The organism is Cellulophaga sp. L1A9, from assembly GCF_009797025.1.
Classification (GTDB): domain Bacteria; phylum Bacteroidota; class Bacteroidia; order Flavobacteriales; family Flavobacteriaceae; genus Cellulophaga.
In genome coordinates this window covers 2,768,230-2,998,915 of sequence record NZ_CP047027.1, presented here as the reverse complement: position 1 = coordinate 2,998,915, position 230,686 = coordinate 2,768,230, and the positions used below count along the sequence as shown (strand labels likewise).

General features: G+C 34.6%; 198 protein-coding genes, 5 tRNA genes and 1 pseudogene (2 of these 204 running past the window's edge). 93 read left to right on the top strand and 111 right to left on the bottom strand.

The annotated features are described in order from the left end of the window. From GQR94_RS13040 to GQR94_RS13025, 4 genes are all read right to left on the bottom strand, one after another. A protein-coding gene (locus tag GQR94_RS13040) for a bifunctional aconitate hydratase 2/2-methylisocitrate dehydratase (RefSeq protein WP_158975910.1) crosses the window boundary here: on the bottom strand, positions 1 to 352 show its 5' end (the start). 2,429 nt of this gene lie to the left of the window's left edge; only the first 352 of its 2,781 coding nucleotides appear in the window; its start codon is at positions 350 to 352; its stop codon lies off the left edge, out of view. 200 nt (positions 353 to 552) lie between these two features. Continuing rightward, a complete protein-coding gene (locus GQR94_RS13035) occupies positions 553 to 1,506 on the bottom strand; it encodes a MoxR family ATPase (RefSeq protein ID WP_158975909.1) in 954 nt (317 codons plus the stop codon). A 4-nt stretch (positions 1,507 to 1,510) separates the two neighbouring features. Next, positions 1,511 to 2,941 carry a peptidylprolyl isomerase gene (locus GQR94_RS13030; protein ID WP_158975908.1) on the bottom strand — a complete coding sequence of 477 codons (1,431 nt, stop codon included), beginning with the start codon at positions 2,939 to 2,941 and terminating at the stop codon, positions 1,511 to 1,513. After that, positions 2,928 to 3,818: a peptidyl-prolyl cis-trans isomerase gene (locus GQR94_RS13025; protein WP_158975907.1), complete on the bottom strand. Its 891-nt coding sequence runs from the start codon at positions 3,816 to 3,818 to the stop codon at positions 2,928 to 2,930. Before GQR94_RS13025 ends, GQR94_RS13030 begins: the two co-directional genes overlap by 14 nt. 136 nt (positions 3,819 to 3,954) lie before the next feature. Here GQR94_RS13025 and GQR94_RS13020 point away from each other — a divergent pair, with 136 nt between their 5' ends. The 4 genes from GQR94_RS13020 to GQR94_RS13005 are packed head-to-tail and all read left to right on the top strand — an operon-like array spanning position 3,955 to position 9,099. Beyond that, on the top strand, positions 3,955 to 4,197 hold the full coding sequence (locus GQR94_RS13020) for a hypothetical protein (RefSeq protein ID WP_158975906.1): 243 nt from the start codon (positions 3,955 to 3,957) through the stop codon (positions 4,195 to 4,197). A 10-nt stretch (positions 4,198 to 4,207) separates the two neighbouring features. Further along, on the top strand, positions 4,208 to 5,359 hold the full coding sequence (locus GQR94_RS13015; RefSeq protein ID WP_158975905.1) for a serine hydrolase: 1,152 nt from the start codon (positions 4,208 to 4,210) through the stop codon (positions 5,357 to 5,359). 55 nt (positions 5,360 to 5,414) lie between these two features. Further along, the gene (locus GQR94_RS13010) at positions 5,415 to 7,886 is read left to right on the top strand and encodes a DUF2339 domain-containing protein (RefSeq protein WP_158975904.1); all 2,472 of its coding nucleotides are present in this window, start codon (positions 5,415 to 5,417) and stop codon (positions 7,884 to 7,886) included. Next, the gene (locus tag GQR94_RS13005) at positions 7,867 to 9,099 is read left to right on the top strand and encodes a DUF3999 family protein (RefSeq protein WP_158975903.1); all 1,233 of its coding nucleotides are present in this window, start codon (positions 7,867 to 7,869) and stop codon (positions 9,097 to 9,099) included. The genes GQR94_RS13010 and GQR94_RS13005 overlap by 20 nt, the downstream gene beginning before the upstream one ends. On the opposite strand, the gene rimO is transcribed toward GQR94_RS13005, so the two are convergent. After that, positions 9,096 to 10,397 (bottom strand): 30S ribosomal protein S12 methylthiotransferase RimO, encoded by a 1,302-nt coding sequence (rimO, locus tag GQR94_RS13000; RefSeq protein ID WP_158975902.1) that lies wholly within the window; start codon positions 10,395 to 10,397, stop codon positions 9,096 to 9,098. The two genes, GQR94_RS13005 and rimO, sit on opposite strands and share 4 nt — an antisense overlap. Before the next feature lie 131 nt (positions 10,398 to 10,528). Here rimO and GQR94_RS12995 point away from each other — a divergent pair, with 131 nt between their 5' ends. After that, the gene (locus GQR94_RS12995) at positions 10,529 to 11,608 is read left to right on the top strand and encodes a serine hydrolase (protein ID WP_158975901.1); all 1,080 of its coding nucleotides are present in this window, start codon (positions 10,529 to 10,531) and stop codon (positions 11,606 to 11,608) included. Here the strand turns inward: GQR94_RS12995 and GQR94_RS12990 are convergent. The 13 genes from GQR94_RS12990 to GQR94_RS12930 form a co-directional block, all read right to left on the bottom strand. Next, on the bottom strand, positions 11,605 to 13,275 hold the full coding sequence (locus GQR94_RS12990; RefSeq protein WP_158975900.1) for an amidase family protein: 1,671 nt from the start codon (positions 13,273 to 13,275) through the stop codon (positions 11,605 to 11,607). The genes GQR94_RS12995 and GQR94_RS12990 overlap by 4 nt on opposite strands. Before the next feature lie 131 nt (positions 13,276 to 13,406). Then, positions 13,407 to 14,366, bottom strand: a complete 960-nt coding sequence (gene ftsY / locus GQR94_RS12985) for a signal recognition particle-docking protein FtsY (RefSeq protein ID WP_158975899.1) — start codon at positions 14,364 to 14,366, stop codon at positions 13,407 to 13,409. A gap of 198 nt (positions 14,367 to 14,564) precedes the next feature. Continuing rightward, positions 14,565 to 14,717, bottom strand: a complete 153-nt coding sequence (locus GQR94_RS12980) for a DUF4295 domain-containing protein (protein WP_158975898.1) — start codon at positions 14,715 to 14,717, stop codon at positions 14,565 to 14,567. Positions 14,718 to 14,754: 37 nt separating this feature from the next. After that, complete coding sequence (gene rpmG, locus GQR94_RS12975) at positions 14,755 to 14,937, bottom strand: 50S ribosomal protein L33 (RefSeq protein ID WP_024481505.1); 183 nt, start codon at positions 14,935 to 14,937, stop codon at positions 14,755 to 14,757. A gap of 22 nt (positions 14,938 to 14,959) precedes the next feature. Next, the gene (gene rpmB, locus GQR94_RS12970; protein WP_013551188.1) at positions 14,960 to 15,196 is read right to left on the bottom strand and encodes a 50S ribosomal protein L28; all 237 of its coding nucleotides are present in this window, start codon (positions 15,194 to 15,196) and stop codon (positions 14,960 to 14,962) included. Positions 15,197 to 15,270: 74 nt separating this feature from the next. Beyond that, positions 15,271 to 16,521: a competence/damage-inducible protein A gene (locus tag GQR94_RS12965; protein WP_158975897.1), complete on the bottom strand. Its 1,251-nt coding sequence runs from the start codon at positions 16,519 to 16,521 to the stop codon at positions 15,271 to 15,273. A 1-nt stretch (position 16,522) separates the two neighbouring features. Then, positions 16,523 to 16,861 carry an Hpt domain-containing protein gene (locus tag GQR94_RS12960; protein WP_158975896.1) on the bottom strand — a complete coding sequence of 113 codons (339 nt, stop codon included), beginning with the start codon at positions 16,859 to 16,861 and terminating at the stop codon, positions 16,523 to 16,525. Positions 16,862 to 16,865: 4 nt separating this feature from the next. Next, complete coding sequence (locus GQR94_RS12955) at positions 16,866 to 17,477, bottom strand: fumarylacetoacetate hydrolase family protein (protein WP_158975895.1); 612 nt, start codon at positions 17,475 to 17,477, stop codon at positions 16,866 to 16,868. Between the two features lie 18 nt (positions 17,478 to 17,495). Beyond that, complete coding sequence (locus GQR94_RS12950) at positions 17,496 to 18,407, bottom strand: carboxypeptidase-like regulatory domain-containing protein (protein WP_158975894.1); 912 nt, start codon at positions 18,405 to 18,407, stop codon at positions 17,496 to 17,498. Next, a complete protein-coding gene (locus tag GQR94_RS12945; RefSeq protein WP_013551183.1) occupies positions 18,407 to 19,183 on the bottom strand; it encodes a 3'-5' exonuclease in 777 nt (258 codons plus the stop codon). The genes GQR94_RS12950 and GQR94_RS12945 overlap by 1 nt, the downstream gene beginning before the upstream one ends. Before the next feature lie 125 nt (positions 19,184 to 19,308). Further along, the gene (locus GQR94_RS12940; protein ID WP_158975893.1) at positions 19,309 to 20,646 is read right to left on the bottom strand and encodes a dihydrolipoamide acetyltransferase family protein; all 1,338 of its coding nucleotides are present in this window, start codon (positions 20,644 to 20,646) and stop codon (positions 19,309 to 19,311) included. An 89-nt stretch (positions 20,647 to 20,735) separates the two neighbouring features. Further along, positions 20,736 to 21,353 (bottom strand): recombination mediator RecR, encoded by a 618-nt coding sequence (gene recR, locus GQR94_RS12935; RefSeq protein WP_158975892.1) that lies wholly within the window; start codon positions 21,351 to 21,353, stop codon positions 20,736 to 20,738. 52 nt (positions 21,354 to 21,405) lie between these two features. Further along, positions 21,406 to 21,765 (bottom strand): CoA-binding protein, encoded by a 360-nt coding sequence (locus GQR94_RS12930; RefSeq protein ID WP_158975891.1) that lies wholly within the window; start codon positions 21,763 to 21,765, stop codon positions 21,406 to 21,408. Between the two features lie 439 nt (positions 21,766 to 22,204). Between GQR94_RS12930 and GQR94_RS12925 the strand changes: the two genes are divergently transcribed. Continuing rightward, entirely contained in the window at positions 22,205 to 24,655 is a 2,451-nt protein-coding gene (locus GQR94_RS12925; protein ID WP_158975890.1) for a TonB-dependent receptor domain-containing protein, read from the top strand. 111 nt (positions 24,656 to 24,766) lie between these two features. Here GQR94_RS12925 and GQR94_RS12920 read toward each other — a convergent pair whose 3' ends face one another. From GQR94_RS12920 to GQR94_RS12910, 3 genes are all read right to left on the bottom strand, one after another. Then, on the bottom strand, positions 24,767 to 25,777 hold the full coding sequence (locus GQR94_RS12920; RefSeq protein WP_158975889.1) for a 3-oxoacyl-ACP synthase III family protein: 1,011 nt from the start codon (positions 25,775 to 25,777) through the stop codon (positions 24,767 to 24,769). A 207-nt stretch (positions 25,778 to 25,984) separates the two neighbouring features. Beyond that, the gene (locus GQR94_RS12915) at positions 25,985 to 27,295 is read right to left on the bottom strand and encodes an AarF/ABC1/UbiB kinase family protein (RefSeq protein WP_158975888.1); all 1,311 of its coding nucleotides are present in this window, start codon (positions 27,293 to 27,295) and stop codon (positions 25,985 to 25,987) included. 61 nt (positions 27,296 to 27,356) lie between these two features. Further along, positions 27,357 to 28,016, bottom strand: coding sequence for a TetR family transcriptional regulator C-terminal domain-containing protein (locus tag GQR94_RS12910; RefSeq protein WP_158975887.1), 660 nt, complete (start codon positions 28,014 to 28,016; stop codon positions 27,357 to 27,359). Between the two features lie 397 nt (positions 28,017 to 28,413). On the opposite strand from GQR94_RS12910, the gene htpG reads away from it, so the two are divergent. The 3 genes from htpG to GQR94_RS12895 all read left to right on the top strand — a co-directional run bounded on the left by htpG (position 28,414) and on the right by GQR94_RS12895 (position 32,088). Beyond that, entirely contained in the window at positions 28,414 to 30,300 is a 1,887-nt protein-coding gene (gene htpG, locus GQR94_RS12905) for a molecular chaperone HtpG (RefSeq protein ID WP_158975886.1), read from the top strand. 115 nt (positions 30,301 to 30,415) lie between these two features. After that, a complete protein-coding gene (locus tag GQR94_RS12900) occupies positions 30,416 to 31,726 on the top strand; it encodes a hypothetical protein (RefSeq protein ID WP_158975885.1) in 1,311 nt (436 codons plus the stop codon). A gap of 2 nt (positions 31,727 to 31,728) precedes the next feature. Next, complete coding sequence (locus GQR94_RS12895) at positions 31,729 to 32,088, top strand: MauE/DoxX family redox-associated membrane protein (protein ID WP_025615726.1); 360 nt, start codon at positions 31,729 to 31,731, stop codon at positions 32,086 to 32,088. On the opposite strand, the gene GQR94_RS12890 is transcribed toward GQR94_RS12895, so the two are convergent. Together GQR94_RS12890 and GQR94_RS12885 are read right to left on the bottom strand one after the other, a co-directional pair. Then, positions 32,073 to 32,507, bottom strand: a complete 435-nt coding sequence (locus tag GQR94_RS12890) for a hypothetical protein (protein ID WP_158975884.1) — start codon at positions 32,505 to 32,507, stop codon at positions 32,073 to 32,075. The genes GQR94_RS12895 and GQR94_RS12890 overlap by 16 nt on opposite strands. After that, entirely contained in the window at positions 32,494 to 33,078 is a 585-nt protein-coding gene (locus GQR94_RS12885; protein ID WP_158975883.1) for an RNA polymerase sigma factor, read from the bottom strand. The genes GQR94_RS12890 and GQR94_RS12885 overlap by 14 nt, the downstream gene beginning before the upstream one ends. A gap of 132 nt (positions 33,079 to 33,210) precedes the next feature. Here GQR94_RS12885 and GQR94_RS12880 point away from each other — a divergent pair, with 132 nt between their 5' ends. The 3 genes from GQR94_RS12880 to GQR94_RS12870 all read left to right on the top strand — a co-directional run bounded on the left by GQR94_RS12880 (position 33,211) and on the right by GQR94_RS12870 (position 36,056). Next, positions 33,211 to 33,558 (top strand): TMEM43 family protein, encoded by a 348-nt coding sequence (locus GQR94_RS12880; protein WP_158975882.1) that lies wholly within the window; start codon positions 33,211 to 33,213, stop codon positions 33,556 to 33,558. Positions 33,559 to 33,628: 70 nt separating this feature from the next. After that, positions 33,629 to 34,270, top strand: a complete 642-nt coding sequence (locus GQR94_RS12875; protein ID WP_233268301.1) for an MOSC domain-containing protein — start codon at positions 33,629 to 33,631, stop codon at positions 34,268 to 34,270. A 4-nt stretch (positions 34,271 to 34,274) separates the two neighbouring features. Next, positions 34,275 to 36,056 (top strand): DUF885 family protein, encoded by a 1,782-nt coding sequence (locus tag GQR94_RS12870; protein ID WP_158975880.1) that lies wholly within the window; start codon positions 34,275 to 34,277, stop codon positions 36,054 to 36,056. A 99-nt stretch (positions 36,057 to 36,155) separates the two neighbouring features. Here GQR94_RS12870 and GQR94_RS12865 read toward each other — a convergent pair whose 3' ends face one another. Further along, a complete protein-coding gene (locus GQR94_RS12865; protein WP_158975879.1) occupies positions 36,156 to 36,740 on the bottom strand; it encodes a hypothetical protein in 585 nt (194 codons plus the stop codon). Between the two features lie 216 nt (positions 36,741 to 36,956). On the opposite strand from GQR94_RS12865, the gene GQR94_RS12860 reads away from it, so the two are divergent. Then, positions 36,957 to 37,829, top strand: coding sequence for an AraC family transcriptional regulator (locus tag GQR94_RS12860; protein WP_158975878.1), 873 nt, complete (start codon positions 36,957 to 36,959; stop codon positions 37,827 to 37,829). Next, positions 37,829 to 38,428, top strand: coding sequence for an alpha-ketoglutarate-dependent dioxygenase AlkB (locus GQR94_RS12855; RefSeq protein ID WP_158975877.1), 600 nt, complete (start codon positions 37,829 to 37,831; stop codon positions 38,426 to 38,428). Before GQR94_RS12860 ends, GQR94_RS12855 begins: the two co-directional genes overlap by 1 nt. A gap of 7 nt (positions 38,429 to 38,435) precedes the next feature. Here GQR94_RS12855 and GQR94_RS12850 read toward each other — a convergent pair whose 3' ends face one another. Then, complete coding sequence (locus tag GQR94_RS12850; protein ID WP_158975876.1) at positions 38,436 to 39,212, bottom strand: S1/P1 nuclease; 777 nt, start codon at positions 39,210 to 39,212, stop codon at positions 38,436 to 38,438. Positions 39,213 to 39,329: 117 nt separating this feature from the next. On the opposite strand from GQR94_RS12850, the gene GQR94_RS12845 reads away from it, so the two are divergent. The 8 genes from GQR94_RS12845 to GQR94_RS12810 all read left to right on the top strand — a co-directional run bounded on the left by GQR94_RS12845 (position 39,330) and on the right by GQR94_RS12810 (position 48,673). Next, positions 39,330 to 41,576 (top strand): transglycosylase domain-containing protein, encoded by a 2,247-nt coding sequence (locus GQR94_RS12845; protein ID WP_158975875.1) that lies wholly within the window; start codon positions 39,330 to 39,332, stop codon positions 41,574 to 41,576. A 93-nt stretch (positions 41,577 to 41,669) separates the two neighbouring features. Continuing rightward, the gene (locus GQR94_RS12840) at positions 41,670 to 41,942 is read left to right on the top strand and encodes a DUF2089 domain-containing protein (protein WP_034666608.1); all 273 of its coding nucleotides are present in this window, start codon (positions 41,670 to 41,672) and stop codon (positions 41,940 to 41,942) included. Between the two features lie 2 nt (positions 41,943 to 41,944). Continuing rightward, positions 41,945 to 42,541 (top strand): hypothetical protein, encoded by a 597-nt coding sequence (locus tag GQR94_RS12835; protein WP_158975874.1) that lies wholly within the window; start codon positions 41,945 to 41,947, stop codon positions 42,539 to 42,541. Then, a complete protein-coding gene (locus GQR94_RS12830) occupies positions 42,538 to 43,464 on the top strand; it encodes an alpha/beta hydrolase (RefSeq protein WP_158975873.1) in 927 nt (308 codons plus the stop codon). The genes GQR94_RS12835 and GQR94_RS12830 overlap by 4 nt, the downstream gene beginning before the upstream one ends. Before the next feature lie 97 nt (positions 43,465 to 43,561). Next, the gene (locus tag GQR94_RS12825) at positions 43,562 to 45,760 is read left to right on the top strand and encodes a DUF5916 domain-containing protein (RefSeq protein WP_158975872.1); all 2,199 of its coding nucleotides are present in this window, start codon (positions 43,562 to 43,564) and stop codon (positions 45,758 to 45,760) included. A 10-nt stretch (positions 45,761 to 45,770) separates the two neighbouring features. Then, complete coding sequence (locus GQR94_RS12820) at positions 45,771 to 46,589, top strand: Cof-type HAD-IIB family hydrolase (protein ID WP_158975871.1); 819 nt, start codon at positions 45,771 to 45,773, stop codon at positions 46,587 to 46,589. Positions 46,590 to 46,615: 26 nt separating this feature from the next. Beyond that, the gene (locus tag GQR94_RS12815) at positions 46,616 to 47,878 is read left to right on the top strand and encodes a DUF819 domain-containing protein (RefSeq protein ID WP_158975870.1); all 1,263 of its coding nucleotides are present in this window, start codon (positions 46,616 to 46,618) and stop codon (positions 47,876 to 47,878) included. Between the two features lie 87 nt (positions 47,879 to 47,965). After that, positions 47,966 to 48,673: a DUF4369 domain-containing protein gene (locus tag GQR94_RS12810; protein ID WP_233268299.1), complete on the top strand. Its 708-nt coding sequence runs from the start codon at positions 47,966 to 47,968 to the stop codon at positions 48,671 to 48,673. A 72-nt stretch (positions 48,674 to 48,745) separates the two neighbouring features. Here GQR94_RS12810 and GQR94_RS12805 read toward each other — a convergent pair whose 3' ends face one another. From GQR94_RS12805 to GQR94_RS12740, 14 genes are all read right to left on the bottom strand, one after another. Continuing rightward, on the bottom strand, positions 48,746 to 49,015 hold the full coding sequence (locus GQR94_RS12805) for a hypothetical protein (RefSeq protein ID WP_158975868.1): 270 nt from the start codon (positions 49,013 to 49,015) through the stop codon (positions 48,746 to 48,748). 64 nt (positions 49,016 to 49,079) lie between these two features. Further along, the gene (locus GQR94_RS12800; RefSeq protein ID WP_158975867.1) at positions 49,080 to 50,048 is read right to left on the bottom strand and encodes a type I phosphomannose isomerase catalytic subunit; all 969 of its coding nucleotides are present in this window, start codon (positions 50,046 to 50,048) and stop codon (positions 49,080 to 49,082) included. A 29-nt stretch (positions 50,049 to 50,077) separates the two neighbouring features. After that, positions 50,078 to 50,494 carry a 6-carboxytetrahydropterin synthase gene (locus GQR94_RS12795; protein WP_158975866.1) on the bottom strand — a complete coding sequence of 139 codons (417 nt, stop codon included), beginning with the start codon at positions 50,492 to 50,494 and terminating at the stop codon, positions 50,078 to 50,080. After that, positions 50,491 to 51,024, bottom strand: coding sequence for an isopentenyl-diphosphate Delta-isomerase (gene idi / locus GQR94_RS12790; RefSeq protein ID WP_158975865.1), 534 nt, complete (start codon positions 51,022 to 51,024; stop codon positions 50,491 to 50,493). The genes GQR94_RS12795 and idi overlap by 4 nt, the downstream gene beginning before the upstream one ends. Before the next feature lie 151 nt (positions 51,025 to 51,175). Next, positions 51,176 to 52,129 (bottom strand): type IX secretion system membrane protein PorP/SprF, encoded by a 954-nt coding sequence (locus GQR94_RS12785; RefSeq protein ID WP_158975864.1) that lies wholly within the window; start codon positions 52,127 to 52,129, stop codon positions 51,176 to 51,178. Position 52,130: 1 nt separating this feature from the next. Further along, complete coding sequence (locus GQR94_RS12780; protein WP_158975863.1) at positions 52,131 to 54,152, bottom strand: gliding motility-associated C-terminal domain-containing protein; 2,022 nt, start codon at positions 54,150 to 54,152, stop codon at positions 52,131 to 52,133. Positions 54,153 to 54,181: 29 nt separating this feature from the next. Further along, entirely contained in the window at positions 54,182 to 62,395 is an 8,214-nt protein-coding gene (locus GQR94_RS12775) for a hypothetical protein (RefSeq protein WP_158975862.1), read from the bottom strand. Positions 62,396 to 62,884: 489 nt separating this feature from the next. Further along, positions 62,885 to 66,733 carry a hypothetical protein gene (locus GQR94_RS12770; RefSeq protein WP_158975861.1) on the bottom strand — a complete coding sequence of 1,283 codons (3,849 nt, stop codon included), beginning with the start codon at positions 66,731 to 66,733 and terminating at the stop codon, positions 62,885 to 62,887. A gap of 33 nt (positions 66,734 to 66,766) precedes the next feature. Further along, positions 66,767 to 67,210: a hypothetical protein gene (locus tag GQR94_RS12765; RefSeq protein WP_158975860.1), complete on the bottom strand. Its 444-nt coding sequence runs from the start codon at positions 67,208 to 67,210 to the stop codon at positions 66,767 to 66,769. 217 nt (positions 67,211 to 67,427) lie between these two features. Next, positions 67,428 to 69,485, bottom strand: a complete 2,058-nt coding sequence (locus GQR94_RS12760; RefSeq protein WP_158975859.1) for a right-handed parallel beta-helix repeat-containing protein — start codon at positions 69,483 to 69,485, stop codon at positions 67,428 to 67,430. After that, positions 69,486 to 71,114, bottom strand: coding sequence for a Calx-beta domain-containing protein (locus GQR94_RS12755; protein ID WP_158975858.1), 1,629 nt, complete (start codon positions 71,112 to 71,114; stop codon positions 69,486 to 69,488). It abuts the gene before it with no gap. Between the two features lie 250 nt (positions 71,115 to 71,364). After that, positions 71,365 to 73,305 (bottom strand): OmpA family protein, encoded by a 1,941-nt coding sequence (locus tag GQR94_RS12750; RefSeq protein WP_158975857.1) that lies wholly within the window; start codon positions 73,303 to 73,305, stop codon positions 71,365 to 71,367. A 9-nt stretch (positions 73,306 to 73,314) separates the two neighbouring features. Continuing rightward, positions 73,315 to 74,265, bottom strand: coding sequence for a type IX secretion system membrane protein PorP/SprF (locus tag GQR94_RS12745; RefSeq protein ID WP_158975856.1), 951 nt, complete (start codon positions 74,263 to 74,265; stop codon positions 73,315 to 73,317). Between the two features lie 23 nt (positions 74,266 to 74,288). Then, positions 74,289 to 81,467, bottom strand: a complete 7,179-nt coding sequence (locus tag GQR94_RS12740) for a gliding motility-associated C-terminal domain-containing protein (RefSeq protein ID WP_158975855.1) — start codon at positions 81,465 to 81,467, stop codon at positions 74,289 to 74,291. A gap of 417 nt (positions 81,468 to 81,884) precedes the next feature. On the opposite strand from GQR94_RS12740, the gene GQR94_RS12735 reads away from it, so the two are divergent. Continuing rightward, on the top strand, positions 81,885 to 83,474 hold the full coding sequence (locus GQR94_RS12735) for a peptide chain release factor 3 (RefSeq protein ID WP_158975854.1): 1,590 nt from the start codon (positions 81,885 to 81,887) through the stop codon (positions 83,472 to 83,474). Between the two features lie 421 nt (positions 83,475 to 83,895). Here the strand turns inward: GQR94_RS12735 and GQR94_RS12730 are convergent, their stop codons facing one another. From GQR94_RS12730 to GQR94_RS12590, 29 genes are all read right to left on the bottom strand, one after another. Then, positions 83,896 to 84,201, bottom strand: a complete 306-nt coding sequence (locus tag GQR94_RS12730; RefSeq protein WP_158975853.1) for a DUF3467 domain-containing protein — start codon at positions 84,199 to 84,201, stop codon at positions 83,896 to 83,898. Positions 84,202 to 84,215: 14 nt separating this feature from the next. After that, the gene (gene rpoC / locus GQR94_RS12725) at positions 84,216 to 88,514 is read right to left on the bottom strand and encodes a DNA-directed RNA polymerase subunit beta' (protein WP_158975852.1); all 4,299 of its coding nucleotides are present in this window, start codon (positions 88,512 to 88,514) and stop codon (positions 84,216 to 84,218) included. Between the two features lie 65 nt (positions 88,515 to 88,579). Further along, positions 88,580 to 92,389, bottom strand: coding sequence for a DNA-directed RNA polymerase subunit beta (gene rpoB, locus GQR94_RS12720; protein WP_158975851.1), 3,810 nt, complete (start codon positions 92,387 to 92,389; stop codon positions 88,580 to 88,582). 131 nt (positions 92,390 to 92,520) lie between these two features. Next, a complete protein-coding gene (gene rplL, locus GQR94_RS12715; RefSeq protein WP_013551141.1) occupies positions 92,521 to 92,892 on the bottom strand; it encodes a 50S ribosomal protein L7/L12 in 372 nt (123 codons plus the stop codon). 53 nt (positions 92,893 to 92,945) lie between these two features. Further along, a complete protein-coding gene (rplJ, locus tag GQR94_RS12710; RefSeq protein ID WP_158975850.1) occupies positions 92,946 to 93,464 on the bottom strand; it encodes a 50S ribosomal protein L10 in 519 nt (172 codons plus the stop codon). An 11-nt stretch (positions 93,465 to 93,475) separates the two neighbouring features. After that, the gene (gene rplA / locus GQR94_RS12705) at positions 93,476 to 94,165 is read right to left on the bottom strand and encodes a 50S ribosomal protein L1 (protein ID WP_158975849.1); all 690 of its coding nucleotides are present in this window, start codon (positions 94,163 to 94,165) and stop codon (positions 93,476 to 93,478) included. Positions 94,166 to 94,183: 18 nt separating this feature from the next. Continuing rightward, positions 94,184 to 94,621 (bottom strand): 50S ribosomal protein L11, encoded by a 438-nt coding sequence (gene rplK, locus GQR94_RS12700; RefSeq protein WP_013551138.1) that lies wholly within the window; start codon positions 94,619 to 94,621, stop codon positions 94,184 to 94,186. Positions 94,622 to 94,686: 65 nt separating this feature from the next. Then, positions 94,687 to 95,238 carry a transcription termination/antitermination protein NusG gene (gene nusG / locus GQR94_RS12695; protein ID WP_158975848.1) on the bottom strand — a complete coding sequence of 184 codons (552 nt, stop codon included), beginning with the start codon at positions 95,236 to 95,238 and terminating at the stop codon, positions 94,687 to 94,689. Positions 95,239 to 95,248: 10 nt separating this feature from the next. Then, the gene (secE, locus tag GQR94_RS12690; RefSeq protein WP_158975847.1) at positions 95,249 to 95,437 is read right to left on the bottom strand and encodes a preprotein translocase subunit SecE; all 189 of its coding nucleotides are present in this window, start codon (positions 95,435 to 95,437) and stop codon (positions 95,249 to 95,251) included. A gap of 72 nt (positions 95,438 to 95,509) precedes the next feature. Continuing rightward, positions 95,510 to 95,582, bottom strand: a tRNA-Trp gene (locus tag GQR94_RS12685). A 76-nt stretch (positions 95,583 to 95,658) separates the two neighbouring features. Continuing rightward, entirely contained in the window at positions 95,659 to 96,846 is a 1,188-nt protein-coding gene (tuf, locus tag GQR94_RS12680) for an elongation factor Tu (protein WP_158975846.1), read from the bottom strand. 54 nt (positions 96,847 to 96,900) lie between these two features. Continuing rightward, a tRNA-Thr gene (locus tag GQR94_RS12675) sits at positions 96,901 to 96,972 on the bottom strand. An 81-nt stretch (positions 96,973 to 97,053) separates the two neighbouring features. Beyond that, positions 97,054 to 97,126 (bottom strand) — tRNA-Gly (locus GQR94_RS12670). A gap of 101 nt (positions 97,127 to 97,227) precedes the next feature. Continuing rightward, positions 97,228 to 97,309: transfer RNA gene (locus GQR94_RS12665), tRNA-Tyr, on the bottom strand. A gap of 25 nt (positions 97,310 to 97,334) precedes the next feature. Further along, positions 97,335 to 97,408: transfer RNA gene (locus GQR94_RS12660), tRNA-Thr, on the bottom strand. A 439-nt stretch (positions 97,409 to 97,847) separates the two neighbouring features. Further along, positions 97,848 to 98,738 (bottom strand): tyrosine-type recombinase/integrase, encoded by an 891-nt coding sequence (locus tag GQR94_RS12655; RefSeq protein ID WP_158975845.1) that lies wholly within the window; start codon positions 98,736 to 98,738, stop codon positions 97,848 to 97,850. A gap of 105 nt (positions 98,739 to 98,843) precedes the next feature. Further along, positions 98,844 to 99,038: a 30S ribosomal protein S21 gene (gene rpsU, locus GQR94_RS12650; protein WP_158975844.1), complete on the bottom strand. Its 195-nt coding sequence runs from the start codon at positions 99,036 to 99,038 to the stop codon at positions 98,844 to 98,846. A 132-nt stretch (positions 99,039 to 99,170) separates the two neighbouring features. Further along, positions 99,171 to 100,343: an acyl-CoA dehydrogenase family protein gene (locus tag GQR94_RS12645; protein ID WP_158975843.1), complete on the bottom strand. Its 1,173-nt coding sequence runs from the start codon at positions 100,341 to 100,343 to the stop codon at positions 99,171 to 99,173. 85 nt (positions 100,344 to 100,428) lie between these two features. After that, positions 100,429 to 101,310 carry a helix-hairpin-helix domain-containing protein gene (locus GQR94_RS12640; RefSeq protein ID WP_158975842.1) on the bottom strand — a complete coding sequence of 294 codons (882 nt, stop codon included), beginning with the start codon at positions 101,308 to 101,310 and terminating at the stop codon, positions 100,429 to 100,431. An 11-nt stretch (positions 101,311 to 101,321) separates the two neighbouring features. Further along, positions 101,322 to 103,031 (bottom strand): sodium:alanine symporter family protein, encoded by a 1,710-nt coding sequence (locus tag GQR94_RS12635; protein ID WP_158975841.1) that lies wholly within the window; start codon positions 103,029 to 103,031, stop codon positions 101,322 to 101,324. Between the two features lie 88 nt (positions 103,032 to 103,119). Then, positions 103,120 to 104,127, bottom strand: a complete 1,008-nt coding sequence (locus GQR94_RS12630) for a TrkA family potassium uptake protein (RefSeq protein ID WP_158975840.1) — start codon at positions 104,125 to 104,127, stop codon at positions 103,120 to 103,122. A 4-nt stretch (positions 104,128 to 104,131) separates the two neighbouring features. Then, positions 104,132 to 104,359, bottom strand: coding sequence for a PspC family transcriptional regulator (locus tag GQR94_RS12625; RefSeq protein ID WP_013551128.1), 228 nt, complete (start codon positions 104,357 to 104,359; stop codon positions 104,132 to 104,134). Between the two features lie 9 nt (positions 104,360 to 104,368). After that, positions 104,369 to 105,649, bottom strand: a complete 1,281-nt coding sequence (locus GQR94_RS12620; protein WP_158975839.1) for a DUF2851 family protein — start codon at positions 105,647 to 105,649, stop codon at positions 104,369 to 104,371. 124 nt (positions 105,650 to 105,773) lie between these two features. Continuing rightward, entirely contained in the window at positions 105,774 to 106,085 is a 312-nt protein-coding gene (locus GQR94_RS12615; RefSeq protein WP_029446963.1) for a rhodanese-like domain-containing protein, read from the bottom strand. A 256-nt stretch (positions 106,086 to 106,341) separates the two neighbouring features. Further along, positions 106,342 to 106,779 (bottom strand): hypothetical protein, encoded by a 438-nt coding sequence (locus GQR94_RS12610; protein ID WP_158975838.1) that lies wholly within the window; start codon positions 106,777 to 106,779, stop codon positions 106,342 to 106,344. Further along, entirely contained in the window at positions 106,772 to 107,224 is a 453-nt protein-coding gene (locus GQR94_RS12605) for a hypothetical protein (protein ID WP_158975837.1), read from the bottom strand. Before GQR94_RS12605 ends, GQR94_RS12610 begins: the two co-directional genes overlap by 8 nt. Before the next feature lie 57 nt (positions 107,225 to 107,281). Beyond that, positions 107,282 to 107,920 carry a hypothetical protein gene (locus tag GQR94_RS12600; RefSeq protein ID WP_158975836.1) on the bottom strand — a complete coding sequence of 213 codons (639 nt, stop codon included), beginning with the start codon at positions 107,918 to 107,920 and terminating at the stop codon, positions 107,282 to 107,284. A 7-nt stretch (positions 107,921 to 107,927) separates the two neighbouring features. Next, complete coding sequence (locus GQR94_RS12595) at positions 107,928 to 108,362, bottom strand: hypothetical protein (protein ID WP_158975835.1); 435 nt, start codon at positions 108,360 to 108,362, stop codon at positions 107,928 to 107,930. Then, positions 108,362 to 109,567 (bottom strand): hypothetical protein, encoded by a 1,206-nt coding sequence (locus GQR94_RS12590; protein WP_158975834.1) that lies wholly within the window; start codon positions 109,565 to 109,567, stop codon positions 108,362 to 108,364. The genes GQR94_RS12595 and GQR94_RS12590 overlap by 1 nt, the downstream gene beginning before the upstream one ends. Positions 109,568 to 109,890: 323 nt before the next feature. Here GQR94_RS12590 and GQR94_RS12585 point away from each other — a divergent pair, with 323 nt between their 5' ends. The 16 genes from GQR94_RS12585 (at position 109,891) to GQR94_RS12515 (ending at position 123,799) form a co-directional block, all read left to right on the top strand. Continuing rightward, entirely contained in the window at positions 109,891 to 110,337 is a 447-nt protein-coding gene (locus GQR94_RS12585; RefSeq protein WP_158975833.1) for a MarR family winged helix-turn-helix transcriptional regulator, read from the top strand. An 8-nt stretch (positions 110,338 to 110,345) separates the two neighbouring features. Then, positions 110,346 to 110,978, top strand: coding sequence for an NAD(P)H-dependent oxidoreductase (locus GQR94_RS12580; protein WP_158975832.1), 633 nt, complete (start codon positions 110,346 to 110,348; stop codon positions 110,976 to 110,978). A 32-nt stretch (positions 110,979 to 111,010) separates the two neighbouring features. Then, positions 111,011 to 111,595, top strand: a complete 585-nt coding sequence (locus tag GQR94_RS12575) for a YceI family protein (protein ID WP_158975831.1) — start codon at positions 111,011 to 111,013, stop codon at positions 111,593 to 111,595. Positions 111,596 to 111,840: 245 nt separating this feature from the next. Beyond that, positions 111,841 to 113,238: an anthranilate synthase component I family protein gene (locus tag GQR94_RS12570; protein ID WP_158975830.1), complete on the top strand. Its 1,398-nt coding sequence runs from the start codon at positions 111,841 to 111,843 to the stop codon at positions 113,236 to 113,238. 2 nt (positions 113,239 to 113,240) lie between these two features. After that, positions 113,241 to 113,807 carry an aminodeoxychorismate/anthranilate synthase component II gene (locus tag GQR94_RS12565; RefSeq protein WP_158975829.1) on the top strand — a complete coding sequence of 189 codons (567 nt, stop codon included), beginning with the start codon at positions 113,241 to 113,243 and terminating at the stop codon, positions 113,805 to 113,807. A gap of 92 nt (positions 113,808 to 113,899) precedes the next feature. Beyond that, positions 113,900 to 114,895, top strand: coding sequence for an anthranilate phosphoribosyltransferase (gene trpD / locus GQR94_RS12560; protein ID WP_158975828.1), 996 nt, complete (start codon positions 113,900 to 113,902; stop codon positions 114,893 to 114,895). Positions 114,896 to 114,903: 8 nt separating this feature from the next. Further along, the gene (gene trpC / locus GQR94_RS12555) at positions 114,904 to 115,692 is read left to right on the top strand and encodes an indole-3-glycerol phosphate synthase TrpC (RefSeq protein ID WP_158975827.1); all 789 of its coding nucleotides are present in this window, start codon (positions 114,904 to 114,906) and stop codon (positions 115,690 to 115,692) included. 7 nt (positions 115,693 to 115,699) lie between these two features. Beyond that, complete coding sequence (locus tag GQR94_RS12550) at positions 115,700 to 116,383, top strand: phosphoribosylanthranilate isomerase (protein WP_158975826.1); 684 nt, start codon at positions 115,700 to 115,702, stop codon at positions 116,381 to 116,383. Between the two features lie 75 nt (positions 116,384 to 116,458). After that, positions 116,459 to 117,640 (top strand): tryptophan synthase subunit beta, encoded by a 1,182-nt coding sequence (trpB, locus tag GQR94_RS12545; protein ID WP_158975825.1) that lies wholly within the window; start codon positions 116,459 to 116,461, stop codon positions 117,638 to 117,640. Between the two features lie 12 nt (positions 117,641 to 117,652). Beyond that, positions 117,653 to 118,414 (top strand): tryptophan synthase subunit alpha, encoded by a 762-nt coding sequence (gene trpA / locus GQR94_RS12540; protein ID WP_158975824.1) that lies wholly within the window; start codon positions 117,653 to 117,655, stop codon positions 118,412 to 118,414. An 8-nt stretch (positions 118,415 to 118,422) separates the two neighbouring features. After that, positions 118,423 to 118,653 carry a hypothetical protein gene (locus tag GQR94_RS12535; RefSeq protein ID WP_158975823.1) on the top strand — a complete coding sequence of 77 codons (231 nt, stop codon included), beginning with the start codon at positions 118,423 to 118,425 and terminating at the stop codon, positions 118,651 to 118,653. Between the two features lie 65 nt (positions 118,654 to 118,718). Next, positions 118,719 to 120,215, top strand: a complete 1,497-nt coding sequence (locus tag GQR94_RS12530) for a M20/M25/M40 family metallo-hydrolase (RefSeq protein WP_158975822.1) — start codon at positions 118,719 to 118,721, stop codon at positions 120,213 to 120,215. A 95-nt stretch (positions 120,216 to 120,310) separates the two neighbouring features. After that, entirely contained in the window at positions 120,311 to 120,451 is a 141-nt protein-coding gene (locus GQR94_RS22475; RefSeq protein WP_199271480.1) for a hypothetical protein, read from the top strand. Between the two features lie 262 nt (positions 120,452 to 120,713). Beyond that, a complete protein-coding gene (locus GQR94_RS12525; protein WP_158975821.1) occupies positions 120,714 to 121,193 on the top strand; it encodes a DM13 domain-containing protein in 480 nt (159 codons plus the stop codon). A gap of 91 nt (positions 121,194 to 121,284) precedes the next feature. Beyond that, positions 121,285 to 122,145, top strand: a complete 861-nt coding sequence (locus GQR94_RS12520) for a hypothetical protein (RefSeq protein ID WP_158975820.1) — start codon at positions 121,285 to 121,287, stop codon at positions 122,143 to 122,145. Positions 122,146 to 122,377: 232 nt separating this feature from the next. Beyond that, the gene (locus tag GQR94_RS12515) at positions 122,378 to 123,799 is read left to right on the top strand and encodes a hypothetical protein (RefSeq protein WP_158975819.1); all 1,422 of its coding nucleotides are present in this window, start codon (positions 122,378 to 122,380) and stop codon (positions 123,797 to 123,799) included. Here GQR94_RS12515 and GQR94_RS12510 read toward each other — a convergent pair. The 3 genes from GQR94_RS12510 to GQR94_RS12500 form a co-directional block, all read right to left on the bottom strand. After that, complete coding sequence (locus GQR94_RS12510; protein WP_158975818.1) at positions 123,796 to 124,473, bottom strand: uracil-DNA glycosylase family protein; 678 nt, start codon at positions 124,471 to 124,473, stop codon at positions 123,796 to 123,798. The genes GQR94_RS12515 and GQR94_RS12510 overlap by 4 nt on opposite strands. A gap of 69 nt (positions 124,474 to 124,542) precedes the next feature. After that, the gene (locus tag GQR94_RS12505) at positions 124,543 to 127,089 is read right to left on the bottom strand and encodes a phosphoenolpyruvate carboxylase (RefSeq protein WP_158975817.1); all 2,547 of its coding nucleotides are present in this window, start codon (positions 127,087 to 127,089) and stop codon (positions 124,543 to 124,545) included. Between the two features lie 132 nt (positions 127,090 to 127,221). Continuing rightward, complete coding sequence (locus GQR94_RS12500) at positions 127,222 to 130,674, bottom strand: pyruvate carboxylase (protein ID WP_158975816.1); 3,453 nt, start codon at positions 130,672 to 130,674, stop codon at positions 127,222 to 127,224. Positions 130,675 to 130,962: 288 nt separating this feature from the next. Here GQR94_RS12500 and GQR94_RS12495 point away from each other — a divergent pair, with 288 nt between their 5' ends. Continuing rightward, complete coding sequence (locus GQR94_RS12495) at positions 130,963 to 131,091, top strand: 30S ribosomal protein THX (RefSeq protein ID WP_081688272.1); 129 nt, start codon at positions 130,963 to 130,965, stop codon at positions 131,089 to 131,091. A gap of 47 nt (positions 131,092 to 131,138) precedes the next feature. Here the strand turns inward: GQR94_RS12495 and yaaA are convergent, their stop codons facing one another. The 3 genes from yaaA to GQR94_RS12480 all read right to left on the bottom strand — a co-directional run bounded on the left by yaaA (position 131,139) and on the right by GQR94_RS12480 (position 133,649). Next, on the bottom strand, positions 131,139 to 131,900 hold the full coding sequence (yaaA, locus tag GQR94_RS12490) for a peroxide stress protein YaaA (protein ID WP_158975815.1): 762 nt from the start codon (positions 131,898 to 131,900) through the stop codon (positions 131,139 to 131,141). A 116-nt stretch (positions 131,901 to 132,016) separates the two neighbouring features. After that, positions 132,017 to 133,057, bottom strand: coding sequence for an RluA family pseudouridine synthase (locus tag GQR94_RS12485; RefSeq protein WP_370458297.1), 1,041 nt, complete (start codon positions 133,055 to 133,057; stop codon positions 132,017 to 132,019). A 4-nt stretch (positions 133,058 to 133,061) separates the two neighbouring features. Continuing rightward, on the bottom strand, positions 133,062 to 133,649 hold the full coding sequence (locus tag GQR94_RS12480; RefSeq protein ID WP_158975814.1) for a PASTA domain-containing protein: 588 nt from the start codon (positions 133,647 to 133,649) through the stop codon (positions 133,062 to 133,064). A gap of 186 nt (positions 133,650 to 133,835) precedes the next feature. Here GQR94_RS12480 and GQR94_RS12475 point away from each other — a divergent pair. From GQR94_RS12475 to GQR94_RS12455, 5 genes and pseudogenes are all read left to right on the top strand, one after another. Next, positions 133,836 to 134,818 (top strand): annotated as a pseudogene (locus GQR94_RS12475) (D-alanine--D-alanine ligase). Positions 134,819 to 134,849: 31 nt separating this feature from the next. Continuing rightward, on the top strand, positions 134,850 to 135,305 hold the full coding sequence (gene coaD, locus GQR94_RS12470) for a pantetheine-phosphate adenylyltransferase (RefSeq protein ID WP_158975813.1): 456 nt from the start codon (positions 134,850 to 134,852) through the stop codon (positions 135,303 to 135,305). A 182-nt stretch (positions 135,306 to 135,487) separates the two neighbouring features. Continuing rightward, positions 135,488 to 137,332, top strand: coding sequence for a PAS domain-containing sensor histidine kinase (locus tag GQR94_RS12465; protein ID WP_158975812.1), 1,845 nt, complete (start codon positions 135,488 to 135,490; stop codon positions 137,330 to 137,332). Next, positions 137,319 to 137,723 carry a two-component system response regulator gene (locus GQR94_RS12460; RefSeq protein ID WP_158975811.1) on the top strand — a complete coding sequence of 135 codons (405 nt, stop codon included), beginning with the start codon at positions 137,319 to 137,321 and terminating at the stop codon, positions 137,721 to 137,723. The genes GQR94_RS12465 and GQR94_RS12460 overlap by 14 nt, the downstream gene beginning before the upstream one ends. 144 nt (positions 137,724 to 137,867) lie before the next feature. Further along, positions 137,868 to 139,631, top strand: coding sequence for a M14 family metallopeptidase (locus tag GQR94_RS12455; RefSeq protein ID WP_158975810.1), 1,764 nt, complete (start codon positions 137,868 to 137,870; stop codon positions 139,629 to 139,631). Positions 139,632 to 139,634: 3 nt separating this feature from the next. On the opposite strand, the gene GQR94_RS12450 is transcribed toward GQR94_RS12455, so the two are convergent. Next, the gene (locus tag GQR94_RS12450; RefSeq protein WP_158975809.1) at positions 139,635 to 140,222 is read right to left on the bottom strand and encodes an NUDIX hydrolase; all 588 of its coding nucleotides are present in this window, start codon (positions 140,220 to 140,222) and stop codon (positions 139,635 to 139,637) included. A 7-nt stretch (positions 140,223 to 140,229) separates the two neighbouring features. On the opposite strand from GQR94_RS12450, the gene pyrE reads away from it, so the two are divergent. Both pyrE and GQR94_RS12440 read left to right on the top strand, forming a co-directional pair. Then, positions 140,230 to 140,871, top strand: a complete 642-nt coding sequence (gene pyrE / locus GQR94_RS12445; protein ID WP_158975808.1) for an orotate phosphoribosyltransferase — start codon at positions 140,230 to 140,232, stop codon at positions 140,869 to 140,871. A 4-nt stretch (positions 140,872 to 140,875) separates the two neighbouring features. Continuing rightward, positions 140,876 to 141,268 carry an SRPBCC family protein gene (locus GQR94_RS12440; RefSeq protein ID WP_158979598.1) on the top strand — a complete coding sequence of 131 codons (393 nt, stop codon included), beginning with the start codon at positions 140,876 to 140,878 and terminating at the stop codon, positions 141,266 to 141,268. Here GQR94_RS12440 and GQR94_RS12435 read toward each other — a convergent pair. Continuing rightward, complete coding sequence (locus GQR94_RS12435) at positions 141,265 to 141,996, bottom strand: biotin--[acetyl-CoA-carboxylase] ligase (RefSeq protein ID WP_158975807.1); 732 nt, start codon at positions 141,994 to 141,996, stop codon at positions 141,265 to 141,267. The two genes, GQR94_RS12440 and GQR94_RS12435, sit on opposite strands and share 4 nt — an antisense overlap. Positions 141,997 to 142,090: 94 nt before the next feature. Between GQR94_RS12435 and rsfS the strand changes: the two genes are divergently transcribed. From rsfS to GQR94_RS12405, 6 genes are all read left to right on the top strand, one after another. Then, positions 142,091 to 142,465, top strand: coding sequence for a ribosome silencing factor (gene rsfS, locus GQR94_RS12430; RefSeq protein WP_158975806.1), 375 nt, complete (start codon positions 142,091 to 142,093; stop codon positions 142,463 to 142,465). A gap of 12 nt (positions 142,466 to 142,477) precedes the next feature. After that, the gene (gene ftsH / locus GQR94_RS12425; RefSeq protein WP_158975805.1) at positions 142,478 to 144,463 is read left to right on the top strand and encodes an ATP-dependent zinc metalloprotease FtsH; all 1,986 of its coding nucleotides are present in this window, start codon (positions 142,478 to 142,480) and stop codon (positions 144,461 to 144,463) included. 82 nt (positions 144,464 to 144,545) lie between these two features. Next, entirely contained in the window at positions 144,546 to 145,157 is a 612-nt protein-coding gene (locus GQR94_RS12420; protein ID WP_158975804.1) for an LUD domain-containing protein, read from the top strand. Between the two features lies 1 nt (position 145,158). Continuing rightward, entirely contained in the window at positions 145,159 to 145,974 is an 816-nt protein-coding gene (locus GQR94_RS12415; RefSeq protein WP_158975803.1) for a phosphatidate cytidylyltransferase, read from the top strand. Next, the gene (locus GQR94_RS12410; protein ID WP_158975802.1) at positions 145,964 to 146,635 is read left to right on the top strand and encodes a phosphatidylserine decarboxylase family protein; all 672 of its coding nucleotides are present in this window, start codon (positions 145,964 to 145,966) and stop codon (positions 146,633 to 146,635) included. The genes GQR94_RS12415 and GQR94_RS12410 overlap by 11 nt, the downstream gene beginning before the upstream one ends. Then, on the top strand, positions 146,622 to 146,885 hold the full coding sequence (locus GQR94_RS12405; protein WP_158975801.1) for an acyl-CoA-binding protein: 264 nt from the start codon (positions 146,622 to 146,624) through the stop codon (positions 146,883 to 146,885). The genes GQR94_RS12410 and GQR94_RS12405 overlap by 14 nt, the downstream gene beginning before the upstream one ends. Positions 146,886 to 146,929: 44 nt before the next feature. On the opposite strand, the gene GQR94_RS12400 is transcribed toward GQR94_RS12405, so the two are convergent. Both GQR94_RS12400 and GQR94_RS12395 read right to left on the bottom strand, forming a co-directional pair. Continuing rightward, complete coding sequence (locus GQR94_RS12400) at positions 146,930 to 147,643, bottom strand: response regulator transcription factor (protein ID WP_158975800.1); 714 nt, start codon at positions 147,641 to 147,643, stop codon at positions 146,930 to 146,932. Further along, entirely contained in the window at positions 147,636 to 148,832 is a 1,197-nt protein-coding gene (locus tag GQR94_RS12395) for a sensor histidine kinase KdpD (RefSeq protein WP_233268297.1), read from the bottom strand. Before GQR94_RS12395 ends, GQR94_RS12400 begins: the two co-directional genes overlap by 8 nt. Positions 148,833 to 149,132: 300 nt before the next feature. On the opposite strand from GQR94_RS12395, the gene GQR94_RS12390 reads away from it, so the two are divergent. Beyond that, positions 149,133 to 149,591 (top strand): doxx family protein, encoded by a 459-nt coding sequence (locus GQR94_RS12390; protein WP_199271479.1) that lies wholly within the window; start codon positions 149,133 to 149,135, stop codon positions 149,589 to 149,591. On the opposite strand, the gene GQR94_RS12385 is transcribed toward GQR94_RS12390, so the two are convergent. The 4 genes from GQR94_RS12385 to GQR94_RS12370 form a co-directional block, all read right to left on the bottom strand. Further along, positions 149,578 to 151,149, bottom strand: coding sequence for an SDR family NAD(P)-dependent oxidoreductase (locus GQR94_RS12385; protein ID WP_158975798.1), 1,572 nt, complete (start codon positions 151,147 to 151,149; stop codon positions 149,578 to 149,580). The genes GQR94_RS12390 and GQR94_RS12385 overlap by 14 nt on opposite strands. 235 nt (positions 151,150 to 151,384) lie before the next feature. Next, a complete protein-coding gene (locus tag GQR94_RS12380) occupies positions 151,385 to 151,663 on the bottom strand; it encodes a hypothetical protein (RefSeq protein ID WP_158975797.1) in 279 nt (92 codons plus the stop codon). 106 nt (positions 151,664 to 151,769) lie between these two features. Then, on the bottom strand, positions 151,770 to 152,381 hold the full coding sequence (locus GQR94_RS12375; protein WP_158975796.1) for a fumarylacetoacetate hydrolase family protein: 612 nt from the start codon (positions 152,379 to 152,381) through the stop codon (positions 151,770 to 151,772). 19 nt (positions 152,382 to 152,400) lie between these two features. Beyond that, complete coding sequence (locus GQR94_RS12370; RefSeq protein WP_158975795.1) at positions 152,401 to 155,031, bottom strand: valine--tRNA ligase; 2,631 nt, start codon at positions 155,029 to 155,031, stop codon at positions 152,401 to 152,403. A gap of 182 nt (positions 155,032 to 155,213) precedes the next feature. On the opposite strand from GQR94_RS12370, the gene GQR94_RS12365 reads away from it, so the two are divergent. Then, positions 155,214 to 155,603: a DUF1573 domain-containing protein gene (locus GQR94_RS12365; protein WP_013551079.1), complete on the top strand. Its 390-nt coding sequence runs from the start codon at positions 155,214 to 155,216 to the stop codon at positions 155,601 to 155,603. A 51-nt stretch (positions 155,604 to 155,654) separates the two neighbouring features. Here GQR94_RS12365 and GQR94_RS12360 read toward each other — a convergent pair whose 3' ends face one another. Next, on the bottom strand, positions 155,655 to 156,881 hold the full coding sequence (locus GQR94_RS12360; RefSeq protein ID WP_233268295.1) for a PDZ domain-containing protein: 1,227 nt from the start codon (positions 156,879 to 156,881) through the stop codon (positions 155,655 to 155,657). Positions 156,882 to 157,145: 264 nt separating this feature from the next. Here GQR94_RS12360 and GQR94_RS12355 point away from each other — a divergent pair, with 264 nt between their 5' ends. The 9 genes from GQR94_RS12355 (at position 157,146) to GQR94_RS12315 (ending at position 166,038) form a co-directional block, all read left to right on the top strand. After that, the gene (locus GQR94_RS12355) at positions 157,146 to 158,345 is read left to right on the top strand and encodes a pyridoxal phosphate-dependent aminotransferase (RefSeq protein WP_158975794.1); all 1,200 of its coding nucleotides are present in this window, start codon (positions 157,146 to 157,148) and stop codon (positions 158,343 to 158,345) included. Further along, positions 158,335 to 159,348, top strand: a complete 1,014-nt coding sequence (murB, locus tag GQR94_RS12350; protein ID WP_158975793.1) for a UDP-N-acetylmuramate dehydrogenase — start codon at positions 158,335 to 158,337, stop codon at positions 159,346 to 159,348. Before GQR94_RS12355 ends, murB begins: the two co-directional genes overlap by 11 nt. A 208-nt stretch (positions 159,349 to 159,556) precedes the next feature. Further along, positions 159,557 to 160,123 (top strand): RNA polymerase sigma factor, encoded by a 567-nt coding sequence (locus tag GQR94_RS12345; RefSeq protein ID WP_158975792.1) that lies wholly within the window; start codon positions 159,557 to 159,559, stop codon positions 160,121 to 160,123. Positions 160,124 to 160,127: 4 nt separating this feature from the next. Beyond that, positions 160,128 to 160,886 (top strand): anti-sigma factor domain-containing protein, encoded by a 759-nt coding sequence (locus GQR94_RS12340; RefSeq protein WP_158975791.1) that lies wholly within the window; start codon positions 160,128 to 160,130, stop codon positions 160,884 to 160,886. 71 nt (positions 160,887 to 160,957) lie between these two features. Continuing rightward, on the top strand, positions 160,958 to 161,167 hold the full coding sequence (locus tag GQR94_RS12335; RefSeq protein WP_158975790.1) for a membrane or secreted protein: 210 nt from the start codon (positions 160,958 to 160,960) through the stop codon (positions 161,165 to 161,167). A gap of 30 nt (positions 161,168 to 161,197) precedes the next feature. Continuing rightward, on the top strand, positions 161,198 to 161,764 hold the full coding sequence (locus tag GQR94_RS12330) for an RNA polymerase sigma factor (RefSeq protein ID WP_158975789.1): 567 nt from the start codon (positions 161,198 to 161,200) through the stop codon (positions 161,762 to 161,764). A 99-nt stretch (positions 161,765 to 161,863) separates the two neighbouring features. Next, positions 161,864 to 162,739: a lipoyl synthase gene (gene lipA / locus GQR94_RS12325; protein WP_158975788.1), complete on the top strand. Its 876-nt coding sequence runs from the start codon at positions 161,864 to 161,866 to the stop codon at positions 162,737 to 162,739. A gap of 75 nt (positions 162,740 to 162,814) precedes the next feature. Continuing rightward, positions 162,815 to 163,828, top strand: coding sequence for a type I glyceraldehyde-3-phosphate dehydrogenase (gene gap / locus GQR94_RS12320; protein WP_158975787.1), 1,014 nt, complete (start codon positions 162,815 to 162,817; stop codon positions 163,826 to 163,828). Between the two features lie 35 nt (positions 163,829 to 163,863). Continuing rightward, positions 163,864 to 166,038, top strand: a complete 2,175-nt coding sequence (locus GQR94_RS12315) for an ATP-binding protein (RefSeq protein WP_158979594.1) — start codon at positions 163,864 to 163,866, stop codon at positions 166,036 to 166,038. On the opposite strand, the gene lpxK is transcribed toward GQR94_RS12315, so the two are convergent. Beyond that, positions 166,022 to 167,029, bottom strand: coding sequence for a tetraacyldisaccharide 4'-kinase (gene lpxK / locus GQR94_RS12310; RefSeq protein WP_158975786.1), 1,008 nt, complete (start codon positions 167,027 to 167,029; stop codon positions 166,022 to 166,024). The two genes, GQR94_RS12315 and lpxK, sit on opposite strands and share 17 nt — an antisense overlap. Before the next feature lie 51 nt (positions 167,030 to 167,080). Between lpxK and GQR94_RS12305 the strand changes: the two genes are divergently transcribed. The 3 genes from GQR94_RS12305 (at position 167,081) to GQR94_RS12295 (ending at position 169,485) form a co-directional block, all read left to right on the top strand. Next, positions 167,081 to 168,175, top strand: a complete 1,095-nt coding sequence (locus GQR94_RS12305; protein WP_158975785.1) for a Nif3-like dinuclear metal center hexameric protein — start codon at positions 167,081 to 167,083, stop codon at positions 168,173 to 168,175. A gap of 3 nt (positions 168,176 to 168,178) precedes the next feature. After that, complete coding sequence (locus tag GQR94_RS12300; RefSeq protein ID WP_158975784.1) at positions 168,179 to 168,958, top strand: zinc ribbon domain-containing protein; 780 nt, start codon at positions 168,179 to 168,181, stop codon at positions 168,956 to 168,958. 101 nt (positions 168,959 to 169,059) lie between these two features. Then, positions 169,060 to 169,485: a DUF4174 domain-containing protein gene (locus GQR94_RS12295; protein ID WP_158975783.1), complete on the top strand. Its 426-nt coding sequence runs from the start codon at positions 169,060 to 169,062 to the stop codon at positions 169,483 to 169,485. A gap of 2 nt (positions 169,486 to 169,487) precedes the next feature. On the opposite strand, the gene GQR94_RS12290 is transcribed toward GQR94_RS12295, so the two are convergent. Further along, on the bottom strand, positions 169,488 to 170,828 hold the full coding sequence (locus GQR94_RS12290; protein WP_158975782.1) for an NAD(P)/FAD-dependent oxidoreductase: 1,341 nt from the start codon (positions 170,826 to 170,828) through the stop codon (positions 169,488 to 169,490). A gap of 108 nt (positions 170,829 to 170,936) precedes the next feature. Next, positions 170,937 to 171,485 carry a ClpP family protease gene (locus tag GQR94_RS12285; RefSeq protein ID WP_024481632.1) on the bottom strand — a complete coding sequence of 183 codons (549 nt, stop codon included), beginning with the start codon at positions 171,483 to 171,485 and terminating at the stop codon, positions 170,937 to 170,939. Between the two features lie 121 nt (positions 171,486 to 171,606). Between GQR94_RS12285 and GQR94_RS12280 the strand changes: the two genes are divergently transcribed. Together GQR94_RS12280 and GQR94_RS12275 are read left to right on the top strand one after the other, a co-directional pair. Continuing rightward, positions 171,607 to 172,284, top strand: a complete 678-nt coding sequence (locus tag GQR94_RS12280; protein ID WP_158975781.1) for a hypothetical protein — start codon at positions 171,607 to 171,609, stop codon at positions 172,282 to 172,284. 11 nt (positions 172,285 to 172,295) lie between these two features. Next, complete coding sequence (locus tag GQR94_RS12275) at positions 172,296 to 173,459, top strand: carboxypeptidase-like regulatory domain-containing protein (RefSeq protein ID WP_158975780.1); 1,164 nt, start codon at positions 172,296 to 172,298, stop codon at positions 173,457 to 173,459. A gap of 102 nt (positions 173,460 to 173,561) precedes the next feature. On the opposite strand, the gene GQR94_RS12270 is transcribed toward GQR94_RS12275, so the two are convergent. From GQR94_RS12270 to GQR94_RS12255, 4 genes are all read right to left on the bottom strand, one after another. After that, a complete protein-coding gene (locus GQR94_RS12270) occupies positions 173,562 to 174,593 on the bottom strand; it encodes a M12 family metallopeptidase (protein ID WP_158975779.1) in 1,032 nt (343 codons plus the stop codon). Between the two features lie 334 nt (positions 174,594 to 174,927). Next, a complete protein-coding gene (locus tag GQR94_RS12265; protein WP_158975778.1) occupies positions 174,928 to 176,079 on the bottom strand; it encodes an MFS transporter in 1,152 nt (383 codons plus the stop codon). Between the two features lie 24 nt (positions 176,080 to 176,103). After that, a complete protein-coding gene (gene kynU / locus GQR94_RS12260) occupies positions 176,104 to 177,387 on the bottom strand; it encodes a kynureninase (RefSeq protein ID WP_158975777.1) in 1,284 nt (427 codons plus the stop codon). A gap of 69 nt (positions 177,388 to 177,456) precedes the next feature. Continuing rightward, entirely contained in the window at positions 177,457 to 177,915 is a 459-nt protein-coding gene (locus tag GQR94_RS12255) for a GNAT family N-acetyltransferase (protein WP_158975776.1), read from the bottom strand. Positions 177,916 to 177,972: 57 nt separating this feature from the next. Here GQR94_RS12255 and GQR94_RS12250 point away from each other — a divergent pair, with 57 nt between their 5' ends. Continuing rightward, positions 177,973 to 178,614, top strand: coding sequence for an O-methyltransferase (locus tag GQR94_RS12250; RefSeq protein ID WP_158975775.1), 642 nt, complete (start codon positions 177,973 to 177,975; stop codon positions 178,612 to 178,614). On the opposite strand, the gene GQR94_RS12245 is transcribed toward GQR94_RS12250, so the two are convergent. From GQR94_RS12245 to GQR94_RS12210, 8 genes are all read right to left on the bottom strand, one after another. Continuing rightward, positions 178,577 to 179,152 carry a phosphatase PAP2 family protein gene (locus tag GQR94_RS12245; RefSeq protein WP_158975774.1) on the bottom strand — a complete coding sequence of 192 codons (576 nt, stop codon included), beginning with the start codon at positions 179,150 to 179,152 and terminating at the stop codon, positions 178,577 to 178,579. The two genes, GQR94_RS12250 and GQR94_RS12245, sit on opposite strands and share 38 nt — an antisense overlap. A gap of 2 nt (positions 179,153 to 179,154) precedes the next feature. After that, positions 179,155 to 179,436 (bottom strand): twin-arginine translocase TatA/TatE family subunit, encoded by a 282-nt coding sequence (locus tag GQR94_RS12240; protein ID WP_158975773.1) that lies wholly within the window; start codon positions 179,434 to 179,436, stop codon positions 179,155 to 179,157. Positions 179,437 to 179,624: 188 nt separating this feature from the next. Further along, positions 179,625 to 181,928: a M1 family metallopeptidase gene (locus tag GQR94_RS12235; RefSeq protein WP_158975772.1), complete on the bottom strand. Its 2,304-nt coding sequence runs from the start codon at positions 181,926 to 181,928 to the stop codon at positions 179,625 to 179,627. A gap of 62 nt (positions 181,929 to 181,990) precedes the next feature. Beyond that, complete coding sequence (locus GQR94_RS12230) at positions 181,991 to 182,524, bottom strand: DUF6702 family protein (RefSeq protein WP_233268293.1); 534 nt, start codon at positions 182,522 to 182,524, stop codon at positions 181,991 to 181,993. 35 nt (positions 182,525 to 182,559) lie between these two features. Next, positions 182,560 to 183,366, bottom strand: coding sequence for a hypothetical protein (locus GQR94_RS12225; RefSeq protein ID WP_158975771.1), 807 nt, complete (start codon positions 183,364 to 183,366; stop codon positions 182,560 to 182,562). Positions 183,367 to 183,383: 17 nt separating this feature from the next. Beyond that, positions 183,384 to 184,169 carry a carboxypeptidase-like regulatory domain-containing protein gene (locus tag GQR94_RS12220; protein ID WP_233268291.1) on the bottom strand — a complete coding sequence of 262 codons (786 nt, stop codon included), beginning with the start codon at positions 184,167 to 184,169 and terminating at the stop codon, positions 183,384 to 183,386. 44 nt (positions 184,170 to 184,213) lie between these two features. Beyond that, positions 184,214 to 184,984, bottom strand: a complete 771-nt coding sequence (locus tag GQR94_RS12215) for a carboxypeptidase-like regulatory domain-containing protein (protein WP_158975769.1) — start codon at positions 184,982 to 184,984, stop codon at positions 184,214 to 184,216. After that, positions 184,971 to 185,732 carry a carboxypeptidase-like regulatory domain-containing protein gene (locus tag GQR94_RS12210; protein ID WP_158975768.1) on the bottom strand — a complete coding sequence of 254 codons (762 nt, stop codon included), beginning with the start codon at positions 185,730 to 185,732 and terminating at the stop codon, positions 184,971 to 184,973. Before GQR94_RS12210 ends, GQR94_RS12215 begins: the two co-directional genes overlap by 14 nt. A gap of 177 nt (positions 185,733 to 185,909) precedes the next feature. Between GQR94_RS12210 and pepE the strand changes: the two genes are divergently transcribed. The 9 genes from pepE (at position 185,910) to GQR94_RS22950 (ending at position 201,369) form a co-directional block, all read left to right on the top strand. After that, a complete protein-coding gene (gene pepE / locus GQR94_RS12205) occupies positions 185,910 to 186,602 on the top strand; it encodes a dipeptidase PepE (protein ID WP_158975767.1) in 693 nt (230 codons plus the stop codon). A 158-nt stretch (positions 186,603 to 186,760) separates the two neighbouring features. Continuing rightward, positions 186,761 to 190,237: a hypothetical protein gene (locus tag GQR94_RS12200; protein WP_158975766.1), complete on the top strand. Its 3,477-nt coding sequence runs from the start codon at positions 186,761 to 186,763 to the stop codon at positions 190,235 to 190,237. Position 190,238: 1 nt separating this feature from the next. Next, positions 190,239 to 191,396: a gliding motility-associated C-terminal domain-containing protein gene (locus tag GQR94_RS12195; RefSeq protein ID WP_158975765.1), complete on the top strand. Its 1,158-nt coding sequence runs from the start codon at positions 190,239 to 190,241 to the stop codon at positions 191,394 to 191,396. Positions 191,397 to 191,645: 249 nt separating this feature from the next. Then, a complete protein-coding gene (locus GQR94_RS12190; protein ID WP_158975764.1) occupies positions 191,646 to 197,840 on the top strand; it encodes a hypothetical protein in 6,195 nt (2,064 codons plus the stop codon). A 16-nt stretch (positions 197,841 to 197,856) separates the two neighbouring features. After that, positions 197,857 to 199,008 (top strand): gliding motility-associated C-terminal domain-containing protein, encoded by a 1,152-nt coding sequence (locus GQR94_RS12185; RefSeq protein WP_233268290.1) that lies wholly within the window; start codon positions 197,857 to 197,859, stop codon positions 199,006 to 199,008. Between the two features lie 58 nt (positions 199,009 to 199,066). Continuing rightward, the gene (locus GQR94_RS12180) at positions 199,067 to 199,525 is read left to right on the top strand and encodes a GNAT family N-acetyltransferase (protein WP_158975762.1); all 459 of its coding nucleotides are present in this window, start codon (positions 199,067 to 199,069) and stop codon (positions 199,523 to 199,525) included. Between the two features lie 2 nt (positions 199,526 to 199,527). Further along, entirely contained in the window at positions 199,528 to 200,265 is a 738-nt protein-coding gene (locus GQR94_RS12175) for a M15 family metallopeptidase (protein ID WP_158975761.1), read from the top strand. Positions 200,266 to 200,302: 37 nt separating this feature from the next. Continuing rightward, complete coding sequence (locus GQR94_RS12170; RefSeq protein WP_158975760.1) at positions 200,303 to 201,067, top strand: M48 family metalloprotease; 765 nt, start codon at positions 200,303 to 200,305, stop codon at positions 201,065 to 201,067. 134 nt (positions 201,068 to 201,201) lie between these two features. Then, the gene (locus GQR94_RS22950) at positions 201,202 to 201,369 is read left to right on the top strand and encodes a DUF6747 family protein (protein WP_370458253.1); all 168 of its coding nucleotides are present in this window, start codon (positions 201,202 to 201,204) and stop codon (positions 201,367 to 201,369) included. A gap of 102 nt (positions 201,370 to 201,471) precedes the next feature. Here the strand turns inward: GQR94_RS22950 and GQR94_RS12165 are convergent, their stop codons facing one another. Then, on the bottom strand, positions 201,472 to 201,867 hold the full coding sequence (locus tag GQR94_RS12165; protein ID WP_158975759.1) for an ankyrin repeat domain-containing protein: 396 nt from the start codon (positions 201,865 to 201,867) through the stop codon (positions 201,472 to 201,474). 219 nt (positions 201,868 to 202,086) lie between these two features. Here GQR94_RS12165 and gpmI point away from each other — a divergent pair, with 219 nt between their 5' ends. The 3 genes from gpmI to GQR94_RS12150 are packed head-to-tail and all read left to right on the top strand — an operon-like array spanning position 202,087 to position 205,279. Then, the gene (gpmI, locus tag GQR94_RS12160) at positions 202,087 to 203,604 is read left to right on the top strand and encodes a 2,3-bisphosphoglycerate-independent phosphoglycerate mutase (protein WP_158975758.1); all 1,518 of its coding nucleotides are present in this window, start codon (positions 202,087 to 202,089) and stop codon (positions 203,602 to 203,604) included. Positions 203,605 to 203,634: 30 nt separating this feature from the next. Then, positions 203,635 to 204,447: a type I methionyl aminopeptidase gene (gene map, locus GQR94_RS12155; protein ID WP_158975757.1), complete on the top strand. Its 813-nt coding sequence runs from the start codon at positions 203,635 to 203,637 to the stop codon at positions 204,445 to 204,447. 58 nt (positions 204,448 to 204,505) lie between these two features. Further along, positions 204,506 to 205,279 carry a class I SAM-dependent methyltransferase gene (locus GQR94_RS12150; RefSeq protein ID WP_158975756.1) on the top strand — a complete coding sequence of 258 codons (774 nt, stop codon included), beginning with the start codon at positions 204,506 to 204,508 and terminating at the stop codon, positions 205,277 to 205,279. Here the strand turns inward: GQR94_RS12150 and GQR94_RS12145 are convergent. The 8 genes from GQR94_RS12145 to GQR94_RS12110 all read right to left on the bottom strand — a co-directional run bounded on the left by GQR94_RS12145 (position 205,272) and on the right by GQR94_RS12110 (position 212,805). Beyond that, positions 205,272 to 206,297 (bottom strand): FAD:protein FMN transferase, encoded by a 1,026-nt coding sequence (locus tag GQR94_RS12145; RefSeq protein WP_158975755.1) that lies wholly within the window; start codon positions 206,295 to 206,297, stop codon positions 205,272 to 205,274. The genes GQR94_RS12150 and GQR94_RS12145 overlap by 8 nt on opposite strands. Then, positions 206,275 to 206,631: a Na(+)-translocating NADH-quinone reductase subunit F gene (locus tag GQR94_RS12140; protein ID WP_158975754.1), complete on the bottom strand. Its 357-nt coding sequence runs from the start codon at positions 206,629 to 206,631 to the stop codon at positions 206,275 to 206,277. Before GQR94_RS12140 ends, GQR94_RS12145 begins: the two co-directional genes overlap by 23 nt. Positions 206,632 to 206,714: 83 nt before the next feature. Then, complete coding sequence (gene nqrF / locus GQR94_RS12135) at positions 206,715 to 208,022, bottom strand: NADH:ubiquinone reductase (Na(+)-transporting) subunit F (protein ID WP_158975753.1); 1,308 nt, start codon at positions 208,020 to 208,022, stop codon at positions 206,715 to 206,717. Positions 208,023 to 208,024: 2 nt separating this feature from the next. Continuing rightward, positions 208,025 to 208,756 carry an NADH:ubiquinone reductase (Na(+)-transporting) subunit E gene (gene nqrE / locus GQR94_RS12130; protein WP_158975752.1) on the bottom strand — a complete coding sequence of 244 codons (732 nt, stop codon included), beginning with the start codon at positions 208,754 to 208,756 and terminating at the stop codon, positions 208,025 to 208,027. 25 nt (positions 208,757 to 208,781) lie between these two features. Beyond that, entirely contained in the window at positions 208,782 to 209,429 is a 648-nt protein-coding gene (locus GQR94_RS12125) for an NADH:ubiquinone reductase (Na(+)-transporting) subunit D (protein WP_158975751.1), read from the bottom strand. Positions 209,430 to 209,432: 3 nt separating this feature from the next. Further along, positions 209,433 to 210,182, bottom strand: a complete 750-nt coding sequence (locus GQR94_RS12120; protein ID WP_158975750.1) for a Na(+)-translocating NADH-quinone reductase subunit C — start codon at positions 210,180 to 210,182, stop codon at positions 209,433 to 209,435. A gap of 2 nt (positions 210,183 to 210,184) precedes the next feature. After that, complete coding sequence (locus tag GQR94_RS12115; RefSeq protein WP_158975749.1) at positions 210,185 to 211,453, bottom strand: NADH:ubiquinone reductase (Na(+)-transporting) subunit B; 1,269 nt, start codon at positions 211,451 to 211,453, stop codon at positions 210,185 to 210,187. A 2-nt stretch (positions 211,454 to 211,455) separates the two neighbouring features. Beyond that, positions 211,456 to 212,805 carry a Na(+)-translocating NADH-quinone reductase subunit A gene (locus tag GQR94_RS12110; RefSeq protein WP_158975748.1) on the bottom strand — a complete coding sequence of 450 codons (1,350 nt, stop codon included), beginning with the start codon at positions 212,803 to 212,805 and terminating at the stop codon, positions 211,456 to 211,458. A 180-nt stretch (positions 212,806 to 212,985) separates the two neighbouring features. Here GQR94_RS12110 and GQR94_RS12105 point away from each other — a divergent pair, with 180 nt between their 5' ends. The 4 genes from GQR94_RS12105 to GQR94_RS12090 all read left to right on the top strand — a co-directional run bounded on the left by GQR94_RS12105 (position 212,986) and on the right by GQR94_RS12090 (position 217,367). After that, the gene (locus tag GQR94_RS12105; protein WP_158975747.1) at positions 212,986 to 214,227 is read left to right on the top strand and encodes a DUF5103 domain-containing protein; all 1,242 of its coding nucleotides are present in this window, start codon (positions 212,986 to 212,988) and stop codon (positions 214,225 to 214,227) included. A 244-nt stretch (positions 214,228 to 214,471) separates the two neighbouring features. Beyond that, on the top strand, positions 214,472 to 214,858 hold the full coding sequence (gene apaG, locus GQR94_RS12100; protein WP_041557705.1) for a Co2+/Mg2+ efflux protein ApaG: 387 nt from the start codon (positions 214,472 to 214,474) through the stop codon (positions 214,856 to 214,858). Between the two features lie 72 nt (positions 214,859 to 214,930). Further along, positions 214,931 to 216,559: an L-glutamate gamma-semialdehyde dehydrogenase gene (gene pruA, locus GQR94_RS12095; protein ID WP_158975746.1), complete on the top strand. Its 1,629-nt coding sequence runs from the start codon at positions 214,931 to 214,933 to the stop codon at positions 216,557 to 216,559. Between the two features lie 250 nt (positions 216,560 to 216,809). Beyond that, complete coding sequence (locus tag GQR94_RS12090; RefSeq protein WP_158975745.1) at positions 216,810 to 217,367, top strand: DinB family protein; 558 nt, start codon at positions 216,810 to 216,812, stop codon at positions 217,365 to 217,367. Positions 217,368 to 217,774: 407 nt separating this feature from the next. Here GQR94_RS12090 and rsmG read toward each other — a convergent pair whose 3' ends face one another. Beyond that, positions 217,775 to 218,410, bottom strand: coding sequence for a 16S rRNA (guanine(527)-N(7))-methyltransferase RsmG (rsmG, locus tag GQR94_RS12085; protein ID WP_158975744.1), 636 nt, complete (start codon positions 218,408 to 218,410; stop codon positions 217,775 to 217,777). A gap of 116 nt (positions 218,411 to 218,526) precedes the next feature. Between rsmG and GQR94_RS12080 the strand changes: the two genes are divergently transcribed. Together GQR94_RS12080 and GQR94_RS12075 are read left to right on the top strand one after the other, a co-directional pair. Then, the gene (locus GQR94_RS12080; RefSeq protein WP_158975743.1) at positions 218,527 to 219,627 is read left to right on the top strand and encodes an acyl-CoA desaturase; all 1,101 of its coding nucleotides are present in this window, start codon (positions 218,527 to 218,529) and stop codon (positions 219,625 to 219,627) included. 16 nt (positions 219,628 to 219,643) lie between these two features. Beyond that, positions 219,644 to 220,834 (top strand): pyridoxal phosphate-dependent aminotransferase, encoded by a 1,191-nt coding sequence (locus GQR94_RS12075; RefSeq protein ID WP_158975742.1) that lies wholly within the window; start codon positions 219,644 to 219,646, stop codon positions 220,832 to 220,834. 630 nt (positions 220,835 to 221,464) lie between these two features. Here GQR94_RS12075 and GQR94_RS12070 read toward each other — a convergent pair. Both GQR94_RS12070 and trkA read right to left on the bottom strand, forming a co-directional pair. Next, on the bottom strand, positions 221,465 to 222,955 hold the full coding sequence (locus GQR94_RS12070; protein ID WP_158975741.1) for a TrkH family potassium uptake protein: 1,491 nt from the start codon (positions 222,953 to 222,955) through the stop codon (positions 221,465 to 221,467). Next, positions 222,955 to 224,304: a Trk system potassium transporter TrkA gene (trkA, locus tag GQR94_RS12065; protein WP_158975740.1), complete on the bottom strand. Its 1,350-nt coding sequence runs from the start codon at positions 224,302 to 224,304 to the stop codon at positions 222,955 to 222,957. The genes GQR94_RS12070 and trkA overlap by 1 nt, the downstream gene beginning before the upstream one ends. Before the next feature lie 267 nt (positions 224,305 to 224,571). Between trkA and ubiE the strand changes: the two genes are divergently transcribed. Together ubiE and GQR94_RS12055 are read left to right on the top strand one after the other, a co-directional pair. Beyond that, the gene (gene ubiE, locus GQR94_RS12060) at positions 224,572 to 225,300 is read left to right on the top strand and encodes a bifunctional demethylmenaquinone methyltransferase/2-methoxy-6-polyprenyl-1,4-benzoquinol methylase UbiE (RefSeq protein ID WP_158975739.1); all 729 of its coding nucleotides are present in this window, start codon (positions 224,572 to 224,574) and stop codon (positions 225,298 to 225,300) included. 3 nt (positions 225,301 to 225,303) lie between these two features. Next, on the top strand, positions 225,304 to 226,002 hold the full coding sequence (locus tag GQR94_RS12055; protein ID WP_158975738.1) for a porin family protein: 699 nt from the start codon (positions 225,304 to 225,306) through the stop codon (positions 226,000 to 226,002). An 8-nt stretch (positions 226,003 to 226,010) separates the two neighbouring features. On the opposite strand, the gene GQR94_RS12050 is transcribed toward GQR94_RS12055, so the two are convergent. After that, the gene (locus GQR94_RS12050; protein WP_158975737.1) at positions 226,011 to 226,733 is read right to left on the bottom strand and encodes an RNA methyltransferase; all 723 of its coding nucleotides are present in this window, start codon (positions 226,731 to 226,733) and stop codon (positions 226,011 to 226,013) included. Here GQR94_RS12050 and GQR94_RS12045 point away from each other — a divergent pair. The 3 genes from GQR94_RS12045 to accD all read left to right on the top strand — a co-directional run. After that, positions 226,668 to 229,352 carry a BamA/TamA family outer membrane protein gene (locus GQR94_RS12045; protein WP_370458252.1) on the top strand — a complete coding sequence of 895 codons (2,685 nt, stop codon included), beginning with the start codon at positions 226,668 to 226,670 and terminating at the stop codon, positions 229,350 to 229,352. The two genes, GQR94_RS12050 and GQR94_RS12045, sit on opposite strands and share 66 nt — an antisense overlap. 145 nt (positions 229,353 to 229,497) lie before the next feature. After that, positions 229,498 to 230,565: a class II fructose-bisphosphate aldolase gene (gene fbaA / locus GQR94_RS12040; RefSeq protein ID WP_158975735.1), complete on the top strand. Its 1,068-nt coding sequence runs from the start codon at positions 229,498 to 229,500 to the stop codon at positions 230,563 to 230,565. A gap of 52 nt (positions 230,566 to 230,617) precedes the next feature. Further along, positions 230,618 to 230,686, top strand: the 5' portion of a protein-coding gene (accD, locus tag GQR94_RS12035) for an acetyl-CoA carboxylase, carboxyltransferase subunit beta (RefSeq protein ID WP_158975734.1). The gene runs 810 nt beyond the window's last position; only the first 69 of its 879 coding nucleotides appear in the window; it begins with the start codon at positions 230,618 to 230,620; its stop codon lies beyond the right edge, outside the window.

The following is a 230,686-nucleotide window of genomic DNA, read 5'->3' as shown; positions in this document are numbered from 1 at the left end:
TAGCAATAGCCACATCATCACCCAGAGCTAAATCTAATAACACCTCTATAGAAGGTCCGCCTTTCATATGAGATAATTGCTCAAAAGCAAAAGAAGGTGTAATTTCTTCAACTATAGCTTCACCTAAAATAATTTCTTTTAAAAATTTAGCTTTAACAAAAGCAGCACTGGTAGTTCCTGGTAAAACATTATAGATAAAAAAGTTAAGAGAATCTTCTCTATACTCATTAGCTACATCTTTAATTTGCTCAATAATTTTACTCAGCAATTCAGCACCATCAATTGGTTGCGGATGAAGTCCATTATCTTTTCGTTCTTCTATCTGCTTAAGGTAATCTTTATAAATGCTCATATATTTAGAAAATCTACTTTTTAGGTTATTGCAATCTTGCAAAATTACTAAAATATTGAGGCTAAATAAAAGAATTGCGAATTGATTCGATTGAATTTAAGAAAAATTTTAAAAAGTGGATCCAAAAAAACGAATACCTCATTTAATTGCACTTTTTTATAAAATATCTCTTACGAAAACGTTTGAAGTAGATGAAGTTTCTACAATAATTCACGAATTATAGCATCTTCTGATATGCCTTCAGCTTCTGCCTTGTAGTTTTTTATAATTCGATGTCTAAGTATCCCTAAAGCAACTGCTTTTACATCTTCAATATCAGGAGAGTATTTACCTTTAATTGCAGCATGAGCCTTTGCTCCTAAAATTAAATTTTGTGAGGCTCTTGGACCAGCTCCCCAATCAATATATTGTTTCACATAATCTGAAGCCCCCTCTAAATTAGCACGTGTACTATTCACCAATTTTACGGCGTAATCTACCACATTATCAGGAACAGGAATTCTTCTGACTAATTGTTGAATTGCTATAATTTCTTCTGCACTCAGCAGTGCATTAATTTCGTTTTTAACATCTGAAGTGGTTGCTTTTACAATAGCAATCTCCTCACGTATAGATGGGTACTTCAACTCAATGGCAAACATAAAACGGTCTAATTGCGCTTCTGGCAAAGGATATGTCCCTTCTTGCTCAATTGGGTTTTGTGTTGCTAAAACAAAATAAGGAGCAGGTAATTTATAATTTACACCTGCAATAGTAACAGAACGCTCCTGCATGGCCTCTAGCAATGCAGCTTGCGTTTTTGGAGGAGTTCTATTTATTTCATCGGCCAAAATAATATTAGAGAATATTGGACCTTTGATAAATTTAAATTTTCTATCCTGATCAAGAATTTCACTCCCTAGAATATCACTAGGCATTAAATCTGGTGTAAACTGGATTCTTTTAAAATCTAAGCCTAATGTTTGTGCAATGGTATTTACCATTAATGTCTTTGCCAAACCCGGCACTCCTATTAATAAAGAGTGACCACCTGTGTAAATAGAAAGCAAAATCTGTTCTACCACTTCCGTTTGCCCAACAATAATTTTGGCAATTTCTTTTTTTAAAGCAACATGCTTTTCTACAAGATTATTGATTGCTGTAACATCAGACATGTAATTACTCTTTTATCCAGTTATTAGCAAACTCACACCCTTTATTCGTTTCATTTACACTTATGTATGTTTCTTCTATGTGCTCCGCCATCCATTTTGCGATAGCATCTGCTTGCTTTTGAGTTTTAGCTAACTCTTGAATCTTTATATAATCTTTAGAAAAATCTGCCACATGTTCGTCATGACGGTTGGTAATTTTCATGATTTTAAAACTTGTCCCTTCACGAGCATCGTCTTCTAATATTGGCTGAGAAATTTCATTATCCTTTAAATTACGAATCTGATTGTAAAAAGTAGGATCCATATTGGTAAGCTCAAACCTAGCACTGTAATCCGCAGGGTTACGCAACTGTCCTCCATCAAATTTTGTTTCTTTCTGATCAGAGAAATTTAATGCCGCTTCTGCAAACGTATACTTCCCTGAAACAATTTGATTACGAATGGTATCTAATTCTTGTTTTGCCGCATCTAAGGCATCTTGTGGCACTTTAGGAATCAAAAGAATATGACGAATTTCACGATCTTGACCTAAAATCTTTTCCACCGTAATAATATGATATCCATAAGTTGTTTCAAAAGGCTCAGAAACTTCGCCAACATTTAAGCTAAATGCAACATCTTTAAATTCTTTTACAAAACCTGTTTGTTTATCAATTTTATAATACCCACCGTCCTGCTTAGAACCAGGATCTTCACTATTCAAAATTGCTTTAATAGAGAAGCTTGATCCTTTTTCTAAGACATCTTCACGAATCCTATTTAAACGATCTACTACTTTCTGCTTTTCTTCTTCTGGAGCAACAGGTTTTTTTACAATTTGAGCAATCTCTAATTCCGAACCAAAAACGGGACGTTGGTCTTCTGGAATTTTATTAAAAAACTGACGTACTTCTTCTGGTGTAATTTCTATCTCATCAACAATTTTACGCTGCATACGTTCTGAAAGCATACGAAGCTTATTGATTTTATAAAGTTCTTCTCTAAAGCTTTCCTCGTCCGTTTTCTTGTAAAAAGACAATACTTTTTCCATTGAACCAACTCTAGTTACTAGTTGTTGAATTTGAGCATCACTCGTCGCATTTACCTCATCATCGGCAACCAATATACTATCTTGAACTGCCTGGTGTGCATACAAACGGTCCTCCATTAATTTCCCTAACAAACCACAACGAGAGACATCATCAGCAGATACCCCTTGATTACGCAAGTCAATTAATGTTTTATCAATATCTGATTCTAAAATTAAATAATCACCCACTACCGCAGCAACACCATCTAATTTAATTTTTTTGAAAGGCTTCACAGAATCTGTAGTCGTAGCTACCACCGCAACATCATTCACTTCTACTTCCTCTACAATAATTTCTTCTTGTGCGCTTAGTATTCCAACAAAAAGTAGGACTAAAAATGTAATCGTGTTCTTAATCTTTAACATAAACTTCAAATTCTTTATCTTTAATTGCATCATCAATAATTTCGGTTTCTAATTTCCTAATTAGCGCCAACCGTCTCCTATTTAATAAAATTTGTTTAATTGATGGCTTGACAAATGATAATGGAGCAGTATCATTCGTATTTAACACATCAGTAACCTTTGCCAAATATACCCCTATTGAATCCTGTAATTCAAAAAATTGTGATTTTTTTAAGTATCTATCCTCATTTTCAAAGGTTAAGGGCGGAATTTCATTGACAATTCTAGATGCTTTTACCCAAATAGAATCATTAAAATTTAAGTTTTTAAATTGTATTCCAACAGAATCTAAAAACTTCACATCTTTCGTATTGAAACGATTTAAACGTGTTGCAACTTGCTCTTTATCTAGAAACTGTGTAGAAAGCTCTATAAACCTAAGTTTCACCAATTTTTCTTTCAGCATAAAATTCTCTTTCTCGTTTTCATAAAAACTAGTCAGTTGTGCTTCTGTAACAATGGTATCTTCTGTCTGGCTCACTAATGCTTCTTTATAAGCTCGCGTGTACAAATCTGTCTTATAATTTTCTATAAGTTGATTAAATTCTTTTAATTGCTCTTCTGGTAAGTTTATTTTAGATTTGGATAAAAGCAATTGCTTCGTCGCCCAATTATTAATATAATTGGTTACAAAGGAGGCACTATCCTCTTTCGAAACATTATCTTTTAGCAATGCCTCAATATCATCTTTATATAAATATGATTTATCTACACGTGCTAGAGGCTCTCTATCTTCTTCTTTCTTCCAAATTGAACTGCATGAAATAAATGAAGTAATAAGGGCAAAAACGGATACAAAGCGCACCTTTTTATTTAAAACTATGTTTTGTAACTGCATCTTGCAAAAATAACAAATAACGGATGTTGTGCAAGTTCCTAATTTCTAACAAATTTCAAGTACTTTTAACTTTCCCTTTAGAAATATCACTGTATATAGGGATATAATAGATCTAAAAACCGATTAATTTTACACTATGAGCTCCAAAAAAATTAAGTTGATTTGGGATTTTCGAGGTCCTGCAGCTGCTAAAACCGCTGAACATCACGTAATTCACTTAAAAGAATTTATTGCCACGGAAAAGCTTCAGCTAAATATTACAGACGTCTTACACCTAAATGACATGTATAGCTTAGCTTTTTTAGTTGTGGAAGAATCTGAAATGCTAATCGTTAGAGATGCCTTAAAACCACACCGAGGAGAAATTTACAACCCTTAAAAAAAAACCAATGCTTTCTAAACCAATTAGCATTATCTTCTTTCTATTGCTTATCATTAGCTGTAAAGAGAAATCTAAAATAGAATTTTCGCATCCCATTGAATCTGCTTTAAAAGCTACTTCTCCCAAAATTAAAAACGTTATAGATAGTATTAATGCCTATGAGGTACAAATAAAATTCACTCAAATACGCAGGGAAAACAATGAGGTGTTTTTTACTGATTATGATTTTCAAACAAACAAAAACAATTACTTCTACCCTGCAAGCACTGTAAAATTACCTGTTGCTATTTTAGCTTTAGAAGAAATTAATAAAATACCGGATGTAAGTCTACACACCAAATTTTACATTGAAGGAGATACTATTGAAACGACTGTAGCCAAAGAAATAACTAAAATTTTTGCAGTTAGCGACAATGACGCTTACAACCGATTGTTTGAATTTTTAGGCCAAGATACTATAAACCAATCATTACATAAAAAAGGGATAGAAAATGTTCGTATTTCTCATCGACTGTCCATAGATGATGCGGACAATATTACCACCAAACCAATTGTCATTTATATGAATGACAGTACAACGCGAATACGCGAAAGACGAAGTAATGCAACCATCAAACCTCTTGTTCTTAACAACCTAAAAAAAGGGAAAGGCTATATAAATGAGGATGATGAACTTCTAAAAGAGCCCTTTGATTTTAGTTTTAAAAACTATTACTCCATTGACGCACAACACGAGGTATTAAAACGAATAATTTTTCCGGAGAAATTTAAAAAAGAAGAACGATTTAATTTAAGCGCTACACAAAGAGACTTCCTCCTTAATGCCATGCATACATTACCTCGAGAAGCAAGGTATGACTCTACTGAATATTATGACAGTTATGTAAAGTTTTTTATGTTTGGTGATCACCAAAAACCAATACCTAATACCATTGAGATTTATAATAAAGTAGGCTATGCATATGGTACGCTTACAGATTGCGCATACATAAGGGATAGTACCAACACTATTGAATTTCTACTTACGGCTACAATTTTAGTAAACAACAACCAAATATTTAATGACAACACCTACGAATATGACACTATCGGAATTCCTTTTTTAGCAGAACTCGGCCGACAATTGTATGACCAAGAACTTCAACAAAAAAAGCAATAAGTAGCCCTAAAGAGGAGTTATCCTTACGTTATACCTTAGTTTTTATATAAAACACATGAACAACCAACACGACCAGATAAAACTACTTGAGCAAAAACTTGAAGAACTTTTAGCCAAGCAAGAAAATTTTGCCAAAAACCTAATGGCTGCTTATAGAGAAATTGAACAACTCAAAAAAGAGCAACCCCAACAATCTACCCCTATACACGCACCAGAAGAAACTGCTGTTGTTCAAAAAAATACGGAAGAACCAGAAACTACAGCAAAAAACGTCATAGCATCTGCGGAAATCTCAGAAGAGCACATCCAATCGGAGAATATTGCATCGCCTATAAAAAAAGAGCCCATACAAGAAGTAACTGATAAAATTTTACGCGAACCTCAAAAAGAATCTCCTATAAATACGGATGCTGAAAATGAAAGAATTAGTGCAAGTACGCCCAAAAAACCAGAAACAAAATCGAACTTAGAAAAGTTCATTGGCGAAAATCTAATTAATAAAGTTGGTATTCTTATTACTATTATCGGGGTTATAATTGGTGTAAAATATAGTATTGAAAATAATCTTATAAGTCCACTTACGCGTATTATTTTAGGCTACTTACTTTCCTTTGGAATATTAGGCGTTGGTTTAAAACTAAAAGAAAAATACTTAAATTTTAGTGCTGTTCTAGTGAGTGGCGCCATAACAATGATGTATTTCATAACTTTTATGGCTTATAATTTTTACGGCCTATTCCCGCAACTCGTCGCCTTTGGACTAATGACATTACTAACTGCTTTTACAGTAGTGGCCGCCATAAATTACGAGAAGCAAATTATTGCTCATTTAGGATTAGTAGGCGCCTACGCAATACCATTCTTACTAAGTAATGACTCAGGAAATGTAACTGCTCTTTTTAGTTATATGAGTATTCTTAATATCGGTATTTTAATAATTTCATTCAAAAAATACTGGAAATCACTTTACTATGTCTCCTTCGGATTTTCCTGGATCATCTATTTAGCTTGGGTTATAGATGACTACTTCCCTGAAGAAGATTTTAAACTTGCATTTGCTTTCTTGAGCATCTTTTTTGTCCTCTTTTATTGTATGTTTTTAGCCTATAAAACAATAAGAAATGAAAAATTTCAAGCAGCAGATATTGTTTTGCTTTTCATTAACTCATTCTTCTTTTACGGTATAGGTTTTTATTTACTAGAATCACATTCGGCCTACAGCCAAGAATTCTTAGGGCTCTTTACACTTGGGAATGCTATGATACATTTTATTCCGACTGTTGTTATTTACAAGAAGAAACTAGTCGATAAAAAATTATTTTATTTGATAGCCGCATTGGTACTAACTTTTATTACAATTACCATCCCTGTTCAATTAGATGGAAGCTGGGTGACTATACTGTGGTCATTAGAAGCGGTAATACTTTTCTGGTTTGCTACCACAAAAAATATAACAATTTACAAGAACTTAGCATATCTATTAATGGCACTAGCTTTTATTAGTTTACTAGAAGATTGGTCCCATGCTTACAGCATGTACACAACTACAGAAAGGTTCACACCTATATTCAATAGCAACTTCTTAAGCTCCTTCCTTGTCATGGGCGCATTCGGATTTATTATTTGGTTAAATGAAGCTAAAAAGTATCAAATTACAGCTGTTCCAAAAAAAGCTTTTGATAAAATGATGGCACTACTAATCCCTATTGCACTACTTCTAATTTGCTATGTAGCATTTGCCTTGGAAATAGATACCTATTGGGAGCAACAGTATATAGACTCTTTTATTAAATACAGCTCTGAAGATGGCGCGTTAACCAACACCGGGAATTATAATTTAATGGACTTTAAAAGCATTTGGCTCATAAACTACACCCTTTTATTCTTCTCTATTCTAGCTATCCTTAATATTAAAATTATAAAAAGTAAACTCTTAGCGGTCTCCAACTTTATAATAAACACCTTACTTAGTTTCATTTTCCTAATTGGAGGCTTATTCATTATAAGCACACTTCGGGAAAATTACATCGCACAATATCTGGGTGAATATTATGAAATTGGAAGTGTTTATTTATACATAAGATACATCTCTTTAGCCTTTTTAGCATTCCTAATTTATACCCTATACCTATATAGCAAACAAGAATACCTGAATTTGAAAATTAAAAAAGCTTTTGAAATATTTCTATATTTAATAGCCATCTGGGTATTAAGCAGCGAACTTTTACACTGGATGGATCTTGCCGGATCTTCGGGATTATACAAAATGAATTTAAGCATCCTCTGGGGAGCTTATTCCTTATTCATGGTTGTTATTGGAATTTGGAAAAGAAAAAAGCACATACGTATCAGTGGAATTAGTCTATTTGGACTTACTCTTGTAAAACTTTTCTTTTATGACATAGCAGATTTAGATACCCTATCTAAAACTATTGTATTCGTATCCTTAGGATTACTTTTATTATTAATTTCATTTTTATATAACAAATACACCAAACAGATTGAAAATGACCCGAAAGACTTATAACCTTTTATTTGCGCTGTTTTTAGTGAGTACAGGCCTCCTTGCTCAAATGAAAACCTACCAATACAAACGAGAAATAAAGGATATTTCAGAGCAATGGCACAGTATAGAAATACCTGAATCTCTTTACGGAAAGACGAAAATGAATCTTGCTGATATTCGGATTTATGGTATTTCAAAAAAGGATACTATAGAAGTGCCTTATGCCTTGAATACGAAAAAGAGTATTGAAAAAATTAATGATGTAGCTTTCAACTTATTAAATGAAAGCCATACGAAAGACAAGTATTTTTATACGTTTAAAGTCGATAATGATTCTAAAATCAATGAAATCTATTTAAATTTTAATAAACTTAATTTTGATTTTAACATCAAAATAGAAGGAGGACATGATGAAAAACAGTGGTATACTATTGAAGAAAACTACCGCATGCTGTCTATTGAGAATGGATTAACTAGTTTTAAATTCACTACAGCTAAAATTCCAACTTCTACCTATAGTTACTACAGAATTACAGCAAATACTTTGGAGGATCCAGAATTAAAAAGTGCTAAAATTTTTGAAAATAATACCATTCCAGCGGAATACAATTCCTATGTGCCGGTTAAAACAGAAGTAACAAAAAATCAGAAAACAAAAGAAAGTATCGTTCTTGTAGAATTAAAAAACGCAGTACCGCTAAGTCACATAAAAGTAAACATCTTAGATGATGTAAATTACTTAAGGCCAATTCACATAAGTTATATTACAGATAGTACCAAGACCGCCAAAGGATGGCACTATGATTACCGAAGTTTATCCTCAAGTATTCTGAGTTCTATTAATAAGAATGAATTTAATTTTATCAGTACTAGAGTTAAAAAGCTGAAAATCACCATTAGCAATCAGGACAACCAAGCCCTTAAGATTGGTACTATTGAACTGAAAGGATATAAACACGAATTAATTGGACGATTCAATGAACCCGCCCAATATTTTTTAACCTATGGAAACCCAACAGCCTCTGAACCCATTTATGATATTAATTTAATGGATAATGTGGTTCCTAAAACCGCCAAAGCAGTGGTATTAGGAAAAGAATTAAGCAGTGAAGCTAAAATACAAGAGCCCGAAGCTAAACCTTTATTCGAAGATAAAAAATGGCTTTGGGCTATTATGATTTTAATAATTACACTGATAGGCTACTATACTATTAAAATGATTAAGAAGACCTAAACAGGTTCTCCATACAAATCAAAATCGGCCGCTTCTGTGATCTTTATATTCACAAAATCGCCCACTTTTAAATAGTATTTTGCAGCATCAATAAGCACTTCATTATCTACATCTGGAGAATCAAATTCTGTTCTACCAACAAAATGAGGTCCTTCTTTTCTATCAATAATACAACGAAGTGTCTGTCCCACCTTTTCTTGGTTTAACTCCCAAGATATTTGGGATTGAATTTCCATAATTTCAGAAGCACGTTCTTGTTTTACGTCTTCAGGAACATCGTCTACCAAAGTATAAGCATGTGTATTTTCCTCATGACTATAGGTAAAACATCCTAAACGTTCAAAACGCATTTCTTCTACCCAACTTTTCAACGTCTGATAATCTTCTTCTGTTTCTCCTGGATACCCAACAATTAAAGTAGTTCTAATTGCCATTTCAGGAACCAAAGCTCTAAAATCGCGCAACAACTTTGTCGTTTTTTCTTTAGTAGTACCTCTGCGCATACTTTTCAAAATTGAATCTGAAATATGCTGAAGCGGAATATCTAAATAATTACAAATTTTTGGTTCTTTTTTCATTAATTCCAATACATCCATTGGAAACCCTGTTGGAAAAGCATAATGCAAACGAATCCATTCAATACCATCCACCTTTACTAATGCTTCAAGAAGCTCGGCAAGGTTTCTTTTCTTATAGATATCTAAACCATAGTACGTTAAATCTTGAGCAATTAAAATTAATTCTTTAACTCCGTTTGCCGCTAATTTTTCAGCTTCTATAACCAAATTTTCTATTGGTGTACTTTTATGCTTTCCACGCATGATAGGAATGGCACAAAAAGAACAAGGTCTATCACAACCTTCTGCTATTTTCAAATAGGCGTAATTCTTAGGAGTAGTTGTTAATCTTTCTCCTATCAACTCATGTTTATAATCTGCTCCTAATGCTTTTAATAAACCCGGTAATTCCGTAGTACCAAAATATTCATCTACATTCGGAATTTCCTTTTGTAAATCTGGCTTATAACGCTCACTTAAACATCCAGTTACAAAAACTTTATCTACAACCCCTGCTTCTTTTTTTTGCACAAATTCTAAAATCGTATTCACGCTTTCTTCTTTGGCATTTTTAATAAATCCGCAGGTATTAATTACGACAATATTTCCTTCTCCTTCATGTACAACGTCCTTTTTATTGGCTTTTAGTTGTCCCATTAAAATTTCCGAATCGTAAACATTTTTGGAGCAACCCAATGTTACGACGTTAATTTTATTCTTCTTAAGTGTTTTTGTGCGCATAGCTTTAATTAAAGTGCAAAAATACAACAAGGAAAAAGATCACACTTATTTATATTCATTTTTATTGATGTTGCGTTATGTTAGTATTAAACCATTACAAAGCTTAAGGGTCCTACCACAAAACCAGTATTATGACACATAAAACATCCTTTATTTATACATTTTTAATTTTGTTTGTTTTTTCATGTTCTACGGATTCAGAACCTACAGATACCGAAGAAGGAAGTACTGAAAATAGTTATTTCCCTACAGTTGGATCTGACACTTGGCAAACTAAATCTCCAGAAGAACTAAACTGGAATACAGATGAAATACCCACTTTACTAAACTATTTAGAAGATACCAATAGTAAAAGTTTCATGATATTACATGAGGGTAAAATTATCATAGAACATTATATGAACGAACATACCCAATCTAAGATATGGTATTGGGCAAGTTCAGGAAAAACATTAACATCAGCAACCACCGGTATTGCCCAAGAAGAAGGACTATTAAATATTAATAACAAAGTTTCAGACTATTTAGGCACGGGTTGGACGAGCACTCCCCTAGCTAAAGAGAATGTAATCACTCTTAAAAATTTATTGCAAATGGATTCTGGATTAGACGATACTTTAGGCGACGATGTAAGCACAGAAAATTTGCAATATATTGCAGATGCTGGCTCAAGATGGGCATACCACAACGTTTACGTTAAATTACAGGATATTATCGCAACAGCAAGTAACAGCACTTGGAAAGAATATTTTAATACTTCATTGAGAGATAAAATAGGAATGACAGGAAATTGGACAAACCTAAGCAATCTTAGTGTCTATTGGAGTGATACAAGAAGTATGGCCCGCTTTGGGTTACTCATTTCCAGAAATGGTCAATGGGAAGGCTCACAAATAATTCCTAATGATTACCTACATAGCGCCATAAATACCTCTCAAGACATCAACAAATCATACGGCTATCTATGGTGGTTAAATGGAAAACAACGTTATCATTTACCACAATCCCAATTAGAATTTGACGGTTCTTTAATTCCAAATGCTCCTAATGACATGTATGCTGCCCTAGGTAAAAATGATCAAAAAATCTATATCATTCCCAGCAGAGACCTTGTAATTATTAGAATGGGCGAAGCTGCTGCGGATGAAAATTTTGCACTTTCTACATTTGACAATGACCTTTGGGCGCTAATAAATAATGTTATCAATTAATCAAATCCTTTAGGCATTTTCCTAAGCTTTGTTGCATTTTCAAAAGCAGCACCAAGTTGCAACAACTTATCTTCCTCAAATTGTTTCGCTATAAACGTTAAACTGATGGGCTCTCCTGTTGTTTTATACCCCATTGGCACCGTCAAAGCTGGATATTTTGCCGCAGCGGCATAACCCGCATGATAATTATTGATACTTAAAATAGCATCCAAGTTATCTCGTTCCAATACCTCATCAAAATAAATTCTACTTTTCTGTTCCAAATCAGCAATGATAACCTTTAAGCTTTCAGAAGAAGTGGTATCTGCAACTATTCCTTCAAACAAACCCTGACCATAAGGAATTCTAGTGAGTGAATCTTGTTTATTAAACAAGATAACATCTTCAATAGAAGTTACTTTAACGACTTTTTTATTCTTTACATTTTGCTCAATATAGCTTGGCAAATCATTCTTCATGTCAATATTCAAAATACTTAAAAAACCAGGCAACTCTAATTCTTCTGGAGTAAAAACAACAACCGTAGCACCTAGTGACCTTATCGTCGCAATAGTTGCTGCATAAATAGAGTCGGACGCCATTAACGTCTCAAAAGCCCCAAAGCGCTTACCTTCCAATGAAGCAGGTTTAATAAGCGCCTCCGTATAATTTTTAAAGGTATCTACTGATTTTACGTCTGAAAGATCTTTACCTGTCATTGCAGATAGCAGGATGGCATTATCTATCGTGTTTTTAGTCATAGGTCCAGGCGTATCAAGCGTACTTGAAATAGGCACAATGCCACTTCTACTCAACAAACCAATGGTAGGCTTTAAACCTACTACAGAATTCTGACTTGAAGGAGAAAGTATTGATCCTGAAGTTTCTGTACCTACTGCAGCTACGGCGTAATTTGCTGCTATCGAAGTACCACTCCCTGCACTAGAGCCACCAGTTTCAAAAACTTTGCGCCCATAAGGGTTCAACGTTTGACCTCCAACAGCACTATACCCTACTGGACAACCTTTACATAAAAAGTAAGCCCATTCACTTAAATTTACTTTACCTAAAATTAAGGCTCCATGCTCCTTTAAACGTTCTACAATAAAAGCGTCATCAGTTTCATTCGCCATTAAAGCTATAGCACCCGCAGTAGTATTCATACCAAAAGTATCTATATTATCTTTAAGCAAAATTGGCATTCCATAAATAAGATGTCTACCCGAATTTGGATTTCTAGCCAGTTCCTGATCACATGCTCGCGCCTCTTTTAAAATATCTTTATTTAAGGCTAGTATTGTGTTTAGCGTGGTTTCATTATTTAATTCATATTTATAAATACGATACAAATAAAACAACACAAGGTTTTCGTAGCTTAAATTTCCATCCTTTATATTGGCTTGTATTGTTGGAATGTTTTGTTCTAAAACAAAAGGCTTCCATTTTTCATAATCTAGTTCAGAAATTTTTGAAACTTCATCATATAATGGAAGAAACACATCATTCTTATCTAAAACCTTAGATTGTATCAGCTTGTATTGCATCCGTGCAATCTTATGATTTGCATTCCCTGCAATTTCCAATGAATCATTATAAGGATGCCAAATAACTTGTGCTTTTTCCGTCACATTTTTCTCTTTACAAGAGAACACAAAAAAGAGCATAAAGAGTACAACAAGGTTTTTCATATATTCTATAATTTTTATTTTAAAAATAGTAAAAATGTATAACAAAAACATCACAGCCGTCCTAAACAAAAAAAATCTCTAAGCTTCCATAGAATAGAATGCTTAGAGATTTTCGATAAGAGTAACTATTCTTATTTATTACTGAAGAAAGAATCTACAAATTCATACTTATTGAAAACCTGAAGATCTTCAATTCCTTCACCTACTCCAATATACCGAACTGGAATTTGAAACTGATCTGAAATACCAATTACTACGCCGCCCTTTGCTGTACCATCTAATTTAGTTACCGCCAAAGAAGTAACATTTGTAGCTTTCGTAAACTGTTTTGCTTGCTCAAAAGCATTCTGACCGGTAGAGCCATCTAAAACTAAGAGCACATCATTTGGAGTGTCTGGAACAACTTTTTGCATGACCCGACTCACTTTTGAAAGCTCATTCATTAGGTTTACTTTATTATGAAGCCGACCTGCTGTATCAATAATAACAATATCAGCATCACTCTTTACAGCAGAACTTAGGGTATCAAACGCTACAGAGGCAGGATCACTCCCCATCTGTTGCTTAACAATAGGAATACCGACTCTATCTGCCCATATTTGCAATTGGTCTATAGCTGCCGCTCTGAAAGTATCTCCTGCTCCCAAAACAACTTTATACCCTTGTTTTTTAAATTGATATGCTAATTTTCCAATAGTTGTGGTTTTACCTACTCCGTTGACACCAACAACCATAATCACATAAGGTTTTTTACCCTTAGGAATGGTAAACTCTACATCTTCTCCAGAATTTGTTTCTGAAAGCAAACGTGCAATTTCCTCCCTTAAAATTTCATTAAGCTCATCTGTACCAACATACTTATCCTTAGCAACCCTTGCTTCTATTCCTTTGATAATTTTCAAAGTGGTAGCTACACCCACATCGGAAGCAACTAAAACCTCTTCTAAATCATCAAGAACATCATCATCTACCTTTGATTTACCAGCTACGGCCTTACTTAATTTTCCAAAAAATGAAGTTTTGGATTTCTCAAGACCCTTATCAAGTGTTTCTTTCTTTTGAGAAGAAAATATCTTTTTGAATAAACTCATAGTGTTAAAAAATTCGTTGTATCAAATATATGAAACATACTTGATTAATACTTAAACAAAATAATTGAATGCCCCGATAGGATCCTTGTTTCGATCACAGATTTAAAAGACGAATCGACCCTAATTACTTCAGTTATAAAAACAAAAAAGCCACTCTCTTTACGAAAGTAGCTTATATCAATATAAAATTGAAATGTCTTATTTTTTAGTCAACCAAGCACTAACCTCTTCAGGTGCCATAACTGATTCTGTAAATGTATAAGCACCAGATTTAGGTGACTTAATCATTTTTATAGCCTTAGTCAATCTTTTAGAACTGGTTTGTAAACTTGCTACCGTCTTCTTTGCCATGTTTTATAATTTTTATCATTCCCGTAGAGACGGAAAATTACTTAATTTCTTTATGAACAGTCATTTTCTTTAGAATTGGATTGAATTTCTTAAGCTCAATTCTATCAGGAGTGTTCTTCTTGTTTTTTGTTGTAATGTATCTTGAAGTACCAGGTTGTCCTGATTCCTTATGCTCTGTACATTCCAAAATCACTTGGATTCTATTGCCTTTCTTAGCCATTATACTAGATTATTTTTTCGGATTACTTAGTTAATCCATTTGCTTTAGCTTCTTTCAATACTGCACTTATACCTTTCTTATTGATAGATTTTAATGCACGCGCAGATACCTTCAAAGTAACCCAACGGTCTTCTTCTTCAATATAGAAACGCTTTTTAGAAAGATTTACGTTAAATCTTCTTCTTGTTTTATTGATGGAAAACGAAACGTTGTTTCCAAACATAGCTCTCTTTCCGGTAATCTCGCAAACTTTTGACATATCGCTAGGGTTTGTGTTATTTTTAAACAGGATGCAAATTTATATCTTTTTTATCGGACGTACAAAATTCTTTTTTAATATTTTAAAATTTCTTTTTGCAGCATCTCAAGTGCCTTATTTACAGACCTTTGCACAACCCTTTCTCGCTGACTTCCCATCATAAACTTCTCAGAATACACTCCTTTTGGTGTTGCGATTGCAATAAACACCGTTCCAACCTCCTTATCGGAGTCTCCTTTTGACGGTCCAGCGTTCCCCGTAGTAGCTATTGAAAAATCTGTTTTTAGGATTTCCCGAACATTAATTGCCATAGCTTCGGCTACTTGAGCGCTTACCACCGAATGCATCTCAATAACCTCTTTTGAGACTTTTAAAACGTTAATCTTAGCTTCGGTAGCATAACTTACCACACTTCCTTTGAAATACGCAGACGCACCTGGCATGGCCGTAATAAGTTCCGCTATCGTTCCTCCCGTAAAACTTTCAGCAGTAGACAATGACATTTTTTTAGAAGTTAATAATTTCGCAATTACAGCTTCAATAGTTTCATCATCTTCTTCACCATAAACAACATCATCAATTAGACCGTAAAGCTTCCTAATTTCTTGTGCCATAATACCTTCCACAATTTCCTTAACAGGTCCTTTACTGCTTAAGCGTAAACGCACTTTCCCTAAACTTGGAAGGTATGCTAGCTTAATACTTGAAGGCAATGCACTCTCCCAATCTGAAATACGATCAGCCAGAGCACTTTCTCCTATGCCATAGGTAATTATTGTTTTATGAAGAATAAAAGGCCTCTTAAACTCTTTTTGAATTTTAGGAATAACCTCTTCCAAAATAAGGTGCTTCATTTCAAAAGGAACCCCAGGTAGCGAGACAAATACAGTATTGTTTTTTGTCATCCACATACCAGGCGCTGTACCATTTGCATTTTGAAGGACCGTTGCCGTACTTGGCACCAAAGCCTGATCAATATTTACTTGCAAAAGAGGAGCAGTGGATAGATATTTTTGAAACAATTCTTTGATATGAACTAAAACCATATCATTCTGGACCAGGTGGTCTTCAAAATATTCACATAGAGTATGCTTGGTAATATCATCTTTAGTAGGCCCTAACCCACCTGTAATTAAAACAATATCTACGCGTGACTCTGCATCTTTTAAGGCTTGAAGAATGTGCTTTTTATCATCTTGAACAGATGTAATCTGATAAATTGAAACACCAATTTTATTAAATTCCTTCCCTATAAAGGCCGAATTTGTATCCACTATCTGACCGATAAGAATTTCGTCACCAATGGTAATTATCTCTGCATTCATTTTAAAGAGCAAAGTCTTTTTTAAGTTCCGATATTACTTGATGGATGTCTTTTTTTAGAATAGGAAATATTTGATCTAACGCTGGGTTTTCATCCCCAACTTTACCCATATTCTCTATATCTAAAGCTGCTGCACGAGTCTGCTCCATTCCTAACAAATCTACATTAGGCTTAATTTTGTGTGCTAATTGATATATATTAGAATAGTTCTTCTCATTTATAGCAACCTCCAACTGCTCTAAATCTTCAGGAACCTCATCGAGAAAAGCAGAGACAACGGATTGAATAAAGTCTTCATCACCATCTGCTAACTCATTAATTTTATCCAAACTGTAAATCATTTTTTTATTTAATATTTACATTAAACATTTCTACACCTTCTAACCTACCTGAAAGGTAGTCATTAGTTTTAACACTTCCAACACCTGCCGGAGTACCTGTGAAAATTACATCTCCCTTTTTTAAAGTAAAAAATGTACTCACATATGCAATTAACTCATCTATCTTCCAGAGCATCAAGTTGGTATTTCCATCTTGAACTATTTCATCATTCTTCAATAATTGAAAACCTAAATTATCAATATTTTCAAACTTTTCTTTAGCCACCCAAGCTCCAATTACAGCTGCTCCATCAAACCCCTTTGCTTTCTCCCAAGGCAAACCTTTCTCTTTTAGCACTTGTTGCACATCTCTTGCCGTAAAATCTATTCCCAAGCCTATTTCATCATAATAATTAGATGCAAATTTTTCTGAAATATGCTTTCCAACTTTTTTTATCTTAACCAAAACTTCTACCTCATAATGAATATCATTAGAGAATTCTGGGATATAGAAATCTTGTTCCTTAGGTAAAACGGAAGAATCTGGCTTAATAAAAACCACAGGATCTTTGGGTTTTTCATTTTGCAATTCAGCAATATGCGCCGCGTAATTCCTTCCGATACAAATAATTTTCATACGAGAATTTTATTAAATTTACTTTTTTGATAATTTTAAACTCACTGCGGGTATAAGGTTTCCTGTTTTGTTTTTAGATTTAACTACAAAATCTGTCCATTCGCCCATACCATATACCATAACTTTAAAGTTCTGATTTTTATTGTAAACCCCACCAAAAGTAGGCGCAAATCTATCCTCAACCAGCAAGGCATTCGTAATATTATGTTTTCCTGTATTTTTATACCAATTACTTGGCACAAACAACCACTCTAACCCTATATAAACACCAGCTCGAGGCATTTGTATCTGAAGCGCAGATAAGTCTAATGAAACATAGTCTCTATCCACGTCTGCCTCCAAAACAAAACTTTTTCGCAACAAATCTTTAGTCGGCTTTTTAGTTTCCTTATCTACATCATAAACCCGCACCCTAAATTTTGAAGCTTCTCTTTTAAATTCAGAATTGTTCTGGAAAAATATAGTAACCTTATCTAGATATTTTTTTTGCTGTCCTATATTAGGATAATACAAAGCCAATACCCAAGGGGTTGATGACGATGAGAATCCGCTTTTTATGCTATAACTACTTATTGGATTCAACACATCTGAATTCCCTAAAGTCTCCGAAACAACAACTTCGTTAAGCTCAAATGATTCAGGAACCAGATCAAAGCGCTTGGCTTTAAAAATCTGCGCAGCATTTACAATCGTATCTTTATAGCCTAAAGAGGAAATATGAAGCTGCTTCTCTAGGAATGACGAAGACAAATCCATAAAAAAATGACCTTCTTCATCCGAGGAAGTCCCTTTCAATGTGTTTAAAAAACTTAAATTCACAAAAGGAATTGTCTCCTCTGTTTTGCTATCATAAACAACACCCTCAAAATAAATATCTTGCGCCGTAACCAGATTTAAACCTAAAATAAACAATAAAAAATAGCGCAACATTAGCCTAGTTTATTATTCAACTTACTCAACTTAATCTGAGTTAATATCTTTTTAGTATACAAAGGAAAATCAGCATTTAAGATCCAACTAAAGTACCCTGGTTCTTTAGCCAATACATCATGAACCTTTTTACCCTTATGCTTCCCAAAAGAAAACACTTCTTCTTCATCTTCATCGAGGATTATAAACCCTGCAAAATCTACTGTTCTTTTATGTGACGAAAATTCTGCCAACATTTTCATGTTATTCTCTAATTCTGGATAACGATCTAATTGCGACAATAAAACCTCATAGGTAGCATTTGTATCTGCCGCAGCACTATGCGCATCTATCAAATCTTTATCACAATAGAACTTATAAGCAGCTCCAAGAGTTCTCTTTTCCATTTTATGAAAGATGGTTTGCACATCTACTGCAACTCTATTTTTCATATCAAAATCTATCTCAGATCGCAACATTTCTTCCGCCAATAATGGAATATCGAATCGATCAGAGTTAAACCCCCCTAAATCACTATCCTTAATCATATTGTAAATATCCTTAGACAACTCTTTAAAAGTAGGCTCATTAGCAACCTTTTCATTTGTAATACCATGAACAGCAATTACCTCATCAGGAATAACCATTTCTGGATTTACCAACCAAGTTTTACTTTCTTTATTTCCGTTAGGATGAATTTTAAGAATCGCTATTTCTACAACTCGATCTTTGGCTACATTGATACCTGTTGTCTCTAAATCGAAAAAACAAATAGGACGCGTTAATTTTAATTGCATTTTTAAAGAATTTATTCAAAGATAGTTTATTCAAAATTTAAGAAAAAAACTAGGGCAAATTAAATATGTGTAGAACAAAAAAGCTTCCAAAAAGGAAGCTTTTTTTATTATTTATATTCCCTTAATTAAACTTCTCTGTTCACATCCCAAGCTTCTAAGAAATCTGCTACTGCTTTCACAAACATACCTCCTAGCGCCCCATTTACAACCCTATGATCATAACTGTGAGATAAAAACATTTTACTTCTAATACCTATAAAATCTCCTTCAGGAGTTTCTATCACAGAAGGCACTTTTCGTATTGCTCCTAATGCAAGAATTCCTACTTGTGGCTGATTGATAATAGGTGTACCAAAAACACTTCCGAAAGTACCTACGTTTGTTACGGTGTACGTACCATCTTTTATTTCGTCTGGCTTCAATTTATTATTCCTACTTCTAGCTGCCAAATCATTAACCGCCTTAGCCATACCGACTAGATTTAATTGATCTGCATTTTTAATTACAGGCACAATTAGATTTCCATCAGGCAAAGCTGCCGCCATCCCTATATTAATATTTTTCTTTTTAACTACTACATCACCATCCAAAGATATATTCATCATTGGATATTTCTTTAGCGCAAAAGCTACTGCTTCCATAAAAATAGGAGTAAACGTTAGTTTCTCTCCCTCTCTTTTCTCGAAGCTAATTTTATTTTTATTTCTCCAATTAACAACATTGGTAACATCTACTTCAATAAAACTTTGCACGTGTGCCGATGTAGAAATACTTTCGCGCATATACTGAGCGATAAGTTTCCCCATTCTACTCATAGGAATTACCTCATCACCATTCGTCGTTTTTGGGTTTGAAGAAACTTCATTAGCAGCAACCATATTCTTAGCAGGTGCAGAATTTGGCACAGGTGTTACTTCACGATCCGTATTCATAGAATTTCCTGATGTACGACTTGCTACATAATCCAGAATATCGTTTTTAGTAACTCTACCATCTTTACCGGTTCCTGCTACTTCATCTAACTCCGCTACAGAAACACCTTCTTCTTTCGCTATATTTTTCACCAAAGGAGAATAGAACCGATCTGTACCACTATAATCTGATACAGATGCACTAACACCTTCTTTAACAACATCCATTTCTTGTTCAATGGAAGTCGCTTCTTCTTTCGCTGCAGCAACTGGCTTACTATCCTGAAGATCAACAGCTTCAGGTGCATCCCCTTGAATTTCAATTATTGCAACTGTTTGTCCAACCGATATTACATCATCGATGTTAAAAAGCTTCTCTACCAAAACACCTTCCACTTCACTAGGCACTTCGGAATCTACTTTATCTGTAGCAATTTCAAAAACCGCTTCATCCATTTCAATAGTATCACCCACTTCCTTTAACCAAGTGGTTAGTGTTGCCTCTGCAACACTCTCGCCCATTTGGGGTAATTTTAATTCAAACTTTGACATATCATCAATTAATATACTTATTCAGAATAATTTTTTGCGAAAATAATAAAAATATAGTCTTTTACTTAAATTTAGTACAACTATTTTATTTATGCTTTCATAGAGTTTTCGAATGGAATTCGGTTTAAAATACTACGTCCCAAGGTAATTTCGTCTGCATATTCCAGTTCATCACCCACAGCAATTCCTCTAGCAATAGTAGATGTTTTTATAGCCGCTCCTTCTATTTGCTTAAAGATATAAAAATTAGTAGTATCCCCTTCCATGGTAGAACTTAGCGCAAAGATAAGTTCACTTACGCCACCTTTCTTTACTTTATCAACCAATGAAACAATGGTCAAGTCTTGAGGACCTACACATTCCATCGGTGAAATTTTACCACCCAAAACATGATACAAGCCCCTAAACTGTCCTGTATTCTCTATAGCCATAACATCCCTAACATCTTCCACTACACAGATTACTGTAGCATCTCTTTTGGTATTTGCACATATTTCACAAAGCGCAACATCAGATATATTATGACAGTTGGAGCAAAATTTTATCTGCTTTCTTAACTTTTCTAATGCACTTGTTAAATGTGATGTTTGCTCTTCTGGTTGTTTTAATAAATGCAATGCCAAACGCAATGCCGTTCGCTTTCCGATCCCTGGCAATTGTGAAATTTCATAAACTGCATTTTCCAATAATTTTGAAGAAAATTCCATAGTTGTAAAATTACGACATTATGAGTTTTATTTCTTACTTATAGAAGAGAATTTAAAATTGATTTGTAGCCAACAAAACTAGTGTGCAAGCCACCTCAACTTCAATATTATTCTTTTCAAGTAAGGTATAGAAATCTGGATTCTCTGTTCCTGGATTAAAAATTACACGCTTAGGGTTTAAATTTATTATTTTTTGATAATACTCTTCTTGGGATTTTGGATTTAAATACAAAGTAACCGTGTGTATATTTTGAAAATCGACAAAATTAGTCTTAATTTGCACTCCGTAAAGAATACCTCCTTTTAAGCCAAAAGCTTCTGTTTTAATGGATTTTTCTGTTAGTTTTTTTATAGCTACATTACTATATCTGCTTGATTTTAACGAAGCGCCTATTACGAGAGTTTTTTGCATTTTACCGAAAATGATGTTAAAAATTGTTAATTAATGTAATTATTATATGAATTTTGCGTCTATTAGTAAACTAAAGATATTATGAATTTGTCGTTAATGCTGTATTTTTATAGTTAATGGTTAGTGTTTAGTGCACATTATCGATAATAGAAACCCTCATGTAAATGAGGGTTTTGTTTTTTATACCCCCCAGATCACTCTTTTCCTTCCTTTCCAAGAGCAAATAGCACACTGCAAGATTAAGAAAATTAAATATTAGATTTTAACCTCAAATTTGAGAAAGATTCTTCTATCCATTTCAAATATGTTAAAAACTGTTAAAATAAAAATGTATTGTAACAATTACAGCATAGTGTCGTCCTGTAAGTAGCATTTCATCAATCAATCAATCAATCAATCAATCAATCAATCAATCAATTAAATTACAAAACGAACATTCATGAAAAAAGCAATCGTATGTATTGCACTGCTCATCAACGGTGCATTATTCGCAAACACAAAACCCTCTAGCCCCGATGCTGTATTAGGCACAATCACTGGCACAATCTTAGACCAATCTTTACAAGAACCGATAGCGTTTGCTGCTATTGTCATTAAGTCTGAAGATAAGTCTACTATTATTACTGGTGGTATTACTGAAGAAAACGGAACTTTTGAAATTAAAAATATTCCCGAAGGAACACTTACTTTTTTAGTTCAATTTATAGGATACAAAACCTACTCGAAGCTAATTACCATTGACAAAAATCACCGAAAAATAGCCTTAGGAACAATTTATCTTGAAGATGAAACTCAAGAATTGTCTGGGGTAGAAGTGGTCGCAGAACGCACTACTATTGAACAAAAAATAGATAGAAAGGTAATTAATGTGGGGAAAGACCTTACCACCGCAGGTGCATCGGCATCAGACATCATGAATAATATACCTTCTGTAAATATAGACCAACAAACAGGTGAACTCTCTATGCGCGGAAATTCTAACGTAAGAGTTATGGTAGATGGAAAACTGTCTAATGTTCCCGTGGCACAATTATTAAAACAGATTCCGTCTAGCTCCATAAAATCTATTGAACTAATTACCAACCCCTCTGCAAAATATAATCCTGAAGGCATGAGCGGTATCATCAACATCATACTTCATAAAAATGCTAATAACGGATTTAATGGAACCATAAGTACCGGACTTACCGTAGGTGAAGAAGCGAAGTTTAACAGTGCTATTGACCTTAATTATCGTTCAGGAAAATTTAATGTTTATGGCAACTATGGGAATAATATAGGTAAATACGTAAACAATGGAAACCTTTACAGACCTGATGATAACTCGGAACAGCAATTTAGTTTTCTCAATAACAACAAATCGCACTTATATAAAATAGGCGTCGATTTTTATTTAAATGATTACCATACTATTTCATTTTTTACCAATCAAAATTCATTTGACGGTAAAGGAAAAGGAGATACTGATATTTTGTATTATGATGATGCCAGCAGAAATTCTAATCAGATCTTTGATAATTTTCAAGACAATCTGAGCGAGCAGTATAATTTTGATTATAAAATGAAATTTAAAAAGGAAGGTCATTCTATAGAGTTGGAGGTTGATTACAATGAATTTAATCAAAACGAAGACGCCTTTTTTAAGTCTTCTGGTGCTACTGTTTTTCCAGACTATGTAGACATGGTGGATACAAAACGCAAGCAAAGCATTGCTAATTTAGATTATGTAAACCCTATAGATTCTATATCTAAACTAGAATTAGGCGTTGAATCTAGAATTTTTGAAACCAATGTAGATTATACCTCTACAGGGTTATCTTTTAATGATACGGGAAGTTTAATACCAACTCCAGACACAGATTTTGTTTACGGTATGGATATCTATTCTGCCTACGCTACTTTTGGTCAGAATTACAAAAAATGGTCTTATCAGGCAGGACTGCGTGTAGAAAATGTGGAAGTGAAAGCCGATACTAATAACATACGATCGTTTTCTGACAAATATACACAGCTATATCCTTCTGCATACGTTACCTATGCCCCCAATGACAAAAACCAGCTTCAATTTAGTTTAAGTCGCCGTGTAGACAGACCAGGATTGCAACAAGTAAACCCTATAAGAGAATGGTCTACTCCACTAATATCTTCTTTTGGAAACCAAAGTTTAGTGCCGCAGTTTACCAATTCTTACGAAGTTAACTACACCAAACGCTTAGAAAAAGGTAGTATTACTACAGGTGTTTTCTACCGCCAAATTAAAGATGAAATCAACCGGGCTGTATATGTAGACCGTTTGGATTTAAACAAACTTATTTTAACCTATGATAATTTTGACAATACCACCGCCTACGGAATGGAAGCATCTTTAAACTACAAACCTTTAACTTGGTGGAGTATTAATGGTAGTTTTGATTTATTCTCACAAACACAAAGAGGCATTACAGAAACATTACCTACAGAAAACCCTGATGCTACCGTTGATGACATTGTGATAGAAGAAGTTCAAGTAGAGAATACAGCTTGGAATTTTAGAATGAATAACAGCTTCAATGCGACTAAAAACTTAAGCTTTCAGGTATTTGGCTTTTATCGTGGTGCTAATAAAAATATACAGTTTGATGTAAAGTCTATGTATTTTGTAAATACAGGAGCTCGCTACAGTTTTGCTGAAGGAAAAGGAACGTTTAGCTTAAACTTCAACGATGTATTCAACACCATGCGGTTTGCTTTTGACAGCACAAGACCTTACGCCTCTACTGGAGAATTTAATTGGGAAAGCAGAACCGTATACGCGGGCTTATCCTACATGTTTGGTAGCGGGAAAAATAAAGCTAGCAAACGAAAAAATAGAGACAACAATACCAAGGAAGGTGGGGGCGGAATTTTATAATATGAATCCGGTCATCATTTAAAAGAATTTTTGGTTTAAAAAAAACCAAGCTTAATGAAAAAGCCCCAACAGTTATGTTAGGGCTTTTTTTAAAGTATAATTTTATAGATATTACCAGCGGATAATAACACTACCCCATGTAAAACCACTACCAAATGCGGCTAGTACAACTAAATCTCCTTCTTTTACTTTGCCTTGTTCCCAAGCCTCAGTTAAAGCAATTGGAATTGAAGCGGCTGTAGTATTCCCGTAGTTCATAATATTATTAAAAACTTGATCATCTGATAATTTAAATTTCTTCTGAATGAATTGAGAAATTCTCAAATTTGCCTGATGTGGCACCAGTAGGTCAATATCTGTTGGCGCTAATTTATTTGCTCCTAAGCCTTCCATAATCACTTCACTAAAACGGACTACTGCATTTTTAAATACAAATTGACCGTTCATATATGGAAAATAAGATTCATCATTAGGATCATTATCTGCTATAATATCTGTCACCCATCTTTTTCCCATTCCTGGAGCTATCAAAGATAATTCCTCTGCATGTTGCCCTTCAGAATGCAAATGTGTAGATAAGATTCCTTTGCTGTTATCTTCTTCCCTTGATAAAACCGCAGCCCCTGCTCCATCACCAAAAATTACAGAAACACCTCTACCACGTGTAGACATATCTAAACCATGAGAATGCAATTCTGATCCAATAACTAAAACATTCTTATACATGCCTGTTTTAATATACTGATCGGCAACAGAAATAGCGTAAACAAAACCAGAACACTGATTTCTTACGTCTAAGGCTCCTACTGTTTTAATACCTAAATCTCGTTGCACTAAGACACCTGGGCCAGGAAAATAATAATCTGGACTTAAGGTCGCAAATACAATAAAATCAATATCATCTTTATCTATACCTGCTCTTTCAATAGCGATTTTAGCAGCTTTAACCCCCATTGTAGTGGTAGTATCGCCATCGCCTTTTATAACATGACGTCTTTCTTTAATACCTGTTCTTTCTTGAATCCACGCATCATTAGTATCCATGACCTTTGATAAATCATCATTAGTCACAACGTTTTCAGGAACGTAATGTCCTAAGCCTATAATTTTCGAATTATACATACAGTTTAGTTATCTGATCTGTTTATTATACATTTATTTAAGTTACGAATTAAATAAACAAGAACGCAATTTAAGGATTATTCTACAATGTTGTAAAATCAATATAGAATTATATATTTAGTTTGTATCGTAACAAATTAAACGTCAGAAATATGATGAACATACAACTGACATTTACATCTAATTTGGAGCTTATAACTTATCGTTTTAATCTAAATACTGTCTAAAATTATTCACCTCAACCTTAGCTTTTAAATCGTGAAGTAAATTAAAGAGTCCGAAGAACGTTCTATTCATGTATAAGAAATGCTTTGAACCTCTATTGCCATTCATTTTTCTTATCTGATCATCTTTAGAATACCGCTGACTCAAATCAGCTATTTGAAGCCAAAAATCATCAGAACCAAAATTAAAAGTATCTCCATTAAAAGGCGATGTAAACAACAGTAACATCTCTTTAAATAAGGCTTTGAAAAATGTAATTTCTTCTTCAGAATCTGTAGGGGTCAGAATCTCCAATTCGTACAGTTTTTCCATAAAGTGCGAATCATTTTCAATAACCTCTTTCTTTGCAAGTTCAAAATAAGGAATATAGAACTCATCTGGCACTTCTTTAATGCAACCAAAATCTATAGCAATAAGTGTATTGCTCTTACTTACTAGAAAATTTCCTGGATGCGGATCTGCATGAACCTTTCTAAGTCCATGAATTTGGAACATATAGAAGTCCCATAAAGCCTGCCCCAATTTATTTCCTTCTGCAGCAGTAAAACTTGTTTTAGCAAACTCACTTAAATGCAAACCATTCATCCAATCCATGGTAATGATTCGTTCACTAGACAAGTCTGGATAATATTCCGGAAATTCCATATTCGGAATTACAGCGCATGCTTTTGTAATTTCCTGACTCTGTCTCATTTCAAGAATATAATTGGTCTCTTCTACCAGTTTATTCTCTACTTCTTTAAAATATTTATCTGAATCTTTCCCTTTTAAGTTGAACATGCGTATAGCTATAGGTTTAACAATAGCCAAATCACTAGATATACTTTCTGACACTCCTGGGTACTGAATTTTTACTGCCAAGGTTTTTCCATCTTTGGTAGCCTTATGCACTTGACCTATACTCGCTGCATTTATAGAATCTTTATCAAAAGTATCATAAACCTCTTCTGGATATTTTCCTAAATATTTTTTAAACGTTTTACGCACTAAAGGTGCAGATAGTGGCGGAACAGAAAATTGTGATAATGAAAATTTCTCTACATAAGCACTTGGTAGAATATTTTTCTCCATGCTTAACATTTGAGCCACTTTAAGCGCGCTACCCTTTAAACTTTTGAGTCCGTCATAGATATCACCCGCATTATCCTCATTCAATTCATCTTTTGACAGCTCAGGATTTACTAACTTTTTGCTGTAATATTTTACATAGTTACCACCAATCTTAACGCCTGTTTTCACAAGCTTTCCTGCTCTTTCTATCTTACCTGTTGGAATTTTATCTAATGTTTTCATAAAGTACTTTTAGTTAAAAGTGTTCAAAACAGTATATGGTGGTTAGGTTTAAAAATAAGAGTTAAGCAAATTTTTCCTTATACAAGAATTTGCCAAAATCTATGATACTCTCTAGAGGGGTATTTTCAAAAACATCAAAAATTGTTTTTACAGATTTTTCAATAGCTAAATCCGTTTTCTCAAACCCTGCACTGGTATCTTCCATCCAAAATTTCAGCAAGAATAAAAATTGCACCCAAGTACCCTCAGCATATAATTGTGGACTTTTCTTTGTGATTTTAAACGATATATCTGCATTAGCATCTTGTACTAGTTCTGATGCAAATATTTTTATATTAGAACGTAAGCCTTTTAACTGGCTTAAGTTCTTTAACATGCTATCATGTTCTCTTAATGCAAAAAGAACATAACTCCTATTCATGGTAAGTAATTCAAACATAGAGAAAAAGAAAGTGAGCATTTTATCTTGATTAGAAAATGACTCGTAATCCTCGTTTTTAGCCATAACGCCCACAGTATTGGTGTAAAACTTTTCCCATATGGCCGCTTGTAGCCCTTCTACTGAACCAAAGAAGTTATAAAACTCTTCTTCTTTGATAGCATTTGACTTACAAAACTTATAAATAGATTTAGGTACAGTTTCATGTTCTAAGACATAGTCCATGTACATTCCTATTATTTGATCTTCTGTAATTTTTTTTGTTTCTGATTTTTTAGCCATGACGTTTATAGTTTAAGAGTGACAAAGCAATTTACTATTGGTACAAAAAAACGTATCTCCTAGAAGACGGAAATACGTTTTTAAACAACCTAACCAATAATGGTAATCGATTAAAAAACTAAATTCTTTTTCATAGCAATTAATCTTCCTCGATTACACTTCAAAGATACAAAAATGTTTAACTATTTTAAAAATTAATTAAACAAAATTTTTGTTAATCTTTTAGATGACTTTAAAAAGATGCAAATCACCACACTTATTTAGTCGAATAAGTAGACAGGAACTAACAATTTTACTGAAAAAAATAAAAAAAGTGCCAGTTTGTCATTTTCTGTCAGATTGGTATTTTTTTTGACTGTTAAGAATCATATTAATAATTATAAATTTTAATTTACATATGGCGACAGGTAAGATTAATGTGTCCGTTGATAATATATTTCCTTTAATAAAGAAATTTCTTTACAGCGATCACGAAATATTTTTAAGAGAGTTGATTTCTAATGCGACAGATGCAACTTTAAAATTAAAGCATTTGACTTCTATTGGGGAAGCATCTGTAGAATATGGTAATCCAATTATCGAGGTAAAAGTTGATAAAGAAGGAAAGAAAATCCATATTATCGATCAAGGTTTGGGAATGACCGAGGACGAAGTAAAAAAGTACATTAATGAAGTAGCTTTTTCTGGTGCAGAAGAATTCTTAGACAAGTATAAAGACAGTGCAAAAGATTCTGGAATTATAGGTCACTTTGGTTTAGGATTTTACTCTGCCTTTATGGTAGCTAGTAAAGTAGAAATTATCACTAAGAGTTTTAAAGATGAGCCAGCAGTTCATTGGTCTTGTGATGGTTCTCCTAATTTTGATTTAGAACCTTCTGACAAAACAGATAGAGGTACTGAAATTGTACTTCATGTAGCTGATGATTCTACTGAGTTTTTAGAAGACAATAGAATTAGCGAGCTTTTATCTAAGTATAACAAGTTTATGCCAGTTCCAATAAAATTTGGAACTAGAACTGAAACATTACCAAAACCAGAAGGTGCTAAAGAAGAAGATGAAGCTCCTACAGAAGAGGTAGATAATATCATAAACAATCCTACTCCTGCTTGGACAAAACAACCAGCAGATTTAGAGACTAAAGATTACCAAGAGTTCTATAGAGAATTGTATCCAATGCAATTTGAGGAGCCTTTATTTCATATTCACTTAAATGTGGATTATCCTTTTCATTTAACTGGTATTTTATACTTCCCTAGGTTAACGAATGACTTAAATAGTCAGAAAGATAAAATTCAGTTATATCAGAATCAGGTGTATGTAACAGATAATGTTGAAGGTATTGTGCCTGAGTTTTTAATGATGCTTCGTGGTGTTGTAGACTCTCCAGACATTCCTTTAAATGTTTCTCGTTCTTACTTACAATCTGATGGTGCTGTAAAGAAAATATCATCTTATATCACAAGAAAAGTAGCTGATAAACTTTCTTCTTTATTTAAAGATAACAGAGAAGATTTTGAAGCAAAATGGAATGACATTAAAATAGTCATTGAATACGGTATGCTTTCTGAAGATAAATTCTTTGAAAAAGCAGATAAATTTGCACTTTACCCAACGGTAGATGGTAAGTTCTTTACGTTTGATGAATTGCAAGAGAAAATAAAAGCAAACCAAACAGATAAAGATGGTAAGTTAGTTATTCTTTACGCATCAGATAAAGAAGCACAACACAGTTATATTCAAACTGCAAAAGACAAAGGATACGAGGTGTTACTTTTAGATTCTCCTATTATTTCGCACTTGATGCAAAAACTAGAAACTTCTAAAGAAAATATTTCTTTTACACGTGTAGATTCTGATCATATTGAAAACTTGATCAAGAAAGATGAAGCGCAAATTTCTAAACTTTCTGATGAAGAAAAAGAGACCCTTAAAAAGGTTTTAGAAGAAACAATAGCGAATAAATCATATACGATTCAGTTAGAAGCTATGGATAGTGCTGCTTCTCCTTTTATCATTACGGAGCCTGAGTTTATGCGTCGTATGAAAGAGATGCAACAAACCGGTGGTGGCGGAATGTTCGGAATGGGGAATATGCCAGAAATGTATAACCTTACAGTGAACACAAACAGCGAGCTGGTATCTGAAATTTTAACTACAAAAACAGCTAAGAAAAAAGAACGATTAATTAATCAATCTTTAGATCTAGCGCGTTTATCAAAAGGACTATTAAAAGGTGAAGAACTTACAAACTTTATCAAGCGTAGTTACGAGATGGTGAAATAATAATTACCGAACCGTTATTGGTTGATTATAGAAACATGATAAAAGCCGCTTCATTTATTTGAAGCGGCTTTTTATTTTTAGAAAAGTTAGTATCTTTCAGCAAACAACCACACCAATGAATAACGATTATCGCAGCCCTTCCTTTAAAAGATGGTTAGACAAATTGCAGCAAGAAAGTTGGCAATTAGAATTAATTATTTCAGGTTTTGCCATTTATGCTTTGATATTGGCTTATGAGCCTTTAAAAGTTGCTTCGTTAACAGCAAAAGAAATGAATCTTGACTTTTTCCACACTATGTGGGAAGCAGTGACTATAATATGGGGTATCTTAATATTCAATTTAATATTACATGTTATTTTAAGAGGCTTATGGATTGGCGCTGTTGGTTTGCGCTATGTTTCTGGAGATATCGATTATAACGCCTTAAAATACTCAAAACAATTTACCACTTATCTAAAAAAAAATGTTGGCTCTTTTGATAAATATATTGGGCAATTAGAAAAGTATTGTAGTGTATTATTTGCTATTTCTTTTTTATCCATTTTCTACACGCTATCCTTATTCATCTTTATATTAATCCTAGCAGCAGTAGCTTATTTAATATTTGAAAACCCATACTTGTCAGGAATCATGTGGGTTGAGATGGGTTTTAGTGTAGGTTTAACTATATTTATTTTATTATCAATTATCGTTTTTATTGATTTTATTGGGCAAGGAATTTTAAAAAAAAATAAATGGATTGCTAAAATCTACTTCCCTATTTACTGGCTATTTAGTTATTTGACGCTATCCTTTTTATACAGACCAATAATTTATAATTTCTTAGATAATAAATTTGGTAAACGCATTGTCTTTTTATTATTACCACTATATATCATTACTTCCTTTTTATTTAATATAGATTTTAAACATTCAAACTATTTAGCAAATAAGCCAACTTCATTGGAAAACTATGCTAGCAGTTACAATTATGAAGATTTAATGCTAGACAATAAAGATTTTATAAAAACGGCCTCCATACCTTCTAAAATAATTAAGGAAAATTATTTAAAGGTTTTTATTTTATTTAAAAAGAATATTGAAGATCAAATATTTAAAAAAAACGAAGCATTAAAACCTAAATTTGATCAAAGAGGAATTAGTTTTAGTAATATCAAAATTCAAACAAAAAACCATCTTAACGAACTTGATTATTTAAGCACATTCAAAGAATTATATTATATTCAAATAGATTCCTTAAGATTTTCCTCCGATTACATCATTACTACAGACAAACACAAAAGACTAGGTTTTGAAACCTACCTCAACATAAGAGATTTAAATGAAGGCAAGCATATCCTGCGTATCTTAGCGCCGGCCGAAGATAGTACTCAAGTAGAAAATGACACCTTAGTCACTATTCCGTTTTGGCACTTTAAAGACTAACTATGAATTACCCGTTTCACTTATACCTATTGGCCGCGATCTATGTGTTTGCGGGTGTTATGCATTTTATAAAACCAAAAACCTATCTGCGCATTATGCCCAGATACCTACCTAATCACAAGCTGCTAGTATCTTTAAGTGGTATAGCGGAAATAGCACTAGGCATAGGCCTCTGTTTCCCTGCTACAAAGAATTTATCCATTTACGGAATTATAGCCATGCTCACTGTTTTCTTATTGGTTCACTTCTATATGCTTTCGGGAGAAAAGCAAAGTGCAGGAATCCCAAAATGGATCCTGATCCTGAGAATCCCGTTACAATTCGGATTAATGTATTGGGCGTATTACTATTTAATATACTGATTAAGAGCATAATCATGCATTGAAAAGTATTTTTTTAGTACAAAAATTTGAATATAAAAAAAGACTAAGACACTGATGATTCCATAGAATGCTACGTCTGAGGAAACAAAATTTATATTAAAATCTAGAAAATTTGGAACTCTTAAATTATTTAGAAATTTAAAATCAGCACCATTTACTTTAGTTTCTTCATCATATAGTAAAGCAAAGCCTATTAAAGCAAAAACTCCAAAAGAAATTAGGAACCACACAAAATTAGAAATTAATGGTGGTTGACTACTTATTGATCTTTCTTGAACCAAAGGTAGCCTTGAGAGAATAGATTGGTTAAAATCTTTACTTGGCTCTTCTACACCTACTTCTTTTATTGCTTTACGCAAAAAGGCATCAAAATCGTTTCTATTATTATTTTCTTCCATAACTTTTAATCGCTTCTGGGGTTAATTTTTTTTCTAGAATACCTGCTAATTTTTTTCTAATTCTATATAGGCGAACCTTAATGGTATTTGCTGGTATATTAATAATATCAGAGATTTCTTGTAATGATAATTCTTCAAAATAATGTAAGGTAACCAATACTGACTCTTCTGCTCCCAATTGATCCAGAGATTCTTTAATACAATTTTGTCGGTCTTTCAACTCAAGCTCATCCAATACGTTTGTAAGCTCTGATAGATTAATATCGTGGTCCGATTCGATTGTACTTGTTTTAATTCTCCTATTATTTTTCTTCAAATAATCTAATGCGCCGTAGTACGTTATCTTATAAATCCACGTAGAAAATTTTGATGCTCCTTTAAAGGTAGCTAAAGAATGGTATGCCTTCACAAAAGTATCTTGAGCAACCTCCTCTGCATTTTCTCTATTATTAGTTATTTTTAATGCTACGGTAAAGACCATATGTTTATAGGTATTAATCAATACAGAAAAAGCTTGAGCATCACCTCTTAATGTTTCATCTATGTAATGTTGGTCGTGGCGCTTGTTCATTTAATTGATTAGACGAATAAAAAACAATCAGGGTTACATAATTCATAAAAAAAATAATTTATGTAACCGCGAGGAATAATTATTCGTCATATACTTGAACGTATTAAATTAATCAATTAAAAAACAATCAGCATGGCAGTAGCAATTTTAATCCCAGTTAGTTTTTTCTTAGTAGTTTTCGGAATTACTTACCTCTATTATTCAACGCGTAACAGAGAACGTATGGCTCTTATTGAAAAAGGAACAGATGCCAGTATTTTTAACAAAGGTAGAAGTGAAAATGCTTCTCCTGTATGGAAAATATTTATCTTAAATTTTGCCTTATTATTAATTGGTATAGGCTTGGCAATATTTATAGCCTCCGTTTTGGTTGCTACTATTGGAGTGCTTTCCGAAGTTGCTTATCCTGGCACTATATTTTTAATGGCGGGTATTAGTCTTTTAGTAGGTTTCTTCGTTAGTAAAAAACTATCAAACTAGGCGCTCAAAAAAAATATCTTAATTTAAAAAACCATCATACTAATCTATGATGGTTTTCTATCTTTATAACATGAAGGTAATTTCAACCAACTTAGGAAAGTCTACTACTATTCAATGGAATGGTAAAGAAGAACAAACAGGAATCTACAAATACCCAACTTCAGAGGCTATACAGCTTTTGAAAGAAGATGTTGCCAAGGACACGGTAATAGATAGAAAACACCATGGTGGTACCAACAAAGCTTGTTACCTGTACTCCGCAGATCAATATCCGTATTGGAAAAACCTGTATCCAGATTTAACATGGGATTGGGGAATGTTCGGCGAAAACTTAACTATTGAAGGTCTCAATGAGTCTGAATTAAGAATTGGTGACACCTACAAAATTGGTACTGCACTAGTCCAAATTACACAGCCCAGAGAGCCATGCTACAAATTAGGGATACGATTTAATGATTCTAAAATCATCAAACAATTTGTACAACACAATTACCCTGGCACCTACATAAAAATTTTAGAACCTGGAGCGGTTACCGCAGGTGACGAAATGGTACTCATCTCCCAATCTGAAAATAGCTTAACCATTAATCAATACTATCAATTTTTGTTCTCAAAAAACAAAGACCCTGAAGTGGTCCAGTTAATTTTGAGCAATGATGCTTTACCAGAATACAAAAAAGAAAGATTACGAAACTCACTAAAAACACAATAATATTATGAAAAAAATTCTAATAATTAGTTTGTGCCTATTCGGCCTATACTCATGTAAAGAAGAGGCTAAAAAAGAACCTGCTGTCGCCATGCACAACACCGAATTTGACACTGTACTTGAAGACTATTTTGAAGAGAGCCTAAAACTATATCCTTTAAATGCTACCTCACAAGGAGATGCCCGTTACAATGATATTTTACCCAATTTTTTAAGTGATGAATTTATAGCCTCTGAAAACAAATTTTACTCTAACTACAAGCAAAAGCTAGCCGAAATAAAGGAAGAATCGCTTACGCCTAGCCAACAAATGAGTAAAGAAATTTTACTTTGGGAATGCGACCGTAATTTAGAACGTTTAGGTTTTAGAGAAGAACTACTTCCTATAAACCAAATGTGGACCATGCAATTAATGATGGGACAATTAGCCAGTGGCGCAAGCTCGCAGCCCTTTAAAACGGTTGCCGATTATGACAATTGGTTAAAAAGGTTAGACGCCTACACAACATGGTTGGCTAGTGCTAAAACAAGAATGGAAGAAGGTATAAAAACAGGTCATGTACTGCCAAAAGCGTTAGTAACTAAAGTTACACCACAGCTAAAAGATATGACAGAAAGTGATTTGGACAAACATTTGTTCTTCTCTCCTATAAAAAGTATTCCGGAAAGCTTTTCAGATGTAGACACCGACCGTTTAACAGAGGCTTATTCTGCTATGATTTCTGAAAAAATTATCCCTGCATACCAAAATTTGTACGACTACATGAATTCAGAATACATGGATGCCGCTAGAACCACCAGTGGTATTGAAGGCATTCCTAATGGGAAAGAATATTACGACTATTCCATAAAGTTATATACAACAACAGATATGACTGCTGATGAAATTCATCAATTAGGATTAAGTGAAGTAGCACGTATTTCTTCTGAAATGGAGAAAATTAAGAAGGATGTTGGTTTTGAAGGTGATTTAAAAGCCTTCTTTGACTTTGTACGTAATAAAAAGGAATTAATGCCTTTTACATCTCCAGAGCAAGTTATTGAAAACTTCAATAAAATTCATGAGAGAATGAAACCTCAAGTGGATAAACTTTTTGGAAAACAACCCAAAACACCTTTCGAGGTCAGAAGAACAGAAGCGTTTAGAGAAGCTTCTGCAAGCGCAGAATACAATCCTGGATCTATTGATGGCACGCGACCAGGTATTTTTTACACCCCAATACCAGACGTTACTAAATACAATATGTATTCTGACGAAGACTTGTTTTTACATGAAGCCATTCCTGGGCATCACTTTCAAATTTCATTGACACAAGAAAATGAAGATTTACCTAAGTTCAGAAAAACATTATGGTATAGTGCTTATGGAGAAGGTTGGGCATTATATACCGAGTCTTTAGGTAAAGAACTAGGACTATACACAGATCCGTACCAATATTTTGGAATGCTAGGAGCTGAAATGCACAGAGCAATACGTTTAGTTGTTGATACAGGTTTACATTCTAAAGGATGGACCAGAGAAGAAGCAATCCAATACTCTTTAGACAACGAGGCAGAATCTGAAGCAGGTATCACTTCTGAAATTGAACGCTATATGGCCAATCCTGGGCAAGCCTTATCCTACAAAATAGGACAACTTAAAATTATGGAGTTGCGTGCTAAAGCAGAAAAAGAATTAGGCGATAAATTTGATATTAAAGCATTTCACAACCAAGTTTTAGAAACCGGTTGTGTTCCCTTAGCTTTATTAGAAAAAAAGATTAATACGTGGATTTCAAATTCTAAATAAAGAATTACAAAAAATTGTAAAAATAAAAAGGGGAGCTTTCGCTCCCCTTTTAGGTTTAAAAAAATTAACTCAACTTAACTTAAAACCAAATCTTAAATATTATATACTTATGTTTTCTGTATAAACTCCATTAGCATTTTTCACTGCAATAGTATAATCACCTTTGTGAGCCGATTGAAAGTTTACTGCTTTTTCAACAATTAAAGTATCAGATATTTTTTGAGTGAATAAAACTCTTTCGTTAGAATCGTATACTTTAATCTCAACATCTTTCTTCTCTACGTTTAAAAAGTTAATGTAAACCATATTATCTTTCATTCTAAATACAGGCTTAATTACTTCATCCTTATTAAGGATACTGATAGAATCACCATCAATCATTATAGCATAGGTAGTTACTTGCGTAGCATCATCTACTCTAAATGAATAGATACCTTTTTCTAATTTACTTAAATCGAATTTTTTACGAAGTGAACTACTTTTTAAGTTACTATTAGAATAGATAACATTATTCTTACTATCTATAAATTGAATTTTTGTGTCTTTAGAAACAATGTCTAATTCAAAAATTAAACTTTTAGCATCCTTATCGGTTGCAACATTTAATTTCAGTTCATTGGCCGAAGCTGTAAAAGTGCTTAACACTAAAGCTGCCATTGCGGTAAATTTTAGAACTTTTTTCATAACTATTTGTATTTGGAGGATTTCTCAATTATTTACATGACAAATGTATGACCGATATTCACATTAAAATGATGCACATTTCTCCAATTTCTATGCTATTTTAACATCAATACAATTCTAACATGACCTTAACGTTAATATAACATACATTATAGGTAACTTTGCACTATATAAGTAAAATGAAGCATATTTCTAATTGTATAAAAACTTAAAAGCATGATACTACAAAAACCTACATTTGAAGTCATTGCTCCAGATTTTGGACATTCCTTTACCTATCAAAAGTTTGATGAGGACAAACCTAATATGAATACGGTATGGCATTACCACCCAGAATTAGAATTAGTCTATATTAATGGCGGCTCTGGAAAACGACAAATTGGAAGCCATGTATCCTATTATAATGATGGTGACCTTATATTAATAGGATCTAATCTTCCTCATTGCGGTTTTACTGATGGAGCAACAGGCAATAAGGCAGAGACGGTTGTACAGATGAAGCAAGACTTTCTTGGATTTGATTTCTTCAACATTCCCGAAATGAAAAAAATCCAAACCATTTTTGAAGCTTGCAAAGGCGGAATTGCCTTTTATGGTAAAACAAAAAAGAAAATTGGTGAGAAAATAGAAATTTTAGAATATCAAACAGATTTTCAAAAGCTGCTTTCTATCCTTAATATACTAAACGAACTAGGAAACTCTGAAGAATTTAAGCTATTGAACGCAGAAGGGTTCTCTATGGAGTCTTCTATGAAAGATAATGACCGTATTAATATGGTGTTCAATTTTGTGAAAGAAAACTTTAAAGAAGAGATTACTTTAGAAACCATTGCAGATTTAACGAGTATGACGGTTCCTTCATTTTGCAGGTATTTTAAAAAGATTACTAAAAAAACCTTTGTACAGTTTGTTAATGAATATCGATTGGTACATGCATCAAAGCTTCTAGCAGAAAAACCTATGAGTATTGCTGATGTTGCCTTTGAAAGCGGATTCAATAATTTCTCACATTTCAATAAATCATTTAAACAGTTTACAGGACAGAACCCCTCTGAGTACAGAAATCAATTAAAGTCGATCATACAATAATGGCAAATCTTTTTTCTGAAGCGCTTCATTTAAATCTTCCAGATAGTGACCTTATATACTATCCTAATTTCTTTGATACCCATTCAGCAGATAGTTACTTTGCATTACTCAAAGAAAAAACACCGTGGCAACAAGATGATATTACGGTATTTGGTAAGAAATATGCGCAACCAAGGTTAACAGCATTATATGCTAATAACGATAAGGCATACGCTTATTCTAATATTACCATGCACCCACATGTATTTACCAAAGAACTGTTGCAGATTAAAAATCAAGTAGATAAGCTTGCTGAAACAGAATTCACCACCTGTTTGTTAAACTTATATAGAGATGGCAAAGACAGTAATGGTTGGCATGCAGACAATGAAAAAGAATTAGGAGAAAATCCTATAATTGCTTCAATTACTCTAGGCGAAGCGCGTTTTTTTCATTTAAAACACAGAACCAACAAAAATTTAAAACATAAACTTTTGTTGGAACATGGTAGTCTCTTACTTATGAAAGGAGCAACACAACATCATTGGTTGCACCAAATACCTAAAACTGCTAAACCTATTCAAGAGCGAATAAACCTAACCTTTAGGGTGGTTTATTAAATTTTACTTATTCAAAAACTTCATTTAAAACTTTTGCTAAACGCAATCCGCCTTTTTGCAATTGCGTTTCTACAAGTCCCCAGTACTTATAACTATATGCATAACCAAGTTTTTCTCCAACCTCAACAGACGCATATAACTCTGTTGCTAAACCTTTAGATTCTTCCACCCAGTCAAAAACATCGCCTTGTTGAATTTGCTTCTCCTCATCCTTTGTTAACTCTGGTAAATTATCAGCAATTTCAGTAAAACTCATGCCGTAATCATCAATCATATTGCTATCCCATAGTCGGTGTAGATTAGATCCTTTTCCAAACCACTGTATTTGTATATCATTACCACCTTTATCTTCTTGCCTTCCAACATGCATAGGTTGGTGTAAGTCTCCTAATAAATGTACTAGAAATTTAAGATAGAATACTTTATCTTCTTGCGAGCTGTTTTCATCCTTTACGATAGCTGCACATTTCTGAATTCCCACAACAATATCACCGTAAGGGCTAGGTGCTACTTCTGTATATTTTTTATCTGCCGGATAGTTCACATAATGCCAAGCACTAAATTCTCTGTACTTTTTATCAGACTTTATATCATCTGCATACGTAGAAACCAAGGCTAAACTTTGCCCGTCTAACAATTTAGCAATTGCCTTCTTTGCTTTTCTGCTTAAGTGACGTTGTGCAACTTCACCGGTTGTTCTATGCCCTGTTTTAGACCACTCCCCTTCTGTTGAAAAAACAAATTGAATGGATAGGGTTAATAATAAAATGGTAATTTTCTTCATCAATTTAAAATTTGCGCAATCTTTACATTTTTATACACTCAAAAATAAACAATACAACCTTAATGTATCATTAAGTCGTATATAGTTTTAACTATTTTAACTAAAAAAATTACCCGCGTGATTTTCAAAAAAATTAAATCTCCAATTCTAAGATACCTACTCCTTGCAGTTCTAAGTGTATTGCTGTTGTTTATTCTATTTATAGTAAGTATTCGAGTAGGACTATGGGGAGAATTGCCTAGTAAAAAAGAATTAGGCAATCTAGAATATCAAAAAGCTAGTGAAGTATATGCTGCAGATAGCACGCTAATTGGTAAATATTATTTATTTGATAGACAACCCATTGCTTTTGAAGAATTTCCTGAAAATCTTTTAGACGCTTTAATTGCTATTGAAGATGAAAGGTTTTATACACATTCCGGAGTTGATTATCCAAGTTTAATGCGTGTGGCATTTAAATCTATTCTAATGCAGGACAAAAGTTCTGGTGGAGGAAGTACCATCACACAACAATTGGCAAAAAACCTATATCCAAGAGACGAACGAAAAAACACCAATATTGCGGTAGATAAAATTAAAGAAATGTTTATTGCGTCTCGCTTAGAAGACATCTATAATAAGGAAGAACTTTTATATCATTATTTGAATACAGTAAGTTTTGGAGATAATACTTTTGGTGTGGAAAGTGCCTCTTTAAAATTTTTTAATAAGAAAGCTAGAGATTTAAATACCGAAGAAGCAGCTGTATTGGTGGGGATGTTAAAAGCCACCTATGGGTACAACCCCAGAGTATTCCCTGAGAATAGTTTAAAGAGAAGAAACTTGGTCCTACAAGCCATGCAAAAAAATGACTTCCTATCAGAAAAACAAAAAGATAGCCTAAGCGCATTGCCTTTAAAACTAGATTATAAAGAATTTAATTATAATGATGGACTTGCACCTTACTTCAGAGAGGAAGTCCGCAAGCAACTGTTGGCTTGGAGTACTACCCAAAAAGAGAATGGTCATGAGTATAATATTTACACTTCTGGTTTAAAAATATATACCACCCTTGATTATAAAATGCAACAACTGGCCGAAGAAGCTATGGTTGCACATTTGTCTAATTTGCAAAAAGATTTTGAAAAAAGTTATGGTAAAAATGCCCCTTGGCTTACCAATAAAAAACTCTTAGAGAAGCTACTTAAAAGAACAAACGCTTATAAAAAACTTAAAAAGGAAGGCCTTTCAGAAGATAAAATAATAGACTCTTTAAGTATCAAAAGAAAAATGACGCTTGCCGGTTGGGAGGGCGAAAAAACAGTTGAAGCCAATACACTAGATAGCTTGCAACATTATCTAAAATTTTTAAATACAGGATCTTTAGGTATTGACCCTACTACAGGAGCTGTAAAAACCTGGATTGGTGGTGTCAATTTTAAATACTTTAAATACGACCATATTTCACAGAGTAAACGCCAAGTAGGTTCTACTTTTAAACCCATTGTATATACTGCAGCTTTAGAAAATGGGATAGCACCCTGTACCTATTTTTCTGCGCAAGAGGTAGCCTATGAAAATTTAAAAGGATGGTCCCCAAGTAATTCGGGAAGTAAAGACGAAGCTTATTTAAATTATTCTATGGAGCAAGCTTTGAGTAATAGTGTAAATACTGTAGCGGTAAAAGTTTTAGAAGAAGTTGGCGTATTAAACGTAATCCGGCAGGCTAATAAAATGGGTATTTTAGAAAAGTTACCTAGCGAACCTTCTTTAGCTTTAGGAACAGGAGAAATAAAAATCACAGAACTTGCGGGAGCATACGCTTCTTTTGTAAATAACAGTAAACCTGTAACTCCTTTTTTAATTCAGACTATTACAAATAGTAAAGATTCTATCTTAGAAACTTTTAAGCCTAAGATTGCCGATAACGAAGCATTTTCTACAGAAACCAGACAAACCATGATAGAAATGATGAAAGAAACTATCAATTCTGGTACCGCTTCAAGATTAAGAGACGCTTATAATTTACCGAATGCTATTGCGGGTAAAACAGGGACTACACAAAATAATAAAGATGCTTGGTTTGTGGGGATTACCCCAAAGCTAGTGCACATAACTTGGGTGGGTTTAGACAATCATGAACTTGGATTTAAAAGCACCAGTTTAGGACAAGGAGCAAATGCTGCACTACCTATGTTTGCTTTGTTATTACAAAAACTAAACAAGGACAAAGAATTTAATGCGATTACTAAGGCTCAGTTTGAAACACCATCTAACGACGTATTGACAAACCTCAACTGTGATCCTATAAAAAAAGACGGTTTCTTAAAACGTTTGTTTAAAAATCCTGACAAGAAAAAGACTAAAAAGTTTAAATCTAATTAATTATAAATAATAAATTATTAAACTTTATTTAGTTTTGTTTTAATTTTATTAATATTTTTTATACTTTTGTTGCTAAACAAACCTGTTTAGTATATGAAAAAGTTACCTGTGTTCTGTCCTAGTTGTGAAAGCAACTTATTAGTAAGTGAACTTTCATGCTCTAATTGTGACACTGTTATTTCTGGAAAATTTGACCTTCCTCAAATACTTCAATTATCTGCTGAAGATCAAGAATTTGTATTGCAGTTTGTTTTAAATAGTGGAAGTCTAAAAAAGATGGCCATTCAAATGAACATCAGCTATCCTACGATGCGGAATAAGCTAGATGAAATCATTGCATCCTTGCACCCTAATTCAAATTCTTAAGTATGAAAACAGTTTTATTCAATCCTTTTAAAAGGTATCAAGAAAATCATTTGTTCCTACTGGGAATAGCAGTTACACTTTTAGGTTCCTATCTCGGTTATCTTTTTAATGTACGCTTTGATGGAGTTTTAGATGTACATTTTGCAAATAGCACTTCCTCTTGGCAACCGGCCTTAGACAATTTAATTGATAGCTCTATATTAGCTATCCTATTATATGCCTTAGGCATGTATATCAATAGAAAGACACGATTTATTGATATTCTGAACATCACATTAATTTCTAGAATTCCCTTCTATTTAATTACCTTTTTTAATGTAGGAGGTGCTATGGAGCGTATAAATTCAGAGGTATTAAATACTTTATTAACGCAGAAAATTCCTGATCTATCTACTCTTCCTTTAAACTCAGTAATTGCCTTAGGGGTATTTGGGCTTATCAGTATCCTTTTCCTCATTTGGAGTATTTCACTATTATTTAATGGCTTTAAGATTGCAACAAATGCAAAAAGTACAGTACATATCATTTTATTTTTCACATCAATCATCATCGCTGAAATTCTTTCTAAACTATTCCTTAATACGCTAACGAACTCATGAAAAATCTCCTTATTGCAACTTTACTCTCCTACAGTATGTTTTCTTTTTCTCAAATTATAGAAGAAGAAATTAACCTTAGTAATGCAGAAATTGCTATCCCTGGAACATTAACGTATCCTGAAACAAAGAACAAGGTACCTCTAGTAATTTTTATCCATGGTTCTGGTAATCCAGACCGCGATGGAAACCAAGAAGGAACACCCATGCAAAGTAGCTACATTAAAGCATTGGCAGATAGTTTAAATAATCATAAAATTGCTTTTTACAGGTATGATAAACGCTCCGCTCGGTCTGAAAATTTTGACAAACTAGAAGACGTAACGGTTCTAGATTTTGTAGCGGATGCTAAAGTAGCTATAGCCCATTTTAAAAACGACCCACGTTTTAGTGGCATTCATCTCATAGGACATAGCCAAGGATCATTGATTGCTATGTTGGCCGTAAATGAAGATATAACTTCATTAATATCTATGGCAGGCGCGGGACAAACTATTGATAAAATAATGGTGCAACAAATTTATGCGCAAAATCCAGAATTTGGGAAATTAGTTGAAGAGCATTTTCAAGAGCTAATGACAAAAGGTAGTATTGCCACAGTAGATCCTAATTTAGTCACCATGTTTCCACCACAAATTCAAAATTTCTATAAAACTTGGGCTTCAATTGATCCTCAGAAAGAAATTAAAAAACTACAGATTCCTATACTCATCCTTAATGGTGATAAAGATATTCAGGTGGATATTACTAACGCTCAAAACTTAAAAGTGGCTCAGCCAGAAGCAACTTTAATGATTATCCCTAACATGAATCATATCATGAAAGAAGAAGATGATCAGGTTACAGGGCTAGAAAGTTACTTTGACCCTAAATATCCTATTTCACCAAAAATGATAGCGACGATACTTCAATTTATTTCACAATAACCAACAGAAAATGAGCTTTTCATAACTATACGAAGTCAATTTAGTATTTTTTCACAAATTAATGGCTTAAATTTGAGAACCAACGAAACCAACCCTAATGTTCAAGTTCTCTATATGTTGCTTCTTTTTCCTAATATCACTATCTGTTTTAGGACAAAATGAAGACAAACACATTAGCATTAAATACATTCCAGAAATTCCGCAGATAGACGGTATTTTAGATGAGCGCGTTTGGGAGAAAGCAGAAAGTGCCACAAAATTTCAACAATATTTTCCATCAGATACCATACTTGCTCAGAAAGATACCGACATCAGAATGTTTTATGATGGTACTCATTTATATGTTGGTATTCGTTTAGAAACTTCAGGAAGCAACTACGTAACTCCATCTTTAAAAAGAGATTTTAGAGCTGGCGGAAATGATAATATAAGCTTGTTGTTTGATACCTTTAATGATGGCACCAATGCTTTTCTGTTTGGTATAAATCCGTTTGGAGTCATTCGCGAAGCCCTAATTTCTAATGGTGGTGGCAGTGATGGTGGTTTTAATACTTCGTGGGATGTAAAATGGAAGGGAGAAGCCAGAAGCTTTGAAAATTATTATACTGCTGAGCTAGCAATACCATTAACCTCCTTCAAATTTAAAGAGGGAGAAACCAAATGGCGATTTAACAGCTATAGGTTTGATACACAAAATAACGAAACAAGTACTTGGGCTAAAATTCCGCAAAACCAGTCTATTTATAGCTTGGCTTTTATGGGAGAAATGACGTTTGAAAAGCCTTTAGGAAAATACAGAACGCCAATTGCCATTATACCTTATGTAAATACGCTTGCACAGAAAGATTTTGAAACCAATGCCAGTAAAACCAATCTCAAATTTGGTGGAGATGCTAAAGTAGCTATTGGTAATGGGATGAATTTAGACATCACCTTAAATCCAGATTTTTCTAATGTGGAAATAGATAACGTCTTTACTAATCTTACTCGCTTTGAAGTATCCTTACCTGAAAAGCGGCAGTTTTTTGTAGATAATAGCGACCTCTTTTCTAGCTTTGGAGGTAGCCAAGATGCAAATCCGTTTTTCTCTAGACGTATAGGTATAGCCAGAGATAAAGATGACAATTCCATTGAAAATAAAATTATTGGTGGTTTTCGTTTGAGTGGTAAACTTAGTAATGACTGGCGCTTGGGCTTTCTAAATCTTCAAACTGCCGAGGATTTAGAAAATGAGATTCCATCGAACAATAATTCCATGTTTGCCCTACAACGCAAACTATTCGCTAGATCTAATATTGGCTTGTTTTTTATTAACAGAGAAGCGTTTAAATCGTATGATTTTGTAGCACCAGAAGATCGGTACAATAGAGTTTTAGGAGTTGATTATAATCTAGCTTCTGCTGACAATACTTGGAACGGTAAGTTTTATATGCATAAATCTTTTCAGCATGATTCAGATACTAAAGATATCTCTACCGGTGCTTACCTCTCCTATAACAGTAGAACGTTTAATATATTTTCTGATTGGGTATATATTGGAGATGACTTTAGGTCTGACCTCGGATTTATACGGAGAACAAATATTTTTAAGTTCGTAACGGGCTTTGAGCGCGTGTTCTGGCCAACCGCTAGTAAAATTAACAGCCATAGCTTTGAAGTCTTTCCTATTTTTACGTTAAATCCTGAACTTGATTTTAAAACAACCGATTATACGATACGCGCATCTTGGGGAGCAGAATTTGTAAATCAAACCGACTTTAATTTCAGTGTAGATACCAACTATACCTACCTTGTCAATGGTTTTGATCCTAGCAGAACTACAGATGCAATTGCATTACCCGCAAATTCTGAATACACGTATTCTAGTGCTGCTATGAATTATAGTTCTGACTCTAGGAAAGCTTTTTCCTATTCTTTGGAGCAATCCTATGGTGAATTTTTTAATGGAACAAGATCTTCTTCTGCCGCAGAAATGACTTTACGACTACAACCAAAAGCTGCTATTTCTTTTTTGGTGAGTTATGATAAGATAACACTCCCTGCACCCTACTCTAGTGCAGATTTCTGGCTAGTAAGTCCTAGTTTTGAATTTACGTTTAGTAAATCAATCTTTTGGTCTACCTTAGTACAATATAGTAATCAAAGAAATAATTTAGGATTTAATTCTCGGGTACAATGGCGTTTTGCACCACTGTCCGATTTATTTATCGTCTATAATGATAATTATATTGTAAATAATTTTGAGCCAAGAAATAGGTCAATAAACTTAAAATTCACATATTGGCTAAATATTTAAAAAAATCAATTTGAGGTATAAGATACTTTGCTCCGATTTAGATGGAACCTTACTTTCTACAAAAAGTGATGTTTCTGAAGTAACCATATCAGAAATTAAACGAATTAAAGACGCTGTAAAAGTATATTTGGTTTCGGCAAGAATGCCTAAATCTATGACCTATCTACAAAAGAATTTAGGAATAGACAACCAACCTATTGTGTGTTATAATGGCGCATTAATACTACACGGAAATTCAATTTTAGATTCAGTAACCATTCCCCTGAGACTCTTAAAAGAACTTTATAGTCAAACAGAGCAGCACGGAATTAAACTAGGCCTTTATTATGCTGATGAATGGTATGTTGAGGAAATTTCTGAACGGGTACAAAAAGAGATTAACTATACCAAAGCAACTCCGGAATTTAGAAAAACACCAACTACATTTCAAGATTGGCGTTCAAGAAAAATTGACGGAGCACATAAAGTAATGCTCATGGGAACAAAAGATTCTTGTGATGCTATTTTTCCTGAATTACAAAGCAAGTATGGTGATGCTATTGCTTTATATCGATCTAATGATACTCTAATTGAAATTGCACCTAAAAGTGTAACAAAACTTTCTGCAATAAAAATATTATTGAAGGCTGATGAAAATTTAGCGGATGTCATTGCTTTCGGAGATAATTATAATGATATAGATATGCTTCAAAATGTAGGTTGTGGCGTTGCTGTAGGGAATGCAAGAAATGAAGTCAAAAAAATTGCTAATTACATTACCGAGGAGAATACAGAACACGGCGTAGCTAAATTTATTAAAGAACATCTTTGCGATTCATTATATTTATAAAAAAATTACCCTTGATATTTTAATGTATGAGTGAAGTTTTAATTACGAATGATGCAGTGGTATTTGGACTCTTAGCACTTTGCCTTGGATTTATATTTTATACCTCTTCGTTAACTACCGGTTTTTGGTCTAAATTTTACAGTATAGTCCCTGCTGTTTTAATGTGTTATTTACTGCCTGCTATCTTAGCAAGTTTTCACATAATTTCAGATGACATCTCACAACTCTACTTTATGGCTAGCAGGTATTTATTACCGGCTGCACTTGTGCTTATGACCTTAAGTATAGACCTTAAAGCCATCTCTAATTTAGGTTCTAAGGCCTTGATCATGTTTTTAACAGGATCTGTCGGAATTATTATCGGCGGACCAATTGCGATATTACTGGTGTCTATTTTTTCTCCAGAAACGGTTGGCGGCAATGATTTTGATGCCGTGTGGAGAGGACTTTCTACGATCGCTGGTAGTTGGATAGGTGGTGGTGCCAACCAAGCTGCCATGCTAGAAATTTTTAAATACAATCCAGATGAATACGGTAAAATGGTACTGGTAGATATTGTTGTGGCTAATGTATGGATGGCCGTTATTTTATTTGGCGTAGGCAAAACAAAAGCCATAGATAAATGGTTGCAAGCAGACACATCTGCGATAGAAACTTTAAAAGTAAAGGTGAGTGCCTTTTCTGCAAAAATAACACGTGTACCTACGCTCAAAGACTATATGATGATGCTGTGTTTTGCTTTTACAGCTGTTGGAGTATCACATTTCTTTGGGGATTATATAAGTACCTATCTTACAAAAAATAGTGCTGCTGTTGCAGACCCAAGTAATTTTCTATCTTTCTTAGGCTCTAATTTCTTTTGGATGGTGGTTTTAGCTACTGCTTCCGGAATACTATTATCTTTTACAAAAGCCAAGAATTATGAAGGTGCCGGAGCTAGTAAAATAGGAAGTATTTTTATTTATATTCTAGTAGCCACGATTGGAATGAAGATGGACCTTACAAAAATATTAGAAAATCCAGGATTATTGGTTGTAGGTTTCATTTGGATTACCATACATGCCTTATTACTTATTTTAGTAGCCAAACTCATAAAAGCACCCTACTTTTTCCTAGCGGTAGGTAGCCAAGCTAACGTGGGTGGTGCTGCTTCTGCTCCCGTAGTAGCTGCAGAGTTTCACTCCTCCTTAACCTCTGTTGGGGTTCTATTGGCTGTATTTGGCTACGTAGTGGGCACCGGTGGTGCATTACTTTGTGCATATCTTATGGAAATAGCTTCTAAAATGTAATATTGTGTATAAATAATTCAAGTACACCTGTATTTATACCGAATTGAAATAAAAAAATAGTGATATTTGCCCACCAAAATTAATACCATGAAGAACATTTTCTTACTGTCCATAGTCGGACTTTTCTTGATTTCCTGTTCGGGAGATTCTAAAAATTCAATGACCATAAACGGAACCATTAAAGGTTTAAAAAAAGGAACACTTTACCTGCAACAATTACAGGATACTGTTTTAGTAAACCTAGACTCCTTAGAAATAAAAGGACATGGAGATTTTAGCTTTAACACCCCTATTGAAAATCCAGATATCTATTATTTATATCTAGTAAAAAATGATCATAACGATATTAATGACCGCATTACATTTTTTGGAGAACCTGGAATAATTACGGTAGACACTGCCTGGGATACTTTTGATACTTCCGTAAAAATTACGGGTTCTAAGACGAATGAAAAATTAGAAGAATACAAAAAGGGAATGTCAAGGTATAACACTAAGAATTTAGAAATTCTTCAGATGCGTTTTGATCCTAAAGTAAATAAAGATTCTTTAGCTTTAGATTCTCTGATAAAATTATCTGATAAGAATATTTATCGCAGTTACGCGTATGCATTGAACTTTGCTCTGAACAACAAAGATTCTTATATAGCACCTTATATTGCTGTGAAAGAAGTAGCAGATGCTAACATGAAGTATTTAGATTCTATCAATAAAATGCTTACTCCTGAGGTTGCTGCTTCTAAATATGGAAAGGAACTTCAAAAATATCTTGAAGAACTAAAGAAAGAAAAGTAATTTTCAATCGTATACAAAACAAAAAACCATCCAATTACTTGGATGGTTTTTTTTATTGAAGTTAAGTATGTCTTAACCTAATTTATTAAGTTTTTCAACTAGAACTGTAGCTTTTTCTTCTAATTCAGATTTAACACCATTTAAATGCTTACTTCTGTTTTCTACACTTTTCATATTTACTTTAGCGATTAATTCATCAAAAACACTAATTGCATCATCAATAAGAGCAGAACCTTCTGTAGAACTTTTCTTACCGTTTGAAGCTTCCCAGAAATATACTGCTTCTATAATATCTCCTAGAACGTAATTAATATCTTTCTTTAAATCTTGTATACTTGCCATCTTACTAATTTTATTTTTTGCAAAAGTAATCTTTTTCCAAGTATATCAACACATTAAAGCATTTTTATATCGTAACTTCCAAAAGTGTAGCTCCTTTAGATTTTAATTCGATTGATTTTGAATTAGCTGAAACCAAAACAGTTTCTCCTTTTTTAACGGTCGCTTCTCCAAATTCATTCGCAACTATTGCTTCACCAGACACACACATGTAGATAGTAAAAGAATCTCGATTTGCAACATCTTGTTTTAAATCCTTTGTTAGTTTAATGTAGTTTGTTTTAAAATAAGGACAGTCTACCATTTCATTTACAGTATCAGTATTCTTATCGTACCCTACTTTAAAATCATCCTTTTTATCATAATCCATTGCATCTAACGCTAATTCTGTATGCAATTCGCGTAAATTACCCGCTTTATCTTTTCTATTAAAATCAAAGACACGATAAGTAACATCTGATGTTTGTTGAATTTCTGCCAAGACCACCCCTGCTCCAATAGCATGTATTTTTCCTGTGTTGATAAAGAAGGTATCGCCTTCTTTTACTTTCTCATAATTTAATAAATCTAAAAGCTTATCGTCTTCTATACTTTTTTGATATTCCTCTTTAGTAACATCCTTGTTAAAACCAACAATTAAATCTGCCCCTTCATCGGCATCCATGATATACCACATTTCGGTTTTACCGAAAGAATTATGACGTTTTTTAGCCAATTCATCATTAGGATGCAATTGAATGGATAAATCTTGTTTTGCATCAATAAACTTAATTAAAATAGGAAATTCTTTTCCAAAACGCGCTACCACACTTTTCCCTAAAAGCGCTTCTGCATCACTATCAATTAAATCTTGAAGCGATTGTCCTTTTACCTCACCACTAGATACTACAGAGACATCGCCTTTAACTGTTGATATTTCCCAGCTCTCACCTGTAATATCATTCTCGATAGGTTTACCAAAAATATCGCCTAATTTGGTTCCGCCCCAAAGACGTTCTTTTAGAATAGGATTAAATTTTAAAGGATATAAATTCATGATTTCAATATTAGGTTGTTCTATTTTATCTATTCGTCATTACCGGTGTAAGTAACAAAATTTCTTGGAGTCTCATACAAAACTACTTCCAAATCTTTATCACTAGTAAAATGTGGTCTCAATTTATCATATATAACCACGGCAATATTCTCTGCTGTAGGATTCAAATTTGCAAACTCAGGTACTTCTATATTTAAATTTTTATGATCAAAAGCATTTTCGATTTCACTTTTGATTAAATCTTTTAGGATTTTAACGTCGATTACAAAACCGGTTTCAGGATCTATTTTACCAGTTATACTTACAATTAATTCATAATTGTGACCGTGAAAATTAGGGTTATTACACAGGCCAAAGATGGCGTCATTTTTTTCGAAACTCCAATCAGGATTGTATAATCTATGTGCAGCATTAAAATGTGCTTTTCTACTTACTTTTACTTTCATGATTCAAATTTATGTTGGGTAATGTAACTATAGAATTTTTCAAAAATAATCTTAAACCAGGCGGTATAGTTCTCAGGATTTTCTGAAATATCCTTCTTAACATCTTCAGGTTTCATCCATTTCCAATCGGCTACTTCATCTGGATTAATTTCCGGAGAAGCATCAAAATAACCCACCATTACATGATCGAGTTCATATTCTGTTAACCCATTATCAAAAGGTGCTTTGTAAATAAATGAGAATAATTCTTTTAGCTCCGCTTCAAAACCCATTTCTTCTTGGAGTCTTCTTTTTCCAGCTTGAATATTTGTTTCTCCCACACGTTGATGACTGCAACATGTATTGGTCCATAATAATGGCGAATGGTATTTATGTGCTGCACGTTGTTGCAACATAGTTTCTCCATTTTTATTCATGATAAACACTGAAAAGGCGCGATGTAAAACCGCTTTTTCATGTGCCTCCATTTTTGGCATTGTGCCTATTTGTTCATCAGATTGATTTACAAGGATTACGTGTTCTTCTTTCAATTTTCTTTTTTTTTAATCTTAGCAATGATGACGTATGCCATCCTTACAAAAATAACATCTTTATAGGATATAAAAAGTTTAAGAAAAAAAATAAATAAGAAGATAGTGAATAAGACGTCTGTCTAAGTCCAAAAAAATAACGAAGCTAGATTTAGAAGAATCTAGGCGATTTCATATTTCCTTTTGTTCTAATGAAGTCATATCGGAATACAATTTCAAAAGATCCATCATTAAAACTAGTATTCCCTAGATCTGTAGTTTCGCGATCATAAGCAATACCAATTAACAAGCCTTCTGAAACATAAAACCCAGCCATACCACTCACGGCAGCACTCCAACGGTAGGCAGCTCCTAATATCAACTTATCATTGAACATAAAATTAGCCGAAGCATCTACTTGTAGCGGTGCTCCTTGCACTAATTTAGTTAGTAATGCAGGTTTAAATTTTAAATTAGGGTTTAAATCCCAAACATAACCTGTAATTAAATAAAAGTTCATTTGTTCTTTAGCTGTTGATAATGAAGATTCATCAAAATGTGAAGTTTCTAAAAATCGAGGCACAGATAAACCTGCATAAAATTTATCGGTATGATAATACACCCCTGCGCCTATATTTGGCGACAAACGATTGCTTATATCCTGTTGCAAGGTTTGATCTGAAGCATATTGATTAAGTTCAGAATATCTTATATCTAATAAATTAGCACTTCCTTTTAGTCCAAAACTTATTTTGGCATCTGTAGAAACAGGAATAGTATACGAAAAATCTACATCAAAATTTGTCTCAGAAGTGGGACCAATTTTATCATTAACTATAGACAATCCTAAACCTACTCCTCTATATCCTATTGGAGAATGCACATTAAATGTTTGTGTCGTGGGCGCACCATCTAAGCCTAACCACTGAGATCTATGTAACAAACCAACACTCATATGCCCTCTAGAACCTGCATAACCCGGATTTACACTTATGGTGTTATACATATATTGGGTGTATTGTGCATCTTGTTGCGCAGTAAGACTTGTGGTATTTAAGAAGCCTACTAAGCATAGTATGCCAAAAACCCATTTGTAATAAGAGGTAATAAGATTTAAGGTTTTCATACTATCTGTTTATATAAATATATCCTGATTTTGATTTCATAGTACCCGATGCATCTCCATAATCTAAAATATAGAAATACGTACCTACAGGCAACATATTGTCTTTTTGTACCGTAACACGGCCGTTAGAACTTCCTGTAAAAATATTCCCTTGAGTGTTATACGCTTTCGTTACAAAAACTAACACACCCCATCTGTTGTAAATTTTGATGGTATTGTTCGGGAAATTTTCTAATCCTGAGATGGTCAAGTAATCATGTACTCCATCTCCGTTTGGCGTAACCACATTGAATACTTCTACTTCTTCATCTGTTGAGAATTCTTCTAAATCTAGATCTAAGTAATTAGGTATTCCATTACCATCGGTATCATCATTAGCATAATCACCATCAAGATTTACATCTTCATCTGCTGTAAAAATTCCATCATCGTCATCATCCGTATCTCTATAATCTGATTCATCGTCATTATCCGTGTTTGGTAAATCTGCCCATGGATCGTTTACTTCATCATTAACGTCAATATCTATGGTTGTATTGCCTTCAAAACCATCATCTAGACCATCATTATCTTTATCAGAACCGATAAATACCACATCTGGAATACCATCATGATCATGATCGTGTGCTTCTATATAATCTGGCACATTGTCATTATCACTATCATCATCTAAATAATCTGGTAAATCTTCAAAGTCTGTGTTTACAGGAATTATTCCAAGATTTCCGTCTTGCTCATAGGCGTCATCTAAGCCATTACCATTGGCATCTATTCCGCTAGGTGCCATATAATCTGCAGTAGCTTGTGCTTCTACGTTATCCGGAATTCCGTCGTCATCACTATCAATGTCTAAATAATCTGCGATACCATCCCCATCTGAATCCGTTGGGTTTGTAGCAGGATCATTATCATTATCGGTATTTAGATCTTCCCAAGCATCTAAAATTCCGTCATCATCACTATCTAAATCTACCTGATCTGTTGTAATTACAGTAATCGTAGCAGTACTACAATTCCCTAAAGTATCACAAACGGTATACTCAAAAGTATCTGTTCCTGAGAAATCGGTATTTGGTGTATAAGTGATCACATCATCCGATGGATCATTTGGCGTACCATTATCGTCTACAACCAAAGTACCATTGGTAGGTGTAGTTACCGTAAGCGTACCCACTGTTGGTAAATCGTTATCATTAGCTTGCCAATTGTCTATGCTTATAGGCATGTTTTCTTCTGTGGTCACCACATCATCAAAGGCATCTACAATAGGCAGAACATCTACTGTAACCGTAGCTGTACTGCAATCTCCGAACGTATTACAGATGGTATAAGTAAACGTATCCTCACCATTAAAATCTGGACTAGGAATATAAGTTAGTATATCATCCGAAGGATTATTTGGCGTACCATTATCATCAATAACAATAGTTCCATTCGCTGGATCTGATGTTGTTAAGGTTCCTGCGACAGGCAATTCTGTATCATTATCAAAGATAGGAATCATTACTGAGTCGTCTTCATCTACTGTGGCCACATCATCTACTAAATTAGCAGCCTGACTCATACAAACTACGGTAAAAGAAGGCAGATTCTTAGCATTACCCGCTTTTACTAAAGTCGCCAAATATTTAACAACATCTTTAGTTGCTGTAATTTGAGGTGCTATTTGATCTCCTGTTAATGCGGGAGACCAGCTAATATTTGCACCAACCGGAACGTTTGCTGTGATGTCTAATGTCACCTCATTATTAGGTGCTTCACAATCGGTTAATATAAAATAACTGGTTGCATTTTTACCACATGTAGTTCCATCATAAGTTGCAAAATATACGCCTGGCTGACTTACTTCATAGAAGAAGTCTGTACCTAATACGGTACTAGTATCAGAGGCATTATACCATTTATAATTATTTTCGTCTGTACTATTCGGTGCTTGCAGTAAGAATTGTGCACTTGCCCAATTAGAACATAGCAATCCGATTAGGATGGCGAATACAAGCTTATATGTGTTGATTGCTTTCAAACTCTTATCTTCTTATTTATTCGCTTAAATTATTTTACTACAAATACTACGTTGATTAATGAATTGTAATCGGTTGGTTGACTTTGAACCTGATAGGTTAAATTTCCATTAGCATCAATAGACATTCCAGATACCGCTGTACCATTCCCAAAAACTGCTGGATCTGCATACGTAACATAGTAATACAATTCTGTTCTCGTATAAGTTGGCAAAGCATTTGGTGCACCTGCACTACCTACCGTTGGAGAGCCATATTGTTGGATATACTCATCATACAAATCAATTGTAAACGTACCATTGGTAGATGCATCTACTGCGATTGATGGTGGATAGAAAATTCTAGCTGCTTTAGACGTAATTGGCGCGATTGCTTGAATTACTTCTTGAACAGTTGTTTCTAAAGTTGGAGATGCTTCTCCACCCTCATCAACATCAATTGGAGTGTCTAATAATACTTCATTATCTTTTTGATCGTCAGTACCTAACGATGCTAAAGACACATCTCTATCTCCTCCGCCATCGGTAATTCTCAAATTAGCACCCACTACAGCAAAAGCTGTGTTGTATTCGTTGCCTATAACCTTATCTAAATCGGCTGCATCACTTGCTGATACCGCTGCTGTTACTTCTGCATCAGTAGCAAAACTGCTAAAATTAACTGTTTTCTCTACTTCTCCATCATTTTGCAATGAAAGACTCAGTGTTGTTCCCACAAGAGAAAAGACATCTGCCTTTTGATTATCTGTATTTACACTGCTTAAGTTAACAGTTTTTGCTGTATTACCACCTTCATTTAAAGTAAGCGTGGTTCCATTAAAGGCTAAACTTGTTACCGTTTCATTTCCAATAATTCTATCTAAATCTGCAGCATCAGAAGCGGCAAGTTGAGCATCTGTAGCAAACGTTCCATCTAAATTTATAGTTCTATCTGAAAGTCCATCACGGATAAGGGATAATTCTAGAGTTGTTCCATTTAAATTAAACTTATCAGGATATTGATTATCTGTACCTGCTGCGGCTAATACTGCTGTGAAATCTACAGTTTCTGTTCCGCCATCTTCCAACGTTAAAGTCAATACATCTGTAGTATTGTCTAACTCAAATGTTGTAATGGTTTGATTATCTGTATTATCTAAAAAGGAAGTTAAGTTTACGGTACCACCATCCTCTAAAGTTAATATGTTTCCAGTTTCTAAGCTTAATGCTTGATCATCTGTACTGCCTATTGCTAATTCCGCTAAAGCACCTTCTACATCAGTTGCTGTAAAATTATTTGCTGTATCAGTAACAACTACTTCTGTAGCTGTTTGATCATCTGTACCTGCTGCGGCTAATACCGCTGTGAAATCTACAGTTTCTGTTCCGCCATCTTCCAACGTTAAAGTCAATACATCTGTAGTATCGTCTAACTCAAATGTGCTAATGGTTTGATTATCTGTATTATCTAAAAACGGAGTTAGGTTTACTGTACCGCCATCTTCTAAAGTTAATATATTACCTGTAGCTAAACTTAAAGCTTGGTCATCTGTCCCGGCTGCAGCTAAAACTGTAGTGAAATCTACAGTCTCTGTACCTCCATCTTCTAAAGTCAAGGTCAATACGTTTGTTGTATTGTCTAAACTAAAAGCTGTGATTTCTTGATTATCTGTATTGTCTAAAAACGGAGTTAAATTTACTGTACCACCATCTTCTAAGGTTAATATATTGCCTGTAGCTAAACTTAAGGCTTGATCATCTGTCCCTGCTGCAGCTAAAACTGTAGTGAAATCTACAGTCTCTGTACCTCCATCTTCTAAAGTCAAGGTCAATACGTTTGTTGTATTGTTTAAACTAAAAGCTGTAATTTCTTGATTATCTGTATTGTCTAAAAACGGAGTTAAGTTTACTGTACCACCATCTTCTAAGGTTAATATATTGCCTGTAGCTAAACTTAAAGCTTGGTCATCCGTACTTTCTAAAGCTAATTCTGCTAATGCTCCTTCTACATCCGTTGCTGTAAAATTATTAGCGGTATCTGTAACAGCTACCTCTGTGGCAGTTTGATCATCTGTATTATCTAAAAACGGAGTTAGGTTTACTGTACCACCATCTTCTAAGGTTAATATATTGCCTGTAGCTAAACTTAAGGCTTGGTCATCTGTCCCGGCTGCAGCTAAAACTGTAGTGAAATCTACGGTCTCTGTACCTCCATCTTCTAAAGTCAAGGTCAATACGTTTGTTGTATTGTCTAAACTAAAAGCTGTGATTTCTTGATTATCTGTATTGTCTAAAAACGGAGTTAAGTTTACTGTACCACCATCTTCTAAGGTTAATATGTTTCCTGTAGCTAAACTTAAGGCTTGATCATCTGTACTACCTATTGCTAATTCCGCTAAAGCACCTTCTACATCAGTTGCTGTAAAATTATTTGCTGTATCAGTAACAACAACTTCTGTAGCTGTTTGATCATCTGTCCCGGCTGCAGCTAAAACTGTAGTGAAATCTACAGTCTCTGTACCTCCATCTTCTAAAGTCAAGGTCAATACGTTTGTTGTATTGTCTAAACTAAAAGCTGTGATTTCTTGATTATCTGTATTGTCTAAAAACGGAGTTAAATTTACTGCACCACCATCTTCTAAGGTTAATATGTTTCCTGTAGCTAAACTTAAAGCTTGGTCATCTGTACTTTCTAAAGCTAATTCTGCTAATGCTCCTTCTACATCCGTTGCTGTAAAATTATTAGCGGTATCTGCAACAGCTACCTCTGTAGCAGTTTGATCATCTGTCCCGGCTGCAGCTAAAACTGTAGTGAAATCTACAGTCTCTGTACCTCCATCTTCTAAAGTCAAGGTCAATACGTTTGTTGTATTGTCTAAACTAAAAGCTGTGATTTCTTGATTATCTGTATTGTCTAAAAACGGAGTTAAGTTTACTGTACCGCCATCTTCTAAGGTTAATATGTTTCCTGTAGCTAAACTTAAAGCTTGGTCATCTGTACTTCCTGAAGCTAAAGCTTCAATTGCCTCCTGAACATTTATTGCTCCTATTGAAGAGGTAGCATCATCATAGCTAACTTCTGATGCATCCTGATCATCGGTACCATCAAAAGATGTTATTGTATTATTTTCTGAAGTATAGGTATAAGTTACATTATCAGAGGTAGCTAATGTTGTGACTATATCTGCCGCTGGTGTCGCACTTCCGCCTACTTGTTTCCAAGAATCTTCATATACATACATTTGCCCTGTATCCGTATCTACATATGTAGAACCATTTACTGGACTACCTGAGGGGCCTCCTGATCCTGTCTGAGTTAATTCATTCGTAGAATCTTTATCTCCATCAACATAATCAACTGTAAAATTCCCTGCTCCATCGTCCGTTACGGTAATATCATTTATACCAGATACAGTTTCTCTATAAGCTGATAAATCAATTGCTGTTGCTGTTGGATCGTTTGTTAATGTAAGATCATCGCCTGTTAAACTTAAATCTTGACTATCTGTCCCTGCTGCAGCCAAAACTGTAGTGAAATCTACAGTCTCTGTACCTCCATCTTCTAAAGTCAAGGTCAATACGTTTGTTGTATTGTCTAAACTAAAAGCTGTGATTTCTTGATTATCTGTATTGTCTAAAAACGGAGTTAAGTTTACTGTACCACCATCTTCTAAAGTTAATATATTACCTGTAGCTAAACTTAAAGCTTGGTCATCTGTACTTTCTAAAGCTAATTCTGCTAATGCTCCTTCTACATCCGTTGCCGTAAAATTATTAGCGGTATCTGTAACAGCTACCTCTGTGGCAGTTTGATCATCTGTATTATCTAAAAACGGAGTTAGGTTTACTGTACCACCATCTTCTAAGGTTAATATATTGCCTGTAGCTAAACTTAAGGCTTGATCATCTGTCCCGGCTGCAGCTAAAACTGTAGTGAAATCTACGGTCTCTGTACCTCCATCTTCTAAAGTCAAGGTCAATACGTTTGTTGTATTGTCTAAACTAAAAGCTGTGATTTCTTGATTATCTGTATTGTCTAAAAACGGAGTTAAGTTTACTGTACCGCCATCTTCTAAGGTTAATATATTACCTGTAGCTAAACTTAAAGCTTGGTCATCTGTCCCTGCTGCAGCTAAAACTGTAGTGAAATCTACGGTCTCTGTACCTCCATCTTCTAAAGTCAAGGTCAATACGTTTGTTGTATTGTCTAAACTAAAAGCTGTAATTTCTTGATTATCTGTATTGTCTAAAAACGGAGTTAAATTTACTGTACCACCATCTTCTAAGGTTAATATGTTTCCTGTAGCTAAACTTAAGGCTTGGTCATCTGTACTTTCTAAAGCTAATTCTGCTAATGCTCCTTCTACATCCGTTGCCGTAAAATTATTAGCGGTATCTGTAACAGCTACCTCTGTGGCAGTTTGATCATCTGTCCCGGCTGCAGCTAAAACTGTAGTGAAATTTACAGTCTCTGTACCTCCATCTTCTAAAGTCAAGGTCAATACGTTTGTTGTATTGTCTAAACTAAAAGCTGTGATTTCTTGATTATCTGTATTGTCTAAAAACGGAGTTAAATTTACTGTACCACCATCTTCTAAGGTTAATATATTGCCTGTAGCTAAACTTAAGGCTTGATCATCTGTCCCGGCTGCAGCTAAAACTGTAGTGAAATCTACGGTCTCTGTACCTCCATCTTCTAAAGTCAAGGTCAATACGTTTGTTGTATTGTCTAAACTAAAAGCTGTAATTTCTTGATTATCTGTGTTGTCTAAGAACGGAGTTAAATTTACTGTACCACCATCTTCTAAAGTTAATATATTGCCTGTAGCTAAACTTAAAGCTTGGTCATCTGTACTTTCTAAAGCTAATTCTGCTAATGCTCCTTCTACATCCGTTGCCGTAAAATTATTAGCGGTATCTGCAACAGCTACCTCTGTAGCAGTTTGATCATCTGTACCATCAAAACTTGTAGTCGTATTATCCTCGGATACATAATCAAATACACCATCTGAATTTGCATCACTTAATGTAGTTACTGTTTCATTAATATTTACATCCGTAATTCCTGGCTCTGAAATCGTTGCTATAATATGTCCTGTTACCGTATTAGCAACACTAATATCATCATCCGATAAACTGGAAGCATCAATCAATTCCCAAGCTCCCAAGGTTGAATTCCACTGCATTAACTGCCCATCAGTAGTACCATCGGCTAATTTTGAAAGAGTAACGGCATTATCTGCTAATTGAGTAGCAGTAATTCCTCCATCAGAAACGCCTAATGTATAAGGTACTGCTTGAGAACCATCTCCAGAACGAGTTAAAGTTGTGTTTGTAGCCCCAACAACCTCATTACCTACAATACCATCATTCTCTGTTACGGTAACTGATCCTAAATCTACTAATTCCCATGTTGAACTAGTATTATTCCATCTCATTACTTGACCATCCGAATTACCATCAGCCAATTTTTCTAAAGTAACTGCTGTATCTGCAATATCTGCACTTGCAATAGTACCATCTACAATCTCTGTAGTTGTAATAGCATTATCTGCCATCTTTGCATTCGTAATAGCATTATCTGCTATCTCTAAAGTAACATCATTTAATGTTGAATTGGCTCCACCAGAAACTACAATATCCGAAGAAGAAATTGTTCCATCACCTATTATATCTGTTGGATCTACTGTTACGGTATATTCCGTATTGTTGCCTGTTGTAGTATTCGTAATATTTACACCTGTTCCTTCTACAACTGAAGTTGTTTTTTGATTTGCGACAATGGTCGGTTCTAAGTCTAACGCTGTAGAAGCTTCACCATTTATGGTACTTACTAATTCATTATTGATATCTAAGGATAATTCATTACTATTTATAATAGCAACGCCCACACCAGTAACCCCATCTACAGTCGTAGATAATGTATTTACTGTACTTGTATTGGAAACCGTCGTTGCCGGAACTAAAGTAGCTTTGTCTATCCACTCTACCGCTCCTGCAGCATTTGTAACCAATACACGGTCATTTCCTCCTGAAGCAATATCTTCCGTTAAAATTGTACCGTTTACTATGTTTTCTGTTTGAACAGCATTATCTGCTAACTTTTCGTTAGTTACTGCATCTGCAGCTAATTTATCTGTTACGATAGCTAAGTCTTCTACCTTAAAAGGATCCGCTACAGTTCCTAAACCAGTAATAGTTACTTGATCAGCAATAGCGTCAAAATCTGACTTATCTATCCACTCTACAGCGCCAGTTGCATCGGTAACCAATACTTGGTCATTTCCTCCAGAAGCAATATCTTCTGTTAAAATTGTACCGTTTACTATGTTTTCTGTTTGAACAGCATTATCTGCTAACTTTTCGTTAGTTACTGCATCTGCAGCTAATTTATCTGTTACGATAGCTAAGTCTTCTACCTTAAAAGGATCTGCTACAGTTCCTAAACCAGTAATAGTTACTTGATCGGCAATAGCATCAAAATCTGACTTATCTATCCACTCTACAGCGCCAGTTGCATCGGTAACCAATACTTGATCTAGGCCACCTGAAGAAATATCTTCCGTTAAAATTGTACCGTTTACTATGTTTTCTGTTTGAACAGCATTATCTGCTAACTTTTCGTTAGTCACTGCATCTGCTGCTAATTTATCTGTTACGATAGCTAAGTCTTCTACCTTAAAAGGATCCGATAGAGTTCCTAAACCCGTAATAGTTACTTGATCAGCAATAGCATCAAAATCTGACTTATCAATCCACTCTACAGCGCCAGTTGCATCGGTAACCAATACTTGGTCTACGCCACCTGAAGAAATATCTTCCGTTAAAATTGTACCGTTTACTATGTTTTCTGTTTGAACAGCATTATCTGCTAACTTCTCGTTAGTCACTGCATCTGCAGCTAATTTGTCTGTTACAATAGCTAGGTCTTCTACCTTAAAAGGATCCGATACTGTTCCTAAGCCAGTGATAGTTACTTGATCGGCAATAGCATCAAAATCTGACTTATCTATCCACACTACAGCACCGGTTGCATCGGTAACCAATACTTGGTCATTTCCACCTGAAGAAATATCTTCCGTTAAAATTGTACCGTTTACTATGTTTTCTGTTTGAACAGCATTATCCGCTAACTTAGCGTTAGTCACTGCATCTGCTGCTAATTTATCTGTTACAATAGCTAAGTCTTCTACCTTAAAAGGATCCGCTACAGTTCCTAAACCCGTAATAGTTACTTGATCCGCAATAGCGTCAAAATCCGACTTATCAATCCACTCTACAGCGCCAGTTGCATCGGTAACCAATACTTGGTCTACGCCACCTGAAGAAATATCTTCCGTTAAAATTGTACCGTTTACTATGTTTTCTGTTTGAACAGCATTATCTGCTAACTTCTCGTTAGTCACTGCATCTGCAGCTAATTTGTCTGTTACAATAGCTAGGTCTTCTACCTTAAAAGGATCCGATACTGTTCCTAAGCCAGTGATAGTTACTTGATCGGCAATAGCATCAAAATCTGACTTATCTATCCACTCTACAGCGCCAGTTGCATCGGTAACCAATACTTGATCTACCCCACCTGAAGCAATGTCTTCCGTTAAAATTGTGCCGTTTACTATGTTTTCTGTTTGAACAGCATTATCTGCTAACTTTTCGTTAGTTACTGCATCTGCAGCTAATTTGTCTGTTACAATAGCTAAGTCTTCTACCTTAAATGGATCCGCTACAGTTCCTAAACCAGTAATAGTTACTTGATCCGCAATAGCGTTAAAATCCGACTTATCAATCCACTCTACAGCGCCAGTTGCATCGGTAACCAATACTTGATCCACGCCACCTGAAATAATATCTACTTCTACATCTCCTAATAAAGCATTAGCATCTCCAGAAATAGTAATAGTACCATTTGGCGAAGTAATATTACCATCACCTTGTAACATAGAAATAGCAACACTAACGGTACCCCCATTTTCTAACTGTAAGGTTAACTGATTCGTCAACTCATCGAAACTAAAGTCCTGAATTTGCTGGTCATCGGAAGAGGTTAATTCCCAAGAATCTCCATCCCAAAAATAAATTGTTCCGGTATCCGTGTTTACATAAACATCGCCAATATCTGCTCCTGTTGGAGTTGTCATTCCTGGACTAGTAACATCCGTTCCGCTTAACACTTCGCAATTACACTGATCTTCTAGTGTTACTGTGGTTTGTGAAAAGGCAACAGTAGTCATTAATAGGAATACTAGTAAAAAGAAATTTTTAATCATGGGTGTGGGTTAACTTAAACTTCAATAATGATTAATATGTATGGTAAACCTATTTCTTTAAGTAAATTAGAGATACTTACACTTTACAAAATTAACATTAGGTTATGTTTTGGAAAATAAATGTTGTGTATGTATAAAATACCAAGGTCTGGGAAGTAATACCTGAGGTTACCGAATAAAAAAAATGCATTTTATCGAACTACTTAGTAAAAACAGTGCTTGAGAAAGATTGATATTTTAAGAAAACCGACTAATTGGTTTGTTTTACGCGCTACGTAATTCTTCTGTTTTTGATAACTGTGTGTATTTCTCATAATACCAAATGGCAAAAATTCTGAGCTTGAATTTTATACCGTTGTCGTAGCAATATCAAAATTACTCGTGGTAAGAACCTTCGCCATACACAACATTTTATACGTTAAAATATGCTATTTAATTGTACTCTAAAAAGCGTATTATACGAGCTCTTTTATCAGAATAACCGTTTTTTTAATTGGCTTTAACTCTATAAGTTATCCTTCTATTTGTAATTATTGTCTTTGCTTTTATATTTAATAAGGCTTGCTGAGATGTTCTATCAATAGCACAGGCAAAATTGTTAGTAACTATAACACGATACAACTTACCATTATCCGCTATAGTAGGTGTATTAATAGTTAAAGTAGAAGTCTGGCTACCAGAATATTTTGTAGTATCTGCTAATAGTAAAAATAGTACTCCACCATCTGAACTTTCATACCATTGGTATGAATTTGCATCATTTGCAATTACAGTAAAAGTGGCTGGCGTATTAACAAATATGGTTTGATTCGTCGGTTCTGATGTAATCGTTGAAGATTGACCTATTTCTAAAAAGTCATAGGTACTATTATTATCGGCATCCGCTGGTTCTTGATAAGAAGCTGCAATAACGGTTCCATCTGAATTTACCGCAGGCGATCCTGAACCATACATTCCATTATTATCTAAATCTGCGTCTGGATCAGCAAAGGCTTCATCAGCATCATTACACCCATCATTGTCTGAATCAAATTCTAAAACATCCGGTATCACATCTAAATCAGCATCTGATAACGTATAATTCACGGCCTCACTATTTGGATTATTTTGAACATTATCTGGCACACCGTCTGTGCCGACTGCTCCAGGAACAACTCCGTTAATATGGGCTTGATTATGACCAGCTTCCACAGCATCATATATACCATCATTATCACTATCCAAATCAAAAACATTTGGAACTCCGTCATTATCACTATCTAAACATTCTGTACTGGATGAAACACTTACTAAATCTAAAGCAGCTCCATTTGAAGTCCTATCAGGAGTTGCATAAAATTGAATGGTTGTTTCCGTGGTTGTAGCTACAAAACTGTGTTCATAATAAAACCATTTTTGAGGACCTCTTATACCCTGGACAAGACCCTCTGCGGTGTAATTTAGCGTTTCATCAATAATATGCGTATTCCCAGAATCTATTACGTCTACATCTAATGTTACTTGTGTTCCTGTCTCATGCCCTATATCTTCACCCCAAAAGAATGAAAACAGGTATGTTTTACCAATTTCTGTGGTGATGATTTGAGAAAGCGTGTTGTTCACTCCACTTGTTACATCATTGTTACCTGTAACATCTATATATTGGTTGCCATGGTATGCTAGAGCATAAACGTCTGGAGTCCAAGATGGACTTCCTCCGCCTACCCAGCCATCTAAATTAGTCGTATAATTCCAACCTGCTAACGCATTTGTATTGTATGTTGCGCCTATAAATGTACCAGAACCATCTGTAAATCCATTTGGAAAAGTTGCTGGATCAGTAAAATCTTGTTGTTCAAAAGAAGGGTTCATTATTAAATTCCCACAACCTTCGTCAGTATCTAAAATTCCATCATTATCATCATCAAAATCTAATATATTTAAGATCCCATCTGCATCTGTATCTTCGTCTACAAACAATATAACTTCATTTGAATATTCATCAGTACAAATATGAGCTGAATCATAAACTGAAACTCGAAATTGTTTTTTATGATCTGCCATACTTACGTTTGATACTGTATAGCTGCTATTGGTTGCTCCAGAGATATTTGTAAAAGTAGCACCATTATCTATGCTTTGCTGCCATTGATACGCTAAATTACCACTAGCACCACCTGTTGCTGCTACAGAAAAAACAGCATCATCTCCAATAATCGCGTATTGATGTGTTGGCGCCGTATTTATAGTAACAGCATACACCTTTATTTGTTGGGTGACATTAATAGCGTTACTACAATCATCAGTAACCGAATAGGTTCTCGTAATTGTTTCAGGATTTGAAAGTCCATCACTCGAATCACTAATAAAAGTGACTACGGGGTTACTCGTACAATTATCTGATTCGTCATCTACTACGGTACTGTCCGGTACTGGAAAATCTGAGCGACAATATACAGTTACATCATTTGGGTTACTGGCAGTGGGTAGCGTATTGTCATTAACCGTTATAGTCTTTACAAACAAAGAACTCAAATTACCATTAGTATCTGTAGCCTGATAAGAAATTGTTTGCGTATAATTATTGGCACAGCCATTATTAACGGTAACATTACTTACTTCATCTATTGAGGCTATAGCACAATTATCTGTTGCCTCTGGCATGGTTGGAGCGGCTGAGCCACAGTAAATAGAAATACCGTTAGATGTAGGGGTAAAACCAAAATTAACTCCTGACCATTCTATATTTCCACCTGGAATACTACTATAGGCTTGAATAGCACTTGTTCCCGTCAAAATTAAATTATAAGTTCCATTGCCATTATCTACTTCTGTGTAGGTAAAAGCAGACTGATTGGATAATTGCGTTGGGTTTAATTGGTAGTTGGCATTGTTTATACGTACTTCCCATTCCGGAACTATAGTCCCCGTAGAGTTTTGAAGTCCAAAACCCCAAGAATATTGTGCTTGATTGAAATAGGTTGTCCTTAAATCAGTACAAGATGGCACTGTTGCAATTTCACTTGCACATTGATAAGTTTCATCGAGACTGCCACTTACAGTAATCCAAGTAGGTGCTTCAGAGTCTAGTTGAATTGATGTGGAAGCTGATATATTTATTGTAGGGTCTCCTGCTGATCCACCATACTCAACAATATATCCTTTTGGCTGATATGCTCCGCTCCCTGACCCTGTATTACTCAAATCATTCCAAGAACCAGGACCTCCAGATCCTCTAACTACTGAAGGGTCTGTAATATGCGCATAATCTTCATTACCTGATTGATTAGGTTCGCCTCCATTCCAATAGGCAAAAAATGTAGGTCCTACGGTATTCCCTGAACTTGTTCCACTCCAAAAAGAGGTACCTGCTTCTGGCCCTGTTACCCAACGCCAATCACCCTCAACAGCAGCATCAGAAGCGCCAATCCAACCTGTACCTTGAGCCTGAGAGCCAGAAAAATCTGCTTCTTCTTGCGAAGTTAATGTAGCTAAATAGCCCTGCAACCCATAATAGGTTCGTAAAGCTGCCGCATCTCTAGCCGCCGTCCACGTTATTCCGATACTAGAAACAAATTCGTAGTAATGATCCATAGATGGTAAATAATTAGGATCTCCCACCGTAATGGAAAAATTTCTAGAACCTGTTGGATTCGTAGAACTACTCGAATAGCGTATAGCAGCAACTGCATTTTCAAATTCGGTTAACGTAGCCGGACCAGCTAATGTAAGTTTCCCTTCAACAGCGCTCCATGTTGTTGTTATTGAAGAATGTGTACCAGTCAATGTTAATACATCTTCTCCATTAAGATAACCTGAAGATATTTGTACTGCAACTGCTTCCGCTGTCGTATCATCAGAATCAGTAATACTTATAGACTGGACTACGGGTATATTTGTTGCTGTACAATATTCCTCATTGCCCGTAGCGGAAATGACAGGCGGTGCATTGGCTGTAACGATATTAAAACTTACTGTACTTGAAGAGCCACTACTTAAGGTTGATTGCGTAATTAGATTTCCGTTTTGAAACACGCGTACATAGGCACCAGAACCGTTCCAACCATCTCCAAAACTGTCTTCTAGCACTAATGAATATCCTGTTCCGGCAGTTAATCCTGAAAAAGAAGTTGGACTTGCTATATTATCGTAAGAGCTATCTCCAACATTATTAACATAACAATTTGAAGGGTTGCAAACAGAACCAATCTGATTAGCTGCGGGATTTCTTAAAATTACTCTATTTTGAGAAGACCAATTAGGCCAATTTACCTCGATTGTAATCGTCTCTTGGCCATAAGTACTAAAACCAGCCAAAATAAAGAATAAGGTAAATACTATTTTTTTCAATAAATCCATATATACTGTTAATAGTGCTTAATAAAACATATGTTAAACCGAATATTCTATTATTGATGTACATCTGCGCGCCACATTGCCAAAAGTACCCCATGTATTTTGAATGAAAATTTGCATTGCTGTTCTTCCATCAGTACTAATAGCTCCCGAAAAAGCTTGCCTCTCAGCCCAATCACCAATCAGTCCAACTGCGAAAATAGCTTGCACATTGATCAATGTATTATTACGTATTAAAAAAAAAGTTTTGGAAACATGATTATTGTTCTCTAGAACGAGAACATCTGAAACTTCATGACTGTAAAAATCTGACCAAGCAGATCTACCGCCTTTTGTTTCTATTAAGTGTAAACTACTATAAGTAGCCGCACTTTCTGTGAAAATGCTTTGAAAATAAATAGCTTGTGCATGAAACAAGCTAATTAGCAAGATGGTGAAGGCTATAAGTTGTCTACTGCTAAAGTTTGCAATTTTAATCATTGGCTGTGGCTGTCTATTCTATTGCATAGAATAGTTGGGTTGAATTATTGATAGTACGTCTACTTATCAAAAATCTACCTTTAGCCTTTAAATAGGAAATAAATGTTGCAAAAGTGAACTATACAACCGTAAAAACAAATAGTTCTGTTGTTAGGTATTGATTACCAACAAATCCTATCCTTTTTTCAACTTAAAAACACTACACTTCATCCGATTATTAATTTTTCTTTACCCGATAGGTTATCCTTCTATTTGTGATTACCGTATAATTTTTGATCATACTAAACGGTGAGAATTCTGAAGTAGAATTTGAGATTGTTGCTGTTGAAGTAATAAAATTACCCGCAGCAATAGTAAGCGGTCCAGGTATCACAAATTTAAATTTATTTGAATTATCTGTATTACCATCTACATCTGTGTAAGGACTCACTGCTGCGGATACATCTGCAGCAGAACCTTCGGTCACTGTAGCGAGATATGTTTGTCCTTCACCATAATCTGTAGAAAGACCCAATTGATTATCTCCTGTAACAGCACTACCTTCATTAATATCGGTTAAAAACACTTCAATTGTTGCTCCTGGTCGTGACCATCCTTCAATAACTAAATTTGCTCCAGATATAAATGCATTGGAAATCACAGGGAAATTTAATAATCCGTTAGGACCTGAATCTCCATCACTGGAGTCATTAAGTGTTATTCCATCTCCTATTAAATCTGTTGCATCTAAATCTATTCCTAGCGCGGGGGCTGCTGTTCCATTCGCAAAAATGGAATTCTGTGATATTAAATTCCCAGTAGTTGTGCCACCAGAAATAACAATTCCTGCCCCTCCATTAGAAGCTATTATATTTTTTAAAATTATTGAATTATTACCGTCTAATTTGATTCCTGCATTCTCTATTGAACCACTACAATCACCACCATTTTGTCCAGAATTTAGTATTGTGTTTTCACTAATTACTAAATTGCCAGCATAGCCATCTGTATCAATACCAAGTGCACCTGCTTTTTCAATTAAATTACCTGTAATATTAATACTAGAACCATTTTGAATCTTTATATTATCAAAACAAGCCCCTGTACCATTTGCTGTAATTTGATTACCTTGAATTAATGTACTGGTACCTCCATTAATTAATATACCTGCATCTGATGTCGTTGCAATATAATTATCACGTATAACAATTTCACCGCCAACAACTTCAACACCATAATCAATATTCCCTGAATTATTACCTTGAGCGTTAACACCTATAAGATTTTCTGTAATTAAAGCAGCTCCTGAATCTAAACGAATTCCGGCATTATTATTTGCATATATTGATACATTCCTAATTACTGTATTCAGCGCTTGAATTCTTATTAAATCTCCTGCATTTCTATGAATCTGAATTTCAGGATTAGCAAAAGTTGTTAAAGTATTTACAGAAACACCAACATTAGAGCCACCTAGCCCAGTAGTTCCTGTATTTGTATCTCCAGAATATGCCGTTTGCGTTCTGCCATCAATACTCGTATTGTCATCTGTAATAACAGCTAAGGATTTAGTATTAGGAATGAAGATATCAAAAATACCTGATGAATAATTTGTATCCGCCGTTCTTCCCTGAGCATCACCCGTAGGAGGAATCATAAATATGGAAATATCTTCTCCAGCAGCAGGATCAAAAATACTATTGGCAGCGATATCTAAGCCTGTTTCATCTAAATCATTGGAATTTATTATAAATTGATTTAAAGATCCTTGTCCATCCTCATTAGTATTAACTATTGTATTAAAATTAAAACCAAAATCGATATTAGCTTTTCCATTATTTGCAAGGGCAACAACACTTATACTCTGCGCACCCGTAAAAACACCTGGATTGCTATCTTGTAATGAAGGATTGGCACCACCTACTTCGTTAACTATTTCTGACAATCCTGTACTATTTTCTACCCTAAAAGTTTGCACTCCATAGCATGTGCTACAGGTAGCTCCGCCACCTCTAGTTGATATTACGGTTGAATTTACAACTCGTATAGAATAATTGCCATTGACCATACCAGCAAAAGAATAATCACCACTTAAATTGGTTGTCGTAGTCTCCATTAACGTATTGAAACTGTCATAAAGTTCAACGGTAACATTAGATATTCCAACCCCTGAAGCATTGTTTAAATTACGACCTGACCCGCCCGGATAATTGACATCTTCAAAAATATTTCCAGAAATTAAATTGGATGGCACTTTTAGCACTACTGCATTCAAGAGCACAAAATCTCCTCCCATTTATACATTTGCAGTTACTGAAGATTCTGCAGGAGCAATAAATGTAGAAATATCGTAGGTGTCTAAATCTAGGCCAAAAGTTGTGGTGTTATTAATATTTGGCACAACAGTATTGTCAAAAATGGTTCCATTAAAAGGATTGTCAACTGCACCTATATTATCACCATCACCAGACAATTCATTAGTTCCCAAAGAAGTAGTTAGTGATAATAGTTCACCACCACTAGATGGATCACCTTCCCAAGATAAGAAAGTTGCTTTGGCACCAACGGTAGAAATAGCATAGAAACCATCTAAAGCAAAACTAACCGGTGTAGAAGTATTTTGATACCCGATAAAACCTTGATAGAGATTAATAGACACTGCCGGTAAGGTTGGCTCTTCATAAAAGATCATCAAACTCCAACCACCCAAGGTAACATTTCCACTTGCGTAACTGCCCGAGTTATCAACATTTAAATCTGAAAAATCAAAAGTGGTACTATTTAAATTGCTCACTCCTATACCGTTAATCAACGTTGTAACATCAGCAAATAATGCATAAAATGATAAACTACTAATAACATATTGATTCGCATAATCTGCAGCAACAGTTTGATTTTCAAATGTTATAGAAAGATCAGGGGTAGCGCCAGAATGAGTCCAAAACAAATATGCCTTTTTAATTTGTGCAGTTGCAGGAACTGCGGTTGTTAAGGTATTAGAAGAACTAGCCACTATGGAAGTAGTAGGATTAGACGTATCTCTTAAACTCCCTCCTGTTAATGCATAATCAAAATAGCCATTAAATTCTGAAAACAATGTTAATGGTGTATTTGCTGGGATATCATTATCGTTAATTGTTCCAGTGGCTGTATCTGTAATAACTACTGATGCATCTGATACTGACGTAAAACTTATAGTATAGGTCTCCGGACCTTCAAAATCTAAATCATCGGTTATTAAAACGGTTATTTGTTCTGTATCTCCACTGGTACCATTAAAATTTAGGGTTCCTGTATATACTCCAGAACTTGTGGTATAATCTACACCCGCTGTTGCGGAGCCTGCTGTTATAAGATAATTTACAGAGAAACTTCCTGCAGTGGCTGACCCATCATGAACGGCATTAAAAATTGCAGAACCTGAATTTTCTGAAATTGAAACATCATCAACTAAAATATTTGGGTCATCTGGAGCACAGTAACTGATAGCATCTACACTAAATGTTTCTCCATTATTAGAATTGCCTAGAAATAATAGGTATTCTATAGTACGGTTTGCTGTATACGTTACATTTATTGTTGAACCTAGCGCTGTGTTTGTTGAGTTATATTGGGCTAAATTATTATAACCGCTCGCTTCTTGATCTGAGTTATAAATTAATAACCCTGCATTATTGGTATTTCTACGAAGTCTTATAGTAATTTGAGTACCCACCAGAACTGGATTAGCTAAACGAACAACTAATTGAGAATTAGCGCCAAAAACAGTAGATTGATTATTGGGAGCACCCAAAATATTATTCGTATTGGTAATATTTGCTGCAAAACTAGTAGCTATACCATATTCAGTATTTGAACATTGTGCCCGTACCATCTGTACTGCAGAAAATAGCAGTATAAAGGTTAGTATTATTTTATTTATCACGATAGAAACTTTGGTTAGTGCTAGAATGAAATTATTCAACACCCAAAAGTATGTATCCGCTAGTCTAATTCGAAAATTTTGTTGTGTACTTAGAGAAAAAAAGATGTAAAATCCTACAAAAATATTGTTAACAAATGGATTTTGATTGTTAAATCAGCAAAATTTACTTCCCGTAATTGATAAATATGTAAAAAACTAAAAGGCAGCTACCAGTATAGTAGCTGCCTTTTTTATGTAATTTTAAGAGCTGTTATTCCCTAATAATAAATTCTGATCTTCTGTTTAAATCATGCTCCTTAGAAGAACATTTAGAATTGTTACCGCAATTATTTACCAGTTTGGTTTCTCCGAAACCTTCACCCTCTAATCTATCTGCAGCAATTCCTTTTGAAACCATATAACCAACCGTAGATTCTGCTCTTTTTTGAGACAACCATAAGTTATAAGCATCTTTACCACGACTATCCGTATGAGAATTAACTTTAATTTTCAAACTAGGATACTTCTCCATGGCTGCAATTACTTTCTGAATCTCAATTTCTGCATCTGGTCTAATATTATATTTATTTAGATCGAAATATATCGTACTCAATTGCAATAACTTCGCTAAATCGTCACCAAAACCACCTGAAACCTTATCACGTTCTAAGTAAAAATCAATTACTTTAGGCTCGCCATCAGATTCTCCCATATACTCTTCTGACGGAATATACCCATCTGTCATAGCACGAACAAAATTTCCTTGATCACAATCAATTAAAATTTCATAATACCCGTTAGCATCCGTAAGTGTTTGTAAAATTTCAATATTGTCTTCGTTGATCACTTTTACAGTAGCTCCTACCAAAACCTGATTCGAAATTTTATCTCTAACGACACCTGAAATTTCCTGTCTACATTCTAATTGTAATGGGATGTTTTCTACAAAACTATAGATATCATCATTTCCTAAACCAGTAGCTCTATTAGATGCAAAATACCCCGTTCTGTCATCTTCATTAAATATAAACGTAAAGTCATCTAACTGCCCGTTTATAGGCTCCCCAACATTTTTTACGTTACCCGTATAATCGTTATCCCTAATTTTAGTCGCAAAAACATCTAAGCCTCCTAAACCCGGGTGGCCTTCTGAAGAAAAGTATAATACATCTTCACTTGATACAAAAGGAAATGTTTCTCTTGCTTCAGTATTTATTGAACTCCCAAGATTCTCAGGCGTACTAAATGTTCTATCATCGTTGATTGTTACTTTAAAAATATCTGATTCACCCAAAGTACCAGGCATATCTGATGCAAAGTACAATGTTTTTTCATCAGGACTCAACGCCGGGTGCGCAACAGAATAGCTATCACTATTAAAAGGAAGCTCTTCAAGATACGCTACTATACTATCTTGGATAATAGCTCTAAAAATCTTTAAACGAATTACTCCGTTTTCATCTTTTGTAGATTTACCTTCTTTGAAATTGTTTCTCGTAAAGTATATTACACTGCCACCTCTAGTTGCTGCTACTGTAGATTCATGCAATCGGGTGTTAATGTTTTTATTCATTTTAACAACCCTACCCATAGAAAGACTATCTGCATTTACTTTATAGATGTCTAAGAAATCTTTAGAATTCCAAGTATGTCTATATCTCGCTAAGTTACCTGTATCTCTATCTGACGAAAACAACAAACCTTCTTTATAATATGCAGGTGCAAACTCTGAATATACCGTATTAAATTCAAATGACTTAAGGGTATATCTCCCCGAATTTTCCTTAATCTCTTTTCTATAATCTCTATCCGAAGTAAAGTTATTAGCTCTATAATCTTCGGCAGAAGTGATCTCTGAAAATTTCTGCATTAAATCATCCGCCGCCTCATATTCTCCTAAACTTCTTAAGGTCTGTGCGTATCTAAAATAATAATCTGGAGTTACCTCCGATTGATATTCCGTTACCAGCCTTTCATAAATTTCAGATGCATTTTTATATTCAGCATTGAAGTAATAAGAATTTCCTAACTTCTTTAATAGTTCTGCTGAAACAAAACCTTTATCAAGAACCTTCTTATAAATATCGATAGCAGGGCTAAACGAGAATTCGTCATATTTGGTATTAGCGCGTTCAAGACTTTTTTCTTGTGCGGATAAACTTCCAATTGAAATAAGTAGTAGACCTACTGTAAAAAGTATTTTTCTAACCATAATTGTAATTTAGAAGAAACGTGGTGATACTAATTTTTGGAATGATTTCATTAACTCATATCTCAAGAAGATTTCAAAAGAACCATCATTAAATCTTGTAGATCCTAATTCTGTAGTTTCTTTATCATAAGCTAACCCAATCATGAACTGATCAGATACTTGAAATCCAGCCATCGCACTTACCGCTGCATCCCATCTATATGCTGCACCAAAAGTGAATTTATCATTATACATAAAGTTAGCAGAAAGATCTACCTGTAAAGGTGCCCCACCCACAACTTTTGTTAAAAGTGCAGGCTTAAATTTGAATTCACTAGACAAATCAAATACATAACCAGTAATAGCATAAAAATTGATACGTTCTGTTGATAAGAAAGTTACCGAATCTGCGTCTCGTTCAGAATTATCAAAATGATCGGTTTCTAAAATATTTGGAGCAGATAAACCTAAATAAAACTTATCCGTATGATAATACAATCCTAATCCAAAATTTGGAGAAAATTTATTTTCGATATTATCTCCTGTAACTGTTTCACTATCAAAATTTCTAAGTTTATTAAAATCTAAATTCAATAGGTTACCCCCTGCTTTCAAACCAAATGACAACTTTGCGGTTTGCGAAACGTCTAGTGTATAAGACAAAACTCCGTCAAAATAGGTTTCTTGAACAGTACCATTACCAATTTCATCATTCACAATAGATACCCCGTATCCTAATCTACTATTCCTAATAGGAGAATGTAAATTTAAAGTTTGTGACGTTGGTGAACCATCTAAACCTACCCATTGCGATCTGTATAGCGCCGTTATACTTAACTGTCCACGAGATCCTGCATAGGCAGGATTTACACTCATGGTGTTAAACATATACTGGGTATATTGTGGATCTTGTTGGGCATTTGCGTTTTGAAAAAAAAACGATGCCATTACTACGGATAATAAAAAAATTAGTTTATTCATAATATATAGTGTTCTCAATACTATTATTTACTTACATAGATATAACCACTATCGGTTACTCCTTTATTGTTAATATCTTGATATTCGAATATGTAAAAATATACTCCTGATGGTAAATATTCATCTTTAGAAACAGTAGATCTACCTCTTGAACGTCCGTCGAATACATTGTTCTGGTTGTTATACCCTTCACCTTCATATACTGCTATTCCCCATCGATTGAAGATCTTTAGTGAATTATTAAAAGCTGAATCCACATTTCTAATGAACAAGAAATCATTCTTACCATCACCATTTGGAGTTACCATTTGATTCACTTCAATCTTTTCATTCTCTGGTGTATCGTCCGTTGGATCTAAATAGTCTGGAGTACCATCTCCATCTGTATCATCATTGGTTGGATCACCATCACCATTTGCATCTTCATCTGGCGTATTGATTCCGTCACCATCGTCATCTAAATCTCTATAGTTAACATCTTCGGTACCGTCTGTATCTGGTAAATCATTTGCAGGATCATTGATCTCATCGTTTACATCGAATCCGTCATTAACATCTGAACCTTCATAACCATCATCTAAACCATCTCCGTCTGTATCTATTCCTGTATACGTCTGATCAGGAATACCATCAAAGTTAAAGTCATTTCCTTCATTAAAATCGGGAACTAAATCATTATCACTATCTAAATCGATATAATCTGGAGTATCCTCACCATCATGATTGTTTGGTGTTAACCCATCAGGATAAGCACTATTCAATCCATCATTTGCAGCATAAGTCGCTTCGTCATCCTCGTTAGGTGCAATGTACCCTTCTGTTGTTTGCGCTTCTACATTATCTGGAATACCATCATCATCAGCATCAATATCTAAATGATTTGGAATACCATCGCCGTCTGTATCTGTTGGATTTGTTAATGGATCATTATCTCCATCTATATTCTCATCTTCTACAGTATCTAAGATACCATCGTTATCATCATCTAAATCTACACTATCAGGAACACCATCTCCATCAGTATCGATACCTGGTGTATCATTAATAGGATCTAAATAGTCTGGAGTACCATCACCGTCGGTATCATCATTGGTTGGGTCACCATCACCATCTGCATCTTCATCTGGCGTATTGATACCATCACCGTCATCATCTAAATCTCTATAGTTAACATCTTCTGTACCGTCTGTATCTGGTAAATCATTTGCTGGATCGTTGATCTCATCATTAACATCAAAACCATCATTTACATCTGATCCTTCATAGCCATCATCTAAACCATCACCGTCTGTATCTACACCGGTGAATGTCTGATCTGGAATACCATCAAAGTTAAAATCGTTTCCTTCGTTGTTATCTGGAACTGAATCGTTATCTGAATCTAAATCGATATAATCTGGAGTATCCTCACCATCATGATTGTTTGGTGTTAACCCATCAGGGTAAGCACTATTCAATCCATCATTTGCAGCATAAGTAGCTTCGTCATCTTCATTCGGTGCAATGTACCCTTCTGTTGTTTGCGCTTCTACGTTATCTGGAATACCATCATTATCAGCATCAATATCTAAATGATTTGGAATACTATCGCCATCTGTATCTGTTGGGTCTGTTAATGGATCATTATCTCCATCTACATTCGCATCTTCTACTGTATCTAAGATACCATCGTTATCATCATCTAAATCTGTTGCATCTGGAACACCATCACCATCGGTATCTATTCCATCTGTAGGATCTAAATAATCAGGAGTACCATCACCGTCTGTATCATCATTGGTTGGGTCACCGTCACCATCTGCATCTTCATCTGGCGTGTTGATACCATCACCGTCATCATCTAAATCTCTATAGTTAACATCTTCTGTACCGTCTGTATCTGGTAAATCATTTGCTGGATCGTTGATCTCATCATTAACATCAAAACCATCATTTACATCTGATCCTTCATAGCCATCATCTAAACCATCACCGTCTGTATCTACACCGGTGAATGTCTGATCTGGAATACCATCAAAGTTAAAGTCGTTTCCTTCGTTATTATCTGGAACTGAATCGTTATCTGAATCTAAATCGATGTAATCTGGAGTATCCTCACCATCATGATTGTTTGGTGTTAATCCATCAGGATAAGCACTATTCAATCCATCATTTGCAACATAAGTAGCTTCGTCATCCTCGTTAGGTGCAATGTACCCGTCTGTTGTTTGCGCTTCTACGTTATCTGGAATACCGTCATTATCAGCATCAATATCTAAATGGTTTGGAATACCATCGCCGTCTGTATCTGTTGGGTCTGTTAATGGATCATTATCTCCATCTACATTCGCATCTTCTACTGTATCTAAGATACCATCATTATCATCATCTAAATCTGTTGCATCTGGAACACCATCGCCATCGGTATCTATTCCATCTGTAGGATCTAAATAATCTGGAGTACCATCACCGTCAGTATCATCATTAGTTGGGTCACCATCACCATCTGCATCTTCATCTGGCGTGTTGATACCATCACCATCGTCATCTAAATCTCTATAGTTAACATCTTCTGTACCGTCTGTATCTGGTAAATCATTTGCTGGATCGTTAATCTCATCATTAACATCAAAACCATCATTTACTTCTGATTCTTCATAGCCATCGTCTAAACCATCACCATCTGTATCTACTCCTGTGTAGGTCTGATCTGGAATACCATCAAAGTTAAAGTCATTTCCTTCGTTGTTGTCTGGAACTGAATCGTTATCTGAATCTAAATCGATATAATCTGGAGTATCCGTACCATCATGATTGTTTGGTGTTAACCCATCAGGGTAAGCACTATTCAATCCATCATTTGCAGCATAAGTAGCTTCGTCATCCTCGTTAGGTGCAATGTACCCTTCTGTTGTTTGCGCTTCTACGTTATCTGGAATACCATCATTATCAGCATCAATATCTAAATGATTTGGAATACCATCGCCATCTGTATCTGTTGGATCTGTTAATGGATCATTATCACCATCTACATTCGCATCTTCCACTGTATCTAGGATACCATCATTATCATCATCTAAATCTGTTGCATCTGGAACACCATCACCATCGGTATCTATTCCATCTGTAGGATCTAAATAATCTGGAGTACCATCACCGTCAGTATCATCATTAGTTGGGTCACCATCGCCATCTGCATCTTCATCTGGCGTGTTGATACCATCACCATCGTCATCTAAATCTCTATAGTTAACATCTTCTGTACCGTCTGTATCTGGTAAGTCATTTGCTGGATCGTTGATCTCATCATTAACATCAAAACCATCATTTACATCTGATCCTTCATAGCCATCATCTAAACCATCACCGTCTGTATCTACACCGGTGAATGTCTGATCTGGAATACCATCAAAGTTAAAGTCGTTTCCTTCGTTGTTATCTGGAACTGAATCGTTATCTGAATCTAAATCGATATAATCTGGAGTATCCTCACCATCATGATTGTTTGGTGTTAACCCATCAGGATAAGCACTATTCAATCCATCATTTGCAACATAAGTAGCTTCGTCATCCTCGTTAGGTGCAATGTACCCTTCTGTTGTTTGCGCTTCTACGTTATCTGGAATACCGTCATTATCAGCATCAATATCTAAATGGTTTGGAATACCATCGCCGTCTGTATCTGTTGGGTCTGTTAATGGATCATTATCTCCATCTACATTCGCATCTTCTACTGTATCTAAGATACCATCATTATCATCATCTAAATCTGTTGCATCTGGAACACCATCGCCATCGGTATCTATTCCATCTGTAGGATCTAAATAATCAGGAGTACCATCACCGTCAGTATCATCATTAGTTGGGTCACCATCACCATCTGCATCTTCATCTGGCGTGTTGATACCATCACCATCGTCATCTAAATCTCTATAGTTAACATCTTCTGTACCGTCTGTATCTGGTAAATCATTTGCTGGATCGTTAATCTCATCATTAACATCAAAACCATCATTTACATCTGATCCTTCATAGCCATCATCTAAACCATCACCGTCTGTATCTACACCGGTGAATGTCTGATCTGGAATACCATCAAAGTTAAAGTCGTTTCCTTCGTTGTTATCTGGAACTGAATCGTTATCTGAATCTAAATCGATATAATCTGGAGTATCCGTACCATCATGATTGTTTGGTGTTAACCCATCAGGGTAAGCACTATTCAATCCATCATTTGCAACATACGTAGCTTCGTCATCCTCGTTAGGTGCAATGTACCCTTCTGTTGTTTGCGCTTCTACGTTATCTGGAATACCGTCATTATCAGCATCAATATCTAAATGGTTTGGAATACCATCGCCGTCTGTATCCGTTGGGTCTGTTAATGGATCATTGTCTCCATCTACATTCGCATCTTCTACTGTATCTAAGATACCATCATTATCATCATCTAAATCTGTTGCATCTGGAACACCATCTCCGTCCGTATCCGTACCATTATCATCTGTAGGATCTAAATAATCAGGAGTACCATCACCGTCAGTATCATCATTAGTTGGGTCACCATCACCATCTGCATCTTCATCTGGCGTGTTGATACCGTCACCGTCATCATCTAAATCTCTATAGTTAACATCTTCTGTACCGTCTGTATCTGGTAAATCATTTGCTGGATCGTTGATCTCATCATTAACATCAAAACCATCATTTACATCTGATCCTTCATAGCCATCATCTAAACCATCACCGTCTGTATCTACACCGGTGAATGTCTGATCTGGAATACCATCAAAGTTAAAATCGTTTCCTTCGTTGTTATCTGGAACTGAATCGTTATCTGAATCTAAATCGATATAATCTGGAGTATCCTCACCATCATGATTGTTTGGTGTTAACCCATCAGGATAAGCACTATTCAATCCATCATTTGCAACATAAGTAGCTTCGTCATCCTCGTTAGGTGCAATGTACCCTTCTGTTGTTTGCGCTTCTACGTTATCTGGAATACCATCATTATCAGCATCAATATCTAAATGGTTTGGAATACCATCGCCATCTGTATCTGTTGGATTTGTTAATGGATCATTATCTCCATCTACATTCGCATCTTCTACTGTATCTAAGATACCATCATTATCATCATCTAAATCTGTTACATCTGGAACACCATCACCATCGGTATCTATTCCATCTGTAGGATCTAAATAATCAGGAGTACCATCACCGTCAGTATCATCATTGGTTGGGTCTCCATCACCATCTGCATCTTCATCTGGCGTATTGATACCATCACCATCATCATCTAAATCTCTATAGTTAACATCTTCTGTTCCGTCTGTATCTGGTAAATCATTTGCTGGATCGTTGATCTCATCATTAACATCAAAACCATCATTTACATCTGATCCTTCATAGCCATCATCTAAACCATCACCGTCTGTATCTATTCCTGTATACGTCTGATCAGGAATACCATCAAAGTTAAAGTCGTTTCCTTCGTTGTTGTCTGGAACTGAATCGTTATCTGAATCTAAATCGATATAATCAGCAGTATCTTCTCCGTCTGTATTTACTGGAGTTAATCCTTCATTCCCACTACCTTCATAAGCATCATCCAAACCATCCATATCTGAATCGTTTCCGCTTGGTGCTTTATAATCTTCTGTTGTTTGTGCTTCTACGTTATCTGGAATACCGTCGTTATCAGCATCAATATCTAAATGATTTGGAATACCATCACCGTCTGTATCTGTTGGATTTGTCAATGGATCATTATCTCCATCAGTATTTGGATCTTCAACAACATCTAAGATACCATCGTTATCATCATCTAAATCTGTTGCATCTGGAACACCATCACCATCGGTATCTATTCCATCTGTAGGATCTAAATAATCCGGAGTACCGTCACCGTCAGTATCATCATTGGTTGGGTCACCGTCACCATCTGCATCTTCATCTGGCGTGTTGATTTCGTCACCGTCATCATCTAAATCTCTATAGTTAACATCTTCGGTACCGTCTGTATCTGGTAAATCATTTGCTGGATCGTTGATTTCATCATTAACATCAAAACCATCATTTACATCCGATCCTTCATAACCATCATCTAAACCATCACCATCCGTATCTACGCCTGTATACGTCTGATCTGGAATACCATCAAAGTTAAAATCGTTTCCTTCGTTGTTATCTGGAACTGAATCGTTATCTGAATCTAAGTCTCTGTAATCAGCAGTATCTTCTCCATCTGTATTTACTGGAGTTAATCCTTCATTCCCACTACCTTCATAAGCATCATCCAAACCATCCATATCTGAATCGTTTCCACTTGGTGCTTTATAATCTTCTGTTGTTTGTGCTTCTACGTTATCTGGAATACCATCATTATCAGCATCAATATCTCTAAAATCAGGATTAGTATCTGTGTCCGTATTAACCGGAGTTAGACCTTCACCCGAACCAGGAGTGTTTTCGTACTGATCATCCAATCCGTTTCCATCAGAATCTTGCCCATAATAAGAAGTATAACTCGAGGAATTTTGAGCTTCTACATTATCAAGAATACCATCGTTATCAGAATCTATGTCTCTATAATCCGGAATTTTATCACCATCTGTGTCAACTGGAGTTAAACCTGTACCTGAATAATTTTCATAATGATCATCTAAACCATTACCGTTTGCATCTAAAGGACATGGTTTGATATAATTGGAATCATTTTGTGCTTCCACATTATCTAAGATGCCATCATTATCAGAATCAATATCTAAATAATCTGGAACACCATCACCATCGGTATCAATTGGAGTTAAACCTTGTTTAGGGCAATGCTCATACGCATCATCAAGACCATTCATATCGCTATCTACGCCAGTTGCTGGAATAAAGCCATCGGTAGACTGTGCTTCTACATTATCTAAGATTCCGTCATTATCAGAATCTATATCTAAATAATCTGGAACGCCATCGTTATCCGTATCTCTTGAAGCATAAGCACTGTAGCCTTCAACAGTATCAAGTATACCATCATTATCAGAGTCTAAATCTTTTGAATCGGGAATTTTATCTCCGTCTGAGTCTACAAAGTAAACAGCGAAGTCTAATCCTCTACCATAACCACTAAAAGAAGATAGGGCCGTAAATACAAAAAGTAAAAGAAAAAACGTATAGGAAAATTTCTGTAGTTTCCTATAATTATTTAGTAAAGTAAAAATATCCATATGAGTTAGTTTATAGTTGAACTAATCACCATGGCATTTAGGTTATAACATTTTAGTAAGAAGATGGGGTCTTCTGGTCTTTAGAATTATGGTGCAAGATATAGCTTATAAATATAATTGATAAACGACAACAAGCACGAACTCTCTTAAATCTTTAAACGGCAAATATACTCGATGAATGACACTAACCTAAAAAAATTGAACTGTTTTAAATACGGATAAACGATAAATATAGACGTCGGGTAATTTCCTACAAATGTAGGAATTATACCGTTTACCGATGTTTTAAACAATTTTAAAACCTGATTACCAATACTTTAGTGAATTTAAAAATCATGAAAAAAGTCTAAAATATTTTAATTTTTTATTAAAAGAACAAGCCAATAATTTTATCTTATTTTTGCAAAAACATTGAATATGAGTTTTGAAAAGGAAATTCAAAGAAGAAGAACATTTGGTATCATTTCGCACCCAGATGCAGGAAAAACAACACTAACCGAAAAATTATTGCTTTTTGGTGGTGCAATCCAGGAGGCTGGTGCTGTAAAAAACAACAAAATTAAAAAAGGGGCTACAAGTGATTTCATGGAAATTGAAAGACAACGTGGAATTTCTGTGGCTACTTCCGTATTAGCCTTTATATATAAGGACAAAAAAATAAATATTCTTGATACTCCTGGACATAAGGATTTTGCAGAGGACACTTTTAGAACACTAACCGCTGTAGATAGTGTTATTGTAGTTATTGATGTTGCAAAAGGGGTAGAGGAACAAACCAAAAAACTAGTAGAAGTATGTAGAATGCGTAATATTCCTATTATTGTATTCATTAATAAAATGGATCGCGAGGGTAAAGACGCTTTTGATTTACTAGACGAAGTTGAACAAAAATTAGGCTTAAGAGTTACTCCTTTAAGTTTCCCTATTGGTATGGGGTACGATTTTAAAGGAATTTATAATATTTACGAAAAGAATATTAATCTTTTCAGCGGAGATAGCAAGAGAAATATTGAAGATGTTATTGCTTTTGATAATATTGCCAATCCTGAACTTGAAAAAACCATTGGTGCTAAAGCTGCAGCTGATCTAAGAGAGAATTTAGAACTTGTACATGGTGTATATCCTGAATTTGACCGAGAGGCCTATTTGGCTGGTGACTTACAACCGGTATTCTTTGGTTCTGCTTTAAATAATTTTGGTGTTCGAGAACTATTAGACTGTTTCGTAGACATTGCCCCTACTCCAAGACCTAAAATGGCTGAAGAGCGCTTGGTAAAAGCAAATGAAAAAGGGTTTACTGGTTTTGTATTTAAGATACATGCCAATATGGACCCAAAACATAGAGATCGCCTAGCTTTCATTAAAATTGTATCTGGAACTTTTGAGAGAAACACTCCATATTTGCATGTTCGCCATAATAAAAAACTAAAATTCTCTAGTCCCAATGCCTTTTTTGCTGAAAAAAAAGAAATTGTAGACATCTCGTATCCTGGTGACATTGTTGGTCTTCATGATACTGGAAATTTTAAAATTGGTGACACTTTAACGGAAGGCGAAAATCTTCACTATAAAGGCATACCTAGTTTTTCCCCAGAACATTTTAGATATATCAATAATGCAGATCCTTTAAAATCGAAACAATTATTTAAAGGAATTGATCAATTAATGGATGAAGGTGTTGCTCAATTATTTACACTAGAATTAAATGGACGTAAGGTTATTGGAACTGTAGGCGCCCTTCAATACGAGGTCATCCAATATCGTTTAGAACATGAATATGGTGCGAAGTGCACCTATGAAAACTTTCCTGTATATAAAGCGTGTTGGGTAGCTCCTAAAGACCCTAAAAATGACGAATTCAAAGAATTTAAACGTGTAAAGCAGAAATTTTTAGCTAAAGATAAAAGAGGACAATTAGTTTTCCTTGCCGATTCTCAATTTTCATTACAGATGACGCAACAAAAATACCCAAGTGTAGTTCTAAAATTCACTTCAGAATTTGAATAGACTTTCACATGTGTCGTCCAAAATAACCGATACAGATAATTAAAGGATTAAACGTTATAATTTAAAGCTGACCAATGCTATCATTGGTCAGCTTTTTTATTTTATACTGTTTTTTTCTCTTAAGTTATCATATTAACACCTTTATATGAGAGCTAACATATGCTGTAACAAATGTGGTTTTTAATGGTTGTATCATTCTATCGCATTTTCATCAAAGCTTTGGTTCTTGTCAATGGGCCAGATTCAAGTTTAGCAACTATTTGTAGCGCATAAGAAACGAAGTAATTTTTTGGGTACGCTTTACATACCCGGTGTTTTTTGATGGTTTAATACGCTAAATGTTTAGCTTATCGCCATTTCAAGAGGACAAAATAGTAGGCATAAAAAAATCCCGTGATTTTCATCACGGGATTTCTTGTTTTTATGCTTCTCCAGTTGGTCCAAAATTAATTGGAATTGGAGGCTGTTCGTAATCCTTAATAGTACCATGAGCACTTTCAAACCTCTTGACATTATCGTTTAATGCTTTAAGGAATTTCTTAGCATGTTGAGGAGTAAGAACAATTCTACTCTTCACTTTTGCTTTAGGTGCCCCAGGCATCATACTTATAAAATCAACTACAAATTCTGACACAGAGTGATTAATGATCGCTAAATTAGAATAAATTCCTTCAGCCATTTTTTCATCTAACTCTATATTGATTTGTTTTTGGTTTTGATCACTCATAAATACGCTATTATTTAGAATTTAAATTCTTCCTTACGAGCCATTATCTCATCATACTCTTCCTTAGATCCTACGATGATACTATCGTAATCTCTCATTCCTGTTCCTGCTGGTATTTTATGACCTACAATAACATTCTCTTTCAAGCCTTCTAAATCATCAATTTTACCAGCTACTGCTGCTTCATTTAATACTTTAGTCGTCTCTTGGAAAGAAGCTGCTGATATGAATGATTTCGTCTGAAGTGAAGCACGAGTAATACCCTGAAGTATTGGCGTTGCTGTAGCAGCAATTGCATCTCTAGCTTCTACTAAAGCTTTATCATTTCTTCTCAATACAGAATTTTCATCTCTTAACTGACGTGCTGTAATAATCTGACCTGGTTTTAATACTTCAGAATCTCCTACTTCAACTACCACTTTTTTCCCGAACATTCCATCATTTTCCGTAATGAAATCATCTTTATGTGCCAATTGGTTTTCTAAGAAAATAGTATCTCCTGGATCTTGAATTCTTACTTTACGCATCATTTGACGTACAACTACCTCAAAGTGCTTATCATTAATCTTCACCCCTTGTAGACGATATACTTCTTGAACTTCATTTACCAAGTACTGTTGAACAGCAGATGGGCCTTTAATTTTCAAGATATCCTCAGGAGTAATAGATCCATCAGAAAGTGGCATTCCAGCACGAACATAATCATTCTCTTGAACTAAGATTTGATTAGAAAGTTTTACTAAATACTTCTTAACCTCACCTAATTTAGATTCGATAATGATCTCACGGTTACCTCTTTTAATCTTACCAAAAGAAACAACACCATCAATTTCAGAAACAACAGCTGGGTTAGAAGGGTTACGAGCTTCGAATAATTCCGTTACTCTTGGAAGACCACCCGTAATATCTCCAGATTTTGCAGATTTACGTGGAATCTTAACTAAAATTTTACCCTCTTTAACATCTTCACCATTATCTACCATAATGTGTGATCCAACTGGTAAGTTGTAAGAACGTAACACTTCATCCTTATTATTTTTAATAAGTAATGTTGGTATTAATTTCTTATTTCTAGATTCTGAAATTACTTTCTCTTGGAATCCTGTTTGCTCATCAATTTCTACTTGATATGTTACCCCTTGATCAATATTTTCATAAACAATTTTACCAGGGAATTCTGTAACGATAACACCGTTATATGGATCCCACTGACAAATCACTTCGTCTTTCGCCACTTTAGCACCATTCTTAATAAATAACTGAGAACCGTAAGGGATGTTATTTGTACTTAAGGTAATACCTGTTTTAGCGTCAACAACTTTGATCTCAGAAGTTCTAGAAATTACAGTTTCAAATGCAACACCTTCATTATCTATAGAAGTAACCGTTCTTAAATCTTCAATTTCAGCAATACCACCAAACTTAGCAGATAGCTTATTATCTTCAGAAATGTTCCCTGCAATACCCCCTACGTGGAAAGTACGCAATGTTAACTGTGTTCCTGGTTCACCAATAGATTGCGCAGCAACTACACCTACAGCTTCACCTCTTTGTACCATTTTATTGGTTGAAAGGTTTCTACCGTAACATTTACCACAAATACCTTTAGCAGCTTCACATGTAAGTGCTGAACGTACTTCAATTTTATCAACAGGAGATGCTTCAACTAATCTCACATCTACTTCTAATATTTCTTGTCCAGCTTTAAGAATTAACTCTTCAGTTAAAGGATTGAATACATCATGTAAAGAAACTCTACCTAAGATACGCTCTCCTAATGATTCTACAATTTCTTCATTTTTCTTTAAAGCCTCTACTTCAATACCTCTTAACGTACCACAATCTTCTGTGTTTACAATAACATCTTGTGATACATCTACTAAACGACGTGTTAAGTAACCAGCATCTGCAGTTTTTAAGGCTGTATCCGCAAGACCTTTACGCGCACCGTGAGTAGAAATAAAGTATTCAAGAATTGAAAGTCCTTCCTTAAAGTTAGAAAGAATAGGGTTTTCAATAATTTCACCACCACCGGCAGTAGATTTTTTAGGCTTAGCCATCAAACCACGCATACCTGTTAACTGACGGATTTGTTCTTTAGAACCCCTCGCACCAGAGTCAAGCATCATATATACCGAGTTAAACCCTTGTTGATCTTCACGAATACGTTTCATCGCTAACTCAGTTAACTGAGCATTCGTAGAAGTCCAAACATCAATTACTTGATTGTAACGTTCGTTGTTTGTAATAAGACCCATATTATAATTGGCCATAATACCTTCAACTTGCCCGTTAGCATCAGCAATCATTTCATGCTTTTCAGGTGGGATAATAATATCTCCTAAACTAAATGAAAGACCACCTTTGAAAGCGAACTCATACCCCATTGTTTTAATCTTATCCAAGAAATCAGCAGTAGTAGGTACATCTGTAGCCTCTAAAATTCCACCAATAATATCTCTTAAAGATTTTTTATTTAATACTTCGTTAATGTAACCAGCTTTTTCAGGTACCATTCTATTAAATAGCACTCTACCTACTGTAGTTGGGATAATTTGATATACCAATTCTCCAGCTTCGTTGAAGTTTTTAGCTCTTACTTTAACACCAGCATTTAAATCTACCATTCCCTCGTTATGCGCAATAACTACCTCTTCCGCAGAATAGAAAATTAAGCCTTCACCTTTTACAGGAACTTCAGGAGTTGATTTACGCTCTTTGGTCATATAATAAAGACCCAAGACCATATCCTGAGATGGAACCGTAATTGGAGAACCATTTGCAGGGTTTAATATATTGTGAGAAGCCAACATTAATAATTGACATTCCAAAATTGCTTCTGGGCCTAATGGTAAGTGAACTGCCATTTGATCCCCATCAAAATCCGCATTAAATGCAGTACATACTAATGGGTGCAAACGAATAGCTTTACCTTCAATTAATTTAGGTTGGAATGCTTGAATACCTAAACGGTGTAATGTAGGAGCCCTGTTTAATAAAACTGGGTGACCTTTCAATACATTTTCAAGAATATCCCAAACTACAGGTTCCTTTTTATCTATAATCTTCTTAGCAGATTTAACTGTTTTAACAATTCCTCTTTCAATCAATTTACGGATCACGAAAGGTTTGTAAAGTTCTGCAGCCATATCTTTAGGAAGACCACATTCAAATAATCTTAATTCTGGTCCTACAACAATTACTGAACGTGCAGAATAATCGACACGTTTACCCAATAAGTTTTGACGGAAACGACCTTGTTTCCCTTTTAATGAATCAGAAAGTGATTTTAACGGTCTGTTAGATTCTGTTTTAACAGCAGAAGCTTTTCTTGTGTTATCGAATAAAGAATCTACAGATTCTTGAAGCATACGCTTCTCGTTTCTAAGAATTACTTCAGGAGCTTTAATCTCAACCAATCTTTTCAAACGGTTGTTACGAATAATAACTCTTCGGTAAAGATCATTTAAATCTGAAGTCGCAAAACGGCCACCATCTAAAGGAACTAGAGGACGCAATTCTGGTGGAATAACTGGGATTACTTTCATAATCATCCACTCAGGTCTGTTCTCTCTATTTTCTTGAGACTCTCTTAGAGATTCTACAACCTGAAGTCTTTTTAAAGCTTCAGTTTTACGTTGTTTAGAGGTTTCTGTATTTGCTTTATGTCTTAATTCATAAGAAAGCACATCTAAATCGATACGTGCTAAAATATCTATTAAACACTCAGCACCCATTTTAGCGATAAACTTATTAGGGTCAGAATCTTCTAAATATTGATTTTCTACTGGAACTGATTCCAATATATTAAGATACTCTTCTTCAGTTAAGAAATCCATTTTACTGATTTCTTCACCTTCAGGACCTTTAGCAATACCTGGTTGAATTACAACATAACGCTCATAATAGATGATCATGTCTAATTTCTTAGAAGGCAATCCTAATAAGTATCCTATTTTATTTGGTAAAGAACGGAAATACCAGATGTGAGCAACAGGAACAACTAAGTTAATGTGACCTACACGATCTCTACGTACTTTCTTTTCGGTAACTTCTACCCCACAACGATCACAAACGATACCACGGTAACGAATTCTCTTATACTTACCACAAGCACATTCATAATCTTTAACTGGGCCAAAAATACGCTCACAAAAAAGACCGTCACGCTCAGGTTTATGCGTTCTATAGTTAATAGTTTCAGGCTTTAAAACTTCTCCTCTTGACTCTGCCAGAATAGATTCTGGTGATGCCAAGCCTATTGAAATTTTATCGAACCTTTTTATTGTGTTATTATCTCTTTGTCTAGCCATAACAATATGGTGATGATAAATTAAAATTGTTTTACTAAATAGTGTCTCTCAAAAACCTATTCTTATTACTCTTCCAGTCTAATATCTAAACCTAATCCCTTAAGTTCATGCATTAATACGTTGAAAGATTCTGGTAAACCAGGTTCTGGCATTGTCTCTCCTTTTACAATAGCTTCATATGTTTTCGCTCTACCAACAACATCATCAGACTTAACTGTTAATATTTCTCGTAAAGTTGCAGATGCTCCATATGCTTCTAGTGCCCAAACTTCCATCTCTCCAAAACGTTGACCACCAAATTGTGCTTTACCACCTAATGGTTGTTGCGTAATTAATGAATATGGTCCTATTGAACGTGCATGCATCTTATCATCTACCATGTGTCCTAATTTCAACATGTAGATAACACCAACAGTAGCCGGTTGATCAAAACGTTGTCCTGTACCACCATCATAAAGATACGTATGTCCAAATCTTGGAATACCTGCTTCATCTGTATATTCATTGATTTGATCAAGACTAGCACCATCAAAAATTGGTGTTGCATATTTCTTGCCTAATTTAAGACCTGCCCAACCAAGAACAGTTTCATAAATCTGACCAATGTTCATACGAGAAGGCACCCCTAATGGATTCAACACGATATCAACTGGTGTTCCATCTGCTAAGAAAGGCATGTCTTCATGACGTACAATTCTTGAAACAATACCCTTGTTTCCGTGACGACCCGCCATTTTATCACCAACTTTTAATTTACGTTTTTTAGCAACATAAACTTTAGCTAATTTCATAATCCCAGCTGGCAATTCATCACCTACAGAAATTGTAAACTTATCTCGTCTTAGGTTACCCTGAAGGTCATTAAGTTTAATCTTGTAGTTGTGTAATAAATCTGTAACTAAGTTATTATTATCCTTATCCGTTGTCCAACTTCCACCCACTAAGTGAGCAAAATCGTCAACAGCATTAAGCATTTTCATGGTATATTTCTTTCCTTTTGGAAGTACTTCTTCACCAAGGTCATTTAATACCCCCTGAGATGTTTTACCATTTACTAGGTTAAATAATTTTTCAACTAAAACATCTTTCAGTTGTTGGAATTTAACTTCGTATTCTAATTCTAATTTAGAGATTGCTTCTTTATCTTCTGAACGTTTTCTCTTATCTTTTACAGAACGAGAGAATAATTTCTTATCAATAACAACACCTCTTAATGATGGTGATGCTTTTAAAGAGGCATCTTTTACATCTCCAGCTTTATCACCAAATATAGCACGAAGTAATTTTTCTTCTGGAGTAGGATCAGATTCTCCTTTTGGAGTAATCTTACCAATTAAAATATCACCAGGTTTAACTTCTGCACCAATTCTAATCATCCCATTCTCATCCAAGTCTTTTGTAGCCTCTTCTGAAACGTTTGGTATATCATTAGTTAATTCTTCAGCACCTAATTTAGTATCTCTTACTTCTAAAGAATATTCATCAACATGAATAGAGGTGAAGATATCTTCACGAACTACTTTTTCAGAAATTACAATAGCATCCTCAAAGTTATACCCTTTCCATGGCATAAAGGCTACCTTTAAGTTTCTACCTAAAGCTAACTCACCATTTTCAGTTGCGTACCCTTCACAAAGTACTTGACCTTTCTTAACTTTATCACCTTTTCTTACGATAGGTTTTAAGTTAATACTTGTTCCTTGGTTTGTTTTTCTAAATTTAACAAGCTCATACGTTTTAGAATCATCTTCAAAACTTACTAAACGCTCCTCTTCAGTTCTATCATACTTAATAGTAATCTTTAGAGAATCTACATATTGAATAAGCCCGTCTCCTTCAGCATTTATCAATACTCTAGAATCAGAAGCAACTTGACGCTCTAATCCAGTACCTACAATTGGTGCTTGAGGTTTTAATAAAGGAACTGCTTGACGCATCATGTTTGATCCCATCAATGCTCTGTTCGCATCATCATGTTCCAAGAAAGGAATAAGTGATGCAGAAATAGATGCAATTTGATTAGGCGCAACATCTGTATATTGTATCTCAGAAGGATCTACGACTGGGAAATCCCCTTCTTCTCTTGCAATAACTTTTTCTGCTGTAATATTACCTTCAGCATCCATTGGAATGTTTGCTTGCGCAATTTTCATTCCTTCTTCTTCTTCTGCACTTAAATAGCCAAAGTTTTCAATATCAACTTTACCATTCTCTACTTTTCTATATGGAGTCTCCAAGAAGCCCATAGAGTTTACTTTAGAGAATACTGCTAATGAAGATATCAAACCAATGTTTGGTCCTTCAGGAGTTTCAATAGGACAAAGTCTACCATAGTGTGTATAGTGCACATCACGTACTTCGAAACCGGCTCTTTCTCTTGATAAACCACCTGGCCCAAGAGCAGATAATCTTCTCTTGTGCGTAATCTCAGCTAATGGATTCGTTTGATCCATAAATTGAGACAACTGGTTGGTACCAAAGAAAGAATTAATTACTGAAGACAAAGTCTTAGCATTAATTAAATCGATAGGAGTAAACACTTCGTTATCACGTACATTCATACGCTCACGAATTGTTCTAGCCATACGCGCTAAACCAACACCAAACTGTTGTGATAATTGCTCACCTACAGTTCTAACACGACGGTTAGATAAGTGATCAATATCATCAATTTCAGCTTTTGAATTAATTAACTCAATTAAATATTTAATTATAGTAATAATATCTTCTTTAGTCAAGACCTGCTTGTCCATTCCGATATCTAAACCTAATTTTTTATTCATTCTGTAACGACCAACTTCACCTAAGTTATAACGTTGATCAGAAAAGAATAATTTATCAATAATACCTCTTGCTGTTTCCTCATCTGGCGGCTCAGCATTACGTAATTGACGGTATATATGTTCTACTGCTTCTTTTTCAGAATTCGTAGGATCTTTTTGTAGTGTATTATGAATGATACCATAATCAGATTGTGCAGCACTTTCTTTATGTAAAAGAACTGTTTTAACATCAGCATCTACAATCTGCTCAATATGTTCTTTTTCAAGAACAGTATCACGATCTAAAACGATTTCATTTCTTTCGATAGAAACTACCTCACCGGTATCTTCATCTACGAAATCTTCATGCCAAGTATTTAATACTCTAGCCGCTAATTTACGACCTAGCACTTTTTTAAGTCCTGCCACAGAAACCTTAACCTCTTCAGAAAGGTCAAAGATCTCTAAGATATCCTTATCACTTTCAAAACCGATAGCTCTGAAAAGTGTAGTAACAGGTAATTTTTTCTTTCTATCAATGTAAGCGTACATAACGCCATTGATATCTGTTGCAAATTCTATCCAAGAACCCTTAAAAGGAATAACTCTCGCAGAATATAATTTTGTTCCATTCGCATGGAATGATTGTCCAAAGAAAACACCTGGTGATCTATGTAATTGTGATACAACAACACGCTCAGCACCATTTATAACAAAGGTACCACTTGGTGTCATATAAGGGATAGTCCCCAAATATACATCCTGAACAATAGTTTCGAAATCCTCATGTTCCGGATCCGTACAATATAATTTTAATCTTGCTTTTAGCGGAACGCTATGGGTAAGACCACGTTCTATACATTCTTGTATAGAGTAACGAGGAGGATCAATAAAATAATCAAGAAATTCTAAAACGAACTGATTTCTAGTATCTGTAATAGGAAAATTTTCTTGAAATGTATTATATAGTCCTTCATCTCCCCTTTCGTCAGATTTAGTTTCTAGTTGAAAAAAATCTTGAAACGACTTAACCTGAATGTCCAAGAAATCCGGATAGCTCGGAATGTTCTTAGCGGATGCGAAATTTATTCTTTCAGTCTGATTTGTAATCATCAATGGACAAAATTTTGATTATGAATACTTACTATAAATTTGTACATAACTCAAGGCTACATACATAAATAGGTTTAGGTCTAGACACGAAAGTGAATAGACCTAAACCAAAATTATTATGGTTGCTTCTACTATTTAAGCTCAACTTCTGCTCCAGCTTCTTCTAATGACTTAAGAATTCCTTCTGCTTCATCTTTAGAGATACCTTCTTTAATAGCTTTTGGTGCGCTATCAACGATATCTTTAGCTTCTTTTAAACCTAAACCAGTTAATTCTTTAACCAATTTAACAACTGCTAACTTAGAAGCACCAGCTGCTTTTAAGATAACATCAAATTCTGTTTGCTCTTCAGCAACAGCAGCATCACCACCACCAGCAGCAACTGCAACAGCAGCAGCAGCAGGTTCGATACCGTACTCATCTTTTAATATATTAGCTAATTCATTAACTTCTTTTACTGTTAAGTTAACTAATTGTTCTGCGAAATCTTTTAAATCTGCCATTTTTCTATCGTTTAATAAATTTTTAAAATATAATTGTTTTTAGTGCGTGCGTTTTATCTTTCTGATAAAGTTTTAAGAATACCAGCAATTTTACCTCCACCAGACTTAAGACCAGAAATAACATTCTTAGCCGGAGACTGAAGTATAGAAATAATATCACCAATAACTTCTTCTTTAGATTTGATATTAACTAAAGCTTCTAATTGATCATCACCAATATAAACTGCTTCTTCTACAAAAGCACCTTTTAATAATGGCTTATCTTTAGTTTTAGCTCTAAAAGCTTTTATCAATTTTGCAGGACCGTTACCAGTTTCTGCAAACATTAAAGAAGTACTACCCTTAAGAACATCAGGAAGTTCCCCGAAGTCTTTATCAGAAGCTGCCATTGCTTTTGCAAGCAATGTATTTTTAACTACGGCTAATTTAATATCAGCTTTAAAACAAGCTCTTCTTAAATCTGAAGTAGTTACTGCGTCTAAACCAGATATATCAGCTAAGTATATTGTAGTAGCATCACCTAATCTTGCAGTTAAATCTTCTATTACGTTTAATTTTTCTTCTCTTGTCATCTTAATATGAATTAAACTGATTTAGTATCTAATTGCACACTAGGACTCATCGTACTAGACATGAAAATACTCTTAATATAAATACCCTTTGACGCCGTTGGCTTCAACTTATTTAAAGTATCAATAAGTTCTTTTGCATTTTCATAGATCTTATCTGCAGAAAATGAAACTTTACCAATTGCAGCATGAACAATACCAGTTTTATCAACTTTAAAGTCAATTTTACCAGCTTTAACTTCAGCTACAGCTTTCGCTACATCCATAGTTACTGTCCCAGTTTTAGGGTTAGGCATTAAACCTCTAGGACCCAATACTCTACCTAAAGGACCTAATTTACCCATAACACTTGGCATAGTGATGATCACATCAACATCTGTCCAACCGCCTTTAATTTTATCTAAATACTCATCTAAACCTACAAAATCCGCACCAGCCTCTTTAGCCTCTGCTTCTTTATCTGGAGTTACTAAAGCAAGAACTTTAACATCCTTACCAGTACCATGCGGTAAAGTAACAACACCACGTACCATTTGATTCGCTTTTCTAGGATCAACTCCTAAACGAACCGCTAGTTCAACAGATGCATCAAATTTTGCATTTGTGATTTCTTTTATTAAAGCAGACCCTTCAGATACAGAATAGATTTTATTCTTATCAATCTTAGAAAGCGCTTCTTTTTGATTTTTCGTTAATTTTGCCATTATATTGCTTTTAAGATATTAAAAAGGTCTAGTTCCTGAAACCTTTAAACCCATTGATCTTGCAGTACCAGCAACCATGCTCATCGCAGAGTTAATTGTAAATGCATTAAGATCTACCATCTTATCTTCAGCGATAGTCTTAATTTGATCCCAAGATACGTTTCCGTTTTTAACTCGGTTAGGTTCACCTGATCCTTTTTTAATCTTAGCCGCTTCCATAAGCTGAACTGCCGCCGGCGGTGTCTTTACAACGAAGTCAAACGACTTATCCTTGTATACGGTGATAGCAACAGGTAAAACTTTACCCTGTTTGTCCTGTGTACGTGCATTAAATTGCTTACAGAACTCCATGATGTTAACACCGGCAGCACCTAAAGCGGGTCCAACCGGTGGCGACGGATTCGCTGCACCTCCCCTAACTTGTAGTTTAACTACTTTACTAATTTCTTTTGCCATTGTCTTAAATTAAATTAAATTGTGTCAATTGGAAGCAACACAACTTTTATGTAACAGTTCTAAATTTATACTTTTTCAACTTGCATATAACTCAACTCTAATGGAGTTTTTCTTCCGAAAATCTTAACCATTACCTCAAGCTTACGCTTCTCTTCATTAATCTTTTCAACTGTTCCGTTAAATCCATTAAAAGGCCCGTCAATAACCTTAACCGTTTCTCCCATTACAAAAGGAATAGCAACATTTTCTGTTGTTACAGTTAATTCATCAACCTTACCTAACATTCTATTCACCTCTGCTTTTCTCAAGGGAACAGGATCTCCTCCTTTTGTTTCCCCTAAAAAACCAATTACATTGGTAATAGAACGAATAATATGAGCTACCTCACCTCCAAGGTTAGCCTTCACCATAATATAACCAGGAAAATAAACTCTTTCTTTATTTACCTTCTTACCATTACGGATTTGAATTACCTTTTCAGTAGGCACTAAAACCTCATCTAAATAATCACCAAAACCTAAACGAGCTACCTCTGATTCGATGTAACCCCTAATTTTGTTTTCTTGACCACTTACAGCCCTAACTACATACCACTTTTTATCCAATACTTCTGACATAGATCTTTTCTTAATTTATTAATTTATCAAAATAAATTTGAATCAACTCACTAAAAAGACTATCTACACCCCAAGTTGCCAAAGCAAACAAAATAGAAAAAACAGCAACAATTACCATCAAATTTGATGCTTCAGATTTGGAAGGTAATGTTATATTAGTTCTAAGTTCCTCTAAGGATTCCTTGATATATGTTAACATGCTGCGAAAGATTTACTTTATAATACAATAGGTCTTTAACCAATTTCTCGCTTAATAACCTCTCTTTATTAGCACGGGAGGGGAGACTCGAACTCACGACACCTGGTTTTGGAGACCAGTGCTCTACCAACTGAGCTACACCCGTTTCTATTTACATCGAAAGGTATCCGTTAGTAACGGACACCCTTGATGAAAATACTTTTATATAATCTTATTAATGATTAATCTGTAATCTCAGTTACTTGACCTGCACCTACAGTTCTACCACCTTCACGGATAGCGAAACGTAAACCAACACTCAATGCAATTGGAGATAATAATTCAACATTAATAGTAAGGTTATCACCTGGCATTACCATTTCAACTCCATCAGGAAGTGTAATTGTTCCTGTAACATCTGTAGTTCTTACATAGAACTGAGGACGGTAGTTGTTATGGAATGGTGTGTGACGACCACCTTCTTCTTTTTTAAGAACGTAAACCTCTGCTTTAAACTTAGCATGTGGAGTTACAGAACCTGGCTTACAGATTACCATACCTCTTTTAATTTGAGACTTTTCAATACCTCTCAATAAAAGACCTACGTTATCACCAGCTTCACCTCTATCTAATATCTTACGGAACATTTCAACCCCAGTAACAGTAGAGTTCAATTTTTCAGCACCCATACCAATAATCTCAACAGGATCACCAGTGTTAGCTACTCCAGTTTCAATACGACCAGTAGCAACAGTACCACGACCAGTAATTGTAAATACATCTTCAACTGGCATTAAGAAATCTTTTTCAACATCTCTTTTTGGTAATTCGATCCAAGTATCAACAGCTTCCATTAAAGACATTACTGTATCAACCCATTTTTGCTCACCGTTCAATGCTCCTAAAGCTGAACCAGCAATAACAGGACCATTATCACCATCATACTCATAGAAAGAAAGTAATTCTCTAACTTCCATTTCAACAAGCTCTAACAATTCTTCATCATCAACCATATCCACTTTATTCATGAATACAACCATTCTAGGAATACCAACCTGGCGACCTAAAAGGATATGCTCACGTGTTTGTGGCATTGGACCATCAGTAGCAGCAACAACAAGAATAGCACCATCCATCTGAGCAGCTCCAGTAACCATGTTCTTTACGTAATCCGCGTGACCTGGACAGTCAACGTGAGCGTAATGACGGTTAGCTGTAGAATATTCTACGTGTGATGTATTAATAGTAATCCCTCTTTCTTTTTCTTCAGGTGCATTATCAATTGAGTCGAAACTTCTCATTTCAGACAATCCTGCGTTCGCTAAAACTGTTGTAATAGCGGCAGTCAATGTAGTTTTACCGTGATCTACGTGTCCAATAGTACCGATATTTAAGTGCGGTTTAGAACGATCAAATGTTGCCTTAGCCATGTTTATTGAATTTTAATCTTAGTTTATATTAGTGTACAATTTATGTCTTGTTTGAGCCAATGATGAGATTTGAACTCATGACCTCTTCCTTACCAAGGAAACGCTCTACCCCTGAGCTACACCGGCCTATCTGAGTTCATAATCCAAATACTAAAAAGAAGATTAAAACCCAAAAAAAACAACCTTTTAAACTCAAGGTTTTATTAGAGCGAGAGACCGGGTTCGAACCGGCGACATTCAGCTTGGAAGGCTGACGCTCTACCAACTGAGCTACTCTCGCAATTATTTGCTAACTTCAAGAGCTAACAATATTTCAACATTTCAAATTTAAGAACAATTTTTTCAAATTACCCTTAATAACTTTAAAAAAATTCTTTAAAGTGGGGAGAGCAGGATTCGAACCTGCGAAGACGTAGTCAGCAGATTTACAGTCTGCCCTCGTTGGCCGCTTGAGTATCTCCCCAAATCAATATTTTAAAGAACTTAAGAGCCGATGGAGGGACTCGAACCCACGACCTGCTGATTACAAATCAGCTGCTCTAGCCAGCTGAGCTACATCGGCTTTTACTACTTTTTTTTGGCTTTAAAAAAGTCCGCTTTTCTAACGGACTGCAAATGTAAAGCTATTTTTAGTTTATCAAAATTTTTTTGAATAAAATTTTACGCAATTTTAATATTTTTTTCATTTTGACTTATCAAAGTCCTTTTCAACCAATCACAAGCGCTATTAGCCACCCCCTAAAAAGACACATATTGCTTTTTTACAATAAATTCATTTTTAAGCACATACCATTTAATTTCTGTAATTTCACACTCTTTAGTGCTTGTTTTTTTTACTTTCAGACGAACATTAGAACTATTTACCTCACCAAGGCACTGATTTAATTTATTTATTCGATTTTATTTAAAAATATTCAAATTAGCACTTGGTTTAATACTTACCGTTTACACATTTGCTTTTACAGATGAAAAATTTAAAGGACAATTAACGACAATCCAAACTAATTTTTATTCCTAGGATGCGCACGTAAATGAACTTTTTTTAACTCCGCTATACTATTATGGGTATAGACTTGAGTAGAAGCCAAACTAGCATGACCCAATAATTCTTTTACAGAATTTAAATCTGCACCCTTATTTAATAAATGCGTAGCAAAAGTATGCCGAAGTATATGAGGACTCTTTTTTACCTTACTAGACACTAAACCGAAATAATGATTGATAACCCTATACACAAGTGTTTCATAAATTTTATCGCCTGATTTCAACAAAAACACAAATTCATCTGAAGTAATTGCCGGCAAAGAATTGCGCTCTACAAAATACGCTTCAAACAAAGACATTAAAGAAGCCACCAAAGGAATAATACGTTCTTTATTTCTTTTCCCTAAAACCTTAATTGTTTTCTGTCTCAAATCAACATTAGTCACTTTTAAATTTACCAATTCGATACGACGAATTCCTGTAGCATAAAACAACTCAATAATCAACTTATCCCTAAGTCCTTCAAAATCTTCAGAAAAAGTCATAGAACTAAGTACTTCATTCATTTCGGCTTCCGAAAAAGGAATTTCAATTTTTTTAGCCGTTTTTAAAGCTTTATGTTTTGCTAGCGGATTAACAGCTATCGTTTCTGTTTTTAATAAAAATTTATAGTATGCCTTTAAAGAAGCTATTTTTCTATTAATAGTACGGTTGGCTATTTTCCCGTCTACCAAAGCAACAATCCAATTTCTAATAATTACATAAGAGACTTCATCTACATTGTCTTCCGCACACCCCTCACTACAGAACAAAATAAATTCATTAAGATCTTTTTCATAAGCCTTAATTGTATTTACAGAATACTTCTTCTCTAATGATAAATAAGCGACAAATGCTACTATAGACATATATCAAAAATACAAAAGTTAACACTCAATCCATCTTTAAAAAAAGCCACAAAAAAAGCCTTGCAAAAAAATGCAAGGCTTTACTATATTATAAACGTTTAAATACTATATCTCTTCTTGATCTCTCAATCCTTGAATATAATGAGCTTTTTGAAACTGAGCTCTACGTGCTACTGAGGGCTTCGTAAACTGTTGACGCTTTCTCAATTGACGCATTGTTCCAGTTCTATCGAACTTACGCTTAAAACGCTTCAATGCTCTATCTATGTTTTCTCCTTCTTTTATTGGTATAATTAACATGGGCTAAAACCTCCTCTCTTTAGTGATTAAGACTGCAAAGATAAAAACTATTCTCTAATTAGCAACCTATACCTTGAAAATTCAACTAAATTAATTCTATGTAACTAGAAATCAGCTTTATAAAACAAAAAACTATTCTACTTTTGTTGCCTTATATTCCTTTTTATCAATCATAATTTTAGCTAAGATCTCTCTTAGTATCTCTGATGTACCTCCACCAATAGGCCCCAAACGACTATCTCGAAGTAACCGTGCCATTGGATAATCTTCCATATACCCGTATCCACCAAGAAATTGCAAACAGTCATAAATTACCTCATCTGCCATTTTGGTTGACTTCAATTTAGAAATAGTTGCTTCTTTTACGACATATTCCCCTTTATTTAATCTATAGGTGACCAAATAATTATATTCACGACACATTTCCATATCTGCCTGCAAGTCTACAAAACGATGACGTAGCGCCTGATATTTATCTATAGATTTACCAAAAGCTTGTCTTTCTGACATATATTGCAAAGCATAATCTAAAGCATATTCTGCTCTTGCATGCGAATTTACTCCCATAATTAAGCGCTCTAAAGCAAAATGCTCCATAATATAAGAGAAGCCCTTATTTTCTTCCCCCATAAGATTAGTAGCAGGAATCGTTACATTATCAAATGCAATCTCACCCGTATCTGAAGCACGCCATCCTAATTTGTTTAATTTAGTAGCAGACACTCCAGGCGTCTTTTTATCTACCAAAAAGATACTAATACCTTTATTCCCTAATTCTGGACTGGTCTTAGCCGCAACTATCATATAATCGCAATACACGCCATTAGTTATAAATGTCTTAGAACCATTTATAACATAGGTATCTCCTTTTTTTTCTGCTGTAGTTCTCATTCCTGCAACATCACTCCCACCAAAAGGTTCAGAGATACATAAACATCCAATTTTTTCTCCTAATACACTCGGTGTTAGATATTGCTTTTTTAGTTCATCATCTGCCTCTTTATTCAAATGGGTCATAGCCAAATATGCATGTGCCCACATTGCCGCAGCAAAGCCACCAGAATTTATTTTCTGAAGTTCTTCTAAAAAAATAATGGTATAAAATAAATCTAAACCTAAACCCCCGTCCTTTTCAGGCGTAGCGAGACCAAAATATCCCATCTCCCCGAACTTAGCCCAAATAAAACGCTCAATGGTACCTGTACTTTCCCATTTCTCTATATGAGGAACAACTTCTTTCTTTAAAAAATTTTTAAGGCTTTCTCTAAACAATTGATGCTCTTCTGTGAAGTACATACTTTTCATCTATATATATTTTGAAAATTAATTTTTAAGACGAAAATACCACACATATCAAAAGTGAAATATGGTATTTTTCATAGCTATTTTTTTATAATGCCAAATATAAAGATATTCTATTGATTTTTTCGGAAGGAAATCCCGCTATATTTTTTAATTCATCAAGGGAGTTGATTGTCCCATTTTCTTCTCGATAGCGAATAATCTCATTAGAAACAGTATAATTTAAGTATACCAATTTTGATATTTCTGAAGCTGAAGCTGTATTGATATTTACTTTGACAATCTCTGGCTTTGACAAAACTTTAAATTTCTCAGAAATTCTTTGAAGGACTGCAGTTTCTAGCCCATAAACTTCAGAAACCTGTTCATTATCTACAAAGCCCCCTAACCGATCTCTGAATTTAATGATTCGCGCAGATAGCTTCTCTCCTATCCCATTTACAGTTCTTAGTTCTGAAGCAGTAGCCAAGTTAATATCACTCACCAACGACTCTATTGCTTTAGTATTTTCTGGAATAGAAACGGATGCTTCCCTTTCTTTATATTTTTTCTTATTTACCCAATCAGGAAATTTAAAATAGGGCGAAATTTTATGTAATAAGGAATCTGAAACTAAAGTTACCTTTTGAAAGTCTTGCACTGAATTTACAAATTTCCGGCTTGCTCTAAACCCATGCAATCTATCAATTTCAGAAACAGACATACCTAGAGTATAGCCTTTGTAATCTGTGATGTAATTTGGATTAAAAGGAAAAAGTACAGTGCTATCTTTACGTTGTGCATTTTCCTTAAGCGCATTTATCTGAGCCTGAACATTTTTGTCTACGATAAAATGATTTGAAGCTTTCTCATCTACCAGGGTAGCATATACATAATGTCCTAGTTGAAGACAAACAATAATAGCGAGTAAAAAGAAAATCCCACTTCGTTCTTGTTTTGAGAACCTGAAGTGGGATTTAAATAATTTCATTACTGTACTATTTAATTATCAATAGCATCATACTTAAGCTTAATAGCATCAAGATACCTTTTCAATTGCTTTTTAACTACAGGGAAAAGGAAAAATAATCCTACCATATTCGGGAAAACCATTGCAAAAATCATTGCATCTGAAAATGCCCAAATAGACCCCATACTTGCTGCAGCACCAATAACCACAAAAGTTAAGAATAAAAATTTATACGTTAAATCTGCTGCTTTTCCTCTACCGAATAAGAATTTCCAAGATTGTAATCCATAATAAGACCAAGAAATCATGGTAGATACTGCGAATAAAACCACCGCTATAGTCAAGAATACGTTAGAGTAAGGTATGTATGCTGCAAAAGCTTTAGCTGTAATACCAGCACCCTGAACAACATCTGCTCCTATCTGAACAGCACCACTACCATCTGTACTTACATCTAATCCGTACTCAAAGTAACCACCGAAATTAAAAATAACAATTACTAAAGCAGTCATTGTACAGATTAACACTGTATCTATGAATGGCTCTAATAAAGCTACCAAACCTTCACTTGCCGAATATTTTGTTCTTACGGCTGAATGGGCGATAGACGCAGAACCAGCTCCCGCTTCGTTAGAAAAGGCTGCTCTCTTAAATCCAACCAGCAATACACCTATGAAACCACCTACAGTAGCTGCTTTAGGATTAAATGCTTCTGTTACAATAAGCGAAATAGCATCATCAACTAAACTAAAATTAGCGAATATGATATATAGACAAGCAACAACATACATAATTGCCATAAACGGAACTACCTTTTCCGTTACTTGAGCAATTCTTTTAATACCTCCTATAATTATGATCCCTACTAAGATAGCAAGTCCCAAACCTACAATAGCACCGGCGGCTGTACTTTGCCAATTAAATAATTCTTTTAATACAATGGTAGCCTGATTAGATTGTGCAGCGTTACCACCGCCAAAAGAACCACCAATACAGAAAACAGCAAATACCACTGCTGCAACTTTACCTAATTTTTTAAATCCTTTTTGTTTTAATCCTTTACTTAGGTAATACATTGGACCCCCGTAAACAGTACCGTCTTCACCTACATCACGATATTGAACTCCTAAAGTACATTCTACAAATTTTGTAGACATTCCTAAAAGTCCACATACAATCATCCAGAACGTAGCCCCAGGACCACCTAGCGCAATTGCCAATGCTACACCTGCTATATTTCCATTCCCAACAGTACCTGATACGGCTGTTGCCAAAGCTTGAAAGTGACTTACTTCTCCGTCTGAACTTTCATCTCTAATTGTATCTATAATATCGCCGTTTACTGCTAGATCGTCTTCTAAACCTACCATGTGCTCTTCAATATCTACATTAGATAAATCTTGCCCTTGAGCAATACCATCTTCACCATATAATTCTTTAGCCCCGTGCTTTTCTATATCTTCATACTTACCTCTAACAGTACTAATAGCTTTTCCGAAGTATCTTACATTTGGAAACCCGAAGTATATCGTAAAAAATAATGCACTTGCTACTAATAGAACTAATACAAACGGAATGTCTGGATTATGCCAAACATTGAAGAATATTACTGCGGAAAAGAAATCGGAAATAGGCTTAAAGGCTTCATCAATTTTTTCATCTAATCCCTTTTCCACAACCTCCTGAGAAAAGGTAATAATAGGTGCCATTAATGCAAACAGCGTAAGAAGTCTATACTTCATAATATTTAAATTTGTTTTATAATTAGTCTAGTCGACAGCAATATCCAAAAAAATAACTACGCAATCAAGGAATATTATTTAAATCTCTTTAAACGATGTGAAACATTTCGTTTAATTTTCGGATTTGTTCTGGCCTTCCCAGCACAATTACTTTGCTTTTTGGCTGCAATTGCAAATCTGCTTCAGGATTAATGATATAGTCTCCTTCTGGTGATATATACCCTATTATGGTACACCCTGTTTTTCTTCTAAGATCTAAATCACGAAGTGAATTACACTCCATTTGATCCGTAAAATCTTCGATAGAAACCTCTTCTAAGTTAGTGGTATGACCACCTACTACAGATAATTTATCCATAAAAGTTATTAAATCTGGCATCACCACTAAAGAAGCCATATGATCACCACCAATTTTATCTGGCATGATGACCTTATTTGCTCCCGCAAACAACAATTTTTTTTGCGAATTTAATAAAGATGCTCTACTAATAATAAACAGGTCTTTATTTAATTGTCTTGAAGAAAGTACAACAAATAAATTCATAGCATCGTCTGGTAAAGCTGTAATTAAAAACTTAGCACGTTCAATTCCTGCTTCTAATAATATTTCATCATCATTTGCATCACCCTCTACAAAAAGTAAATTTTCTTCAAAACGCTCTATAATTTCTTTGTCCTTTTCAATTATTACGAAGGGACGTTTATAGGCCTTTAAACGTTCTGCAGCTTGCGTACCATTTCTTCCATAACCGCAAACAATGACATGATCAGTTAGACTATTAATTTTAGATTTCACTTTTTTCTTTTTTAATATTTGAAGAGAATTTCTACCTAAAACATATTCTGTAATCACAGATATAGCAAAGGCAAATATAAAAACACTCGAAACGATTAATGATATGGTAAAAAATTTAGACTGCGCATCTAATGGCCGCACCTCTGAAAACCCAACAGTGGTAACCGTAATTATGGTCATGTAAATAGCATCTACCCAATCGTAATCTGAAATATAACGATACCCTAACACCCCAAACAACAGTACCGCCGTCATCAGAAATACTGCAAAATAAATTTTAGATCTAAAAAGTCTTAGCATAGGGTTATAAGTCAAAGACTGATGTTCTTTTTGTGTATACCAAATCTTTAATTTTCAACCAAAAGGCTACAAACAAATACAAAGCAAAACCAAAACCTAAGGTTACAAAGGTTAGATAAATGAATGATGTTCGTACTACACGTATACGAATACCTAAACGTTCTGCTATACGTCTACATACCTCAAAACCATGCTTTTGAAAAAAGTATAATAGTTGATATAAAAAATTCATGTGTTAAAATTAGTCATTTCCTTTTAATAAACTATTACCGATGACACATTGCAAGCATTTATTTTTGCTACAATACTCATTGTATAGCTGTAGTAAAGACTGACTTTCCATTGCATTAGACACACGCATCTTTAACGCATCAAACTTATGTATAATGGTATTTTCTTCTTTTTTAATGCCAGATATTACATGAACGACTACCTCATCAATAGATTTCCCATGGTGATGCGCATGACAAAACTTTAACGGCAGCACTGTGTTAATTATTAATAGGTCCATGAATTTTTTCGTAAGTCGTTTTTTACTTTTTTTAGATTCTTTTCCAAATGTATAATGAACATCCCAATAAGCACTAGCGTCTACACCAAGAATAGTATACATTTCTTCTATAGAAGTGGCATCAATAAGTTTACTGAATAAATTATGCTGATTTGCATATAAATTGGAAAATTGGGATAATCTGATTGTCGGAAAATTGGGCGGTCTCAATTTAAAAAATGCAGGCTTTAATACGCTAGGCTCACGACATTGAAATTTATGCTTCACATAGTCATATTCCTTTTTTAATTCATTAAAATAGATATCACTACTATTTTCTTCTAATAAACCAGCATGACCAAATAACAAACTTTCTAATTGCAAAGTGTTCGCGCCTATTTTACGTACAGTAGAAAAATCTATACTTTGAGCCAAACTCAAAAATGCATCACCATTTATTTTTAATCCAAAGTTTTTCAGAAGCATCACAAACAATACCTCTTCCCAGTTGTTGTTTGAATCTTGTAAAAGCTTTAAAATAGGTACTGATTTCTCTTCTAAACGCTCAAAATACAATCTCTCCAACCAATTTTTAAATATAAAGGTATCCAAGTCATCAATTTGCTTTTCGCAATTAATAAAATTTTTACCGCTTTTCGAAAATAGTTTTTCATAAGACAAAACTAAGTCTTTCGATAAATAGGGTTTTAGCGCTAAGGTAGGAATAGGCTCATTATCTTTTCTAAAGATATTGGAATCATCTTCCCACACTACATGTAAAATTACATTATCATAATTTGCATCAAGTTCATGATTGTGCACGTACCAATCAGAGGCTTTTATGTGTATCTCTACATTCCCTGCCCATAATTGAGTACCAATTCTAATTTGAGCATTGAAGAAATCTGGTCCTGCTAAATGATTGTGCGTACCCACTTGAACTATTTCAATAGCTTCATTATTGGTACTTATCAAGTTCGTTAGTGGAATTTTCTTATGTTTCCATATAAAATGAAGAAAGTCTTCGCGCATGTAATCGTATCATTAACAAGGCATAAGATAGTAAATAAAAGCAAAAAAGACCTTACTTCTGATAGAATCAGTAGCAAGGTCTTCACTTTATAAAGTTTATATCTATGATGTAAGCTTCTCTGATTTACTCAGCAACTTCGCCTTCCCAATTCATAAAACCACCCAATAAATTATAGGCATTTTCAAAGCCTACACTATTCATTATAGCACATGCTTGTCCGCTTCTTGCTCCAGAACGACAATACACATAGTAACTTTTATTTTTGTCAAGTTTTTCAATTTCATCTAAAAAACCTTGCCCTAAATGAATATCTATATTTGTAGCCTCTGGAATGTAACCGCCTTCTACTTCTTCAGGTGTACGCACATCTAAAATAAAAGCATTGTCATCATTGTTTAGTTGCTCTACCCATTCTTCTTGTGATAAATCTGCCATTTCTTTATGTATTTTAAGTTCTCCAAAAATAGTGCATTATTTAAATAAAACCTTACACTAGGCCTAGAGATTAGAACCTACAATTTAATACTCTCAACGAAAAGTATTCAACCAATGTTTTAAAAAGAAGCATGTAGATTTCTAAAAGCTATCTAAATTGTCTTACCAAAGCCACCAAATAGGGAACGATAAAAAAACATCAGAAATTGCCGTACTTGTGTTTATAGTCTACCAACCATAACCCTAAGGTTAAAAATTACTTAATTTTAGCATCGAAGACACGCATAACCTCTTTATATGTTTTTGCCTCATCTAAGAATTCTTGTATAATATTTACGGGACCAAGTGGAAGCCATTTTTTTGGTTTCTTTTTTATAATTTCCATAATAGTTGTTTTTAGCTCAGATACACTCATGAAACCAACTTCATCTTCAACAACAGATTCAACATAAACCATCTTAGTTAAATATACAATACTATACCATAAACTAATTCCACCTGTTTGTTTCTTGCGTATTTGAGTATAAACATTTCCTTGCGAATCTATGATGACAACATTTTTTTGATATGTTTTGACGTGCTTTTTATCTCTTAAAAAAGATTCTGCTGCAATTCTTTTTTTTCTAATATAGACACCAATATCGCCTGTCATATGATTCACATATAAAGCTGGGAACACTATACTATTATTCATCCCTCTCGATATTTTGATATAAACGACCACCTGTCGAAATTCCACCTAATCTAAACCACCATGGGGTTGAAGATATAGGATAAGCTAATTTCCAGTAAATTATGCGTGGTAATTCTTCACTAGGAAAAGCATTCCCATGCCCCCAACGCATGTGGCTTGCATTACTGCCAAAACGTTTTAAATTCCAGGTCTGATTGCCTATCTGCTTTAGCAAAGGTTGTCGTTCCATTAATTCTTGACTTATCGCCCAATGATGTTTTTTTCCACTCATATCAACACCCAATCGTTTCCATCTTGCAACGCTTGCACCATATTCATGCGACATTCCGTAACCAAAGTACCGCTTAGCGCCACCAACTACACCTTTTGACAAAACAGCTTTCCCTAAACCGCTAAATACAGACTTCACCAAAAACACATCAGAAATTGCCATACCTGTGTTCAATGCTCCCCATTAATAATCGCCGTCTTGAATAAAATTTTTGCTCATTGTAATGAACCATCAATTATTTTGTAATAATTTATATAATTCATCAAAGGTATATTTCGAACTCTCAAAATTTCCAATAATCATCTCCGCTTTTTTATTGTTTAAAAAAGGAATTACTACCAAATCGATTTTATCACCCTTGCAATTAACTTCCATATTAGTAGCGTATCTATATGTACTATCAAGATAATACTCAAAAATACTGGTTGGAAATTCCTTGCAAAAACTATCTTCGATGTTGAGTAAGTAAAAACATTTCCCTGTTTTTTTTTCAATTAAATATATGGTTTCTCCCTTTGGGAAATCCATTACCTTCATTACTCTTTTTGGTTCGATTACCATCATACTTAATAAATTTTTTTTCTTAAAATTGATTAAAGTAATAACCTCTTTTTTATTTTTCCTATTTAATTCAAAGTAGGATTCAATATACATCCAAATTGCCATAAAAGAGATTACGATACCCCATTTGGAAGGCAAAGACCAATTAGAATCATCATATTCATAGATATGCCATCCAAACAAAAAAACAGCTAACAATAGTCCTAATATAACTTCAAATCTAAGCCTGACTTTTGTCTGCTTTTTTTTTATTGCAGCATCTATCTGTTTTATTTCTTTCGCAGACAATTCGCGTTCTATTTCTATCATAAATAAGTTACAGATTTAATAGCAGTTTCATTAATTTTTCAATAGAATCTGCCATCTTTATACGGCACAACAATAAGTCATAATCTTCGTTTTCTTGCCAAAAATCTATATTGGTTTCAAATTCATCTAAAATAATCTTTTTAACAAATTTAATATTCCTTTGTTGTCCATAATCTAAATCAAAAACAGGTTGTATTCGAATAAAACGGGAACCAAAAATATAAGAAAATGATAAACGAGGTTTTGTTTCATTTTTAATTTTAACTGCACTAATTATAAGATACTCTTTTCCCTGTGTATCAATCAAGAGTAAATTGTTATAATATTTGTTTTTTAATGCAGCGACTGTGCATAAGGTCAGCATATTTGCATCCTTACAAATAAAATAGTCAACTGATTTGGACTTGTACAAGAGAACTGGGAAATTTAGTTTCTCGACCATTAATCCCTAGTTTGATTTAGACCTCTAAAACCATAAATGCCTAAGGGATATAAATAATTTGGAGTTCCATAATGAAACCTTTCTAAGCTATTTAAATATAGAGGAGATGTTTTACCTTCTATAGCGCGGTGTATCTGATTCCAATCATATCCTGCTTCAAAGAATTTTTCGGGTAAAGGATTTAAATTCCACATTTGATTTTTAGCTTTCCATCCTAGACCTGACCCATTCTTAGCACCATTCCTTTCCAAGAGCCAATGATGCAAATGCTGTTCTTTCTTGGCAAAACCATTTTTACCATAAAATCTGCGATAAGATGACCAACTACCATAATTTTTATTCATTACACGTAAACCTCCTTTTGAAATACCTTGATAAATAGATTTTATCAAAAACACATCCGAAATTGCCATACCTGTATTCAATGCTCCCCAACCATATGCACCATCTTGAAAATCATAATAGGCTTGTTTACCAGAGCCCCAAATAGGTACAAATGATTCTCCTGTGCCAACTTCTGGATAATCTTCTTCATTAAAAGCTTTATCATTATAATAAGCTCCACCAAAGCTCGTAACCCCACCAGTACTTGCGTCAAAATGGCTGATGGTATACTCGGGCATACCATTACCAATTATTACACTTAAATAGGCATTGGGGTAACGTACTTGTACGTTCATTAATTTTCTGTAAGCTTCTTTTACATACCTTGGACTACGTTTGCCAATCAAAACATCACCATTTGAACTATATATGTTATTGTAAACATCATAATATAATTCTTCTCTGTAGTCCCAAAAGTATTCTTTATCCTCTACTTTAATTCCATAAACTGCCCCATCATCATTAAAATAAGAAATTTCACCTTTAGGCACATATACAATACCCCCATTAGGAGTTTTATAAAACTTATTTATAACTAAGGCATGATTAAAAGCTTTTGCCCATTTTGCATTGAAATAATTACTCGCAAGATCCAATGCCCCCTTTTTATTTTGAAAATTTGTCTTATTTGAAAAATAAATAATATTACCTGCTTTTCTTGCATAATTACTTATTAAAAGATTCATTCTTAAAGTAGTATTTTCTACTTTTTCATTGTCTTTGAGAGCATTTATCGCATGTTTAACACTACAATCTAATTGCTTCTTTAACGGTCTTTTTAATAACTGCAATTTGGTATTATGATTATAAGATTTTTCCATTTATTGAGGGATTAATAAGTATTTTCATTGACAGAATTTAGTATCTATTTATGATTTACTAAAAATAAGTTTCATTTTCGGCATATCAACTTCAAGGTACTAAATAATTGTATTTAGAAATTATTTTTGAATATATTTTCGACACAATACATTTTTGATTCATGCAATTATTAATATATTTTATTTTATTAACTTTCAAAATTTCCAAAATTGTATTCTGGCTTGACCCAAAATATAAATCTATTGTTTCAAACAATTAACAAATAATTAATAACTACGTCAAAAAATAAACATACATTTGTATATACAATTATTGTACAGACATGAATGTAGAAGCGATCATAAAAACAGAAAAAGAAATTCCGTTACGTCAAAGGACTCTTATTCATTTAAACCTAGTAAGTAATAAAGTTACAGAGGTTACCATGAATAAGCTAAAACCTTTTGATGTTTCACTTCAGCAATTTAATGTTTTGAGAATTTTAAGAGGGCAGAAAGGTAAGGCGGCCAACCTAAGTACACTTAATGACCGTATGGTTACTAAAATGAGCAATACCACTAGACTTGTAGATAAGCTTATTACTAAAGGATACGTGTTACGCACTACTTGCGAGAGCAACCGCAGAAAAGTGGAGATCTATATTACACCTTCTGGTTTAGAAGCTTTATTAAAAATGGATAAAGCCATGCAAAACGCTGACGAGACTATTCTTGAAAAATTTACAAACGAAGACTTACTAGTATTGAATAAATTATTTGACAAATTTTAAACCAAAACATGAGCAATTATATTAACAACTTAAATTGGCGTTACGCCACCAAAAAATTTGATGCTACAAAAAAGGTTTCAAAAAAAGATTTTGAAACTATTTTAGAAGCTGCATCCTTAACGGCATCTTCTTATGGGCTACAACCTTACAAAATACTTGTAATAGAAGATCCTACTATCCGTGAACAATTAAAACCATTTGCATGGGGACAATCGCAAATAACGGATGCTACTTATTTAATAGCTTTTGTGCATGACACCACCTTTAATGAAGCATTAATAGACAGCCATTTAAAGGATATAAGTGAAATCAGAGGTATCCCTTCTGAAGCATTAGCCGGTTATTCAGATTTCATGAAATCTAAACTAATGCCTTTATCTGATGAGACTAAAGCTATTTGGGCTGCTAAGCAAACCTATATTGCGTTAGGAAATGTATTATCTGCTGCGGCCGATTTAAAAATTGACACCTGCCCCATGGAAGGTTTTGAACCTACAGAGTTTAATAAAATTTTAGGTTTAGACGCTCAAAATTTAAATACCTCTCTATTGGTAACTATAGGGTATAGAGCAGAAGATGATGAAACGCAGCATTACAAGAAAGTTAGAAAATCTCAAGAAAAATTAATTCAATACATATAAACAACAATTATTAATTACTAAATTTTAAAAACATGAAAAAAAATATTTTAAGTGCCGTATTTGCAATAGTAGTAGCAACAGCAGCAACAGCAGGAGTTAATCCAATTGATGGCGAAAAGAAAGCCATTAAAACCAGTGAAAGTACTGTTACTTGGAAAGGGTATAAATTTGCTGGCTCACATACTGGTAAAATTGCCTTAGAGTCTGGAGAACTACTATTTGATGATGATAAATTAACTGGTGGTGCGTTTGTTGTAGACATGACTAGCATAACTGTTGAAGATTTAAAAGCAGGAGAAGGCAAAGAAAAATTAGAAGGGCACTTAAAAACTGCTGATTTTTTTGGGACAGAAAATCACGCAACATCAAAACTAGTTTTCACGAGCGTAAAAGCAACTGGTAAAAATTCTTATGATGTAACAGGAGATTTGACTATTAAAGGCATCACAAAAGCAGTTACTTTTGACATCTCTATATATGGTAGTAAAGCAACAGCTACATTAAAAGTAGATAGAACTAACTATGATATACATTATGGTTCTACAAATTTCACAGATACTTTAAAGGACAAAGCCATTTATGATGAATTTGATTTGGTCGTAGATTTACAATTCTAAATCAATCAAAAAAATAACAAAACCCCATGGTACTGTTAATTCGTATTACGGGGTTTATTTTTTTACACAATGCTGTTTGAAATCTTAAAAATGATTTCTATCTTTGGAGTCAATGAAAAATTTAATTGTAAATACTTGGTGGTGGAATAACTTACGAAAAAACGCGTGAGCAGAGCACCATTGTATTCAACATATATATAAGGCTTGTCATCACGACAAGCCTTACTTATTTTATAGCATTAAAGATGACGTACAAACTACATACCCATTACAAGAAAATACTTGCCGACACCATTACCCCGGTGAGTGTATACCTTAAAATTCGCGACCGCTTTCCTAACAGTATTTTATTAGAAGGAAGTGATTACCATGCGAATGACAACAGTTTCTCTTATATCTGCTGCAATCCTATTGCATCTATTAAAGTAGAAAACGAAATTATCACCCAGCAATTCCCAGATGGTAAGGTTGAAGAAATAACTATTGACGCTTCTACGGATGTGGTAAGCATCATTGAAGATTACAGCAAGAGATTTATTGCCGATGAGAACGATTTTAAATTTATTGACAACGGTCTCTTTGGTTATATGGCCTATGACGCTGTTCGTTATTTTGAGGATGTAAAGGTTTCTAAAAAAGAAAATTCTGTTGCTATTCCGGATATCTACTATGCGGTATACAAAAATATCATCGCTATAAATCATTTTAAAAATGAAGCCTACATTTTTTCTAACTGCTATGAATCTGAAAGTAATGTATCAGAAATAGAGCAGATATTAAACGTTAAAAATTTTGCATCCTATAACTTTACCCTAGATGGCGCAGTTGCTTCAAATTTAGAAGACGATGATTTTAAAGAACATGTGAAATTGGCTAAAAAGCATTGTCAAAGAGGAGATGTATTTCAATTAGTACTCTCACGTCGTTTTTCTCAAGGGTTTAAAGGAGATGAGTTTAATGTATACAGAGCCTTACGCTCCATCAATCCATCACCCTACTTATTCTATTTTGATTATGGTGACTTTAAAATTTTCGGAAGTTCTCCAGAAGCACAATTAATCGTTAAAGATGGTTCTGCAGAAATTCATCCTATTGCAGGTACATTTAAACGTACCGGAGACGATGAAAAAGATGCGATTATCGCCAAAGAATTAACGGAGGATGACAAAGAAAATAGCGAGCATGTAATGCTTGTAGATTTAGCCCGAAATGATTTGAGCCGTAATGGAAATATGGTGAGAGTAACCAATTACCGCGAAGTACAATTCTTTTCGCACGTTATTCACCTTGTATCTAAAGTTGTGGGTCAAAAGAAAAAAGATATTCCTACCATGAAAGTCGTAGCAGATACTTTTCCTGCAGGTACCTTAAGTGGTGCACCAAAACATAGGGCGATGCAACTGATAGAAAAATACGAAAAAACAAGTAGAGGGTATTATGGTGGTGCTATTGGTTTTATGGATTTTAACGGGAATTTTAATCACGCTATAATGATTAGAACCTTCTTAAGTAAAAACCACAACTTATACTATCAGGCTGGAGCGGGAATTGTTGCAGCTTCTAATCCTGAAGATGAATTACAAGAGACCTATAATAAACTTGGTGCTTTAACAAAAGCACTTGAAATTGCTGAGACCATATAATCATGAAGAAAATTTTAGTTATAGATAATTACGATAGCTTCACCTATAATTTAGTTCATTATTTAGAAGATCTAGATTGCGAAGTGGTTGTAAAAAGAAACGATCAACTTTCTTTAGAAGAGGTTGATGCTTTTGAATACATCGTTCTTTCTCCAGGACCAGGAATCCCTGAAGAAGCTGGTTTATTAAAAGAGATTATTAGCACCTATGCTCCTACTAAGAAAATTTTTGGAGTGTGCTTAGGGCAACAAGCGATTGCTGAAGTTTTCGGTGGTTCATTGATTAACCTTGAGCAGGTATACCATGGTATTGCTACGCCTATTACTATTACACAAGAGGATGTTTTGTTCACCGATTTGCCTAAAGAAATTAAAGTTGGTCGCTACCACTCTTGGGTCGTAAATCCTAAAGATTTACCGAATTGTTTGATCGCTACATCTTTTGATGTCAACGGGCAAATTATGTCACTGCGCCATACGACCTATGATGTATCTGCAGTACAATTTCATCCAGAGTCTGTATTGACTCCTGACGGGAAGAAGATCTTACAGAACTGGTTATTATCCTAAGTTGCAAAAGAAACACTTAATTATAGGAGAATCAAAAAATAAAGTAATAACACACTAAAAACTGTTCCGCTTGGAATGGTAACGAGGAGATTATGAAAGATATATTAAACAGACTAATTAATCATGATGCGCTATCTAAAGAAGATGCAAAACAGGTATTAGTAAATATTGCTAAAGGAGATTATAACACGAGCCAAATTGCCGCTTTTTTAACGGTTTATATGATGCGGAGTGTCACCATTGATGAGTTAGAAGGTTTTCGTGATGCCTTACTAGAACTTTGTTTAGCTATAGACCTGTCTGCTTATAATCCTGTGGATTTATGTGGTACTGGCGGTGATGGTAAAGATACTTTTAACATCTCTACGTTGGCCTCATTTGTAACTGCCGGGGCTGGTGTAAAAGTTACAAAACATGGTAACTATGGTGTTTCTTCCAAATGTGGAAGTAGTAATGTTATGGAATTTTTAGGGATTAAATTTAGTAGTGATGCTGGTTTTCTGGAAAAGAGTATTGATGAAGCCGGAATCTGCGTATTACACGCTCCCCTATTTCACCCAGCCATGAAAAACGTAGCTCCCATCCGCAAGGAATTAGCGGTTAAAACATTCTTCAATATGTTAGGCCCTATGGTAAATCCTGCATTTCCAAAAAATCAAATGGTTGGTGTTTTTAATTTAGAACTCGCTAGAATGTATGGATACCTTTATCAGAATACCGATAAGAACTTTACAGTACTGCATGCCTTAGACGGATATGATGAAATTTCATTAACAGGAAACACAAAAACCATATCTAACAAAACAGAGAGCATGTTAAAACCCTCTGATTTTGGAGTACGTGCTGTAACCATGCAAGAAATTGCTGGCGGAGACAGTATTGAAGCATCTGCTCAGATATTTTTAAATATTTTACAAGGTAAAGGTACTGAAGCGCAAATTAATGTGGTTTGTGCCAACGCAGGGATGGCCATTGCCACAGTTGACAACTTAACACCTTTACAAGGTTTTGAAAGAGCAAAAGAATCTTTAGTGAGCGGAAAAGGTTTAGCCGCCTTAAAAAAATTACAAGCATTGAGCGCCTTATAAATAATAAGATGAACATATTAGATAAAATAGTATTAGATAAACGCAAAGAAGTGGCACTTAGAAAAGCGCTAATTCCCGTTTCGCAATTAGAGCAATCCGTTTTATTTGGCAGGCCAGAAAACTCATTGGCACATGCGCTACGCAATAGCGCCTCTGGCATCATTGCAGAACACAAAAGAAGATCGCCTTCAAAATCAGAAATCAATCAAAGTCTAAATGTACAAGATGTGGCTACCGGTTATGAAAATGCAGGAGTATGTGGAATGTCTGTCTTAACAGATGCCAAATATTTTGGTGGTTCTCTAGATGATTTAATTATCGCTAGAGCAGCTACAAAATTTCCATTACTACGTAAAGAGTTTATTATTGATGAATATCAACTCTTAGAAGCAAAAGCATACGGCGCGGATGTAATTTTATTGATTGCTGCTATTTTGTCTAAAGAAGAAATTAAAAATCTTTCTGAATTTGCAAAAAGCCTAAACCTAAACGTGCTTTTAGAAGTACACAATGAAGATGAGTTACACAAATCTATCATGCCAAGTTTAGATATGTTAGGCGTAAACAATCGAAATTTAAAAACGTTTGAAGTAAATTTAGATACGAGCAAGTCATTGTCTAAATTAATTCCAGATGATTTTGTAAAAGTTTCTGAAAGCGGAATTAGTTCTATTGATGCCATTAAAGATTTAAAAAAATACGGGTATCAAGGATTTTTAATTGGCGAAAATTTTATGAAAACAGAAAATCCAGGAGAACACGCTAAACATTTTATCGATCAATTAGAAGCAAAATAATATAAACATGACTGCTGATAAATACACCCTTGAAGATAAAGCCCCAACTACGTTAGAGCATCATCAATTAAAGTTGAAAATCTGTGGTATGAAATTTAATACTGCCAACGTTGCTGCTTTACAACCTGACTATTTAGGGTTCATCTTTTGGGAAAAATCAAAAAGAAATTTTGGCGGTATTCTTGAAGCTATTCCTCATAACATTAAAAAAGTAGGGGTTTTTGTTGATGCCACCATAGCTGAGATCTCTAGAAGAGTTCAGGATTATGATCTTTTAGCGGTACAGCTACATGGTCATGAATCACCTGATTTTTGTAAGGCCCTTAAGGAGGAAATTAAAACCATTGAAATTATAAAAGTATTTTCTATTAAAGATGAGTTTGACTTTACTGTTTTAGAAGCATTTGAAGAGGTAGCAGATTTCTACCTATTTGATACTAAAGGAAAACTCCCAGGCGGAAATGGCTATACTTTTGATTGGGATGTCCTAGAAAATTATCCATCGAAAAAGCCATACTTCTTAAGTGGTGGTATTGGGTTGGAGGAAGTAGAGCAATTAAAATCATTCTTAAAAATGCCAGCGTCTAAATACTGTCATGCTATAGATGTCAATAGTAAATTTGAAACTTCACCTGGTCTTAAGGATATTGCTCCCTTAGAAACATTGATAAAAAAATTGAAAAAAAACTAAAAATAAAGTTGAGTCTTGAGTATTCTGGATTAAAATAACAGCTTACTTTTTACGCCATACTAAATACTAATTCATATGAATTATAACGCAACTGAAAAAGGATATTACGGAGAATTTGGTGGTGCATACATTCCAGAAATGCTTTACCCTAATGTAGAAGAATTACGCCAGAACTACCTTAAAATAATGGCTGAACCAGATTTCAAGAAAGAGTTTGATCAGCTTTTGAAAGACTATGTAGGCAGACCTTCGCCTTTGTATTTCGCAAAGCGACTTTCAGAAAAATACAATACTAAGGTTTATTTAAAGCGTGAAGACTTAAACCATACAGGAGCTCACAAAGTAAATAATACGATTGGCCAAATATTGATGGCCAAACGCTTAAACAAAACCAGAATTATTGCTGAAACTGGCGCAGGACAACATGGTGTAGCAACTGCTACGGTTTGTGCTTTAATGGGAATGCAGTGTGTGGTGTATATGGGTGAAATAGATATTGCCCGCCAAGCACCAAACGTAGCACGTATGAAAATGTTGGGCGCTGAAGTTAGACCCGCATTGTCTGGTAGTAGAACCTTAAAAGATGCCACCAATGAAGCGATTCGTGATTGGATTAATAATCCAGTAGACACCCACTATATCATTGGTTCTGCTATTGGTCCGCACCCATACCCAGATATGGTTACGCGTTTTCAATCCATAATTTCTGAAGAAATAAAATGGCAATTAAAAGAAAAAGAAGGTCGTGAAAATCCTGATTATGTGGTTGCTTGCATTGGCGGGGGTAGTAATGCTGCAGGAACATATTATCACTTTCTACATGAACCAGAAGTTGGTATCATTGCAGTAGAAGCTGCTGGAAAAGGTATTAATTCTGGCGAAAGTGCCGCAACATCTGCCTTAGGTAAAGAAGGTGTTATTCATGGCTGCAAAACTTTATTAATGCAAACAAATGACGGACAGATTACAGAGCCGTATTCTATATCTGCAGGATTAGATTATCCAGGAGTTGGTCCGCTGCATGCGCACTTATATAAAACAGGAAGGGGAGAATTTTATTCCGCTACAGATGACGAAGCAATGACATCGGGCTTAGAACTAACCCAGCTAGAAGGAATTATTCCTGCTATAGAAACCAGTCATGCTTTAGCCATCTTTAAACACAGAACCTTTAAACCAGACGACGTTGTAGTCATCAGTCTATCTGGTCGTGGTGATAAGGATTTAGATAATTATATAAAATATTTCAATTTGTAAAAAAAAGTATCAATGAACAGAATAAATCAAAAAATGCAAGAGGACAAAAAACTCTTGTCTATATATTTTACTGCAGGATACCCTTCTTTAAACGATACGGTAAAAGTTATTCAAGACCTAGAAGCTAGTGGTATTGATATGATTGAAATAGGACTACCATTTAGTGATCCCCTAGCAGATGGCCCAACCATTCAAAACAGCTCTACTGCTGCTTTAAAAAATGGAATGACCACAAATTTACTTTTTAAGCAATTGAAAGACATCCGTAAATCGGTTTCTATTCCCTTAATCTTGATGGGCTACTTTAACCCCATGTTACAATATGGTGTAGAAGCCTTCTGTAAGAAATGTGCAGAAATAGGGATTGATGGGCTAATTATGCCAGATTTACCTTTAGATGTGTATCAGGAAGAATATGAAGCTATTTTCAAGAAATATGATTTAAAAAATATCTTCCTAATCACTCCACAAACAAGTGATGCCCGTATTCTACAAATTGATGCTGCTTCTGATGCTTTTATTTATATGGTGAGTACCGCAAGCGTAACAGGGTCTAAATCTGGGTTTGGTGAAGCACAAACTACTTATTTTAATCGTATTGGTGCTATGAACCTTAAAAACCCTCAAATTGTAGGTTTTGGAATTAATAATGCCGAAACATTCCAACAAGCAACAACACATGCCAAGGGAGCCATTATTGGTTCAGCTTTTATAAAACATCTGACAGAACATGGTGTAGCTACAATTTCAGAATTTGTGAGTAACATTAGATAACTGACACCATGAAAGAATTTTTAAACAGTTGGAAACTAATTATATTAGCCTGCTTTACACTTGGCTTAGCACCCTTTTTCCCTGAACCTCACTTATGGGGAAAACTAAAATGGATTGCTGGTGGAGCTATTGGTATGACTTTTAAGGACTGGTTTGATGTAGTTTTACATGGTTTACCTTTTATACTTTTAATACGATTAATTCTGATTGCATTATTTAAGAAAGAGGAACCTAAATAAAGCTAGTTTCTGATATAAAATCGATACATTTAATCTTACTTTTCAATAGAAATCAAAATTAGAGAATGAAGAAGATTATTATTTGCCTTTTAGCTATGGCAAGTGTAGCAATCAATGCGCAAGAAAAAGCCCAATTAGAATCTCAAATCAGACATAGTATTGACGAAATAAGAGATTTTGTTTCTATACCAAACAATGCTTCAGACCATGCTAACATTAATCGAAATTTAACTTGGTTAACTAAAAAATTTACGGAAAGAGGCTTTAATACTTCTATTTTACCTACCACAGGCGAATCCTTGTTTTTTGCAACACTACCAATAGTAGAAGGCAAACCAACAATTCTTTTCTATATGCATTTTGATGGTCAACCAGTAGATGCCTCTAAATGGGATCAAAAGGACCCGTACCAAGTAGTATTAAAATCTCAAGATGGCGAAACCTATAAAAATGAATTGTTTGAAGATTTAAATACTGATTTAAATGAAGAATGGCGTTTATTTGGGAGGTCCACATCAGACGACAAAGGCCCAATTGTAATGTTCCTTAATGCTTTCGATTTATTAAAAAAGAACGATACCACATTACCCTTTAATGTTAAAATCATTTTAGATAGCGAAGAAGAAAACGGCAGTAAGCCATTACCTAAAGCAGTCAAAGAATATAGAGAGTTACTAGAAGCCAATTTTTTAATTATTAATGACGGTCCTGTTCACAGTTCAGGGAAACCAACAATTGTTTATGGATGTAGAGGAATAACCACAATGAGCCTTACTACATACGGCCCTATAACACCTCAGCATAGCGGACATTACGGTAATTATGCACCAAACCCTGGGTTTCAACTTTCAAAATTGTTAGCAAGCATGAAAGACAAAGATGGAAAGGTGACTATAGCTGGGTACTATGATGGTATTACCATCAATGAAGAAACCATGAACATTCTTAAAAATGTTCCTGATGATGCTGCAAGTATCAATAATAATTTACAAATAAAAGCGCCTGAAAAAGTAGGCTCTTTTTATCAAGAAGCTTTACAGTACCCTTCATTAAACATTAGAGGTTTATCTTCTGGATGGACAGGTGCAGAAGTTAGAACAATTATCCCTGAGCGCGCTACAGCAGAATTAGACCTACGTCTTGTTCCAGAATCTGATGGGATTAAATTAAAAGAATTGATAAAAAAACATATTCAGAATCAAGGATATTTTATCACTTCAAAAGAGCCAACTAAAGAGGAGCGTTTAGCCTATAACAAAATCATAAAAATTACGGAAAGCGGTGTTACCGATGCATTTAGAACAGACCTTAACAACACTTATGGGAATTTTATTTTAAAAAATCTCAAAGAAAAATTTCAAGAAGATGTGGTTCAAATTCGTATTATGGGAGGTACGGTACCTATTGCTCCTTTTATTAATGAATTAAAGATTCCGGCCTTTATTGTTCCCGTGGTAAACCCTGATAACAACCAACACAGTCCGAATGAGAATTTAAAAATTAGTCAGATCGGCTATGGTATTCGCACATTTTACAGTTTGTTATCTACTCCTTTAGAATAGCCTTAACAAGACTATAACAAAGCTTTACAATAGCCTTAACGGAGAATAGAGCAGCTTCTCTATACCTTGTAGTTCAACATATAAAAGATAAAACTATGGGAGTTATAGATGATAAAAGATTAAAAAGAAAAGTAGAACAAACAAATCCTACGAACCCAACAGGGAATACGAGCCAAACAACAAATAGGTTTGATATTGAAAAGGATACCATAAAAGAACAGCAAAACAAGAAATAACAATAGTTCACTTGTTTTCAAAAGCCACAAATTCAAAATTGAATTTGTGGCTTTTTTTTATGCCTATTCAGATCTAAACTACTCAACATCAAACCTCCAAACAATCCTTACAACTAAAATTTAAGACCATAATTCTTTCTTTATAAATCTGTGATAATTCCGTGATTTCTTACCTATAAGTTTGCACCTGTAGAATCGGAAGAGCTAAGAACTCAAGGCGATTGTCGTAAATCAATTTAAATAATTAAAAATCAAATTTATTATGAAAAAAGGAATCTTATTAATTTCAAAAGTAGCATTAGTATCTGTATTTATTTTAACAACTAGTTGTTCTAGCGATGACGACGCAGAAACAATCGTTGAAACGGTAACAATAGATTCATCGTTACCAAACGGAACTTTAGTAGCTTCAAGATCAGGTTCATTCGTAGCAGAAAGCGGAACACCAACTGCGGGAACTGCCGAATTAGGTATTGATGATGATAGCACTAGCTTTATCCATTTTGAAAATGATTTCACAACAGAATTAGGAACAGGTACCGTTGGTATCTTTTTATCTACATCAGCTGTATATACTCCTGATCCAGCAAATGGAAACCCAGAGCTTATGCTAATTGGTAACGTAAATGCCAATGGTGAAAAATTCATCAAATTATCAGAAGCTCCAGAGGCGAAATACACGCATATAATTCTATGGTGTGCTACTGCTAATATTCCTTTTGGTAACGCAGAATTAAACTAATTACAATTTTTAGGTTGCACCTTTGTCTGGCTACCGGAAATTATTCTTGTAGCTCTTCAAAGGTGTTCTTTTAAAAAATAAAAAAGCAGCTATGAAAAATATACTATTAATAAGCTTTATATTATTCTTGATAACATTTAAAAGTAACGCACAAAGTGGTTGGACTAGGGAAGCTAAAGGGTTTTATGGTCAAGTTACTGCTTCTACTTTTTCTTCACACGATTATTACACGACCACAGGAGCCCTCTCTGATCAAGGTAGTACATTTAACAGCCAAAGCCTTTCATTATATGGTGAGTATGGTATAACAAATCGTTTTACAAGCATCTTATCCATCCCCGCACTTGTTTTAAATAATTTCAGCACCACGGAAACCGTTGCAGGTGTAGGAAGTATTAAACTAGGTTTTAAATATAAAATATTCAAAGAAAGTCCCATTGCTATACAAGTTGATTTTGACATCCCTACTAATGATGGCGTCAACTTTGCGACAGCAAAAGAAGCTGATGATTTTGGACAGATAAACACTATAAACCTACCTACTTCTGATGGTGAGTTTAACATATGGACAAATATCATTGCCTCACATTCTTTTCCAAACGGAAAAACTTATGGTAGCATTTATTCTGGTGTAAACTTTAGAACTGAATCCTTCAGTAATCAGTTTCAAGCTGGAGCAGAATTGGGTCACCTATTTTTAGATAAATTTTATCTTATCGGAAAACTAAAAATTCAAGAAAAATTAGATTCAAAAGATAATGGCAATCAAAACGCATCGTTCTTATATGGCGAAGGAACTACATTTACCTCATTTGCCTTTAATGGTGTATACAAACTAAACGAGAAATATAGTGTAGTTGCAGAATACTCTGATTATACAGACCTATTAGTAAGTAGAAAAAATATTTATGATGGTGCCACTTTTTCACTTGGCCTATCTGTTGAATTTTAATATAGCACGTGATAGATTTTATACTAAAAACCCCAAAATTAATACTATTAAATTCTGGGGTTTTATAGTTATAACGGCCTACCTTATTGATCCATTTAAAAAAATAATCTATTTAATTATTTGATTATCAGCAATTAAAATATCCCGAAAGTATCACAGTAAGTTTAACTCCGCGTGATTTTATAACCGAATAGGTTCACTTCATTTGTATTAACCTAAAAATATAAGAAAAATGAAAAAAATCTATTTAATTACAAGCATGATTCTCGCCTTGGCATTTACTAGTTGTGATGACGATGATGACAATCAAGAACTTCAGATAATTCCTGCAGCCGGTTCTATCGCCGGTGGTCCTTTTACCTTTTGTGTAGATGGTGTAGCAGATATGGTAAGCGGTATAACTGTAGACGACTCCGATGCCATGGGGACCAATAGTACTTGGGTTATTACAGATGATCAAGGAAATATCTTAGGCCTACCACCAACCGTAGCGGATGTAGAAGGTGTAGATTTTGACGCTGCTGGAGCTGGTGTATGTTTTATCTGGTATTTACGCTATGAAGACGGCTTAACTGGCGCTGAAGTAGGCATGAACACAGCTAACTTAAACGGAACGTTTGATCTTTCTAATTCAATAATGGTAACTAGAAATAAAACGAACGCAGGTGTATTAACTGGTGGTCCTTATGAATTTACCGTGGACGGAACACCTGATATGGTTACAGGGTTAAGTTTAGATAGTAGTGATTCTAGCGGAAGTAATAGTATTTATGTAATTACAGACGCAGATGGAAACATCCTAGGAATGCCACCAACATTAGAGGCTGTAGAAGGAGTAGATTTTGATGCTGCAGGTGCTGGTGTTTGCTTTATTTGGTATTTACGCTATGAAGATGGATTAACAGGTGCTGAAGTGGGTATGAATGCAAATGATCTAGAGGGATGTTTTAGCCTTTCAAATTCAGTTATGGTTACTAGAACGCAAGGAGTTAATGCAGGAGTACTAACTGGTGGCCCTTATGAATTTTGTATTGATGGAACTGCTGATATGGTTTCAGGAATCTCTTTAGATAGTGCACATGTATCTGGTGAGAATAATTCTTGGATCATTACAGATGATCAAGGAAATATCTTAGGATTACCGCCAACTCTAGAAGCTGTTGAAGGTGTCAATTTTGATGGTGCTGGTGCTGGGGTTTGTTTCATATGGCATCTAAGTTATAACGGTAGCATTACTGGAGCAGAAGTAGGCATGAATGCAAATGATTTAGAAGGAGATTTTGACCTATCTAACGCCTTATCGGTAACTAGAAGTAAGACAGAAGCTGGTGTGCTTTCTGGCGGTCCTTATAACTTTACCATCGATGGAACATCAGATTTCGTTTCTGGGATTACCTTAGACGCTACTGATGTGAGTGGATCATTGAGCACCTACGTGATAACAGATAGTGATGGCAAAATTTTAGGCATGCCTCCTACATTGGAAGCTGTTGAAGGTGTCGATTTTGATGGCGCAGGAGTTGGCGTATGTTTAATCTGGTATTTACGTTATGAAGACGGATTAACAGGTGCCGAAGTTGGCATGAATGCAAATGATTTAGATGGATGCTTTGATTTATCTAATGCAATAACGGTAAACAGAACAATGCCTTAAACATCGTTTTTTAAAAATTGTCTATACTGTAAAACCCGGAAATCAATGGTATTGAATTCCGGGTTTTTACTTTTCATCATTTTATAAGCATCCAAACCACCCACAGCTCTATTGGCTGCTCCTGATGGTGCCGTTAAGGATACTGTTTTAATACATCTTTCTCCCAAATGAAACTGATGGATGCGCGGCACAATATCAGACAAGACTTCAAACTTTAATTGCTGCTCTTTTAAGTGCTTTCTAAAAAAATATTCTGGTCCGTTTTTACTATTTCCTCCTGTAAATAATAAGGTATCTACATTAGGGTATTGTTTTAGATACCCAATAAGATTACGTAATTTAATGTTCTGCATTCCTAAATCGGAGGCATCAATCTTTATGCGCTCTGCACTTTCTACAATATCACAAATGCCTATTTTTTGTCGTCTTAAAAATTCTTGTCTTTGTTGTACTGCTGTCTCCGAATTTTCAAACAATAAATCCAGTTCAAAAATTCGATCTAAAATAGGCCATAATTGCCCATCTCTACTACCATAACAAAAATTTACATCTCCTTCTTTTAACGCTCCCATCGTAAACCTTGGTGGAGGCAATGTACCCACAATTAGCTTCGTTGCATCTTGAAACAGGAAGGGTTCATAGGGATGGGTGTGAAGAAATACTTTTTTAGACATGGCTTAAAGATAAAAAACCTGTACCCTTTAAAAGGCTACAGGTTTAAATAAAATTATAAATCAGTACGATTAAGCTGAATTACGACTCGCATTAATATTTCCATAAAGCGAACGTGTTACTATTTTTTCATACAATTCCTTAAATGTAGATTCTTCACCTATTTTTTGTAATGCATACTGCTGGATCACTAACAATGGCAACACAATATTCTCACGAATTTTAATAGATTCGCGTGAAATAGCTTCTTTTTCCATTAAAATTTCCATCCCTGAAATTTCTAAAAGCATCTCTTTAGAAAGGTCATATTCATTTTTAAGAATGATCCAGAAATCGCCATATTCCTCATCTTCTCTCATGTACGCCGTTAATTCAAAATAACATTTAGATAAAGCCATCATACTATTAGACATTAAAGCTCTAAATACGGGTACGTTTTCATAAAGGCCTTTTACCTCTTCCATCCTACCTTTATCTTTCATAGTCTTAATCGCCGTTCCTAGTCCAAAATATCCAGGAACATTTTGTTTTAACTGACTCCAAGAACCTACAAAAGAAATAGCCCTAAGATCTGAAAGTTCTAATTTAGCTTTATTACCACGTTTGCCAGGTCTACTTCCTATGTTTGCTTTAGTATAATATTTAAGCGTGCTCATATTCTCTAAATACGACATAAACTTATCGTGATGCTTAAGGGCATCATACTTTTCAAAACTTAAATCAGATAGTTGCTCAATAAGCTGTCTTTGATCTTTAGTGATTACATTTTTATCACCATAAAAACTATTAGACAACCCTGCAGTTAAGAGCTGCTCACAATTATAAACAAACTGTTCTTTGGTACCATAGGTACTTGTAATTGTTTGCCCTTGTATCGTTAATTGAATTTCATTATTAGCAATATCTTTAGTTTGTGCTGCGTAAAAACGGTGTGTTTTTCCTCCACCACGTGCTGGTGGGCCACCACGACCATCAAAGAAAATGGCTTTAATGTTGTTTTTAGCACACACTCCGGATAAGCTTTCTTTTGTTTTCAAGATAGACCAGTTGGCTTTTAAATACCCACCATCTTTGGTTCCATCCGAAAACCCTAACATCATGGTTTGTTTTTCTGAACGTTGTTTCACATGTGCCATATACTCTGGCATATCAAACAAGCGCTGCATGATTACTTCAGATTCTTCCATCCCTTTCATTGTTTCGAAAAGAGGAACAATATCAAAACTTATTTTTTTCGCATCCCATCCACACCATCTAAATAATGCAAATACAAATAATACAGAAAAAATATCTTCAGAGTTACTGATGATATAACGATTACAGCCATCCTCACCATTCTTTTCCTGAATAGATTTTAGTTGCAAGACATTCTTAATTGTTTCTTGGGTAATATCTTCATTGTAATCAAAAATCTTCAACTTAAGCTTTTCATGTAAAAGAATATCGATTAGTTCTTTCTCAGAAAGCTCATCTAAACTTTCTTTAATTAAACCGTTTCTTGTCAATATTTCTGTAATCACCGTAGTATGCATGCTGTGATCCTGACGGATATCAAGTGTAGCAAAATGCGTTTTAAATATCTTCACTTTATCTATAAAATGATCAAGCTCCTCTAGATATAAGGAATGATACCTTTCTACTAAAACAGTTCTTATGTGTGTTAATGGAGAAATGATTTCTTGATAGCCTACCCGTTTCTTTGGGTTAAACATGGCAGTATACAGACTAGCTCTTAACTTATTAATATCATCTTGAAGACCACTAAACGTAAGTTTCTTTTGAAGCTTTTTTAAATCGTTGTAATAACATTTCATTAATGTAATACGCAATTCATCTGCTACATCATTAGTAATATCTGCTGTAACGAATGGATTACCATCACGATCACCTCCAGGCCAGAAACCTAATTTCATGATGTTGTAGTTCTCAAATTCTGAATTATTGATATTACTTTTTAAGTATGCATATAGCTCTCCTACGGCATCATAATACACATTACGTAAGATATAGATGATGTTTTTAGCTTCATCTAACGGCGTAGGCTTCTTAGAATTAATTAAAGAAGTAAGTCCCAATTGCTGCAGGATGATATCAATATCATCTATTTTATCTTCTAGAATAAGTGTTCTTAGTTCTGTAATGATATCTAAAATAGCGGGAGTATAAAACTGTGTCGGGTGCGCTGTTAATACTAAACGCGCACTAAAATTAGACAAATGATCTGAAATTTTATCCCAACTCTTATTCTTATCAACCAACTCAAAATAATCCTTAATTGCTAGATTATTGCTATGCTTATATATTTTCGGAAATGCTGCATCCTCAACACTATCATACAATACCACTTGACGTTCTACATATTGAATGATGCGAAACATAAAATCAATTCGTTCTTTTTCTGAATCTATCGCCATAAAATTCTCAAAGAAAGCCTCTAAAATTTCTTTCGGATTCTGCCCAGATTTCAATCCTTTTTGACATTGATCTAACATTAAAGGAAGAACCATGCCCACATTTTCTATATTTCGGTAAGGCAAGTTTAAAAACAAACTATTGTAAACATTAAACTTATTGTTTACCGATTTCTTAAATTCTTCTAAGCGCTGTACTTCTTTCATATATTATAGCTAACTAAACGTAAAAATTCTTTTTATCACTTCATTTAAATCTGCCCTCATTTTAATTGGCAGACTTAGAAAATTCCCTTTAGCTAAAGTAGAGAAAGGGAATTATACTTTATACTTAAACCTTTATTTTAATGTTAAGACCAAATCTTCAGAATTTACCAAAGACCCCCCTGACAATTGAACACTCTCTACAACTCCTTCTTCTGTAGCCGTAACCGTAGTTTCCATTTTCATGGCTTCAATAACAAATAAAGGCTGGTTCCGTTTTACTTCTTGTCCTTTCTTTACCAAAACAGTAGATAATAAACCTTGCAAAGGTGCACCTATTTGTTTAACATTTTCAGCATCTGCTTTTGTATTTTCAACTTTCGTAACTTTTACAGAAGTATCTTTTACCACCACATTACGCAATTGCCCATTTACTTTAAAATAAATACTCACATTACCAGATTCATCTGGTTCTCCTTTTAACATTAAAGAGATAAGGACATTTTTACCCCGATCTAATTCTACCATAATCTCTTCTCCAATTTCCATCCCGTAGAAGAAATTTTTGGTAGGTATATTCATTACGTTACCATATTTTACATGATTATTATATGCATCTGTAAATACCTTTGGATATAATTTATAAGATAAGAAATCTGTGATCTCAAGATCTCTACCCATTCCTTTTTTAAACTTTCTTTTAAAAGATTTAAACTCTTTATCAAAATCTATAGGTTCTAAATGAGCGTTTGGTCTTTCGGTATACGGAATTTCATCTTTTAGGATGATTTTCTGTAGCTCTTTTGGAAACCCACCAACAGGTTGTCCTAAATCTCCTCTAAAGAAACTCTTTACTGATTCTGGGAATGAAATATCTTCTCCTTTGGTCAATACATCATCAACAGTTAAACTGTTACTGATCATGTATTGCGCCATATCACCTACTACTTTAGAGCTCGGCGTTACTTTGATAACATCACCAAAAAGCTGATTTACTTCACCATACATTTTAGTAATCTCAGGGAATTTATCTTCCAAACCTAAAGCAATGGCTTGTCCTTTTAAGTTGGAGTATTGCCCTCCAGGGATTTCATGCGTATACACTTCTCCTGTTCCTGATTTTAAACCTGACTCAAAAGTATAGTAGTAATTACGTACCGTCTCCCAATAGTTAGAATACTCCGCTAATTTTTCCGTATTTAAAATATTTGCTCTTTCTGTAAAACGAAGCATTTCAACCACCGAATTAAAATTAGGCTGTGAGGTTAAACCTGATAATCCACCTAAAGCAACATCAACAACATCTACACCCGCTTCTACTGCTTTTAAATACATTGCCGCTTGTGTTGATGATGTATCGTGGGTATGTAAATGTATTGGGATATTGATTTCAGATTTTAAAGCAGAAATCAATTCATAGGCAGCATAAGGTTTTAACAAACCTGCCATATCTTTTACGCCTAAAATATGCGCCCCAGCATTTTCAATATCTTTTGCTAATTGAACGTAATATTTTAAATCGTACTTCGTTTTGGATTTATCTAATATATCTCCAGTATAACAAAGAGAACCCTCTGCCAGTCCATCTGTTTTTGTTCTCACATGTTCAATGCAAGGTGCAATAGATTTCATCCAATTTAAGGAATCGAAAATCCTAAACACATCAACTCCAGTTTCCCAGGATTGCTCTACAAACTTCTGAATTAAATTATCGGGATATGCGGTATACCCAACTCCGTTAGAGCCTCTAATCAGCATTTGCAATAATACATTTGGCATTGCCTTACGTAAACTCGCTAAACGTTCCCAAGGGTTTTCTTGTAAAAAGCGCAAGCAAACATCAAAAGTAGCACCACCCCAAACTTCCATACTGAAAATTTCTGGATGATTTTTAGCATAACCTTCTGCTACTTTCATCATATCAACAGTACGCATCCGTGTTGCCAACAAACTTTGGTGTGCATCGCGCATAGTCGTGTCTGTAAAATGAACTTTCTTTTCATTTTTTAGCCACTCCGAGAATTTCTCTGGTCCTAATTCCGTCAATAAGTCTTTTGTCCCTTTTGGGTACGGATCAAATTTTGGGTATGCAGGAATTATAGGTTTTGAAAATACATGCTTAGGATCTTTCTTTTTTACATCAGGATTGCCATTGACAATAACATCACCTAAAAAGTGTACTAATTTATTCGCACGATCTCGAGGCTCTACAAATTCGAAAAGTTTGGGTTCATTTTTAATAAAATTAACCGTAACATCACCATCTCTAAAGGTCTGATGTTTTAAAATATTATCTAAGAAAGCCATATTGGTTTTTACACCACGAATACGGAATTCTGCTAATGCTCTACGCATTTTTCTACAAGAGCCATCTAAAGTTCTACTAATTGCAGATACTTTTACCAACATAGAATCAAAGAATGGAGAAATCACCACCCCTTGATATACGCTACCTGCATCTAAACGAATCCCCAGACCGGATGCACTACGATAGGTAGTTACCACTCCATAATCTGGTTTAAAGTCATTTGCAGGATCTTCTGTAGTAATTCTACATTGCAACGCATACCCCGTTACTTTTACAGATTCCTGACTTTCTATTTTTATTTGTTGATCTGATAATTTGTAACCGCCAGCAATAAAAATTTGCGTTTTAATCAAATCGATATTAGTAATCATTTCTGTTACCGTATGCTCTACCTGAACTCTTGGGTTTACTTCAATAAAATAGATGCTACCATCATCATCTACCAAAAATTCTACCGTACCAATATTATTATAGTTTACCGCTTTACAAATATTAATAGCATACGTATACAGGCTATCTAATGTTTCTTGCGGCAATCCAAAAGAAGGTGCAAATTCTATTACTTTTTGGTAGCGACGTTGCACCGAACAATCCCGTTCATACAAATGCACTATGTTCCCATGTAAATCGGCTACAATTTGTATTTCTATATGCTTCGGATTTTCTACAAATTTTTCTAAGAAAACCGTGTCATCGCCAAAAGCATTTAAGGATTCTCTTCGAGCTTCAGGAAATCCTTTTATTAATTCGTCTTCAGTTCTAATTACCCGAATTCCGCGACCTCCACCACCAGACGCAGCTTTCAACATTACAGGAAAACCAATACGTTTGGCTTCAGACAGTGCAATTTCAACCGTTACTAAGTCTTTATCACTACTTTGTATTACCGGAATATGATTAGCAACAGCAACCTCTTTTGCCATAATCTTATCTCCTAAAGCTTTTAAAACAGAAACTTTAGGTCCTATAAAAATGATCCCATTATCCTCACAGGCTTGCGCAAATTTGGCATTTTCAGATAAAAAACCGTAACCAGGGTGAATGGCATCAATATCATTGTCTTTTGCCACTTTTATAATGGCATCAATATCTAAGTATGGTTTTAAAGGCTCGTTCTCTTCTCCAATTTGGTAGCACTCATCTGCCTTATACCTATGTAAAGAATACCGATCTTCATAGGTGTAAATCCCAACTGTTTTTATACCTATTTCTACACAAGCTCTAAAAATACGAATTGCTATTTCTCCCCTATTTGCTACTAAAACCTTTTTGATTTCCATGTAATTCTCTGTGGTTAGTTTTTTTTAATAAAAAATGTTTAGATTTTACGTGAAACGCAAACATCGTAAAGTTACATTTTTTGAATGTGCATTACAATTAATCCAACGCATATAATTAACCCTTTTCATTCTAATTTGACAGCAATTTAAGTACGAAAAAGCAAATCTATTATGTAAATTAACTTTTGAAACAAATTTTAAATAATTGCTTATAAAACTATTCTAAAGTTCATGGTCTATAGATTTCTTTACTAGCCTTTAAAGTTGTAATTTTAAGAAAAAGAAGTCATGGGAAAAGGAGATAAAAAATCTAGAAAAGGGAAAATATCCAATAATTCTTTTGGAGTAAGAAGACCTAAAAAAATTAAAAGAAGACCAACTGTTGAAGAAAAAATTGCCATTAAAAAGAAAAAGTAACTACGGCTGTAGTTACTTTTTCTTTTTTAAAATTTAGACCTTGATACTTAGCGAATAAATACAGGCTGATTTTCTTTTAAGGTATGCTCTTTACTAAATAGATATCCATCTAAATTAAAGCCTCGTAGTTCTTCAAGAGAATTAACTTTCTCATCTATAATATACCTTACCATAGAACCTCTTGCTTTTTTAGCATAGAAGCTTATTATTTTTAGTTTATCGTTTTTCCAATCTTTAAATACTGGAGCAATTACAGGCACTTTTAGACTCTTCACATCTACTGCACTAAAATATTCATTGCTTGCTAAGTTCACGAACAACTCCCCTTCTTCCAATTCGGAATTTAAAGATGCTGTAATGTCTTTCTTCCAAAACTCATACAAGTTTTTGGCACTCCCAACTTTCAAACTCGTTCCCATTTCTAATCGGTACGCCTGCATTAAATCTAAGGGTTTTAAAACACCATACAAACCAGATAAAATACGAAGCTGGTTTTGTAACTCAGCTATTTTAGTTTCTTTTAAACTATAGGCATCCAACCCTTGGTACACATCACCACTAAAAGCATACACGGCAGGGCGTGCATTTTCTGGAGAGAAAGGCAATGAAAAATTCTGATTTCGATCCCAATTTAATTGCGCCAATTTATCAGATATATGCATTAAATCCGACAAGTCTTTTGGCTTTTTCTTTTTTAAAACTGCGTTTAATTTTTTAGAATGATCTAAAAACGCAGGTACTGTATATGTTGTTGTAGGTAATTTGGTATTAAAATCTAAGGACTTCGCTGGAGAGATTACAATTTTCATCTGATGCTTTTTAATTTTTCACTAGGTGAGCTATTTCTTCCCAACAAAATTACAGAAGATAACCTGTATAAAACCCATCTTTCAAGATGGGTTTTCAATAACTGTATTTATAAAATCTATCCTTCTGAACTTTCTGCACTATGCTTAGCATAAGCGCGCCACTTATCGATACAATTCGCCATGTCTTCAGGTATTTCCGAATCAAAGCGCATAAACTCCTTCGTAACAGGGTGCACAAAACCTAGTGTCTTAGCATGCAATGCTTGCCTTGGTAAGATCTTAAATGCATTATCTACAAACTGCTTGTATTTTGTAAACGTCGTACCTTTTAATATTCTTTCTCCACCGTAACGTTCGTCGTTAAATAAGGTATGTCCTATGTATTTTAAATGCACACGAATTTGATGTGTTCTACCCGTTTCTAACTTACAAGAAATTAAAGTTAAATACCCTAAACGCTCTATTACTTTAAAATGAGTCACAGCATCTTTCCCTTGTTCTCCATCAGGAAATACGGTCATTTGCAAACGGTTCTGCGGATGCCTTCCTACGTGACCCTCTATGGTTCCTTCATCTTCTTCCATATTCCCCCAAACAAGCGCAACATATTCGCGCTCACTGCTTTTATCAAAAAACTGTTTTGACAAAAAGGTCATCGCTTCATCTGTTTTCGCGATAACGAGAAGCCCTGAAGTGTCTTTATCTATTCTATGGACCAGGCCTGGACGTTCGTTACTATTTACCGCTAAGTCTTTGGTATGATGTAACAATGCATTAATAAGGGTCCCGGAATAATTACCATGACCAGGATGCACGACCATTCCAGGTTTTTTGTTTACGACCATTAACACGTCATCTTCGTAAACAATATCCAAAGGAATATCTTCTGGTACCAATAAAAATTCATGTGGTGGATGCTCAAAAAGAACCCGAACTTCATCACCTGCTTTCACACGGTAATTCTGTTTTACCTGAATATCATTGACCCAAATATGACCATCTCTCGCTGCTTGTTGAATTTTATTACGAACAGCATTTTCAATAAAATTCATTAAAAATTTATCAACACGCAATGGCTCTTGCCCCTTAGAAGCAACGACTTTATGATGCTCAAAAAGATCATCTTTTTCTATTTCTGAGCGCTCTTCTGGTTCCATCATATTATTCTGAATCTGATTTGATTTGATTGCTTTGGCTTTCATTACCATTACCGCAAACCAGTTCTATTTTTGAAGTTTTAGGAAGCTTATACCCTTCCTCTATGTATTTTCCTTTGTATTTGATACGGTATACCATATCTTTTCCAAACTCATCAATATAGGTTACGCGTTGCACATCTAAACCTACAGCTCTAAGTTTTGCAGTAGCATTACGTAACGTTACCTGAATGATATTGGGAACACTTACTTTTTTATACCCAGATGGGTTTACAGTAACATAAATTTTTCTACTCTGTTTTACTTTATAACCTGCTGGTGGATTCTGCTCAATAACAGAAAACCTAGGATAGTCTGGGTTATAATTTGCGGAATCTAAAACCTCAAAACGTAAATCAGAATCTTCCACGACTTTTCGCATTTGAGTTACAGACAATTTTGCTAAATCTGGAACTTCAACAAATTCCCCATGATTCGTAGAGTTTCTTAACCACTGTAATACTCCAAACACAAAAAGCACCACTACCAAAAGGGCTAACCCTAATTGTATTAAAAAAACTTTGCTTTTCAGAAAGTTTAAAAAATTTCTCATCTTATTTCTTATTGTAACGGCAAATATAAGAAATGGACCCTAAGAAACGAACAGCCGTTTCGTAAAATCGCGTTATATTTATAGTTCGCTAGAAAAAAATTGAACACAATGAATCAAAACATGCCGTTTTTTCTTTTCTTTGACTTACAATTTCAGTTTGTTTATTTCTAATATTAAGTTTTAATAATGAAGAAAAATATTGCCATAATAATGGGCGGATACTCCAGCGAGTATAAGATTTCGTTAAAAAGTGGAAGCGTTGTTTACAAGTATACTGACAAAGAAAAATTTAACCTCTATAGCATTCATATTTTTAAAGAAAAATGGGTCTATGTAAATAAAAACAATGAAGAGTTCCCTATAAACAAACATGATTTTTCCATTGAGGTAGACCATCAAAAAATAACCTTTGACTGTGTATTTAATGCTATCCATGGCTCTCCCGGAGAAGACGGTTTAATGCAATCCTATTTTGAATTATTAAACATTCCGCAAACCTCTTGTGACGCTTACCAATCTGCTTTAACATTTAACAAGCGAGATTTCTTGAGTGTTTTAAAACCTTATGGCATTAAATCTGCACCATCTTATTATCTAAATTTAGGCGATGCCATAGACAAAGAAGGTATCGTAGCAAAAGTTGGCCTACCGTGTTTTGTTAAAGCTAATAAAGCAGGCAGCAGCTTTGGAATAATGAAAGTATACAAAAAAGAAGAATTAGATACTGCTATAGAAAATGCGTACAAAGAAGATGATGAAATTATTATAGAGGGCTTTCTTGATGGAACAGAAGTTTCTGTTGGGGTACTAAAATATAAAGGAGAAACAAAAGTACTTCCTATTACTGAGATAGTTTCGGAAAACGACTTCTTTGATTATGAAGCTAAATACGCAGGGAAATCTCAAGAAATAACACCCGCTAGAATTAGCAAATTACAAGCACAAAAAGTAAGTGACATCGCTAAAAAAGCATATGATGTTCTAAAAATGAAAGGCTTTTCTAGAAGTGAATTTATATTTATCAATGACGACCCTTTCATGCTTGAAATGAATACTACCCCCGGTCTAACAGAAGAAAGTATTTTACCGCAACAAGCTAAAGCAGCAGGCATATCATATTATCTGAACTTTTTGAGAATGCAATTAACGAAGCTTTAACTGTAAAATAAGTACCTTTAAACACCACTAAAATAAATTTTTATGAGACGCGCAATTTTCCCAGGCTCTTTTGACCCACTTACTCTAGGACATTATGATATTATACAAAGAGGTATTACACTTTTTGATGAACTTATCATTGCCATAGGTGTTAATTCTGATAAAAAATATATGTTCTCGCTAGATGAGCGCAAGCACTTTATAAAAGAAGCTTTCGCCAATGAACCCAAAATCAAAGTGCTAACTTACGAAGGTCTAACCGTAGATTTTTGTAAAAAAATAAATGCAAATTTCATCTTAAGAGGATTGAGAAACCCAGGGGATTTTGAATTTGAAAAAGCCATTGCTCATACAAATAGAAAATTGTCTGAAATTGAGACTGTATTTTTACTTACCTCTTCAGGTAAATCCTATATTAGTTCCTCTATCGTACGAGATGTAATCAAAAACGGAGGAGACTACACGGGCTTAGTTCCAGATTCTGTACGCGTTAAATAAACACTCATAATCCCCTCCCAGCTACAGTGAAAAAAAGGTGGGAGTACCTGCTCTTATTTTAGTTTACTACCCCCTAGGTATCATTTATCGCATTTATCACCACTCTTTTATAAGAATTCACAACAATTGCTGTTCTAGTTATATAATTACTTTCTACTTTAGTAGGAAATTTATTACTAGTCTTGAGGCAAAAAATAAAACATAACGATAATTATTTAATAAAACAGTTACCAAAAGCAACCGCTTATGTTAACGTGGACCTCTCTATTGCCCATATTTCTGATAGTTGGTTGAACGAATTTAATTTTTCTTCAAAAGATTTAGATAAGAATAATATACTTGAACTATTTCCTACGTTAACTACCAAATGGAAGCAAGATATTGATTACGCTTTTTTAGGATTTAAAAACACCCCAAAAACTGATAAATATTTTAATAGCGATACAATTAAATGTTGGTTAGAATGGACTATTTCTCCATGGTACGATGAAGAGGAAAATGTAATTGGCGCAATTATTCAAGTAGAAGATATCACAGAGAATTTTCTTTTAAAGCAAAAACTAGAAAAACTAGAAATTCTAGTCTCTGTTAAATCTCAGATTGCAAAAATTGGCAGTTGGGAATATAATGCCATTAATGACGAATTACATTGGTCAGATATGACAAAATTAATCCATGAAGTAGCAGACGATTACACCCCTACCATAGATAACGCTTTAAGTTTTTATAAGCCGGGAGAAAATCAAACTAGAATTACAGAACATCTAGATCAAAGCTTAAGAAATGGCACTCATTGGAATGATAAATTTCAAATAATCACAGAAAAAGGAAAAGAAATTTGGGTAATTGCAACAGGAAAACCACTATTTGAAGATAAAAAATTCGTAGGAATAATTGGCACTTTCCAAGACATCACCGAAGACGTAAAGGCGGAACAAAAAACCAGAGAAAATGAAAATCTATTACGAACTTTAATAGATCATTTGACCCTTAATGTTTTTGTAAAAGACCTAGAGTCCAAAAAAATATTAGTAAACCAGTCGGAATGTGATTATCTTAATTCCACAAGCGAAGAACTTATAGGAAAAAGTGATTTTGATTTATATGATCTAGAAATTGCTCAAGCATCAAGAGATGAAGATGTAAAGATATTAAATACTTTAGAACCTATGCTTGGTGTAGAAACCATCAACAGAAAAAAAGATGGTCAAAAAACAAACTTCTTGACTTCTAAAATCCCTTTATTTAATGAAGAAAATGATGTTGTCGGTCTTATTGGTTTCAGTTTAGACATCACCCCAATAAAACGAAAAGAAGAACAACTTAAACACCTTATACGCGTTTCTGCATTACAGAATAAAAAATTATTAGATTTTGCACACATCGTATCCCATAACTTACGTTCACACACTGCAAACTTTTCCATGCTTCTTGGCTTTTTAATTAAAGAAAAGGAAGAAGAAGAAAGGGAAAAATTACTAGGGATGCTTATTGGCGCTTCTGATAATCTCTTAGAAACGATTGATAATTTAAATGAGGTACTTGAAATTAATAGTAATCCATTACAAGATAAGAAGAACATACGTGTAAATACCGAAATAAACTTTGTACGGAAAAACCTTAAAACTTTAATAAAAAATAAAAATACCAATATTTTAAACCACATCACAGATGATATATTTATTAAAGGGGTGCCACCTTATGTAAGCAATATTTTCTTAAGCATCATATCAAACGCTATCAAGTTTGGCCAAGATACTACAGAAAATAAAATTGAACTAAATGCCCACAAAATAAAGGGATATACAATTATCACCATAAAAGACAATGGTATTGGTATTGATCTTAAAAAAAATAAAGATAAAATTTTTGGGATGTACAAAACATTTCATCAGCTAGAGAATTCAAGAGGTGTAAGCCTATATATCTCACGAAATCAAATAGAAGCTATGAATGGAAGATTTGAAATTACAAGTAAAGTAGGACAAGGCACTACATTTAAAATATACTTTAATGAAGATGATTGATCATATTTGTATAATAGACGATGACACTATCACTGTTTTTGGCATAAAAAAGTTGCTTACAAGCACTATTGAATGCAACAACATTGATGCTTTTTCTAACGGAAAATTGGCGCTAGAATATCTTTCAGAAATTGTTTCTAACAAAACAAAACTACCTGATTTAATATTTCTAGACTTAAACATGCCTATAATGGATGGCTGGGAATTTTTAGAAGAGTTTTTAAAACTCCCTATAACGAATTCTATAACCGTAAATATCGTGACCTCCTCAATCAACAAAGAAGATCGAGATAAGTCTGATTTTTACAAGTGTAGAACACACCATAATATCACCTATAATACAAAACCGTTAAATAAAGTTGAAATTGAGAAAATCACAAACATAGTGTAACAAAGACACTTTATTTTCATTATTTTTGAAGCTTAAATTCGCAAAGCAATAGCTTTCAGTGAATTGATTGTTATCCATTTAAACGCACCCATAGATAGCTGATCATTACTGAAATTATCGTGCTCAATAATACTTCCGAAACCAATGAAATTTCTACCGTATCTTTTTTTTATAGTACTGATGACCTCTTGTGAATCAGAAAAAGAGGACAAAACAATTGATTACAAAACACATTTTGAACTTTCTAACGGTGAAGAAACAGCTACCTATCAAGAAACTATTGACTTCTATATAAAGCTTGCCAAAGAATTTCCTGAAGTAAATATTCAAACGATTGGAGAAACAGATAGTGGCATTCCATTGCATTTAGTAACCTACAATTTAGATGCTGACTTCAATTTTAAAAAAATAAAAGAGTCCAAATCCATTCTCTTAATAAACAATGGCATCCACCCAGGCGAAAGCGATGGTATTGATGCTACTATGCTTTTATTCAGAGATTTAGCTACTGAAAATATTACTCCTCCCGAGAACACCGTGATTGCAACCATACCAATTTACAATATAGGAGGAGCTTTAAATAGAAACACCACGACGAGAGCCAACCAAAATGGACCTAAAGAATACGGCTTTAGAGGGAATGCAAGAAATTTTGATTTAAATAGAGATTTTATAAAATCTGACACTAAGAACGCAGAAACATTTGCGACAATTTACCATTTAGTAAAACCAGATATTTTTATTGACAACCACGTGAGCAACGGTGCTGATTACCAATACACCTTAACACACCTGTTTACCCAACACAACAAACTTGGTTTAGAATTAGGTGAATATCTAAACCAAGATCTAATGCCTAAATTAGAAGCTAGTTTAGCAGAAGACAAATGGGATATCACTCCATATGTGAACGTTCATAATGCTGTTCCTGAAAATGGGTTTTCACAATTTATGGACCACCCTAGGTATTCTACAGGGTATACTGCTTTGTGGAACACCTTAGGATTAATGGTCGAAACTCACATGCTTAAGCCTTACAAACAAAGAGTTCAAGGCACCTATGAGCTTATGAAAAAAATGATTGAGATCTCGGAAACAGACGGTCAAAAAATCAAAGAATTACGCAAAAATTATACTGAAAACGTTCAGAATTTAGAATACTATCCTCTAAAATGGGAAATTGATTCTACACAAACAACTACTTTAAATTTCAAGGGTTTTGAAGCTGACACTATAATTAGTGAAGTAACCGGTTTTCCTAGACTAAAATACAACAACGACAAACCCTTTACCAAACCAACAAAATATTATAATTATTTTAAGGGCTCTGAACGCATAAAAATACCTAATGCTTATATCCTTAAAAAAAGTAATTTTAAGATTATAAGTCTTTTGACAAAAAATGAAATTGAATTTACAAGAATTAAAAAAGACACACTAGTCGAAGTCCAATCCTATAAAATTAAAGATTACAAAACATATACCAGCAGTTACGAGGGCCATTACCCGCATTACGACACGGAAATAAGTAAGAGCACCCAAAAAGTGCAATTTGAACAAGGTGACCTATACATCCCTACAAAACAAAAAGGAATTCGTTATATTATAGAAACACTAGAGCCTGCTGCTACAGATTCTTTTTTTAATTGGAACTTTTTTGACCCAATATTACAACAGAAAGAAGGTTTCTCTCCTTATGTTTTTGAAGACATTGCTGCTGAGTTATTAAAATCGAATAGCTTATTAGATGAAGCATTTCGTTTAAAGAAAGCTAGTGACGAAGATTTTGCCAAAGATTGGTATGCACAATTAGAATACATTTACCAACGATCAGAATATTACGAAAAAGCACACAATCAATACCCTGTATACAGAGTATTTAACAGTTTTGAAGTAGTGCCTGATTAATCATTAATCTTCAAAAAGAATTTTAATATTAGTATAAGAATTTTGAAGGGCCTTAGCTATTTTCTTAGGTCCTTTCCATTTTACTTTTTCGATACCTTCATCTAATTGACCAATAAGCTCACCTTTATATGAAGTTTTCATAGCAAACCAATGCACTTCTTTAAGTTTATATTTTCCATTTCTTTTAAAAACATGATAGGTTGTTTTTAAAATATTTTCAATTTTCAAACCTTGAACTCCAGTTTCCTCCTCTACCTCCCTCAATGCACATTCTTCCAAAGTTTCACCCTTGTCTAATTTACCCTTAGGCAAATCCCACTTATCATTTCTATAGATAAACAAAACCTTTCCTGCCTTATTGGTTACAACACCTCCAGCAGCAACTACTAAAGGAATTTTAGCCGTAAATTTGTTTAAAATTTCGTCAACATTTGGGTGATAGATATACGCAACGCTGATTTTATTAGTAGATAGCAACTCTATTGCTTCATTTATTGACTTTTGGTTCAATAAAAAATATTTATTATTAGCTATATCCGACAGTTTATTTGTCAAAATCAACTGAGACTCATTAACAAAAACTTTATACATTTGCAATATGGTTTTAAATAAAGACACCGCTAAAAAGACAGCAGAACTTTTGTTGCAAATTAATGCAATTAAGTTGAATCCTGAAAATCCTTTTTCATGGGCTTCAGGATGGAAATCTCCAATCTATTGTGATAATAGAATAATTTTATCTTATCCTCCTATACGTAACTATGTGCGTGAGGAAATTGCTAAGCAAGTAGAACACCTATACGGCAAGCCAGATGTTATTGCTGGTGTAGCCACGGGAGCTATTGGAATAGGCATGTTAGTTGCAGACTATTTAGGACTTCCTTTTATATATGTTCGCCCAGAAGCAAAATCTCATGGCAGACAAAATCAAATAGAAGGTGCTCTAGAAGAGAACCAAACAGTAGTGGTTATTGAAGATTTGATAAGTACAGGAAAAAGTAGTTTAAATGCGGTAAAAGCACTGGAAGCATCAGGCGCAAAGGTAAAAGGCATGCTCGCTATATTCACTTATGGTTTTGATATTGCTAAATCAAATTTTGAAAAACACCATCTAGAGCTTCACACCTTAAGTGATTATGATCATTTAATTGAACAAGCAACAGAAACAAATTACATAAAAGAAGATCAGTATAACACATTAATTGAATGGAAGAAAAATCCATCAGAATGGCAACAATAACATTATGCATATAGAAACTCAAAAAAAAACAATAAAAAAAAGTAGTCAGGAAGTTTATGATTTTTTAATAGACATCAAAAACTTTGAGCAATTAATGCCCGAAAACATAAGCAAGTTTGAGCTAATTAGCGAAGAACGTTTCTTGTTTGCATTGAAAGGAATGCCCGAAATAGTGCTTCAACGTAAAGAAATGACACCAACAAGCAAGGTAGTATTAGGTGCAGCTAGTGAAAAATTACCCTTTACATTAACCGCTAATATTGTAAAATTAGGTGCAAATGAAACGGAAGTTATTCTAAGTTTTGAGGGAGAATTTAATGCAATGATGGCAATGATGATAAAAAACCCTATTACCAACTTCATTGGTACTTTATCAGATAATTTACAGAAAATTTAATACAGTAATTTAATTTCTTTTAGCGCATATTCTTTAAAGATTTCATCTTCCTCTTCTACCAATAACCTACCCTCATTGGTTACATTTCTAATGATTCCGGTAAACATGGTATTTGAGACATTCATGAAAGTAGATGCTTTGTCTTTTCTAAAAAGTTGCGCTAAATATTCAACTTTTAAATCTTGTTGATTTACAGTAAAATAATAGTCAAAAACTTCTGAAAGGTTTTTGGCTATTTTTTTTAAAAGCTCATCCAAATCATATTGAATACCCGTAATTAATTTTAAAGAGGAAACATTCGGCAAATTATTAAATGAAATTTGGTTCACATTTAATCCAATTCCTATTATTGAAGCTTGAATTTTACATCCAGAAAGTATATTTTCAATTAAAACACCACAAATTTTGTGGTTGCCTGACAAAATGTCGTTAGGCCACTTAATCTTTAAGTCAGCTATTTTCAATTGATTTAAACTGCGAAAAATAGCGAGTGAAACACAAATATTTAAATCAAATTGATCACGTACTTCAAAAGTATCGAATTTTTTCAATATACTGAATGTTAGATTCTTACCGCCTTCAGAAACCCAAGTTGTACCCATTTGACCTCTACCACTTGTTTGCCTCTCAGCAACCACAATGGTATTATCCGAAGCTTGTGTATTAAACACTAAATCTTTCAGGTAAACGTTTGTAGAGTCTATGGCATCAAGTTTGATTATTTGCATTTGTTAACTATTATATAAAAGTTAAATCTTATTACTTAAAACAATAGCTAAGAAAACAAAAAAATAATAACTTTGCGAAAATTAAATTTATTTAATGCAGAAAAAGCAAACAAGCGTAGATGAGCTCATCAGTTTTATTCTAGAGGGAATAGAAGAAGTTAAAGGAAATAACATAAGCTTACTTGACCTAAGAGAAATTGAAAATACGGTTTGCGACTATTTCATAATCTGTAACGGTACTTCAAACACGCATGTAAATGCGATAGTAGGCTCAATTCAAAAAACAGTAAGTAAGAAACTCAAAGACAAACCTTGGCACGTAGAAGGCTCGGATAACTCTGAATGGGTTTTAATGGACTATGTAAATGTCGTTGTACATGTATTTCAAAAACAAGTACGCGAGTATTATGATATTGAAGGACTTTGGGGAGACGCAAAAGTAACCATGATTGAAAATAGTTTTAAATAAGAAAAAACAAAGATGGCAAAAGACAACAATACGAGCCCCAAGAAACCAAAGTTTAGTTCGTGGTGGATCTACGGAATAATAGCAGTATTATTAATTGGATTCCAGTTTTTCAATAGCGCTAGCTTATCTAGTCAAAAGAAAACAACTACTTCTGAATTACAAGAATATTTAAGAAATGGTGATGTAGCCAAAATATTGATTGTAACCAATACAAGACAAGCAAAAGTCTTCTTAACCCAAGAAGCTTTAGAAAAAGATGTTCATAAGGATGTTGCTAAAAAACCTTTCGGACTATCTGGTGGCGAATCTCCACAGTATGTTTTAGATTATGGTGATCCTCAAAATTTTGAGAATGATATAAAAAACACAAAAGTTGAATACAACTTAGATACTGTCATTGATTACACCACAGAAAACAACGTTATACTTGATATTCTTTTAAGTGTATTACCATTTATTCTTATTATAGGTATTTGGATATATCTTATGAGAAGAATGTCTGGTGGCGGTGGCGGTGGCGCTGGAGGTCAGATTTTCAATATTGGAAAATCTAAAGCAAAACTTTTTGACGAAAAAACAGACACAAGAACATCTTTTAAAGATGTTGCTGGTTTAGAAGGAGCGAAAGAAGAAGTTGAAGAAATTGTAGACTTTTTAAGAAATCCAGATAAATATACCTCTTTAGGAGGTAAAATTCCTAAAGGAGCCTTATTAGTGGGCCCTCCTGGAACAGGAAAGACATTATTAGCTAAAGCAGTTGCTGGTGAAGCTAAAGTACCTTTCTTCTCGCTTTCTGGATCAGATTTCGTAGAGATGTTTGTAGGTGTTGGAGCTTCTAGAGTTCGTGATTTATTTAAGCAAGCGAAAGAAAAATCTCCTGCAATTATATTTATCGATGAGATTGATGCAATCGGTAGAGCTAGAGGTAAAAATAATATGACAGGTTCTAATGATGAACGTGAAAACACCCTAAACCAATTGCTAACGGAAATGGATGGTTTCGGAACAAATACGAATGTAATTGTTTTGGCCGCTACGAACAGAGCAGATGTTTTAGACAAAGCTTTAATGAGAGCTGGTCGTTTTGATAGACAGATTTATGTAGACTTACCAGACATTAGAGAACGTAAAGAAATTTTTGAAGTTCACCTTAAGCCAATTAAGACTGCTGAAACATTAGATACAGAATTTTTAGCAAAACAAACTCCTGGTTTTTCTGGAGCTGATATTGCTAACGTTTGTAATGAAGCCGCACTTATTGCTGCTCGTAAAGAAAAGAAAGCAGTTACAAAACAAGATTTCTTAGATGCTGTAGATCGTATTGTTGGTGGTCTAGAGAAGAAAAATAAGATTATCACTCCTGGTGAAAAAGAAACTATTGCTTATCATGAGGCTGGTCACGCTACAGTAAGTTGGATGTTAGAACATGCCGCGCCATTGGTTAAGGTAACCATCGTACCAAGAGGTCAATCTTTAGGTGCAGCTTGGTATTTACCAGAAGAAAGGTTAATTGTTCGTCCAGATCAGATGAAAGACGAAATGTGTGCTGCCCTAGGGGGTAGAGCTGCTGAAAAAGTAATCTTTAATAATATTTCTACAGGAGCATTAAGTGATTTAGAAAAAGTAACTAAACAAGCGAGAGCTATGGTTACTATTTACGGACTTAATGACAAAATTGGAAACTTAACATATTATGATTCTTCAGGGCAAGATTCTTATGGCTTTTCTAAACCTTACAGTGAAGAAACTGCTAAGACTATAGATAGAGAAATTTCTATTCTAATTGAAGAGCAGTACCAAAGAGCTATTGAACTTTTATCGAACAATAAAGATAAGCTTACTGAACTAGCAACACGTTTGTTAGAAAAAGAAGTGATCTTTAAAGACGATTTAGAGAAAATATTTGGCAAAAGACCTTTCGATAAAGACGTCGCTGAAGCAGCTGCTGCAAGAGAAGAAGAAGCCTCTAAAGAAGCGGATACCGAGAACAAAGAATAAGTTAATTTTAAGCAGAAGTTTATTAAGATAAACTTCTGCTTATTTTTATATTAAATAAGTAGTAGAAGTTTTAAAGATAAGAATGGGTCTATTTGAGAAACTATTTGGAGGTGGCAAAAAAAAGGTTTCTGCAGCGCAAGAAGAAACCAGAGGTATGCATATGCCCGACCTAGATATTCCTATTGATGAAAAATTTACTATTTACTTCAAAAAAAATGGAGGAAAATTCATCTATTGTGATAGCAACCAAGACGTCAGTGATGCACTAAAAAATATCCGCCTAGAAAACAGCTGGAATAATACCGCTTTTTTCTCAATGGATACCAACTTAGAAGAAAAGTTTAAGCTAGAAGCACTTACTTTTACTGACGACCCTAAAAAAAGTGAAATTTTCTTTACCACTTGCGAACACCTAGTAGCACAGAACGGCTCTATACTTATTTGCTCTAACCAACTTAGAGATCGCAAACTAAATGAGCTCCCTGAAAATTTTATAGTTTTCGCAACCACCAGCCAATTAGTAAATTCTATTGGAGAAGGCCTAAAAAAAATTAAGAAAAAACACCTGAATAGTATCCCTACTAATATTACGACTATTAAACACTTTCAAGCCATATCAGAGGACAAAAAAGATTTCCTTACTTACGGGAGTAGCTCTAAAAATTTGTATCTTATCCTTCTGGAAGACTTATAATATGGGAGAAATTTTCAGAAGATTACTTACGGGGATCGTATATGTGGTAATATTGCTATCTGCAATATTTTTAAGTTCAGACGCTTTTGACTTTTTATTCATGGCTTTCGGGCTCGCTTGTCTCTATGAATTCAAGAGGATGACCAAATTACCTGGCTACTATATTTTCGCAGCTTACTTGACACTTTGGTGGGCTTTCATTTATCTTATTAATGATTATTCTTACGGAAAATCAATTATAAATATTTTGATGTTCATTACAATAACCATCAACATCGGACTTTTATTTTACTTATTTTCCCCTAAAGAAAAAAAGTTCAAAAGCCTTCAAAAATTTTTAATTGGATTGTTTTATATTGGAGGAGGTTGTATATTTTTGACCATGATACCGTATCAACAAAATAATTTTGCGAAATTTTTAATCATGGGTATTTTTATACTCATATGGGTAAACGATTCATTTGCCTACCTAGTTGGAAAAACCATTGGAAAAAATAAACTTTTCCCTAGTGTATCTCCTAAAAAAACTTGGGAAGGCACTATTGGTGGTTTAGTTTTCGCTTTAATTGCTGCATATTTTTTATCTAAATACGAAACCCACATTAACCTCATACAGTGGCTTATTCTAGCTGTTGTTATTGTAGTTTCTGGTAGTTTAGGAGATTTAATAGAATCAAAATTTAAAAGAGCTGCTGGTGTGAAAGATAGTGGCGCTATTTTACCAGGTCACGGTGGGATGCTAGACCGTTTAGACAGTTTAATTTTCGCAGCACCTTTTGCGTATTTAACCTTAAATATTTTCAACCATGTTTCATAAAGAAGGGCAAAAAATTATTTTAATCTCATTTTTCTTAGTGGCTATTACAGTTCTAGCTGCCCATTATTATATTGATTTAAATTGGTTAAAACTACTTATTCAAATTACGGCAATAGTTTTTTTAATTACTATTCTCCAATTCTTTAGAAATCCAAAACGTAAGGTTCTAAAAAGTTTCGATGAAATTTTAGCTCCTGTAGATGGTAAAGTTGTGGTTATTGAAGAAGTGCAAGAAAATGAATACTTTAAAGACAAACGTCTTCAGGTTTCTATTTTTATGTCGCCTATAAATGTACATGTTACTCGGTATCCTGCAAGTGGTGCTATTACCTATTCTAAATACCATCCTGGTAAATTTCTAGTAGCTTGGCATCCAAAAGCTAGTGAAGAGAACGAAAGAACCACTATTGTAATTAAAACACCAAAATTTGGTGAAATACTATACCGTCAAATTGCTGGAGCATTAGCAAAACGTATCGTCAATTATGCAAAAGTAGGAGATAGCGCACATCAAGGAGAAGATGCCGGATTTATTAAATTTGGTTCTAGGGTAGATTTATTCCTACCTTTAGATTCAGCCATTAATGTAAAACTTAATCAGAAAGTTATTGGTGCAAAAACCTGTATAGCTAGCTTACCAATAAAAGATGAAGAAAGATAAACTTCAGACTGAATTTGCAAATGCAGTTACCTTCGTAAATGATTACACCAATCCTTTACCTGCAGATTTTCTGCTTAAGCTATATGCTTATTATAAAATTGCAAATGAGAATTTTGAGAATCCAGGAAGCAGTACTCCCTTGATTAATGCTTTCAAAGCAAATGCTTTGTTTCAAGCAAAAAATCTATCTAAAAAGGATGCTATGAAAAAATACATAGCTCTAGTAAGAAAAGATTTAGGTGATTTTTAGATCCTGAAAATCTAGTATTTCGGCTTTAAATACCTCAGCGTTTATCACACCTGCTTATTATCAAATAACACGAAACCCTTTCTATGGATATTTTCAATTTTTATTGAAGTATCTTGACTTAAATATTTACGTAAATGCGAGATAAAGACATTTAAGCTTTTGCGATTAAAATAATCATTCTTACCCCAAATGGTCACGAGAATATCTTTATGCGAACACAATTGGTTCTTATTTTCCACTAAAAATTGAAGTAACTCCGTTTCTCTGCTTGTCAGTTTCACAACAGTATCGCCGTACTTTAATTGCTGATTAAGCACATCAAATGAATAAGCTCCTACAGAACGTGTTGCAGTAAGCTTAATCCCTATAACATCTTTAGGGACTAAACGTGACAATAAAATAGTAATTCGCACGACGAGCTCTTCTTCATCAATTGGCTTCTTTAAATAATCCACAGCACCCAATGAAAAGCCTTTCAAAACATCAATCTTTAAAGATTTTGCTGTTAGAAATATAAAAGGCAACGCTGTAAATTGACTTTTAATTTTTGATGCCAATGTAAAGCCATCCATTTCTGGCATCATAACATCTAAAATAGCAAGTTGAAAAATATCTAACTCAATACATTTTAAAGCCTCTAAACCAGACTTAGCCCAAGTTATTTTAAAACCTTTCATTTTTAAATATTCAGAAAGAAGATATCCTAAAGATTCATCATCTTCCACCAATAAGATAGAATGTTTATCTGTATTAACCATGAGACACTAAAGGTAATTCAATTATAACTGTTGTTCCTTTTCCTAATTCGCTTTCCAAAGAAATAGTACCCTTATGGTTTTTAATAACTTTTTTAACATAACTAAGCCCCAATCCATATCCTTTTACTTTATGCAAATCACCGTCAAAGACGCGGTAATATTTCTGAAAAATTAATCGTTGTTCCTTTTGCGCGATCCCCGTTCCGTTATCTGTTATACGGATTAAAAGTTTTTTATTGCATACCGTAGCTTTCAAAGATATTTCTGAATTATCGGAATATTTCTTAGCATTATCAAGAACATTATTTATAGCATTTTCTAGATGAGAAGCTTCCGCTTTTAAAATATAGTGCTCTCCTTTCAGATCATATTCAAATTGCGCATCCTCTAAGTTTGTAATCGCTTCAAATTCTTCACAAATCTGTTTCAAATTTGGGTAAAAGTCTAGAGCTGTTAATGCAAAAACACGCTTACGCTCTTCTAGCTTTGCCAAATCTAGCACTTTATCAATATGGTTCTTTAATCGATCTACCTGCGCTCTAATATGCTTAATAACCGGTTTCTGAGAGGCTACATCCTCATGTTCCAATAACTTCGTTGCTAAGCCAATGGAAAATACAGGTGTTTTTAGTTCATGAGTTAGATTATTTATAAATTCATTGGTCGTTGTTATAACTTTCCGCTGCCAATAAAAAGATTTCAACACCCAAACTACCACGAGAATAATTGCCAACATAAAAATAAGACTAGGAATGGTAAGTCCGTTTAATTGATACAAAAAAAAGGTATTCATATCCTTAAATTGTAACTCCAGAGAAAGACGTTCTCCTATTAATTTTGGCAGATACCCCTCCAACTCTAAAGGAAAAATCAATATACTATCCTCTTTTTCAAAACGCTTGGGAGAATGTAAATAAAAGGTAGAATCCCTTGAAATTAATTGATAGGTAAAATCAGAAGTTATTCCATGAACAGCTAGCCTATCTATTAAAAAATCATTTAAAAAATGACTTGATGCATCTTGAACACTGTCAAGACTAAGGCTAAAATAGGAGCCATCTTTAGTAATGGATTTGCCAATTAGAAAAGTAAGTTCATTTTCAGTTCTAAGGTCATTTTTAATAAGGCTACTCACAGCCACAATATTCTTATTGAACTGAACCTTTGCGAGATTTAATCCAATTTTCAAATATTGATACTGTACAATGAATAAACCAAGTACAGAAATTACGAATACAATGAGATATAGTTTCCTTCTAAGTAGCACGATAACAAAGTAAGCTAAAAATCAAAATTAAACAGACTAGTTCCTATTTTATTAATCAAATTAACCTTTCATTAATCTTTTTGACTTATCGTTAATCTTATTGTATTTAAATAATAGTTACCTTAGTAACCGAGTTAATATAAGTACAAAAAAACTATTTTATGAAGCCAACCTATTTTTATGGTTGGCTTTTAATTTTAGCACAACCAAACCTTCGCTACTATGAAATCTATTATTAATAATGTAGCTGATAAGATCAGCGCATTAAACTTCCTAGCTATTTCAATAGGATTGGTCTATCTATTTTTTGGAATACTAAAGTTTTTTTCATCTCTAAGCCCCGCGGAAGACCTTGCAATACAAACCATCAATAGCCTTACATTTAATATTATTCCTGAAAAAACTTCAATATTTCTTCTTGCCTTATGGGAAACATTTGTTGGCGCCTGTTTACTTTTCAATTTTCACAAAAAAGCAATCTTAATTTTAGCTTTAGTTCACATGTTTTTCACCTTTACACCTTTAGTTCTAGCTCCCGAAATTACGTTTTCAGAGGCTAGTTTTGCCCCTACTTTGCTGGGACAGTATATTTTTAAAAATGTCGTAATTGTTGCTGCTTTAGCAACTCTTTTAAAGGATGTAAATAAAAAGAGAAAGCTTACCCTTATTACCAATCAATAGGCCTATAGTCTTTTAAAAACTTACCACACCAGTGTTTTCCTGTATTGATCCCATCTATTAATGGATCTAATACTCGGGCAGCACCATCAACAATATCTAAAGGAGGCTGAAAATCGTGAACTTCTTGTTTCTTTTTTGATAGTTCCGCAGGGTCTTCATCCGTAACCCAACCGGTATCAACAGCATTCATAAAAACACCATCGGTAGCAAAATCTAATGCCGAAGTATGGGTCATCATATTTAAAGCTGCCTTCGCCATATTGGTATGCGGATGCCTATCTTCTTTATAGAAACGGTGAAATTTACCTTCCATAGCAGAAACATTGATAATATGTTTTTTACCTGTATTTTCTTGACGCATAAGTCTAGATAACCTATTACATAATACAAAAGGTGCTACCGCATTTACTAATTGTACTTCTATCATTTCAGGAGTTTCAATCTCCCCTAATTTCAAGCGCCAGCTATTGGTTTTCCGCAAATCTACTTGTTGCAAATCAGCATCCAACTCCCCTTCTGGGAACACTTCTTTTGTAGCCAATGAATTATCAAAGCTATATGGTATTTGAGATAATTTAGCCGAAGCACGTATACCAATTCCTGGTTCAGGGGCATGCCAATTTACAGGCAAAGTATCATTTTCTTGACTAGAAATATTTTTACCTAAGGCATTCAACTCATCCAAACAGTATAAATGATCTGCTAGTACTTCTTTTGCCGCTTTAGGCAAAGCCGCAACTGGCATCTCTTCATTTTTCATCAAATGCTGATAAAAACCTGCTGGTCTTCTAACCGTTTGCGCAGCATTATTTATCAGAATATCTAAACGATCGTACTGTTGTTCTATGAAATTACAGAATATTTCTACACTTGGAATATGACGTAAATCTAAACCATGTATTTTAAGGCGATGTCCCCATTTAGAAAAATCGTCCTCTTTAGAAAACCGCAATGCAGAATCTACAGGAAAACGTGTCGTAGCCACAACGGTTGCCCCTGCACGTAATAATATTAAAGTAATATGATAGCCTATTTTTAAACGAGACCCAGTAACAATAGCTACTTGATCTGTAAGATCTGCGGTTTGATAGCGTTTAGCATAATTAAAGTCTCCACAATCTTGGCACATGGTATCATAAAAATGATGCAGTTTTGTATACACTGTTTTACAAACGTAACAGTTGCGAGGAGATTCTAATTCTTTTCCTTCCAAATCATTGAGCTTTGCAGCCTCTAACAATATTGGCGCCTTGAATATCACAGATTCTCGTGCGCTACGAATCCCCGTTTCTTTACGGGCATGCTTATCACGTTCAATCATTTTACGCTTTGCCGCTTTTGCAGCATCTTTCTTGCGTTGCTTAAATTCATGACGACTTGGTCTAGACAATAAGCCCGCAGCTTTTAGCAAGGCTACCCGTTTTTCTTCGGGAAGCTCTAATATTTGAAAAGCATTTTCACCCAACTTATCTAAAATGGAAATACAGGCATCTACTTCTTCAAGACTAACATAATTAGTTTTCTTCTCTCCAATTTCCTTTTCATTTTCAGAATTCATACAACTACTATTCAATGATTTTAACGCTGCAAATGTACAGTTAAAAACAAACACCCTTAAAAAAAAGATGAATCTGAATACCGTAGCTCCAACGCTAAAAAATCAAATAATATAGATAATGAAAAAAATAAGGTACTCTGTTATCTAAGATAAGGGCCTTACTACGGCATAAAAAAAAACTCCATGTATACCTATTTAGATACACATGGAGTTTTATATGTTTTTAATGCACTCGCTAATTTCTTGCAAATAAGAAAATTATTCTAATCACGATCAAAATTATTCCCAGAACACCCCAAATCGAAATTGGACCTGATTCTTCTTGAGGCACAGATTGCGCTGCATATGATTTTGCTGCTATTTTAGAGGCTTCTTTTGGGTCAATACTAAAATCATTACAATTTGAAACAAAATCTGGTTTCCGCTGACTGAGCGAACAAACGATTCCTACATTAGGGTCAAAAGTTCTTTTTTCGCACTTTTTACAAAATGCAAGACGCTGTGTTAAATCCATATGATAAAATTTGGTTGGTAAGAAAATAACGCCATATTTAACTATGTAGTATATCGCTTACAAAAAAACCAAACGCCATCTCAAGCATTTACCCCTATAAAAAGGGCTATTTTACTTTTGTCTCTAAAACCTTTTTCCCTTCTAAATAACCAATCATAATATCTCCAGAATTAACTTTACCTACTCCTTTTGGAGGCGTACCTGTTAATAAAATATCTCCCGGATTCAGAGTCATTATTGAAGAAACATATACCACAAAGTCTACCAAATTGGTAATCATATGCGAACTATTTCCTTTTTGCACCTCGACACCATTGACTTCATATGAAAAATTAATATTTGCAACATCTGGGAAATCCGCTATTGGATAAAAAGGAGCAATAGGTGTAGCACCATCAAAACCTTTGGCTAATGCCCAAGGCCCTTTTGTTTCTCTACTACTAGCCAATACATCTTTTGCCGTTAAGTCATTAGATAAAGTTACCGCATCTATAAAACCTAAAGCGTTCTCTGTTGTAGCTGCTTTACATGTTTTCCCTATTCTAAAAGCTAATTCAGCTTCGAACCATACATCATTTGAAAAACTAGGAAGAATTAAATCTTCATTATTTTCTAAAAGTGTGGTGTCTGGTTTGGTAAAAACTATTGGTATCACCTTCCCTGAAGGCATTTCACTCAACTCATTTACATAATTTTTCCCTACGGCTACTATTTTCATTATCTATTCTATTGATTAATTATTTTAAACTTGCTAAACTTTTTTGCAGCGTTTCAATTTTAGCTTCTGCATCAGCTTGCTTTTTACGCTCAATCGCAATTACTTGCTCTGGTGCATTACTTACAAAACGCTCATTAGATAATTTCTTTTCTACAGACATTAAAAAGCCTTTTGTATATTTTAATTCTTCTTCTATCTTTTTAATTTCTGCATCAACATCAATAGCTCCGCTTATCGGAATAAAATACTCATTACTTTTTACTCTAAAAGATAAAGCGCCATCTACAGCTTCGGATACATAAGAAATTTCAGAAACATTTGTCAATTTTGTAATAACAGTATCCCAATCTTTTGCAATATCACCTTCATTTAAAACCGAAAGTTCTAAATATTCTTTCATCGGGATATTCTTTTGCTTCCTGATGGTTCTTACCCCAGCAATAACCTCAGCAGCAAAATCAAATCCTGATATCAAGGCTTCATCAACAGCAGTTGCTTCTGGCCATTTTGCAATTACTAAAGCTTCTTCTGGCGTTCTCTCTGCAATATGCTGCCATATTTCTTCCGTTAAGAATGGCATGAATGGATGCAATAGTTTTAAATTATTTTCAAAAATTGCGACTACTGCATCAAACGTAGTTTTATCTATTGGTTGTTGGTATGCCGGTTTTACTATTTCTAACAACCAAGAACTATAATCGTCCCAAACTAATTTATAAATAGCCATTAAAGCATCTGAAATACGATATTTGCTAAAGTGATCTTCAATTTCTAATAGTGTTTGATTGAATTTGGCATTATACCATTCCAAACCTAATTTTGAAGCTTCTGGCTGTGGTAAATCTTCCACTTCCCAACCTTGCACTAAACGGAAGCCATTCCATATTTTGTTTGCAAAGTTTTTTCCTTGCTGACAAAGAGATTCATCAAACATCAAATCATTACCTGCCGCTGCGCTTAACAGTAAACCTACACGCACACCATCTGCACCATACTCCTCAATCAATCCTAACGCATCAGGAGAATTCCCTAATGATTTAGACATTTTTCTTCTTTGTTTATCTCGCACCAAACCTGTCAAGTAAACATTTTCAAAAGGTGGCTTATCACGATATTCGTAACCAGAAATAATCATACGTGCTACCCAAAAGAATAAAATATCTGGACCGGTAACTAAATCATTGGTTGGGTAGTAATATTCTATCTCTTTATTCTCTGGCTCTAGAATTCCGTTAAAAACGCTGATTGGCCATAACCAAGAAGAAAACCAAGTATCTAGTGCATCTTCATCTTGTTTTAAATCAGAAATTTTTAAAGCTGAATTTTCTGTTTTTACAATTGCTTTTTCAAGCGCTTCTTCTTTACTTTCTGCAACTACAAAATCATCTGCACCTTCTCCGTAATAATAGGCAGGTATTTGTTGTCCCCACCAAAGTTGTCTAGAAATATTCCAATCCCGAATATTTTCCATCCAATGACGGTATGTATTTTCAAACTTTTTAGGAAACAATTTAACGTCTCCTGTTTCTAAAACTGCTTTTATTGCAGGTTCAGCAAGATCTTCCATCTTTAAAAACCATTGATCTGATAACCTTGGCTCTATTACTGCTTTTGTTCTTTCTGAAGTCCCTACTTTATTTAAATGTGTTTCCGTTTTTACTAAAAAGCCTTTTTCTTCTAATTCTTTTGAAATTTCTTTTCGCACTACAAAACGATCTTTTCCCTCGTAATGTAATCCATGATGATTTAAGCTAGCATCAGCATTTAAAATATCTATTACTTCTAAATTATGCTTCTCTCCTAGTGCCTTATCATTAATATCATGTGCAGGAGTAACTTTTAAACATCCAGTACCAAATTCTATATCAACATAGTCATCTTCAATAATAGGAATGGCTCTACCACTTAATGGTACAATAGCCTTTTTCCTTTTTAGATGTGTATAGCGTTCATCATTAGGATTTATACAAATTGCAGTATCTCCTAAAATTGTTTCCGGTCGCGTCGTAGCAATGGTCACTTTTTCATCAGAACCTTCTATTTGATATTCTAAATAATAAAGTAATCCTTGCTTTTCTTCATGAATTACTTCTTCATCAGAAAGTGTTGTTTGTGCTTCCGGATCCCAGTTTACCATTCTAAACCCACGATAAATCAGCCCTTTTTCAAATAAATCAACAAAAACTTTTATCACAGATGCGGACATGTTGTCATCTAAAGTAAATTTAGTACGGTCCCAATCGCAAGAACATCCTAGTTTTTTAAGTTGCTCTAATATAACACCTCCATATTCATCGGTCCAATCCCAAGCGTGTTTTAAAAATTCTTCACGGGTTAAATCTGCTTTATCAATTCCTTGTTCCTTTAATTTTGCGACTACTTTAGCTTCGGTAGCAATAGAAGCATGGTCGGTACCCGGCACCCAGCAAGCATTTTTACCCATTAACCGTGCTCTCCTGATCAACACATCTTGAATTGTATTATTAAGCATATGCCCCATATGCAATACTCCGGTTACGTTTGGCGGAGGTATTACAATGGTGTATGGCTCTCTTTCATCTGGTGTAGAATGAAAATAACCATTACTCATCCAGTACTCATACCAATGCTTTTCTACTTTCTGAGATTCATATTTTGATGCTATTTCCATATTTTGGTATAATTTTTGTTTTAAATGATATGTATCTTCTTGAAGAATACTACAAATGTTAAAAAAATAAGTTTTTAGACTTCTTGAAATACGAAACAAAAATAAGTAACGTTATCAGATAACAAAAGAATTTTGAGGTTCATATCAAAATAGTTACATTTGAATCTCACCCAAAACTAAAAATGATGAAAAAAATTGTACTAATTTTATTTATTGGTCTATTAGGAATTAGCCTAAACGCACAAGACAAAGCCGCAAAAATTGAATTTAAATCAGATACTGTAGATTACGGTACTATTGAGAAAGGTTCAGATGGTAATCGTGTATTTTTATTTACAAACACAGGAGATGCGCCATTAATAATTAGCAAAGTAAGTTCTAGCTGTGGATGTACAATCCCAAAAACACCGAAAGATCCTATTTTACCAGGTAAAACAGGTGAAATTCAAGTAAAATATGACACGAACAGAGTTGGAGCTATTAGAAAAGCGGTTACCGTTATTTCAAACGCAGCTACACCTACCGTTGTATTAAAAATAAAAGGAGAAGTTAAAGAGACTGTTGTTCAATAGTTTTATTTACCTCTAAAAAATTTAAGCCTAACACATTGTGTTAGGCTTTTTTTATTTAAATAATTTTTTAAGGACAAATGATAATTGCATATCGCGATTAGCACGTTCAATAACTAATTTGATTTTCTTTCCTTCTCGTTCATTCAAAAACTCCAGTACCTCCTGTAGCTTATACCGATGAACACTTTTTCCATTTACAGACAACAACAGATCTCCTTCTTGCAAGCCTGCTTCATGTGCTGGGCTACCAATGCGTATAGCAGAAATAATAATTTCTGGCACTAAGCTTAAGCGAGTTGTTCCCTCAAATAATATCTGAACATCGCCAAATGAATTTTCTTTCTCCCCACTTTTCACGACCCCTTTTCCATCCGTAATTTGGTCTGCTACATACCGCATGCCTGCATGGATTAGTGCTATACCACTCATATTGTATTTAAAAGGCTTTTTAAAATAGCTATTTTCTTTTAAGATGATTTCTCCTTTTGGATAGTTAAATACGATATTAAATCTTTTTAGGACCTCTCCTCCTATACTGCCGTTTCTATCTCCTAAATTACTAATAGAATTAAATGTTTCCATTTCTGGAAAAGCAACTTTAGCACCATGTAATTCACTTGTTCCTAGTCGGAACCCATCAACTTTAGTTCTCTTGCCAAAAATATTCCCATTTAGCCCTTTCCCTAAAAAATCGTCATAATTTAAAAGAGGAACATCAATTCCTTTTTCACGATCTTCAAAAAGCCAAATAGCATCAGAACTCCCAGTATCAACCAACAACCTCACAGGTGCCTGAATCGTATCATTAAAAAATACATCACATTTTAAATACCCGCGTTTATTTTTAATATCGAGAGGCAATACTTGATGTCGTTTGCTAATTTTTGAAGGGTACTGTTTTGGATCGTAGAATTTTATAATTTTCTTGGCATAATTAATATCTACTACAAAATCTCTAAACAAATCATAGCCAATAATACCATGTATAGGAATACCGAAAGTGGTAGAGAAATTTATATCCTTATCTAAGACAACAAAAAGGTTTTGTTGGGCATTTTTTATATTTTTTATAGTAAATACATTTCCTTTAGAACTTAATGCCAAAATAGATTGCGCTGCTCCTAGCCCTTTTATTTCAACCTCCGTAACATCATTAATTTGTATAGAATCTTGCCCCGATAAATTAAAAAGAATTGGCGTACTAACTCCTGAGTCTAAAATAAAAGAGAGCGAACTACCATTTACTTCTATGGGGATAATAACAACATTATTAATCAATTGAAATTTTAATTTTTGAACATGCTTCCCTTCTTCCAACTCAAATTTTTGCGAAAAGCAAAAAAACGGAAGACACATGCCAAAAATCAGAAAACACTTAAAAAATGGACTCAATTTTATTGATTTGATAAATATTAAGCTATAATTTACGATTTTAATCAACTACAACATAATATATTAACAATAATCTGATGCTTTGTAAATTAAAATTATTCTATTGCTTTGTACCTATTGATTTCCCATTTTTGCAAAAAAAATACACTGATGCCTAATATCTCCACCAAGGGCCTATCCATGCCAGAGTCTCCAATCCGTAAATTGGTTCCGTTTGCAGAAGCCGCTAAGAAAAGAGGTGTTAATGTGATTCACCTTAATATAGGCCAGCCAGATATTAAGACTCCAAAGGTTGCCTTAGATGCCGTAAAAAATAATACGATAACTACTTTAAGTTACAGCAAAACTGAAGGAAGCGACATTTACAGAACTAAACTTGCTTCTTATTATTTGAAACATGGTATTGAAATCACTGCTGATGATATTTTAGTTACCACCGGAGCTTCTGAAGCGTTATCTTTCGTTATAGGAAGTATTGCAGATACTGATGATGAAATTATTGTTCCTGAACCCTTCTATGCGAATTACAATAGTTTTTCTATTGCATTTGGTGTAAACGTAGTGCCTATTGTTTCTAAAATAGAAACTGGATTTGCACTTCCTAATATATCTGATTTTGAGAAAGCAATTACAGCCAAGACAAAAGCAATTTTAATTTGCAATCCTAACAACCCTACTGGGTACTTATATAGTAAAGAAGAAGTAGAACAATTAGCACATCTTGTAAAAAAGCATGACCTATTTTTTATAGTAGATGAAGTGTACCGCGAATTTGTGTACGACGGAAAGGAGCATTATTCTGCGTTGAAAGAGAAAAATATTGATGAAAATTGTATTGTTATAGATTCTGTATCTAAAAGGTATAGTATGTGCGGAGCCCGTATAGGTTGTGTTATTACAAAAAACCAAGCATTAAGAAACACAATTCTTAAGTTTATGCAAGCCCGACTCTCTCCTCCTTCTTATGCGCAAATTGCGAGTGAAGCGGCATTGGATACTCCTCAAGAATACTTTGACGAAGTAATAGCCGAATATGTTTTACGTAGAAATACGCTTATACAAGGCTTAAACAAGATAACAGGCATTAAAGTGATTTCTCCTCAAGGAGCTTTTTATTGTATCGTTGAGCTTCCTATTAAAGATTCTGATACTTTTGCACAATGGATGTTAGAACATTTTAATCTTAATAACGAAACGGTAATGGTTGCCCCTGCTGCAGGTTTTTATGCTACAGAAGGTTTAGGAAAAAATCAGATTAGAATTGCTTATGTGTTAGAGAAAGATGTTCTTAAAAGAGCAGTACATATTTTAGAACAAGCATTAAAAGAATACAGCCTAAATGAAAATTAAAAAAAATATATCTTTACTACCCTACAACACTTTTGGCATTGATGTCACGGCGCGTTTCTTTTGTGAAATCAACAGCATTGAAGAATTAGAGTCAGTATTAAAGCTTAAAGATTATCCAGAAAAATTTGTGATTAGCGGAGGCAGCAATATGTTGTTAACTAAGGATGTTGACGCGCTAGTATTGCATTTAAATCTAAAAGGTATTCAAATTATTTCAGAATCTGAAACAGAAGTAATTATTAATGTGATGGCAGGTGAAAACTGGCATCAATTAGTGCTTTGGACCTTAGATCACAATTTTGGGGGCCTAGAGAATATGTCTTTGATTCCAGGGAATACAGGAACATCTCCTATCCAGAATATTGGGGCCTATGGGATTGAATTAAAAGATACGTTTGAATCTTGTGAAGCCATGGAGATAACTTCTCAAACACTCAAAAGCTTTAGCAAAGAAGACTGTCATTTTGGGTATAGAGAATCGTACTTTAAGAATGAGGGTAAAGGAAAGTTTATAATCACCTCCGTAAATTTAAAATTAACAAAAAAAAATCACACGCTTCATACCGCGTACGGCGCTATAGATCAAGAATTAATTAAAATAGGAATCACAAACCCTACGATAAAAGACATATCAAATGCCGTTATTGCAATCAGAAAAAGTAAACTACCAGATCCAGCAGAATTAGGAAATAGCGGAAGTTTTTTTAAAAACCCAATTATAAATAAAGCTGATTTTCTTCGTTTTTCTGAGAAGCACCCGGAAGCCCCATTCTACAAGCTGTCAGAAGAAAACTACAAAATACCCGCAGGATGGCTTATAGAGCAAAGTGGATTTAAAGGAAAAAGATACGGTGATGCTGGTGTTCACAAAAATCAAGCTTTAGTTTTAGTTAATTACGGTGCAGCAACTGGAAAAGAAATAGTAGATTTGGCGCACAAAATTATAGATACGGTTTATGCAAAATTCAATATTCGTATCTTGCCAGAAGTTAATATTGTTTAAAAAAAATAACCCTGATAATAAATATCAGGGTTATACCAAACCAAACTAACCAAAAATTAAGCTTACGATAACCAGTCGCAAACTTATTCTATTATTCAAAATTTAAAGTGTAACAATCAATTTTAAAATTTTTCGTTACATACTAATTACGTTGTAAAACTGAATTTAGATTTTTTTAAACTGTATTTTTTTAAACCTTAACCTTTTCATGAGCGCACTACTCGAAAACCATATTGTTGAATTACTGCATGAACGCAATGAAAAAGCCATTTCTCTACTTTATGAGAATTATAGCGATACTTTGTATGGCGTAGCTTATAAGGTTGTAAAAGATGAAATGCTTGCACAAGATGTTTTACAGGAAAGTTTTGTTAAGATCTGGAAGAAAGCAGATAGCTATGATCCTACAAAAGCAAAACTTTTCACCTGGTTATTTAGAATTACAAGAAATACCGCTATAGATAAATTAAGAAGTAGTAAAACTAAAACGGACAAAGAAATCCAATTAGATGTTTCTGACGTATATAAGGTAGGTATTGAAGGTATAAATCCCGATTTCATAGACATGCGAGAGAATCTTTTAAAAATAGATTCTAAATATAAAATTGTTCTTGAAGCTTTGTTTTTTGAAGGAATGACACAACAAGAAGCTAGTGATGAATTGGAAATTCCGCTTGGAACTATTAAATCTCGATTAAAAATTGGACTTCGCGAGTTGCGAAAAATTTATATTGAGCCAGCAATGCTGCTATTTTTATTAACCTTAATAGCATAAGACTATGAAAGAAAAAATTAAACTATTTTTAGATACTGATCTTCTTGAGAAGTATTTATTGGGGACTACAACAGATTTAGAAAAGCTTCAAGTGGAGCGCTATATTGCCATGTATCCTGAGGTTAGAAAAACGTATAACGAATTACAAGACAATTTAGAAGAATTTGCTAAGTCCTATGCGGTAAAAACACCTGAAGGATTAAAAGAGCAAATTTTAAGCAGAATTAAAGCACAAAACTCCACAAAACGCAAGTTTATGAGTTATGCCGTTGCGGCAAGTGTTGTTGCTTTATTATTTGCTGCTGCTTCTTATTTCTTTTACAACCAGAATTTAAACTTACAGGAAGAAAATTCAATGGTTACGAATCAGATTAAGCTTTTAGAGGCTGATATGAAAGAACGATTAGAAGATGTAAGAAATCAATTCATTGTACTTAACAATCCAGATACAAAACAATACAAACTTAAAGGGAACAAGAAAGCAAAAGATTTAAAAGCTGTTGCCTATGTAAATCCTGTGAAAAAATTATCTTATATCAATGTACAAAACCTTCCTCATTTAGAGCCTGGTCAATGTTTACAGATGTGGGCTGAAGTTAATGGGAAAATGTTAAATCTAGGTGTTATTAGAGAAGCTGGAGCTAAAGATAATTTATTAGCCATCCCATATTCAGAGGATGCAGTAGGATACATCACTATAGAACAAGAAGGCGGAAACGAGACACCAACAGTGGATAATATCGTAGCCAATATTGCCTTTTAAGGAATTTTGATTTTTTTCCATTAAAACATTCAAAAGATAAAATATTTGTACCTTTGTACAAATATTTTATCATGAAGTTAGTTTTATTAACCATAGGATTGTTAGCACTTGCATTTGCAGGTATTGCCATTAAAATATGGTCAAAAAAAGATGGAGAATTTGCTGGAACCTGTGCTAGTCAGAGTCCATTTTTAAACAAAGAAGGAGAAGCTTGTGGTTTCTGTGGCAAACTGCCTAATGAACAAGATTGTAAAAAAGATACTTCTTCAGAACTTAAGTAAAACACCACTGCAGTTCATTAACAAGCTAATTTGGACAAAACCAAAGACACGTTACAAGAATCCATAGCAAAGGCTAAAGCAGGAAATCAGATCGCTTTTAGTTTATTGTTAGATTCCTTTTGGAATGATGTCTATAGCTTTCAACTACAACGTACTAAAAACGAAAATGATGCTGAAGACATTACCATTCAGACATTTTCTAAAGCATTTGATAAAATAAACACCTACGACGAAAGCTATCAATTTAAAACTTGGTTGATCGCTATTTCAAAAAATATTCACGTAGACCTTATCAGAAAAAGTAAGCGTAATATTTTAGAAAAAACAGATAGTAGTGCCGATGCTATTAAAAAAGTATTGGACGATAGTCCGTCTGCTGAAGATCAGTTAATTAATCAGCAAAATTTAGCAACTCTTTTAGAGCATATTAAAAGTTTGAAACCTCATTACCAGAAGGTAATAAACTTGAGGTATTTTAATGAGCTTAGTTACGCAGATATTGCTATTTTACTCAACGAGCCTATCAACAATGTAAAAGTTAAACTTCTAAGAGCAAAAAAACTTTTAGCAACTGCAATTAAAGGAGCTAAATCTTAAGAGCTATAAATCTATAGGCGCCTAAAACTTCCCTTACATCAGCATTTTCAAATACAAAAAGAACCTAAAATTGTTTGTATATTTGCATAAAAATTGACGATGAGCGATAGCGCAGTAAAAAGTGTTTTACCACCACAAGGAAAACCTAAATGGTTACGCGTAAAACTACCTACAGGAAAAAAATACACACAACTTCGAGGATTAGTAGACAAGTACAACTTACACACTATTTGCACATCCGGTAGTTGCCCAAATATGGGGGAATGCTGGGGAGAAGGGACTGCTACTTTCATGATTTTAGGTAATGTTTGTACTCGCTCATGCGGCTTTTGTGGCGTAAAAACAGGAAGACCTGAAGATGTAGATTGGGAAGAACCCGAAAAAGTGGCACGTTCTATTAAGATAATGGAAATCAAACATGCTGTTATCACCTCTGTAGATCGCGATGATATTAAAGATATGGGATCAATTATCTGGGCAGAAACAGTGAAAGCTATTCGCAGAATGAATCCTAAAACTACACTTGAAACCCTAATACCGGATTTTCAAGGCATAGAAACACATTTAGACCGTATTATTGCTGTTCAACCAGAAGTGGTTTCACACAATATGGAAACGGTAAAAAGGTTAACTAGAGAGGTTAGAATACAAGCTAAATACGAACGTAGTCTTGAAGTACTTCGTTACTTACGTGCAAATGGCATTAACAGAACAAAATCTGGTATCATGCTTGGGTTAGGAGAACTTGAAGAAGAGGTAATACAGACCATGCAAGATTTAAGAGACGTAAATGTAGATGTCATCACTATTGGACAATATTTACAGCCTAGCAAAAAACATTTACCCGTGAAAGAATTTATCACTCCAGATCAATTCAAAAAATACGAAGAAATAGGATTAAAAATGGGCTTTAGACATGTAGAAAGTGGTGCTCTAGTTAGATCTTCATATAAAGCGCATAAGCATATCCACTAATTTATTTTATCCGATCTACTCTCATTTTACACTTTTTTAGAGACTGTAAAATAACATAGATCCAGTATTGTCGTTATGAAACAAATTAACATAGGCATCAATGGTTTTGGTAGAATTGGCAGAACATTCTTTAGATTGCTTCAAGCGCATCCTAATTTAAATGTTGTAGCCATAAATGACTTAGCAAATACAGAAACTTTAGCACATCTATTAAAATACGATAGTATTCATGGTGTGTTTCCTTATAAATTAAGTCATACTGAAAATACCATTACTGTAGCTAATGGCAATACCATACAGATCCTAAACCACGCTTTACCCGAACATATAGATTGGAGCAAGCATCAAGTAGATATTGTTGTAGAGGCTACAGGAAAATTTAAATCAAAGGAACAGCTCAAGATGCACCTAAAAAACGGAGCAAAAAAGGTTATCCTATCGGTGCCACCAGACGATGATAGCATTAAAATGATTGTTTTAGGAGTTAATGATCATTTACTGACCGCTGAGGATCAAATTATTTCTAATGCATCCTGTACAACAAATAACGCGGCTCCGATGATAAAAGTAATTAATGACTTGTGTGGTGTAGAACAAGCTTATATTACAACTATTCATTCCTACACGACAGATCAAAGTTTACACGATCAACCGCATAGGGATTTAAGGAGGGCTCGTGCTGCAGGACAGTCTATTGTTCCCACCACAACAGGAGCCGCAAAGGCACTGACTAAGATATTTCCGGAGCTAGACGGACTTATAGGAGGTTGTGGTATCCGTGTTCCCGTTGCTAATGGATCACTGACAGATATAACATTTAATGTAAAAAAAGAAACGAGTATCGAAGAAATAAATAATACATTTAGGGAAGTTTCTGAAAATTCCTTAAAAAATATATTGTATTATACCGAAGATCCAATAGTTTCTATTGACGTAAACAATAGTTGTTATTCCTGTACGTTTGATTCACTAATGACATCAGTGCTTGGTAAAATGGTGAAAATTATCGGCTGGTATGATAATGAAACAGGATATAGCAGCAGGTTAATAGATTTAATTAAATTGATGCAAGACAAATCATACATTTGAAGATAAAAACCCTACATATAAGCCTCAACTTTAGAATGTTGTTCGTGTTTGCGCTATTATTCTGGCAGACCACATTTTCTCAAGATTCTACTGCTACTTACAAACAAGTAGAGGATTATTTTACATTAGCTAGAACCTATAAAAATCAGGACAAACTAGACTTATCCCTAGAATCAATCTACAAAGCCTTAAAAAAAGCCGAAAAATTAGAAGACTTAAAAACAATCATTGATTGTTATCATGAATTGTCTTTGCTTTATTTAAAATTAGATAAAACCGATCAATCCATTCAGCTTTGGCAAAGGGCTGATGTGTTATTGAAAGATTCCGAATACCCTTACGGTAGTGCTACTCACAGATATATAGATGCTCTACATTTAATGAAAGAGCAGAAATATTATCTTGCAAACCATGAATTAGACAAAGCCGATAAAATGACGAATGTTAGAAATTTAACATTACACATTTTATTAGCAAAAGGGTTTATCTATTTAGAATTACCAAAATATAGCGAAGCTGAAAAAAACTTCAACTCCCTGATCGTAAATAATGATACCAACGAGAAGGATTATATTGCTTCCCGCGCATTTTTAGGACTCGCTTTATTAAAGTCAAAAAATAACGAACCTGAAAAAGGCCTTCAATATGCTCTTCAAGGATTAGCTATTGCAGAGAAGAATAATTTTTTTAATGAAATCTTAGAGTTCAATCGCTATCTGGCACTCACCAATGAAAATTTAGGACAATACGAAAAAGCTTTGGTTTTCAGCAAAAGTCTTGTACAGATAAAGGATTCTATTTACAACGAAACCAAAATAAAAACTGAAGCCAAAAAGGCAGATAATATTTATTTTGAAACGCAAAAAAATACCATTGCTAATCTTACCAAAGAAAACGAGCAGTTAAAGGCCTCCAGTAGTAGAACAGAAATAACAGCTATTTTAACTTCAGCGTTTTTAACTATAATTTCGCTATTGGCGGTTTCATTATATAGAAACAATCAAATTAAAGTAAAAACAAACGACTTATTACAAACCAAGAATAATGAATTGGAAGCTTCCCGCGATGCGGCTGTTAAAGCCATGGAAGCTAAAACTAATTTCTTATCTACGGTAAGTCACGAACTTAGAACACCACTTTACGCCGTAACAGGCCTTACCCACTTACTTCTTGAAGAGAATCCTAGCGAAAGTCAGAAAGAACACTTAAAAGCTCTTAAATTCTCAGGAGACTATTTACTTAGTTTTATCAATGACATCTTACAATTAAATAAGATAGATGCCGATAAATTGGAACCTGTAAATACAGAATTCAGTCTTAAGAAAGTGCTTTCAGAAGTTATTAGCTCTCTACAACAGAGTGCAAAAGAAAATGAAACTAAAATTTCACTTGAATACGATGAAAGTATTCCAAAAATACTTTTGAGTGATTCTATGAAACTTTCTCAAATTTTAATTAATCTTGTTGGAAACGGATTAAAATTTACAAAGAAAGGAACCGTAACCGTTATTACTAAACTAGTGCAAAAAGTAGATGATGATGTTACCATTTATTTTGAAGTGAAAGATAACGGAATAGGCATCTCTGAAGATCAAATTACAAATATTTTTGAAAGCTTTGAACAAGGGTCTATACAAATAAACAGAGAGTATGGAGGTACTGGTCTTGGCTTAACAATTGTAAAAAGTTTACTTGGCTTATTCAATAGTAAAATTGATTTAAAGAGTGAATTAGGAAAAGGAAGTTCATTTTTCTTTGAATTAGAAATGAAAAGCAAAATTAGCACGAGTGAAGACATGCCACAAGAAGTAGCTCCTCAAGACTATAACTTTGAAGGTTTACATTTACTAATCGTGGAAGACAACAAAATAAACCAAGTCATTACCAAGAAAATGTTGATCAAAAAAGGAATGACTTGCGATATTGCGAGCAACGGTACAGACGCCGTAGAAATGGTATCACAGACAAAATATGATGCTATATTAATGGATATTCATATGCCCGGAATAAGCGGAGAAGAGGCTACCATCCTGATTCGCAAGTTTAACAGGCACACGCCAATAATAGCATTAACCGCTATTTCACTGGACGATAGTTTAGAAAGTTTTTTTGCTGCGGGTTGTAATGAAGTGGTCACAAAACCATTTAAACCAGAAGTATTTTATCAAAAAATTGGTGAGAATATCTTTAATCCTAAACCCCTTGCCTAACTATAGCCGTAATGGCTTCTTTTAATGTAGCTGCACCATTATTTAAAAACTGATGCTCAATAGAAATATAATATAAATTGTTAAGCTTACCGTTGAGCCTCACATAATCTTTCTCTGTAGTTAGTATAAACTCTTTCTTATTAAAACTCGCTATTTCAGCATCCGAGAAAAAATGGTGATCACGAAAATTCAAATGCTCAACGACGATTCCCTTCTCCTTTAAAAACAACACCAAAGGCTTAGGATTAGCTATACCCGTAACGAGCGTTACGTTCTTATCTTTTAGGTCTGCAACACTCAAACTTTCATCTAAACCACTCAGCGCATCTTTATAATGCAAATAGCTAAACAATACTTGCTGATTGTTCGTTGGTTTTATCTCACTAATGATTTTTTGCTGTTGTTCTGCCCCTAGCTCTTTAGGACATTTCGTTACGATAATTAAACCAGCTCTTTTCGCTTCCTTTTTACTATCGCGAAGATTACCCGTTGGCAAATACCAATCGTTAGTATAGCGATTATCATAAGCCGTTAGCAACAACGAAAAGGTTGGTTTCACTTTTCTATGTTGAAAGGCATCATCTAATAAAATTAAATCTGGACCAGTACTTTTTTCAAGTGTTGCAATCCCGTTTTGACGATCAGCATCTACCACAACAGTTACTTCAGGAAATTTTTGTGCAATTTGAAAAGGCTCATCTCCTAAAACCTCTACAGTGGTAGTGGTGGTTGCTATTTGATACCCTTTAGATTTTCTTCCATATCCCCTACTCAATACAGCTACATTATATTCCGCCTTAAACATATGCAACAAAAACTCTATCATAGGCGTTTTTCCAGTCCCACCAACACTTAGGTTTCCCACACAAATCGTCGGCGTATTGTATTCTTTGGATTTAAAAAACCCTGTATCAAATAAAAAATTCCGAAGATATATTACGAAAGCATATATCAATGAAATTGGAAAAGCTAATATTCTTATTACGCGCATCAAGAACGAAAATATAATATTTTATCTTTGGATAATAGATAAACTTAGAAAATGATTGTAAAACAAGTAATCGAAATTTTAGAAGAATTAGCACCATTAACCTATGCCGAAGATTTTGATAATGTTGGACTTTTAGTTGGAGACCATCAAAATGAAGTTTCGGGTATTCTTGTTACCCTAGATACGTTAGAAAATGTGGTCGATGAAGCTATTGCCACCAATTGCAACTTAATCGTTAGCTTTCACCCTATCATTTTTAGTGGATTAAAGAAACTTACCGGTGATAATTATGTGCAACGTGTCGTTATTAAAGCCATCCAAAATAATATCTCTATTTACAGTATGCATACTGCCTTGGACAATTCTAATCAAGGTGTTAATGCAAAAATTTGCGAAATTTTAGGCTTAGAAAATACCAAAATATTAATCCCTCAAAAAGGGACAATAAAAAAATTAAGTACGTATGTTCCAAAAAATGATGCGGCACAACTAAAAGAAATCTTGTACCAAGCAGGTGCAGGAAATATTGGCAATTATAGCAATTGTAGTTTTACCGTTGAAGGTACTGGAAGCTATAAGGCGAATGAAAAAGCTACTCCTGTAAAGGGCGAAATTGGCAAAACTCATTTTGAAGAAGAAACCAAAATTTCCATCACCTTTGAAAAAGCTGTAGAGAAGCATGTCATAAAGGCGCTTTTAGCACATCATCCCTATGAAGAAGTTGCTTACGAATTAATTACGCTTGAGAATACAAATCAAAATATAGGCATAGGAATGCACGGATCGCTGGCAAAAGCAATGCCTGAAAGTCAATTTATGGACTTCTTAAAAGAAAAAATGGATGTAAAATGTATTCGTCATTCTAATTTCTTAGGCAAACCAATAAAAACAATTGCCGTTCTTGGTGGTAGTGGCTCTTTTGCAATAAGTACCGCAAAGGCTGTAAACGCTGATGTTTTCATCACAGCAGACTTAAAATACCATCAATTTTATGAAGCTGAAGGCAAAATACTCTTGGCTGATATCGGACACTATGAAACTGAGCAGTTTACAAAAAATTTATTAGTTGACTATCTTACGAAAAAAATTCCTAATTTTGCAGTCCGTTTATCGGAAAGCAAAACAAATCCCATCAAGTATTTTTAAAATATGGCAACAAAAACAGAAACAACAGTAGAGCAAAAATTAAGAGCGTTGTATGATTTGCAATTAATTGATTCTAGAGTTGACGAAATACGCAATGTAAGAGGTGAATTACCTTTAGAAGTTGAAGATTTAGAAGATGAAGTATTAGGTCTTAAAACTAGAATGGAAAAGCTTAAGACTGATGTTGAGACTATCAATTATGAGATCACTGCAAAGAAGAACATGATTGATGATGCTAAAACATTGATGAAAAAATATACTGAGCAACAAAAAAATGTTCGTAACAGTAGAGAGTTTAACTCTATCTCTAAAGAAATTGAATTTCAAGAATTAGAAATTCAATTAGCTGAGAAAAACATCAAAGAATTTAAAGCTCAAATTGATCAGAAAAAAACCGTAGTTTCAAGTACTAAAGAACGTTACTCTGAAAGAGAAACACACTTGAAGCATAAAAAAAGCGAATTGAATGCTATTTTAGCGGAAACTGAAAAAGAAGAAAAAGCACTTTTAGCGAAATCTGAAGATTATCAAAATGATATTGAAGATCGTTTAGTTATTGCTTACAAACGTATTCGTGCTAATGTAAAAAATGGTTTAGCCGTTGTGCCTATCGAAAGAGGTGCTTCTGGAGGTTCATTCTTTACTATTCCACCACAAGTACAAGTAGAAATTGCTTCTCGTAAAAAAATTATTACAGATGAACATAGTGGTCGTATTTTGGTTGATCCTGTTTTAGCTGAAGAAGAGCAAGAAAAAATGCAAACACTATTTTCTAAACTATAAACTTAGAAAACTTTATTTATAAAAAAGCCATCTGCATTGCAGATGGCTTTTGTGTTTTATACTATGGCATTAAATAAATTCGTAATTTAAAGCAAAAAACAATGAAGCATATAAATAAATATTTAATGATTCTTAGTTGCTTTTTCTTTTATTCACCTATTGCCATGGCTCAAGACATATCAGATTTCAAATGGGAAAATAGGGTTTTACTGCTCGTAGATACAGATTTAAACAGTGAAAACATCAAACTACAAATCAAAGCCTTTGAAGGGCAGCATAATGCTTTTCAAGAAAGAGATATCATCTATTTCATGATCACCCCAAAAGGCAGCTACGATAGCGATAAACAGCTACTAGCTCTTAGTGGACTTGAAACGTACCAAGAAAAAGATTTTAGCGGATTGATTTTATTAGGGAAAGATGGCGGTATAAAATTAAAAAACGCTTTTATTGTCCCTGCAAAGACTATCATTTCATTAATAGATGCCATGCCTATGCGGCAAAGTGAAATGAATTCGCCATACTAAAATTACAACAAGCTAAGAATTAAATTTTCTACTTCCTGGCTATCCCATTTTTCTTCAATATTTGGTAACTTCATTACTTCATGCATAATAGCTTCTTGTGCATCTCCCTCTGCCAAGGCTTCTGCATAAGGTCTGTCTGAAAAAGTTACTCTGGAGTACACTGGAACCCATTTGTCAGGATATTGCGCTGCAAAATGCTTTTCTATTTTCTTCTGTAGTAAAAACTTAGGATCTGCTGTTTTGCTACTCATTTCCATGAAATTGCGATAGCTTAATTCCGCAATAGCATCTGCGTTAGGCTTACGTGCTGTTTCATAGGCTTCAAAAATAGCATGCCAGTCATTAGTATGTTCCTTGATTAAAGAATCCAGTATAAAGATATCCTCAAAGCCTGCATTCATTCCTTGTCCATAGAAAGGCACTATAGCGTGTGCAGAATCACCCACAAGAGCAACTTTATCCCAATAGGTCCATGGAAAACATTTCATCGTTACCATAGCGCTAGTTGGGTTTTTAAAGAAGTCTAACAACAGGTTATCCAAATCCTGCATCACATTAGGGAAATAGGTTTTAAAGAAGTCCTTAGCGTCTTCATTTGTTTTAATGTTTTCAAAAGAAACATCGCCTTCAAAAGGCATAAACAAGGTACAGGTAAAACTACCATCAAGGTTAGGCATTGCAATAAGCATAAACTTACCCCTTGGCCAAATATGAAATGAATGTCTGTCTAACTTGTGCGTACCATCTTCATTTGCTGCAATGGTTAACTCCTTATACCCAACATCAATAAAATCTTGAGAATAATCAAACCTACTTCTACGTTGCATTTTATGACGAACACGCGAGAAAGCACCGTCACACCCAAAAATTAAATCGTATTGGTATTCTTGCCACGCTCCTTTTTCGGTTTCCCCGGTAAATAACTTCCCTTCTGGTAAATCTACATCCCAAACTTTTTCTTCAAACTTAAAAACAACCCCTGCTTCTTCAGCAAGATCAATCATTTTACGGTTGAGGACGCCACGTGAAATAGACCAAATAGCTTCGCCTTCTTTACCATATTTTTGATAATATTCTGGCTGACCTACCACATGCATGGCACGTTTATCTAAGGGAATTGCAATTTTCTTAATCTCTTCTTCGATACCTACTTCATGGAGTGCATTCCACCCCCTATTACTCATGGCTAAGTTTATAGATCTCCCCGAAAATTCTACATTCCGAATGTCTGGTCTACGATCAAATACCGTAATGTCATGGCCATATTTTTTTAAATATATCGCTAATAAAGAACCAACTAAACCTGAGCCGATAATGGCTATCTTTTTTTGAGTTTGTATCATGTATTCCTATTTCTGGGAAAGTATATGCCCACTAAAGTAACAACAACTAAAAAATCCTTCACTTTTACTCGCGAAGGATTTTTAGTTTTATAGGTGTAAAAACATTATTTATTCTAAAATACCATCTACTATTCCGTAAGCAATAGACTCTTCTGCTCCCATCCAATAGTCACGATCAAAATCTTTCATTACGCGATCGTAATCTTGACCACAGTTTTCTGCTAAAATACGTGCACTAAGTTCTTTTGTTTTGATTATCTCTTTCGCCTGGATTTCAATATTAGAAGCTTGCCCTCTAGCACCACCACTAGGCTGATGAATCATCACCTGAGCATGTGGTTGAATAAAACGTCTTCCTTTTTTACCAACAGATAATAAAATAGATCCCATAGATGCTGCCAACCCAGTACAAATAGTTGAAACCGGACTCTTAAGCGATTTTATAGTATCATACATTGCAAAACCAGAAGTTACATAACCACCTGGACTGTTGATGTATAATTGAATTTCTTTATCGTTTTGCATATCGAGATACAATAAACGATCAATTACATGCTTTGCAGAATCGTCATCGACCATTCCCCAAAGGAAGACTTTACGCTCTTCTAACATTTTTTCGTCTATAGCCTCTTGTATTTTTCCTTTTTTTGAACTCATTTTTTTATTTCTTATTGAATATCAAAATTAATCAAAATATCGCTAATTGTTACACTCTAAAACCTAAGGATTTAATTTAAGTAGCCCCAAAAGCCATTATCTTTGTTAAAAAGTTCAAAAAATGAAAAAATACATAGGCATTACCGTTGTTCTCATTCTTCTATCCATGAGTTGCAAAACCGACAAAAAAGAAACGACAACAACTATTCCCGCTCCTGAACTCACTATTTTGGAACAAGTAGCACAGGCCAATGGGTATGAAAATTGGAAGAAAGTAAATGAATTAAAATTTACATTCAATGTAGATAGGGATACAACACATTTTGAACGCTCTTGGATCTGGAAGCCAAAAACGAATGAAGTTACTGGTAGTACCGAAAAAGATACCATCACTTACCTCAGAAAAAACAGAGACAGCACGGCAACAAAAACTGATGCAAGCTTTATCAATGATAAATACTGGCTGCTAGCGCCTTTTCAACTGGTTTGGGATGCCAAGAGTTTTGAATTTACACATACTGCAGAAAGCGAAGCACCCATCAGCAAAAAACCAATGCAAAAGCTCACCATAGTTTACGCGAATGAAGGTGGCTACACTCCAGGAGATGCTTATGACTTTTATTTTGGAAATGACTTTATCCTTCAAGAATGGGTATTTAGAAAAGAAAACCAAGAAGAAGCTTCCATGACGACTACTTGGGAAGATTACTCCACCATTAATGGCATAAAAATTGCGAAATCTCATAAAATGGAAGGTCAAAATTTTGATCTAAATTTTACGGAGATACAAATCAATTAAACATCATTTCAATGAGGCTCGTTTATATCATATTATTCGTTAGTTCCCTTAGTTTTAGTCAACACCAAAAAAAGGGAATCGTCTACGATAAAGATAATAACGAGCCTCTTGAATTTGTTAGCGTGTATAATAAATTAAACCATACCACTACCAATAAGGATGGCAAATATGGATTTACCTCAGTTACAGATTCTATTTATTTTCACAAAGTGGGTTATGACAAATACGCTACTATTATTTCTAATTTAAGAGATACTATTTTTTTAAACAGAAGTGTTTTTCAATTAAATGAAGTGGTTGTTTCTAATGCCAAAACAATTTATCAAAAAATAAAAGATTCTATTTCTAATAATTATTTGTTGAAACCACATTCTGAATCTTTCTTTTTGAGAGCGATCTTAAAAAGAAATGGAGCGATTATTAGATTGCAAGACATGCAAGGAAATCTACATCGGAAAACATCCATATATGGAGGCGGTTTAACACTTATGGATGACGATTTTAGTGTTGCTGTTAAAAATATGCGCCAAATAGGTCTTCCTAAAGATGAAAATAACATCTATTTTGAATTTCCTTCTCTATTTAATATTTTAAGTGAATTTGTTCGTATAAATGCAATGGGACCAGATTTTGAAGTCATTGAAAAACCCTATGAAAACAGTACTAGCACCAAGGTTGAATTCACTTCTTTAAATTCCGACACGAAGACCAAAAGCTATGGCCATTACATCATTAATACGAATGATAATGCTATTTTATCCTTCAATAGCATTGTTAAACCGTTTTACCCTGAGGAATTATTTAAAACTCCTAAGTACAGTGCTATAGCACAGCAGGACATAACTGTGTTTTTTAAAGAAGATCCGTCTGTTAAGCGTTACTTCATGACCTTAGCTAAACGTACTGCTGTTCTAAATGTGAAATTAGAAGATGATCCGATGGTTCATAAATTTGAAATGGAAATAGTTCTTTACACCAAGGAAAGTTTCGGGAATGAAGACGTAAAGAGCAACGTGAATGAACAGAAAGATATTTTCAAAATTAAAATGAAGTACGATAAAGACTTCTGGAAAGAACAAAATCAGCTTTTACTAACTGATGAAATGGAGGCTTTTATCAAAAAACTGACACAAGATGATACAAAACGTAAAGTAAAAAGCAACATTAAAGACTAACATAACTTAGTATTAGAAAACAAAAAACCGCTCTTTCGAGCGGTTTCTTTTTATCTATTTAAAACACAAATGTGTCCTAAAAAACTTTAACCCCGTTTTAAATTAGTTACAGCTTTTAATAAAGGTCCATCTTGTAAAATCTCTTTCGTATAAACTGCCTGCATACGTCACACGGTCTCCCACAGCGTATCGCTTAGAACCAGACCAAGCCGAAACTCCATCACAAGAATCTACTACAGGCACATCAGTACCACCACCATCAACAGCTGGGTAAATAGAATTGGTTCCTGAAATATCAAGATCAGAAACTTTTGCTTGACGTTGCGATAATACATTACCATTAAGATCTGTAATTGTAGGTTGTCCGTTTTTAGAAAAAGTGTAACTACCATACATCATCGTAGAGTTAATATCAAATTCACTCGTAACCAATGTTGCAGAATTACTTTTGTAAAATTGATCTATAGCATCCTCCTGAATATTTTGGGTATTGATAATAATATAATTATCTCTATCACTTCTATTCTGCTCGTGAATATACCCTAGAGTATGACCAATTTCATGGATGATCACTACTGCAGTAGCACGTGTTCCTAAACGAATAAAACCTGAAGCGCCATTCATTCCTAATGTTGCTACACCAGAATTACTATTAGATCCCGAAGACGAGATGGTCACATAATTTGTTTCGTTAGTACGCTCTTTAAAACGAACATTTGTTTTACTCGTCCATTCATCAAAAGATTTCTGTAATTCAGATTGTACTGATGCACTTAATCCTTGAGTAGTGTAAACAACGGTACTATTGGTCCATTTTCTAACACCGCCACCTAAGCCTAAACGAGTAAGACCTTCTTCTGGATTTGGGTTTTCATTAAAATCATCAGCGGTATCCGTAAGTTGATCTTCGAACAAGCGAACATCACTCCCTGCTAAGCTATACGTATCATCATCTTCTAGTCTTACTTTTACTTCAGTACCTAAGAAATACTTCGTTGTAAAATCGGTTTCTTGATTGATCACTGATTCCTGATCTTCTCCTGTTGTTTCTGTCTCTTTTTGACAAGAAGTTAAGCATAATGCAAATACCAAACTTGCCATAGCCGCTTGGTACATTCTTTTTGTTTGTTTCATTTTTTCAATTTTAGTGTTCATGTTCATTATAAGTTTTGGGGCTAAAACTCAAGACTATGTACGACCAGAACTAAAAAAATAGCGATGAACAGCTCATATTTTCGATGAACTACACGATTTAGAAAATAACTTTAACACTTAAAACCACACAAATAAAAACTAAAACACGTGCTAAATAATTGATACAATGAATTTTACAAAAAATCATTTCCTAAAAATTTTGAATTCTTTGCAAGTAGCTAATTTTCACTAAAATGGAATATATAGAGGAAGTTTTCTTATAAATTTTGAACCTACTGATACACTGCAGGAAAAAATACGAAAGCGACACCCTTTATGCGCCCCTTTTTTGTTTTAATAATAAAGACGCTGCTAAGACAGTTATAGAACAGACCAGCAAAAGCATAAAGCTAATCCGTAAGGAATAAGATTCTGCCAAGAAACCCAAAACAACAGGACCTAATAAGAATCCAGACACCCCAGTTCCTGCAATAAATGCAATTCCCTGAGAAGATGCTACGCCTTTTACCTTACCTCCTATTCTAAAAAGCTCTGGAATAATTGCAGAAAAACCTAAGCCTATTAATGCAAAACCAAGAATGGTTACCACAAGAATTCCTGAGAGTACTAAAAAAAAACCTCCAATGGCCAGCAAAGTGCCCAGAATAACAATCTTAATTGATCCAATCTTTGCACTGATACCATCTGCCAGAAACCTACCTAAAGTCATCATTACAGAAAAAGCCAAAAACCCTAATCCTATGTATTTTTCTGGTGCCAAATTAATTTCTTGAAGATAAATTCCGCTCCAATCAATAATAGCCCCTTCACTTCCCATAATCACAAATGAAATAACCCCTAGGAGAAACAGTGGTTTAAAATTCTTTATTTTAAAAGCTTCTTTTTCAATTGGCGGCGATATGATATGAATATAATTTTTACGTAATAGCGCACTTGTCACTACTAATAGTGCCGCTACACCACAGATATGTAGCATCCTGTTATCTACAATCACTATTAGAAAACTACCGATTCCCGCAATGACGCCCCCTAAACTAAAAAAACCGTGTGCGGCGGACATAAAGTTTTGATCGTCTTCTTTTTCTATTTCAGTAACCAAGGTATTCATAGAAATATCCAGAAAGCCATTGGCAGCACCATAAAAATAAAGTCCCGCTATTAACGTATAATAATTAAGGGCTATAAATGGTAAAATTGAAGACAGACAAATTAATAGTAAACCATACCATACAGACTTACCAACCCCAATCTTATTAATTAATCTTGATGCTACCGGAAAAATTGTAAAATTACCTAGAGACAGGAAAAAAATAGCAAAACCTAAGCTTGCTTTATCCAAACCAATATCTTCTTTAATTTCTGGAATATAAGTAGCCCAAGTACCAAACAAAATATTTAAGGTCGCAAATGACCATGCAGGTGCAAAGTAACGCGGATTAAACAAAATTAGCTTAAGTGATTTCATTTGGTGGTTACTCTAGCATTAGCGTTAAGAATTTTCTTTTTCTAAAGCCAAAATTCCTTTTTTTAATAACTGCCCAAAACGATACATGTCTTCATAAGAACAGTAAAATGGCGCCGGAGCTAAACGGATTACATTGGGTTCTCTCCAATCTGTGATTACTCCATTTTTCATCAAATAATTAAACAAAGACTTTCCTTGTCCATGAAGAAGAACAGATAATTGGCATCCGCGATCTTCAGGAGTTATTATTTCAAAACTACTAGAAACCTCAGCATCTATTTCGTGTAATATATATTCAAGATAAGCGACAATGGTATCTCTCTTTTTAAGTAAAGCAGGCATCCCTACTTCCTCAAACATAGTTAAAGAGGCTAAGTAAGGAGCTATAGCTAAAATAGGCGCATTACTTATTTGCCATGCATCTGCATTTTCCATAGGCTCAAACTCAGGTTTCATTAAAAAACGAGTTTCTTTCTTTGTGCCCCACCAACCTTCAAAACGCGGAATATCAGGGTTGTTTAAATGTTTTTCATTAATATAAACTCCAGAAGCGTTTCCTGGCCCACTATTCATGTATTTATAACTACACCATGCTGCAAAATCAGCATTCCATTCGTTTAATTTCAATTCAACATTCCCTGCCCCATGCGCCAAATCCCAGCCCACAAAAGCACCAGCAGCTTTACCTGCTTTGGTAATATTTTCCATGTCAAAAACCTGACCGTTATAATAATTTACGCCTCCGATTAACACTAAGGCTAACGCATCTCCTACTTCATTAATTTTAGCAATAACATCTTCGGTACGCCAATGATGTTCCCCCTCGCGTTTCTTTACCTCAACTATGGCATCTTTAGGGTCAAATCCATGAAATTTCACCTGACTAGTAAGCATATATTGATCTGAAGGAAAAGCTTTCTCCTCACAAATAATTTTAAATCTTTTTTGCGTAGGCCTATAAAATGAAACCATTAGCAAATGTAAGTTTACGGTAAGCGTATTCATCACCGAAACCTCTGCTGTCTTTGCTCCTACCACTTTAGCTAAAGGTGCCGCCAAGCGCTCGTGGTAATCCCACCAAGGCTTTTCTGCGTAAAAATGTCCTTCTACTGCTAATTGCGCCCAATCTGTCATGACCTCATCTACAATTTTCTGAGTTCTTTTTGGTTGCAAACCCAAAGAATTTCCCGTAAAATAGATTACAGGCTTACCATCAACTTTAGGAAAATGAAACTCCTCTCTATATTTTTTTAACGGATCTACTTGGTCTAATTTTTGAGCGAACTCCAAAGAATTTTCAAATTTCATAAACAGCTTTTTTTTTTCAAAATTACGACTTCCAATTGTATTTGTTATCCCCTGTAAGAATTGTGGTACTTAAACTAATCTCATTTCTATGATATGTTTTTTAAACCCTACTTTCTCATACGCCTTAATCGCAGGTATATTATCTTGATACACTGTTAATCTAATTTCTTTGATGTCCTTACGATGTGCCCATTCTTTTAAGGTATTCATGATTAATGCATTTACACCTTTACCTCTATACTCTGGATCTGTATACATAAAATGCAGGTTAACGTATTCTTCATGCGCCAAATAGTTTTTTGCTGGCAATATCGTTGCAAAACCACTACCCGCTATTTTTTCTCCAACACAAGCCACCACCACTTTACTAGCACTGTCTGTCATTAATTTCTCAATATTATAATAGCTAATAGGATCTTCGGCCAAGGTGGGATCAAAGGGTCTTTCTGCACTAACAATACCTTGTTCAAACGCTAGCAGAACAGGTAAATCTTTTTCTACAGCATCACGAATCGTTATATCCTTCATCTAAAAATAGTTTTTTTCAAGATACTATTAATATCTACTTTTGTGAAAAGTTTTTACATGCATTTCTTATCTCCTTTACTTGAAAATTATATTGCTGACAATTCTCAACAAGAACCCGAGGTTTTACAAGAGCTCACAAAAGAGACACATTTAAGAGTCATTCAGCCCAGAATGATTACGGGTCATTTTCAAGGAAGAGCTTTGAGTTTACTCTCCAAAATCATCCACCCTAAAACTATTTTAGAAATTGGCACCTACACGGGCTATTCTGCTATTTGTTTGGCTGAAGGATTACAAAAAAATGGTACACTACATACCATTGATGTCAATGAAGAACTGGTAGATATGCAGCGTAAATATTTTGACAAAAGCGGATTTGGAAATCAGATTATTCAACACACTGGCGATGCGCTTGAGATTATTCCAGAATTAAACGAAACCTTTGATTTAATTTTTATTGATGCCGAAAAAGCAAGCTATGATTATTATTTTGAGGCCGTCCTTAAAAAAACAAAACCTGGAAGTGTTATATTATCTGATAATGTCTTGTGGTCTGGAAAAGTGGTAGAACCCCTGAATCCTAAAGACAAAGTGACTAAAATATTATTAGATTATAATAAAAAATTAAAAGAAGATCCTAGAGTTGAAACGGTATTATTACCTATTCGTGATGGTTTGACCTTGAGTAGGGTGCTATAAATTTTAAATAAATTCCGTAAAATAAATCCCCAGAAAGTATACCTACGATGGCACCTGTTATTAAATCTACAGGATAATGCACTCCTACATAAATACGGCTAAACGCCAAAAATATAGGCCATATATAAAATACCCAGCTCCACTTAAAAATATCTTTAATAAAGAGCACTACAATTGTGGTTAATGCAAAGGAATAAGCAGAATGCCCTGAAAAGAAACTAAAGCCATTAGAACCTTTTATAATACGAATTAAGGTATTTATTTCAGCATCTGAACTTGGGCGTATTCTCCCAACTAATTCTTTTGTTACTCCCGTAAGAAGTAAAACAAAAAGTAACATTAAAACAGCGGTAAGTATTTTTTTAATTTTTTCTTCTTTGCTTCTCTTGTACATCACAAGAAAGAGGAATAGCACATAAAGTGGAATCCAAGTAGAGATATTTGTGGCAATACTCCAAAATTGGTCGTATTCTTCAATGCCCAGACTATTTAAATAAATAAAAGTTTCCCTATCCCAGGTTAACAATTTATCGAACATAGTTACTTTCTCTTAATGGTACCCGTAACGTCGTTAATGTTCTCCTTAACTTTATCTATTTGGTTTTTTATGTCTTTAGTGAAGTCGGTATTGATGCCTTGCTTATCAGCGCTTTTCTGAATTTCTTGTTTAATATCTTCAGTAGCATCTTTCAATTGACGCATCCCTTTACCCAAACCACGGGCAATATCTGGAATTTTATCTGCTCCAAATACCATCACCACTATAAAAAGTATGAAGAATATCTCCCCACCACTTATAAATAAAAAATGTGTCGTTAACATGATACAAATATAATGAGAAGTTTGTCAGTCGCATAAAAAAAAGAATAAAACATAATTCTACTTTTCAAACATTTAACATATTAGAGATAAACCATCTATAAAGTGCTAAAATGAAAAAAGCCAAGAACAAAAACATATCGTTTTCATTCTTGGCTTTTACTACTATAAACCCTTAATACGCGTAGAGATTAATCTTTATCGTTTTTAAACTTATCAAAATCTGATTGCTCTTCTTTTTTAGGCCAAGAGTTGTTCGTCGTATCTATATCTGCAGTTTCTGCTTTTGGATCTACAACAACACTTGTCAATTCTTTTTGCAAAGAAAGCATGCGTGTTACTTCTTTAGGATTCTTTCTCCAAATTTCTGGAGGATACGTAATGTTTTCTTTAGAACCATCTGCATAGGTGTATTCTACAATTAATGGCATTGGAATACCACCTGGCTTGGTGAACGTTACTTCATAAAAGAATTTAGGTTCCTTAACGGCTGCTCTTTCTGCAGGCGTCATATTATCCATCATAAATTCTTTTAATGGTGCAGAAATTTCGGATGCTACTTTACCTTTTAGAGAAGCGTCGTAATCTTCTGACCCTTCTTCTGCTAAGTATACTAACGGTGGTAAATCTTTAATATCTTGATTTCTTGCCGCAGCATATTCTTTCATTTTTGCTGTTGGCTTATCAGTAACAACATATTTTTTAACACTACCAACACCTATATCCACAAAATTAGTGGTGTAGAACCAACCTCTCCAGTACCAATCTAAATCTACTGCCGATGCATCTTCCATGGTACGGAAAAAATCTTCAGGAGTAGGGTGTTTAAACATCCATCTGTGAGAATATGTTTTAAACGCATGATCAAACAATTCTCTTCCCATTACCGTTTCTCTTAAAATATTAAGAGCTGTAGCTGGTTTGCCATAGGCATTATTCCCTAATTGGTATACATTTTCAGGATTAGACATAATTGGCGAAATATAATCTTGATCGCCACTCATGTAAGGTACAATTTTAGAAGGTTCTCCTCTTCTAGAAGGATATTTATCATTCGGCGCAATTGCTGCAGGAAACGCTTCACCAAATTCTTGTTCTGCCATGTATTGCATAAAAGTATCTAAACCTTCATCCATCCAACCCCACTGACGTTCGTCAGAGTTTACAATCATCGGGAAGAAGTTATGACCCACTTCATGAATAATAACACTAATCATCCCGTACTTCACACGGTCTGAATATGTCCCATCTTTTTCTGGTCTTCCGTAATTCCAGCAAATCATAGGATATTCCATCCCTTGATTTTTAGCATGTACAGAGATTGCTTTTGGATAAGGATAATCAAAAGTATGAGCAGAGTACGATCTTAAGGTATGTGCTACTGCTTTTGTAGAATATTCTTCCCATAATGGGTTTCCTTCTTTAGGATACATCGATACTGCCATAACATCTTTGCTACCCACTTTAACAGCTTGCATGTCCCAGATAAATTTTCTTGAGGTTGCAAAACCAAAATCACGCACATTTTCAGCTTTTAGCTTCCATGTTTTTGTTTTATCAGAAAAACTTTTCTCAGCTGCTTCTGCCTCTGCTTGTGTTACTATGATTACTGGCTTGTCATAAGATTTTTTTGCCAATTCGTAACGCTTCATCATTTCTTTAGAGAAAACGTCTTTTGTATTTTGAAGTACTCCTGTACCATCTAAAATATGATCTGCAGGAACTGTAATATTTACTTCGTAGTTACCAAAAGGAAGCGCAAACTCGCCATTCCCCCAGAACTGATGGTTTTGCCATCCTTCTACATCACTATACACTGCCATTCTAGGAAAAAACTGTGCAATAACATAGGCACGGTTTCCATCTTCAGGAAAATACTCGTATCCAGAACGCGCTCTATTTACAGTATGATCTGGAATGTTATAGTTCCATTTTACTTTAATAGAAATTTCATCTTTACTTTTCAAAGCTGTTGGCAAATCTACACGCATCATTGTTTGGTTAATGGTGTATGGCAATGCTTTACCACTAGCGTCTTTAACATACTCAATATTAAACCCACCATCAAAAGGCTCGGTCATAAAAGTACCAGAAAAACGTTCTACTGTACTTGCGAAAGGTGCTTCAGATCCGTTTCTTAAATCGGACTTCGTATCTTTCGTACGAACGTTCTGATCTAATTGCAACCATAAAAACTCTAAATTATCTGGAGAATTGTTGGTATACGTAATCGTTTCTTCACCAAAGATTTTTGCATTTTTATCATCTAGGGTAATGTCCATCTTATAATCAGCTTGCTGCTGGTAGTAATTAGGACCTGGTGCTCCAGATGCAGACCTATACGTGTTTGGAGTTGCAAACTCTTCGTACATCTGTTTAAATTCATTAACATTGCCATGCGGCGCTGATTTCTCTTTAACTTCTGTGTCTTGTGCGCTTAGAGTACTCGCTAACACAAACAAAAGTGCTGTAAAATAGTACTTGATTTTGCTCATTTCTTGAATTAATTAATTTAGTCGCTAGAAAATTAAAGCTTTTTTAAGAAACTGTTAACGTATTATTCCAAGTTTAACATTCCTTTATTATTATCACGAGTGAGAACAAAACTCTTTTTCGCTCCTAAAAGTTTAAAATGAACCACATTCTGTTGCTCATCAAACATATCTGTTAGCATTTCATTTGTAGCCGAAATAGATTTCATTTCAGGATAATTTACCTCCGGAACTTCTAGATAAACCACGATGATGTCATTATCGTACTTCTTACCGATATAGGTATATTCTCGTTGTTCTTGGTTTATTGTAATGATAAATTTTGACCTAATGTATTTTTCAATATACACCTCAATATCTTTCAGTTCATTTTCAGTCGCCATTCTACCTTTAATTCCGTAGCGTTCATTAAGCGTTTTCTCCAAATCATCAATAAAAATACGCGAGGTAATTTGCAAGGCTTTGTCTTTTTCCGAATACGCAATATTGGTTACCGTTACATAAAACTTATGCGCAGTAGTAAATGCTAACAAGGGGAATAATAAAATTAAAAAAACTTTCTTCAATGATTTCATAGTATTTAGTGTTCTTCTTTTCATGATTTAATGTACCAAAGCTTGTGCCAAAGGTAAAACTAATCTCGTTTATTATTCTTTAAGAATATCTTGCTCTTGTTTTCTATAAACTCCCAAATAATCAATTGATTTCCAGATTTCATTAGCGCATTGAAATCATCATCTACCTCACAGAAGTATATAAACTCATGTAGTTGCAGGTCTGGAATTTTCAGGTTCTTCGTAATAATAGAATCCGGATAATAAGCCAATAATTCCTCTACTACATTATTTTTCTCCTCCCTAATTATACGTTCTTTAAGCATTTTCGTACGACCCGAAATTCTGTTTAAAATTTTATGTGTATTTATGGCAAAGCCTAGCGGAAGAACTTTAATCATAGTACCACGGTCTGCTTCTAGCAATTTACGCTCATTATACGTCATTTTTACCACATGCGTGTTGGGCAAGCCTAAGGTAGAAGAGGAAACCACAGATGGCTTTAAACCAGATGCATCTTTCGATAAATCTCCCGATAAGTTATAAGGCATAACCACCACCTCATCCAATTCATTTTCAACTTCCTCTAAAGGAACTATAAGCCGCTTGCTTTTTAAAATAGCTTGGGTAATTATAATTTCTTTCTTTTTCAACTGTACGGACGAAAACAACACCGTATCATTTAAATGAACCGCAAGGGCAAAGAAGCCATAACCGTCTGTAATGGTTGCTTTTTTGGTAGTAACATTTTGCACATGAATACCTGCTAATTCTGAATTTGAAACCTGTATATTCCCTTCTAAAGTCGCTCCCTTTTCTTGCGCTTGCACCCCTACTGCCAGGAGTAGCATTACTGTAACAAGATATTCTTTAGCGCCTTTTTCCACGGTTGAATAGGATTAAATTACGGTATTTCTATAGTATTATTTTCCCGGTACACCTTGCTTTTTTTTCGTAGAAATTCCCATATTCTAATTTTATCGTGGGTATCAACGATACTCGAAAAAGAATCATCTACTTCACAGAAATACAAAAAATCATCAATCTTTAATGCCGGAATTTTTAATTCTGTTACATACAACGTATCAAGATAAAAAGCTCTCACGCGTTCTGTTCTGGCATATTTTTCATCGCGCTTTACACGATCTTTAAGCATTTTGGTTCTCCCTGTTATAGCATTAATTAATGGGGTTACAGCAATCAAACCACCCCCCGAAGTAGCCTCAATGAGTTTACGCTCACTTTGTGTTTTCTTCTTCACATACGCGTTAGGCAACCCTAATGTAGCAGCAACTACAACAGGCTCACTACGCATATCTTGAGCTAGATTACCTGTTAAGTTATATGGCATAACGACCACTTCCTTCAATTGGTTTAATGCAGGCGCTAAAGTGATATAAATGGTCTTGCTCGTAAGAATCTCTGCGGTTACTACAATTTCTTTTCGTTGGTATTGAATAGCAGAAAAAACGAGGGTATCCATTAAACTGGCAGAAATTGTAAAAAAGCCGTCTATATCTGTGATGGCTGCTTTTTTTGTAGAAATATTCATGACATGCGTTGCTGCCACATCCCCATCTGCACTAGAAACTTTTCCTTCTATCGCTTTAGAAAAATGACTTTGCGCCTGTCCACAAAAGCTGGCAGCGAAAAGTATAAAAACAACAGTATTTTTTAAATGTCTAATCAAAGGCAAAGAATAATTGTTAGTTTAAATTTGTCATGAAATAAGGATCAATCTAATTCATAATTTTTTCGGTAGGCAAAACTCTTCTGCAGCATAAATTCCCAAATACTTAAGTTATCTTTCTTATCAAGTGCTGCAAAAGAGGAATCTACCTCGCAGAAATACATAAAATCATTGATTTTATCTACAGGTATTTTCAATTGCTTCACATATAAAGAATCATGATAAGCTTTTCGAATAAACTCCGTACGCGTATATTTTGCCATACGCTCACGAATCAGGCGCAATCTTTTTGCTTCACCAGAAACTGCATTAAGTATAGCTATCAAAGGTCCTCCTGATCTTGCTGAGAAAGCCTTACGTTCTGCTTGGGTCATCTTCTCAACAAAAGCATTCGGCAATCCCAGACTTGCTGCTGTCAATGGCGGATCTACCTCCATTTTATTCATATCTCGCCCCAGCGCTCCACTTAAATTAAAAGGCATAACCACAACTTCATTTAAAGCATTTTGCGCAGGATCTAAGGTAATATAGAGGGCTTTACTCGCTAGTATTTCTTTAGTGACTACAATCTCTTTTCGTTGAAACTGTACTGCAGAGAATACAATCGTATCATTTAGACGCGCCGATACCGTAAAAAAACCATCTATATCTGTAATCGCTGCTTTTTGAGCGCTACTATTTAGCACATGAGTAGCGGCTACATCTCCATCTTCACTAGATACCCTACCTTTTATTTCTTTAGAAACAGTGTTTTGTGCCTGCAAGTTTGCGGCACAGATAAAAAAACAAGCGGTATAAAGGCTAGTTTTTATCATCTAATTCTGCGCGAAAATCCTTGCTTGCATTCACTAAAAAGTCAATTAGTTCAAACTCATTGGTCTTTTTAAGTAGTGATTGTTCAGGCAAGCGCGTATCGCAGTAATATAAAAATTGATTAATCTTATCTTGTGGCAATTGCAAATCAGACACAAAGAATTGATCATCATATACCTGACGAAGCACATCACTCACTTTTAATCTAGGAGCTGCTTCGGTTGTGGTACCGTCCTCATTTTTAATTCCTTTTTTGATGGCCTTAAAGATATTCACAAAGTTTATCCCGTTGGTCATCCCTCGTTCCTGATCAGACAAAGCAATGTTTTCTACTCTTGAAGTCTCATCAATACCGTACTCGTATTTTTTAAACTCTTCATTTTTTACAACAAGAAAAGCTTCTTGATTTTCTGGACCCACGACTACTTCATCTAATTCCGTTACCTTTTCATTCACCTCAACGACAAGTCTATTGTTCGCTAATATTTCGGCCGTAATAATGACACGCTTCATTTGATAGTTCAATGCGGTAAACACCAATTCATCGCCCTCTTTAACATTGATAGCATATTCTCCATCAGAATTGGTTATCACCCCTAATTCCGTAGTTACATTAATTACATTTTCATTCTGCACATTACTATTGCGGTACATTACTTTACCACGTAATAAAGTACGGTCTCCATTCTGAGCAAAAATTTGAGCGGTTGAGAAAGCAATAAAAAATACAAAAAGTATAATTTTTTTCATAAGGTTATTTTTATCTAAGAAACAAGTAGAGTAAAAACCCTCCTAGTTTCACATCTATACTACTGTTTGTATTAGTACAAGTTAAAGTTAAGTATAAAGGAAATATAAGTTACCCTCAAAAAAAAATAAAGCACCATTAAACTTTTGTTAATTTAGCAGATCAAAAAATACTACAAATTGAAAAATTTACTGCTTGCTAGCACATCTACATTACACGGGGAGGATTATTTGGCCTATCTTTTAGAAACGCTAGAAGACTTTTTTAAAGATATAGACACCATAACCTTTATCCCTTATGCCAGACCTGGCGGAATTTCCCATGATGAATACACAGCCCTTGTTGCAAAGGCATTTGGGACCATAGGTAAAAAAGTTGTGGGGCTACACACCTATGAAGATGTAGCAAAAGGAATCTCTGATGCTAAGGCTTTTTTTACGGGTGGCGGGAATACCTTTCTCCTAGTAAAACAATTGCATGAATTGGAATTAATGGATGTATTGAAAAACAAAATTTTGGCAGGAACACCCTATTTTGGAACCAGCGCAGGAAGCAATATCGCAGGTATAAACATGCAAACTACCAATGATATGCCTATTGTGTACCCTCCTAGTTTTAAAACCTTAGGCCTTGTACCTTTTAATATTAATGCACATTATCTAGATCCAGATCTAAAAAGTAACCATAATGGAGAAACAAGGGAAACTAGAATTAAAGAATTCCATTGCTTCAATACAACGCCAGTAGTAGGCTTACGTGAAGGAAGTTTCATTCATATTAAAGGTAAAAATAGCACATTAAAAGGAGCTTTCAAAGCGAGAATTTTCGAGCAAAATAAAACCCCGTATGAGGGAATAAACCTACACTTTTAACCCTAATTAGAAAGTAAAAAAAACTGTTTATTTACAGAGCTATTCCTTAACTTTCAATCAGTTAAACTAGAGCAATTGCATTTCATCCTAAAAAAGGGGTGAAATCTTTATATAATTGTAGTTTTATAAAAAATAACCCCTAATAAGTTCTTACACTTATGCGCAATTTTAATTTCAAAACAGTTGTAATTATAGCATTTCTATTCCTTGGAACCGGACTTCTTCATGCCCAAGTTAAAATAGGAAGCAACCCACAAACTATAAACCCAGCATCCTTATTAGAATTAGAAAGCATTGATAAAGCTTTTGTAATTAACCGAGTAAATACGGTTCAGATGAATGCTATTCTTCCCTTAGAAGGTGCTATGGTCTATAATACTGAAGAGCAATGCTTACATTATTATGATGGAACGCAATGGATTAATATTTGTGAAGCCTTTGGTGATGCATTAACTTTTACTAGTGAGGCATTAGAAAATCCAGGTAATTTTGAAACAATTACCATTACTAAAACTACAGATAGCAATTATAATTTTGAAGTAGGCCTATTGAATGCTACAAACATACAAGATGGAACCATCAGTAGTATAAAATTAGTAGACGGTGCTGTTACTCAGAATAAATTAGCAGATAATGCAGTAAGCAATGCTAAAATACAGAATGGAACGATACAATTTGGAAAGATGGCTCCCGGATTACCAAATACTATTTTGCAAACCAATAATTCTTCTTTTGTAGAATGGGCTCCATTAAATGTAGATAATGTTTCTGGAAAATTACTTTCAAATGAATTGGTAGCAGGTACAAGCGCTGATAACTCTATAATTGTAACCAATGGAGACGGTGCTACTTTAAAAGATACCCAGATAAGAGTCGCTGATGCAGGAATCACCAATACAAAACTTGCTGTAGACGCTGTAACTAACGATAAGATTTTAAATGAAACCATACTTTCGGAAGATATTCTAGACGGTACTATTGCGGAAGCTGATGTCGCTGATGATGCGATTACGAATGCAAAACTTGCAAACAATGCGGTAAATACTTTAGAACTTGCAGATGATGCCGTAACTACAGATAAAATAGGAACTACTGCAGGTGATGAAAATAAAATTTTAGGAACTAGCGCTACTGGAGATCCTGAGTGGCAAGATGCTGCAACTTTAGCCACCAACTTAGGCGAAGATGTTACCTCTACAAACGGTTCTATTACAGGTACTACTCTCGATGCTGCCTTAGTTGCTATGGATTTAGGTATAAAAGCAGATGATATCACTATAGAAGTAAACCCTGATAATGTTACCGGAATTCAAGTAAAAGATGACGGAATCACCATTGATAAAATTGGGGCCGATACTACTACAGATTTAAATAGACTATTAGGTACAGACGCACTGGGTGATGCTGTATGGTTAGACAAAAGTACTGTAGCTATTAGCGATTTTGGAGTTGCTACTGCAGATATAGATATGGGTACATTTGCTATCACAAATTTAGCAACCTTACCTTCAACTAATCCATTGAGCACTCCTTTAGATGCTGCTAACAGGGCATATGTAGATGCTGCTGTTGGTGGTTCTGCTCAAATTATAGTTAGCGGTGACACAGGAAACGCTATATCTACAAGCGCAATAGATGGCGGTGCATTTTATGACGCATCAGTTAAAGAAGATACCGCAAATAAATCAAATGACGGAACTTTGATAGCTAACTCAGCTATTCTGTTTCCAACGGAACAAGCTGTAAAAACTTATGTTGATACTGAAGTTTCTAATCAAACTATTGTAAGTCTTGATGCAAACAATTCTATAACTGCAAGTGGAACTGACGGTGGCGCTTTTTTTGACGCGGCAGTGAAAGAAGATACCGCAAATAAATCAAATGATGGTACTTTAGCAACTAACTCAGCTACTCTGTTTCCAACGGAACAAGCTGTAAAAACTTATGTTGACACTGAAGTTTCTAATCAAACTATTGTAAGTCTTGATGCAAACAATTCTATAACTGCAAGTGGAACTGACGGTGGTGCTTTTTTTGACGCGACAGTGAAAGAAGATACCGCAAATAAATCAAACGACGGTACTTTAGCAACTAACTCAGCTACTCTGTTCCCAACGGAACAAGCTGTAAAAACTTATGTTGATACTGAAGTTTCTAATCAAACTATTGTAAGTCTTGATGCAAACAATTCTATAACTGCAAGTGGAACTGACGGTGGTGCCTTTTTTGACGCGGCAGTTAAAGAAGATACTGCTAATAAATCAAACGACGGTACTTTAGCAACTAACTCAGCTACACTATTTCCAACGGAACAAGCTGTAAAAACTTATGTAGACTTTCAAATTACGGGTTCTAATGCCTTAGCTGATGCCAATATATTTATTGGTGATGGTTCAGGTATTGCGCAACCAAATACCATTACTGGTGACGCCACATTAACAAACACTGGTATTCTTGAAATTGAAGACAATGTGATCACAGCTACTAATTTAAATGCAGATGTTGCTGGAGCTGGTCTAGAAAATGATGCTACAACAAATGCTTTGGATGTTTTAGTTGATGGTACAACTATTGAAATTGATGCTACAAATGGATTACAAGTTGTAACCAACAGTATTGGAACTAGTAAAATAGAAGACAATTCTATTGTTGATGCTGATGTAAATACAGGAGCCGCAATAGACGGTTCAAAAATTAACCCAATATTTACAGATGACGTTTCTACATCAGGAACATTAACCACAACAGGTACAGCAACTATTGGTGCAAATACTATTTCAAATACGCTTGGAGGTAGTGGGCAGATCTTAACTACCGATGGTGCAGGTCTTGCTACTTGGGAAGATCCTGCAACCAGCATACCCATGGGTACTGCAGGTTCAATCTTTTTCTCTGATGGAGCAAGTGGATTACTAGAGAATAATGCAGAGCTTTTTTGGGACAGTACAAACAATAGATTTGGTATTGGAACAAACACGGGCTTATTAAATAAACTTACAGTAGACGGATCAATCAGAACTTCTGGTTTAACCAACTCAGATGGTACACCAGGACAACCTTCTTATAGATTTACAGGTGACGCTGATACAGGCATGTACAGTAACGCAGCTGACCAACTAGCGTTCGGAACAGGTGGTACCGAAGCACTTAGAATAATAGCGAATCAGAACGTAGGTATTGGTACGGCTACTCCTAATGAAAGTTTACACGTTGCAAACAACATGCAATTAGACGGCAGCTTTAAAGATAAAGATGGCGATACAGGAACTAACGGTCAAGTATTAACCTCTACCGCAACAGGAACAGATTGGAAAGCTCCTGCTGTTGTTGCTATGGGAAAGGTTGCCTCAGGAGGTTCACCAGCAAACGTCAACGGAGCAATTGTTACTCGCTTTTCCGCCGGCAGATACGATGTGAATTTTACAACAACAATGCCTGATGAAGACTACATTGTTCAACTAACACTTTTAGGATCACTAGCAGGAACTAATATACAAGTTTCTCGAAATCCATCCGTACCATCAAACACAAGCTTTAGAATAGACATTACTAGAACAACTTTTGATAGTACAGCTAATAATTTGTCTCTTAGTTTTGTTGATGCTTCTTTCTACTTTACCGTAACAGACTTTTAATATGAAGTACCTACACTACATCCTATTTTTATTTGTTGGTCTGGCAAGTCATGCGCAAACGGCATTAAACCATACCGGTGGCATGCAGTTGCATGATGGCGCCGAGGTGGGTTTTCACACCAACTTTATTAATAATGCCCCCTTTGATCAAAACTTAGGTTTGGTAGGCTTTTACGGTTCCCGTTTTTTAAATATCCAAGGAACAGTTTCTCCTATCTTTTATGATTTTGAAATATTTGCAGATAGCGGGGTCACCTTAAACATTGCAGCCAACGCTACCAACAACGTAAATTTTATTGGTGGAGATATCATGACCCAAAAATCATTGCAAGACATTTATTTTGGACTCTTAGACAATGCCATGCACAATGGCGAAAGCAATATGTCTAAAGTAAATGGGTATGCTTTAATGACCAACCAACAGACCTATCAATTTCCTATTGGAGACGAGTTTCAATTGCGTCCATTAATTTTAAATAGTAATAGCGTAAACTTAACAGCAAAATGTGCATACTTTTTTGAGAACCCTAATGCACCCTTATCATTCACTCAAACTTTTGACACTGGAGATAAAGACCGACAATTAAGTTTAATCAACACACAAGAATTTTGGCGTTTAGAAAGTAGCGTCCCTTCTACCGTAACCATATCATGGAATACTAGAAGTGCTATAAATACATTAACAGAAGTCACCGAAAACTTACTGGTTGTAGGTTGGAGTAAAGCAGAACAAAAATGGGATATTCTAGGCAATGCTGCAGTAAGTGGTGATGCTGAAAATGGTATTATCACTTCAGAAGAATTTCTACCTGATGATTATGAAATTATTACTATTGGTAGCTTGCTGGTACCACAAGACCGTTTAACCATTGATAATTTCTATTTATCTCCCAACGGTGATGGCATTAATGATGTTTTAGTCATTGAAGAGTTAGAATTATCTGATCAGAATGAATTAAAATTATATGATCGGAATGGCCTTTTAGTCTTTAGACAAGAAAATTATACGAATGAATTTGCAGGAATTTCTAATATAGATAACAACGTGATTCAGAGAGACGCAGGTTTACCATCAGGCATCTACTTTTATATTGTAAATATGTATGATTTAGGGTATGAGTTTCAAGGTTTTTTATATTTAGCACAACCTACATTTTAGTAACTTGAACCAAAAAAGATTAAAATTGCGAAAATTTAACATATAAATTCTCACTAGTTCAAAAGAAAACCTAAAACCAACGTAGTACAGATAAACAAGATGCTTTGAGCTTGTTTGTAATATTAATCCTACGTATTACGTAATCTATATTCCCACGCTAGTACCGTGTATTTTCTAAGTTTCACAACAATTTGTTTGACTTAATCGGCTGTGGTTTCTAACTTTACGGAAACACACACCATTAACATTATGAAAATCACGTTTCCCCTAGCTGTATTTCTGCTTTCCATAGGCATGTCCTATGGGCAAGTAAAAGTTGGAGATAATATTAATAGTATAGACTCCAATTCTATCCTTGAATTAGAAAGCAATTCCAAAGTTTTAGTAGTCACTCGTATCACAAACATCGAGATGAATGCAATAGCACCTATGAACGGAGCATTAGCTTACAATACCGACGAAGACTGCTTATACCAATACAGAAATAATACATGGACCAGTTTATGTGTTGATGTTACAGGCGGTCAAACAATCACCACCATTACAGATAACAACGACGGCACCTTCACTTATACCAACGAAGCAGGTATTGATGTAACTATAGAAAAGGCAAATCTAGAAGACAATAGTGATGGCACCTACACTTTCAGCAATAGCACTACTACTCTTTTAATAGACACAGCTGCAGATAGCAATAGTTATAACAATAGTATTTCACGTATTACCGCATCAAATGTACAGGACGCTATTGACTTCTTAAAAACAGAAACCGACAACGCGATCGTTGCATTGCAAAATGATATCAATACAAACACCACCAATTTCACCAGCTTATTGGATGATAAAGAAGATACCGCCAATAAATCTACGGATGGTACTTTAGTGGATAATTCTGATGTAGACTTCCCAACAGAACAGGCTGTAAAGACCTATGTAGATGCACAAGTAGGTGCCGTCAATCAAGATGATGATATTACCGCTGCTACTTTAGATGCCGCAACAAATATCTTAACTATTGAAGAAGGAACAGCTACTTCCATAGATGTGAACCTATCCAGTTTAGAAGAATCAGCAGACATCACTGCAAATACAACATTAATAAATAACGAAGTCACTAGAGCTACCCTTGCCGAAGCAGCAAATGCAGACGACATTACTGATTTACAAACCGACAAAGAAGATACGGCTAACAAATCTACAGATATTACCTTATCGGATCCAACCAATGTTGAATTCCCAACAGAACTAGCGGTGAAAACATACGTAGACACCCAAGTAGATGCGGTCAATACATTAGCAGATGGCGCTATTTACCTAGGCGATGGGACCAATACAGCCCAAGAGGTAATTATGAGTGGTGATGCTACTATTGACAATACAGGAATCATTACTATTTCTGATGATGTGGTAAATGCTGCTAATTTAAATCCGGATGTTGCAGGAACAGGTCTTTCACAAAATGTAGCAACTGGAGCCCTTGAGGTAGATGCCTTAGAGGTAACTGATGTTATTGCAGGAAATAGAATTGCAACGATTACTGAAACAAATGGAACCTCTGTAGAAATTGATGAAAGTATAACGTCACTCTCTGTGCAAGCAGGAGCCGAATCTACCTTACGCTTTACGAATGAAGCCGGTGGTTTTAATGACATTCCTAATATTGTTCGGAGTGTAAATGGAGTAACACCCGCTTCCAATGGTAATGTAGCCGTAATTCTTTCAAGTACTTCTACAGGTATAGAATTAGACAGACCAGCAACCGCGGTAGATTCTGATATCTATATTGTTTCGGGAGAAGTTGCACCAAATGCAGACCGGAATGGCGTAGCCTTTATTTATGATGATGTAAATGGCTGGCAAGAGGTTACTACTGATTTATCTACCAGTGATGCCCGCTATGTAAATGCTAATGGTGATGCTATGGTGGGCCCCTTAGCAATGGGAAACTATAATATTACCAACCTTAGTGACCCAGCAAATGCACAAGATGCAGCAACAAAAAATTATGTAGATACCGAACTATTAGCTATTGAACAGGATGATGATATTACCGCGGCCACTTTAGACGCTACCACTAACATCTTGACTATTGAAGAAGGTACAGCTACTTCTATCGATGTAAACCTTTCTGATTTAGATGACACTGCTGCCATAGCAACTGAAACAGCAAGAGCAACAGCTGCCGAAACTGCAAACGCAACGGCAATTAGCGATGAAGAAATAAGAGCAACAGCCGCTGAAACCGCAAACGCCGATGACATTACAGATTTACAAACCGACAAAGAAGACACGGCTAACAAATCTACCGACGTCACTTTAGCAGATGCTACCAACGTATTGTTCCCAACAGAACTTGCTGTAAAAACGTATGTAGACAATCAAATAGGCAACGTAAATCAAGATGACGATATTACCGCTGCCACTTTAGACGCAACCACCAACATCTTAACTATTGAAGAAGGTACAGCTACTTCCATTGATGTAAACCTTTCTGATTTAGATGACTCTGCTGCCATAGCAACTGAAACGGCAAGAGCAACAGCTGCGGAAACTGCCAACGCAACGGCAATTAGCGATGAAGAAATAAGAGCAACAGCCGCAGAAACGGCAAACGCCGATGACATTACAGATTTACAGGCAGACAAAGAAGACACGGCTAACAAATCAACAGACGTCACTTTAGCAGATGCTACCAACGTATTGTTCCCAACAGAACTTGCTGTAAAAACATATGTAGACAATCAAATAGGAAGCGTCAATCAAGATGATGATATTACCGCGGCCACTTTAGACGCTGCCACTAACATCTTGACTATTGAAGAAGGAACAGCTACTTCTATCGATGTAAACCTTTCTGATTTAGATGACTCTGCTGCCATAGCAACTGAAACGGCAAGAGCAACAGCTGCGGAAACTGCCAACGCAACGGCTATCAGCGATGAAGAAATAAGAGCAACAGCCGCAGAAACGGCAAATGCAGGCGACATTACAGATTTACAAAACGATAAAGAAGACACCACAAACAAATCTACAGATATCACTTTAGCAGATGCTACCAACGTATTGTTCCCAACCGAACTTGCTGTAAAAACATATGTAGACAATCAAGTAGGCGCTGTTAACCAAGATGATGATATTACCGCTGCTACTTTAGACGCAACCACCAACATCTTAACTATTGAAGAAGGAACAGCTACTTCTATCGATGTAAACCTTTCTGACTTAGATGACTCTGCTGCCATAGCAACTGAAACGGCAAGAGCAACAGCTGCAGAAACTGCAAACGCAACGGCAATTAGCGATGAAGAAATAAGAGCGACAGCCGCAGAAACTGCAAACGCCGATGACATTACAGATTTACAGGCAGACAAAGAAGATACGGCTAACAAATCAACAGACGTCACTTTAGCAGATGCAACCAACGTATTGTTCCCAACCGAACTTGCTGTAAAAACATATGTAGACAATCAAGTAGGCGCTGTTAACCAAGATGATGATATTACCGCGGCCACTTTAGACGCTACCACTAACATCTTGACTATTGAAGAAGGTACAGCTACTTCTATTGATGTAAACCTTTCTGATTTAGATGACTCTGCTGCCATAGCCACTGAAACGGCAAGAGCAACAGCTGCGGAAACTGCAAACGCAACGGCAATTAGCGATGAAGAAATAAGAGCAACAGCCGCAGAAATGGCAAATGCAGGCGACATTACAGATCTACAGACAGACAAAGAAAACACCGCAAACAAATCAACAGATATTACTTTAGCAGATGCTACCAACGTATTGTTCCCAACAGAACTTGCTGTAAAAACGTATGTGGACAATCAAATAGGAAGCGTCAATCAAGATGATGATATTACCGCTGCTACTTTAGACGCAAGCACCAACATCTTAACTATTGAAGAAGGAACAGCTACTTCTATAGATGTAAACCTTTCTGACTTAGATGACTCTGCTGCCATAGCAACTGAAACGGCAAGAGCAACAGCTGCCGAAACGGCAAACGAAACGGCAATCAGCGATGAAGAAATAAGAGCAACAGCCGCAGAAACGGCAAATGCAGGCGACATTACAGATTTACAAAACGATAAAGAAGACACGGCTAACAAATCTACAGATATCACTTTAGCAGATGCTACCAATGTATTGTTCCCAACCGAACTTGCTGTAAAAACGTATGTAGACGATCAATTCAATTTAATCAGACAGGATGATGATATTACATCAGCCGTGCTAAATGGTTCTAGTCAATTAACCATCTTTGAAGGGACTTCTGCGGTAACTGTTAATTTAGCAGCATTAGAAGAATCTACCGAAATTACAGCAAATACTACCGCGATAGCAAATGAGGAAATTAGAGCTACTACAGCAGAAACAACAAACGCAGATACGATAACCGCAGAAGAAGCTAGAGCAACTGCCGCAGAAACAGCAAATGCCAGTGACATTACGACTCTACAAACTGATAAAGAAGATACAGCTAACAAATCTACTGACGTCACTTTAGCAGATGCAACCAACGTATTGTTCCCAACAGAATTAGCTGTAAAAACCTATGTAGACAACCAAATATCTACCGTAAACACTTTAAATAATGGCAACATTTTTATGGGAGATGGGTCCAATACAGCTCAAGCTGTAACCGTAAGCGGTGACGCAACGCTGAGTAACACCGGCCTTTTAACCGTTGAAGATGATGCAATAACCGCAGCTAAAATAAATGCAGATGTAGCCGGCACGGGACTTTCCCAAAATGCAACTACAGGAGCACTAGAAGTTGATGCTTTAAGTGTAACCAATGTAATTGCAGGAAATAGAATTGCCACAATTACAGAAACCAATGGTACTAGTGTTGAAATTGATGAAACCATAACCTCATTAAGTGTAGCTCCTGGAGATGATAGTATTCTTCGTTTCACCAATGAAGCTGGTGGCTTTAATGATATCGCCAGTATGGTAAGAACAGTGAATGGCGTAGCCCCTGCTTCTAATGGTAATGTTGCTGTAATTTTATCAAGTACCAGTACAGGTCTAGAGACGAACATACCTACTACAGCCGTAGATTCTGATATTTATATTGTTTCTGGGGAAGTAGCTCCAAATGCAGATCGTAATGGTGTAGCCTTTATTTTTGATGATATGACAGGGTGGCAAGAAGTTACCACAGATTTATCTTCAAACGATGCGCGCTATGTAAATGCTAATGGAGATGCTATGGTAGGACCTTTAGCCATGGGAAATTTTAATATTACTAATTTAAATGATCCTACAAATGCTCAAGATGCAGCAACAAAAAACTATGTAGACAACTTATCTAGTGGCGCTATTACCTCTACTGATATAGATGTAACAGGCGGGACCAATGCAACCTTTACTAATGTAGGTTTAACTATTGCAGATAATGCTATTACGACTGCAAAAATTGCTAATGGCGAAGTAACTACAGATGATTTAGCTACAGATGCTGTAACAAGTATTAATATCACTGATGCCAATGTAACGACCACCAAAATTGCACCAGGAAGTAACAACCAATCTTTAATTACAGATAATACAGGTACCGTTACTTGGGTAGATGCAGATGCTTTAAACCATACAGGTACAGAAGGATCTTTATTCTTTGCCGCTTCATCAGGAGCCCCTACAGAAGATAACAATCAACTCTTTTGGGATAGTAGCAACGATAGATTGGGAATTGGGACAAATACGCCAACCCATAAATTACAGGTAAGCGGACAGGTAAGGGCTACTTCATTTGCTAATGCTGATGGAACCGCTAATGCTCCATCGTATCGTTTTAATGATGATGCTAATACGGGTATGTTCAGAGCTGCCGCAGATCAATTAGGTTTCTCTACCGGGAGTATCGAAGCAATAAGAATTGATGCTTCTCAGAATGTAGGTATTGGAACTTCTACTCCAGACGAAAGTTTACATATTGCAAATAACATGCGATTAGATGGATCTTTTGAAGATAAAGATGGGGATGCAGGAACTACGGGACAAGTATTGAGTACTACTGCAACAGGAACGGACTGGATAGATCCTGCACCAAGTGCTACAGTAAGTACTGACGCAAACAACAGTGTTTCATTAGGGACAGATTCAGGAATATTTTACGAAAGTCCAATTAAAGCATTTGGTAAGATAGCTGCTAATGGTGCTATCTTAAAAGCAACAGCAGGAATTACGATAACGAAACTTACAGGAGAAGGACACTACCAAGTAAACCTGCCAGCCGGAACAACTTCAGACTCTAATTACATCATACAAATATCGCAACCAGGACGCGGAGGAGACGGCAATGATGATCCAGGAATCGCCTACACCAACCAAACTACAAATACCTTTGAAGTTATTATGGGTGATAATGATAATGGTGGAACAGATAGAGCAAGATTTGATTCTGAGTTTATGTTTACAATCTTAGACTTCTAAAAATAACACCATGATTATGAAACAAAACATAGTAGTATTTTTAGGTGGCTTGTTACTCGGTATTGCACCTAGTAACGCTCAAGAACAAGCACAAAATTTTGGTGCCTTAAAAATACACGAAGGCGGGAGCTTAGGCTTTCACGACAACCTGATAAACAACGGATCTTTTGACGAAAACACAGGATTAGTAGGGTTCTATAACACGAACGACCTTACTATCTCCGGAGCTTTTAGACCTATATTTGAGGATGCAGAAATAGTCGTTACTAATCATTTAAATTTAGAAATTGGTGTAGGTATAACTAACAATAGTAACTTCATTATTGGCAATGTAGTAACCCCCAGAAATCAATTAGATATTACCTTCGATTATATCAATGATGCTTTTTACACAGGGGAGACAGATTTAACTAAAGTAGATGGCTATACGGCATTAACGAACAAACAAAATTTTCTATTCCCAACCGGAATTATAGATAAATTACGCCCAATAGAATTAAGATCTAGTAGTATCAATGCTTTAGCCAAGGCCGCCTATTTCTATGAAGACCCAAATGTTCCTTCAACATTTACCACCAGTTTTAACACCGATGAAAAAAGTGATATTTTATTGCGTATAAGCAGTTATGAGTATTGGGATGTAGATAGTGATGTACTATCAAATGTTATTCTCACATGGGATGCTGATAGTAGTATTTCAAATATTGTAGACCGTATAGAAGACTTAAGAGTGGTAGGCTGGGACCAAGCAGAAGGTATTTGGGTAGATTTAGGAAATACTAATCTTTCAGGAGATTTTACATCAGGAAGTATAACCTCTGCCACATTTTTACCGAACACCTATGAGATAATTACTTTTGGAGAAAGCCTAAGTACAGAAAGTATCACTTTAGACAACTATATCCTTACTCCAAACAATGATGGCGTAAATGATTATTTGGTTATTGATGCCGTTACTCTGTCACCCAATAATAAAATAGAAATATATAACCGATGGGGGCGTATTGTATATACCGTAGAAAATTACGAAAACCTTTTTAACGGAACTGCTAATAACAAATTCACAATCAGTAAGGACAAAGGACTTCCTGATGGAATCTATTTTTACATTGTAAAATTATTTGATATTGAAGTTACCCACCAAGGATATCTTTACTTAAATAATTAATTTTATCGTATGGAAATAAGAACGTGTATCTTTAATTTAGCAATCCTAAAAGACAATAATGGGCAAAAATACCGTTACTACTTTAGTATCTAAATTAATAACAGCAGAAGAAACCTACCCTGTGCGTCATTCTGTTTTAAGAAAAGGGCGACCTATTGCCACTTGCATGTTGGATGGTGATGAACTATCGGAAACATTTCATGTAGGCGGATTTTTAAACGATAAGCTGGTAGCTGTTGCGTCATTTTACAATGCAAACCATTCAGACCACAGCTTCGTAGAGGCTGCGCAATTAAGAGGAATGGCAGTTTTAGACGACTACCACGGACTTGGCTATGGTAAGCAGTTATTACAATTTGGAGAAGAATTATTAAAAAAGAAAACAAAAACTACCGTTTGGATGAACGCTCGGGTTTCGGCTGTTGGCTTTTATACCAATCTAGGATATCATAAAATTGGCGCGATATTTGAAATACCTTTGGTAGGGGAACATTATGTTATGTTTAAAAAAATATAGAAATGCAAAGAAGATCATTTATAAAAAAAACAACAGCTACAGGAATCGGGATAGCATTAGTTCCCTCAATTACATTAGGTCAATCTCAAGATGTAGAATATTCTATTTTAGAATTGATGGGCAAAAGTGATATTGAGCTGTATGGCAAAGGTATCAACTTAAGAAAAGAAGCTCACGATGCATTCATTGAAATGAAAAGAGCGGCTTATACGGGTGGTATCGATTTAAAAATTGTTTCTAGTTACCGTAGTTTTAATCGTCAACAGGTAATTTTCGAAAATAAATTTATCAAATATACTGATGCAGGCATGGATCCGCTTGCCGCAATATCTAAAATCATAGAATATTCAACTATTCCAGGAACAAGTAGACACCATTGGGGTACAGATATTGATGTTATAGATGGCTACCAAAAAGTTAATGGTGATGTTTTAGTTCCATCAAAATATGGCGAAGGTCAGCCTTTTTCGGATTTCAAAAAGTGGATGGATGAAAATTCAGAGAAATTTGGTTTTTACTTGGTCTATACCGATGACAAAAAAAGAAGAGGATTTAAATATGAGCCTTGGCATTTCAGCTACGCCCCTATTTCTATTCCTATGCTAGAAACTTTCCGTAGCAAAAATTTATTGCAAATTTATAAAGAGGAAGATTTTCTTGGAAGTGAATACTTTACATCTGGTTTTTTAAGAAGCTATATTACTGATAATGTATTGGACATTAACTCAAAGCTTCTTTAAGCTTTTCACGTATTAAAAAATTACTAAAACACTAACCATGAAAAGAGGTAATTGGAAAATTAGAATATTTATAGGCTTAGCTATTGTAGCTTTTGCCTTTATTAAAAAATGCAGTAATACCGAGGAGAACCCGTATACAGGCCGCGAGCAACATATTACCATGACGTCCGATCAAGAGATTGCTATTGGATTGCAAAGTGCACCTGAAATGGCGCAACAACATGGCGGTTTATACCCTGATGAAAAACTACAAGCTTTTGTTAAAAAAGTGGGGAATCGTTTGATTAATAATAGTATTGCTAAAGAGACACCTTATCAATATGACTTTCATTTACTTGCAGATGATCAAACCATTAATGCTTTTGCATTACCTGGCGGACAGTGCTTTATTACCTATGCCTTGTTTTCTCAATTAAATGAAGCACAACTAGCAGGCGTAATGGGTCATGAAATTGGCCACGTTATTGGTCGCCATTCTGCTGAGCGTATTGCAGATTCACAAACATGGCAAACCGCAACAATGGGCGCGACTGTAGGTGCGGGAGACATGGGAAGCATTGTGGGGAGCATTGGGCAAAACACATTACTAAAGAACGGAAGAAATGACGAACTAGAAAGTGATGACCTAGGTGTTCTTTTCATGATCAAAGCGGGCTATGATCCTTACGAAATGATTAAAGTAATGGAAATTTTAAAAGCTGCCGGTGGACCTAATCGTGCTCCTGAATTTCAAAGTACACACCCAGATCCAGTCAATAGAATTGAGAAGATAAAGGCCGCTATTGAAAAATACCAAGAATAAGAAGAGTGCATTTCATCTAATATATGGTGATAACATCGTATTTGTGCAATATTTTATTAGCTTTGTAAAACCCAAACTTTTACACTACGCTTGATCCTTATAGCTTTGATTTATAAACATTTAAATGAAACTATATGGGTACACTCACACATTTCAGGAATGTTTACTTAGAAGCTTTTGAAAATTGTAGACCTATGTTTATCGTAGTTTTACTTAAGATCTATTCATTATTCTCTGTATTAATGATTTCTATGGCTCTTTATGCGTTTGCATATCGTGCAATAAACGGATTCAGATTTTAAAAAGCAGCTCTTTTACTTGAACACTAGAAGAAGTAAACTTAAAAAAAGCCCTCTAAATTTAAATTTAGAGGGCTTTTTAAATGCTAAGCATTTCGTTTAAAACTATTTTTTCTTCCAGTGCGCTTCAATTACCTCTAAGGCATCAACGGCTCTAGATTGTTCCGCATGCTTCTTGATACTTCTACCTCTATCACATTTAATAGTGATGTCTGCTCCGTTTTCAATAAGCACTTCTAAAATATCTGCACGGTTGTAACGCGCTGCAAAAATAGCAGGTGTCATTCCTAGTGATTTTTCGTTCACATCTTCCCCTAAAGAAATCATGCTTTTAACGGTTTGAATATCCCCTTTTAAAATAGCATTACAAAAAGAACTTAATCCTGTAATTTTTTTAATGTTGATCGTTGTTTCCGGAGAAGTTTTTAAACTTGTTTCTGCTTTAACGCTTGTACTGATTAATGTTAGCCCTAGAACTGCAATTACAAATGATTTTTTCATGATGTTGATTTTTTGATGTTGATGAATTATGATTATACTAAAAGAGACGACGTTGTTTTCAATTTGTTTCACCTCAAACCCCTAAATAACAATTATTTAACATTAAGCAGCTTTTAGACTGCTATCATTTAGACAATTTTAACACTGTAAAAAGAAGTGCTATTTTCTAGCATATACTGGCTTTTCATCTTATTTTTGAGGTAACAAATAATTAGTCCGATGAATAAGAAAGTAATATTGATGATTTTGGATGGTTGGGGTAAATCGCCTAATCCAAAAGTTTCAGCTGTAGATAATGCAAACACGCCTTTTATAGACCGAATTCAGAAAGAATATTCCAATGCGAACTTACTTACTGACGGTATGAACGTTGGTCTTCCTGAGGGACAAATGGGGAATAGCGAGGTTGGTCATATGAATTTAGGTGCAGGTAGAATTGTATACCAAGATTTAGCCAAAATAAATAAAGCGGTAAAAGAAGATACGCTTAAGGATGAAAAAGTATTAAAAGAAGCTTTTTTATACGCAAAAGAAAACAACAAGCCTGTGCATTTCGTAGGCCTGTTGAGTGATGGAGGTGTTCATAGCCATACCTCACATTTAAAAGGATTAATAAAAGCTAGTGAGGCCTATAATCTTGACAAGGTATATATTCACGCCTTTACAGACGGTAGAGATGTAGATCCAAAAAGTGGAAAAGGATATGTTACTGCTCTTAATGAATTCTGTGCCGACAAAAAAGCAAAAATAGCTACGGTTATTGGCCGTTATTACGCAATGGATAGAGATAAACGTTGGGAGCGTATTAAATTAGCCTATGATCTTTTAGTTAATAACATTGGGACTAAAACAAATGATATTGCAGCAGAATTACAAAAAAATTACGATGCTGATGTTACGGATGAGTTTATTAAACCAATTGTAGCTACCAACGCGGATAATACACCTATTGCAAAAATTGAAAACGGTGACGTTTTAATCTTTTTTAACTTTAGAACAGACCGTGGTCGTGAACTTACCGAAGTATTAAGTCAAGTAGATATGCACGAACAAAACATGCATAAGCTAGATTTATACTATGTAACTATGACCAACTATAACGATGCCTATAAAAACATCCATGTAGTTTATGACAAAGATAATATTGAAAAAACTTTAGGTGAAGTTTTATCTGAAGCAGGTAAAAAGCAAATTAGAATTGCCGAAACAGAGAAATACCCGCACGTAACCTTTTTCTTTAATGGCGGTCGTGAAACACCTTTTGAAGGCGAAGAAAGATTACTTTGTCCCTCTCCTAAAGTTGCCACTTACGATCTTCAGCCAGAAATGAGTGCGTATGAAATTAGAGATGCTATTATTCCTGAATTGGAAAAAGGCGATGCTGATTTTATATGCTTAAATTTTGCCAACCCGGATATGGTTGGACACACTGGAGTGATGTCCGCAGCTATTAAAGCTTGCGAAGTTGTAGACAGTTGTGCAGAAGCAGTAGTTACTGCCGGTTTAAAAAATGGATACTCTAGTATTGTTATTGCGGATCATGGGAATTGCGAGACAATGATTAATCCTGATGGGAGTCCGAATACAGCACACACTACAAATCCAGTTCCATTAATTTTGGTAGATAAGGATCATATTAAAATTAAAGATGGTGTTTTAGGAGATATTGCACCAACAATTTTAAAATTAATGGGCGTTGCACAACCTGCACTAATGACCCAGAAACCATTGGTATAAAATGTACCAAAAAACGTATATTTGCACTCTATGATTATAGTAAAAAACACAGAAGAAATAGAATTAATGCGCGAAAGCGCATTAATCGTTTCAAAGACTTTAGGAATGCTTGCTAGCGAAGTAAAACCAGGCGTTACTACCTTACAATTGGATGCTTTGGCAGAAGCTTTTATTCGTGACCACGGAGCTGTTCCAGGCTTTTTAGGCTTGTATGATTTCCCAAACTCACTTTGCATGAGTCCTAATGCTCAAATAGTACACGGAATCCCTAACAATACCCCTTTAGTTGAAGGTGATATTATATCTATTGACTGTGGGGCTTTTAAAAATGATTTTCACGGAGACCATGCTTATACCTTTGAAGTAGGTGAAGTAGCTCCAGAAACCAAAAAATTATTAGACGTTACCAAAGCATCACTGTATGTTGGTATTCGAGAATTTAAATCTGGCAATCGTGTTGGCGATGTTGGCTATGCGATTCAAAAATTTACGGAAGATCACGGCTATGGTGTGGTACGGGAATTGGTAGGCCATGGTTTGGGACGTAAAATGCATGAAGATCCTGAAATGCCCAATTACGGCAAAAGAGGACGAGGTAAAAAATTTATTGAAGGAATGGTAGTCGCTATAGAACCAATGACCAATCTAGGAACGCATAGAATAAAACAACTTAAAGATGGTTGGACTATTTTAACGGCTGATGGAAAACCAAGTGCGCATTTTGAGCATGATATTGCCTTAGTAAACGGAAAGCCTGAACTTTTATCTACCTTCAAATATATTTACGAGGCTTTAGGTATTGAAAGCAACGAAGAAGATGAGTTTAGACAAGTAAAAATCTAAACGCCTTAAAAAATAGCAGCGTCACCTACATTTTCACTAGCGAAAACCCCATAAATTAGTGTCAAAAATTTTCAAGTATATTTTAAATACCATACCTAGACCAATCCTTATTAAATTAAGTTATTTGGCGCGACCTGTATTGGCTTTCTCCATGCAAGGTGACACGTATACAGATCCTATTGACGGCAAAAGTTTTAAACAATTTTTGCCTTATGGATACGAAAGCCCTAGAGAGAATGTACTATCCCCCTCTACCCTATCCTTAGAACGCCACAGACTTCTATGGCTGTATTTAAAAGAGGAAACAGATTTCTTTACTAAGAAGTCTAAACTTTTACATTTTGCCCCTGAACAGGCATTTTTTAAACGTTTTAAAGCGCTAGAAAATTTAAATTATACAACAACAGATTTAGATTCACCACTTGCGGATATAAAAGCTGATATATGCGATCTTCCTTTTGCAGATAATAGCTTCGATATTATATTTTGCAATCACGTATTAGAACACATTCCAGATGACACAAAGGCGATGCAAGAGCTCTACCGGATTCTAAAACCTAATGGCTGGGCCATTCTACAAATTCCTCAAGATCTAAAGAGAGCAGCTACTTTTGAAGACAATACGATAACCAATCGTAAAGAACGCGCAAAAATATTTGGGCAATACGATCATGTTAGAATATACGGAAGAGATTATTTCACAAAACTTAGAGCCATAGGTTTTCACGTAGATGAAGTAGATTACACTTCAAAATTAACACCTGCCGAAATAGATAAGTATCGTTTAGCTTCTGGAGAAATACTACCTGTGGTTAGAAAACTTATTACTTAACATACAATTTCTCAAAGCCCTTCGTAACAAATTGCTTCACAGCTCCATTGCCATCGATATAAACGATTAAAGCTTCAAAACCTTCCTTGTCTAAAATTAAACTCGTAGATTTTTCTAGATCCATAGCCATAAAAGCGGTAGCATAAGCATCTGCTTCTGCACAGGACTTGCCTAAAATAGTTACCCCCAAAACGTTAGAGTTTTTTGTATACCCTGTTATAGGATCTACGGTATGTACATACTTAACACCACTCATTGGGTCCTCTCTAAAATGTCTGTAATTACCCGAAGAAGCAAGCCCCTTGTTTACTAATTTTATTTTAGCAATTGGCTTACTGCGGTCATTAGCTTGTGGATCATCAATACCCACTACAAAATCTTTATTTTTAATTTTATTTTTCCCTTTCGCTACTAATTCTCCACCCACTTCAATCAAATAATTTGATATTCCTTTTGCTTCTAACAAAACCCCCAAACGATCTACTGCATATCCTTTTGCAACAGCGTTAAAATCAAAAACGATATTAGGGTTCATTTTGGATATGGTATTATCATCATTCAGCCGTACTTTACCAAAACCAACAAAATGCAACAAACTATCTACACGCGTACTGTCTAGTTCTATTTGCTTTCCAGGACCAAAGCCCCAGGAGTTCACTAAAACCCCAACTGTGGGATCAAAATAACCTTCTGTACGTGCGTTTATGTCTTTTGATAAGTTAAATACGTCTTGAAACATTCCATCTACCACAATGGTACTATCTCCAGCATTAATTTTAGAAATATCGGAATCAGGAATATAGGTAGACATTGATTGGTTGATTGCTGTAAAAACAGAATCAACTTCTTTTTCAAAATTACGCTCCATAGTATCGTAGAACAAAATAGAATAAGTAGTCCCTAGCGCACTACCTGATTGTCTATTTTCAACGATAACATCTTCACAAGAAAATATGATCAATGCGAAGCTTAGTACAAATATTCCTTTAAACACTCTAAATTTTAACAAGTCCATCATAATCAACTATGTAATCTTCATTTAAGTAAACAGGCAGGTTGTAGTCTTTTGCATTTACCAAGCCAACACCAGCATAATAGGTTAACGCCTCAAACTTCTCCGCATGTTCCTTCATTTTTGTTAAATTATGCAAATCTAGATCATTAGGATCATTAGGATATGCTATAGCCTTAACGACCACAAAATGAAGTACTTTTTCTTTAACACAAACGAATTGTGGATTCTTTTTAAGCGTACTATTTACTGACAAAAACTCGAAACCATCTGCCTCTAAATGTTTGCCAACAATATTCATTGCTAAGTTATGTAATTCTTGTTCAGAAAGCTCTTGCATACTAAAATTAAGGAATAAAAAAACCGATATAAAAATATCGGTTTTTAGTATAAATAAAAATATTATTTGAACTTTATTAGCTTTTACCCTCCGAAATCATCGAATCTAATGTGCTCATCTGGGATACCAAAATCTTCACCCATTTTCTGAACAGCTTTATTCATCAAAGGAGGTCCACAGAAATACAACTCTATATCCTCAGGAGATTCGTGTAAGCTCAGATAGTTATCAATAACACAGTTGTGAATAAATCCAACAAAACCATCGCCAGGAGCATCTACTGATTCTTTAACTTTCCAATTATCTTCTGGTGCTGGCTCAGAAAGTGCTAAATAGAACTTAAAGTTAGGGAAGTCTTTTTCCAACTTGAAGAAATGATCTAAATAGAATAATTCTCTTTTAGAACGACCACCATACCAATAAGACACTTTTCTACCAGTTTTTAAGGTTCTGAATAGATGGTATAAATGAGATCTCATTGGTGCCATACCTGCACCACCACCAACGTAAAGCATTTCAGAATCTGATTCGTTGATAAAGAATTCACCGTAAGGTCCTGAAATTACAACATCATCACCAGGTTTAAGGTTAAAAATATAAGAAGAAGCCACACCTGGATTTACATCCATCCATCCGTTTTTAGCTCTATCCCAAGGTGGAGTAGCAATACGAACGTTAAGCATAATTTCTCTTCCTTCAGCAGGATAAGAAGCCATTGAATAAGCTCTTTCTACTGTTTCAGGATTTTTCATCACTAAAGGCCATAAGTTAAACTTATCCCATTCTGCTTGAAACTTATCTGGCGTTTCATGTTCTTCTGGGTGAGCCGTAATATCTATATCAGCATATTTTACTTCACATTCAGGAATCTCAATTTGAATATACCCCCCTGCTTTGTAATTCATATCTTCTGGAATCTCTACAACAAATTCCTTAATAAATGAAGCTACATTATAATTACGCACCACTTTACCTGGCCATTTTTTAATTCCGAATACCTCTTCAGGAATAGTAATTTCCATGTCTTGTTTCACTTTTACCTGACAAGATAAACGTGCTCCATGAAGTAATTCCTTTCTTGAAAAATGAGGGGTTTCTGTTGGTAAGGCTTCACCACCACCAGAGAGTACGTGACATTCACATTGAATACATGTACCACCACCACCACATGCAGATGGCAAGAATATTTTTTGATTTCCTAAAGTAGATAATAAAGATCCACCTGAGTTAACTTCTATCTTCTTTTCCCCGTTAATTGTTATGGTAACAGGCCCTGAAGGTGATAACTTTTCTTTTGTAAATAAAAGTAATGCAACTAATACTAATAAAAGAATCATAAAAGCAATCACGGTAATTGCTATTGTTCCACCTGTACTTGTAGCTAAAATCATTCTTATTTATTTAAAACTTCGTTATAAGAAACCTCTTTTTCTGAAATTTCTTTATTTATTTTCTTTTCTTCTTTAACAGCAGTCTCAGTAGCTACTTCAGGAGCAGCATCATCACCACCTGTTAACATACCACCAAAACTCATAAAACCAATTGCCATTAAACCAGTGATAATAAATGTAATCCCTAAACCTCTTAAAGGTGCTGGTACATTTGAATACCTGATTTTCTCTCTAATAGCCGCAATTGCTAAAATCGCTAAGAACCATCCAATACCAGAAGACAAGCCATAATTAAAAGCCAAGCCTAATGTTTGAATATCTCTAGATTGCATAAATAAAGATCCTCCTAAAATTGCACAGTTTACAGCAATCAAGGGTAAAAATATACCTAGCGAGTTATATAATGATGGGGAGAATTTTTCTACCACGATCTCTACCAATTGTACCATTGTTGCAATGGTAGCAATAAACAAGATAAAAGATAAAAAACTTAGGTCATAATCCGCATATTCTGGACCCAACCAAGCTAATGCACCGTCTCTTAAGATATACTGATCCAACAACCAGTTTAAGGGTACAGTCACCGCTAATACGAAAATTACAGCAGCACCTAATCCTACCGCAGTGGTAACCTTTTTAGATACCGCTAGATAAGAACACATCCCCAAGAATGTGGCAAATACCATATTATCAATAAATATGGATTTAAAGAATAATTCTACATGTTCTAACATAATACTATTTTCTTGGAATGACTACTTAATTTTCTTCTACTAAAGCTGGGTTTCTTGAACGTTGTACCCAAATGATAATACCCACCACTATTAATGCCATTGGCGAAAGCAACATAAAACCATTGTTTTCATACCCTATAGCATACAAACCAGTTTTAGTAATTGGATCTCCTAAAACCTTAAATCCTAATAACGTACCTGAACCCAAAAGTTCTCTAAAGAAACCAATGATAATAAGTATTAAACCATACCCAGCTGCATTACCAATACCATCTAAAAACGATCTCCAAGGGCCATTTGCTAAAGCGAATGCCTCAAAACGTCCCATGATAATACAGTTTGTAATAATAAGACCAACAAACACGGAAAGTGTTTTACTTAATTCATAAGCAAAGGCTTTTAATACCTGATCTACAATAATTACCAAAGCTGCAACAACTACAAGTTGTACAATGATTCGGATTTTGGAAGGAATAATATTACGCATCAATGAAATAACCACGTTACCCATTGCGAGAACAAACATTACTGAAACCGCCATTACAATAGACGCCTTTAATTCTGCCGTAATTGCTAGGGCAGAACAAATTCCCAATACTTGAATCGTAATTGGGTTATTATCTGCTAGAGGATCTAAAATCAGTCCACTATCTTTTTTTGAAAGTAATCTCATAATTTAATTAACTCTAATAGTTTTTAAATAATCTTCATAAAACTTCATGGTCTCTGAAATCATTGCAGAAACACCATTACCTGTAATTGTCGCACCAGCAAGAGCATCTACCTTGTTGTCATCTTTTCTTGCGTTAATAGGATCATTATTTCCTTTTGCCACACTTATACCAGAATACTTAGTCCCTGACATAATGCTTTCTCCAGTAAAATCATCCATAAAATAACGCTGCTTAATGTTTGCACCTAATCCAGGAGTTTCTCCTTTATGGTCAAAATAAACACCTTGTACAACCATTTTATCATCTAAAGCAATAAATCCCCAAATAGCATCCCAAAGACCTTTACCGTACATTGGAATGATATAAAACTTTTTACCATCTTTATCTCCTATGAATAAAGGAAGTTTTGCTTTTTCCCCTTTCCTAGCTAAAGTAGTTTGCTTTTTTACATCAATTAAATAAGCATTTTCATCTTTTAAGACTTTACCGTCTTCTATAACTAATTGCTCTTTAATATATTTTGTAAATTCAGCTTCTACCTTATCTGCAGGAATAAAATTTACACTACCCTCATCAACATTTTCATTTACGCCCATTGCGTAAAGAATATTCTGCTGTTTTTCAAAACGTTGATTTTCTTTAATCTTATCACTTAAGCCAGAAGCTGTAAGTGCTAAAACAGAACCAACTACTACTACCATTATAGCCGCAAAAACAACGGTATAAAGATTCTTATCTGTGTTAACTGCCATAATTAAACTGTTTCGGCTTTTAATTTTTCTGTTTTACTACCGCTGTCGTTTGGTAAAACTGTAGCGTTCTTTAATCTTTTCAAACGTTTATTAATGTTTCCACGAACCACATAATGATCTATCGTAGGTGCAAATACATTCATTAGTAATATTGCTAAGAAAACACCTTCTGGATATGCTGGGTTAAATACACGAATCATCACCGAAATAAATCCGATAAAGAAACCATAAAACCATTTACCCTTATTAGTTTGCGAACCAGTTACTGGATCTGTAGCCATATAAACAATACCAAATGCCAATCCTCCAACAATTAAATGTTTCCAGAAGGTAAAGCTCATTAGTCCGTAAAATTTACTTGTATCTGTAATCCAACCCGCACTAACAACACCGTTGAAGATTAAACCCATTACCAAAGCACCTAAAACAGCACTTAACATAATTCTCCAACTTGCTATTTTACTGAAAATTAAAAATAGTCCTCCTAAAATTATTAAGAATGTTGACGTCTCTCCAACAGAACCAGGAATAAACCCGAAGAACATATCTGAAATAGAGTATGTCATTTCAGCTACTCTATTTTGAGCCAGAAACCCTAGAATAGTTTCTCCTGAAATTGCATCTGGAGTACCTGCTAATTTCACAGCATCATATACCCAAACCTTATCACCACTCATCCATGTTGGATATGCAAAGAATAAAAATGCTCGAATAGTTAATGCCGGATTTAAAATATTCATTCCAGTACCACCAAATACTTCTTTTCCTATTACAACACCAAATACAACTGCAATAGACAACATCCATAATGGCGTATCAATCGGAACAATAAGCGGTACTAACATACCCGTTACCAAATACCCTTCTTCTACTTCATGTCCTTTTATAACGGCAAAGATAAATTCAACCAAAAGTCCAACACCATAAGAAACAACCACTAAAGGAAGTACTTTTATAATTCCGATCCAAAAATTATCCCAAGTCAAGAAGTTTCCAAAAACAGAAACCTCGCGAATAACACCCTTTGCCGCATCTATTGCTGCAAAATGCTGATATCCCGCATTGAACATTGAAAACAGTAAAACTGGAATAAGCGCCATAATTACCGTATTCATGGTACGCTTTAAATCATCTGCACCTCTTATATGACTACCCGAATGTGTAGTTTCATTAGGAGCATATAGAAAAGTATGTATTGCATTAAAGGCTGGCGCCATTTTCTTGCCTTTATACTCCTCTTTTAAATTGTGTAATTTATTTTTAAGGCTCATAGTTATCCTATTTCTTTTTGTAATAAATCTAATCCTTCACGAATAATTTGCTGATGAGGTTGCTTAGAAATACAGATAAATTCTGTCAATGAAAAATCTTCCGGAGCAACTTCATACAATCCTAATTGTTCCATTTCATCTAAATCTTTAACCATACACGCTTTTAACAATTGCATTGGAAAAATATCTAATGGAAACACCTCTTCATATTGACCTGTAACCACAAATGCTCTATGTTCGCCATTCGTATTGGTGGTAAGATCATATTTCTTCTTAGGACTTAACCAAGAAAAGGTTAACGCTCTAGTAGTCGAGATTTTATTAAAAACTGGCTTATTCCAACCAAAAAATTCATAATCATTTCCTTCAGGAATCGCCGTTACAGTATTGTTATAAAAGCCTAAATAACCATCTTGACTAGCTATAGATCCTGTTAAAACATCACCATTTATAACTCTAAAATTCTCTCCATTTACTCCACTCGCATAAAGGAATGTTGCAATTTCAGATCCAATTTTAGTGATATAATATTGAGGTTTTTTTACCGAAGAACCCGCTAAAGCAACAATACGCTCTGCGTTAAATTTACCCGTAAGTAATAATTCTCCAATAATTACTAAATCTTGAGGTGTAATTACCCAAACTACTTCTCCTTTATTAACAGGATCAAGTTTATTAATTTGTGTACCTACAAGACCAGCAGGATGCGGACCAGAAACCTGATGCATTTCAGCATCTTTTAACCCCGCTAATGGAGAACTAGAATCACCATAAGAAACATGTACTTTACCTGGCGTAAGTTTAGAAACCGCAGAAATAGCTGCTTGTAATTCTTTTTCTCTACCTTTTAAAGTATAGTTCAGTTCTGCTGCCAAGGGAGCGGTTACATATCCTGACACAAAAATTGCTTTTGGCGTCGTTTCAGGATTTGCAATCACATCATAAGGTCGTTGTTTGATAAACGGCCAGCTACCAGACTTAAGCAATAATGCTTTAATATCTGCAGCTGATGCACTACCTAGATTTGGAACTTGAAGTTCTATTGATTCTTGAGTTTTACCAGCCAAAATCTTAAGTGAAAGGATTTTTCTTCGATCCCCTCTTTTAATTTCAACTAATTCACCACTCACAGGAGAAACAAAAAGCATTGATTCATGATTTTTGTTGTAGAAGAGCGCCTCACCTGCTTTTACTTCCGCGCCTTCTTTTACAAGCATTTTAGGGGCAACCCCATGAAAGTCTTGTAAATTTATAACATAAACATTACTATTTGGAGCCTTAACTGTACTTGTATCAGCCTTACCCACCAAATTAATGTTTAAGCCTTTTTTAATTCTGATGTCTTTAGACATATTAATGTAGACCTTAGGTTAACAAAATTTGATGCAAATTTAAAATTTTAAGAGTACATTTCGCTACTAAAATAAGCAAGAATATACTATTTATATTTATTCTAAATAATAGCAGAGATAAAACGACCACAAGTTTTTTAGGCATAACTTTTGCTTATCTTTGCCAAACAACCGCTTACAATGAAAAAATATTTTTTATTATTCTTATTACTAGTTAGTTATTTAAACACTACCGCTCAAGTTCAAGAAGAAATAAACCCTCCTGAAAACATTAAAACTATTGTTTTTAAAGGCGAAACCGAAGATCAATTTCCAATTATTCTACTTGGAGACCCCATCTATTTAGAATTTGATGACATCACCGCAGGTGAATATGATTATTATTACAAAATTACACACTATAATTATGACTGGACACCTTCCGATTTGCTAAAATCGCAATACTTAAACGGAATTGACGATCAAAGAATTACAGACTATGATAATAGTTACAACACATTACAACCCTACTCTAATTATAAACTCACCATACCTAATGACAATGTAAGGTTAAAGATTAGCGGTAATTATATGTTAGAAGTTTATGACAGTAATTACGAGATTGTTTTTTCAAGAAGGTTTGTAGTCTACCAAGACCTAGTCACAGTTGGGGTTACTCCAAAAAGAACCCGTGATTTCGAATTCATTAATGAGAAACAAATAATTCAAATCAATATAAACTACAGTAACTTTTCGGTGGTAAATCCAAAAAAAGAAGTAAAACTAGCCATTATTCAAAACTATTATTGGCCTACCGCTATCCACAATATTAAGCCACAATTTACACTAGGCAATGAGTTGATTTATAAATATGACAACGAAACAAGCTTTTATGCTGGAAATGAATTTCTAAACTTTGACACTAAAGATTTAAGATCTGCAACTGCAGCAATTTCTTCTATAGAATTGACAGATATATACAACCACTATTTATTCACAAATCGATACCGCAACAACACCCCTTACACTTATTTCCCAGACATTGATGGCGATTTTGTAGTTCGCACATTACAAGGAGATGATTCTTCTAGAGAAGCAGAGTACACTAAACTCCATTTTAGCCTACCTTATAAAGAAGAACTCGGTCTAGATGACGTTTATGTTTTTGGAAAGTTTAATAATTATGCGATCACTGAAGAAAATAAAATGACTTATAATTCTGAAAACGGACTTCTAGAAGCAACGCTTCTAATGAAGCAAGGTTTTTACAATTATAAGTATGTTACCAAACAAGGAGAAACAATAGATCTAAACAAAATTTCAGGAAATTTTCACAACACCGAAAATCATTATCTAGTTTTGGTCTACTACCGAAATTTTGGAGATTTATATGACAGCATTATCGGTATCGGATCTGCAAACTCTATAAACATTAGCAACTAAAATTCTCCTATTATACCCTTTAAAAAGCTTATTACATCGAAGTTCTAAATTATCTCAACTAAAAAAGCAAAAACTTTTATATATTGCTTAAAATTATAAGCTTGCTATGAAATTTTTATAAAATTTTAGCGTTTTATAAATGATAAAAATTTATAAAAATTTAAGTAAAGCTGTTAGTTATTTCTTAGTTTTAAGACTAAAATACCGAACATTATTCGTCGTAAAAAATTAGCATTTGAAAACAATGACAACTCAGATAACAAAAGGGATAAAGATTTCTGTAAGCACAAGTTTTGAAGGTACGTTTTTTAAAAATTACAAAACGCACTATGCTTTTGGCTATACCATTACTATTGAAAACCAAAGCAAAGATTCTGTGCAGCTCACTTCTCGTCATTGGAAAATATACGACTCTTTAAATGAATTAGAGGTGTTAGATGGCGAAGGCGTTATAGGCAAAAAACCCGTTATACTTCCTGGAGAATCACACACCTACAGCTCTGGATGTCTATTAACTTCTACCATAGGTGCTATGAAAGGTCACTACAACATGGTGAATTTCACTACAAATGAAAAATTTAGAGTATACATTCCTACTTTTAAATTTAGCACTCCGTTTACCTTGAACTAATACTTTTATACTTTTTATAGCTATTAACTTTTAGTACCTTTACCTCGATTTTTAAATTTAAAACAAAATAAAATGGGTAAAGGATTTTTTAAAGTTCCGACAGCTATTAACGAACCTATAAAAGGATACGCGCCAGGATCTCCCGAACGTGAAGAGGTATTAAAACAATACAAAGCTTACTTCAATGGCACTGTTGATGTACCCTTATATATTGGTAACGAAGAAATAAAAACAGGAAATACGAAACCAATGTCTCCTCCTCATGATCACAAACATGTTGTGGGAACTTACCATTTGGCAGAAAAAAAACACGTAACACAAGCGATAGATAATGCTTTAGCGTCTAGAACTGCTTGGGCTACTCTTCCTTGGGAACAAAGAGCTGCTATATTTTTAAAAGCCGCTGAGTTACTTGCAGGACCTTATAGAGCTAAGATTAATGCTGCCACAATGATAGCACAATCTAAGACAATACACCAAGCTGAAATTGATGCTGCTTGTGAATTTATTGACTTCCTACGTTTCAACGTACAGTACATGACCGAAATATATCAAGAGCAACCAGCATCTGCCCCAGGTATTTGGAACCGTGTTGAATTTAGACCTTTGGAAGGTTTTATTTATGCCATTACACCGTTTAACTTTACTGCCATTGCTGGAAATTTACCTGCAAGTGCAGCCATGATGGGTAATGTTGTGGTTTGGAAACCAAGTGACAGCCAAATATTCTCTGCTAAAGTTATTGTAGATGTTTTCAAAGAAGCAGGTTTACCTGATGGCGTAATAAACGTTGTTTACGGCGATCCTGTTATGATTACCGAAACCGTTCTAGATAGCCCTGATTTTGCAGGTATTCACTTTACAGGTTCTACTCATGTATTTAAAGAACTATGGAAGCAAATTGGAACTAATATTCACACGTACAAAACATATCCAAAAATTGTAGGTGAAACTGGAGGTAAAGATTTTATCGTAGCGCATAAAACGGCTAACCCAAGTCAAGTTTCTACGGCAATAGTACGAGGATCTTTTGAGTTTCAAGGACAAAAATGTAGTGCTGCATCTAGAGTATATTTGCCAAAATCAATTGCTACAGAAGTTTTAGAAAACGTAAAAGCAGATTTAAAAACGATCAACAAACCAGGTTCTCCTGAAGACATGTCTAACTACGTAACTGCTGTTATTCATGAAGGTTCTTTTGATAAATTAGCAAAATATATTGACCAAGCCAAAGCAGATAAGAACGCGGAGGTCATTGCAGGTGGTAATTACGACAAATCTAAAGGGTACTTTATAGAACCTACAGTTATCTTAACTACAGATCCAAAATATACCACCATGGAAACTGAATTATTCGGACCTGTTGTAACAATTTATGTATACGAAGATGAAGATTGGGCTGAAACTTTAAAACTAGTAGACAGTACATCTGAATATGCATTAACAGGAGCTGTTTTAGCTAGAGATCGTTATGTTATTGAAGAAGCCACTAAAGCATTGCAAAATTGTGCAGGTAACTTCTACATAAACGACAAGCCAACTGGTGCCGTGGTAGGACAGCAACCTTTTGGTGGTGCAAGAGCCTCTGGTACTAACGATAAAGCAGGATCAGCACAAAATTTATTGCGATGGGTTTCTCCAAGATTAATTAAGGAAACATTTGTAACTCCTGTAGATTACAGATATCCATTTTTAGGATAGTAACTTTATTATAAATACAATTAGATCCCGAAGATTAATTAATTTTCGGGATCTTTTTTTGCTTAAAAAGCATTAAAAAAAGATAAAGATAGGTCACAAGCATGATACCACTAACTATCGTTTAAAGCGAAAATCACATAAACCCTTACATTCAGTAAAGCAGACGACTGAAACCCGTAAAGAAATTTGAATAAAAAAAGATTATTTTTACAAACAACAATCTAAACACCAACACTTTAAATAAAAATACATGAAACTAAAACTAGCATCACTTATCGGAATTTTCCTTTTAGCGACATTTTCTTATGCCCAAAAAGCACCCAAAATGCAAAAAATAGAAAAGCCACAAGAGAACTTAGCACAAACTACCATTCACGATGTGCTAATCGGCAATCAACAACAAGTCATTCAATTAGCAGAAGCTTTCTCCGAAGAACAGTATGACTGGAGACCTATGGACGGCGTAAATTCTGTTAGCGAAGCCCTTTTGCATGTCGCTAGTGGAAATTACTTTCTAGCCTCAAAAATGGGATTTGCACCCCCTGAGAATGTAGATGTCATGGGATTAGCTAAAATTAAAGGAAAAGACGCTATTATTGCTGCATTAAAAGCATCTAACGCCTTTGTCCTTTCAGCAATTTTAATGGTAAGAAATGAGAAGCTGACAGAAGAAGTAGATTTCGGATTCGCCAAAATGAGCACCCTAGCAGGACTACTAGCTATCATGGAACACAATGGAGAACACAAAGGCCAGTTAATTGCGTACGCACGATCTAACAATGTAACACCACCTTGGAGTTTAAATTAAGAAAACATCTTTATGAATAAGCAGTCGCTAACAGATTTCGTTAGCGGCTTTTTTTAACTTAAAACACATTACTTGCCTTTGTAAAGGAGCTAAAATATTCCTGAAAATTAAAAAAATAGAAAAAAAGTTACTTTCAAATATACTATTAATGTAAATTTAACGTTAATTAATTGTAAACAAAAGGCATATGAAGTAACTTTGCCTTTATTAAAACGGCGGATTATGAAAGAAAGAACTTCGGAAACACAGGAAAAAACACAAACTTTTAGCATTCAAAGCGTAACATCATATGTTAAAAGATATGCAAAAACATGCAGACAATCTTACTTAAGTTTATTAAGTATCTAAAATTGACACACTCCATTTTAGAAAAAAAGGCTCGATTTATCCATAAATCGAGCCTTTTTTTATCCTCTATATTTTAAAGGTAAATACACTACCTTTTTAGTTTCAAAGAACTCGTAATCATAATAATCTGATAAGTTAAAAAGTTCTACGGTTTTATACCCTTGTAGCTCTTCTTCTAAGTCACCACCCTTCAAGTATAGGATTCCGTTTTTACGTTCATGAAGTGAATCTTTCTTTATTTTTCCTTTAGTCCAATGGACAAATGTAGGCATAGCCGCAACCGCTCTACTCACAATAAAATCAAACTTACCTTTGACATTTTCAACCCGATCGTTAATGGTAGTTACATTGGTAATTCCTAAGCCTGCGACAACCTCATCAACAACCTTTATTTTTTTTCCAATTGCATCCACCAAGGTAAAATGTGTTTCAGGAAATAAAATAGCCAAAGGAACCCCTGGGAACCCACCTCCTGTACCCACATCGAGCACCGTCGTTCCCGGTAAAAATTCTTGTAATTTTGCAATACCTAAGGAGTGTAATACATGTCTAATATACAATTCATCAATATCTTTTCTAGACACCACATTAATCTTCATATTCCAATCCTTATACAAGTCGGCCAAAAGTGTAAATTGTCTTTTTTGCGCTTCAGTTAAATTAGGAAAGTGATTAAACAATATAGTAACATCCATAAACAAAGTAATTTTTATGCAAAAATAACACTTTAAAAATCATAATTATTTCCTTTTTAAGAAGGTATTTTGAATTACTAAAAACGAATTAACTTATCTTTGTTAAAAACAATATCATGAATAAAGAAACCGTTCGTTTTTCTAGAAAGGATTCTACCCAGTTTTTCAAAACACTAAACAAAAGGGTAAACGATTACTTCAAAGAAAATAAGATAAAGAAAACAGGGGACTGGAGATTGCACTTAAAGACAGCTGTAATGTTCGCCTTATTTCTTGCACCATACTTTTTAATATTAACTTTAAACTTACCTAATTGGGCTAACTTATTACTAACCATCCTTATTGGAATTGGCATGGCTGGAGTAGGTATGAATGTAATGCATGATGGAAATCATGGTTCCTATTCAAACAAAAAATGGGTTAACAAAATCATGGGAGGAAGTATTTATATTCTTGCCGGAAATGTTTTCAATTGGCAAGTACAACACAATGTATTACACCACACCTATACAAACATTCACGAACATGATGAAGATTTAGAAGCTGGAAGGATTCTTAGATTTTCAAAACATGCGGAATGGAGAAAACATCATAAATTTCAGCATTTTTATTCTGTATTTTTATATGGCTTATTAACCTTTAACTGGGCAATTACTACAGATTTTCAGCAAATGTATCGCTATACAAAACGTAAATTATCGTATGGCGAATTACCAAATCCGTTTGTAAACTGGAGTAAACTAGTCATTACAAAAATTATCTATCTAACTATTTGGATCGTTTTACCGATGGTCATTTTAGATATCTCTTGGTGGAAAATATTAATAGGCTTCTTTGTGATGCATTATGTAGCAGGAGTTATTTTAAGTGTAACTTTTCAATTAGCACACGTGGTAGATCAAGCAGAAACTCCTTTACCAGATGAAAATGGTAATATGAAAAATACTTGGGCCATACACCAATTGTTCACGACCGTTAATTTTGGTACCAAAAACAAAATTGTAAACTGGTTTACTGGGGGATTAAATCATCAAGTTGAACACCACATTTTCCCTAACATAAGTCACGTACATTACACAAAAATTGCTAAAATTGTTAAAGAGACAGCAAAAGAGTTTAATTTGCCTTACAACGAATACAAGACAACAAGAAAAGCTATAATTTCGCACTTTAGTCATTTAAAAGAACTAGGCAAAAAGCCGTCTATACAGTATTAGAAAATTATATAATATAATGAGTAACCAATTATCTGAAAGAGTTAACAATTTAGCAATATCAGCCACTTTAGAAATGGCTGCGAAAGCAAGAGAACTTAAAGCCGCAGGGAAAGACATTATTGGTCTTAGTTTAGGAGAACCAGATTTTAACACCCCTGATTACATTAAAGAAGCTGCCATACAAGCTGTAAATGATAATTACAGTTCTTACTCTCCTGTAGATGGGTATGTAGACTTGAAAGAGGCTATCATAACAAAGTTTAAAAGAGATAATAACTTAAGCTACACCTTACCGCAAATTGTGGTTTCAACTGGCGCAAAGCAATCGTTGTACAATGTAGCGCAAGTATGTCTAAATAAAGGCGATGAAGTTATCCTACCTTGTCCTTACTGGGTAAGTTATAGTGACATCGTAAAACTTGCAGATGGCGTTCCTGTTGAAGTAGGAACTTCAATAGATACTGATTTTAAAATGACTCCTGAGCAATTAGAAGCTGCAATTACACCAAAAACAAAGATGTTATGGTATAGCTCTCCTTGCAATCCTACAGGATCAATCTATAGCAAAGAAGAATTAAGAGCGCTTGCTGATGTTTTGCAAAAGCACCCTCAAATTGTTGTTGTAAGTGATGAGATTTACGAACACATCAATTACGGAGTTACTGCTCATGCATCAATGGCAGAGTTTCCTGATATGTATGATCGTACAGTTACCGTTAACGGAGTAGCAAAAGCATTTGCTATGACAGGATGGAGAATTGGTTATATTGGAGCTCCTGCATATATTGCTAGAGCCTGTAATAAACTTCAAGGACAAGTAACTAGTGGCGCTAACTGTATTGCACAAAGAGCTGTCATTACTGCCTTACTTGAACCTGTTAGCCGCATTCAATATATGGTAGACAAGTTCAAAGAACGTAGAAAATTAATCCTAGGATTATTACAAGATATTCCAGGATTTAAATGTAATGAACCAGAAGGAGCATTTTATGTTTTCCCAGATGTCACAGCATATTTTGGAAAAACCTTAAACGGCGTAAAAATCAACAATTCATCTGACTTTTCTATGTACTTATTAGAAGCTGCTAATGTAGCTACAGTAGCAGGTGATGCCTTTGGAAACAACAATTGCATACGTATCTCTTACGCTGCAAGTGAAGCACAAATTATAGAGGCAATGGCTAGGATTAAAAAAGCTGTTTCTTAATAAAAGTATTTATTTACAATACCAAAGCGCCTCGATATACCTTGAGGCGCTTTTTTTATTTAAAAACCCAGCACTCAAAACCACCTTACAACAGTTCATCTTTACATCAAAAATAAATGCCATGCCCCAATGTTAGGTAGCTCTGTGTCTATACTGTTCAATAGATAATAGGTATGAGCGAACACAGAATGATCTTTCATTCCTTGAAGCCAATTTGTACAATCGGGTTTGTAACCTATCACGAAAGTATCAAGGCAGAGAAAGTAAATTACAGATTTTAAAAAGGAGGCATTAAAAATAACGGAGCTCCTTTCTACTTACCAACAAAAAGAATAAAGCCCTGCACAACGAATTGATCACAGGATATAGAATTAGAGGACGACATTATAGACTGCACCCCTTACTACGATGGTTCTTTAAAAAATAGCTCAATTACCCGATCTACCCGTCTTTGAATTAAATAACGAGCAATTTACTTGCAATGATAAATCTCTGAACTTCACGGTCTTTAAAATAACAACTGAGGCCCCTACTAATGAATTAGTACAAAGAAAATCTTCCATCATTTTTTTAGAGTACGCGCTACTTGTGACGATTTCCAAAACAAGTATTGCAATTGAAGTTTTTAAATTAAACTTTCTTCCAGAAATATGGAGTAAACAGAATTAAAACGGTAAAAAGTTCTAAACGCCCTAAGAGCATTAAAAACCCACACCACCATTTGCCTAAATTAGGCAAACCATTAAAGTTACTTAACGGATTTAAACTCCCTAAACCAGGGCCCACATTACCTAATGAAGAAGCAGCACCACCAATAGCAGATTCAAAATCTAAACCTAAGGCCCCCAACACTAAAGACCCAATAATAAACATAAGCATGTACAGTACAAAAAAAGCAATGATATTATATACAATATGTTCGCGTACCGTTTTATTATTATAACGTACTGGGATTACCGCATTCGTATGAAGTGTCCGTTTAAATTCTAATAATCCGTTTTTAATAATTAACAAATGTCGCATTACTTTAATACCACCAGATGTTGAACCAGCACAACCTCCAAGAAAGAATAAGCCAAAATAAAAGATGGTTAAAAAATGGGTCCAATTTGTAAAATCTGCCGTAACAAATCCAGTTGTAGTAATCACCGACAATACTTGAAATAAAGAATGCCTAAATGCACTTTCTGCTTCTCCCCAGATCATTGGATGGTATTCCGAAACCGCCACATTAGCACCTAAATACACTACCAAAGCGGAAATAAGCGTAAAGGCGACAACAAATATGGTATAAAATTTAAATTCCTCGTCAAAGAGAATCTTTTGCACTTTCCCTTTAAAGGCGTAATAACTTAACACAAAATTACTCCCAGCAAGGAACATAAACAAAATGATTATATACTGAATCATCGGTTGGTCATTCCAATATGCGGTACTCAAATTTTTAGTAGAAAAACCTCCTGTAGATAAGGTAGCCAAAGAATGATTTATAGCATCAAAAAAGGACATCCCCGCTAATTTTAATAAGATGGTTTCTGCTACCGTATACCCAAAATAGATTAACCATAATCTTTTCGCTGTATCTGTAATTCGAGGATGTAACTTATCACTACTCGGCCCCGGAGCCTCTGCAGCAAATAATTGCATGCCTCCTATTCCTAAGAGCGGCAAAATAGCAATCGCTAAAACGATAATCCCCATCCCACCAATCCAATGCGTTAAACTCCTCCAAAAGAGAATTCCTTCAGGTAAGGCTTCAATATCATCAAGGATTGAAGCACCTGTAGTTGTATATCCTGAAATAGTTTCAAAAAAAGCATTGGTAAAATCCGGTATAGCACCAGAAAATAAGTAAGGCAACACCCCAGATAGCGACATTACTAACCAACCTCCTGTTACAATAATATAGCCCTCTTTTCTTTTTACTTCTTTTTTATGACCGCGGGTTAGAAACATGGATAATGTCCCGACAATCATCGTTACAATAGCTGCCAAAGTAATATCTAAAGTAGCGCCATCATTATATATACCACTAAAAATAGCAGCAAGAATCATAAACCCACCATTACAAAGTAACAGGAGCCCCATAAGATGAAAAATAATTCTGTAGTTCAATCCCATTAAAGAAACATTTTTTCAATTTTAGGAATAGAACTCGGCAAACAACATACCACTACCCTATCACCCTGTTGTATTTTAAAATCTCCTAACGCAATAATTCCTTCGCCATTTTTGATAACACCACCAATGGTAGCTTCACGCGGAAAGTCTAATTCTTTAATAATTTTTCCATTAACGGCAGATTGTGGTTTCACTATAAACTCTAATATTTCCGCATTCAAATTATTCAAACGCGTTAAAGCCACTACTTCACCTTTCCTAATATGTCTAAATATATTATTTGCAGCAAGTAATTTTTTATTGATCAACGTATCAATCCCAATAGAGTGAGACAATTGAAAATAATCCATATTTTCAACCAAAGCAATCGTCTTTTTTATATTTTTTGATTTGGCCACCAAGCACGACATAATATTAGTTTCAGAATTTCCTGTTACCGCGATGAAAGCATCCATAGACTCCAAATTTTCTTCTTCTAACAACTCTACATTACGGCCGTCACCATTAATTATCAGTGCATCTGGCAATTCATCTGCAAGATCAAAAGCTTTTTCCTTATTTTTCTCAATAAGTTTTACATTAAACTTTTTTCCACAAAGATCTCTAGCCGTTTTATACCCAACTTTACTACCGCCAAGAATCATCACATTCTTAATGTCTCGTTTCACCATACCGGTAAGCTTATAAAGCTCATCTACCCCATCTTTACAAGTGATAAAATAGACTTGATCGCCTTCTTTAAAAACGGTATCTCCACGAGGTATAAGTGTATATTGGGTACCTGTACGCTGCAAAGCTATAGGCATAAAATGAAGTTCCGGGAATATCTGAGCAGCCTCCTTTACCGATTTCCCCACAAAAGGAGCAGCTTTAGGCAAAGAAACACCTACCATTATCAAAGCTCCGTTTTCAAACTCATAAGTATCGTTGAAAGCAGATTTATTCAACAACAATTGTATTTCTTGCGCTGCAAGTTCTTCTGGAGAAATTAATTCATCTATTCCTAATTTCTTAAAATCAACAACGTCTTTAAATTTTTTAAACTCCGTATTTGAAATTCTTGCAATGGTTCTTTTACAACCCATTTGCTTTGCCATCAAACACAACGTAATGTTTGTAGTTTCTGATGACGTTACTCCAATTACCAAATCTGACTTCCCTACTTGCGCATCTTGCAATACAGAAATAGAAGTGGCATCACCTTTAAGAACACGTATATCTAAATGCGTATCCGCATAAGACAAACTTTCCTTCACTGAATCTATTAAGGTAATATCTTGAGATTCATAGGATAATAATTTTGCTAAATGAAATCCTACTTCACCAGCCCCTGCAATAATAATTTTCATGAATTAAAAAAATTGTTTTCCGTTAATTTAATCCAAGCCGTGGCTACGATTGGATTTGTTTGTATTGGAATATACTAGAAAAGCAAAATTGCTCCTACAGCCCATGTTTTGAAAAGTTCGCAAAATTTTGAAGCACAAAATTACATAATTTTATTTTGTTGTAATTAAAAACCCACAAGTAAAAAACTGAATAACACCGAGTTTATTGTACAATTTAGCTATGATAAAGCAAATTCGAAATTGTATCTTTGCAAGAAAATTGCACCCATGAGTAAAAAAGTTACTCCTTATAAAGATTCTGATTTAGGAAAAAAAGAACAAGTCACCCAAATGTTCGATACTATTTCTACTAATTACGATGGTTTAAATAGAGTAATCTCTTTTGGAATAGACATTAAATGGCGAAAAAGAGTTGTCGCTATACTCAAAGAAAAAAATCCAACTTCTATCTTAGACATAGCAACAGGCACAGGAGATTTAGCCATAAATCTTGTTGAAACTGGAGCGAGTAAAATAGTAGGTTTAGATATTTCGCCAGGAATGTTAGCCGTAGGCAAAAAAAAGGTAACCCAGAAACATTTAGACAATACGATTGAAATGATTGTTGGCGATAGTGAGAACCTTCCTTTTAATGAAAATACTTTTGATGCGATAACCGTTGCATTTGGAGTTCGAAATTTTGAAAACTTAGAATTAGGACTTGCAGAAATATACAGAGTACTAAAAAAAGGAGGCACTTTAGCTATCTTAGAAACATCTGTACCTACAAAAACTCCATTCAAACAAGGCTATAATTTTTACACAAAACAAATTATGCCTAAGATTGGAAAATTATTCTCAAAAGATAATTCTGCCTACGAATATTTATCAGAATCTGCAGCAGTTTTCCCTTATGGTGAAAAGTTCAACAATATTTTACGAAAAATTGGGTTTATAGATATAGAGAACAAACCCCAAACACTTGGGGTAGCATCTATATATGTAGCTACAAAGTAAGGTATGAAAAACATTTTTTTTCTGTTTTTAGGTCTATTTATATGCCTAACTACACAAGCTCAGTTTAATGAAAGGCCTATTCTTAATCTTCAAAACGAAGATGAAGCGCCTTTAAATTGGGGTTATTTTTTAGGATTTAATTCATTAGACTTTAAATTTGATTACATTGACGTTCCTGAAGATGGAGACAATCTAGTTTCTACAAGCACAGGTTTTAATGTAGGTTTAATAAGTGAATTACGTTTAAATCAGTTTTTTGACCTTAGATTTGAACCTGGTTTATTTTATACCCAAAGAACTATTGGTTTTAGAGGATTTACTACCGAAAACGAAGCTTTAAGAATTGTAAAATCTACTTATATTAATTTTCCACTTTTACTAAAAGCCAGCACAAAAAGAATTGGCAACTGGAAACCTTATATTGTTGGCGGTGTATCTTACTCTTTAAATTTAGGAAGTAACGAGGACAGTTTAGACGACAATAGTACAGGAACCTTTAGAATGACCAAAAACAACTACAATTGGGAAGTTGGGTTTGGGATAGATTTTTATACGGAATATTTTAAATTTTCCCCATCAATTCGCGGTGTTTTTGCAATGAATAATGAATTGGTGCCGGACAATGATCCTGACAGCCCTTGGACAGGAAATCTTTCTGGAATTAGAACTAGAGGTATTTTTGTAAACTTCACATTTGAATAAAACCTAAACTAACTTCTCCTTATTTCATTTAATAAGATAGCAGTGGCAGTTGCCACATTTAAGCTTTCTGCCGTTTGAGCTCCAAATTGTGGTATGGACACTCTTTTCGTGATAAAAGTTGCTACCTCAGACGAAATTCCGTTAGCTTCATTCCCCATCACAAGAATTCCTTTTGAAGAAATTTTTGAATCATACACCCTTTCACCATCCATAAAAGCGCCATAGATGGGCAGTTCTGAGGTTTGCAAAAAATCGGTTAAATTTAAATAGGTAACATTCACTCTTGTAATAGAACCCATGGTCGCTTGTATCACTTTCGGATTATAACAATCTACGGTCGTAGCACTACACACTAAATTTTTAATCCCAAACCAATCACACAGCCGTATTATAGTTCCTAAATTCCCAGGATCTTGAACAGTATCTACCGCGACAATCCAATCATTCAGCTGAATGGCACCTACTTTTGACATTTTAAACACTCCTAAATACCCATTAGGGGTATTCAAAGAGCTCATCTTCTTTAAATCAGCCGCCGAGATTAATTCTGAAATTTCTTCATTATCTGAAACAAAACCTGCATCTGTACTAAACACCTTATAAACTTCAAAAGAAGATTTTAAAAGCTCTTGAATCGTTTTTAAACCTTCTACTACAAACAATTGATGTTGAATTCTATTTTTTTTAAGCTGAAGGCTTTTTATAAGTTTTATTTGGCTTTTACCAACCATACAAATAACGTATTTTTGATTTTCTTAGAATCTAAATTAAGTTTGAAAAATAACAGCACAAAAATAGTCTTATTATTTTTAGGTTTAATCATCGTGTCTTGCAATGCGTTAAAAAGAGTAGAAGACGATGAGCTTTTACTCATAGATAACACAATACTTGCAGATGGTGATAAAATTAAAGACGAGAATGTAAAAAGTCTTGTTATTCAAAAACCCAACAGTTCTTTGGCGGGATACCCTTTGCGCTTAAACCTGTACAATTTAGCAAAACAAAATCCAGATTCTTCCTACCAAGCTTGGCTTCACAAAAAAGACAAACGCGAGGAAAGGTGGCGCAAACTTATTTCACAAAAACAACTAGACAGCCTTGGCGAATCTTTCATGGTCAAAGGGTATAGCGAGTGGTTTAAAAAAATAGGAGAAGCTCCTGTTATTATAGATACAGCAAAGACCACCAAATCTTTAAAACGGATAAAAGCGTATTACGGCAATAGAGGCTATTTTAATGCCACAGGAAACTTTACGATAGACAGCACTAAAAGAAAGAAAAAAGCGGCCATTACTTACGACTTACAATTAGGTAAACCCTTTATGATTGACTCTACGTATAGCGTCATCGCGTCGCCTGCAATAGATTCTATATACCAACTTAATAAGACAACATCTGCTGTAAAAAACAAAACTCAATTTGATCTTTCTAACTTTACACAAGAAAGAGAACGATTAACAGAGTTATTTAGAAATAAAGGGGTTTATAATTTTCAAGAGAGTTCTATTAGTTATGACATCATTACAGACACCATAGCAGCAAAAGACGATCAAGAAATGATTATTGCTTTAAATATTGACAATTTAAAAACAAGAGGGGACTCTACTAAAACAGCATACAAAGTTTATAAATTTAGTAAAGTAAATATTTTTGCAGATCATCTCTTTGCAAACAATCCTAAAGAACTAGACTCTGTAAATTTTAAAGGCTTTACCATTTATTATAAGGATAAACTCAACTACAAACCCAAAGCCCTTACCGATGCAATTTTCATGGAAAAAGATAGCGTCTACAGAGATATTAATAGATTACGTACTTACAGGCAAATAAATAACTTAAATAACTTCAAGTATCCTAACATTGAAATCATAGCAGATAGCAGCAATGCATCATTAGCATCTAACATTTATTTAACCGCGCGTGATAAGTATTCCTTGAGTTTTGATACCGATGTTAGCAGATCAAACATTCAAGACTTTGGTATATCCTTCACCCCAGCGTTGAATATTAGAAACCTATTTAAAGGAGCAGAAAATCTAAGCATTTCAGCCACTGCAAATATTGGCGCATCAAGCGATCCTAATGTATCAGACCGTCAGTTTTTTAATGTACAAGATTTTGGTGGTGATATTGCATTAGATTTTCCACGTATCTGGTTCCCGTTTATCGATACCAAAAAAATTATACCTTATTACATGCTTCCAAAAACTAGAATCTCCATTGGAACGAGTTTTCAGCAGAATATTGGTTTAGACAAGCAAACATTAAATAGTGTTTTGGGGTATAGTTGGTCTCCTAACACACAATTAAAACACAACATTGAACTTCTTAACATTCAATATGTGAAAAATGTAAATATTGATCGGTATTTCTATGTTTATCAAAGCTCTTTTTCTAGATTAAACACTATTGCTGATCAAGATATCTATGAAACAGACACCAATTTATCGCAAAATTATGAACCTGTAGGTGAAGATGGTGATTTTAGACTTACTATACCTGAGGGAACTACTGGTTTTACAAAAGCAATACTGGACGAGGAAGTAACCTCATCAAGCGATGATTACGAAGAGGTACGTAGTATTGAAGAAAGGCGCGAACGTTTAACGCAAAACAATTTAATATTTGCCACCAACTATACGTTTTCAAAAAACAATCAAACGAGTTTAACAGACAATAGCTTTCATCAATTTAAATTTAAAATAGAAGGCGCTGGTAATTTACTATCCCTTGCAGCTACCGGCATTCCTTTTAACGAAGATGAAGATGGCAACAAGCTTGTATTTAGTGTTCCTTACTCACAATATTTAAAAACAGAATTTGACTATATTAAACATTGGGATTTATCTGAATCTAAAGTTTTAGCTTTTAGAAGCTTTATGGGTATCGCTATTCCTTACGGCAACTCTAATAGCATTCCGTTTTCCCGTAGTTATTTCGCTGGTGGTTCTTATGACAACCGCGCTTGGAGCCCTTATACATTAGGACCTGGAAAAACGGATAATTTAAATGATTTTAATGAAGCGAATTTCAAATTAGCGTTTAACCTTGAATACCGATTTCCTATCGCTGGAAATATAAAAGGAGGTCTGTTTGCAGATGCAGGTAATATATGGAACGTTTATGATAACGTTGAAAATACCGATGCCACGTTTAACGGAATAAGCTCCTTGCAGGACATTGCATTAGGGACAGGTTTTGGTATCCGTTATGATTTTACTTACTTTGTTTTTAGAGTAGATTTAGGTTTTAAAACATACAATCCCGCTGAAGAACTATCAAAAAGATGGTTTAGAGACTATAATTTCGCAAATTCTGTGTTACAAATCGGTATTAATTATCCATTTTAAAATACAGGTATAACAACTAAAACGTTATCGCGAGAGAATAAGAACCTCAGCACACTGTTTGAAGATAAAAAGGAGACACTCTCTTAAATATTTTATTACTTTTGTTATTCAATATTTCAATTACTAATTCAAGAAAATAATAATTATGGCTCATAATATAAAACCAGGCGTTGCAACTGGAGACCAAGTACAAGAAATTTTCGACTACGCAAAAGAAAAAGGATTTGCTTTACCAGCAGTAAATGTTATTGGTTCAGATACTATTAATGCAGTTCTTGAAACGGCAGCAAGTTTAAACGCACCTGTTATCATTCAATTTTCAAACGGTGGTGCTCAATTTAATGCAGGAAAAGGCTTATCAAACGACGGTCAAAAAGCAGCTATACAAGGTGCAATTGCAGGAGCTAAACATATACATCAATTAGCAGAGGCATATGGTGCTGTTGTAATTTTACACACGGATCATTGCGCTAAAAAACTATTACCTTGGATCGACGGTCTTTTAGATGCTAGTGAACAACATTATAAAGAAACTGGAAAATCTCTTTTCAGCTCTCACATGATTGATTTATCTGAAGAGCCTCTTGAAGAAAATATTGCTATCTGTAAAGAATACCTTACTAGAATGGCAAAAATGGAAATGACTTTAGAGATTGAATTAGGGATTACTGGTGGTGAAGAAGATGGTGTTGATAATTCTGATGTAGATGATTCTAAACTATATACACAACCAGAAGAAGTAGCTTATGCTTATGAAGAATTATCAAAAGTAAGTCCTAGATTTACAATTGCTGCTGCATTTGGTAATGTCCATGGAGTATACAAGCCAGGGAACGTAAAATTAACTCCGAAAATTTTAAAAAATTCTCAGGAATACATCACTAAAAAATATAACGTAGAGCACAACCATATTGATTTTGTTTTTCATGGTGGTTCAGGATCTACAGTTGAAGAAATTAGAGAAGGAATTAGTTACGGTGTTATAAAAATGAATATTGATACAGATTTACAATATGCATTCTTAGAAGGTATTCGTGATTACATCCAAGATAAAAAAGACTACTTGCAAGCACAAATTGGAAACCCTAATGGTGCTGATGAGCCTAACAAGAAATTTTACGATCCAAGAGTATGGTTACGTGAAGGCGAAAAAACATTTGTTACGCGTTTGAAAAAAGCATTTGCTGATTTAAATAACGAAAACACGCTATAGTGTACAGTTTAACTAACTCAAAATAATATCCGTTTAACTAAATATTCAATGTATGTCGTCTTGGTTTAAAAGAAAAGAAAAAGGAATACAAACTGCAACGGAGCAAAAAAAAGATACCCCA

Coding starts and splice junctions, on each gene's coding strand:
- GQR94_RS12530 (WP_158975822.1), top strand. CDS start 118,719: ATGAAGAAGATTATTATTTGCCTTTTAGCTATGGCAAGTGTAGCAATC.
- GQR94_RS12200 (WP_158975766.1), top strand. CDS start 186,761: ATGCGCAATTTTAATTTCAAAACAGTTGTAATTATAGCATTTCTATTC.
- GQR94_RS12885 (WP_158975883.1), bottom strand. CDS start 33,078: ATGAACAAGCGCCACGACCAACATTACATAGATGAAACATTAAGAGGT.
- GQR94_RS12580 (WP_158975832.1), top strand. CDS start 110,346: ATGAGCAATTATATTAACAACTTAAATTGGCGTTACGCCACCAAAAAA.
- GQR94_RS12635 (WP_158975841.1), bottom strand. CDS start 103,031: ATGAAGTATAGACTTCTTACGCTGTTTGCATTAATGGCACCTATTATT.
- yaaA (WP_158975815.1), bottom strand. CDS start 131,900: ATGAAAATTGTAATCTCTCCAGCGAAGTCCTTAGATTTTAATACCAAA.
- GQR94_RS12880 (WP_158975882.1), top strand. CDS start 33,211: ATGGCAGTAGCAATTTTAATCCCAGTTAGTTTTTTCTTAGTAGTTTTC.
- GQR94_RS12335 (WP_158975790.1), top strand. CDS start 160,958: ATGAAGTTAGTTTTATTAACCATAGGATTGTTAGCACTTGCATTTGCA.
- GQR94_RS12435 (WP_158975807.1), bottom strand. CDS start 141,996: ATGCAAATAATCAAACTTGATGCCATAGACTCTACAAACGTTTACCTG.
- rplL (WP_013551141.1), bottom strand. CDS start 92,892: ATGGCAGATTTAAAAGATTTCGCAGAACAATTAGTTAACTTAACAGTA.
- GQR94_RS12185 (WP_233268290.1), top strand. CDS start 197,857: ATGAAACAAAACATAGTAGTATTTTTAGGTGGCTTGTTACTCGGTATT.
- map (WP_158975757.1), top strand. CDS start 203,635: ATGATTATAGTAAAAAACACAGAAGAAATAGAATTAATGCGCGAAAGC.
- GQR94_RS12110 (WP_158975748.1), bottom strand. CDS start 212,805: ATGTCTAAAGACATCAGAATTAAAAAAGGCTTAAACATTAATTTGGTG.
- GQR94_RS12270 (WP_158975779.1), bottom strand. CDS start 174,593: ATGAAACAAACAAAAAGAATGTACCAAGCGGCTATGGCAAGTTTGGTA.
- fbaA (WP_158975735.1), top strand. CDS start 229,498: ATGGCTCATAATATAAAACCAGGCGTTGCAACTGGAGACCAAGTACAA.
- GQR94_RS12090 (WP_158975745.1), top strand. CDS start 216,810: ATGAAACTAAAACTAGCATCACTTATCGGAATTTTCCTTTTAGCGACA.
- GQR94_RS12870 (WP_158975880.1), top strand. CDS start 34,275: ATGAAAAAAATTCTAATAATTAGTTTGTGCCTATTCGGCCTATACTCA.
- rsfS (WP_158975806.1), top strand. CDS start 142,091: ATGCAGAAAAAGCAAACAAGCGTAGATGAGCTCATCAGTTTTATTCTA.
- GQR94_RS13010 (WP_158975904.1), top strand. CDS start 5,415: ATGAACAACCAACACGACCAGATAAAACTACTTGAGCAAAAACTTGAA.
- GQR94_RS12835 (WP_158975874.1), top strand. CDS start 41,945: ATGAAAACAGTTTTATTCAATCCTTTTAAAAGGTATCAAGAAAATCAT.
- GQR94_RS12305 (WP_158975785.1), top strand. CDS start 167,081: ATGATTGTAAAACAAGTAATCGAAATTTTAGAAGAATTAGCACCATTA.
- GQR94_RS13035 (WP_158975909.1), bottom strand. CDS start 1,506: ATGTCTGATGTTACAGCAATCAATAATCTTGTAGAAAAGCATGTTGCT.
- GQR94_RS12770 (WP_158975861.1), bottom strand. CDS start 66,733: ATGGATTTATTGAAAAAAATAGTATTTACCTTATTCTTTATTTTGGCT.
- GQR94_RS12775 (WP_158975862.1), bottom strand. CDS start 62,395: ATGATTAAAAATTTCTTTTTACTAGTATTCCTATTAATGACTACTGTT.
- rplA (WP_158975849.1), bottom strand. CDS start 94,165: ATGGCAAAATTAACGAAAAATCAAAAAGAAGCGCTTTCTAAGATTGAT.
- GQR94_RS12810 (WP_233268299.1), top strand. CDS start 47,966: ATGAAGAACATTTTCTTACTGTCCATAGTCGGACTTTTCTTGATTTCC.
- tuf (WP_158975846.1), bottom strand. CDS start 96,846: ATGGCTAAGGCAACATTTGATCGTTCTAAACCGCACTTAAATATCGGT.
- GQR94_RS12505 (WP_158975817.1), bottom strand. CDS start 127,089: ATGAAAGAAGTACAGCGCTTAGAAGAATTTAAGAAATCGGTAAACAAT.
- GQR94_RS12925 (WP_158975890.1), top strand. CDS start 22,205: ATGAAAAAAGCAATCGTATGTATTGCACTGCTCATCAACGGTGCATTA.
- GQR94_RS12995 (WP_158975901.1), top strand. CDS start 10,529: ATGACACATAAAACATCCTTTATTTATACATTTTTAATTTTGTTTGTT.
- GQR94_RS12290 (WP_158975782.1), bottom strand. CDS start 170,828: ATGATACAAACTCAAAAAAAGATAGCCATTATCGGCTCAGGTTTAGTT.
- GQR94_RS12390 (WP_199271479.1), top strand. CDS start 149,133: ATGAAATCTATTATTAATAATGTAGCTGATAAGATCAGCGCATTAAAC.
- GQR94_RS12610 (WP_158975838.1), bottom strand. CDS start 106,779: ATGAATAATAGTATAGTGTTCCCAGCTTTATATGTGAATCATATGACA.
- htpG (WP_158975886.1), top strand. CDS start 28,414: ATGGCGACAGGTAAGATTAATGTGTCCGTTGATAATATATTTCCTTTA.
- GQR94_RS12860 (WP_158975878.1), top strand. CDS start 36,957: ATGATACTACAAAAACCTACATTTGAAGTCATTGCTCCAGATTTTGGA.
- GQR94_RS12760 (WP_158975859.1), bottom strand. CDS start 69,485: ATGGGAGGAGATTTTGTGCTCTTGAATGCAGTAGTGCTAAAAGTGCCA.
- trpD (WP_158975828.1), top strand. CDS start 113,900: ATGAAAGATATATTAAACAGACTAATTAATCATGATGCGCTATCTAAA.
- GQR94_RS12955 (WP_158975895.1), bottom strand. CDS start 17,477: ATGAAAATTATTTGTATCGGAAGGAATTACGCGGCGCATATTGCTGAA.
- GQR94_RS12950 (WP_158975894.1), bottom strand. CDS start 18,407: ATGTTGCGCTATTTTTTATTGTTTATTTTAGGTTTAAATCTGGTTACG.
- lpxK (WP_158975786.1), bottom strand. CDS start 167,029: ATGCGCGTAATAAGAATATTAGCTTTTCCAATTTCATTGATATATGCT.
- GQR94_RS12910 (WP_158975887.1), bottom strand. CDS start 28,016: ATGGCTAAAAAATCAGAAACAAAAAAAATTACAGAAGATCAAATAATA.
- GQR94_RS12920 (WP_158975889.1), bottom strand. CDS start 25,777: ATGTATAATTCGAAAATTATAGGCTTAGGACATTACGTTCCTGAAAAC.
- GQR94_RS12055 (WP_158975738.1), top strand. CDS start 225,304: ATGAAAAACATTTTTTTTCTGTTTTTAGGTCTATTTATATGCCTAACT.
- GQR94_RS12215 (WP_158975769.1), bottom strand. CDS start 184,984: ATGATAAAAACTAGCCTTTATACCGCTTGTTTTTTTATCTGTGCCGCA.
- GQR94_RS12355 (WP_158975794.1), top strand. CDS start 157,146: ATGCCTAATATCTCCACCAAGGGCCTATCCATGCCAGAGTCTCCAATC.
- GQR94_RS12495 (WP_081688272.1), top strand. CDS start 130,963: ATGGGAAAAGGAGATAAAAAATCTAGAAAAGGGAAAATATCCAATAAT.
- GQR94_RS12805 (WP_158975868.1), bottom strand. CDS start 49,015: ATGGCAAGTATACAAGATTTAAAGAAAGATATTAATTACGTTCTAGGA.
- GQR94_RS12575 (WP_158975831.1), top strand. CDS start 111,011: ATGAAAAAAAATATTTTAAGTGCCGTATTTGCAATAGTAGTAGCAACA.
- GQR94_RS13025 (WP_158975907.1), bottom strand. CDS start 3,818: ATGCAGTTACAAAACATAGTTTTAAATAAAAAGGTGCGCTTTGTATCC.
- GQR94_RS12500 (WP_158975816.1), bottom strand. CDS start 130,674: ATGGAAATCAAAAAGGTTTTAGTAGCAAATAGGGGAGAAATAGCAATT.
- trpC (WP_158975827.1), top strand. CDS start 114,904: ATGAACATATTAGATAAAATAGTATTAGATAAACGCAAAGAAGTGGCA.
- GQR94_RS12115 (WP_158975749.1), bottom strand. CDS start 211,453: ATGAGCCTTAAAAATAAATTACACAATTTAAAAGAGGAGTATAAAGGC.
- GQR94_RS12285 (WP_024481632.1), bottom strand. CDS start 171,485: ATGAGTTCAAAAAAAGGAAAAATACAAGAGGCTATAGACGAAAAAATG.
- GQR94_RS12485 (WP_370458297.1), bottom strand. CDS start 133,057: ATGGAACCAGAAGAGCGCTCAGAAATAGAAAAAGATGATCTTTTTGAG.
- GQR94_RS12750 (WP_158975857.1), bottom strand. CDS start 73,305: ATGGTTAGAAAAATACTTTTTACAGTAGGTCTACTACTTATTTCAATT.
- rplJ (WP_158975850.1), bottom strand. CDS start 93,464: ATGACAAGAGAAGAAAAATTAAACGTAATAGAAGATTTAACTGCAAGA.
- GQR94_RS12515 (WP_158975819.1), top strand. CDS start 122,378: ATGAAAAAAATCTATTTAATTACAAGCATGATTCTCGCCTTGGCATTT.
- GQR94_RS12460 (WP_158975811.1), top strand. CDS start 137,319: ATGAAGATGATTGATCATATTTGTATAATAGACGATGACACTATCACT.
- nusG (WP_158975848.1), bottom strand. CDS start 95,238: ATGTCAGAAGTATTGGATAAAAAGTGGTATGTAGTTAGGGCTGTAAGT.
- GQR94_RS12070 (WP_158975741.1), bottom strand. CDS start 222,955: ATGGGATTGAACTACAGAATTATTTTTCATCTTATGGGGCTCCTGTTA.
- GQR94_RS12255 (WP_158975776.1), bottom strand. CDS start 177,915: ATGAAGGATATAACGATTCGTGATGCTGTAGAAAAAGATTTACCTGTT.
- GQR94_RS22950 (WP_370458253.1), top strand. CDS start 201,202: ATGGGTACACTCACACATTTCAGGAATGTTTACTTAGAAGCTTTTGAA.
- GQR94_RS12145 (WP_158975755.1), bottom strand. CDS start 206,297: ATGATGGACTTGTTAAAATTTAGAGTGTTTAAAGGAATATTTGTACTA.
- GQR94_RS12730 (WP_158975853.1), bottom strand. CDS start 84,201: ATGAGTGATCAAAACCAAAAACAAATCAATATAGAGTTAGATGAAAAA.
- gpmI (WP_158975758.1), top strand. CDS start 202,087: ATGAATAAGAAAGTAATATTGATGATTTTGGATGGTTGGGGTAAATCG.
- GQR94_RS12765 (WP_158975860.1), bottom strand. CDS start 67,210: ATGATTAAAATTGCAAACTTTAGCAGTAGACAACTTATAGCCTTCACC.
- GQR94_RS12850 (WP_158975876.1), bottom strand. CDS start 39,212: ATGAAGAAAATTACCATTTTATTATTAACCCTATCCATTCAATTTGTT.
- GQR94_RS12165 (WP_158975759.1), bottom strand. CDS start 201,867: ATGAAAAAATCATTTGTAATTGCAGTTCTAGGGCTAACATTAATCAGT.
- GQR94_RS12370 (WP_158975795.1), bottom strand. CDS start 155,031: ATGGAAATAGCATCAAAATATGAATCTCAGAAAGTAGAAAAGCATTGG.
- GQR94_RS12740 (WP_158975855.1), bottom strand. CDS start 81,467: ATGGATATTTTTACTTTACTAAATAATTATAGGAAACTACAGAAATTT.
- rsmG (WP_158975744.1), bottom strand. CDS start 218,410: ATGGATGTTACTATATTGTTTAATCACTTTCCTAATTTAACTGAAGCG.
- GQR94_RS13015 (WP_158975905.1), top strand. CDS start 4,208: ATGCTTTCTAAACCAATTAGCATTATCTTCTTTCTATTGCTTATCATT.
- GQR94_RS12295 (WP_158975783.1), top strand. CDS start 169,060: ATGAAGCATATAAATAAATATTTAATGATTCTTAGTTGCTTTTTCTTT.
- GQR94_RS12455 (WP_158975810.1), top strand. CDS start 137,868: ATGAAATTTCTACCGTATCTTTTTTTTATAGTACTGATGACCTCTTGT.
- GQR94_RS12890 (WP_158975884.1), bottom strand. CDS start 32,507: ATGGAAGAAAATAATAATAGAAACGATTTTGATGCCTTTTTGCGTAAA.
- GQR94_RS22475 (WP_199271480.1), top strand. CDS start 120,311: ATGGGAGTTATAGATGATAAAAGATTAAAAAGAAAAGTAGAACAAACA.
- GQR94_RS12630 (WP_158975840.1), bottom strand. CDS start 104,127: ATGCTAAGACTTTTTAGATCTAAAATTTATTTTGCAGTATTTCTGATG.
- GQR94_RS12345 (WP_158975792.1), top strand. CDS start 159,557: ATGAGCGCACTACTCGAAAACCATATTGTTGAATTACTGCATGAACGC.
- GQR94_RS12800 (WP_158975867.1), bottom strand. CDS start 50,048: ATGAATTTATATCCTTTAAAATTTAATCCTATTCTAAAAGAACGTCTT.
- GQR94_RS12375 (WP_158975796.1), bottom strand. CDS start 152,381: ATGAAAATAGTAGCCGTAGGGAAAAATTATGTAAATGAGTTGAGTGAA.
- GQR94_RS12170 (WP_158975760.1), top strand. CDS start 200,303: ATGAAAAGAGGTAATTGGAAAATTAGAATATTTATAGGCTTAGCTATT.
- GQR94_RS12420 (WP_158975804.1), top strand. CDS start 144,546: ATGGGTCTATTTGAGAAACTATTTGGAGGTGGCAAAAAAAAGGTTTCT.
- GQR94_RS12245 (WP_158975774.1), bottom strand. CDS start 179,152: ATGTTCGATAAATTGTTAACCTGGGATAGGGAAACTTTTATTTATTTA.
- GQR94_RS12625 (WP_013551128.1), bottom strand. CDS start 104,359: ATGAATTTTTTATATCAACTATTATACTTTTTTCAAAAGCATGGTTTT.
- GQR94_RS12960 (WP_158975896.1), bottom strand. CDS start 16,861: ATGATTTACAGTTTGGATAAAATTAATGAGTTAGCAGATGGTGATGAA.
- GQR94_RS12300 (WP_158975784.1), top strand. CDS start 168,179: ATGGCAACAAAAACAGAAACAACAGTAGAGCAAAAATTAAGAGCGTTG.
- ftsH (WP_158975805.1), top strand. CDS start 142,478: ATGGCAAAAGACAACAATACGAGCCCCAAGAAACCAAAGTTTAGTTCG.
- GQR94_RS12615 (WP_029446963.1), bottom strand. CDS start 106,085: ATGGCAGATTTATCACAAGAAGAATGGGTAGAGCAACTAAACAATGAT.
- GQR94_RS12190 (WP_158975764.1), top strand. CDS start 191,646: ATGAAAATCACGTTTCCCCTAGCTGTATTTCTGCTTTCCATAGGCATG.
- gap (WP_158975787.1), top strand. CDS start 162,815: ATGAAACAAATTAACATAGGCATCAATGGTTTTGGTAGAATTGGCAGA.
- GQR94_RS12250 (WP_158975775.1), top strand. CDS start 177,973: ATGCATTTCTTATCTCCTTTACTTGAAAATTATATTGCTGACAATTCT.
- ubiE (WP_158975739.1), top strand. CDS start 224,572: ATGAGTAAAAAAGTTACTCCTTATAAAGATTCTGATTTAGGAAAAAAA.
- murB (WP_158975793.1), top strand. CDS start 158,335: ATGAAAATTAAAAAAAATATATCTTTACTACCCTACAACACTTTTGGC.
- lipA (WP_158975788.1), top strand. CDS start 161,864: ATGAGCGATAGCGCAGTAAAAAGTGTTTTACCACCACAAGGAAAACCT.
- rimO (WP_158975902.1), bottom strand. CDS start 10,397: ATGCGCACAAAAACACTTAAGAAGAATAAAATTAACGTCGTAACATTG.
- GQR94_RS12735 (WP_158975854.1), top strand. CDS start 81,885: ATGAGTTTTGAAAAGGAAATTCAAAGAAGAAGAACATTTGGTATCATT.
- GQR94_RS12595 (WP_158975835.1), bottom strand. CDS start 108,362: ATGGTCGAGAAACTAAATTTCCCAGTTCTCTTGTACAAGTCCAAATCA.
- GQR94_RS12565 (WP_158975829.1), top strand. CDS start 113,241: ATGAAGAAAATTTTAGTTATAGATAATTACGATAGCTTCACCTATAAT.
- ftsY (WP_158975899.1), bottom strand. CDS start 14,366: ATGAGTTTATTCAAAAAGATATTTTCTTCTCAAAAGAAAGAAACACTT.
- GQR94_RS12440 (WP_158979598.1), top strand. CDS start 140,876: ATGCATATAGAAACTCAAAAAAAAACAATAAAAAAAAGTAGTCAGGAA.
- coaD (WP_158975813.1), top strand. CDS start 134,850: ATGAGACGCGCAATTTTCCCAGGCTCTTTTGACCCACTTACTCTAGGA.
- rpsU (WP_158975844.1), bottom strand. CDS start 99,038: ATGTTAATTATACCAATAAAAGAAGGAGAAAACATAGATAGAGCATTG.
- GQR94_RS12840 (WP_034666608.1), top strand. CDS start 41,670: ATGAAAAAGTTACCTGTGTTCTGTCCTAGTTGTGAAAGCAACTTATTA.
- GQR94_RS12655 (WP_158975845.1), bottom strand. CDS start 98,738: ATGTCTATAGTAGCATTTGTCGCTTATTTATCATTAGAGAAGAAGTAT.
- GQR94_RS12365 (WP_013551079.1), top strand. CDS start 155,214: ATGATGAAAAAAATTGTACTAATTTTATTTATTGGTCTATTAGGAATT.
- rplK (WP_013551138.1), bottom strand. CDS start 94,621: ATGGCAAAAGAAATTAGTAAAGTAGTTAAACTACAAGTTAGGGGAGGT.
- GQR94_RS12400 (WP_158975800.1), bottom strand. CDS start 147,643: ATGGTTAATACAGATAAACATTCTATCTTATTGGTGGAAGATGATGAA.
- kynU (WP_158975777.1), bottom strand. CDS start 177,387: ATGAAATTTGAAAATTCTTTGGAGTTCGCTCAAAAATTAGACCAAGTA.
- GQR94_RS12745 (WP_158975856.1), bottom strand. CDS start 74,265: ATGAATAAACTAATTTTTTTATTATCCGTAGTAATGGCATCGTTTTTT.
- GQR94_RS12600 (WP_158975836.1), bottom strand. CDS start 107,920: ATGATAGAAATAGAACGCGAATTGTCTGCGAAAGAAATAAAACAGATA.
- GQR94_RS12980 (WP_158975898.1), bottom strand. CDS start 14,717: ATGGCAAAGAAGACGGTAGCAAGTTTACAAACCAGTTCTAAAAGATTG.
- GQR94_RS12865 (WP_158975879.1), bottom strand. CDS start 36,740: ATGAAAAAAGTTCTAAAATTTACCGCAATGGCAGCTTTAGTGTTAAGC.
- GQR94_RS12280 (WP_158975781.1), top strand. CDS start 171,607: ATGAAAAAATACATAGGCATTACCGTTGTTCTCATTCTTCTATCCATG.
- secE (WP_158975847.1), bottom strand. CDS start 95,437: ATGTTAACATATATCAAGGAATCCTTAGAGGAACTTAGAACTAATATA.
- GQR94_RS12620 (WP_158975839.1), bottom strand. CDS start 105,649: ATGCGCGAAGACTTTCTTCATTTTATATGGAAACATAAGAAAATTCCA.
- GQR94_RS12410 (WP_158975802.1), top strand. CDS start 145,964: ATGTTTCATAAAGAAGGGCAAAAAATTATTTTAATCTCATTTTTCTTA.
- GQR94_RS12895 (WP_025615726.1), top strand. CDS start 31,729: ATGAATTACCCGTTTCACTTATACCTATTGGCCGCGATCTATGTGTTT.
- nqrE (WP_158975752.1), bottom strand. CDS start 208,756: ATGTTAGAACATGTAGAATTATTCTTTAAATCCATATTTATTGATAAT.
- GQR94_RS12180 (WP_158975762.1), top strand. CDS start 199,067: ATGGGCAAAAATACCGTTACTACTTTAGTATCTAAATTAATAACAGCA.
- GQR94_RS12105 (WP_158975747.1), top strand. CDS start 212,986: ATGAAAAAATATTTTTTATTATTCTTATTACTAGTTAGTTATTTAAAC.
- trpB (WP_158975825.1), top strand. CDS start 116,459: ATGAATTATAACGCAACTGAAAAAGGATATTACGGAGAATTTGGTGGT.
- rpmG (WP_024481505.1), bottom strand. CDS start 14,937: ATGGCTAAGAAAGGCAATAGAATCCAAGTGATTTTGGAATGTACAGAG.
- GQR94_RS12520 (WP_158975820.1), top strand. CDS start 121,285: ATGAAAAATATACTATTAATAAGCTTTATATTATTCTTGATAACATTT.
- GQR94_RS12900 (WP_158975885.1), top strand. CDS start 30,416: ATGAATAACGATTATCGCAGCCCTTCCTTTAAAAGATGGTTAGACAAA.
- GQR94_RS12045 (WP_370458252.1), top strand. CDS start 226,668: ATGTTGAATTCTATTTTTTTTAAGCTGAAGGCTTTTTATAAGTTTTAT.
- GQR94_RS12175 (WP_158975761.1), top strand. CDS start 199,528: ATGCAAAGAAGATCATTTATAAAAAAAACAACAGCTACAGGAATCGGG.
- GQR94_RS12195 (WP_158975765.1), top strand. CDS start 190,239: ATGAAGTACCTACACTACATCCTATTTTTATTTGTTGGTCTGGCAAGT.
- rpoB (WP_158975851.1), bottom strand. CDS start 92,389: ATGATTACAAATCAGACTGAAAGAATAAATTTCGCATCCGCTAAGAAC.
- recR (WP_158975892.1), bottom strand. CDS start 21,353: ATGGAATTTTCTTCAAAATTATTGGAAAATGCAGTTTATGAAATTTCA.
- GQR94_RS12875 (WP_233268301.1), top strand. CDS start 33,629: ATGAAGGTAATTTCAACCAACTTAGGAAAGTCTACTACTATTCAATGG.
- GQR94_RS12230 (WP_233268293.1), bottom strand. CDS start 182,524: ATGAAAAGAAGAACACTAAATACTATGAAATCATTGAAGAAAGTTTTT.
- GQR94_RS12510 (WP_158975818.1), bottom strand. CDS start 124,473: ATGTCTAAAAAAGTATTTCTTCACACCCATCCCTATGAACCCTTCCTG.
- GQR94_RS12340 (WP_158975791.1), top strand. CDS start 160,128: ATGAAAGAAAAAATTAAACTATTTTTAGATACTGATCTTCTTGAGAAG.
- pyrE (WP_158975808.1), top strand. CDS start 140,230: ATGGTTTTAAATAAAGACACCGCTAAAAAGACAGCAGAACTTTTGTTG.
- GQR94_RS12525 (WP_158975821.1), top strand. CDS start 120,714: ATGAAAAAAGGAATCTTATTAATTTCAAAAGTAGCATTAGTATCTGTA.
- GQR94_RS12235 (WP_158975772.1), bottom strand. CDS start 181,928: ATGAGCAAAATCAAGTACTATTTTACAGCACTTTTGTTTGTGTTAGCG.
- GQR94_RS12830 (WP_158975873.1), top strand. CDS start 42,538: ATGAAAAATCTCCTTATTGCAACTTTACTCTCCTACAGTATGTTTTCT.
- GQR94_RS12315 (WP_158979594.1), top strand. CDS start 163,864: ATGTTGTTCGTGTTTGCGCTATTATTCTGGCAGACCACATTTTCTCAA.
- GQR94_RS12855 (WP_158975877.1), top strand. CDS start 37,829: ATGGCAAATCTTTTTTCTGAAGCGCTTCATTTAAATCTTCCAGATAGT.
- GQR94_RS12075 (WP_158975742.1), top strand. CDS start 219,644: ATGAGTAACCAATTATCTGAAAGAGTTAACAATTTAGCAATATCAGCC.
- GQR94_RS12080 (WP_158975743.1), top strand. CDS start 218,527: ATGAATAAAGAAACCGTTCGTTTTTCTAGAAAGGATTCTACCCAGTTT.
- GQR94_RS12050 (WP_158975737.1), bottom strand. CDS start 226,733: ATGGTTGGTAAAAGCCAAATAAAACTTATAAAAAGCCTTCAGCTTAAA.
- GQR94_RS12480 (WP_158975814.1), bottom strand. CDS start 133,649: ATGAGAAATTTTTTAAACTTTCTGAAAAGCAAAGTTTTTTTAATACAA.
- GQR94_RS12640 (WP_158975842.1), bottom strand. CDS start 101,310: ATGAAATTATTTAAATCCCACTTCAGGTTCTCAAAACAAGAACGAAGT.
- nqrF (WP_158975753.1), bottom strand. CDS start 208,022: ATGATTTTAGCTACAAGTACAGGTGGAACAATAGCAATTACCGTGATT.
- GQR94_RS12120 (WP_158975750.1), bottom strand. CDS start 210,182: ATGGCAGTTAACACAGATAAGAATCTTTATACCGTTGTTTTTGCGGCT.
- GQR94_RS12940 (WP_158975893.1), bottom strand. CDS start 20,646: ATGTCAAAGTTTGAATTAAAATTACCCCAAATGGGCGAGAGTGTTGCA.
- GQR94_RS12385 (WP_158975798.1), bottom strand. CDS start 151,149: ATGAATTCTGAAAATGAAAAGGAAATTGGAGAGAAGAAAACTAATTAT.
- GQR94_RS12275 (WP_158975780.1), top strand. CDS start 172,296: ATGAGGCTCGTTTATATCATATTATTCGTTAGTTCCCTTAGTTTTAGT.
- GQR94_RS13005 (WP_158975903.1), top strand. CDS start 7,867: ATGACCCGAAAGACTTATAACCTTTTATTTGCGCTGTTTTTAGTGAGT.
- GQR94_RS12965 (WP_158975897.1), bottom strand. CDS start 16,521: ATGAATGCAGAGATAATTACCATTGGTGACGAAATTCTTATCGGTCAG.
- GQR94_RS12210 (WP_158975768.1), bottom strand. CDS start 185,732: ATGAAAAAAATTATACTTTTTGTATTTTTTATTGCTTTCTCAACCGCT.
- GQR94_RS12585 (WP_158975833.1), top strand. CDS start 109,891: ATGAATGTAGAAGCGATCATAAAAACAGAAAAAGAAATTCCGTTACGT.
- GQR94_RS12825 (WP_158975872.1), top strand. CDS start 43,562: ATGTTCAAGTTCTCTATATGTTGCTTCTTTTTCCTAATATCACTATCT.
- apaG (WP_041557705.1), top strand. CDS start 214,472: ATGACAACTCAGATAACAAAAGGGATAAAGATTTCTGTAAGCACAAGT.
- GQR94_RS12125 (WP_158975751.1), bottom strand. CDS start 209,429: ATGAGATTACTTTCAAAAAAAGATAGTGGACTGATTTTAGATCCTCTA.
- rpoC (WP_158975852.1), bottom strand. CDS start 88,514: ATGGCTAGACAAAGAGATAATAACACAATAAAAAGGTTCGATAAAATT.
- GQR94_RS12990 (WP_158975900.1), bottom strand. CDS start 13,275: ATGAAAAACCTTGTTGTACTCTTTATGCTCTTTTTTGTGTTCTCTTGT.
- GQR94_RS13030 (WP_158975908.1), bottom strand. CDS start 2,941: ATGTTAAAGATTAAGAACACGATTACATTTTTAGTCCTACTTTTTGTT.
- GQR94_RS12645 (WP_158975843.1), bottom strand. CDS start 100,343: ATGAAAAGTATGTACTTCACAGAAGAGCATCAATTGTTTAGAGAAAGC.
- GQR94_RS12450 (WP_158975809.1), bottom strand. CDS start 140,222: ATGTATAAAGTTTTTGTTAATGAGTCTCAGTTGATTTTGACAAATAAA.
- GQR94_RS12930 (WP_158975891.1), bottom strand. CDS start 21,765: ATGCAAAAAACTCTCGTAATAGGCGCTTCGTTAAAATCAAGCAGATAT.
- GQR94_RS12550 (WP_158975826.1), top strand. CDS start 115,700: ATGACTGCTGATAAATACACCCTTGAAGATAAAGCCCCAACTACGTTA.
- GQR94_RS13020 (WP_158975906.1), top strand. CDS start 3,955: ATGAGCTCCAAAAAAATTAAGTTGATTTGGGATTTTCGAGGTCCTGCA.
- GQR94_RS12380 (WP_158975797.1), bottom strand. CDS start 151,663: ATGGATTTAACACAGCGTCTTGCATTTTGTAAAAAGTGCGAAAAAAGA.
- GQR94_RS12945 (WP_013551183.1), bottom strand. CDS start 19,183: ATGCAATTAAAATTAACGCGTCCTATTTGTTTTTTCGATTTAGAGACA.
- GQR94_RS12915 (WP_158975888.1), bottom strand. CDS start 27,295: ATGAAAACATTAGATAAAATTCCAACAGGTAAGATAGAAAGAGCAGGA.
- GQR94_RS12570 (WP_158975830.1), top strand. CDS start 111,841: ATGACGTACAAACTACATACCCATTACAAGAAAATACTTGCCGACACC.
- GQR94_RS12405 (WP_158975801.1), top strand. CDS start 146,622: ATGAAGAAAGATAAACTTCAGACTGAATTTGCAAATGCAGTTACCTTC.
- GQR94_RS12240 (WP_158975773.1), bottom strand. CDS start 179,436: ATGTTAACGACACATTTTTTATTTATAAGTGGTGGGGAGATATTCTTC.
- pruA (WP_158975746.1), top strand. CDS start 214,931: ATGGGTAAAGGATTTTTTAAAGTTCCGACAGCTATTAACGAACCTATA.
- GQR94_RS12265 (WP_158975778.1), bottom strand. CDS start 176,079: ATGAAATCACTTAAGCTAATTTTGTTTAATCCGCGTTACTTTGCACCT.
- trpA (WP_158975824.1), top strand. CDS start 117,653: ATGAACAGAATAAATCAAAAAATGCAAGAGGACAAAAAACTCTTGTCT.
- GQR94_RS12140 (WP_158975754.1), bottom strand. CDS start 206,631: ATGCAAGAGCTTTCTGAACAAGAATTACATAACTTAGCAATGAATATT.
- GQR94_RS12590 (WP_158975834.1), bottom strand. CDS start 109,567: ATGGAAAAATCTTATAATCATAATACCAAATTGCAGTTATTAAAAAGA.
- GQR94_RS12415 (WP_158975803.1), top strand. CDS start 145,159: ATGGGAGAAATTTTCAGAAGATTACTTACGGGGATCGTATATGTGGTA.
- GQR94_RS12795 (WP_158975866.1), bottom strand. CDS start 50,494: ATGAAAGTAAAAGTAAGTAGAAAAGCACATTTTAATGCTGCACATAGA.
- GQR94_RS12815 (WP_158975870.1), top strand. CDS start 46,616: ATGAGTGAAGTTTTAATTACGAATGATGCAGTGGTATTTGGACTCTTA.
- GQR94_RS12785 (WP_158975864.1), bottom strand. CDS start 52,129: ATGAAAACCTTAAATCTTATTACCTCTTATTACAAATGGGTTTTTGGC.
- trkA (WP_158975740.1), bottom strand. CDS start 224,304: ATGAAAATTATTATTGCAGGGGCTGGTGAAGTAGGATTTCATTTAGCA.
- GQR94_RS12535 (WP_158975823.1), top strand. CDS start 118,423: ATGAAAGAATTTTTAAACAGTTGGAAACTAATTATATTAGCCTGCTTT.
- rpmB (WP_013551188.1), bottom strand. CDS start 15,196: ATGTCAAAAGTTTGCGAGATTACCGGAAAGAGAGCTATGTTTGGAAAC.